The following is a 222,693-nucleotide window of genomic DNA, read 5'->3' on the forward strand; positions in this document are numbered from 1 at the left end:
TGGTGAGGATGCGAGCCGTGTGCAGCCAGCCGTGTGCGGCCTTCGGGTCGCGCTTGAAGGGGGAGGGGGATTTTCCCGCTCGGGGTAGCGGGGCTTTGAGGCCCGGGGCGTCCTGGGACGGTGAAGAGGTCGTGGGGGCTGGAGTGGGGCGTTGGGTCATTTGGGGGTTTTCCCGGTGGGGCATTGTAAAATCGATTGGCTTTGTCCCCACATACCGCGAATTTCCATAAACCGAACCCGTCGCTGCCGACAACCGCCCCGTCATGAAATTTCCCGCTTCACTTCTTTGCGCCGCTGCCGCCGCAGCCCTGTCGTTCAGCGCCCAGGCGCAATCGGCCAAGCCCGATCTGGCCAAAGGTGCCGCGGTGTATGGACAGGCTTGCGTGGCCTGCCACGCCGCGGACGGCAACTCGACCACACCGGCCAACCCGAAGCTGGCGCAGCAGCACCCGGAGTACCTGCTCAAGCAACTGCAGGAGTTCAAGTCAGGCAAACGAGACAACGCCATCATGAAGGGCTTCGCCGCAGCCTTGTCCGACGACGACATGCGCAACATCTCGTACTGGCTGGCGAGTCAGAAGGCCAAGGGCGGCGCTGCCACCGACAAGGATCTCGTGCAACTGGGTGAGCGCATCTACCGCGGCGGTATTGCCGATCGCCAGATCGCCGCCTGCGCGGGTTGCCACAGCCCCAACGGCGCGGGCATCCCGGCGCAATACCCGCGTCTGTCCGGCCAGCAGGCCGAATACACCGCCACGCAACTCAAGCACTTCCGCGATGGCACCCGCAAGAACAACGCCCAGATGACCGACGTGGCGGCCAAGATGAATGACCGCGAGATCCAGGCGGTGGCTGACTACATCGCAGGCTTGCGCTGATTCGCCGGCGGGCTTGTCCGCAAGCCCCTTGGGGTGCGCTGGAATATAAGCCGGCAATCATATTTGCCGGCACAATGCGATCACCCCGCCGGGTGTTGAACCGCCAGCCAGAAATCACATCACATCAGGGCGTGTTCCGGGCTCACCGGAGCCGCCCTTTTTTTCTGAATCGCCCCTTCCTGTCACTCCTTTCATGAGCGTCTCCACCCAAGGCCTGCAACTCCGTAACGGCTCGCGCATCCTTGGCGCGTCGGTGGAGTTGCTGTCGTCCATGCGGTTCGCGATCTCGCTGCTGACCGTGATCTGCATCGCCTCGGTGATCGGGACCGTCGTCAAACAGCACGAGCCGACCGTCAACTACGTCAACCAGTTTGGCCCGTTCTGGGCGGACGTGTTTGCCAGCGCCAGCCTTTTTTCCGTCTACAGCGCCTGGTGGTTTCTGCTGATCCTGGCTTTTCTGGTGATCAGCACCAGCCTGTGCATCGCGCGCAACACGCCCAAGATCCTCGCCGACTTCAAGGCCTACAAGGAAAATATGCGCGAGCAAAGCCTCAAGGCGTTTCCCCACCGGGCTGAAGGCGCGCTGGACGAAGCACCTGAGGTGGCGGCGCACCGCGTTGGCCAGACGCTGCTGGGGTCGGGCTGGAAGGTGAAGCTGCAGTCGCGCGACACACCTGCGGGCACTGGCTGGATGGTGGCGGCCAAGATCGGCACCGCCAACAAGATCGGTTACCTCGCGGCGCACAGCGCCATCGTGCTGGTGTGCATCGGCGGCTTGCTCGATGGTGACCTGGTGGTGCGCGCGCAAACCTGGTTCAACGGCAAGACGCCGTTCACGGGCGGAGGCCTGATCGCCGACGTGCCGGCGCAGCACCGTCTTTCCGCGAGCAACCCCACCTTTCGGGGCAACCTGCTGGTGACCGAGGGCACCACCGCGGGCACGGCGATCCTGGCACAGCCGAATGGCGTGCTCTTGCAGGACTTGCCCTTCGGCGTTGAGCTCAAAAAATTCATCATCGAGTACTACGACACCGGCATGCCCAAGCTGTTCGCCAGCGAAATCGTGATCCACGACAACGAGACCGGCGAGACGAAAGAGGCGCGCGTCGAGGTGAACCATCCGGCCAGCCACCGCGGCATCAACATCTACCAGTCCAGCTTTGACGATGGTGGTTCGCGCGTGAAGTTGCAGGCGGTCCCGCTGAACCGGGCCACGGCGCCGTTCGAGGTGGAGGGCACCATCGGGGGATCCACCGCGCTCAGCAAGGGCAACGACCAGCTCACCCTTGAGTACACCGGCTTGCGTGTGATCAACGTGGAGAATTTCGCGGCGGGCGGCGATGCGGGCGATGGCGTGGACGTTCGCAAAGTTGATCTGCGCAGCTCAATCGAGAGTCGCCTGGGCGCAGGCCACAAGGCCGCGACCGAGAAGACGTTGCGCAACGTGGGTCCAAGCATCACCTACAAGCTGCGCGACGCGGCCGGCCAGGCGGTGGAGTACCACAACTACATGCTTCCAGTCGAGATCGATGGCGCGCGCGTGTTTCTGCTGGGTTTGCGTGAAACGCCATCCGAACCCTTCCGCTACCTGCGCGTTCCGGTGGACGAACTCGACGGCATGGACGGCTTCGTGCGCCTGCGGGCCGCGCTGGATGACCCCCGGATGCGGGAGCAGGCCGTGCGCCGCTATGCCATTGCAGCGGTGGAGGACGGCCGCCCCGAACTGGCCGAGGCGTTGGCCGCGTCGGCCACCCGGGCACTGGGCTTGTTCGCGGGTGCCGAGGCCGTGAACGCGCCCGCGCTGCAGCCGGTGGCCGATGGCACGCCCGCGCGGTCCGCCTCGGTGCGTGGTGGCCTGCAGGCTGTCTCGGCATTTCTGGAGGGCAACGTGCCCGAGGCCGAGCGCGAGCGCGCCAGTGACGTTCTGGTGCGCATCCTCAATGGCACGTTGTTCGAACTGATGCAGCTCAGCCGCGAACGCGCCGGCCTGGCGCCTCTGGAGCGCAATGAGGCCACGCAACAGTTCATGGCGCAGGCCGTCATCAGCCTGAGCGACACGTTTTTCTATCCCGCTCCCATGACCTTCCTGCTCAAGGACTTCACGCATGTGCAGGCCAGCGTGTTCCAGGTGGCGCGCGCGCCCGGGCAGAACATCGTCTATCTGGGTTGCCTGTTGCTGATCCTCGGCGTTTTTGCCATGCTCTACGTGCGCGAGCGCCGCCTGTGGGTGTGGCTCTCACCCGGCGGTGAGCAGGGTTCGCAGGCCAGCATGGCCTTGTCGTCGAACCGCAAGACGATGGAAGCCGACCGCGAATTTGACCGCTTGAAGACCCAATTGCTGAAAGTGCATCCATGAATACCGCTTCCGCGACCCAGACCATTGAACTGAAGAAGGACCAAGGCGGGCAGGGGCAGGGGCCGGGGTACTTTGCCCGCCGCAACGTGTGGGACTGGCTGTTCGCCGTGCTCGTCATTGCAGGGGCCTCCTGGGCTTTCCTGCGTTACAACGCTGCCATGGACGGCTATGAGAAGGCCATTCTCGTGGGCGCCGTACCGGCGATGGTGTGGCTGGGCTGGTTCTGGCGGCCGCTGCGTGCGCTGGCTGCGGTGGTGGCCGCGGCGTCGCTGCTCGCGATCTGGCTGTACCAGACGCCAGCGGGTGTCGCCGACCTGGCGCGCGCCGATCAGGTGTTCCTCCTCAAGTACTTCATCTCCAGCCAGTCCGCCATTCTGTGGATGAGCATGCTGTTCTTCATGAGCACCGCCTTCTACTGGATGGGCATGTTCAAGCGCGCGGGCGATACCTTTGAATTGCTGGGCTCGCGCCTGGCCTGGGTGGCGGTGGCGCTGGCCCTGGTGGGCAGCATGGTGCGCTGGTACGAGAGTCACCAGATCGGTCCGGACATCGGCCATATTCCGGTGAGCAACCTGTACGAGGTGTTCGTGCTGTTCTGCTGGATGACCGCGGCTTTCTACCTGTACTACGAGGACCAGTACCGGACACGCGGCATGGGCGCCTTTGTGATGCTGGTGGTGAGCGCGGCGGTAGGCTTCCTGCTCTGGTACACGGTTGTGCGCGAGGCGCACGCCATCCAGCCGCTGGTGCCGGCGCTGCAGAGCTGGTGGATGAAGCTGCACGTACCGGCCAACTTCATTGGCTACGGCACGTTTGCCATCGCGGCCATGCTGGCGTTCGCCTACCTGATCAAGCAAAGCGCGAGCGAGAGCCGCTGGTACAAGCTCGCTCCACTGTGGCTGCTGGGCGTGGTGCTGTGCTTCGAACCCATCGTGTTCCGCCAGTCGGCGGCCGAGAGCGGCGGCAGCTACTGGTTCGTCTATTTCGGCATCTCGGCGCTGATCGTCGGAACCATCCTGTTTGGCCGCCGTCGCATCGCCGAACGACTGCCCAGCTTCGAGGTGCTGGACGACGTGATGTACAAGGCCATCGCGGTCGGATTCGCCTTCTTCACCATCGCTACCGTGCTCGGTGCGCTGTGGGCGGCCGAGGCCTGGGGCGGTTACTGGAGCTGGGACCCGAAGGAAACCTGGGCCTTGATCGTCTGGCTGAACTACGCGGCCTGGCTGCACATGCGGCTCATGAAGGGCTTGCGCGGCACCGTGGCGGCGTGGTGGGCGCTGGTCGGCCTGGCGGTCACCACCTTCGCGTTCCTTGGCGTGAACATGTTCCTCTCCGGGTTGCACAGCTACGGCGAGCTCTGACAGGCGCGCGGACAAAGCCGGTCCCGCGGACCGGAACTTTGTAAGAATCGCCTCTGTCCCACGACCGACAAGGAAACCCGTCCGGCATCTTCCGGGGCGGGGCCCGATGCCCAAGGACAGCGCCATGATCATCCGCAACCGCGACAACGGCTTCAACCACCCCCTGCCCAGCGAAATCACGCCGCAAGTGGCCTACCGGAACCGCAGGCAATGGCTGCTCGCGGCGGCCGCTCTAGGGGGCGGTGGCATCGCGACATGGGCCGGGCGCAATGCCTGGGCGCAGGCAGCGGCGGTGCCCAGGCCCGGAAAACTCGCCGCCTTGCCAGGCCGGCGTTCGACCGTGGCCGGCGCGGTGACGATGGAGGCGCTGACTTCTTACGACGATGCGAGTTCCTACAACAACTACTACGAGTTCGGCACCGACAAGTCGGATCCGGCCTCCGCCGCCGGGACGCTCAGGCCGCGCCCCTGGACCGTGAGTGTGGAAGGGCTGGTGAACAAGCCTGGAACCTTCGACCTGGACGCGCTGCTCAAGCTCAGTCCCATGGAGGAGCGCATCTACCGTCTGCGTTGTGTCGAAGGCTGGTCAATGGTGATTCCGTGGGTCGGCTATTCACTGAGCGAACTGGTCAAGGCGGTCCAGCCTCAGGGCAGCGCGAAGTACGTAGAGTTCGTGACCCTGGCCGACCCAAAGCAGATGCCCGGTCTGCGCGCGAATGTACTGGACTGGCCCTACGTGGAAGGCCTGCGCATGGACGAAGCCCTGCATCCGCTGACGCTGTTGGCGTTTGGAATGTATGGCGAGGTGCTGCCCAATCAGAATGGCGCACCCTTGCGCCTGGTGGTGCCCTGGAAGTACGGCTTCAAGAGCGGCAAGTCGCTGGTGAAGATCCGCTTCACGGACAAGGAGCCGCGAACGGCTTGGAACGTGGCCGCGCCGCAGGAGTATGGGTTCTACTCCAATGTGAATCCAGAGGTCTCGCATCCGCGCTGGAGCCAGGCGACCGAGCGCCGCATCGGCGAAGGCAGCGGACTGTTTGCCAAGCGCCGCCAGACGCAGATGTTCAACGGCTATGAACCACAGGTAGGTCAGCTCTATTCGGGCATGGATCTGCGCAAGTTCTTCTGAATTGCCGTCTGGTCCGAGTTCCGTTGTGCGTTCCACCACCGCCTCCAGGCGTGAGCCCACGTCCGGCAGTGCCCGCTTGGGAGCCGCGCGCATCAACCGCTGGCTCGGGCACCGCGGCGTCAAGCCGGGCGTGTTCGTACTGGGACTTCTGCCATTCGTCTGGCTGGTGTGGGCGGCATTCAATGATCTGCTCGGCGCCAACCCGGCCGAGGCGCTGATCCGGTCCCTGGGGGACTGGAGTCTGCGTTTTCTGGTGCTGGTTCTGGCGATCACCCCGTTGCGTGTGATGGCGGGGTGGCCTTCGCTGGCGCGCTTGCGCCGCATGGTGGGTTTGTTCGTGTTCTTCTACGCCTGCATGCACCTGCTCGCCTATGCGTGGTTCGACATGGAGTTTGATCTTCCCGGCATCGCTGCGGACGTGGTCAAACGGCCGTTCATCCTGGTGGGCTTTCTGGCATGGACGCTGTTGCTGGCGCTGGCGGCCACCTCATTCAACCGCGCCATCCGTGCGCTGGGCGCGGCGCGCTGGCAGATGCTGCACCGCGCGGTGTACCTGATCGCGGGCCTGGCGGTGCTGCACTTCTTCTGGATGCGCAGCGGCAAGAACGACTTTGCTGAAGTCGCCGTGTACGGTGCCATCCTGGCAGCGTTGCTGGGCTGGCGCCTGTGGCGCCGCATGTTGCGCAAGCCCGCTGCCGGGTGAGTGTCGGTGCTCGACGTCGACTCAGACCGCAGGCAGCGCACGCTCGGAACGCAACTGGTCGGCTGCGGTTTCCCGGGCCCGGATGAGGATGGCGTTTTCGCCATCCACCAGCACTTCGGCCGCGCGACCCCGGGTGTTGTAGTTGCTGGCCATGCTCATGCAATACGCGCCCGCCGACATGACGGCGAGCAAATCGCCTGGTTGAGCGACCAGCGCGCGATCACGCCCGATCCAGTCACCGCTTTCACACACCGGGCCCACCACGTCCCACGTGGTGGGTTCGCCTTCGCGCGGCGTCAGCGGCACGATGCGGTGGAACGCCTGGTACATGGCCGGGCGAGGCAGGTCGTTCATGGCCGCGTCAACGATGAGAAAGTTCTTGTGTTCCCCCGGCTTGAGGTACAGCACCTCGGTCAGGCATACGCCGGCATTGCCCACCAGTGATCGGCCGGGCTCGATGAATATCATGCGGTCGCCGAAGCCGCGCGCGTCCATGCGTTGCAGCAATTGAGCCCAGAGGGAATCGGCCTCGGGAGGGGCGTCGCCCTGGTAGTCGATGCCCAGGCCGCCCCCAAAATCGATGTGCTCGATGGCCACGCCTTCAGCCTCTATGGCCTGCACCAGGTCCAGCACCCGGTCCATGGCGTCCAGATACGGACCAGTCTGGGTGATTTGCGAGCCGATGTGGCAGTCAATGCCCACCACGCGCAGCCCCCGGCAAGTTGCGGCATGTCGGTAGGTGGAGGCGACCTCCTCGTGCGCAATGCCGAACTTGTTGCCTTTGAGTCCGGTGGAAATGTAGGGATGGGTCTGGGCGTCCACGTTGGGATTCACGCGCACGCTCACCGGCGCGCGCATTCCCATGTCACGCGCCACCTCGTCCAGCACGTCCAGCTCGGCACGGCTCTCGACATTGAAGCACCCGATACCAGCAGTCAGCGCCTGCCGCATCTCGGCCCGGGTCTTGCCCACGCCCGAGAAGATCACTTTCGACGGCTCGACGCCTGCCGCAAGCGCACGTTCAAGTTCACCGCCCGAAACGATGTCGAGACCACAACCCTCGCGCACCAGGGTCTGCAGGATGGCCAGCGAGGAGTTGGCCTTCATTGCGTAGCAGATCAGATGCTTGCGCCCCGCCAGGCCGCGCTGGTAGGCCCCGAGCGCGTCCAGGATGGCTGCGCGGCTGTAGACGAACAAAGGCGTGCCGTGCTCGTGAGCGAGCCGGTCCAGCGGCACGTTTTCCGCCATCAGGCGCTGGTTCTGGTAGGCAAAGTGCGGCGGCAGCGTGGAGGCGGGCAGGCCCGATGAGGTGGTCATGCGGCAAAAGGAAAAAAGAGGATATCAGCGCTGTTTGGGCGCTGCCGGTGCCGGCCGCGCCGGCGTGTCGGCGGACTTCCCGGCAGCGTCGGGCGGCGGCGGAAGGTACAGATTGCCGCGCTGACCACAGGCGCAGAGCATCAGAACCACCATCGATCCGAAGGCCATGTCGCGCAAGGGGCGCGCAGCCCGGCCTAGAATGCTTTCCGATCCAAACATCGACGCATTGTAATGACCGACACCGAGTATCTGGACCGTGCGGAAGCCTTGCTGCAGGCCATTGAGCTGGCCTGTGATCGCATCAACGAGGAGACCGACGCCGACATTGACAACCAGCGTGTCGGCGGCATGGTCACCCTGACGTTTGCGAATGGCAGCCAGATCATCGTCAACCTTCAGAAGCCCTTGCACGAGGTGTGGATGGCCGCCCGCGCGGGCGGTTTCCATTACAAGCACAGCGGCCGCGGCTGGATGGACACCAAGGGTCAGGGCGAATTTTTCGCCCACCTGTCGCACTGCGCGTCCGAACAGGCGGGTTTGCCGCTGACGTTCAGTTCCTGAACAGATCCAGGATGCTGCGACGCTCCTCGACTGGAGGTGGCGGCTTCGTCAACGGCATGCCGTTGGCGTCGAATTCACCCGGCGGCTGCAGGGCCCCTGGCCAGGGGTCCTGCAGCCCCAGGCCATGCACGCCCCGTCCGGGGCCATACTCTTCGTAGTACCACTCACCCCCGACGTTGATGACGCCCGGCGGTGGGGCATAGGGTGTCTCGGGGACGCCTTTGAGCGCTTCTGACATGAATGAAATCCAGATGGGCAGGCTCAGGCCTCCACCGGTTTCGCGGCTGCCGAGGTTGCGAGGCGAGTCGTAGCCCACCCAGGCCGCCGCAACGAGTGTGGGTTGGTATCCGACGAACCAGGCGTCCACCGCGTCGTTGGTGGTCCCTGTCTTACCGAACAGATCGGATCGCTTCAGCGCAGCGCGTGCGCGCGCAGCGGTGCCCGATTGGGTAACTTCCTGCAGCAGGCTGTTCATGACAAACGCGTTGCGCGGTTCGATGACGCGCTGCGCATCGCTCAACGAAGTTTCAGGCGCCTCGTAGAGGACCTTGCCCTTGTGGTCCGAAATGCGGGTGATCAGGACCGGCGGAACCCGATAGCCCCCGTTTGCAAAAACGGCGTACCCGGTGGCCATCTGCAGTGGCGTTACCGAACCCGCCCCCAGTGCCATGGTGAGGTAGGGAGGGTGTTTGTCGGCATCGAATCCAAAGCGGGTTACCCATTCCTGTGCGCTCTGGGTGCCAACCAACTGAAGCACGCGAATCGACACCATGTTCTTGGACTTGGCCAGCGCGCGCCGTACCGACATTGGCCCCTCGAACTGGCCGTCGTAGTTCTTGGGTTCCCACGGTTTGCCACCGGTCTCCTCCGCTGAATAGAACAGAGGCGCGTCATTGACCACGGTCATGGGGGTCAGACCCTTTTCCAGCGCGGCCGAGTAGATGAATGGCTTGAAACTCGACCCAGGCTGGCGCCAAGCCTGCGTCACGTGGTTGAACTTGCTCTTCTGAAAGTCAAAGCCACCGATCAGCGCACTGATCTTGCCCGTGCGCGGGTCGAGCGCGACGAACGCGGATTCCACCTCGGGCAACTGGGTGATGCGCCAGGCATCGGGCCCGGTCTGCACGACCCGGATCACTGCGCCTGGCCGAATCTTGATATTGGGGCCGGCCTTTTCCGAGAGGCCCGACTGGACAGGCCTGAGGCCTTCACCCGTGATTTCAAACGGCTCTCCGTCCTGGCGCACGGCAACGACGCGCCGAGCGCTTGCCTCAAGCACCACTGCGGACAGGAGGTCATCGTTGTCGGGGCGATCTGTCAAGGCGTCATCAATGGCGTCATCCCGCGCGGCCTTGTCCTTTGGCAACTCGATGAACAGCTCAGGCCCCCGATAGAACTGACGCCGTTCGAAGTCGAGCACACCCTGCCGCACGGCCTTGTAGGCAGCCATCTGGTCAGCGGACTTGATGGTGGTGGTGACCACCAGACCCCGCGTGTAGGCCTCCTCGCCATACTGAGAGACGATGGACTGACGAACCATCTCTGCGACAAACTCGGCGTGCGTTCGGCCTGCATTGCTGATCGACCGCAGCTTGATTTCTTCGGCCTTCGCCACCTCCGCTTCCGCTGCCGAGATATAGCCGTTCTCCACCATGCGGTCGATGATGTGCAACTGGCGATTGCGCGCACGTCGCGGGTTGCGCACCGGGTTGTAGGCCGATGGCGCCTGAGGCAGGCCGGCGAGCATCGCCGCTTCGGCCACGGTGACATCCTTGAGCGACTTGCCAAAATAGATCTGCGCCGCCGTGGCGAAACCATAGGCCCTTTGGCCCAGGTAGATCTGGTTCATATAGATTTCGAGGATCTGCTCTTTGGTGAGCATGTGCTCAAGCTTGAAGGTCAGCAGGACCTCGTAGATCTTGCGTGTGTAGCTCTTTTCCGCGGAGAGGTACACGTTGCGCGCCACCTGCATGGTGATGGTGGATGCGCCTTGGCTCTTGGCTTGTCGGAGATTGGCCAGTGCGGCGCGGATCATGCCACGGTAGTCGACGCCGTTGTGTTCAAAGAACCTGGCGTCCTCGATGGCAAGCACCGCGTTCTTCATCACGGCCGGGATTTCGTCGATCGTGAGCAGGTTGCGGCGCTCTTCCCCGAACTCTCCAATCAGATCGCCTTCAGCCGAAATCACCCGCAGTGGCAATTTGGGCCGGTAGTCGGCCAGGCCAGCCACCTCCGGCAGATTGGGATATGCCACTGCCAGCGCGATGGCGACGGCCATCAGCACACATGCAACACCCGCCGCCGCCAGTCCGGCCAGACCCACCACCAAGCGACCCACCCAGATCAGAGAAGGGTGCCCGGTCAATACTGGCGCGTCAGAGGGGTTGGTCGAAGAAGTGTCTTTCTTGGGCATGCAGTTGTTCAGAGCCGGAGCCCTTGATTATAAAAATCCGGGAATGGGGAACGGGCTGGTTCACCGTATTGTGAGTTGTTGTGTATTTCCCGGCCAAGTGGCCGATGAAGCGGTTCATGGCGTGTCTGGATGCGTATGCTTTTGACAACGTTTCACTTTGTCTCAAAGGCAAAAAATCTTTGCTGGACAAAGGGCTTGCTGCTAGCATTCAAGTGAATTCTTAAGTCTGGCGACATCCGTCGCGATCATTTTTGGGGGCCACCTTGATCTCATTGGGGTCGTTATTCAGCCGGGAACCGGCGCCCTTGCTGGGCATCGATGTCAGCTCTTCCAGCGTCAAGCTGGTCGAACTCGGCCGCAACCGATCGGGCGATCTGGTGCTTGAGCGCTGCGCCATGGAGCCGCTGGAACGAGGCTGGATCACCGACGGCAACATCGAAAAATTCGATGAAGTGGCAGAGGCGGTGCGCCGCGTCGTGCGCAAGAGTGGCAGCAAGACCAAGAACGTGGCACTTGCGCTCCCGGCTTCGGCCGTGATCACCAAGAAAATCATTCTCCCCGGTGGATTGTCTGACAAAGAGCTCGAAGCGCAGGTCGAGTCAGAGGCCAATCAGTACATTCCCTTTTCGCTTGACGAAGTGAGTCTGGACTTCTGTGTGATTGGCCCCAGCGCGAATTCAGTGGGTGATGTGGAGGTGCTGATCGCGGCATCGCGCAAGGAAAAGGTGTCGGACCGTCAGGGTCTGGCCGAGGCTGCCGGGCTCAAGCCTGTGGTCATGGATGTCGAGTCCTATGCCTCTCGCATGGCTGCGGGCCGTGTAATCGAAACGCTGCCCAATCAGGGCGTGGACTCGTTGGTGGCTTTGTTTGAGGTGGGGGCCCTGACCACCAGCATGCAGGTGATCCGCAACGACGATGTGTTGTATGAGCGTGATCAGGCCTTTGGCGGTGCCCAGTTGACACAGCTCATCGTGCGCCAGTATGGCTTCTCGTCGGACGAAGCCGAAGCCAAGAAGCGCTCGGGTGATTTGCCCGACGACTACCGGTCGGCGGTCCTCGATCCGTTCATCGAGAGCATGGCCCAGGAGGTTGGCCGGGCGCTTCAGTTTTTCTTCACCAGCACCCCTTACAACAAGCTGGACCACATCCTGTTGGCCGGTGGCAGCGCGGCGCTGCCAGGGCTTACCGAAGCGGTGACCCACCAGACGTCGTTTGCGTGCATGGTGATCAATCCGTTTGATGCCATGGAGATGGCTGCATCGATTCAGGCGCGCAAGATATCGCGCGAAGCGCCGTCCTACTTGACCTCCACTGGGCTGGCCTTGCGGAGGTTCTACCAATGATTTTGATCAACCTGTTGCCTCATCGCGAGGCGGCCAGAAAGAGGCAGAAGGATCAGTTCTTCACGCAACTCGGGTTGTCCGCACTCCTGGGTGGCGTGATCTGCGGTGCGGTCTTTACTTGGTATCAGGGGCAGATTTCAGCGCAGCAGGAGCGCAACCGTTTTCTGCAGGCTGAGATCGCCAAGCTGGACGAGGAGATCAAGGACATTGCCAATCTGCAACGAGAAATCGCCTCGCTGCGCGCGCGCCAGACGGCGGTGGAGAATCTGCAAGGGGATCGAAATCTGCCCGTGCACATGCTGGATGAACTCGCTGCCCAGTTGCCTGAGGGCGTTTACCTCAGCAGCATGAAACAGCAGGACCAGAGCGTGTTGCTGGTCGGAGTGGCGCAATCGCAGGAACGGGTGTCGGATCTGTTGCGCAACCTGGCGAACAACAGCCCGTGGCTTGTCAGGCCTGACCTCGTGGAGATTGTTGCCGCCAGGTCTGCGGCCACGGGACGCGACCAGCGTCGGGTTTCGAATTTCACGATTCGCGCGACGCTCAAGCGTCCGTCCGCAGCACCTGCCGCTGTGCCAGGCAAAGGCTGATCAAGGACCCGCGCATCATGGCAAAAACACCCAGCATCAACGTGGATTTCAAGGAAATCCAGGACAAGCTCAAGAACCAGTTCACAGGTCTTGATCCGAACGATCCGTCCCAATGGCCGGGATTGCCCCGGAACCTCTTGTTCATCGCCGTGTGTGTGGCGGTGATTGCGGGCCTCTGGTTCGCCTGGCTGAAGACTTCGGATGAGGAACTGATTGCTGAGAAGGCTCGTGAAGAACAATTGCGGGAAGACTACCGCAAGAAGCTCGTTCAGGCGGTCAACCTCGATGCCTTGCGCAAGCAGCTCGAGCAGGTGCAGCAGTATGTGACGCAGCTCGAAAAACAGCTTCCCAGCAAGGCCGAGATGGACGCACTGTTGTCGGACATCAACCAGGCGGGCTTGGGTCGCAGTCTGCAGTTTGAATTGTTTCGCCCGGGGCAGGTGAGCGTCAAGGAATACTACGCGGAGCTTCCGATTGCGGTGCGTGTGACGGGCACCTACCATGACATCGGTCTGTTTGCAGCCGACATTGCCAACCTGTCGCGCATCGTCACACTCAACAACCTGAGTCTCACGCCCGTGCGTGATCGCGAGGGGGTTCTGACGATGGACTGCACGGCCAAGACCTTCAGGTACCTGGATCAGGAAGAAGTGGCTGCGCAACAGAAGGCTGTCAAGGGAGCCAAGAAGTGAAGCACATTCGAGGAACGTCCTTGGGAGCCGGGTTGACGCTGGTGCTACTTTTGTCGGCCTGTACTTCGTCCGGGCAGGACGAGTTGCAGGCCTGGATGCAGAGCGAGCGCAACTCCATCAAGCCGTCGGTCAAGCCCATTCCGGAGCCCACCAAGTTCGTGCCCCAGGCCTACGAGGCCGAGCGCCTGACGCAGCCTTTCAGTGTCGAGAAGCTGGCCAGCGTCTTGCGAGGATCCCAGTCGACTCCGGTGGCGAATTCGGCATTGATCGAGCCCGAGCTCAACCGGCGCAAGCAACCGCTGGAAGCCTTTCCGCTGGACACCATGTCCATGGTGGGCAGTCTGAACCGCGACGGTCAACTGGTTGCTTTGGTGAAGGTGGATCAATTGTTGTATCAGGTGCGCCCTGGCAACTATCTGGGCCAGAACTATGGGCGCGTGACCCGCATCACCGAAACCGAAGTGGTGATGCGCGAGATCGTGCAGGATTCCGCTGGGGAATGGACCGAGCGCGCCGCAGCGCTGCAGCTACAAGAGGGTGCTTCTAAATGAACAAGCCAAACAAGGCGACGGGTTTCGCAGCCGTGGAGCGGGGGGTGCTCAAGGGGGCCCTATTTGCCTGCATGGCATTGACCACCGTTTGGGCGCAGGCCCAGAACGCGATCCAGTCGCTCACCGGGGGCATTCAGGGCGGTGTGGAAGTCATTCGCATCAACACGACAGAGCCCCTTTCTGCGATTCCAACCGGCTTCACTATCCAGGCCCCGGCACGTATTGCGCTGGATTTTCCGGGCGTGGCCAACGCGATCGGACGCAATGCGGTCGAGATCAACGAGGGCAATCTCCGGTCGGCCAACGTTGTCCAGGCGGGTGATCGCACGCGCGTGGTGATCAATTTGAAGCAAGCGGCGGCCTACGAGGCCAAGATCGATGGCAAGACGTTGCTGGTGGTGCTGGAACGTGCGCAGCCTGTCTCGGCGCCGACTGCGCCGCCTTCCGCATTTGCTGAGAACCGCAACCGCGATGTCGCCGCCTTGCGCGATATCGACTTCCGTCGGGGTGTCGGCAATGCGGGCCGGGTGGTGGTCGAACTGGCCAACAATCAGGTGGGCGTCGATATTCGCCAGCAAGGGCAGAACCTGGTGGTCGAGTTCCTCAAGACATCCCTGCCAGAAGGCCTGCGTCGCCGTCTCGACGTCAGCGATTTCGGTACGCCCGTGCAGAGCGTGACGACCACGCAGACCGGTGACCGCGTTCGCATGGTGGTCACTCCGACGGGCAACTGGGAGCATTCTGCATACCAGAGTGACAACCAGTTCGTACTGGAAGTGCGTGAACAGAAGATCGACGCATCCAAGCTCACACAGGGCCAGGGTTACAACGGCGAGAAGCTATCGCTGAACTTCCAAAACATCGAAGTGCGGTCGCTGTTGCAGGTGATTGCGGACTTCACCAACTTCAACATCGTGACCTCCGACTCGGTGACGGGTTCCGTGACGTTGCGGCTCAAGGATGTCCCTTGGGATCAGGCGCTCGACATCATCCTTCAGGCCAAGGGCTTGGGCATGCGCAAGTCAGGCAACGTGCTCTGGATCGCACCCAAGGATGAGATCGCGGCGCGGGAGAAGCAGGAATTGGAGTCCAAGGCGTCCATCGAGAGCCTGGAGACCCTGCGCACGCAAGGCTTCCAGATGAACTACGCCAAGGCGGCCGACATCGCTGCCCAGTTGACCTCGACCGGCAGCGGCGGGGTGGGCAGCGGCGCGGGCGCTGCCAATGCGCGCATCCTCTCAAGCCGTGGCAGCGTGATCTCCGAACCGCGCACCAATCAGCTGTTCGTGACCGATATTCCGTCTCGCCTGGAGCAGGTGCAGGAACTCATTGCCAAGCTCGACATTCCGATCCGCCAGGTGATGATCGAGGCGCGGATCGTGGAGGCAGATGACACCTTTGGCAAATCCCTGGGAGTGCGCCTGGGTGGTGGTGTGCGTGGCTTTGGCGTGGGTTCCGTCAACGGCAGCCAGGTTCAGGGGAACTTCGGTTCGAACTATGCTGCGGTGTCTACGGGCCCGACATTGACGTCAGCCCCCTTTGTGAGCTTGCCCGCCAATCCAGGCACGGCGGCGGCTGCGTCGTACGCGCTGTCGCTGTTCAGTCCGAATGCGTCGCGATTCCTGAGTCTTGAAATTTCGGCTCTGGAGTCCGATGGCAAGGGCCGTATTGTTTCCAGCCCCCGGGTGGTGACGGCCGATCAGGTCAAGGCGTTGATTGAACAGGGCACGGAGTTTCCCTACCAGACCGCTACCTCCAGTGGCGCCACCGCCATCGCTTTCCGCAAGGCCAACCTCAAACTTGAGGTGACGCCGCAGATCACGCCTGAGGGCAACATTATCCTGGATCTGGACATCAACAAGGACAGCCGCGGAGAGTCCACGGCGGACGGCATTGCGATCAACACCAAGCACGTTCAGACCCAGGTTCTGGTGGAGAACGGTGGCACGGTCGTGATTGGTGGCATCTTCGAGCAGACCGAGCGCGACCAGGTGAACAAGGTTCCGCTGCTGGGTGATTTGCCCGGGGTGGGCAATCTGTTCAAGTCGCGGGACCGGATTTCCAACAAATCCGAGTTGCTGATCTTCATCACGCCACGTGTGTTGGGGCGCTCGGCGATCAATTGAGCCTGTCATCGAGTTTTCTGGTAGGCCTGCCGGGCTCCGGCAAGTCGACCGTGGGGCGGCAACTTGCCCGTCGCCTTTCGCTCCCCTTCTTCGACACCGATCATGTGATCGAGCAGCGACTGGGCTGCTCGATTCGCGAGTTCTTTGAACGCGAGGGTGAGGACCGTTTTCGCGACCTTGAGGCCTCTGTTGTTGATGAACTCACGCAAGGCCCGACTGCGGTGGTGTCCACCGGTGGGGGCGCTGTGCTGCGATCCGAAAATCGGACCCGTCTGCACGAACGAGGCATGGTGTTCTATCTCAAATCGACCCCGGAAGAGGTTTTTCGCCGATTGCGGCACGATCGCAACCGCCCCTTGCTGCAGGTGGCTGACCCCCTGCAGCGTCTGCGCGATCTGTTTGATGCCCGCGATCCGTTCTACCGTGAGGTTGCGCACTTTGTTGTTGAGACCGGCCGACCGTCCGTGGCTACGCTGGTCAACATGATTGTCATGCAGCTTGAGCTAGGGGGCGTCGCCGTCGCAGAGGCCGCTCGCCAACAAGGTGGGCCAGCTTTCTGAACGGTCTGTGAACGGGTCGCTGGAGGCACACCGAATAAACTCGGTGACCATGACGTCACAACATCCGGTTTCATCAGCTCAGAGGGTCCACATCGCGCTCGGGGAACGCAGCTACGAGATCGTCATAGGCTCGGGAGTGCTGGACGCCGAGGCCAGCTATGGGGGCCTGCCCCGCGCAGCGCACGCCATGATCGTGACCAACCCGGTGGTTGCGTCACTGTATGGCGAAGTTCTGGCCCAGGCGCTGAAAGGTCATTACCCGTTAGTGCATACCGTGGTGCTGCCGGATGGCGAGGCGCACAAAACCTGGGAGTCGCTCAACCTGATCTTTGATGCCTTGCTGTCCAACGGCTGTGACCGAAACACGGTGTTGTTCGCGCTGGGCGGCGGCGTGGTGGGCGACATGACGGGTTTCGCTGCCGCCAGCTACATGCGGGGCGTACCGTTCGTGCAGGTGCCGACGACGCTTCTGGCCCAGGTGGACTCGTCGGTTGGAGGCAAGACGGCGATCAATCACCCGCTGGGCAAAAACATGATCGGGGCCTTCTACCAGCCGCATCGCGTGCTGTGCGACCTGGATGTCATCAATTCACTGCCAGGCCGTGAGCTCAGCGCGGGGCTGGCTGAAGTCATCAAATACGGTCCGATTGCGGACGCGGCCTTCCTGGACTGGATGGAGGCAAACCTGGATGCGCTCATCGCGCGCGATCCGGCGGCATTGGCGTTTGCGGTGCGGCGCAGTTGCGAGATCAAGGCCCAGGTGGTGAGTCAGGACGAGCGTGAGTCCGGTGTGCGTGCCATTCTGAACTTCGGGCATACCTTTGGCCATGCCATAGAGGCCGGCATGGGCTATGGTGCCTGGCTACATGGAGAAGCGGTGGGCTGTGGCATGGTCATGGCGGCACGCCTCTCGGTTGCGTTGGGGCTGGTCGATCAGACCTTTGTCGAACGGTTGCGGCGTCTGGTCGAACGTGCGGGTCTGCCTGTGGTGGCCCCGGTGCTGGATGCGCAGGACAACGTGGGCCGGTACATGGCGCTCATGCGCGTGGACAAGAAGGCCGAGGCCGGTGCCATCAGGTTCGTCGTGATCGATTCCGTCGGACATGCGTTGGTGCGCAGTGCGCCCGATGAGATGGTGGCCGATGTGATCAACGTCAGCTGTCAAGTGTGATGATGCCAGGCTCTGCAGCGACGCAGAGTGGCGTGTTGGCCTGTTTTGCCAGCGATCCGGCAAGCAGCCGCGGTCGCCGACACCCGGAGCCCGAAGCCCCAACCCGCTCCGCGTTTCAGCGCGATCGTGATCGGGTGATCCATTCGACCGCATTTCGGCGGCTCGTCTACAAGACACAGGTCTTTCTGAATCACGAAGGAGACCTGTTTCGCACGCGACTGACCCATTCACTCGAAGTCGCCCAACTGGGGCGCAGCATTGCGCGATCACTGCAACTCAATGAGGACCTGGTGGAAGCCATCGCGCTGGCGCACGACCTGGGACACACGCCATTTGGTCACGCGGGGCAGGATGCCCTCGATGCCAGTGTCAGGCAATGCCACTCGGGCCCAAGGTGGGGCGACGCGGACGGTTGGGGTTTCGAGCACAACCTTCAGAGTCTGCGTGTGGTCGACGAGCTGGAAGAGCGTTACCCCGCGTTCGATGGACTCAATCTGTGCTTCGAAACGCGGGAAGGCATTCTCAAGCACTGCTCCAGAGCCAATGCGCAACGACTCGAGTTGCAGGAACCTGACGGCGTGGCAGCCCGGTTTCTCCGTGGAGGGTCGCCGTCGCTCGAAGCGCAGCTGTGCAACCTTGCCGACGAAATTGCATACAACGCGCACGATATCGATGATGGCGTGCGATCAGGCCTGCTCACCATGGAGCAACTCGAAGAGGTTGAATTGTTTGATCACTACCGCCGGCAGGCCTTGACGGCGCACCCGACGCTCGCGGGGCGCCGGCTGTTGTTCGAGTCGATTCGCCTCATGCTCAGCGATCAGGTCTATGACGTGATTGCCACCACGCGTGCGCGGATTGCGGCCGCAGGTGTCGACGGTCCGGATGCCGTGCGTGCCAGCCCTTCTCTGGTGGCGTTCTCCGACGACATGCGCGAGAGCTCCCGGACGCTGAAAACGTTTCTCTTCCGCAATCTCTACCGGCATCCGCAAGTGATGGAGACCACCGATCGGGCGCGTCGCGTCGTCGCCGACCTGTTTGATCGCTACCTGAATGCCCCCGGGGAATTGCCCGAGGCGCATGGGCGCAGGCATCACCTGCCCAGGGCCGTGGCCGACTACATCGCCGGCATGACAGATCGGTTTGCGATCCGCGAACACGAGCGGCTGTTCGGGGCGGTGCTGTTTCCGTGACGACCATCGTATCCACCGACCCGCGCAGACTGGCCGCCCTTGTGGTGGCCGTGGGCGTCACCTGCGCGTTGCATGTGGGGAAGTTGCCTGTCGCCATTCCGGTGCTGAGGGAGGGGCTGGGCCTTACCCTGGTGCAGGCCGGCTTTCTGCTTTCACTGGTACAGCTTGCGGGCATGACGCTGGGGCTCGTGGTAGGCCTGATGGCCGACCGGTTCGGGGCGCGCCGCGTCATGCTGACAGGCTTGGGCTTGCTGGCGAGCGGCAGTGCGCTAGGGGCATTGGCCCCCGACGTGGAAATGCTGTTGGCCACGCGGGTTCTGGAAGGCATGGGCTTTCTGCTTGCGGTTCTTCCAGCGCCCGGCCTGTTGCGTCAGCGCGTACACCACGGGCCGACGCTCTCGCGCTCTTTGGGCTGGTGGGGTGCCTACATGCCCTTGGGCACCGCGCTGGCCTTGCTGCTCGGCGTGCCCTTGCTGTCCGCCGTAGGATGGCGCTGGGCCTGGGCCCTGCTCGCGGGGCTGTCACTGCTCGCCGCTGCAGGGGTGGCAAGACAGGTGCCGCCAGACGAGCCTGTGGGGCCCGCGCCCGGTGCACTGCCGGGCGTTTCGATGCTGGGACCGCGGCTGAAACGTACCCTGAGCGCATCGAGTCCCTGGCTGATGGCATTGGCGTTCTTTCTCTACTCAGGGCAGTGGCTTGCCGTGGTCGGTTTCCTGCCCACGATCTACCACCAGGCGGGGTACCCGGACGCCATGGTTGCTTTGCTGAGCGCCTTGGCAGCAGGCATCAACATGCTGGGCAATATCGGTGCAGGCTGGCTGCTTGCGCGTGGCGCTCGACCCGGTGCCGTGCTGTCACTGGCCTATGTCGCGATGGGTGTGGGTGCCGGCGTGGCGTTTGGCGCGGTGGGCCATCCCGTCTGGCAGTACATCGCCGTCCTGGTGTTCTCGGGCGTTGGTGGTTTGATCCCTGGCACCTTGTTCGGACTTGTGGTCAAGCTCGCGCCCAGCAGCGAGACCGTGTCCACCACCGTCGGCTGGATGCAGCAGTTCTCCGCACTGGGTCAGTTCCTGGGGCCTCCCATCGTGGCGTGGGTGGCCACCGCCACAGGGGGCTGGCAATGGACGTGGCTGGTTACAGGGGTATCGTCCCTGCTGGGCCTGATGCTCGCCGGACGGCTTCAGGCTGCCTGGCAAATGCAGGAGTCTTGCTCGACGCATCGCGGTCCATAGTTGGCATAATTAGGGTCGGATTCCAATTTCGCTGATTCTGGCGTTCGTCCCTTTTTTTCATGCCACCGTCTACCCCATGGCCCGTCTCCCTCGACTCACCGTTCCCGGCTATCCCCATCACGTCATCCAGCGCGGCAACAATCGGCAGGACATTGTCCGCAGCGATGCAGATCGCGAAATGCTGCTCGATCTCATCAGTGAGAACGCTCGCAAATACCAGGTGGCGTTGAACGCTTATGTGTTGATGGACAACCATTTTCATTTGCTGCTGACCCCGGACGCGACCGACGGTGTGCCAGCGATGATGCAGGCTGTTGGCCGTCGCTATGTCCGCTATTTCAACGATTTGCACCACCGCACGGGGACCTTGTGGGAGGGGCGGTACCGGTCCACGCTGATCCAGTCCGAGCGTTACTTGCTGGCCTGCATGGCCTACATGGACCTCAATCCGGTGCGGGCGGGCATGGTGAACGATCCGAAGCTCCACCGCTGGTCCAGCTACCACCACTACAGCGGCCAGAGCCCAGACCGCCGCATTGCGTCGCACCCGATGTACTGGAACCTCGGCAACACGCCATTTGCCCGAGAGGCCGCGTACACCGAAATGGTGCGGGCGGGCGTGCCGCTTGAACAGCTTGGCGCCATCACCGACGCAACCTTGCATGGCTGGGCAATGGGCGATGAGGCCTTTGTGGCTGAACTGCAGAAACGCACTGCGCGCCGCATTGCTCGCGCCAAGCCTGGGCGACCTGCAGGTCGCCCACAAGAGCCGCACTGAGATGTGGCTTTGGCCCCTGGGACAAGGGCATTTTCAATGATATGTCCCCAATTAATCAGTGATCTGATATCGAACGAAAAAACTGGAATCTGACCCTATTTAATTTGCTTGGCATTGTTGTTGCAATGCAATATGCTCGCAGTCCCGTTTTTGCATTCAAGCCCACGAACCGAGAAGGAAGCGCCATGAACACGGCAGCCGAGCAGCAGCACCTCCAGCAACACGGTCTGTACGACCCAGCCCATGAACACGATGCGTGCGGGGTTGGCTTTGTGGCGCACATCAAGGGCGAGAAGAGCCATGCCATCGTGCAACAGGGCCTGAAGATCCTGGAGAACCTGGATCACCGGGGGGCGGTGGGGGCCGACAAGCTGATGGGGGATGGCGCGGGACTGTTGATTCAGTTGCCCGATGCGCTGTATCGCGAAGAAATGGCCGCGCAGGGTGTGACGCTGCCGCCGGCGGGCGAATATGGCGTGGGCATGATCTTCATGCCCAAGGAGCATGCGAGCCGCCTGGCCTGTGAGCAGGAAATGGAGCGCGCCATTGCGGCCGAAGGGCAGGTGCTGCTGGGCTGGCGAGACGTGCCGGTGAACCGCGACATGCCCATGTCGCCCACGGTGCGCGAGAAGGAGCCGATCATCCGCCAGGTGTTCATCGGCCGCGGCAACGATGTGATCGTGCAGGATGCGCTGGAGCGCAAGCTGTACGTGATCCGCAAGACCGCCAGTGCCGCGATCCAGCGCCTGAAGCTGACCCACAGCAAAGAATATTACGTGGTCAGCATGAGCAGCCGCACCGTGGTCTACAAGGGTCTGCTGCTGGCCGATCAGGTTGGTACTTACTTCCGTGACCTGGAAGACGAGCGCTGCGTTTCGGCCCTGGGCCTGGTGCATCAGCGCTTTTCAACCAACACCTTCCCGGAATGGCCCCTGGCGCACCCGTACCGCTATGTCGCGCACAACGGCGAGATCAATACGGTCAAGGGCAACTACAACTGGATGAAGGCACGCGAGGGCGTGATGTCCTCGCCGGTACTGGGTGCCGATCTGCAGAAGCTGTATCCGATCAGCTTCGCCAGCCAGTCCGACACGGCCACCTTCGACAACTGCCTGGAGCTGCTGACCATGGCGGGCTACCCGCTGGCGCAGGCGGTGATGATGATGATCCCCGAACCCTGGGAGCAGCACACCACCATGGACGTGCGCCGCAGGGCGTTCTACGAGTACCACGCGGCCATGATGGAGCCGTGGGACGGCCCGGCCTCGATCGTGTTCACCGACGGCCGCCAGATTGGCGCGACGCTCGACCGCAACGGTCTGCGCCCCTCGCGCTACTGCATCACCGACGACGATTTCGTGATCATGGGTTCCGAGTCGGGCGTGTTGCCAGTGCCCGAGAACAAGATCGTGCGCAAATGGCGCCTGCAGCCCGGCAAGATGTTCCTGATCGACCTGGAGCAGGGTCGCATGATCGACGACGAGGAGCTCAAGGCCAACCTCGCCAACAGCAAGCCCTACAAGCAGTGGATCGACAACCTGCGCATCCGCCTGGACGATGTGGACACGCCCGAGGCGGGCGAATCGGCTCAGGAACAACGCATCAGCGCCACCGAGCCGCAGACCGCCGGCATGGAGCGGGTCGCCCCCGAACTGCTGGACCGACAGCAGGTCTTTGGCTACACCCAGGAAGACATCAAGTTCCTGATGAGCCCGATGGCCGCCAACGGTGAGGAGGGCATTGGCTCGATGGGCAACGACAGCCCGCTGGCCGTGCTCTCGGACAAGAACAAGCCGCTGTACAACTACTTCAAGCAGCTTTTCGCGCAGGTGACCAACCCGCCGATCGACCCGATCCGCGAGGCGATCGTGATGTCGCTGGTGTCCTTCATCGGTCCCAAGCCCAACCTGCTCGACATCAACCAGGTCAACCCGCCGATGCGGCTGGAGGTGAGCCAGCCGGTGCTGGACTTCGCCGACATGGCCAAGCTGCGCGACATCGAATCCGCCACGCAGGGCAAGTTCCGCAGCCACACGCTGGACATCACCTACCCGGCCCAGTGGGGCCGCGCGGGTGTGGAAGCCCAGCTGGCCTCGCTGTGCGCGGCGGCGGTGGACGCGATCAAGGGTGGCAAGAACATCCTGATCATCAGCGACCGAGCGGTGAGCGCCACGCGCATCGCCATTCCCGCGCTGCTGGCGCTCTCGGCGATCCACCAGCACCTGGTGCGCGAAGGGCTGCGCACCACCGCCGGCCTGGTGGTGGAGACCGGCACCGCCCGCGAAGTGCACCACTTCGCGGTGCTGGCCGGCTATGGCGCGGAGGCCGTTCACCCCTACCTTGCCATGGAAACACTGGCCGCGATTCATAAGGGTCTGCCTGGTGACCTGAGCGCCGACAAGGCGATCTACCAGTATGTGAAGGCGATTGGCAAGGGCCTGTCCAAGATCATGTCCAAGATGGGCGTATCGACCTACATGTCGTACTGCGGGGCGCAGCTGTTCGAGGCCATCGGCCTCAACAGCGAGACAGTCGACAAGTACTTCACCGGCACCGCCAGCCGTGTGGGCGGCATCGGTGTGTTCGAGATCGCCGAAGAAGCCATCCGCATGCACAAGGCCGCTTTCGGCGACGATCCGGTGCTGGCGACCATGCTCGACGCCGGTGGCGAATACGCCTGGCGCACGCGCGGCGAGGAGCACATGTGGACGCCCGACGCCATCGCCAAGCTGCAGCACAGCGCGCGCGCCAACAACTGGAACACCTACAAGGAGTACGCGCAGATCATCAACGACCAGAGCCGCCGCCACATGACGCTGCGCGGCCTGTTCGAGTTCAGGATCGACCCGAGCACCGCGATCCCGATCGACGAGGTGGAGCCTGCGTCCGAGATCGTCAAGCGTTTCGCCACCGGCGCCATGTCGCTGGGCTCGATCTCCACCGAGGCCCATGCCACCCTGGCCGTGGCCATGAACCGCATCGGCGGCAAGAGCAACACCGGCGAGGGCGGCGAGGACGCGATGCGCTACCGCAACGAGCTCAAGGGCATTCCGATCAAGCAGGGCCAGACCATGTCCGACCTGCTGGGCAAGGACACGTTCGAGGTGGACTACGAGCTCCAGGAAGGAGACTCGATGCGCTCGCGCATCAAGCAGGTCGCCTCCGGGCGTTTTGGCGTCACCGCCGAGTACCTCAACAGCGCGGACCAGATCCAGATCAAGATGGCGCAGGGCGCCAAGCCGGGCGAAGGCGGGCAACTACCAGGCGGCAAGGTCAGCGACTACATCGGCAAGCTGCGCCACAGCGTGCCTGGCGTGGGCCTCATCAGCCCGCCGCCGCACCACGACATCTACTCCATCGAAGATCTGGCGCAGCTGATCCACGATCTGAAGAACGTGGCACCACACGCCAGCATCAGCGTCAAGCTGGTGTCCGAGATTGGCGTGGGCACCATTGCCGCGGGCGTGGCCAAGTGCAAGGCCGATCATGTGGTGATCGCCGGCCACGACGGCGGCACCGGCGCGTCGCCCTGGTCGTCGATCAAGCACGCCGGCAGCCCCTGGGAAATCGGCCTGGCCGAAACGCAGCAGACGCTGGTGCTCAACCGCCTGCGCAGCCGCATCCGCGTGCAGGCCGACGGCCAGATGAAAACCGGACGTGACGTGGTCATCGGCGCGCTGCTCGGCGCCGACGAGTTCGGCTTCGCCACCGCGCCGCTGGTGGTCGAGGGCTGCATCATGATGCGCAAGTGCCACCTCAACACCTGCCCGGTGGGGGTGGCCACGCAGGACCCGGTGTTGCGCAAGAAGTTCAGCGGCAAGCCCGAGCACGTGGTGAACTACTTCTTCTTCATCGCCGAGGAAGCGCGCCAGATCATGGCGCAACTGGGCATCCGCAAGTTCGACGACCTGATCGGCCGCGCTGATCTGCTCGACATGAAACAGGGCATCGAGCACTGGAAGGCGCGCGGGCTGGATTTCAGCCGACTGCTGGCCTTGCCCCCGGTGCCCGCCGACGTGCCGCGCCTGCACACGGAGAACCAGGAGCATGGCCTGCACAAGGCGCTGGACATGGTGCTGATCGAGAAGTCGCGCCCGGCCATCGACAAAGGCGAACGCGTGCAGTTCATCGAAGTGGCGCGCAACGTCAATCGCTCGGTGGGCGCCATGCTGTCGGGTGCGGTGACCAAGGTGCACCCCGAAGGATTGCCCGACGACAGCATCCGCATCCAGCTCGAAGGCACGGGCGGTCAGTCATTCGGTGCGTTCCTGACCAAGGGCATCACGCTGTACCTGATCGGCGACGCCAATGACTACACCGGCAAGGGTTTGTCGGGTGGCCGCGTGATCGTGCGCCCCAGCATCGACTTCCGCGGCGACGCCGCGCGCAACATCATTGTTGGCAACACCGTGATGTATGGCGCGACCACCGGCGAGGCCTATTTCAGCGGTGTCGCGGGCGAGCGTTTTGCCGTGCGCCTGTCGGGCGCCACTGCGGTGGTCGAAGGCACAGGAGACCACGGCTGCGAGTACATGACCGGCGGCACCGTGGCCGTGCTGGGCAAGACCGGACGCAACTTCGCCGCCGGCATGAGCGGTGGCATTGCTTACGTGTACGACGAAGACGGCGAGTTCGCCAGGCGCTGCAACACCGCCATGGTCAGCCTCGAGAAGGTGTTGCCCGCGGCCGAACAGGAGGCCACGATGGACCGCGCCATCTGGCATCGTGGGCAGACCGACGAGGCGCAGCTCAAGAAGCTGCTGGAGGAGCACAACCGCTGGACAGGCAGCAAGCGCGCGCGCGAGTTACTTGACTCATGGGCTCAGTCGCGCGGCAAGTTCGTGAAGGTGTTCCCCAACGAATACAAGCGCGCACTCGGCGAGATTCACGCCCGCAAAGCCGCGGCCGTTGTCACGACCAAGGCGCAGGGCTCTGCCAAGAAAGCCACAGCGCCAGCCAAGTAAGGCCGCCGCACGCACGTACGCAAGAGAAGGAACCGCATCATGGGAAAAGTCACTGGCTTCATGGAATACGAGCGTCTGGAAGAAGGCTACAGGCCCGTTCCCGAGCGTGTGAAGCACTACAAGGAATTCGTTGTCGGCCTCAGTGAGTCCGAGTCCAAGGTACAGGCGGCACGCTGCATGGACTGCGGTACGCCGTTCTGCAACAGCGGCTGCCCGGTCAACAACATCATTCCTGACTTCAACGACCTCGTGTACCAGGGCGACTGGCAGAACGCCATCACCGTGCTGCACAGCACCAACAATTTCCCCGAGTTCACGGGCCGCATCTGCCCCGCCCCGTGCGAGGCGGCGTGCACGCTCAACGTGAACGACGACGCCGTGGGCATCAAGTCGATCGAGCACGCGATCATTGACCGTGCCTGGGCCGAGGGCTGGGTGCAGGCGCAGCCGCCGCGCCACAAGACCGGAAAGAAGGTGGCGGTGGTGGGCTCCGGGCCGGCCGGCATGGCCGCAGCCCAGCAGCTCGCGCGCGTGGGCCACGACGTGACCCTGTTCGAGAAGAACGACCGCGTGGGCGGCCTGCTGCGCTACGGCATCCCCGACTTCAAGATGGAGAAGAGCCACATTGATCGCCGCGTGGCGCAGATGGAGGCCGAAGGCGTGGTGTTTCGCACCGGCGTGATGGTGGGCGAATTGCCCAAGGGCAGCAAGGTCACCAACTGGGCCAAGGAAACCGTCACACCCGAGCAACTGCAGAAAGACTTTGATGCGGTGCTGCTGACCGGTGGCGCGGAGCAAAGCCGTGACTTGCCGGTGCCAGGTCGCGACCTGGACGGCATCCATTTCGCCATGGAGTTCCTGCCGCAGCAGAACAAGGTGAATGCGGGCGACAAGCTCAAGGGCCAGTTGCGCGCCGACGGCAAGCACGTGATCGTGATCGGGGGCGGCGACACCGGCAGCGACTGTGTGGGCACCAGCAACCGCCACGGCGCGCTCAGCGTGACCCAGTTCGAGGTGATGCCCCAGCCGCCGGAGCAGGAGAACAAGCCGCTCGTGTGGCCGTACTGGCCGCTCAAGCTGCGCACCAGCTCCAGCCATGAGGAGGGCTGTGTGCGCGAATTCGCCATTTCCACCAAGGCCTTCATCGGCGAGAAGGGCAAGGTCACCGGTCTGCAGACCGTGCATGTCGAGATGAAGGACGGCAAGCTGGTCGAAATCCCGGGCACCGAGAAGACGTATCAGGCCGATCTCGTGCTGCTCGCGATGGGTTTCGTCAACCCGGTGGCCACCATCCTGGACGGTTTCGGGGTCGAGAAGGACGCGCGCGGCAACGCCAGGGCCAGCACCGATTTCACCGGCGGCTACGCCACCAATGTGCCCAAGGTGTTCGCCGCTGGCGACATGCGCCGTGGCCAGAGTCTGGTGGTGTGGGCGATCCGCGAAGGCCGTCAGGCGGCCCGCTCGGTCGACGAATTTCTGATGGGTTTCTCCGACCTGCCGCGCTGATATGGCCTGAAACTCCACGGACATTTGTCGAAACACAACGGTGCACGGGGCTTGCCCCGAATCCCGTATCATCCAAAAACCGGGCTTCGAATGGCCCGGTTTTTGTTTGATGCCCACCGATTCCATCTCCCCCCTGGTCGAACTGCGCAACCTGACCTTCGGGTACGGCGAGCGCGCCATCCTCGACAACGTTTCGCTGACCGTGCCGCGTGGCAAGGTCACGGCGCTCATGGGTGCGTCCGGCGGCGGCAAGACGACGGTGCTGCGCCTGATCGGTGGGCAGATCCGGGGCCAGTCCGGCCAGACCCTGTTCGATGGCCAGGATGTGACCACGATGGACTCGAAGGCCCTGTACGGAGCGCGCCGGCGCATGGGCATGCTGTTCCAGTTCGGTGCCCTGTTCACCGACATGAGCGTGTTCGACAATGTCGCTTTTCCGCTGCGCGAGCACACGCAGTTGTCCGATGCGCTGGTGCGCGACATCGTTTTGATGAAGCTCAACGCCGTGGGCTTGCGTGGCGCTCGTGGCCTCATGCCCAGTGAGCTATCGGGTGGCATGGCGCGGCGCGTCGCGCTGGCCCGCGCAATCGCGCTCGACCCCGAACTGGTGATGTACGACGAGCCTTTTGCCGGTCTCGACCCGATCTCGCTCGGCACGTCTGCGCGCCTGATCCGCCAGCTCAACGACGCCATGGGCCTCACGAGCATCGTCGTCTCGCACGACCTGGACGAGACCTTTCACATCGCCGATCAGGTGATCGTGCTGGCCAACGGCCGCATCGCGGCCCAGGGCACACCCGACGAGGTGCGCCACAGCCAGGAACCGCTGGTGCACCAGTTCGTCAATGCGCTGCCCGATGGCCCGGTGCGCTTCCACCATCCCGGGCCGGAACTCGCCGACGACTTCGGCGCCACCCGTTCTGGAGGCCGCCGATGAACCGCCTGCACCCTGCGCGTGTGGGCCGCGCGGTGCGCGTGCGACTGGCGGGTATCGGTCAGGGAACGCGCCTGTTCTTCCGCCTTGTGTGGCTGTTCGGCGCCGCGTTGCGCCGTCCGGCCCTGGTGCGCGATCAGATTCACTTCCTGGGCAACCACTCGCTGGCCATCATCGGCGTCTCGGGTCTCTTCGTCGGCTTCGTGCTGAGCCTGCAGGGCTACTACACCTTGCAGCGCTATGGCGCTACCGAGGCGCTGGGCTTGCTGGTGGCGTTGTCGCTCATGCGCGAACTCGGCCCGGTGGTCACCGCGCTGCTGTTTGCCGGTCGTGCCGGCACCTCGCTGACCGCCGAAATCGGTCTCATGAAGGCGGGCGAGCAGCTCAGCGCCATGGAGATGATGGCGGTCGATCCAGTGCGCCGTGTGCTGGCCCCCCGCTTCTGGGCAGGCGTGATCGTGATGCCCCTGCTGGCGGCGGTGTTCAGCGCGATTGGCATCATGGGTGGATGGGTTGTGGGCGTGCTGCTCATAGGTCTTGATGGCGGCGCGTTCTGGAGCCAGATGCAAGGCGGGGTGGACGTCTGGGCAGACGTCGGCAACGGCATCGTCAAGAGCGTGGTGTTCGGTTTTGCGGTGACCTTCGTGGCCCTGCTTCAGGGTTTCGAGGCCCATCCCACGCCCGAAGGGGTTTCTCGGGCCACCACCCGCACCGTGGTGGTGGCTTCGCTGAGCGTGCTGGCGCTGGACTTCGTCCTCACCGCCATGATGTTCAGCATCTGAATGGAGTGCTGAAGGTATGGACATGCAAAATTCCAGGAACGACGTCTGGGTCGGTCTGTTCGTGATGATCGGCGCGGCGGCCATCCTGTTTCTCGCGCTGCAGTCGGCCAACCTGCTGAGCCTGAATTTCGAGAAGACCTACCACGTGGTCGGTCGCTTCGACAACGTCGGTGGCATCAAACCCAAGGCAGCGGTGCGCAGCGCGGGTGTGGTGGTCGGGCGCGTGGATTCCATCACGTTCGACGACAAGACCTTCCAGGCCAACATCCGCCTGGAATTGCAGTCGCGCTACGCGTTTCCCAAGGACAGCTCGCTCAAGATCCTCACCAGTGGATTGCTCGGTGAGCAGTACATCGGAATCGAGCCCGGCGGTGACGAGCGCAACTTTGCAGATGGCGACGTGATCACGCAGACCCAGTCGGCGGTCATTCTTGAAAACCTGATCAGCCAGTTTCTGTTCAGCAGGGCGGCCGAGGGGGGAAGCAACGCCGCTGAGGAACCCGTGAGCAAGTAGACACGGCTTGTGGGGGCATTGCAACAAGGCACCCCGAAGGCAGCGGGGAGCCGCAGACAATGCCCGAGATCGCGCAGAAAAAACACACGGGTGCACAACCCAGGGGAACCTCACACATGACTCACCTCCACAAGCCTCCCGCGGCCACGGCGAAAGCCGTTGCGCTGGCGCCGTTGCTGGCGCTGCTGTCGGCATGTGCCACCGGGCCGGACGCCAATCCGCGCGACCCGCTCGAACCGCTCAACCGAGGCGTCTACCAGTTCAACGACGCGATCGACACAGCGGTGCTCAAGCCCGCAGCCACCGCCTACCAGAAGGTCACGCCCAGCCCCGTGCGAACCGGCGTCGGCAACTTCTTCGGCAACCTGGGCGATCTCTGGTCGTCGGTCAACGCCGGGCTGCAGCTGCGTCCTCGTGAGGCGACGGAGAACCTCATGCGCTTCAGTGTGAACACGGTGCTCGGCCTGGGCGGGGTGCTGGACCTTGCGTCCGAAATGGGCATTCCGCGCACGCGACTGGATTTTGGACAGACCCTCGGGTTCTGGGGTGCGCCGTCAGGGGCATATCTGGTGCTGCCGGTGTTCGGACCGTCCTCGGTGCGCGACGGTACGGGCCTCGTGGTCGATACCTATGGCGATCCTGTGGGTGGCATGGATCATGTGCCTTCACGCAATTCACTCACCGCGTTGCGGGTGGTCGACACCCGGGCCAGCCTGCTCAGGGCCAGTTCCCTGCTGGAAGATGCCGCGCTCGACAAATACAGCTTCACGCGCGACCTTTACCTGAATCGGCGGCAGAGCCAGATCGACGACATGATTGATCGCGGCATCGGCCTGGGCGAAGGCTGGGAGGGCGATGGCACGGATACGAATCGCAACGATTGAGTGGGAACCCCTTCACAATCCCGTCCGTCCGATGAACTACGCTGCGGTGTCCGCAGCAAGGCCCCCGGCCTCGAAAGGAACCACATGATGAAACGCCGCTCATGGCTCGCCACCCTGATGATGGCCGTGGCCAGCGCCCTGTCAGTCCCTGCCATGGCGCAGGACGAAGCGCCTGATGCGCTGGTCAAGCGTGTCTCGGCCGAGGTGCTGGCCGCCATCAAGGCCGACCCTGCCATTCAGTCAGGCGACGTGACTCGCATCATTGCGCTGGTGGACAGCAAGATCATGCCCAACGTGAACTTCACGCGAATGACGGCATCGGCGGTGGGGCGCTACTGGCGCCAGGCCACACCCGAGCAGCAGAAGCAGTTGCAAGACGAGTTCAAGACCCTGCTGGTGCGCACATATTCCGGTGCACTCGGCGAAGTGAAGGACCAGACCCTGAGCTTTCGCCCGATGCGCTCCCGGCCCGAGGACACCGAGGTGGTCGTGCGTTCCGAGGTGCGCGGCCGGGGCGAGCCGATCCAGCTGGATTACCGGATGGAAAAAACGCCCTCCGGCTGGAAGATTTACGACCTGAACGTGCTGGGTGTGTGGCTGGTGGAAACCTATCGCACGCAGTTCGCGCAGGAAATCGGCAGCAAGGGAATCGACGGCCTGATCGCCTCGCTGGTCCAGCGCAACAAGAGCAGCACGGCCAAGGCCAGCTGATCGCCGGAGCATGGCCGAGTCCGCCAACACCTTCGAGCTGCCAGAGCGCCTGACCTTGGCCGAGGCGGAGCCCACCCTGGCGCGCCTCGCAGACGCACTGGCAAGACATGCCGGCCCGGTCGTGACCATCAGTACGGAAGCGCTGCAGGTCTTCGACTCCTCGGCGCTGGCGGTGTTGCTGGAGCTGCGCCGTCGGCTGGTTGCGCAGGGCAGGGCGCTCAAGGTCAATGGCTGGCCCCCGCGTCTGAAGGAGCTTGCCGCGCTCTACGGAATTCAAGAGTTGCTGGCAGCCTGACGACGGCGAGGCCTTGACCCTTGGGCAGCGTGGCCGGATGGGGCGCGCATAAAATATCGGGTTCACCGGCGGCAGCCAGATGTCCTGCCCCGCAGGCCGGTGGATCCTGGGCTCCACCCGCGCATGCCAGCCGTCTCATTCCAGAACATTACCAAGACCTATTCGACCTTGCGCGGCGACTTGCATGCGCTGCAGTCGGTGTCGTTCGATATCGAACAGGGCGAGTTCTTCGGCCTGCTCGGGCCCAACGGCGCGGGCAAGACCACCCTCATCAGCGTGCTCGCTGGCCTGGCGCGTCCTACGGCCGGACGTGTGCTCGTGCATGGCAGCGACGTGCAGGCCGACTTCGCCGCCGCGCGCCGCCAGCTCGGCGTCGTGCCGCAGGAACTGGTGTTCGATCCCTTCTTCAATGTGCGCGAAGCCCTGCGCATCCAGTCGGGCTACTTCGGTATGGCGCGCAACGAAGCCTGGATCGACGAACTGCTTGAAGGTTTGGGCCTGACCGACAAGGCCAACGCCAACATGCGTCAGCTCTCGGGCGGCATGAAGCGCCGGGTGCTGATTGCGCAGGCGCTGGTGCACAAGCCTCCGGTGATCGTGCTCGACGAACCCACGGCCGGTGTGGACGTGGAGCTGCGCCAGACCCTGTGGCAGTTCATTTCCGACCTCAACAAGCGCTTGGGCAGCACCGTGCTGCTGACCACGCATTACCTGGAGGAAGCCGAAGCCCTGTGCGGGCGCATCGCCATGCTCAAGCAGGGGCGGGTCGTGGCGCTCGAATCCACGTCCGCGCTGCTGTCGCGCGCCGCTTCCAACGTGCTGCGCTTCAAGACCGATGCCGCGCTGCCAGTCGACCTGGCGGTGCAGGCCCGCATCACCGGGCGCGTGGTGCAGTTGCCCGCGAACGATGCGCTGGCGGTCGAGCGCATCCTCGCGCGGCTGCGCGAGGTCGGGGTGTCACCCGAAGACATCGAGATCCGCAAGGCCGATCTCGAGGACGTGTTTCTCGACCTCACAGGCACAGGGCCGCGGCCGGCCACGGCGGTCGCTGCGGCGGAGGTGTCGGCATGACCGGCTGGCAGACCCTGTTCTACAAGGAAGTGCTGCGCTTCTGGAAGGTTGGCTTCCAGACCGTTGGCGCACCGGTGATCACCGCAATTCTGTACCTGATGATCTTCGGCCACGTGCTGGAAGGCCGTGTGCAGGTTTACGACTCGGTGGGGTACACCGCCTTCCTGTTGCCTGGCCTGGTGATGATGAGCGTGCTGCAGAACGCGTTTGCCAACAGCTCGTCCTCGCTGATCCAGAGCAAGATCATGGGCAATCTGGTGTTCCTTCTGCTCACCCCGCTGTCGCACCGCGCCTGGTTTGTGGCCTATGTTGGTTCGTCGGTGGTGCGAGGTCTTGCCGTCGGTCTGGGCGTGATGGTGGTCACCTGGTGGTTCGCGCAGCCTTCGCTGGTCGCTCCGCTGTGGATTCTCGTGTTCGGCTTCATGGGCGCGGCCCTGTTGGGCGCTCTCGGCCTGATCGCCGGGCTGTGGGCGGAGAAGTTCGACCAGATGGCCGCGTTCCAGAACTTCATCATCGTGCCCATGACCTTCCTGTCGGGCGTGTTCTACTCCATCCATTCCCTGCCCGATTTCTGGCAGCGCGTGAGCCACCTCAACCCCTTCTTCTACATGATCGACGGCTTTCGATACGGCTTCTTTGGCGTGAGCGATGTCTCGCCGTGGATCAGCCTGGGCCTGGTGGGTGGCGCGCTGGCCATCGTGAGCATGATCGCGCTGCATCTGCTCAAGACCGGCTACAAGATCAGACACTGACATGACCGCTGAAGAACTGCAAAACCTGATTGCCGCCGGCCTGCCGTGCGAACACATCGAAGTCACGGGCGACGGACGCCACTGGGCGGCGGTGATCGTCTCACCGGCTTTCGATGGCCTGCGCGCGATCAAGCGCCACCAGGCGGTATACGGAACGCTGGGAGCTCGCATCCAGACCGACGAGGTGCACGCCCTGTCAATGAAGACCTACACCCCCGCTGAGTGGGCGGCTCAACCCCGGAGCTGACGCGCCCATGGACAAACTGAGAATCCACGGTGGCCGCACCCTGCGAGGCGAGGTGACCATCTCCGGCGCCAAGAACGCCGCGCTGCCCGAACTGTGCGCGGCCTTGCTCACCGCCGAGGCGGTGACCCTGAACAACGTGCCGCGCCTGCGCGACGTGGCCACCATGCGCCAGTTGCTCGACAACATGGGCGTGCAGACGCAGACCCATGGCGAGCGCGGCGGCATCACGCTGCAGGCGGGTGGACCGATCCAGGCAGAGGCGCCGTACGAACTGGTGAAGACCATGCGCGCGTCGGTTCTGGTGCTTGGGCCCCTGCTCGCGCGCTTTGGCCACGCCCGTGTTTCCCTGCCAGGGGGCTGCGCCATCGGTTCGCGACCTGTCGACCAGCACATCAAGGGCCTCCAGGCCATGGGCGCCGAGATCGTGGTGGAGCACGGTTACATGGTGGCCGGTCTGCCGGCGGGCAAGACGCGTCTGCATGGCGCGCGCATTGCCACCGACATGGTGACCGTGACAGGTACGGAAAACTTCATGATGGCCGCGGCCCTCGCCGAGGGTGAAACGGTGCTGGAGAATGCGGCCCAGGAGCCGGAGATCAGCGACCTGGCCGAGATGCTGATCGCCATGGGCGCGAAGATCGAGGGCCATGGCGGCAGCCGCATCCACATCCAGGGCGTGGAGCGACTGCGCGGCTGCACCCACCAGGTGGTGGCGGACCGCATCGAGACGGGTACCTTCCTCTGTGCCGTGGCCGCCACCGGTGGCGACGTGGTATTGCGCCACGGCCGTGCCGACCACCTGGACGCGGTGATCGACAAGCTGCATGACGCGGGTGCCGAGATCGAGGCCGGCAAGGACGCTCAGGGCGACTTCATCCGCGTGCGCGCCTCCGGACGCCTCAAGGCCCAGAGCTTTCGCACCACGGAGTACCCGGGTTTTCCCACCGACATGCAGGCCCAGTTCATGGCGCTCAACTGCATTGCCGAGGGTCCCAGCAAGGTCACCGAAACCATATTTGAAAACCGCTTCATGCATGTCAACGAACTGGTTCGCCTGGGTGCGCGCATCCAGACCGATGGCAAGGTCGCGGTGATCGAAGGCATTCCGCGGCTCTCGGGTGCCACCGTCATGGCAACGGATCTGCGCGCCTCTGCCAGCCTCGTCATTGCTGGCCTGGTGGCTGACGGCGAGACCATCGTCGACCGCATCTACCACCTGGACCGGGGCTACGACCAGATGGAGGCCAAGCTGCGCGGCATTGGTGCGGACATCGAGAGGGTGAAATGATCACGCTCGCCCTCTCCAAAGGACGCATCTTCGACGAAACCCTGCCGCTGCTCAAGGCGGCGGGGATTGAGGTGCTGGAAGACCCGGAGAAGTCGCGCAAGCTGATCCTGCCGACCAGCAACCCGGACGTGCGTGTGGTGCTGGTGCGCGCCAGCGACGTGCCCACCTATGTGGAGCATGGGGGCGCCGACCTGGGCGTGACCGGCAAGGACACGCTGATCGAGCACGGCGGGCAGGGCTTGTACCAGCCGCTGGACCTGAACATCTCGCGTTGCCGCGTCAGCGTGGCGGTGCGCGCAGACTACGACTACGCCACGGCCGTGCGCCAGGGCTCGCGCCTGAAGGTGGCGACCAAGTACACCGCCATCGCGCGCGAGTTCTTCGCCGGCAAGGGCGTGCACGTCGACCTGATCAAGCTGTACGGCAGCATGGAGCTGGCACCGCTGACCGGCCTGGCCGATGCCATCGTCGACCTGGTCTCGACAGGCAACACGCTCAAGGCCAATCACCTGGTCGAGGTGGAACGCATCATGGAGATCAGCGCGCGCCTGGTGGTCAACCAGGCCTCGCTCAAACTCAAGCAGGCAGCCATCCGCCCCATCATCGACGCGTTCGCGCAAGCCATTGTCAAGAGCCCCGTGACCCCATGAGCCTGACCGCCCGACCCGCTCGCCTGTCCACCTCAACCTCAGACTTCGAGGCCCGGTTCGCGGTGCGGCTGCACTGGTCCGCGGAGACCGACGGCGCGATCGAACAGCGCGTGGCCGACATCCTCGCCGACGTGCGTGAGCGTGGTGACGCTGCAGTGCTGGAGTACACCGCGCGCTTTGATGGCTTGACCGCCGGCCGTGTGGCCGACCTGGAGCTGACCCAGGCCGACTTCAAGACCGCGTTCGACGGTCTGCCCGCCGCCCAGCGCGAGGCCTTGCAGGCCGCCGCCCGGCGCGTGCGCAGCTACCACGAGGCGCAGAAGAAAGCCGGAGGCGAGAGCTGGAGCTACCGCGACGAGGACGGCACCTTGCTGGGTCAGAAGGTCACGCCGCTGGACCGCGTGGGCATCTACGTGCCCGGCGGAAAGGCGGCTTATCCATCGAGCCTGATCATGAACGCCGTACCTGCTCACGTGGCCGGCGTGCCCGAGATCATCATGGTCGTGCCCACCCCGGTGCGCGGCAGTGTCGCGACGGGTGGCGTGGAAGGCGACAGCGGTGCCGCCACGGCGGCGCGCGGAGAGCGCAACGAACTGGTGCTGGCCGCAGCTTATGTGGCGGGCGTGACGCGTGCCTTCACGATCGGCGGCGCGCAGGCCGTGGCCGCGCTGGCCTATGGCACCACCACCGTGCCCAAGGTCGACAAGATCACCGGCCCCGGCAATGCCTACGTGGCCAGCGCGAAGAAGCGCGTATTCGGTACCGTGGGCATCGACATGATCGCCGGCCCGAGCGAGATCCTGGTCCTGGCCGATGGCAGCACGCCGGCGGACTGGGTGGCGATGGATCTGTTCAGCCAGGCCGAGCACGACGAGCTCGCGCAAAGCATCCTGCTGTGCCCCGATGCGGCTTACATCGATGCGGTGCAGGAGGCCATTGACCGACTGCTGCCCGCCATGCCGCGCGCCGCCATCATCGCCAAAAGCCTGAACGACCGTGGTGCGTTGATCCACACCCGCAGCATGGAAGAGGCTTGTGCCATCAGCAACCGCATTGCGCCCGAGCACCTGGAGGTCTCCAGCCGCGAACCGCACCGCTGGGAACCGCTGCTCAGGCACGCCGGTGCCATTTTTCTGGGCGCGTATACCAGCGAAAGCCTGGGCGACTACTGTGCCGGTCCCAACCACGTGCTGCCCACGAGCGGCACCGCGCGTTTCTCGTCGCCGCTGGGTGTGTACGACTTCCAGAAACGCAGCAGCCTGATCGAGGTCAGCCAGGCCGGTGCCCAGGGGCTGGGGGCCATTGCAGCCGAGCTGGCCTACGGCGAGGGCCTGCAGGCCCATGCGCGGGCGGCCGAATTGCGTCTGGATGAAGTGCCACCGATGCGGGGTGCAGCATGAGCCCTAACCCTCTGGGCGTGATTCGCCAGGACGTCCAATCCATGCACGCCTACGCCATCCAGGATTCGGCCGGGTTGATCAAGCTCGACGCGATGGAAAATCCCTTTGCGTTGCCGTCGGCACTGCAGGCTGAACTCGGTACTCGCTTGGGGGCTGTGGCGATCCACCGCTACCCCGGCGCCCGCATCGATGACCTGAAGCAGGCGTTGGCTCGCTACGTGGACCTGCCCGCGGGCTGCGACCTGATGCTGGGCAATGGCTCGGACGAACTCATCTCCCTGCTGGCCATGGGCTGTGACCTGCCGGGGGCCACCATCCTGGCACCCTTGCCGGGCTTTGTGATGTACGCCATGAGCGCGCAGTTGCAGGGCTTGAAGTTCGTGGGTGTGCCGCTCACGGCCGACTTCGAGCTCGACGAACCCGCCATGCTGGCCGCGATGCGCGAGCACAGGCCTGCCATCACCTACATTGCCTACCCCAACAACCCCACCGCCAACCTCTGGAGCGCGGACACCATCCGCCGGCTGATCGCCGAGGCCGCCGGTTTCGGTGGCCTGGTGGTGATGGACGAGGCTTACCAGCCGTTTTCCAGCTGCAGTTGGCTCGACGAGATTCGCGCACACCCCGCGGCCAACGCCCACGTGCTGCTCATGCGCACGCTTTCCAAATTCGGGCTCGCCGGGGTGCGCATCGGCTACATGCTGGGCGCGCGGACGCTGGTGCACGAGATCGACAAGCTGCGACCGCCGTACAACGTGAGCGTCCTCAACGCCGAGTGCGCGCTGTTCGCGCTGGAGCATGCCGACGTGTTCGCGCAGCAGGCGGCGCAGATCCGTGAGCAGCGCGCCGTGCTCATCGATGCGCTGGCCTGCCTGCCGGGCGTCACGCCCTTCCCGAGCGACGCCAACATGGTGCTGGTGCGGGTGCCCGACGCTCAGCGGTGCTTTGACGGACTCAAAGCCCAGGGCATTCTGGTGAAGAATGTTTCTAAAATGCACCCACTGCTGGCCCAATGCCTGCGCCTGACGGTGGGCACGCCGTCGGAAAATGCCCAGCTGATCCGCGCGCTCCACACTGCCCTATGACCCACACCCCTTCCGCCCCCACCGTGTCCGACCGCGTGGCCCATGTGCAGCGCAACACCACGGAGACGCAGATCGGTGTGCGCGTCAATCTTGACGGCACGGGCGTGGCCAATCTGTCCACCGGCATTGGCTTCTTCGACCACATGCTGGACCAGATCGCCCGCCACGGGCTGATTGACCTGGAGATCCAGGCCAAGGGCGACCTGCATATCGATGGACACCACACGGTGGAAGACGTGGGCATCACACTCGGGCAGGCGTTCGCGCAGGCCGTCGGCGACAAGAAGGGCATCCGCCGCTACGGCCATGCCTACGTGCCGCTGGACGAGGCGCTCTCGCGCGTGGTGATCGATTTTTCGGGGCGCCCGGGCCTGCACATGCGCGTGCCGTTCAAGAGCGGCATGGTCGGCGGTTTCGACACCCAGCTCGCGTTCGAGTTCTTTCAGGGTTTCGTCAACCACGCTGGCGTGACCCTGCACATCGACAATCTGCACGGCGAAAACGCCCATCATCAGGCCGAGACCGTGTTCAAGGCCTTCGCCCGTGCCCTGCGCATGGCCCTGGAGCGCGACCCGCGCATGGGCGACGTGATTCCCTCGACCAAAGGCTCGCTCTGAGTTCTCCTGTCCGATGAAACGCAAGACAGTCGCCGTGGTGGACTACGGCAGCGGGAACCTGCGCTCCGTGTCGCAGGCCGTGCGGCACGTGGCGCATGCCGAAAGCGTGGAGGTGCTGGTCACGTCCGACGCACAGGCCGTGCGCGATGCCGACCGCGTGGTCCTTCCTGGCCAGGGCCATATGGGCGACTGCATGCGCGAGCTCGCTGCCTCCGGGCTGCAGGAGGCCGTGCTGCACGCCGCCGCGCACAAGCCGCTGTTCGGCGTCTGCGTGGGCATGCAGATGCTGCTGGACCGAAGCGAGGAGGGCCCCACCCAAGGGCTGGGTCTGATTCCTGGCGAGGTGGTGCGCTTCCAGCTCGAGGGCCGACGACAGGCCGATGGCAGCCGCTTCAAGGTGCCCCAGATGGGCTGGAACCAGGTGTTCCATGAACTCGGGCGTGGTGCGACTCACCCCCTGTGGGCCGGTATCGGGGATGGAGCCTATTTCTATTTTGTGCACAGCTTCTATGCTCGGCCGGCGCTGGCCATGAGCAGCGTGGGCGAGGCAGACTATGGCGGTCGCTTTGCCGCAGCCATCGCCCGCGATAATATTTTTGCCACCCAGTTCCATCCGGAAAAGAGCGCCGACCAGGGGCTGGCGCTCTATCGCAACTTTCTCTCCTGGAATCCCTGAGTCCACCCGCCTTGCATTCACACCATCATGTTGCTGATTCCTGCCATTGATCTGAAAGACGGCCAGTGCGTTCGCCTCAAACAGGGCGACATGGACCAATCCACGGTGTTTGGCGAGGACCCGGCGGCCATGGCCCGCAGTTGGGTCAGCAAGGGCGCGCGACGGGTGCATCTGGTGGACTTGAACGGGGCCTTCGCCGGCAAGCCGAAGAACGAGCAGGCCATCCGCGCCATCCTGAAGGAAGTCGGGGCCGAGGTCGACGTGCAGCTGGGTGGCGGCATCCGCGATCTCGACACCATCGAACGCTATCTCGACGCGGGCCTGCGCTACGTGATCATCGGCACGGCGGCGGTGAAGAATCCGGGCTTCCTGCAGGATGCCTGCACCGCGTTCGGGGGGCACATCATCGTTGGTCTCGATGCCAGGGACGGCAAGGTCGCCACCGACGGCTGGAGCAAGCTGACCGGTCACGAAGTCGTCGACCTGGGCAAGAAGTTCGAGGACTACGGCGTCGAAGGCATCATCTACACCGACATCGGTCGCGACGGCATGCTCTCGGGCATCAACATCGAGGCAACGGTCAAGCTGGCGCAAGCGCTCTCGATTCCGGTCATCGCCTCGGGCGGCCTGTCCAACCTCGAAGACATTCGAGCGCTGTGCGCCGTGGAGGACGAGGGCGTCGAAGGCGTGATTTGCGGCCGTTCGATCTACAGCGGCGATCTGGATTTCGAAACGGCGCAGAACCTGGCGGATGAACTCAATGGATGAGCATGCTGGCTAAGCGGATCATTCCCTGCCTGGACGTCACCGGCGGCCGAGTCGTCAAGGGCGTCAACTTCGTCGAATTGCGTGACGCGGGCGACCCCGTGGAGATCGCCGCCCGCTACAACGATCAGGGTGCCGACGAGCTCACCTTCCTGGACATCACCGCCACATCCGACGGGCGTGACCTGATCCTGCACATCATCGAGGCCGTGGCCTCGCAGGTCTTCATCCCGCTGACCGTGGGCGGTGGCGTGCGCACGGTGGAAGACGTGCGCCGCCTGCTCAACGCCGGGGCCGACAAGACCAGTTTCAATTCGGCTGCCATCGCCAACCCGCAGGTGATCCGGGACGCCTCCGACAAATACGGTGCGCAGTGCATCGTGGTTGCGATCGACGCCAAGCGCCGTCAAGGTGATGATCTGGCGCAGCGCGGTGAGGGCTGGGACGTGTACAGCCATGGGGGGCGTAAGAACACGGGCCTCGATGCGGTTGCGTGGGCTCGCCAGATGGCAGACTTCGGCGCGGGCGAGATCCTGCTCACCAGCATGGACCGCGATGGCACCAAGTCCGGATTCGATCTCGCCCTCACGCGCGCGGTGGCCGACGCGGTCAGCGTGCCCGTGATCGCCTCGGGTGGTGTGGGCAATCTGGATCACCTCGCCGACGGCGTGCAGCAGGGTGGTGCCGACGCCGTGCTGGCCGCCAGCATCTTCCATTACGGCGAATTCACCGTGGCACAGGCCAAGGCGCGCATGGCCGAACGCGGAATCCCTGTTCGCCTTTGACGTGCCGGCGTTTCACAGCCGGTCGCCTCCTTGGGGCGGGAACTGCCGCTCAAGGCGATCTTCCAGCTCACCCACGGCCGCGGCCAGACCATTGCCCGTCTGCTCGACGGCCTGGGTGAGCGCAACCTGGACCTGCTCCAGCTTCTGGTGCAATTGCTCCGACAGGGTCCGTTCACGGGTGGCCGCGGCCTGCAGTTCGCCCTCAAGATAGTGCCGCAGCTCGGTGAAGCGAGAGGCCTCGGCCTTGTCGGCGAGCTGGCGCTGCTCGTTCACCTCGCGCGTGACGCGGCGCATCTCCACGAGGTGCATGGTCTGGTAGTACACCAGCGCGGCGAGAAACACCACCAGCACCAGCGCCAGCATGCCCAGAAGCACAAGTCCCATAGGCGCCAGCACTTCTGTGAAACCAAAATTGAGCGCGGTGGGTTGCAGGATCTGTTCGAAGTTCAGGGCGACGAAACCCGCGATGAACAGGATGAAGAGAACCAGGAGCAAGGTACGGACTTTCATGGGATTCCTTCATTGCGCCGTCAGGAGACGACGCGGGTCATGGTACCGCCTGGGTGCCCATGGTAGATTCCCGCCATGAATTGGCTTGATGAAGTGAAGTGGGACGCGCAAGGCTTGGTGCCGGTGATCGCGCAGGAGAACGCCACGGGCGATGTGCTGATGTTCGCCTGGATGAACCGCGAGGCCCTCCAGAAAACCGCGGAACTCGGGCGCGCCGTGTACTACAGCCGTTCGCGCGACAGGCTGTGGTTCAAGGGTGAGGAATCGGGCCATGTGCAGACCGTGCACGACATCCGGATGGACTGCGACAACGACGTGGTGCTGCTCAAGGTGACGCAACTCGGGCATGAGCCTGGGATCGCCTGCCATACCGGCCGCCACAGTTGCTTTTTCCAGCGCTTCGAGGGTGGTGGCTGGCGCGCGGTCGAGCCGGTGCTCAAGGACCCCGAATCCATTTACAAGTGACCCATCAGAGCATGTCCTCCACCGACGACCTGGCGCGACTGGCCGCCGTGATCGAAAGCCGCAAGCCGGCCAATGGCGGCGACCCCGAGAAGAGCTACGTGGCGAGGCTGTTGCACAAGGGCCCCGATAGCTTCCTGAAAAAAATTGGTGAAGAGGCCACCGAGACTGTCATGGCGGCCAAGGACGCCGACCACGGTGGCGACCGGCAGAAGTTTGTGAACGAAACCGCCGACCTGTGGTTCCACTGCATGATCGCGCTGGCCCACTACAACCTGGGGCCGGCCGATGTGGTGGCAGAGCTGGTGCGCCGCGAAGGCCTCAGCGGCCTGGAGGAAAAGGCGATGCGCAAGGTGCGCCAGCGCGAAAACGACACGGATGCGGATTGAAGGAGTGTGCTCATGAGCGACATCATTGACGTCAAAGCTGTGGACAGCGAAATGGCCCAGTCCCTCAAGACCGTGGGCTGGATCAGCTACATCCTGCACCTGGTGGTGGCGGTGGCGGCCGTGCTGCCCGGCGCCCAGGCCAGTCCAGTGGTGCTGCTCGTGGCGCTGATCATCGACCTGGTAAAGAAGGGTGACGCCGAGGGCACGTGGCAGGCGAGCCATTTTTCATGGCGCATCCGCACCGTGATCTGGGCGGCCTTGCTCTACCTGGTGACGCTGCCGCTGTGGTTGCTGTTCTTCATCCCGGGCTGGATCGCCTGGTGCCTGATTTCCATCTGGTTCCTTTACCGCATCGTCAAGGGCATGGTGCGAATGAACGCCAGCCAACCCATGCCTGATCGGGCAACGTAGACTCCCATGAGCGCACACGATCCCAACTGCATCTTCTGCAAGATCATCGCCGGCCAGATTCCGTCCAGAAAGGTGTACGAGGACGAGGACATCTACGCCTTTCACGACATTCATCCCTGGGCGCCAGTGCACTTTCTCATGGTACCCAAGGAGCACATACCGTCCATGGCGCAGCTGGGCGCCGAGCACGAGCGGCTCATGGGCCGCATCATGACGCTCGCGCCCCGTCTGGCGCTCGAGCAGGGCTGCAATCCGTACCCCGAGGGCGGATTTCGCATCGTGTGCAACAACGGTGTCGAGGGGGGGCAGGAGGTTCACCACCTGCACGTGCACGTGATGGGCGGCCCCCGCCCCTGGTTGCGCGGCTGATCGCCTTGCGAGAGGCCCTGGCATCAGGGCAACTCGAGCGGGCTGAACTCCCACCCGGGCTTAGAATCCCATTCATAGCGAATGTCGCTTCATTTCCCTATCTGGAGAAACTCATGGGTTCGTTCTCAATCTGGCACTGGCTGATCGTGCTGCTGATCGTGGTGATGGTGTTCGGGACCAAGAAGCTCAAGAACATCGGGTCCGATCTGGGTGGCGCCGTCAAGGGTTTCAAGGATGGCATCAAGGAAGGCGGGCAAAACCCGACCGACAATGCCAGCGCGCCGGCTGGGCAGGTGGCGCAGGACACCCGCGCCGACAAAAACACCATCGACGTCGAGGCCAAGCAGAAGAGCTGATCTCCTCGTTGCACGGGAGCATGCCTGCGCGCCCCCTTGCGCACACCTCCCGGTTGACCGCTTCTCCGACCTTGCCCGCAAAACGGCCGATACATGATTGATCTGGGCATTTCCAAGCTCGCCCTCATCGGGGCGGTGGCGTTGATCGTCATCGGGCCCGAAAAATTGCCTCGCGTGGCCCGCACTGTTGGCGCCTTGCTGGGCAAGGCGCAGCGCTATGTGTCCGACGTCAAGGCCGAGGTCAGCCGTTCGATGGAGCTGGAAGAACTCAAGAAAATGAAGGATACGGTGACAGAGGCGGCGCGCGATGTCGAGAACTCGGTGCAGAGTGGCACCAGTGACTTCGAGAAATCTTGGTCGGATGCCACCGCCGGCCTGGACGGAACGACCTCGTCGTACGACGCCAATGCTCCCCTGGGCTCGCTCGAAGCCCCGCCGATCTACAAACACCCCAAAAAGAACTGGCGCATCAAGCAGAAGGCCATGCCCCAGTGGTTCAAGGCCCGTACTGGCGTGCGCACACGCACGCAATCAGGTGCGGCCCGCGTGGCCCGTTTCCGGCCCCGCTCAACTTCTGCTCCCCGTTGATGTCCGACCCCAAAGATTCCACCGACGAGCTCGCCGGTACCGAGCAGCCGTTCGTCCAGCACTTGATGGAGCTGCGCGACCGGCTGCTGTACGGCATCATCGGTCTGGCGATCTGCATGGCCTTGCTGGCCGTGTGGCCAGGCCCCAGCGGGCTGATCGACCTGATCGCGGTGCCGATACGGGCGCACATGCCGCCCGACGCCAAGCTGATTGCCGTGGGAGTGTTTTCACCCTTTTTCGTGCCGATCAAGGTGCTGGCGATGGCTGCCTTGCTGCTGTCATTGCCCTGGTGGATGTACCAGGTCTGGGCCTTCGTGGCGCCTGGGCTCTACAGCCACGAGCGGCGCTTTGCGGTTCCGCTGATCGTCATGGGCAGCCTGCTGGCCTATGTGGGCATTGCTTTCGTGCAGTTCTTCGTGCTCGACAAGATGTTTGGCTTCATTCAGCAGTTCACGCCCGCCAGCGTGGCGGCCACGCCTGATATCGCCTCCTACGTCGAAGCGATCCTCTCCCTGTATCTGGCATTCGGTCTGGCCTTTCAGGTGCCCATTGTCGTGGTCCTGCTGGTCAGGATGAACATGGTATCGGTTCAGAAGCTCAAGGATTTCCGCGGCTACTTTATCGTGGTTGCGTTCGTTATCGCCGCAGTGGTCACGCCGCCCGACGTGATATCGCAGTTGGCGCTCGCGGTGCCGATGTGCCTGTTGTATGAACTGGGTATCTGGGGCGCGCGATGGTTTGTCAAGTCGTCGGCCAGGACCGACGAAGAGGCAAAAGAGGAAGAAACCGCGTCCTGATCGATGCGGGTCAGCGGGGGAGCAACTGCTGGCGTGGCAGGTTGCGCCGGCCCGGGATGACCTCGATCTTTGCCTTGCCTTCCCGTCGCACCACGTCAAGCGTGGCGGGCGTGCCGGGCGCCAGACTGGCCACGGCCGACAGGAGTTGGGCAACGTTGGTGACAGGTCGGCCAGCCACTGCAGTGATCACGTCACCCGGGCGAACCCCGGCCTGCGCTGCGGGGCCGTTTTGCAGCACGCCGCTGATGATGACGCCGGTGCCGGGTTGCATGCCGAAACTTTCGGCGAGTTCGGGGCTCAGGTCCTGTGGCTCCACCCCGATCCAGCCGCGCGTGACCTTGCCGTCCTTCACGATGGCGTCCATCACGCTGCGCGCGGTCGAGGTTGGGATGGCGAACCCGATCCCCATGGAGCCGCCGGAGCGCGAGTAGATTGCCGTGTTGATGCCCATCAGCTGGCCTCGCACGTCGACGAGGGCACCACCGGAATTGCCGGGGTTGATGGCAGCGTCGGTCTGGATGAAGTTCTCGAAGGTGTTGATGCCCAGTTGCGTGCGGCCCAGCGCACTCACGATGCCGCTGGTGACGGTCTGACCCACGCCGAATGGATTGCCGATCGCCAGCACCTGATCCCCGATCTCCAGCGCGTCCGAGTTGCCCAGTGTGATGACAGGGAGGTCGGTCAGATCGATCTTGAGGATCGCCAGGTCGGTTTCGGGGTCGGTGCCGATTACCTTGGCCACGGCTTTGCGCCCATCATTGAGGATGACCTCGATCTCGTCCGCTTCCTCGATCACGTGGTTGTTGGTCAGCACATAGCCGGCCGGGCTCACAATCACGCCCGAACCCAGCCCGCTTTGCTGCTGCGATGGCGTCTGGTCGCCGAAGAAGAAGCGGAACCAGGGGTCTGCACTTTGCGGGTTGTTGACCGGCGCCTTGCTGGTGTTGATGCTCACCACCGCCGCCGATGCCGTGCGCGCGGCAGCGCGGAAGCTCCCGGTGCCTTCGACCGGGGCCGCCACGCCCGGCGCAGGCGCCTCGAACACCGGTACCACGGCGGCCTGACGGCCCAGCCACTGGGGCTGCAGCGTGCTCACCACGAACAAGGCGGCCACCAGCACAGTGACGGTTTGTGTGAACAGAAGCCAGAGACGTTTCATGGGCGAGCGGGCAGGGTGGTCAGGCCGAACCGGAGGGGTTCGCGCACAAGCGGTATTGTCCTGCATATGGGAGGCCGGACGCAGGCTTCAACCCCGGCCGGCGCAGCCGTCCTCGTTGCGGGACCGGTGTCAGAATGCGGGCTCGTCCCCGGAATCGACACTTGGCCCATGACCACCTCGCGCACCCACCTGGTCGACACATTGGATCGGTTGCTCACCCCTGAGCGGTTCAAGGACTATGGGCCGAACGGACTGCAGGTCGAGGGCCGTGCCGAGGTCCGGCGGCTTGTCAGTGGTGTGACCGCAAGCCGGGCCCTGATCGAGGCGGCGATTGCCGAGCGTGCCGATGCCATCCTGGTGCACCACGGCCTGTTCTGGCGCGGACAGGATGGGCGAGTGACCGGCTGGATGAAGCAGCGCCTCTCGCTGCTGCTGGCGCACGACATCAACCTGCTGGCGTACCACCTGCCACTGGATGCCCACCCCGAGCTGGGCAACAACGCGCAACTCGCGCGCTTGCTGGGTGTCGCGGTTTACGACGATGCCCGAGGCCGCTTTGGCGAACAATCGATGGGTTTTCTGGGCGAACGGCGAAGCGATTCGGCGTCTGCCCTGGCCGACCATGTCGCCGCAGTGCTGGGGCGCCCGGTCACGCTGGTGGCCGGGCCCGACCACCCGGTGCGTCATGTGGCGCTGTGCACCGGGGGTGCGCAGGGCTACTTCGAGGCGGCCATCGCAGCGGGGGCCGACGCCTTCATCACCGGTGAGATCTCGGAGCCCCAGGCCCACTACGCGCGCGAATGCGGGGTGGCCTACATCGCCTGCGGCCACCACGCGTCGGAGCGCTATGGCGCCCCGGCCGTGGGGGCGCATGTGGCGGCGGCGCTGGGCCTCGAGCACGTGTTCATCGACATCCCCAACCCGGCCTGAGGCGGACCATGTCGACCCCCAAACCTCTGCCGCTTGTGCTCACCATGGGAGACCCTGCGGGCATTGGTCCGGAAATCGTGGTCAAGGCCTTGCGCGAGCGGCCCGACTTGCGGCGGCGACTGGTTGTCGCCGGTGACGTCGCCACCCTGCACCGCGCATTGCGCATCACAGCGCCACACGCGGGGTCGGCCGAGGAGTGCCTGATGCTGGCCGAAATCGACCGGCTGCACGCCGTTGGCGATGTGCCGCCCAATTGCATGGCGGCGGTACAGGCCTGCGTGCTGCCCGAGCCGGCGACGCTGGGGCACATTGACGCCCTTGCCGGGCGCGCGGCCGCCGACTGCGTTCGCTGGGCTGCGCAGGCCGCGTTGTCTGGCGAGGCCCGCGCGGTGGTGACGGCGCCCATTCACAAGGAGGCGCTGGCCGCAGCGGGCGTGGACCACCCCGGGCATACCGAGTTGCTGCAATCACTCGCCGCGGCGCACGCGGGCGTGCCGGAGTCCACCCTTCCGGTGCGCATGATGCTCAGTTGCCCCGGGCTGAGCACGGTGCTCGTGAGCATTCACCTCTCCCTGCAACAAGCCTTGCGTGCAGTCACGCAGGAGCAGGTGCTTCAAACCATTCGAATCACGCACGCCCACTTCCAGCGGGCCGGCCTGGACGCGCCGCGCATTGCCGTCGCCGGCCTCAACCCCCATGCGGGGGAGGGTGGTCTGTTCGGGCGGGAGGAAATCGAGGCCATTGGCCCGGCCATCGAGCGGGCGCGGCGCGACGGCGTGCTGGTCAGCGGGCCCCACGCGCCCGATACGGTGTTCATGCGCGCGCGGCAGGGTGCTTTCGATGTGGTGGTCGCGATGTACCACGATCAGGGGCTGATACCGGTGAAGCTGCTAGGGCTTGAGCACGGCGTGAACACCACGCTTGGGCTGCCATTTGTGCGAACCAGCCCGGACCACGGCACGGCCTTCGATCTCGCGGGCACCGGCCAAGCCAGCCCCACCAGCCTGTTGGCCGCGATCGACGCGGCCCTGGCGGCTACCTCGGGCTCTTGAGGCTGTCGCGGATCTCGCGTAACAGGACAACGTCTTCCGGCGTAGCCGGTGGCTCAGCAGGGGCAGGTGGCGCTTCGCGCTTGAGGCGGTTGATCTGCTTGACCATGACGAAGATGATGAACGCCATGATGGCGAAGTTCAGCGCCACCGTGATGAAGTTGCCGTAGGCCAGGGTGGGCACGCCTGCGGCCTTCAATGCCGCCAGTGTGGGGGCCGTGCCCTCGGGCACCTTGCCCAGCGCGATGAACAGGTTGGTGAAGTCCAGGTTGCCGAATACCGCTCCCACGATGGGCATGATCACGTCCTCCACCATGGAGGTGACGATCTTGCCGAAGGCGCCACCGATGATCACGCCCACTGCGAGATCGATCACGTTGCCCTTGACGGCAAATTCCTTGAACTCTTGCATCATGCCCATGGTTGTTCTCCAGAAGTAGAAGTCGGGTTGCGGGATGGACGGGAATGTGCGGGCATTCTCACACAGGCACGCGTGCGCAACCGCGCATCATCGAGCGCAACGCCCGAGGGCCAATAGCCCAGTCCCGCGCCCCGGCAAGCGGCAAAGCCCCGCAGACGCTCCAGTACAATGCCGGGTTGTCCCTAGTGTCCCGTCTCGACCCTCATTGAAAGATCCCCATGAGTGAAGCTACCGCCGGTGCGACTGTTGATCGCGGCCGCAGAACCTGGCTGATCACCTCTTGCGCCATGGGTGGCGCGGGTGCCGCCGCCGTCGCCGTTCCCTTCGTGAGCACCTTCCAGCCGTCCGAGCGGGCCAAGGCCGCGGGCGCGCCTGTCGAAGTGGATGTGTCCGGCATCCAGCCAGGCGAAAAGCTCGTGGTGGAATGGCGTGGCAAGCCGGTGTGGATCCTGCGCCGCACGCCGGAGCAACTGGCGGCCCTGGAATCCCTCGACAGCCAGTTGGCCGACCCGAATTCCGAGCGCACCAACTACCCCACGCCGGACTACGCGAAGAACACGCAGCGTTCGATCAAACCCGAGTACCTGGTGGTGGTGGGCATCTGCACCCACCTGGGCTGCTCGCCGGGTGACAAGCTCACGCCGGGCCCGCAGCCTTCGCTGCCTGACGACTGGAAAGGCGGCTTCCTCTGCGCCTGCCATGGCTCCACCTTCGACGTGGCCGGCCGCGTGTTCAAGAACAAACCGGCTCCCGACAACCTGGAAGTGCCTCCGCACTACTACCTGTCCGACACCACCTTGCTGGTGGGCGAAGAGAAACAAGCCTGAGCCCCAGCGCTGGCAGGCAACGCAACGGATTACAGAGGCATTCCATGGCTGAATTCAAAGAAATATCCCCCGACGCGCCGATCGGTCAGAAAGCACTGAACTGGATCGACAACCGGTTCCCCCTGTCCAAGCTCTACAACGAGCACCTGGCCGAGTACTACGCCCCAAAGAACTTCAACTTCTGGTACTTCTTCGGCTCGCTGGCCCTGCTGGTGCTCGTGATCCAGATCGTGACGGGCATCTTCCTTGTCATGCACTACAAGCCCGACGCCAATCTGGCGTTCGCGTCGGTCGAGTACATCATGCGCGACGTGCCCTGGGGCTGGCTGATCCGCTACATGCACTCCACGGGCGCCTCTGCGTTCTTCGTTGTGGTCTATCTGCACATGTTCCGTGGTCTGATCTACGGCAGCTATCGCAAGCCACGCGAGCTGGTATGGGTGTTCGGCTGCGCGATCTTCCTGTGCCTGATGGCTGAAGCCTTCATGGGCTACCTGCTGCCCTGGGGTCAGATGTCGTACTGGGGTGCCCAGGTGATCGTCAACCTGTTCTCCGCCATTCCCTTCGTGGGCCCGGACCTGGCCCTGCTGATCCGTGGTGACTTCGTGGTCGGTGACGCCACGCTCAACCGTTTCTTCAGCTTCCACGTCATCGCCGTGCCGCTGGTGCTGCTTGGCCTTGTGGTGGCGCACATCATCGCGCTGCACGAAGTGGGCTCCAACAACCCCGATGGCGTGGAAATCAAGGCCACCAAGGACGCGTCGGGCAAGCCGCTGGACGGCATTCCGTTCCACCCGTACTACACCGTCCACGACCTGCTCGGCGTGTCCGTCTTCCTGATGGTGTTCTCGGCCATCATCTTCTTTGCCCCCGAGTTCGGTGGGTATTTCCTTGAGTACAACAACTTCATCCCGGCTGACCCGCTGGTAACCCCGCTGCACATTGCACCGGTCTGGTATTTCACGCCGTTCTATTCGATGCTGCGCGCCATCACCACGGAGATGATGTACGCACTGGTCGCAATCGTCATCGTGGCGGCAGTGCTGGGTGCCATCAAGGCCAAGGTCTCCGGCGCGATCAAGGCCGGCATCGTGGTCGCTGCGCTGGTGCTGGTGGCGCTCATGCTGTCGATCGATGCCAAGTTCTGGGGCGTCGTTGCCATGGGCGGCGCGGTCATCATCCTCTTCTTCCTGCCCTGGCTCGACAACAGCCCGGTCAAGTCGATTCGCTACCGCCCGCGCTGGAACTTCTGGCTCTACACAGTCTTTGTGATCAACTTCCTGATCCTGGGCTATCTCGGTGTGCAACCACCCTCGCCGATCGGCGAGCGCGTGTCGCAAGTGGGTACGCTTTTCTACTTCGGCTTCTTCCTTCTGATGCCCTGGTGGAGCCGCCTCGGTGAATTCAAGCCGGTGCCAGACCGCGTGACCTTTCAGCCCCATTGAACCCCACAGAGCCAATCCGGAGATTCAAGCAAATGAAAAAGATCCTCGTGGGCTTCATGCTGGCCCTGGGCATGTCGGGTGCGGCGCTGGCCGCTGGCGGCGGCATTCCGCTGGACAAGGCACCCCAGCGCACCAATGACATGGCAGCGCTGCAGAACGGTGCCAAGTTGTTTGTCAACTACTGCCTGAGCTGCCATTCGGCAGCCTTCATGCGATACAACCGTCTGCGCGACATCGGCCTCAACGACAAGCAGATCGCAGAAAACCTCACTTTTGCCACCGACAAGATCGGTGACACGATGAAGGCGGCGATCGATCCGCGTCAGGCCAAAGCCTGGTTCGGCGCCAACCCACCCGACCTCACCTTGATCGCTCGTTCGCGTTCCAGCCATGCCGGCACCGGTGCAGACTATGTCTACACCTTGTTGCGCAGTTACTACCGCGACGAGACCAAGCCCTCGGGTTGGAACAATCTGGCGTTTCCGAATATCGGCATGCCTCACCCCCTGTGGGAATTGCAAGGTGAACGCCGCCCTGTTTACGAGAAGGTCGAGAGCCATGGCCATGAGGTGGAGCGCGTCAAAGGCTGGACCACCGTGAAGGCCGGTACCTTGAGCGAGGCCGCCTACGACGACAACGTCGGTGATCTGGTGGCCTATCTGCAGTGGATGGCTGAGCCGGCCCAGAATTCGCGCGTGCGCATCGGCGTCTGGGTGCTGCTGTTCCTGGCGGCTTTCACCGTGGTCGCCTGGCGTCTGAATGCGTCGTTCTGGAAAGACGTCAAATAGGTCCGAGACGGATTGGGGGGCGCTTCAATGGCCTCCTCGACCGTTCCACAGTGGTTTGCAGTGCCGTTCCGGCATGTTCGCAAGCCACTGTTTTTTGCTTTAAGGAGACTCCCTCATGATGGTCTTGTATTCGGGTACCACCTGCCCTTACTCCCACCGCTGCCGTTTCGTCTTGTTCGAGAAGGGTATGGATTTCGAAATCCGGGACGTTGATCTTTACAACAAACCCGAGGACATCGGCGTCATGAACCCCTATGGGCAGGTGCCCATCCTGGTCGAGCGCGATCTGATCCTCTATGAGTCGAACATCATCAACGAGTACATAGATGAGCGCTTTCCCCACCCTCAGCTGATGCCGGGAGACCCCGTCGACCGCGCGCGCGTGCGCCTGTTCCTGCTGAACTTCGAGAAGGAGCTGTTCACGCATGTGTCCATGCTGGAGTCGCGCAGTTCCAAGGGCAACGAGAAAGCACTGGAAAAAGCCCGCTCGCACATCCGTGACCGCCTGACCCAGCTCGCGCCGGTGTTCCTGAAGAACAAGTTCATGCTGGGTGACAATTTCTCCATGCTCGACGTGGCGATCGCGCCGTTGCTGTGGCGGCTGGACTTTTACGGCATCGAGTTGAGCAAGAATGCGGCCCCCCTGCTCAAGTATGCGGAACGCATTTTCTCCCGCCCGGCCTATATCGAGGCGCTCACACCCTCCGAAAAGGTCATGCGCAAGTAGTCTGATCCCTTCCCCGCATGGCGATTCGCACCCTCAAGTTTTCATGAGCGCTTTCGAACACGACGCTCCGTCCACCCGGCCCTACCTGATTCGGGCACTGCACGAGTGGTGTGCCGACAACGGGTTTTCCCCGTACATCGCGGTGCAGGTTGACGGGTCAGTGCGAGTGCCCATGGAGTTCGTGAAAAACGGGGAGATCGTGCTCAACGTGAGCATGGAGGCCACCAGCGCACTCAAGCTTGGCAACGACTTCATTGAATTCAAGGCACGTTTCGGAGGGGTCGCCCGTGAGATCGTGGTGCCGGTCAGCCATGTGATAGCCATTTACGCGCGCGAGAATGGGCAAGGCATGGCTTTCCCTGCTCCGACAGCTGTTGCGATTACCGCCGAGCCAGTGGCCGGGGGCAAGGCGTTGGCCGAGAGTGCGCGCGGGGAGGGCGTCACTGACCCGCCTGCGCGAGGTGCGTTGCGCGCCGTTCCGAGTGATCCCCCCCCTTCGGAGGATGGCGCCCCTCCCGAGCCACCGCCCGCTGGCCCAGGTCGTCCGGGCGGCAAGCCTCAGTTGAAACGGGTCAAGTAAAATTTCGGGTCCTGCCGCTTTAGCTCAGTTGGTAGAGCAATCGTCTTGTAAGCGATAGGTCGTCTGTTCGAGTCAGACAAGCGGCACCACACATCTGTCCGGTAGCGTCCAATACAAGCCAAAAAACCTTTTTGAATCAATCAACTAGGTGACCTCAGGCTCCGGATTGCTCTCAAGACGTCCATTGACGTCCGACCGGTAATGGCGGTATCTTTGGCGGTACCGGCGACATCTCGCCGAAGAGATACCGTCATGGCACTTACCGACGCCGCATGCCGCAATGCCAAGTTTGAGGACCGCCCCAAAAAGCTCGCGGATGAGCGAGGGCTATATCTCCTCGTGAAGGCGGCCGGGAAGTACTGGCGTTGGGATTACAGGTACGCGGGCAAAAGGCTCACGATGGCAATGGGGGTGTACCCAGAGGTTGACCTTAAAACTGCTCGGAACGTGAGAGACGAGGCTCGAAGGCTGCTTCGAGATGGAGTGGACCCGATGGCTGCTAGGACCTCGTCGCGGAGGCAAGCGGCCCAGTCCGTTGCAAACAATTTCAAAGCGGTCGCATTGGACTGGCATTCTGTGAGAGCGGCGCGATGGGCGACTGTCACCGCAAAAAAGCATATGACGCACATGGAAAGCGACATATTCCCTACGCTCGGAAATCGGCCCATTGCAGAGATTGATGCCCCCGAGCTGCTTGCTCTGTTCAGAAAGGTAGAGGCAAGGGGGGCTGCCTACACGGCGACGCGTATTCGGGACATCTGCAGTCAAGTCATCGCATACGCGATCGCAACGGGGCGGGCAACACGTAACCCTGCAGCCGACCTTGCAAAAACCATTGCCGTGCCAAATGTGAAGCATCGACCGGCACTCACCGATCGACGTGAGTTTGGGAAGTTTCTTCGCGATCTCAAAGAATATCGCTCTGCGGACAAGCTGACGCTCATGGCGACCAAACTCGCATTACTGACGTTCGTCCGCTCGCAGGAACTCAGATATGCACGTTGGAGCGAGATCGATTTTGAAGCGAAGGAATGGCGCATCCCCGCCGCTCGAATGAAGATGGGCAAAGGGCTCAATCAAGCGCACATTGTTCCGCTTAGTCCACAGGCAATATCGCTACTTCTCGAAATCAAAACGTACGTGGGCGACGTAGAGAACGTCTTTCCGAATAACACTGGTTCCGATAAATTCATGAGCGAAAATACCATTGGGCGGATGCTGATTCGTATGGGTTACCAAGATCGTCAGACCCTGCACGGATTTCGCGCATCAGCACGCAGCCTTCTTTCCGAAAGAGGGTGGACAGTGCCGGCTCTCGAAAGGCAATTGGACCATGCCGAGAGGAGCAAAGTCGTAGCTGCTTATTCGCGGAGTGATTTCCTAGATGAGCGCAGGCAAATAATGCAAGATTGGGCAAATTTGCTGGATTCGTTAACCTCAGGCGACAACGTTTTGCCTTTTTCAAAAAAAGCTGCTTGATGCTGCAAAAATCGCGCTAATTGCCAAGAGGTCTTTACTAGAGAGTTCGGCCTTGTCACAATGTCCATATTGATTCAATAGAGGACATAGACAATGATTATCGCAGCAAGAGCTCGCCACGTAGTGCGCCCACGCTCCAATTTCATGCGCGCAAAACAGGCAGCGCAGCATTTTGGTATTGCGCATTCGACCCTGTGGCTATGGGTCAAGAGTAAAGAGGGATTTCCTCAGCCAATTAAGGCGAGCGCGAGGGTCACCTTGTTCGACATTGACGCAATCGAGCAGTTCCTTCGCGAAAGCTATTCTGCCATTGCTTAGAGGCTGTTCCAAGCAGCGCTTTATCTCTAACCAATCAGTGGCCAAAATCTGAGGTGGTAAGACCTCGATTTGCAAACGATTTCAAATTTCCCGCTGCTTGCACACCCCGTGTGTCTATCAGGGGGTCAGACGTACACGGATCAGGTCGTATGTCATTCAGAACAAGATTATTCGTCGATAGACTGACGCTCACATATGACGTGCCACGCGATGCTCATGATGACGTATTAGCACGCATACAGGCCCTCGTAAACGATGAGCGCCTCACGCCAGCATACAGAGGAGACCTCAGAGCAAACTACCGAATGGCGTATTCATACGAGTTTGGGAACGGGGCTAAGCTCTACCTACAAGCCCACCCATGGGGTGATGAAAATGCCTTCTCCAGTAGGGCTACACGAAGCCGTAGATTCCTGCGTATCGACTGGAATCCACAGAAGGCAGGTCGAGCAGGTGCCCGTGGCTCAGATCAAGTTGTAGACCTCCTCATTGCGTTGGTCCCAAACTTCAACTATGAGTCGTGGTGTGAAGAGATGTGCATCACCAGGATTGATGTCGCCTTCGATGTGCGGAAGCAACCCATGAACGACTTGCAAGTGTTTTCACTGTTGCGAAGAGCGTTTACCGGTCACTACAAATATGGTCCGCTTGCGTTGCTAAATGCCATAGAAATTGGGAGAGCCAAAGGAGATAAGTATCTCCGGGTCTACGATAAAATCGTTCAGCTAAAAAATGCCCTATTAGAGGGGAATTCGGATCCTTTGGAGCGCTATTTACCGCCTGCGCGGGGGCGTCGAACAATACCGCATGTGCGATTCGAGTTGCAACTCCGAGATGTAGGTAGCTTGCCAGACCTATTGAGGATGAGTAACCCTTGGGCGGGTTTTACTGTTCGTACTATTCGTGGAATTGCCGAACGCGGAACTGGACATGTGTTCTCTTGGTTTCTGGATTCTTGCCGAATGCGCGGAGTTCACGCCGCGCTTTCATTTATCGAAGATCAGCGCCAAAGAACCAAATTTGCCAATAGAGTGCGCGAGGCTTCCCCTCCTACGTGGTGGGACGCAGATGCAATCTGGGCAGAACTCGGGGATGCATTGCAGGTTGCATTCACCTCCTAAGTCTATTAAAGCGCACATTGCCAGATGCTCTGCAAAAATGTACGGGTTTGAGCGATTGCAAACGATTTCAAAATAAGCGTCAGTGCCCGTTTGTGTTCGCAGTTGAAGAGTGCAACACAAGGAAATTGAGTAGCACTAAATTTCGATTTCGGGCTACTCAGATTTTTGGTCCGTTGGTGGCTCTTTCGCGCTATCGTCAGGCGCAGCATACGCAGGCAGAAAATCAAGCAACTCTTTCGGGGGCACGCCGAGGGTATGTGCTAGCACACAGATATTGATGAGTGACAGATTGCGCTGCCCCCTTTCGATGCCGCCGACGTAGGACCGGGCTAATCCGCTCTTGAGAGCAAGCAACTCTTGTGACCACCCGCGAGCCTTTCGAATGGTGGCGAGGCGCGCGCCGAATAGTGTGGGAGGGTTGTACTCCATTTCATAGCTTCCTGAGTTGCAGGAAATCTATGACTTTGAGTCCGATAAGGCCACGCCCTATAATGACACTCACTATCAGTGACATTTTTCCCGGCTGCAGTCTTCGCGCCTTGCGGGCGGCTGCCGGGCCTGCACTCAACCCTCCGCCATCCCCGAAATCGAAGTCATGAAAACTCTTGCGCTACCTCTGGCCTTCGCTGTGTTGTCACTTGTCGCAGGCTGCGGCACACCGGTTCGAGCCCCTTCGAATTACAAGCCCATGCCGCAACCCCCGACGGTCACGGATGTGTACAACCGCGTGCTAGCGTCCGCTCGCGCAATCGCGAACACCGGGGCTACGCAACTAAAGTCAATGGGAGAGGAGGCATTCATGGACCGCGCAAAGCAATCGGTCGCTGCCGGTCTGAAAGATCCCGCTAGCACGCAGTTCAGAGACGTGAGAGTCGTCTCACATGCCGACGGCTCATTGGTCTGCGGCGAACTGAATTCAAAGAATAGCTACGGTGGATATGCCGGGTTCGTCTACTTTATTGCCAACGCATCGCAAGGCGAAATTGACCGTGGAGGTCTAGGCATGACACCTGCGTTTATCAAAGTCTGCGGCATGCGATAAGGGGGTACTTCTTGGCGCAGTAGCGTGCAATTTCAACAGGCTCCGACCTAGATTGCAGGTGCGAGCCTACCGAAGTCAATTAGGCGTCTTCGTCCTCGGCATCTGCCGGCCCGGCAGGGGCATCCGCAGCACGCCGCTCTGCAAGCCACTGCAGACGCTTTGCTTGCGTCAGCAGGGTCTGCCTTATACCGGGACCAACACGACGCTCGCTGATGCCTGTGGCCAACGCTGCAAGCGTCTGCGCACGCCGGGCAATGCGGAGGTCCGGATGGTCCCTTAGCTCTGTGATTTTTGGGGTGGCAATACGACGTTCGAGGTGTGTCGGAATCTCAACCTCGACCTTCGGGGCAGGCGGAGGCTTTTCATTCAGAACGGCCTGGAACTTCGACGCAAGCAGCAACTGAGAAAAAACCTTGTGTTCTAGGGCGTCAATGAGGTTTTTCGCTTCTCGGTCACTCGATTTTCTGCCTTGCAGGTGCGCCATGGGATACACACGCACCGTGCAAACCTCGAACGGATCCAAGATGTTTTTGGCGACTGCGTCGCTGCGCCGGCCAGTTAGGTGGCGTCCAATGCGAGAGGACAGGCTCTCTCTCGTCTGGCCAACATAGATTGGCTCGGAGTCGTAGTCGAAGAATGCATACACGCCCCACTGCACGGTGCCCAAGGGGATGGTCCTAGTTCCTTCATCGGTATCAAATTCATAGGGCTGACGCAAAAACTCAGCCAAGGCCTGAATCTGTTCGGCGACCTCGAAAGGAAGTGAAACTGTGTTGTCCTTAGCCGGTGTTTTTTCCGGCTTGTCAGATGGTGTCGCGGTCATGCTGCGCGGCGCTGAGCTTGCCGCGCGTTCGCCATCATCAAAGGCTCTAGCAGGTGTCTAGCAAGATGAGCGACTACGGGGACCACCACCCCATCTCCGGCAACGTGATACGCGTCGTTGTATCTCGCTGGGAGCTTGTAGGAGTCATCCAAGCCCATAAGCCTTGCTGCTTCGCGAGGCGACAGCAATCGAGTCCGTATACGTGCGCCTTCCACCACAATGATCGTCTGACGACTTGACCCGCCAGATGGGGTGCGCAGGCAACCGGAAACCCCATCAAACCGCACCTCAGCGCGTTGAACGCCAAGACGCGTCCGGCGGTAGATGGTGCCTACAGTAAGCCGGCCTTCCGACTGGGCTTTCAGAACCTTCGCGCGATGCAATGGAACCATCATTTCAAGAAGGCGCTTTGTTTCCGTCCGCGTGTGCCACTTGACGCCTTGGGGTTCTCGCTCGATCACGTCATCCATGGTTTTAAGCAGCTTTTCTGGTCCCGGCGGATTGAACCATACCCAGCTCTTCTTGGCCCGCGCGGGGAGGCGGTTAAATGCCCTAATAAGCGCATCGGGGTGCCATGCAGGTGCCGGCCCTTTGTGAGCTACACCGTCAGGCAAACGGTACTCTTTGCTTACCCCGATGATGAAAAGACGCGGGCGAGATTGCGGGACGAAGTGCACAGCGTCCACTACCATTGCTCCGACAACGTAGCCCTCGCGCAAAATAGCATTGACGATGGCTTCGAAGTCAGCTCCTTCGTGGCTTGTAAGAGCGCCGTATACGTTCTCAAGCACTACCAGTGGGGGCTTACGGCCCAACTTGTTCAAACCCTGAATGAGTTTCCAGAAGCCCCAGAAACATCCTGAGCGATCGCCCTGCAGACCTGCGCCCGCGCCCGCAAGCGAAAGGTCTTGGCAAGGGAACGAGCCCCAAGCCAGATCGGCGCGACCTGGGAGCTTCGCGGCTTTCAGGTCGTAGATGTCTCCGACATGCAGGTGGTCGGTCCCATAGTTCTCCGCGTAGGCGGCGGCCTTCATGGGGCTGATATCGTTAGCCAAAAGGCATTGCCAACCGTCACCCAGACCGGCCCGGGCCATCCCGCCGCCGGCAAAAAACTCATAAAAGGTTCGGTTGTCTTGCATGGTTACCTCCGCGCGGATTGTAGAGTCTCAATGCTGGTTGCGTGTACAGTTTTGCTTGGCCCTACGTCGCAAAGGCAGCTAGGCTGCGTTGAGGCTTTCCAACGACCTTTTTCCTCTCGACGCTGGCGGGCATGCGACGCAAAGTGACGGTACTTTCGACGGTACTTGTTTGGGTTCAACTTCACAAAGCTAGACGCTGCGCGGCCTACCGTTGCGTTTGCGAGTCAGACAAGCGGCACCAGGCACCGTCCGCACCCCGTCATGCGGCGCTCATCGTCCAGGTGTTTGGACTTTGATGCGGATTGCGTTAACCTGCGCTCCCCTTTGGGTCAATGTCTGCTGTAGTGATGGCAGCAGTTGACGCAACTTGGTCGAGGCAGCGGCACTTGCCACCAGCAAGCACCACTCCCTGTCTTGTAGAGGACCCGGGAGTACGTGTGGGAGCAGGCTGGCCGGGATCAGGTGGCGAACCTGATCAAGGCACCAACGGGACTCGCGGACACGCTCCTGAAGCGCGGCCAGCGAGGGAGCTGACCCCACAGCCTGTTCCAGCGTGAGCATGGTTTGAGGTCGTTGATTGGATGACATGCGATGGGGGTGATCCGGTTCTGTCCGGATCCCAAGGCCCTGGCCAGGAAAGGTGGAACTGTGCACATCATTATCACGGATGCCTGGCTGGCCAAGAGCCGTGCCCTGCACCTCAATGGCCTCAAGCTGGTGGCCGTTGGCGCGCTGGCATCCGTGCTCTTGATGCTGGGCTCGATCGCCTCATACCACTGGATCTTCCTGGAAGGTGTGCGCAATAGCTGGCCGGGCTTTGCATCTTTGGGGCGTCTCATGTATCCAGACGACACCGACACACAGAACGCGTATTTGCGGGCGAACCTGGACGCCATGGCGCGCAAGCTGGGAGAGATGCAGGCGCGCATGGTGCAGATCGACTCGTTGGGAGAGCGCGTCGCGGGACTGGCCGGGTTGAGTCCCGCGGAGTTCAAGGTGCCCCAGGGTTCCGGTGGCGCGTTGGTCGGCGGACGTGACTTGAGCATGGAAGAACTGATGGGGGCGCTGGACCGAATTGATCAGACCAGTGGCTCGCGCGTGGACTGGCTCACCGTCGTGGAGTCGCGGCTTTTCGACCAGAAGATCCGGCGCACCATGGTGCCGACGGAAAAGCCGGTGGTGGGGGGGCACGTGGGCTCTCCATTTGGATTTCGCATCGACCCCATCACGGGCCGCTCGGCGCTGCACACGGGACTGGATTTCCCGGCGAATCCAGGCACGCCGATTCTCTCGGCTGCAGGAGGTCTGGTGGTGGTGCAGGAGTACCACGCCGCTTACGGCAACATGGTCGAAATCGACCATGGGAACGATCTGATTACCCGGTACGCGCATGCCTCCAAGGTGCTCGTGAAGAAGGGCGACATCGTGAAACGTGGTCAGAAGATCGCGGAAGTCGGCTCCACCGGGCGCTCCACCGGACCGCATCTGCACTTCGAAGTGTGGGTCTCCGGTGTGCCGCAAGACCCGGGCCGCTTTCTGGCCGCGGGGGAAAATCTCGCGTCGGCCAAGCCAGCGGCCCCCGGGCCGCGCCGACCCTGAACCTCGCACGGTGCGCCGGGTAAAATGCGCACTTTGCTCTTGAAAGCCCTGCGCTCGCCTGCACTTCACGGGTAGCGTCCCGTCTTTTGCACCCCCGGGTTCACAGGAGCCCTCCATTCCTTATCCGCCTGACCGGCATCCACGCGATCCCGGTGCAGGCCCGCACGTATGGCCACAAACTTCCTCACCAAAATCTTTGGTAGCCGCAATGACCGTCTTTTGAAGACGTATCGAAAGACGGTGGAGCGCATCAATGGCCTGGAGGCAAAGTTCGAGCAACTCAGCGATGACGATCTGAAAGCCCAGACGGGAGTGTTCAAGCAGCGCATCGCGCAAGGTGAGGCGCTTGAAGCGCTGCTGCCGGAGGCGTTTGCCGTCGTGCGTGAAGCGAGCAAGCGCGTGATGAAGATGCGCCACTTCGACGTGCAACTTGTTGGCGGGCTGGCGCTGCACCACGGCAAGGTGGCCGAGATGCGCACGGGTGAGGGCAAGACACTGACGGCCACGTTGCCGGTGTATCTGAACGCGCTCACCGGTAAAGGTGTTCACGTGGTCACCGTCAACGACTACCTGGCCAGCCGCGATGCGCAGTGGATGGGGCGCCTCTACAACTTTCTGGGTTTGACTGTGGGCATCAACCTGCCCCAGGCCCCGCGCGAGGAGAAGCAGGCTGCTTACCGCGCGGACATCACATACGGTACCAACAACGAGTACGGCTTCGACTATCTGCGCGACAACATGGTGTACGAAGCCGCGGACCGCGTGCAGCGTGGCCTGAACTACGCCATCGTCGACGAGGTGGACTCGATCCTGATCGACGAGGCGCGCACGCCGCTCATCATCAGCGGGCAGGCCGAGGACCAGACGCAGATCTACCTGGCCATCAAACAACTGGTGCCACACCTCACGCGCCAGGAAGGCGAGGCCGACGTGCGAACCGGTGAGGGCGTGATCACGCCGGGGGACTTCACCCTGGATGAAAAGGCGCATTCGATCCACCTGACAGAGCAGGGTCATGAGAAAGCCGAAGGTCTGTTGAGCCAGGCTGGGCTGTTGCCCGAAGGGGCTTCGCTGTACGACCCGGCCAACATCGCGCTGTTGCACCATTTGGTGACTTCGCTCAAGGCGCATCACCTTTATCACCGTGACCAGCACTATGTGAACCAGGGCGGTGAGATCGTGATCGTCGACGAATTCACTGGTCGCCTGATGTCGGGCCGGCGTTGGAGTGATGGCCTGCACCAGGCGGTTGAGGCCAAGGAGGGGGTGGCCATTCAGCCGGAGAACCAGACTCTGGCATCCATCACCTTCCAGAACTACTTCCGGCTCTACAGCAAGCTTGCCGGCATGACCGGAACCGCCGACACCGAGGCTTACGAGTTCCAGGAGATCTATGGTCTGGAGACCGTGGTGATCCCGCCCAACCGGCCGAGCAAGCGCACCGATCAGCTCGACCGTGTGTACAAGACCACCAAGGAAAAGTACGTTGCGGCCATTGAGGACATCCGCGAATGCCATCAGCGGGGGCAGCCGGTGCTCGTGGGGACTTCCTCCATCGAGAATTCCGAGATCATCGCCAGTTTGCTGCAGGCGGAAAAGTTGCCGCACGAGGTGCTCAATGCCAAGCAACATGCGCGCGAGGCCGACATCATCATCCAGGCCGGGCGTCCCGGCGCCATCACCATCGCCACCAACATGGCCGGTCGTGGCACCGACATCGTGCTTGGGGGCAACCTGGAGAAGATGGTCGACGCGGTGCAGAACGACGAGTCGCTCGATGAAGGCGCGAAGTCAAGTCGCGTCGAGGCCATCCGCCAGCAGTGGCAACAGGATCACGAGAAAGTGAAGTCGCTCGGCGGCTTGCGCATCATTGCGACCGAACGCCACGAATCGCGCCGCATTGACAACCAGCTGCGCGGCCGTTCCGGCCGACAGGGCGATCCCGGCTCCTCGCGCTTCTACCTGAGCCTGGACGACGCACTCATGCGCATCTTCGCCGGTGACCGCGTGCGCGCCATCATGGACCGCCTGAAGATGCCCGAGGGGGAGGCCATCGAGGCGGGCATCGTCACGCGCAGCATTGAAAGCGCTCAGCGCAAGGTTGAAGCGCGCAACTTCGACATTCGCAAACAGCTGCTGGAGTACGACGATGTCTCCAACGACCAGCGCAAGGTCATCTACCAGCAGCGCAACGACATTCTGGACGCCACCTCCCTGCGTGCCCAGATCGATGCATTGCGCGATGGCTGCTTCACCGACCTCGTGCACCAGTACGTGCCCGAAGGTAGCGTGGAGGAGCAGTGGGATCTGCCGACGCTCGAGCGCGTCCTTCGTGATGAGTGGTCTGTGGAGGCGCCGGTGACCACCTGGGTCTCCGACGCGGAAGCCATTGATGTGGAAGAGATCGTCGAACGCGTGCTGGCGGCGGCCAAGGCGGTGTTTGATAGCAAGGTGGCGCTCGTGGGCGAGGAAAATTTCACCCAGTTCGAGCGCGTGGTGTTGCTTCAGACCATTGACGGTCAGTGGCGCGAGCATCTCGCGGCGCTGGATTACCTGCGCCAGGGCATCCACTTGCGTGGTTATGCGCAGAAGCAGCCCAAACAGGAGTACAAGCGCGAGGCTTTCATGCTGTTTGGTCAGCTGCTCGACAGTGTCAAGAACGACGTCACGCGCATCCTCATCAATGTGCGTGTGCAATCGGCACAGCAGATGACCGAGGCCGCCGAGCAGCTTGAGGAGCGCGCCGAGCAGATCGCCAACGTCACCTACAGTGCGCCCACCGAGACGGGCGATGTGGAGACGAGATCGCTTGGCGGAGTGACAGCATCGTCGGTCCGGCCCTCGGGCGAGGTGCCGCGCGTGGGGCGCAATGAGCCGTGCCCCTGTGGCAGCGGCAAGAAGTACAAACACTGCCACGGCAAGCTGGATTGACGGTGGTGGGGTAGCCTACCCCCGGCCGCACTGTGGCGCGACACGGTTCATCGACGGAGTTCACATGCCTGTTCATCTCAATGTCCCCTTGGCTGCGGACCTACTGCCCATTGCCGGCGTGCGCATTGGCGTGGCCAAGGCGGGTATTCGCAAGGCGGATCGCAAGGACCTCACGGTGTTGCTGCTGGACGAAGGCTGCGCGGTGGGCGCGGTGTTCACCCGAAACCGATACGCTGCTGCCCCGGTGCAGGTCTGTCGGGACCATCTGGCGTCCGGTCAAGCCATCAGGGCACTGGTGATCAACACCGGCAACGCGAACGCCGGCACCGGAGAGCCCGGCCTGACTAGCGCGCGCCAGACCTGCCATGCGCTGGCGCGCTCGCTTGGCCTGCATCATGAACAGGTGCTGCCCTTTTCGACCGGTGTGATCATGGAGCCCCTGCCGCTGGACCGCTTGCTGGCCGGCCTGCCACAGGCGCTTGCCGATGCCGCGCAGCCGCAGTCCGGTGCGGGTGCGCAATGGCTTTCGGCGGCAGAAGGCATCATGACCACCGACACCCTGCCCAAGGCTTACAGCCAGCGCTTCGAGCTCGAGGGGCATGCCGTCAATGCCACCGGGATCGCCAAGGGCGCGGGCATGATCCGGCCCAATATGGCCACGATGCTGGGTTTTCTGGCCACCGACGCCAATGTGGCCCCGACCTTGATGGCCGAGCTGGCGCGGCGCCTGGCTGATGCTTCCTTTAACCGGGTGACCGTGGACGGTGACACCAGCACCAACGACTCTTTCGTGGTGGTCGCCACGGGCCGCGCCGGTCATGCTCCGGTGACGGATCTGGACAGTGCGGCCGGCCGCGCGCTGCTCGCCGCGCTGACATCGGTGGCGCGCCAACTGGCGCACGCCATCGTGCGCGACGGTGAAGGCGCCACGAAGTTCATGACCATTCAGGTTGAGGGCGGTCGAACCCCTGCCGAATGTCTGCAGGTGGCCTATGCGGTGGCGCATTCTCCGCTCGTCAAGACAGCGTTCTTCGCCAGCGACCCCAACCTGGGCCGTATCCTGGCGGCCGTGGGTTACGCGGGCGTTGACGACCTGGACGTCGGCGGCGTCGATCTGCACCTGGGCGATGTGCACGTGGTGAAGGCCGGTGGTCGTCATCCCGACTATCGCGAGGAGGATGGCCAGCGCGTGATGAAACAGGCCGAAATCCTGGTGCGCATTGGACTGGGCCGCGGGGCGCACACGGAAACGGTCTGGACCTGCGACTTCAGCCACGACTACGTGACCATCAACGCCGACTACAGGTCTTGAGCCCCATGCCCCGCCGCTTCGCGAGCCGTCGCCCATGAACGAGCATTTCGAACGCCTACTGCAGCGCGCCGAGCAGCTGATCACCCGCATCGAAGCCGTGCTGCCACGGCCGATGTCTGCGCCGGACTGGGCCTCGGCCGTGGCCTGGCGCTACCGCAAGCGCAGCAGCGGACATGGTGCACTGGAACCGGTGCGCCACGTGGGCGCCATGCGCCTGAGCGATCTGCAGGAGATCGATGGACAGAAGGACAAGATTCGGCGCAACACACTGCAGTTCGTACAGGGGCTGCCGGCGAACAATGTGCTGTTGACTGGTGCGCGCGGTACCGGCAAGTCATCGCTGGTGCGGGCCTGTCTCAACGAATACGCGCCGCAAGGCCTGCGGCTGATCGAGGTGGACAAGTCCGATTTGATTGATTTGCCGGACATCGTGGAGGTGGTGGCGTCGCGGCCCGAACGCTTCATCGTGTTTTGCGACGATCTCAGCTTCGAAGACGGCGAGCCGGGGTACAAGGCGCTGAAATCCATTCTGGATGGATCGGTGTCGGCGGCCAGCCCCAACGTGCTGATCTATGCCACCAGCAACCGGCGACACCTGCTGCCCGAGTACATGAAGGAGAATCTGACCTACACGCACACGGCCGAGGGGGAGGTGCACCCGGGCGAGGTGGTGGAGGAAAAGATATCGCTTTCCGAACGCTTTGGCTTGTGGGTGAGCTTCTACCCGTTCAGCCAGGACGAGTACCTCACCATCGTGGCGCAATGGCTGTCGTCTTTCGGAATTGCGGCTGCGCAGATCGAAGCTGCGCGTCCGCTCGCGCTGGTGTGGGCGCTGGAGCGAGGTTCTCGCAGCGGTCGCGTGGCATATCAGTTCGCGCGCGACTACGCGGGCACACACGCGACCCCGGCATGAACGAAACGGTCTTGGTGGTCGACGCCGACGCGGGCTTGCCTCGGCCGGTGGGGCGGCCCGTTGTGGACGTGGCTGTTGGCGTGTTGATCGCCCCCGACGGCGCGTTCCTGCTGACTTCGCGCCCTGAAGGCAAGGTGTATGCGGGCTACTGGGAATTTCCCGGCGGTAAGCTCGAAGCCGGCGAGACGGTCGAGCAGGCCTTGCGGCGCGAGCTGCTGGAGGAAATTGGCGTGACGATCGGCGCAGCGCCGGTCTGGAAAGTCTCGATGGTGGACTACCCTCATGCGTTGGTACGGCTTCACTTCTGCAAAATCAGAGACTGGAGCGGAGAGTTGCAGATGCGTGAGGGGCAGCGGTCGTCCTGGCAAACGCTGCCCGTGCGTTGCGAGCCGGTGCTGGCAGGTACCTTGCCCGTGTTGGAGTGGCTGGCCGACGAGCAGCATCGGCTGTCCTGAGCACGTGCGTCAGCTCTGCTCGAAGTCCGGGTCGCTCTGACCTTCTTTTTCGGGCAGCGTGAAGCTCTCGCTGGCCCAGGCGCCCAAGTCCATTTGCTTGCAGCGCTCGCTGCAAAACGGTCGATACCGATTGCACGGTGCGTACAAGCTGGGCCCGTTGCAACCGGGGCATCGGACGGTTCTTGCGGGCGCAGCGCCCGATGTGTTGTCGCTCAAGGCGTGAACCTCAGGCGCAAAGGGTCAACTCGAACGCGGCATCTTCCTGGGCCGGGTGGAGCCGGTCGTCTTCGCCATGGCGCATCAACCGCACCGACAGCATGAGCCGGTTGCCGCTGATCTCGGGGATCAACCCTTGCGATGGATCAATCCTCAGGCGCAGCAACTGGAAACTGCGGCCTTGGGGGAGCGTGAGCTGGAACTGACCACCAGGAGCCACCACTTTTTGAGCCGTGCCTGAATCGCGCAGCATCTTGAGCAGCTGCACAATGGACTCGGCCAGCGGCGCCAGCGGCATCGACCAGCGGTGCAGATCGGCACGCCGTTCCTCGGCGCTGCCGTGTTGCCAGTGGTAGTACGCAGGCAGATCGAATTCGCAAGTGCCGCCTGGTATACCAATACGGCTTCGAATGCTCATCAACCAATCATTCTCGGTGAGTGGTTGGCCAGTTTTTCCGGTCAATTGGTTTAACTGAGTGAAGCAGTCGTCGAGTTTCTGGATGACTTCGTCGAGTGCCTGCTCCGAGATCATGGGATTGCCGCGATAGCCGATGAGTTGCTGTTTGTGCCGGTCGAGGTCCTTGAGCACATCCGACTTCATGTCGGCGCGGGCGGCCACGTCCATGATCTCGAAGATCGTCTGGATGGCGTAGTGGTGGTCCAACGGATGGCTGCGCGGTACCAGCTCGACCATGCGGCGGAACAGCTGCTCAAGCCGCAGGTAGGTGCGAATGCGTTCGTTGAAGGGGTAGTCGTACAGAATCACGGCGGCGGGAGATCGCAAGGCAGGGCGGCGAGGGGGTGTTCATCATAGCCCGAACCGATTGGCCAGCCGCTGCGCGGATCGCTCGAGCTCGGCGATGTCGTCCCCATCGTTGAATACCACCAGATCGGCCGCAGCCAAGCGCATCGCCCTGGGGCTCTGGCTGCGCATCACGGACTCGGTGGTGGTGCGGTCCCATCCACTTCGGATCTGAACGCGGCGCGTCTGGGTCTCGGGTGTGCAGTCGACGACCAGGACGAGATCCAGCTGAGGGCGCCAGCGAGGTGACTCGACCAGAAGAGGAACATCGAACACCAGGCAGCTCGCCATGGAGGCACGGGCGCGGCGTGCGATCTCAGCGCTCACCAGCGGGTGGACAATGCGCTCCAGAGTCTGGCGCGCTTCGGGCCGCTCGAACACGTGTTCGCGCATGCGCTGTCGGTCGAGCGCACCATCTGCGGTGAGGAAGTCGGGACCAAAGGTCTGTGCAATGGAGGGCATTGCGGCACCTTGAGAAGTGGTGCAGTCGCGGGCAATCGCGTCGGCGTCGATCGTCTCGGCACCGCAGCTTTGTAGCATGCGCGCCAGAGAGCTCTTGCCACTGCCGATTCCACCTGTGAGGCCCACCTTGAGCAGGCGGCGCTGCTCGGATGCACTCACAGCCCGATGGCAGCCAAGATGGCCGAAGGTCCGAAAATCATTGAAGTCAACCCGGCGAGCGCCAGGAATGGCCCGAAAGGAACATAGCCGCCTTCGCGCAACTGACCTTTGAGCTTGATGGCAATGCCGATTACCGCGCCGATTACCGAAGCCATCAGGATCACCGGTATCAGCGCCTGCCAGCCGAACCAGGCGCCAAAAGCCGCGAAGAGCTTGAAGTCCCCGTAGCCCATCCCTTCCTTGCCGGTGAGCAACTTGAAGGTCCAGTAGATCAGCCACAACGACAGATACCCCGCCACAGCGCCCCAGAGGGCATCGGGGAGCAACGTGTCCGTCAACCGCAGTCCTGCAGCGCATAGCCCCGCCCAGAGCAGGGGCAGCGTGATGTCGTCGGGCAGCAGCGTGGTGTCCCAGTCAATCGCGGCCAGCGCCAGTACCGCGGCAGAGAAACCGCACCACGCAAGTGCTTCCCAGTCGTATCCCCAGCGCCACCCACACCAGGCAAACAAGGCGGCGGTGATCAGCTCGATGGCCGGGTAGCGCAGGCTGATGGGTGCCTTGCACTGGCTGCACCTGCCTCGCAGGGCGAGATAGCTGAATACGGGGATGTTCTCGAACCAGCGAATTTGATGGCCGCAATGGGGACACCGTGATCGAGGCGTCATCAGGTTGAAGCTCGCCTGTTCTTGCGCAATTGCTATAGCCTGGCCTTCAGTTTCCTGAAGCTCGGCGCATTCCGCAGTCCAGCGAAGCTCCATCATCTTGGGCAGCCGATGAATCACTACGTTGAGGAAACTGCCCACCAGGAGGCCCAGCAAGCCCAACAGCGCCGCCGTCGGCACCCCCAACTCAGGCATCAAACCACCTGGCCCAACTTGAAGATAGGGAGATACATGGACACGACGATGCCACCGATCACGGTGCCCAACACCACGATGATGATGGGCTCCATGAGGCTGGATATGCCGGCCACCATGTCGTCAACCTCGGCTTCGTAGAAGTCGGCGGCCTTGCCCAGCATATGGTCGATTGAGCCCGACTCTTCGCCGATCGCGCACATCTGCAGCACCATCGAGGGAAAGATGTTGGCATTGGTCATCGCCACCGTCAGGCTGGTGCCGGTGGACACCTCCTGCTGAATTTTTTCCGTTGCGATTGCATAGACCGAATTGCCCGATGCGCCTCCCACCGAGTCCAGGGCCTCCACCAGCGGCACACCGGCGGCGAACATCGTGGCCAGTGTGCGCGTCCAGCGCGCGATGACGGATTTTTCAATCAGCTCACCGAAGATCGGGAGCTTGAGCAGGAGTCGGTCCATGAACCGTTGCACCTTTTCGTTGCGCCGCCAGGCTTGCATGAAGAAATAGAAACCTCCACCGAGGCCACCGAAGATCAGCCACCAGTACTCGGTGAAGAACTCGCTCATCGCGATCACGAACAGAGTGGGCGCAGGAAGGTCTGCGCCGAAGGACGAGAAGACTTCCTTGAACGAGGGGATTACAAAGATCATGATGATGGTGACCACCACGAAGGCCACGATGATCACCGCAATAGGGTACATCAAGGCCGACTTGATCTTGGACTTGAGGGCCTCCGTCTTCTCCATGTAGGTGGCAAGGCGGTCGAGCAACTCTTCCAGAATACCGGCCGCTTCGCCCGCTTCAACCAAATTGCAGTAGAGGCTGTCGAAGTACAGCGGGTTCTTGCGGAACGCGGCGCTCAGCGAGGTGCCGGTTTCCACATCGGTCCGAATATCGTTGAGTAGCTTGGTCACGCTGGGGTTTGCGTTGCCTCGGCCCACAATGTCGAAGGCCTGCAGCAGTGGCACGCCCGCCTTCATCATGGTGGCAAGCTGGCGAGTGAAGATGGCAATGTCCTTGGGTTTGATCCGCTTGCCCGCGCTCATGCGGCGCTTCTTGACCTTGCCGGGCACGATACCCTGCCGACGCAGCGCAGCCAGAACCTGGTTTTCACCCGCGGCTCGCGTTTCTCCGCGCACGGTCTTGCCATTTCGGTCCTTGCCTTCCCATTCGAAGACGACGTCTTTGACGCTTTTGGATACTGCCGTTGCCATGATGTCCTCTGGGGCTTGTGTCGGGAGGGAGCTACTCGTTGGTAACGCTAAGCACTTCATCGAGTGATGTCAGGCCCAGCTTGACCTTGAGCAGGCCCGATTCGCGCAGCGTGCGGACGCCTTCCTTGCTGGCTTGTTGCGCAATGTCCAGCGCACTGCCTCCGCGCAGGATGATGCGTTGAATCTCTTCCGAAATCGGCATCACCTGGTAGATGCCGACGCGGCCCTTGTAGCCGTTGTTGCAGGCCGAGCAGCCCACTGGCTTGTAGGGTGTCCAGGTGCCGTCGAGATCTTCTGCCTTGAATCCAGCGTCCATCAAAGCCTTGCGGGGCGCGTCGAGCGGGGCCTTGCACGTGGCGCACAGGCGCCGAGCCAGCCGTTGGGCGGTGATGAGGATTACGCTGGATGCGATGTTGAACGTGGGAATGCCCATGTTCATCATGCGGGTCAGCGTGGTGGGCGCGTCATTGGTGTGCAACGTGGACAACACCATGTGACCGGTCTGCGCGGCCTTGATCGAGATGTCGGCGGTCTCCAAATCGCGAATCTCGCCCACCATGATCACGTCAGGATCCTGCCGCAGGAAGGCTTTGAGCGCCGCCGCAAAGGTCAGACCTGCCTTCTCATTGACGTTGACCTGGTTGACGCCGGGCAAGTTGATTTCAGACGGGTCCTCGGCCGTGGAGATGTTGATCCCTGGCTTGTTCAGGATGTTCAGGCATGTGTAGAGCGACACCGTCTTGCCGGAACCGGTAGGGCCGGTCACCAGCACCATGCCGTAGGGCCGGCTGATGGCGCTCATCAGCCGTTCCTTTTCTTCCGGCTCATATCCCAGCGCATCAATGCCGACCTTGGCGCTGCTCGGATCCAGGATACGAATCACGATCTTTTCGCCGAAAAGTGTAGGCAGTGTGCTGACCCGGAAATCGATCACTCTCTCCGGACCGATCTTGAGCTTCATGCGCCCATCTTGTGGAACCCGCTTTTCGGAGATGTCCATGCGGGAAATCACCTTGATGCGTGACGCCAGCTTGTCCTTGATCGCAACTGGCGGGGACGCGATTTCGCGCAGTTCACCGTCAACCCGGAAGCGCACACGGTAGTTGTGTTCGTAGGGCTCGAAGTGCAGATCGGAGGCGCGCATGTTGAACGCGTCAATCAGCATCTTGTGCAGGAACTTGACCACGGGAGCGTCATCGACTTCCGAAGACTTGTCCGTCGCGTCGTTCGTCGTCGTATCGGTGGTGACTTCGTCAAACTCGAAGTCGCCACCGATGATGTTGTCCATCGTGTCGTTGATGCTGGTGGTCTGAGTTTCCACCAACTTGCTGAGCTTGTCGTACTCGGCAATGACCCAGTCAACGCCCATCTGGGTGGCAAACTTGATCTTTTCTGCAGCTTGCTGATCGGACGGATCAGCCGTTGCAACCATCAGCCGATTGTTGCGCTTGCTCAGTACAACAATGCGGTAGTCGGCGCAAATCTTGGGGTCCAGCAGGCCACTGGGAAGGCGCTGAATGTCGACGGCATCCAGATCGAGCAGGGGCGCAGCAAAAGCTACCGACATTGTGTGGGCCAGATCTGACGCTGACACCGCGCCTGAGCCCGTCAGCTCCGCGATGAAGCTGGTTCGACCACCCTGCGCCTTGCGGTAGAGGTCTTCAGCGGCCTTCTGCCCGAGCTTGCCAGCGGACACCAGCGCTCGCCCCAGGCCGGGCAATGCCATGGAGGGGGTATCCTGAGGGGCAGTTTCGACGGACGCCATAAGGCTGTAATCTATCGTAAATCAAGGACTTGCCCGTCACTATTGAGGCAACTTGTCTTGAAAATGCGGGTTCCCCCGTATCGGGCGTTGTATCGAGGACGCGAAAAGCGACCGTCCAACACCTTATCGGCGTGGACGAGGTTGCGCTGAAGGGGAAGAATCTGGTCGGGGTGAGAGGATTCGAACCTCCGGCCTCTACGTCCCGAACGTAGCGCTCTACCAGGCTAAGCTACACCCCGATGGACCTGCTGGTCGATCAAAAGGCGGCTGAGAACCGCCCCAAGCCGCCTAAGATCGTCGCTCAAGCAAGCCAGCCGACAATTGTAGCAAAGCCGCGCTGTAGGCATTGACCGGCAATTGCTTTGCCGCGTTGATGGCGCGCCGGGCTTCGGCATGCGCGCTGGTTCTGGCGGCATCCAGCGCACCCGTTTGGAGGATGATGTCCCGGATGGCGTCCAGATGGGCCAGATCGCCCTCTTCAATCGCCCGTCGAATGAGCGTTTGCTGCGCCTCGTTGCCAGCACGAAGGGCGCAGATGATGGGTAGGGTGACCTTTCCCTCTCGCAGATCATCTCCCAGGTTCTTGCCCAATTCGTCGGTGCTGCCTTCATAGTCAAGCACGTCGTCGACGACCTGAAAGGCTGTGCCGAGGGCCTGTCCGTATTGTGCGCACAATGCCTCGGTGCGGGCATCGGCGCCGGCCAGGATCGGCGCCAGTCGGGCACTGGCCTCGAAGAGCTTGGCGGTCTTGGAGCGAATCACACGCAGGTAGGCAGCCTCATCGATCCGTGCATCGTGCATGTTCATCAACTGCAGCACCTCGCCCTCTGCAATCACGTTGGTGGCATCGGACAGCACCTGCATCACACGCATGTTGTTGATGTCCACCATCATTTGAAACGCCCGTGAGTACAGGAAGTCGCCAACCAGGACGCTGGCCGCGTTGCCGAAGCGTTCATTGGCGGTCTCGCGGCCCCGGCGAAGGGTAGATTCATCGACCACGTCATCGTGCAGCAGCGTGGCTGTGTGAATGAACTCGACCACCGCAGCAAGAGCGTGGCGTTGGGGATTCTGGCTCTGGATGGCGCCACTGACCAGCAGTAGCAAAGCGGGTCGCAGACGCTTGCCGCCAGCGGAGATGATGTATTGCGCTACCTCGCGTACCAGAGGGACTTCGGTCGTCAGGCGCTCGCTGATGACTTGGTCCACCTGCAGCATGTCGGACTGGATCAACTCCAGCGGGTTGAAGGCTTGGGCGGCGGAGGTGGACAAGATGGGATGCTTGCGAGGCGCTTGAAGAGGGTAGCGATTATAGAAAGCCAGGAAGTCCAGGAGCGGGCGACAGCCTGATCCAGATTCGCGTTTGTAACTGCGGGCCGCTTGTAAGGCCGCCGGGAGTCGCAGCTTGTCGCCAAGGCGATCACGTGCTAGAATTTTGGGCTCGGCGGAATTTCGTCCACCGGGTTCCATTCGTGGAATTCACTCAAGAGGTTCATATGTACGCGGTCATAAAAACCGGTGGCAAACAATATCGTGTTGCTGCTGGCGAAAAAATCAAAGTAGAACAGATTGCTGCGGATGTGGGCCAAGAGATCGTGTTTGACCAGGTTCTGGCTGTCGGCAACGGCACCGAGATCAAGGTTGGCACTCCCTTGGTTTCCGGCGCAACGGTCACGGTCACGGTGTTGGCCCACGGCAGGCACGACAAGGTCAGCATCTTCAAGATGCGCCGTCGCAAGCACTACCAGAAGCGCCAGGGTCACCGGCAGAATTTCACCGAGCTGCAGATTGCGTCGATCGCAGCCTGAGGAGTAAGTCAACATGGCACAGAAAAAAGGCGGCGGCTCAACGCGAAACGGGCGCGATTCCAAGCCCAAGATGCTCGGTGTGAAGGCATTTGGTGGCGAGTTGGTCAGCGCGGGCGCGATCATCGTGCGTCAGCGGGGCACCAAGTTCCACCCTGGCCTGAACGTGGGTTTGGGCAAGGATCACACGATATTCGCCACGGTCGACGGCCACGTGACCTTTGCGGTCAAGGGCGCACTGAATCGCCAGGTCGTCAGCATCACCCCCGTTTGACGGGACTTTTCTGCTGCTCGATGTAAGAATCCGGGCGGTGTGATGGACACAGGTGATGTGTCGAATTCAAAAGGCCCGCCTGAGCGGGCTTTTTGTTTGGGGCGGGCCTGTTGTTGGGCTCATTACGGGCGGCTTCTTTTGCTGGAACACACGTCATGAAATTTGTGGACGAAGCCATGATCGATGTCGCTGCGGGCGATGGTGGCAACGGCTGCGCGTCGTTCCGGCACGAGAAGTACAAAGAGTTCGGCGGCCCCGATGGCGGGGATGGCGGTCGCGGCGGGCACGTTTATGCCGTTGCTGATGCCAGCCTGAATACCTTGGTCGACTTTCGATTCACCCGTCGCTTCGAGGCGCACCGCGGTGAGCATGGCAAAGGCTCGGACATGTTCGGCGTCAAGGGCGATGACATTGTGCTCAAGATGCCGGTCGGCACCATCATCTCCGACGCCGAGACGGGGGAAGTGTTGTTTGAACTGCTGCAGCCAGGCGAGCAGATCACCATCGCCAAAGGGGGAGACGGTGGTTTCGGCAACATGCACTACAAGAGTTCGACCAACCGGGCGCCTCGCCAGAAGACGCCAGGCTGGCCGGGTGAGAAGCGCTCGCTCAGGCTGGAACTCAAGGTGCTGGCCGACGTTGGACTGCTGGGAATGCCGAACGCGGGCAAGTCCACCCTGATTTCGGCCATATCCAATGCGCGTCCCAAGATCGCCGACTACCCGTTCACGACCTTGCATCCCAACCTGGGGGTGGTTCGTGTTGGTCCAGAGAAAAGTTTCGTGGTCGCTGATGTTCCTGGCCTGATCGAAGGAGCCTCCGAGGGTGCGGGCCTGGGTCACCAGTTTCTGCGCCACCTGCAGCGCACGCGCCTGTTGCTGCACATGGTTGATGTGGCACCGTTCGACGAAGGTGTCGACCCCGTGGTCCAGGCCCGGGCCATCGTGGCCGAACTCAGGAAGTTCGATCAGAAACTGTACGAAAAACCCCGCTGGCTGGTATTGAACAAGCTGGACATGGTGCCTGCCGAGTCGCGCGAACAGCGCGTCAAGGACATCGTGAAGCGCCTGAAGTACAAGGGTCCGGTGTTCGAAATCTCGGCACTCACCCGCGAAGGTTGCGAGTTGTTGGTGCAGAAGGTGTATCAGCACATTGCGCAGATGCACCAGTCGCAGCAGGCGCCGGTTGAAGTGGATCCGCGTTTCGTGGATGGCACGGACTCGCGTTGAATTCAAAGGATCTGGCTTCATGGACACCACTTTTTCCGCGCAACTCGGTGATGCGCTGAACATGTCCGGTGCTGCACCGGTCGCGGTGTGCAAGGCGGCGCGCCGCATTGTGGTCAAGGTGGGTTCCAGTCTTGTAACCAATGACGGACGCGGGCTGGACGAAGAAGCCATTGAGCAATGGAGTCGGCAGCTCGCGGGCCTTGTGCAACAAGGGCGCGAGGTGATCATGGTCAGCAGTGGCGCGGTGGCCGAAGGGATGAAGCGGCTGGGTTGGAGCGTTAGACCCAGGGAAGTCAACGAGCTCCAGGCGGCGGCAGCGGTCGGTCAGATGGGCCTGGTGCAGATGTACGAGACCAAGCTGCGCGGCTGCGGCGTTGGCAGTGCCCAGGTGCTGCTGACGCACGCCGATCTGGCTGATCGTGAACGGTACCTGAACGCACGCTCGACCTTGCTGACCCTGTTGCAATTGGGCGTGGTGCCGGTGATCAATGAGAACGACACGGTCGTGAACGATGAGATCAAGTTCGGCGACAACGACACACTCGGTGCGCTCGTGGCTAACCTGGTGGAAGCAGACGTGCTGGTCATCCTTACTGATCAGAAAGGCCTGTACACCGCGGATCCGCGCCGGGATCCGGCAGCGCAGTTTGTGCATACGGCGCGCGCTGGTGATGTGCGCCTGGAGTCCATGGCTGGCGGGACTGGAACAGGTATTGGCAAGGGCGGCATGATCACCAAGATACTGGCCGCCAAACGGGCAGCTGGTTCGGGCGCGTCCACCGTGATTGCCTGGGGGCGGGAGTCCGATGTGCTGCTGCGACTTGCGGGGGGCGAGGCCATCGGTACTTGCCTGGTGGCGCAGACGCCGAAGAATCAGGCGCGAAAGCGCTGGATTGCCGACCATCTCCAGTTGCGTGGCGCTGTGTTGGTGGACGATGGCGCAGTCGGCAAGATTGTTGGTGAGGGCAAGAGTCTGCTGCCGATTGGCATGACCGCGGTGGAGGGAGAGTTCTCCCGTGGCGACGTCATCGCCGTGCGCGATGCGCGGGGACTGGAAGTGGCTCGCGGACTGGCCAACTATGCGAGCAGCGAGGCGAGGCTCATTTGCCGCAAGTCTTCCGCCGACTTCGAACGCTTGCTGGGCTACTTGGCCGAGCACGAAATGATCCACCGCGACAACCTCGTGCTGACACGGGCTTGAGCCCGTGTTCTGGCGCTGTTACGGGGTGCTGTTGGGTCGACCGTTTTTCAGGATACGCAGGATTTTCCGGGTGTCGCCCGAGACCGTGCGGCCCTCGCAGATTCCCGCGCGGGCCAGCATCATCGCGGGGCGGGTGAATCCGCTGAACGACAACGTCTGCCATTCGTCCTTGGAGTCGGTGTTCCAGCTGTCCCGGTTGTCCCAGCGTCCATAGGTCTTGACCTCGGCAGTCTCACAGCGGATGCCTTGGTACAACGCATTGAGCGCGCCGCTGGAACTGCGCGCGACCAGCACGTAGCGCACCACGCCATCGTCTCCTACGGATAGCGTCTCGGGATCGATGCCATAGGCCAGAGCGGAGTCCCGCTTGACCTCGAACATTTGCAGGCGGTCGATTCTGAACCTTGCCGGGGGAGCCACCTCAGCCTCCTGCCACAGTTTGGTGTCAGGGTCGCTGGTCTGGGCGTACGTTGTAACTGGAGACGCGCACAGAAAACAAAAGGTCAGTGCGCTGACGGCGAGGCAGGCTTTACCGCGCAGCGCCTGGTGAAAGGCATGGATCATTTGTAGGGTGTCTGGGTGGGGACTGCGCCGCTTTGCGGATCGGGGTCAAAACTGGCCCCCGGAGGCAACTCAAGACCGCGAGGGGCTTCCGAGACAGGTGCGGGCGTCTGCGCGCCTTCATCGTGCCGATGGCGCGTGCCCCCTCGCAGAAAACGGTTGCGGGTGTCGTTCCTGGGCAAGTAGCGGGCAAGTTCGGTGAGCGCCATTTCATAGACGCCGCGCTTGAACTCCACCACCACGTCCAGTGGCACCCAGTAGTCGTGCCAGCGCCAGGCGTCGAACTCGGGGTGGCTGGTGGCACGAAGGTTGAGATTCCAATCCTGTGCGATCAAGCGCAGCAGGTACCAGATCTGTTTCTGCCCTTTGTAGTGGCCACGCGCGTCGCGGCGGATGAAACGGTCCGGCACTTCGTAGCGCAACCAGTCCCGCGTTCGGGCCACGATGCTCACGTGCTCGGGCAAGAGCCCCACTTCCTCGTGCAGCTCCCGGTACATCGCCTGCTCGGGTGTCTCGCCCCTGTCGATGCCACCTTGCGGAAACTGCCAGGAGTGTGAGCGGATGCGTTTGCCCCAGAACACCTGGTTTCGCTGGTTGAGCAGAATGATGCCGACATTGGGCCTGAAGCCTTCTCTGTCAAGCATAATCAACCCCAAATTTTTAAACTGTGTTCATTATGCATCGCGCACGGCGCGCTGCGAAGTGACCACACACCTGTAGCGACGTCCGGCGCAGGTGGTCCTCCCGGTGTCGGTGACGGATTGTTTCTCCCGGTTCCACCCTTGTTTCTCCAACCGTTGCCTGCTGGCAGAACCTCGCTCGTCCATGAAAGCCTCCCAATTCCTGATCACCACCCTCAAGGAAGCGCCGGCTGACGCGGAAGTCGTCAGTCACCAACTCATGACGCGCGCCGGCTTGATCAAGAAGCTGGGTGCTGGCATCTACAGCTACATGCCCATGGGCTTGCGCGTGATCCGCAAGGTGGAAGCGATCGTGCGCGAGGAAATGAACCGGGCGGGCGCTGTGGAGCTGCTCATGCCCGTGGTGCAGCCGGCCGAGTTCTGGCAGGAAACCGGTCGCTGGGACAAGATGGGGCCCGAACTCATGCGGGTGAAGGACCGGCACGACCGGGATTTCATCATCCAGCCAACGAGCGAGGAGGTGGTGACCGACATCGCCCGACAGGAGTTGCGCAGCTACAAGCAGCTGCCGCGCAACCTGTACCACATCCAGACCAAGTTCCGCGACGAGCGCCGCCCGAGGTTCGGCGTCATGCGCAGCCGCGAGTTCATCATGAAAGACGCCTACAGTTTTGATCGCGACCTGGACGGCGCAAAGGCGAGCTACCAGGTGATGGCGGGCGCCTACCGCGCGATCTTCGACCGCTTTGGACTGCGCTACCGCGCGGTGGCGGCCGACAGCGGCGCCATTGGTGGCGATTTGAGCGAGGAGTTTCAGGTCATCGCGGCCACGGGGGAGGACGCCATCGTGTACTGCCCCACCAGCGACTATGCGGCGAACATGGAGAAGGCCGAGGCGCTGGCGCCGGTGGGGCCACGCCCGGCGGCTGCCAACCCCATGGTCAGGATGCCCACGCCAGGCAAAAGCACCTGCGCGGATGTGGCTACGCTGCTGGGCGTGCCGCTGGCGACCACGGTGAAGTCGCTGGTGCTCGCCACCGACGAGCTCAACGAGGCGGGTGAGATCGTCAAAAGCCAGGTCTGGCTGCTTTTGCTGCGCGGCGACCACGACATGAACGAGGTCAAGGTGGGCAAGGTGCCGGGTCTGGACAACGGCTTTCGCTTTGCCACGGTGCCCGAGATCGTCGACCACTTCGGCACCCGGCCGGGCTACCTCGGCCCCATCGGGTTGAAGAAGCCCGTGAAGATCGTGGCCGACCGCGAAGCCGCGGTAATGGCCGACTGGATCTGCGGTGCCAATGAGGAGGATGCCCACCTCACGGGGGTGAACTGGGGTCGCGATCTGCCCGAGCCCGATGCCGTGGCCGACCTGCGCAACATCGTCGAGGGCGACGCCTCGCCCGATGGCAAGGGTGTGCTGGCGATCGAGCGCGGCATCGAAGTGGGCCACATCTTCGTGCTCGGCACCAAGTACAGCAAGGCCATGAACGCGACCTTCCTGGACGAGGCTGGCAAGCCGCAGTTTCTCGAAATGGGCTGCTATGGCATCGGCATCACGCGCCTGCCGGCTGCGGCCATCGAGCAGAACCATGACGAACGCGGCATCATCTGGCCCGACGCGCTGGCGCCGTTCACCGTCGTGATCTGCCCGATCGGCATGGACCGCAGCGCCGAGGTCAAAACCGCCGCCGAGCAGCTTTACTCGGATCTGATGGCCGCCGGCATCGACGCGATCCTGGACGACCGAGGCGAGCGGCCGGGCGCCATGTTTGCAGATTGGGAACTCATCGGCGTGCCGCACCGCGTCACCATCGGCGACCGTGGTCTCAAGGCCGGGCAGGTCGAGTACCAGCACCGCCGCGATGCAGCGGCCACCCAGGTCGCGGTTGGCGAGGTGTTGGAGCTTCTGAAGGGCAAACTGGCGGCATGAAACCCTTGCCGTGGTCGCGACGGGACTGCCTGCTCGCCACAGGTGCGCTGGGGTTGTCCGCGCTGCCGATTCAGTCCCGGGCAGGCGGACAGCTCGAAGAACCGCTGGCCGATTCCGTGCGTGGTGCACTCAGCGCCGCCATCTCCAACAGCGCGCCGCCGGTGCCCGAATTCACCGACTTGGAGAAGCGCCTGGCGTACCTGCGCTGGCTGGGCGCTACCAGTGATCGCCTGAAGCGCCGCAAGCCTGACTTCCAGACCCGCATCGAGTTCTTGCAAACCATCTGGTACGAAACCCGGCGTGCGGGACTGGACACCACCATGGTGCTTGGGCTGGTGCAGGTGGAGAGCGCCTTCAGGAAGTTCGCCATTTCGCGTGTGGGCGCGCGAGGCTATATGCAGATCATGCCCTTCTGGTCGCGCCTGATCGGTGACGGAGACGTCGGGCGGCTGTTCAACATGCAGACCAACCTGCGCTTTGGATGTGTGATCCTGCGCCACTACCTCGACCGCGAGCGCGGAGACACCTTTCTCGCGCTGGGCCGCTACAACGGCAGCCGCGGCAGGGCCGCGTACCCGAACGCGGTGTACGCGGCCGCGAAAAACTGGGCGCACCCCGACGCCTGATCGAAGGGATTCACTGGATGAAGCCGATGCGACTCTTGCCCGCCCCCGCACGTGGGAGGTCGTCGGGCTCGACACGGTAGCGGTTGTCCAGTCGCGCGTTGCCAAAGGCCGTCACCAGCGCGCGTCGCATCTCGCGGGGCGCCAGCGCGGCGAGCTGGTCCAGCACGTCGTCTGCCGGCTCGGGGTCGAAGCGCTGGCCCCAGTCGTGTTCGCCCAGGATGCCGCGGTAGAGGTGTGCGGCGATCTTGCGCGCGGCCTCGGGCGAGGGCGGCGCGATCTCGTACACGTTCATGCGGTTCATGATGGGGTCGGGGATGCCACGCTCGTCGTTGGCGGTCGTGACCCAGATCACCTGACTGGCATCGATCGGCACCTCGGCGAATTCGTCCACGAAGGTTTGTGCGGTGTCGTGCTCGAGCAGGCTGTAGAGCGCGCCCAGTGGGTCGTACTGCGCGTCTGCGGCGGCCTTGTCGATCTCGTCCACCACGATCACCGGGTTGGCGTACTGACCGTCAACCAAGGCCTCGAACACCTTGCCGGGCTTGGCGCCCTTCCATTGCGAGGACGAACCCGAGAGCAGCCAGCCCGCGGTCATGGAGCTCATGGGAACGAGGCTCATGCTGGTGCCCAGCAGGTCGGCGAGCTGGCGCGCGAAATGGGTTTTGCCCACGCCCGGGGGGCCCAGCAAAAGGATGGGTGTGACCTCCAGGCTGTCTCGGCTGTCCTGGCTCAGCGCCACGTGGCGCTTCACGTCATCGAGGACGTCGCCGAAGTTGGGCAGCAGGTCGTAGAGCGGCGCCATGTCGGGCACGCCGGAGGGTTTGACGGCGAAGCGCTGCGGCCCGCGTTCGAGCATGCGCTGCCAGGTGTTGCGCAGGCTTTCGTAGTCGCGCTCGTTGCCGCTGGCCTGCAGATTGGCCAGCTTGCGCTCGACCTCGTCGGTGCTGAACACGCTGCGCATCTGGGCGATGGGCAGGCCAAGGGAGGGTGAAGCGACCAGGCTGTGTGAGCTCATGCGGTTCTCCTGAGGGTTCGGCGACGATTTCATTCAAGCACAAGACGTGCCGGCGCGCCAAACCGAAAAGCAACCCAAACCCGCCGCATACGGATGGATCGCCACGGCGTGTGCGAAAAGACGCAATCAGAAAGCACGAAGCCACCCGGAGGTGGCTTCGCCTGGTGTCGGCTTCGGGATCAGGTCTGGCCGCTGATGACCTGCTGCAGCTCGCCCGACTGGTACATCTCCATCATGATGTCCGACCCCCCCACGAACTCGCCCTTGACGTAGAGCTGCGGGATGGTGGGCCAGTTGCTGTATTCCTTGATGCCCTGGCGGATGCTGTCGTCCTCCAGCACATTGACGGTGGTCAGGGTGCGGGGCTCGACGCCGCAGGCTTTGAGGATCTGGATCGCCCGGCCGGAGAAGCCGCACATGGGAAAGCTCGCGTTGCCCTTCATGAACAACACGATGTCGTGGGATTTGACCAACTGGTCGATTCGGGTTTGCGCGTCGCTCATGGCTGAAAGATCCTTCTGCGAAACGGGCCTCGGCGGACCCGGAAACGACCTACATTATCGCCGCTGCGGCCATTGCCCGCCGCTGCAGCGGGCAATGCCTGCCAGGTCGGCGCGGCTTCGGACCTGGTCGAAACCGGCGGCACGCAGCAGGGCGCAAGCCGCTTCGGCCTGGTCGTGGCCGTGCTCCAGCAGCAGCCAGCCGCCAGGATGCAGGGCCGCCGGGGCATGCGCGACGATATGGCGGATGTCGTCCAGGCCGTCATTGCCTGCCGTCAGGGCCGAGAGGGGTTCGTGCCCGAGTGCGGCCAGGTGGGCGTCGCCCTCGGCAATGTAGGGAGGGTTGCTGGCAATGACGTCAAAGCGCTGCCCGGGCAGGGCGCCGAACCAGTGGCCAGCATGGAAATCCACGGTGAGCTGCAAGCGCTGGGCATTGGACCGCGCGACGGCCAGGGCGGCGTCGCTGGCATCGGTGGCGAACACACGGGCTTCGGGACGCTGGGCCTTGAGGGCAAGCGCGATGGCGCCGCTGCCGGTACCGAGGTCGAGCACGTGCGCGGGTGCGGGACAGTGGTCGATGTGCTCGATCGTCCAGCGCACCAGCGTTTCGGTGTCGGGGCGGGGCACGAGCACACGCGCGTCCACCCGCAGCGTGAGCCCGAAGAATTCCTGGTCCCCCCGCAGATAGGCCATGGGCTCGCCGTCAGCGCGGCGTCGTGCCAGCGCGTCCAGTCGCTCAGTGGCCCCAGCGCCCAGCGCGTCGTCGTCGTGCGCCACCAACCAGGCGCGATCGTGCGCGCTGCGCCCGAGCGCCAGCAGCAGCAGCATCTGCGCGTCCACCCGGTCAAAGCCCTGTTGGTGAAGGCGCGCAAGCGCCTGGCGCAGCGTCATGACCCGTTGCGCTGTTCGAGCTCGGCCAGCAGCTCGGTGCCACGCGCCACCTGCAGTGCGTGGATCACTTCGTCAAGGTCGCCCTCCATCACCTGCAGCACCTTGTAGAGCGTGAGGTTGATGCGGTGGTCCGTGACGCGGCCTTGCGGGAAGTTGTAGGTGCGGATGCGGTCGCTGCGGTCGCCGCTGCCGATCAGGCCCTTGCGCGTGGCGGCTTCTGCGGCCGCGCGCTCGCTGCGTTCTTTCTCCTGCAGCCGCGCGGTCAGCACCTGCAACGCCTTGGCCTTGTTGCTGTGCTGTGAGCGACCGTCCTGGCATTCGGCGGTGATGCCGGTGGGCAGGTGGGTCACGCGCACCGCGGAGTCGGTCTTGTTGATGTGCTGGCCACCGGCGCCGCTGGCGCGGTAGGTGTCGATGCGCAAATCGCTCGGGTTGAGTTGTACCGCCTGGGTTTCATCGGGCTCCGGCATCACGGCCACGGTGGCCGCGCTGGTGTGGATGCGGCCCTGTGTCTCTGTCGCCGGCACGCGCTGCACGCGGTGGCCCCCGGACTCGAAACGCAGCCGGCCGTAGGCGCCGGGGCCGGCCACGCGCAGCACGATCTCCTTGTAGCCCCCAAGTTCACCGGGCGACTCGCTCACGGTTTCGACCTGCCAGCGCTGGCGCTCGGCGTAGCGGGTGTACAGCCGCGCCAGGTCGCCAGCGAACAGGGCGGACTCGTCGCCTCCCGTGCCGGCGCGGATTTCCACGAAGGCGTTGCGTTCGTCGTCGGGGTCCCGGGGCAGCAGGAGCTGCTGCAACTGGGTATCGAGCTGTTCCATGTCGGCCGCGGCCGCCTCGATCTCTTCTTGCGCCATCTCGGCCATGTCCGGGTCGTTGACCATCTCCCTGGCCGACGCCGCGTCCGCTTCGCGCTGCAGATAGCGGTTGAACACGTCGACCACGACCGAGACCTCGGCGTGTTCGCGGCTCAGCGCGCGGAAACGGTCCATCTGGTCGACCACATCGGGCGCGGAGAGCAGGGCGTCGAGCTCGTGCAGGCGGGCTCGCTGGCGCAGCAGGGTGTCTCGGACAAAGGGTTTCATGGGGTTGTGGCGACCCGCTCAGGCCAGCGCGGGTGCACCCACGCGGCCTGGACGGCCCGGTCCAGCTAGTTCTGCGCGGGGCCGCGCGGGGTCTTGGGCAGCTCGTCGCGCAGGAAAAGGCGCGAGACGGTGTTCGCGGTGGCCGCGCGCGCGGCCATGTCGCCGGTGTGCAGTTCGGCCAGCGTGCCGTGCAGCATCTTCTGTGTCAGGCCACGCGAAAGCGCCTCCAGCACGGCCTCGACCGGTTCGCCCCGGGCGAGCAGGCGGCGCGCGCGCGCGAGTTCGATGGTGCGCCAGGCGTCGGCCTGGGCGTTGATCTGCTGGATCAGCGGCACCACGCCGTGGGCCGGGTCGCGCTGCTCCATCCAGTGCATGAAGCTGAGCACGCCCGCGTCGATGATGGCCTCGGCCTGTGCCACGGCGGCCTGGCGGTGGTCCTTGCCGGCCTGCACCACCGTGGCGAGGTCATCCACGGTGTACAGGTACACATCGGGCAGGCCCTTGACTTCGGCCTCGATGTCGCGCGGCACGGCCAGATCGACCATGAACATGGGGCGGTGGCGGCGTTTTTTCAGCGCGCGTTCGACGGCGCCCAGTCCGATGATAGGCAGGGTGCTGGCGGTGCAGCTGACCACGGCATCGAATTCGTGCAGGCGATCGGGCACCTCGGCCAGACGCATCACCTGGGCACCCAGGCGGCTGGCGAGTTTTTCACCGCGCTCCAGCGTGCGGTTGGCAATCGCCATGCTCTTGGGGTTGCGTGCCGCGAAGTGCGTGGCGGCCAGTTCGATCATCTCGCCCGCGCCCACGAACAGCACCTGGATGTCGCGCAGGTCCTCGAACAGCTGCGAGGCCAGGCGCACCGCGGCGGCGGTCATGCTGATCGAATGCGCGCCAATCTCGGTCGAACTGCGCACCTCCTTCGCCACGGCAAAGGAGCGCTGGAACAACTGGTGCAGCGTGGTGCCCAGGGCACCGGCGTCGCTGGCGGCGCGCACGGCGTCCTTCATCTGGCCAAGGATCTGTGCTTCGCCCAGCACCATGCTGTCCAGGCCGCTGGCCACCCGAAACGCATGGCGCGCGGCCTGGTCGTCGCGCAACACATAGGCATGGTCGCGCAGCACGTGGCTGCTCACACCGCCGGTGCGGGCCAGCCACTCCAGCGTCGGGTCGACCGCCGACTGGTCACCCGCGCCATAGAGCTCGGTGCGGTTGCAGGTGGACAGCAGAGTCGCTTCCGGTTGTCGCGCCAGGCTTTGCCGGTAGCCGTCGAGTGTGGGCTGGATCTGATCGAGCGCAAACGCAAAACGGCCCCGCAGATCGAGCGGAGCCGTGTTGTGGTTGATGCCGAGGGCCCAGACAGACATGCACGTGATTATAAAATTGAACCCTTATGCACGCCGCCGCCCACTCCGAATGACGCCCTGGGCCTTTCTGGTGCACATCGCCAGCTTCATGGCGCCGGCCTTGTTTGTGGCTGGGCTCCTCTGGACAGTGCCCCGCCTGCGCCGTGCCGGCCGCGCGCGCCGAGGCGCCCGGCTGGAGGCCTTCATGCTGGTCGTGGCCGGTGTGGCGGTCTTGCTGGGCGGGCTGGTGTTCTTCGGTCGCGACGGCAAGATCGCGACCTATGCCGCGCTGGTGTTCGTGCAGGGCACGCTGGCCTGGTGGCTGCACCGGCGCTGAGCGCGCCCTGCGTCAGCGCCCGGGCGGAAACAGGTCGACCCGGTCGGTGATGATGCCGTCCAGTCCGAAGCCCAGCAGCCGCTGGGCGGCCCATTCGTCGTTGACCGTGTAGGCCAGCGTGCGCAGCCCGGCACCCCGGGCCTGGGCCACGGTCGTCGCGTCCCACAGGGCGTGATTGCACACCACGGCCGCGCAGTCCAGCGATCGCGCGGTGTCCAGCCAGCCGTTCCACAGTGTGTCGAGCAGCAGCCCACGCGGCAGGTGTGGAGCGGTTTCGAGTGCACCGGCCAGGGCATCGGGCTGGAACGAGGTCAGCAAGGGCGCGCGTGCAGCGTCCGCTTGCCAGAGGCGGGCCGCCGCGCTGGCCACCGCGCGGCCGGTGTCCAGCTCGGCCCCGGGAGTCGGCTTGATCTCGATATTGAGCCAGTGGCCCTGCGCCTGGCAGTGGCAGGCCACCGCCTCCAGCGTGGCCAGGGGTTCACCGGCATACGCGCGCGAATGCCAGCTTCCGGCGTCGAGCTGGCTCAGGGCACTCCAGGCGAGATGCCCCGCCACGCCGGTTCCGTTCGTGGTGCGCTCCAGTGTGGTGTCGTGCAGCAGGAACACCACGCCGTCAGCGCTGAGCTTGGCGTCGCATTCGTACATGCGGTAGCCGTGGGCGGCGCCCAGGCGGAAGGCGGCGAGGGTGTTCTCCGGGGCCAGACGACCGGCGCCCCGGTGCGCAACCCAGCGCGGATAGGGCCACGGCGCCCCCGGTTGCGTCATGGTCCGATCCGCTGCCCGGTCTGCGCGTCGAACCAGTGGACGCGGTCTTCGCGCGGCTTCGCGTGGACGGTGCTGCCGATGGCGGGAGAGCCCTGGTCTTCGTGCGTGCGGATGATGAGCGTCTCGTCGCCCAGGCGCGCATGCACGAGGCGTTCACCGCCGAGCAGTTCCACGGTCTCCACCTGGAGCGCCCAGCCGCTGTCGCCCAGATCGATGTGCTCGGGACGGATGCCGAGCAGGCTGCCCGCCCGCCCGCCCGGCGCGTTCCTGAGCAGGTTCATGGGCGGCGAGCCGATGAAGCTGGCGACGAAGGTGGTGGCCGGGCGCGAGTACACCTCTTCGGGCGTGCCGAACTGCTCCATGCGGCCGGCGTTCATCACGATCATGCGTTGCGCCAGCGTCATGGCCTCGACCTGGTCGTGTGTGACGAACAGCGAAGTGATGCCCAGTTCGCGGTGCAGTTTCTGGATCTCCAGTCGGGTCTGGGCGCGCAGCTTGGCGTCCAGGTTGGACAACGGCTCATCGAACAGGAACACCTGCGGCTGGCGCACGATGGCGCGGCCCATGGCGACGCGCTGGCGCTGCCCACCGGAGAGTTCGCGCGGCTTGCGCGTGAGCAGGTGACCCAGCTCCAGGATGGCCGCAGCCTTGTCCACTCTCTGTTTGATCTCTTCCAGCGGCACCTTCTTGATCTTCAACCCGTAGGCCATGTTGTCGAACACGGTCATGTGCGGGTAGAGCGCGTAGTTCTGGAACACCATGGCGATGTCCCGCTCGGCCGGCTCGAGTTCGTTGACCACCCGGTTCCCGATGGAGATGTCGCCACCGCTGATTTCCTCCAGCCCGGCGACCATGCGCAGCAGGGTGGATTTGCCGCAGCCCGAGGGCCCCACGATGACGATGAATTCGCGGTCGGCGATCTCGGCGTTGACGCCATGGATGACCTGCAGCTCGGTCTTGCCGGTGCGGTACCGCTTGACCACGTCCTTGAGTTGGATGGATGCCATGTTGTTGTGGGTTCTCGTTACTTTTCGGTGTCCACCAGGCCCTTGACGAACCAGCGCTGCATGAGGATGACCACCAGCGCGGGCGGGATCATGGCCAGCACGGCGGTGGCCATGACGATGTTCCAGTCGGTCGCGGCGTCTCCGCCACTGATCATGCGCTTGATGCCGATCACCACCGGGTACATGGTTTCCTCCGTGGTCACCAGCAGCGGCCACAGGTACTGGTTCCAGCCATAGATGAACTGGATCACGAACAGGGCCGCGATGCTGGTGGTGGACAGGGGCACCAGCACGTCCTTGAAGAAACGCATTGGCCCGGCGCCGTCCATGCGCGCGGCCTCCACCAGTTCGTCTGGCACGGTCAGGAAGAACTGCCGGAACAGGAAGGTTGCTGTGGCCGAGGCGATCAGCGGCACCGTGAGACCCGCGTAGGTGTTGAGCATGCCCAGGTTGGCCACCACCGCGTAAGTGGGTCCGATGCGCACTTCCACCGGCAGCATCAGCGTGACGAAGATGGCCCAGAAGAAGAACATGCGGAACGGGAACCGGAAGTACACGATGGCGAAAGCCGACAGAAGTGAAATCGCGATCTTGCCGATGGCGATAACCAGGGCCGTGATCAGGCTGACCATCATCATGCGGCCGACCGGCGCATTCGAAGCCGCACCCATGCCGGTGCCCTGCAGGGCGGCGATGTAGTTCTCGATCAGGTGGCTGCCCGGCCACAGCGACATGGGCGCCTGCAGGATCTCGGATGCGGTCTGCGTGGAGGCGACGAAGGTCACGTACAGGGGAAAGGCGATGACGAACACGCCCAGGATGAGGACGGTGTGCGAGAGCACGCGCAGCCAGCGATTGCGCTCAACCATTCAGCGACTCCCCGCCCGCGCGTGGCGTTGTGGTGGCCGGATCGGCGAGACGTGGCAAATGATGGGCATCAGTACTGCACCTTCTTTTCGACGAAACGGAACTGGATGATCGTCAATGCGATGACGATCACCATCAGCACCACGGACTGCGCGGCCGAACCGCCCAGGTCCAGCGCCTTGAAACCGTCGTAGTACACCTTGTAGACCAGGATGGCGGTGTCGCGCCCCGGCCCGCCCTCGGTGGCGGCGTCCACGATGGCGAAGGTATCGAAGAAGGCATACACCACATTGATCACGAACAGGAAGAAGGTGGTGGGCGACAGCAGCGGGAACTGGATCGACCAGAAGCGCCGCCAGGGTTTGGCACCGTCGATGGCGGCGGCTTCGATCAGCGACTTCGGGATGCTCTGCAGACCGGCCAGGAAAAACAGGAAGTTGTAGGAAATCTGCTTCCAGACGGCCGCGATCACGATCAGCGCCATGGCGTGGTCGCTGTCGAGCAGGTGATTCCACTCGAAGCCCAGACCGCGCAGGGCATAGGAAACGATGCCGATGGACGGCGCGAACATGAACAGCCACAGCACGCCGGCCACAGCCGGTGCCACGGCATAGGGCCAGATCAGCAAGGTGCGATAGACCAGCGTGGCCTTGACGACGCGGTCGGCAAAGACCGCCAGCAGCAGCGAGATGCCGATCCCCAGGCCCGCCACCAGCACCGAGAAGATGGCGGTGATCTTGAACGAGGCGAGATAGGTCGGGTCGTCCAGCAGATTGGCGAAATTCTGCAGACCCACCCACTCAGTGGACAGGCCGAACGCGTCGGACTGCTGAAACGATTGCAGCAGCGCCTGCGCGGCCGGCCAGAAGAAAAAGATGGCGATCACCGCCACCTGGGGGGCCAGCAGCACCCACGGCAGCCAGGTCGAGCGGAAGACGACGCGTTTTTCAGAAGCCACGGTGTTTGAATCAGAAAACCCCCGCCCGGATCACCGGACGGGGGAGGCGAGAGGATAACGGAGGGCCGCGAGGCCCGACCGGATCGTGCTCAGTTGGCTTTCTGGAAACGTTCCAGCTGTTCGTTGCCCCGGCTCACGATGGCGTCCAGCGCTTCCTTGGCCGACTTCTTGCCTGCCCAGACCTGTTCGAGCTCTTCGTCCTCGATGGCGCGGATCTGGACAAAGTTGCCCAGGCGGATGCCGCGCGATTTGTCCGTCGTCTTGCGGATCATCTGGTTGACGGCCACGTCGGTGCCGGGGTTCTGCTTGTAGAAGCCGGACTTTTCGGTCAGTTCGAACGACGCCAGCGTGATCGGCAGGTAGCCCGTGCGCTGGTGGCTCTTGGCCTGGATCTCCGCGTTGGTGAGGTAGTTGAAGAACGCGGCCACGCCCTTGTACTCAGCGGGCTTCTTGCCACCCATGACCCAGAGCGACGCGCCACCGATCACCGTGTTCTGCGGCGCGCCAGCCACGTCCGGGTAGTAGGGCAGGGGAGCGATGCCGAAGTCGAACTTGGCGTTCTTCTTGATGTTGGCGTAGGACGATGACGACGCCGTCTGCATCGCGCACTCGCCCGAGTAGAACGGGGCATCGCCCTTGTTGCCCCGGCCGCGGTAGACGAACAGGCCCTGCTTGGCCATGTTGGCCAGGTTTTCGATGTGGCGCACGTGCAGCGGGCTGTTGACCGTCAGGCGCGAACTGGTGCCGCCAAAGCCGTTGTTCTTGCTGGCGAACTCGGTGTTGTGCCAGGTGGAGAAGCTCTCGAGCTGGGTCCAGCCCTGCCAGCTGGTGGTGAAGGGGCAGCTCACGCCCGAGGCCTTGAGTTTTGCGGCGGCCAGCACCAGTTCAGGCCAGGTCTTGGGCGGCTGGTTGGGATCCAGGCCGGCCTTCTTGAACGCATCCTTGTTGTAGTTCAGGATGGTGGTGGAGCTGTTCAGCGGAAAGCTCAGCATCTGGCCGTTGGGGGCGGTGTAATAACCCACCACGGCCGGGATGTAGGCCTTGGGGTCGAACTTGTAGCCCGCGTCCGCCAGCACCTTGCCCACCGGCACGACCGCGCCCTTGGCCGCCATCATGGTGGCGGTGCCGACTTCGTATACCTGCAGGATGTGCGGCGCATTGCCGGCGCGAAACGCGGCCACGGCGGCCGGCATGGTCTCGTCGTAGGTGCCCTTGTAGGTCGGCACGATCTTGTAGTCCTTCTGGCTGGCGTTGAAGCCGTTGGCCAGATCCAGCACCCAGTCGTTCAGGCCACCGGTCATGGAATGCCACCACTGGATTTCGGTCTGGGCATGGGCCGGACCGCTCATGGCGGCGGCGAGCGCCAGGGCGCTGGTCAGGGGAATGAAATGCTTGCGCATGGATGCTCCTTGGATGGGTAACGGTAGCCCGGTAGGGTATGGTCTTTTTGTGACGAAACGATTGCACCGACGTTTCCCGGGCGTGACAACAGGGGTTTCCATGAGGGGCGAGGGTGTATGTTGCGCTGCGGTACCATCTTGGGTTCATTACTGTCATGCTGGCGACTGCCACACACATGAACGCTCCCACGCCGCTCTCGCTGCTCGCTACTCCCACCGACGATGCGCCGCGTCTGCGCGAGATTCCCTACAACTACACCTCCTTTTCAGACCGCGAGATCGTGCTGCGCCTGCTCGGAGAGCGTGCCTGGCGCTTGCTGGACGAGCTCAGGGGCGAGCGCCGCACCGGCCGTTCGGCGCGCATGCTTTACGAGGTGCTGGGCGACATCTGGGTGGTGCAGCGAAACCCCTATCTGCAGGACGACCTGCTCGACAGCCCCAAACGCCGCCAGCAACTGGTGGACGCCCTGCACCACCGCCTGGGTGAGGTGCAGAAACGCCGCACGCCGAACGACGACGCGGCGCGCGACGAACTGGTTGCGGAGTTGCTCACCGCGGCACGGGCGGCGGTGGATCGCTTTTCGCGCGGGTTCGAGGACATGGCCGCGCTGCGCCAGCGTGCCACCAAGGTGCTGCGCAAACTCACCGCCAAGGACAACATCAAGTTCGACGGACTCTCGCGCGTTTCGCACGTGACCGACGCAACCGACTGGCGCGTCGAATACCCCTTCGTGGTTCTCACGCCCGATACCGAGGCGGAGATGGCCCGACTGGTCAAGGGCTGCTTCGAACTCGGGTTGACGATCATTCCGCGCGGCGGTGGCACCGGCTACACCGGTGGCGCCATTCCGTTGACGTGGAAGAGCGCGGTCATCAACACCGAGAAGCTCGAAGCCATGACCGAGGTGGAGTGGGTCAAGGTGCCGGGCCACGAGCAGCCGCTGCCCACGGTCTGGACCGAGGCCGGGGTGGTCACGCAGCGCGTGGCCGATGCGGCCGAGCGCGCAGGCCATGTGTTTGCGGTCGACCCCACCTCCGCCGAGGCCTCGTGCATAGGCGGCAACATCGCCATGAATGCGGGCGGCAAGAAGGCCGTGCTCTGGGGCACCGCGCTGGACAACCTGGTGTCGTGGCGCATGGTCACGCCGCAGGCGCAGTGGCTGGAGGTCACGCGGCTGGACCACAACCTGGGCAAGATCCACGACGCCGACGTGGCGACCTTCGAATTGAACTACTTCGAGGCCGACGGCACGACGCCGGTGCGCACCGAACAGCTCGCCATTCCCGGCAAGACGTTTCGCAAGGAAGGGCTGGGCAAGGACGTCACCGACAAGTTCCTCAGCGGCCTGCCGGGCATCCAGAAGGAGGGTTGTGACGGCCTGATCACGAGCGCGCGCTGGGTGGTGCACCGCATGCCGCAGCACGTGCGCACGGTGTGCCTGGAGTTCTTCGGCAACCCCAAGGACTGCGTGCCCTCCATTGTCGACATCAAGGACTTCATGTTCGGCGAGATGAAGCGCCCGGGTGGTGCCATCCTGGCCGGTCTGGAGCACCTGGACGACCGCTACCTCAAGGCGGTCGGATACGCCACCAAGAGCAAGCGCGCCACGCTGCCCAAGATGGTGCTGGTCGGGGACATCGTGGGTGACGATGCCGACGCCGTGGCGCGCGCCACCAGCGAGGTGATCCGCCTGGCCAACTCGCGCAGCGGCGAAGGCTTTGTCGCCATCAGCGCCGAAGCGCGCAAGAAGTTCTGGCTGGACCGCAAGCGCACGGCCGCCATCAGCAAGCACACCAACGCCTTCAAGATCAACGAAGACGTGGTGATTCCGCTGCCACGCATGGGCGAGTACACCGAGGGCATCGAACGCATCAACATCGAGCTCTCGTTGCGCAACAAGATCAAGCTGTGCGAGGCGCTGGAAACCTTCTTCACCCGGGGCAACCTGCCTCTGGGCAAGACCGACGATGCCAGCGATATCCCCAGCGCCGAACTGCTGGAGGACCGCGTGCAGCAGGCATTGGCCCTGGTGCGCGAGGTGCGCGCGCAGTGGGCTGGCTGGCTGCGCGACGTGGACACGCTGTTTCCGCAGCTGCAGGACCACCGCCTGCGTGCCAGCTGGAAGACCCAGCTGCGTGCGCCGCTGCAGAACATTTTTACCGGCGCGGCCTTCGCGCCACTGCTGGCTGAATGCAATGCCATCCACCAGAAGGTGCTCAAGGGACGGGTGTGGGTAGCCCTGCACATGCACGCCGGCGATGGCAACGTGCACACCAACATCCCGGTCAACAGCGACGACTACGAGATGCTGCAGGGTGCCCATGCAGCCGTGGCGCGCATCATGGTGCTGGCCCGCAGCCTCAATGGCGTAATCTCTGGCGAGCACGGCATCGGCATCACCAAGCTGGAGTTCCTGACCGACGAGGAGCTGCGGCCGTTCGCCGAGTACAAGGGCCGCGTCGACCCCGAAGGCCGCTTCAACAAGGGCAAGCTGCTGCGCGACTTCGGCGCAACCGCCCTGGCACAGGACACCAGCCTGCGCAGTGCAGATCTCTCCAACGCCTACACGCCCAGCTTCGGTCTCATGGGGCACGAGTCGCTGATCATGCAGCGCAGCGACATCGGCGCCATTGCCGACAGCGTCAAGGACTGCCTGCGCTGCGGCAAGTGCAAGCCCGTGTGCGCCACGCACGTGCCGCGCGCCAACCTGCTCTATTCCCCGCGCAACAAGATCCTGGCCACCTCGTTGCTGATTGAAGCCTTCCTGTACGAGGAACAGACGCGCCGCGGCATCAGCATCCGGCATTGGGAAGAGTTCGAAGACGTGGCCGACCATTGCACGGTCTGCCACAAATGCCTCTCGCCCTGCCCGGTGAAGATCGACTTTGGCGACGTCACGATGAACATGCGCAACCTGTTGCGCAAGATGGGCCAGAAGAGCTTCCGGCCCGGCAACGCCGCCGCCATGTTCTTTCTCAATGCCACCAACCCCGAGACGATCAAATTCGTGCGCGGCGCCATGGTGGGCGCGGGATTCAAGGCCCAGCGCCTGGCGAACGACCTGCTCAAGCGCGTCGCGCGCAAGCAGACCAGCGCGCCACCGGCCACGCTGGGGCCCGCTCCCGTCAAGGAGCAGGTGATCCACTTCATCAACAAGAAGATGCCCGGTGGCCTGCCCAAGAAGACTGCGCGCGCGCTGCTCGACATCGAGGACAAGGACTACGTGCCCATCATCCGCAACCCGGCGGCTACCACGGCCGAGACCGAGGCGGTGTTCTATTTTCCGGGCTGTGGTTCCGAGCGCCTGTTCAGCCAGGTGGGCCTGGCCACGCAGGCCATGCTGTGGCATGCCGGTGTGCAGACCGTGCTGCCGCCGGGTTACCTGTGCTGCGGCTACCCGCAGCGCGGTAGCGGCCAGTTCGACAAGGCGGAGAAGATGATCACCGACAACCGGGTGCTCTTCCACCGTGTGGCCAACACACTGAACTACCTGGACATCAAGACCGTGGTGGTCAGCTGCGGCACCTGCTATGACCAGCTCCAGGGCTACGAGTTCGAGCAGATCTTCCCCGGCTGCCGCATCATCGACATCCACGAATACCTGCTGGAAAAGGGCATCACCCTCCCGGCCGGGCAGGGCGGTTACCTGTACCACGACCCCTGCCACACGCCGATGAAACTGCAGGACCCGATGAAGACCGTCAAGGCGCTGGTGGGTGAGAACGTGCTGGAGAGCAAGCGCTGCTGTGGCGAATCGGGCACGCTGGGCGTGACCCGGCCCGACATCTCCACCCAAGTCCGCTTCCGCAAGGAAGAAGAGATCCAGAAAGGCGAGGCCGCGCTGCGCGCCGCTGGCACCGTGGGTGAGCAGGACAACGTGAAGATCCTCACCTCGTGCCCCAGCTGCCTGCAGGGCCTGAGCCGCTACGGCGACGACCTCAAGTCGGGCCTGCTGGAGGCCGATTACATTGTGGTGGAGATGGCGCGCCAGATCCTGGGTGAGCAGTGGCTGCCCGAGTACGTGGCCAGGGCCAACCAGGGCGGCATTGAACGCGTCCTGGTCTGACGCCCGCACCCCGAACGGAGACACCTCTCATGGCTGGACTCGACAGGAACACCCCGACCCCGCAGTCGATCACGCTGCACCAGCAGTCGCGACTGCTCGAAATCGGCTTCTCAGACGGCAGCGAATACCGCATTCCGTTCGAGTTGATGAGGGTGTACTCCCCCTCGGCCGAGGTGCAGGGCCATGGCCCGGGGCAGGAAGTGCTGCAGACCGGCAAGCGCGAGGTGGACATCGTTGCGCTTGAGCCTGTGGGCAACTACGCGGTGCAACCCACGTTCTCCGATGGCCACAGCTCAGGCATCTACTCGTGGGACTACCTTCATTTCCTGGGCTCGAAGCAGGCCGATCTCTGGGCTGACTATTTCTCGCGCCTGCAGGCCGCCGGAGTGGACCGGGATGTGCCCATGCCAGAAAAGGGTGGCCACGCCTGCGGCAGCCACTGACAAAGGACCACTCAGCGATGGCTTCCACCCATTTCGGATTCAAGACGGTCGACGAGGGCGAGAAGGCGCAGCGAGTGCGTGGCGTGTTCGACTCCGTCGCTCCCAAGTACGACGTGATGAACGACCTCATGTCGGCCGGCCTGCACCGCTTGTGGAAGCGCTACACGATCACCGTGGCCAACCCCCAGGCGGGTGACCAGGTGCTCGACATCGCCGGCGGCACCGGCGACCTCTCGCTCGCCTTCGCGCGCAAGGTCGGCGCCACCGGGCGGGTGGTGCACACCGACATCAACGAGGCCATGCTGCGCGAAGGCCGCGCTCGCCTGCTCGACCTGGGCGTGGTACTGCCGACCATGGTCTGCGATGCCGAGCAGCTTCCGTTTGCCAGCGATTCGTTCGACATCGTGTCAGTGGCTTTCGGCCTGCGCAACATGACGCACAAGGAACTTGCCCTGAGCGAGATGTATCGCACGCTCAAACCCGGTGGGAAGCTGCTGGTGCTGGAGTTTTCCCGGGTGGCGAAACCGCTCGAGAAGGCTTATGACTGGTACTCGTTCAACGTGCTGCCCAAACTGGGCGGGCTGGTGGCGGGCGACGAGGCCAGTTACCGGTACCTCGCCGAGTCCATCCGCATGCACCCTGGGCAGGAGGAGCTCAGGCAGATGATGAAGGGCGCTGGCTTTGGCCATGTGGATGTGCACAACCTCAGCGCCGGGGTGGTGGCCTTGCACGTGGGCATCAAGTGCTGAGTGACATTGGAAATCCGGTTTCTGCAATCTTGAAGGAGACGATGAAATGAACAAGTTGTGGTCGGTGGTGCTGGTCTGCGCGATGGCGCTGGGCTCGCAGGACCTCTGGGCCAAGCGCCTGGGTGGCGGGCTGTCCTTCGGCAAGCAGTCGGGCAACGTGACGCAGCAACGCAGCGGCGCCGCACCCGCACAGCAGGCCACGCCCCAGCAGGCGCCGGCGCAGAATGCCGCCGCCCGTCCAGCCACGGCCAGTCCGGCCGCGGCTGCGCCCAAGCGGCCGTGGGGTGCGATGCTGGGTGGCCTGGCCGCCGGCCTGGGCCTGGCGTGGCTGGCCTCCGCCCTGGGTTTTGGCGAAGCCTTTGCGCAGTTCCTGCTGTTCGCGCTGCTCGCGATGGTGATCATGGCCGTCATCGGCATGGTCATGCGCCGGCGCGCCCAGCCCGCCAACCTGGCCTACCAGGGCGCGGGGCACTCGCAGTTCGACCCCGCCACGCCGCGCACCTACCAGCCGCACAACGTCGGCAACGACGCATCCGCCCGGCCCTGGGAGCGCAGTGGCCCGGCTGGTCTGGAGGCCGCCCATCGCCCGCCATCTCCCGCGAGTGGGTCCATGATCGGCTCGGCCCTGCAGGGCAGCCAGTCCTGGGGTGTGCCCGCGGACTTCGACGTCGAGGGGTTCCTCAAGGCGTCCAAGGCCAACTTCACCAGCCTGCAGGATGCCTGGGACCGCTCCGACATTCCCGCCCTGCGCGCCATGATGACCGACGACATGCTCGAGCAGATCCGTGGCCAGCTCGCCGAGCGCGAGCAGGCCGCGTCCGGCAGCGCGAACAAGACCGAGGTCGTGATGCTGGAAGCCCAGTTGCTCGGCATCGAGGAGCAGGAGGACGAGTACATGGCCAGCGTGGAGTTCTCCGGCTTGATCCGTGAGGACGCCTCGGCCGGCCCCAACCCGTTCCGCGAGGTCTGGAACATCACCCGGCCCCGCAGTGGATCGGGCGGCTGGCTGGTGGCGGGCGTACAGGCCCTGCAGTAAGCGCTCAGCCCGGCCGTTGCGCCGGGCTTTATCCGTCAAAATCGGGTGGTCATGAAAAATGCACCACCCGATTCTTCTTCCAGGCCCGATGCCGCAGCCGCGGCCCCCCTGAACTTCCTGCAATCGCTGCTGGGGGCGATCCGCCCACCCGCGTGGGTGGTCGACGAGTTGCAGAACCGTGTGGTGCTGTTCCTCAACCATGTGCTGATGCAGGAAAAGGCCGCCCAGGACAGGCTGCGCCGCCAGAAGGGCAAGCCCGTGCGAATCCAGTGGGGTGATTTCCACCTCACGCTTGCGCCGACCGCCGCCGGCTTGCTGGAGCGCTGCGCCCCCGAGGCCCGGCCCGAACTCAGCGTCACCCTTACCCAGACCTCTCCTCTCGCGCTGGCGCAGGACGTGCTGGCCGGGCAGAAGCCTGGTGTGGACATCCAGGGCGACGTGCAGCTCGCCGCCGAGGTGGCCTGGCTGGTGGACAACGTGCGCTGGGATGTGGAGGAGGACCTTTCCCGCGTGGTGGGGGACGCCACGGCCCACACGCTGTCGCGGTTTGCCCGCGCGGCGGCCCAGGCGGTGAAGGCCTTTGTGGAGCGTTTGCCCAAGGGGCGCTCCCCCCGCGCACCCAGCGCCGACGCATTGACCGACCCGCCGGCCACGACACCGCCTTCGCCCGGATCCGCCGCATGAGCCGGCTCTTTCGCGGCGCCTACATCGTATGGGTGGTGTTGCGCTACGGCTTGGATGAGCTGGTGCTCTCCAGCTTCGAGCGCCCGGCGATTCGCCTGCTCACGCGCATCGTCTCCATCGGTCGCAACCTCGACGCGCCGCGCGGCGCGCGCCTGCGCGAGGCGCTCGAACGCCTTGGCCCGATATTCGTGAAGTTCGGCCAGGTGCTCTCCACCCGGCGCGACCTGCTGCCGCCCGACATCGCCGACGAGCTAGCCCGCCTGCAGGACCGCGTGCCCCCGTTCCCCAGCGAGGTGGCGGTGGCCAGCATTGAGCGTGCCTTCGGCAAGCCGCTGTCCGAGGTGTTCACCCACTTCGAGCAGGTGCCCGTGGCCAGCGCGTCCATCGCCCAGGTGCACTTCGCCACCCTGCGCGACGGCCGGCACGGTGGGCGTGAGGTGGCGGTGAAGGTGCTTCGGCCCCACATGCTGTCCGTCATCGAGAAGGACCTGAGCCTGATGCGCATGATGGCGGGCTGGGTGGACCGCCTGTCGGCCGATGGCAAGCGGCTCAAGCCGCGCGAGGTGGTTGCCGAGTTCGACAAGTACCTGCACGACGAGCTCGACCTGCTGCGTGAGGCCGCCAACGCCGCCCAGCTGCGGCGCAACATGCAGGGGCTGGATCTGGTGCTGATCCCCGAGATGCTCTGGGACTACTGCCACACCGACGTGATGGTCATGGAGCGCATGCACGGCATCCCCATCAACAAGGTCGACGAATTGCGCGACCTGGGCGTGGACATCCCCCGGCTGGCGCGCGACGGGGTCACGATCTTCTTCACCCAGGTGTTCCGCGACGGCTTCTTCCACGCCGACATGCACCCGGGCAATATCCAGGTGAGCACCGCGCCCGCCACCTTCGGCCGCTACATCTCGCTCGATTTCGGCATCGTGGGCACCCTCACCGAGTTCGACAAGGAGTACCTGGCGCAGAACTTCACCGCCTTCTTCCGGCGCGACTACAAGCGCGTGGCGGAGCTGCACATCGAGTCCGGCTGGGTGCCGGCGAAGACGCGCGTGGACGAACTCGAATCCGCCATCCGCGCTGTGTGCGAACCTTATTTCGACAGGCCATTGAAGGAGATCTCGCTGGGCATGGTGCTCATGCGCCTGTTCCAGACTTCACGCCGCTTCCATGTGGAGATCCAGCCGCAGTTGGTGCTGCTGCAGAAAACCCTGCTCAACATCGAGGGCCTGGGGCGGCAGCTCGACCCGGAACTCGACCTCTGGAGCACGGCCAAGCCATTCCTGGAAAAGTGGATGGTCGAGCAGGTCGGCCCGCAGAAGCTGCTGCAGCAACTCAAGGACGAGGCGCCGCAATACGCCAAGCTCCTGCCCGCGCTGCCGCGTCTGCTGCACGACTACCTGCAGCGCAAGCCGCATGAACTGCGGCGCGAGCTCGACGCCCTGCTGGCCGAGCAGCGCCGCACCAACCGGCTGCTGCAGGGCATCATTTACGGCGGCCTGGGCTTCCTGCTGGGGCTGATCGTGATGCAGGTGCTCCTGCGCGTGCGCCTCTGGTAGGCAGGACATCCGCGCAACACCCCTCAATTTATAATGACGGGTTTTGTTCCGCGCCTTGAGCGAGGACATCCGGAGCCGTCCGGTATCCGATTCGCCCCAAGGCAGTCCCGCCCTTCTTTCAGGTTCACGCCATGCCCATTTATGCCTACAAGTGCGAATCCTGCGGCCATGCCAGGGACGTGCTGCAGAAAATGTCGGACGATCCACTCAGCGTGTGCCCTGCCTGCGGCCAATCCAGCTTCCGCAAGCAGCTGACGGCCGCCGGCTTCCAGCTCAAGGGTTCTGGCTGGTACGTGACCGACTTCCGCGAGGGCAGCAAGCCCGCACCTGCTGCTGCTGCCGATGCGGCTCCGGCGGCGGCGGCCACGCCTGCCAGCGACGGGGCCACCGCGTCCACCGCCGCCCCGGCGGCGGCGCCAGCGGCGTCCGCGCCGGCCAGTCCCCCGAGCGCGTCCACCTGAGCCGTCGTCGATGCCCTCCCTGCGCAAATGGCTGTTCTCGGGCCTGCTGGTCCTGGTGCCCCTGATCATCACCCTGTGGGTGCTGGAATGGGTCGTCAGCACGCTCGACCAGACCTTGCACATCCTGCCGGTGAGCTGGCAGCCCGACCAGATTTTCGGGGTACACATTCCCGGTCTGGGCGTGGTGTTCGCACTGGTGGTGGTGCTTTCGATCGGTGCGCTGGCGTCCAACATCATCGGCAACCGGCTGGTGAACTGGTGGCATGCGCTGTTGCACCGGATCCCGGTCGTGCGCTCCATCTACTCGGGCGTCAAGCAGGTCTCCGACACCTTGTTCTCCGAAAAGGGCAATGCGTTCCGCAAGGCCTTGCTGGTCGAGTGGCCACACGAAGGCATGTGGACCATCGCCTTCCTGACCGGCTCGCCCGCCGGTGATGTGCTGCGGCATTTGCGGGGAATGCCCGGGGCGGGCGAACACGACGAGTTTCTGAGCGTGTACGTGCCCACCACACCCAACCCCACCGGTGGCTATTTCGTGATGCTGCGCAAGAGCGCCTGCGTGGAGCTCCAGATGAGCGTGGACGAAGCGCTCACCTACATCGTATCCATGGGAGTGATTGTGCCGGGTGGCCCGCGCAATCCCCAGTTCCGGGTCGTGACACCACCCGTCACCCCGCCCGCATCCTGATGTCTCCCGCGGGCCCGTCCCGCGAACCTGTTGAAAGAAGAGTTGAAATGGCGATGCGTTCCCACTATTGCGGTCTGGTGACCGAGGCCCAGCTGGGCCAAACCGTGCAGCTCTGCGGCTGGGTCAACCGCCGCCGCGACCATGGCGGCGTGATTTTCATCGACCTGCGCGACCGCGAAGGCTACGTGCAGGTGGTCTGCGACCCCGACCGTGCTGATATGTTCAAGACCGCCGAGGACGTGCGCAACGAATTCTGCGTGCAGGTCACGGGCCTGGTGCGCGCGCGCCCTGCCGGTACCACCAACGACAAGCTCAAGAGCGGCCAGATCGAGGTGTTGTGCCATGAACTCAAGGTGCTCAACGCCTCCGTGACCCCGCCGTTCCAGCTCGACGACGAGAACCTGTCCGAGACCACGCGGCTGACCCACCGCGTGCTCGACCTGCGCCGCCCGTACATGCAGAACAACCTGATGCTGCGCTACCGTGTGGCCATGGAGGTGCGCAAGTTCCTCGATGCCAACGGCTTCATCGACATCGAAACGCCCATGCTCACCAAGAGCACGCCCGAGGGCGCGCGCGACTACCTGGTGCCCAGCCGCGTGCACGACGGCCACTTCTTTGCCCTGCCGCAGTCACCACAGCTGTTCAAGCAGCTGCTGATGGTCGCCGGCTTCGACCGCTACTACCAGATCACCAAGTGCTTCCGCGACGAAGACCTGCGCGCCGACCGCCAGCCCGAGTTCACTCAGATCGATATCGAGACCTCGTTTCTGACCGAGGAAGACATCCGCGACATGTTCCAGGGCATGATCAAGACGGTGTTCCAGAACACCCTGGGCGTGGACCTGGGGGACTTCCCGGTCATGGCCTACAGCGAGGCCATGCAACGGTTCGGCTCCGACAAGCCCGATCTGCGCGTCAAGCTCGAGTTCACAGAACTCACCGATGTGATGGCCGATGTGGACTTCAAGGTGTTCAGCGCCCCGGCCCAGATGGCCAATGGCCGCGTGGTGGCCCTGTGCGTGCGCGGTGGTGGAGACATGAGCCGCAGCGAGATCGACGCCTACACCGAGTTCGTGAAGATCTACGGCGCCAAGGGCCTGGCCTGGATCAAGGTCAATGACGCTGCCCAGGGCCGTGATGGCCTGCAGAGCCCGATCGTGAAGAACCTGCACGACAAGGCGGTGGCCGAGATCCTTGCACGCACCGGCGCGCAAAACGGCGACATCATCTTCTTCGGCGCCGACAAGGCCAAGGTCGTCAACGACGCCATCGGCGCGCTGCGCCTCAAGATCGGCCACAGCGAACTGGGCAGGAAGAACGGCCTGTTCGAGGACCGCTGGGCGCCGATGTGGGTGGTGGACTTCCCCATGTTCGAGCACGACGAGGAAGCCGACCGCTGGACGGCGGTGCACCACCCCTTCACCGCGCCCAAGGACGGGCACGAGGACTGGATGGTCAGTGCGCCCGAGAAGTGCATTGCCAAGGGCTACGACATGGTGCTCAACGGCTGGGAGATTGGCGGCGGCTCGGTGCGCATCCACACGGCCGCCGTGCAGCAGAAGGTGTTCGATGCGCTCAAGATCACGCCCGAGGAGGCGCAGCTCAAGTTCGGCTTCCTGCTGGATGCACTGCAATACGGTGCACCGCCTCATGGTGGCCTGGCCTTCGGCCTCGACCGCATCGTCACGCTCATGACCGGGGCCGAATCAATCCGCGATGTGATCGCCTTCCCCAAGACCCAGCGCGCCCAGTGCCTGCTGACGCAGGCGCCCAGCCCCGTGGACGAGAAACAACTGCGGGAACTGCACATTCGCCTGCGCAATGTGGATCTGGCCAAAACGGCCTGACGAGAGCGAAAAGTCTCCAAGAGGCGCCTGCGGGCGCCTTTTTTCTTTTATCGCAGCGATTTCTTCGGTTATCTGCGAGCAATTCCCGGCAATTTCCCTGGCTTGTTACCATGGACTTTTGAAAGGAGTCCACTCATGCCCAAGACCAGCCAAGACACCCTCGCCGGCAAGGAGAAGCTCATTGCCGATCTCCAGCGCGTCATCGCCGATGCCGAGGAACTGATGCAGGCCACAGCCCACCAGACCGAAGGCAAGGTGGTGGAGCTGCGCGAACGGATCAATGACAACCTGCGCCAGGCCCGCCACAAGCTGGCGGACGCGGAGGACGCCATCAAGGAAAAGACCCGCGAGATGGCGCGTGCCACCGACGACTACGTGCATGAGCATCCGTGGCCGTCCATCGGCGCCGCCGCCGGTGTGGGCCTTGTCATCGGCCTGCTGATTGGCCGTCGCTAAACCCGGGGCCCGATTCATGGCCTCGTCGCAGCGCCTGTCCTCGTCCGTGAAGGGCCTGGCCGCCACCGTGCTCGAGCTGGTTCAGCTGCGCGTCGAGCTGTTCAGCATCGAGGCCCAGGAGGAGGTGCTGCGTGTCGGCGCCCTGCTGGTCTACGGCGCGGTGGCCGTGGCCTTTCTCAGCCTGGGCGTGGTGCTGCTGGCCTTGCTGATCACGGTGGCGCTGTGGGACAGCCACCGCCTGCTCGCGCTGGGTGTGTTCACCGGGCTGTTCCTGCTGATGGGAGCCGTGGCCGCCTGGCTCGCGCGCGAACGTGTGCGCTCCGGCACGAAACTGTTCTCGGCCAGCGTGGACGAGTTGCGGCAGGACCGCGAGGGCCTGCGCTCCACCAGGGGCGCGGAGTGAACCCGCGCGAAGCCGAACTGGCCGGCCGGCGCGAGAGGCTGGTGCGCCGCTCGGGGCAGTTGCGCCGGCAGGTTGTCAGGGAGCTGCAGGACTTGCAGCCCGTGCTGTCATGGGCGGACCGCCTGTACGACGCCTGGCTGTGGTTGCGCGCCCACCCGCTGGTGGCCGTGGCTGGGGGCGTGGGGCTGGCGGCCTCGCGCCCGCGGCGCTGGCTCGGCCTGGGGCTGCGCGCCTGGTCGCTGTGGCAACTCGTGCAGCGGCTGCGTGCCGCCGGCTCGACGGTGTCCCGCAGGTCTCACTGAAGACAGCGTTGCCGTGAAGATTCCGCAGTCGGTGCTGGTGGTGATTCATACCCCGGCGCTGCAGGTGCTGCTGATCGAGCGCGCCGATGCCCCAGGCTTCTGGCAGTCCGTCACGGGTTCCAGGGACAGCGTGGACGAGACTTTTGAGGCTACGGCGGCGCGCGAGGTGAGGGAAGAGACCGGGCTCGATGCACACGCGCCCGGCCATGTGCTGACCGACTGGGGGCTGGAGAATGTGTACGAAATCTACCCCCAGTGGCTGCACCGCTACGCCCCTGGGGTCACGCACAACACCGAGCACCTGTTCGGCCTGTGCATCCCTCGCCCGGTGCCGGTCGCGTTGAGCCTGCGCGAGCACCGTGATCAGGCATGGCTGCCCTGGGCCGAGGCCGCCGAGCGCTGCTTTTCGCCGTCGAATGCCGAGGCCATCTCCTGGCTGCCCCGGTTCGCGCGCCCCGGGGACTGAGAGAGAGAGCTCGCCGCCCACGGTGTTGGTGGCATCATTTGCGCATGGCCACTCTGCGCGTCGCAACCTACAACATTCACAAGGGCGTGCAGGGCCTGGGCCCCGGGCGCCGGCTGGAGATCCACAACCTGGCGCACGCGGTGGAGCAGTTCGATGCCGACATCGTCTGCCTGCAGGAGGTGCGCCGCCACCACCGCAAGCTGGAGAAACAGTTCACGCGCTGGCCCGACCTGGACCAGGCCGGCTACCTGTCACCCGAAGGTTACGAATCGGTCTACCGCACCAACGCCACCACGCGCCACGGCGAGCATGGCAACGCCTTGCTCTCACGCTGGCCGGTGATCGATGTGAAGCACTCCGATGTGTCGGACCACCGCTTCGAGCAGCGCGGCCTGTTGCACGTCAACCTGCTGGTGGACGGCGTGGAGGTGCATGCAATCGTGGTGCACTTCGGTCTCATCCATGCCAGCCGCGAGCGGCAGGTGCAGCGCCTTGGGGCTTACATCCTGAGCACCGTGCCCGCGGGTGCGCCCCTGATCGTGGCGGGCGATTTCAACGACTGGGGTGCACAACTCCTGCGTCCCATGGCTGCCATGGACCTGCATACGTTCGAAGGCATTCGGCTGGCCACCTATCCGTCGCGCCTGCCGCTGCTGCACCTGGACCGGGTCTTTGTGCGGGGCCTGCGGCTGGTGTCTGCCAAGGTGCCGCATGGCAGGGTGTGGTCGCGCATGTCGGATCACCTGCCCTTGATTGCCGAGCTGGAACTGTGATGGCGGCCATGCACCAGAGCCCCGCCAGCGGCCGTGTCGCACCGGGAACGATGCGTGCCGGCCACCAGCTCCTGCTGCTGCAGGGCGGTGCGGAGTTCTTTCCCGCCCTGGTCGAGGCGATGGACGCCGCGCGCATGGTGGTGCACCTGGAGACCTACATCTTCACGTTCGCTGGGTCTGCCCTGAGTGTGGCCGAGGCCCTGGAACGCGCCGGGCGGCGGGGCGTGGTGGTGCGCCTGCTGGTCGATGGCGTGGGCACGCCCCATGTACCCGAAGAATGGCGAAAGCGCTTCGCCGATGCGGGCGTGACCCTGCGCATATACGCCCCCCTGGGGCGCCTGGGCCTGTTGCTTCCGAGCCGCTGGCGCCGGCTGCACCGCAAGCTCTGTGTGGTCGACGGTCTGGTGGGGTTCTGCGGCGGCATCAACATCATCGATGATCAGGATGACGTGGCGCTGGGACGCCTGAGCGCTCCACGGCTCGACTTTTCCCTGCGCGTGGTGGGCCCGCTGGTTGATGACATGGTCGAGACCATGGAACAGCTCTGGTGGCGCATGCTCGCCGCGCAGCGCGCGCGCCAGCGCGCGTTCAAGGCCGCGTGGGACGCTTTGCGTGCGTCCAGGCCAGTGGGGGATTTTTCGCGCCTGCTGCATGCATTCGACGCCCCGGCATCCACCACCAACGGGGAGACTTCGCCGCTGCCGCTGGGTGTCGACGGCGCACGCGCCACCTTGCTGCTGCGCGACAACGTGAGCCATCGGCATGACATCGAACGCGCCTACCTCAAGGCCCTGGGCGAGGCGCGCCAGGACATCGTGATCGCCAACGCGTATTTCATTCCCGGGCGCAAGCTGCGCCGCGCCCTCACCATGGCCGCATCGCGCGGCGTGCGCGTGCGGCTGCTGTTGCAGGGCAAGTACGAGCACTTTTTGCAATCGCGCTCGGCGCGCCCGGTGTATCAGCAACTGGTGGACGCCGGCGTCCAGATCCACGAGTACGCACCCAGCGCGCTGCACGCCAAAGTGGCGGTGGTGGACCGGCGCTGGTCCACCGTGGGGTCGACCAATCTCGATCCGCTGTCGATGCTGCTGGCGCGCGAAGCCAACGTGATGACGACCGACCGGCGTTTCTCCAGCCTGTTGCACAGCTATCTGGACGACCTGGTGCTGCACGCCAGCCAGGTGCTGGACGCGCAGGCGCTGGGGCGGCGACCCTGGGCGCAGCGCCTGCTGGACCGTGTCGCGTTCGGCGTCATGCGCACCGTGCTCTTCCTCACCGGGCATCGTTACTGAGAGCAAGCCTTGATGCCCCCGGGCGCGGCCGGGCAAGAGCGGCCTGTCCACCGCCCCGCAAACACCGGTGTTAGCATGCCTCATGCTGACGAAAACCGCATCCGACATGACATCCGAAGTCCCCCCCGATGCCGACATTGGCGTGCCCGTTTCCGTCAAGATCCGGGAGCGCGTGAAGGCCGCGCGCCAGCGTTTTCACTCCAACGACAACATCGCCGAATTCATTCAACCGGGCGAGCTGGAGAAGCTGCTCGACGAAGTGGCCGAGAAGATGCAGGGCGTGCTCGACGCCATGGTGATCGACACGGAAAACGATCACAACACCGGCGACACCGCGCGACGCGTGGCCAAGATGTACATCAAGGAGGTGTTCAACGGTCGCTACGTCAAGGGGCCGAGCATCACCGAGTTTCCGAACGCCGAACATCTCAACGAGCTGATGATCGTCGGCCCGATCACCGTGCGCAGTGCCTGCAGCCACCATTTCTGCCCGGTCATCGGCAAGATCTGGATCGGCGTCATGCCCAACGAGCACACGAACGTGATCGGTCTCTCCAAGTACGCGCGCCTGGCCGAGTGGATCATGGGCCGCCCGCAGATCCAGGAAGAAGCCGTGGTGCAACTGGCCGACCTGATCCAGGAAAAGACCCAGCCCGATGGCCTGGCCCTCGTGATGGAGGCCAGCCACTACTGCATGGCCTGGCGCGGCGTGAAGGACATGAACAGCAAGATGATCAACTCGGTCATGCGCGGCGTGTTCCTCAAAGACCCCAACCTGCGGCGCGAATTCCTCTCGCTCATTCCCCGTCAATCCTGAGGCCCAACATGCTGGTACGCCTGCTTTACGTCAGCCGCGCTGTCGACAAGGACTGCTCCAAAGCGATCGACTCCATCCTCGAAGCCTCGCGCGCTCACAACCTGGGTCACGGCATCACCGGGGTGCTGTGTTATGGCGGCGGGGTGTTCCTGCAGGCCATCGAAGGTGGGCGAGGCGCGGTCAACGCACTCTACAACCACATCGTGGCCGACCCTCGCCACACCGAGGTGGTCTTGCTCCACTACGAAGAAATCACCGAACGCCGCTTCGGCGGCTGGACCATGGGCCAGGTCAATCTGTCCAAGCTCAACACCTCGATCGTGCTGAAGTACTCCGAACGCCCCGAGTTCGACCCTTACGCCGTGTCCGGCAAGGTGTCGCTGGCCCTGCTCGAGGAGCTCATGGCCACCGCCAGCATCATCGGCAGGGCCTGATTTTCCCTGGACGATGAAGCCGCAGCGAGCCCATCGGGCGCTGCGGCTTTTGTGTGCCGGATGTCACCATGTCGCTGACCGCGTTTTCCTTGATCGTGCTCGCGGGCCTGATCCACGCCGGCTGGAACATCGCGGCCAAGAAGGCAGCGGGTGACGCGCGCTTTGCCTTCTTCAGCGCCTTTCTCATGATGCTGTTCTGGGCGCCGCTGGGCTGGTGGCTCGGGCGCGACGAGGTGCCGCGCTGGGGCTCGACCGAATGGGCCTTTGTGGTTGCCAGCGGCGTGCTGCACGTCTTCTACTACGTGATCCTGTTGCGCGGCTACCGCAAGTCCGATCTCACCGTGGTCTATCCGTTGGCACGGGGCTCGGGCCCGCTGCTGTCCTCGCTGGTCGCCATCGTGTTCCTGGGTGAGCGCATCTCGGCGCTGGGGGCCCTGGGCATCGCGGGCGTGGTGGGCGGCGTGTTCCTGATTGCCGGTGGCCCGGGCCTGCTGCGCGCCGCGCACGACCCGGTGGCGCGCCGGCGCGTGCACAAGGGCATGGTCTACGGCCTGCTCACGGGCGTCTTCATTGCCTCGTACACGGTGGTCGATGGTTATGCGGTCAAGGTGCTGCTGATGTCACCCATCCTGGTCGACTACATGGGCAACTTCGTGCGCGTGGCCCTGCTCGCGCCCAGCGTCCTGCGGGACCTGCCAACGGCCGCGCAGCACTGGCGCCTGCAATGGCGCTTTGCCCTTCTGGTGGCGGTCGTGAGCCCGGTGGCCTACGTGCTGGTTCTCTACGCCATGCGCGAGGCACCCATCTCGCACGTGGCGCCGGCGCGCGAGGTGTCCATGTTGTTCGCCGCGCTGATCGGCGGCCATCTGCTCGGCGAAGGAGACCGCGTGGCACGCGTCTTCGGTGCCCTGTGCATCGCGGCCGGCGTGACGGCACTGGCCCTGGGATGAGCGAACCCGTGCCGCGCACGCTCCTGGGCTGCGACTTCACCAGCGCACCGGGCCGGCGAAAACCCATCACGCTGGCCGTGGGCCGCAGCGATCGCGGGCGCGTGCAGCTCGAGCGCATCGAGCGCTTCGAAACGCTCGATGCCTGGGCCCGGCGCATCGCCGCGCCGGGTCACTGGGTGGGCGGCTTCGACCTGCCGTTCGGTCTGCCGCGAGAGCTGGTTACCGCCCTGGACTGGCCGACGGACTGGGCGGACTGCATGGCGTTCTATGGCGGCCTGTCGCGCGCGACCATTCGCGAGACGTTCGCGGCGTTCTGCGACGCACGGCCCGCGGGCTCGAAATTCGCGCACCGCGCGACCGATCGGCCCGCCGGCTCCAGCCCGAGCATGAAGTGGGTCAACCCACCCGTGGCGTTCATGCTGCATGCGGGCGTGCCCCGTCTGATGGCGGCCGGTCTCACGCTGCCCGGCCTGCTGGCGGGCGATGGCACGCGCGTGGGCCTGGAAGCTTATCCCGGCCTGCTCGCGCGCAGCGTGCTGGGCACCGTGCCGTACAAGAGCGACGAGAAGGCCAAGCAGACGCCACAGCGCCTGATCGCACGCAAGACCCTGGTCAACGCGCTGGAGAACGGCCAGGCAAGGCTGTTGCAGGCCGACGGCCTGCGCCTGAAGCTCACGCACGCGCAACGCGATGCATTGGCGGACGACGCCAGCGGCGACAGCCTGGACGCCGTGCTGTGCCTGCTGCAGGCAGCCTGGGCCGAGCGGCGTCACCATGCCGGCGATGCCCGCTGGGGTCTGCCCGACTTCGACCCACTTGAAGGCTGGATCGTCACGGCCTGAGGGTTTTTCCGCCCAGGTGACAGCGGGAGATCCTTGGCCTGCCTAGAATGCATCGGGTCCGGCTGCGTGCCGGACACAAGCGTTCTCAGGGCGGGGTGCAATTCCCCACCGGCGGTGATGGCGGCGCCAGAGGGCGATCGCACGAGTGCCGCGAGCGCCCGCGCGCCGGTGCAACCGGCATGCGGGGTCAGCAGACCCGGTGGGATCCCGGGACCGACGGTCACAGTCCGGATGAAAGAGAGCGCGAGCCATGCACCACCGCGCGCCTTCGGCGTGGCGGCGGCGTTTGCGCTTGTGCGCCCTGATTTGTTGGCCCCTCTTCCATCCGAGGACACCATGAATCAGACCGAGCCTTCCCCACCCGTTCAGCTGCCCAGCGGCCTGCGCTTTGCGTTCGTCGAGGCCGCCTGGCATGCCGACATCGTGCACCAGGCGCGCGATGCTTTCTTCGCCGAAATGGCGCTCGGCGGCTTTGGCGCCGACGCCATCGATGTGTTCGATGTGCCCGGCGCGTTCGAGATTCCGCTGCACGCGCAGCGACTGGCCCGCTCGGGCCGCTACGCCGCCATTGTGGGCAGCGCGCTGGTGGTCGATGGCGGCATCTACCGGCACGATTTCGTCTCGCAGACGGTGGTCCAGGCCCTCATGGACGTGCAGCTCGACACCGGCGTGCCCATGATCTCGGCCGTGCTCACGCCACACCACTTCCATGAACACGCCGAGCACCGCAAATACTTCCTGCGCCACTTCGCGGTCAAGGGAACCGAGGCCGCCCAAGCCTGCCTGCAGACCGTGGCCGGACTGCGCCGGCTCGACGCGCTGCTGGCGGCCTGATACGCTGCGCATCGGACCAAACCCGGTCCGACACAACCCCAGATTGCCGACCATGCGCCGGCGTGCGCCATGACTCTCCAACGATTGCCGACCCCCGCGCTGCGGCCGTTCGTGGTGCGGCTCTGGGCGAGCGACGAACGTGTGGCCCAGGCGAGCGACGCAGCGCAGGTGCGCGAACACATGCTGCCCACCGGCGCGATGCACCTGGTGTTCCGTCTGACCGACAGCCCACTGCTTATTGCCGACCGGTCGGGTGGCGCTCATGTGCAAGCGCTCGGACCTGTAATGGTCGGCGGGGCGCGGTCGCGGTTTTATATGCGCGAGTCGCGCGCGCCCTCGTGTTCGGTGGGTGCCATGCTGCATCCAGGGACGTCCCTTGGCCTTTTCGGCGTGACCGCCGACGAGTTGGCACAGCAACACACGCCGCTGGACTTGCTCTGGGGCGCTTCGGCGCTGGAACTGCATGAGCGCCTGCTGGAGGCACGGGGGCCCGAGGCCCGGCTGCTTGTGTTCGAGTCCGCGCTGCTGGCGCGGCTGCCGCGCGTGCATGGCCTGCATCCGGCGATTGCCGGTGCCCTTGCGCCGATGGCGTGCGGTCAACCAGTTGCGGAGGCCGTGCGGCGCAGCGGTGTCAGCCACCGTCGGTTCATCGAGTTGTTCCGTCAGGACGTGGGCCTGACACCCAAAGCCTGGCAGCGCGTGCAGCGCTTCCAGCGTGCGCTGCCGGCGCTGGGCGAGCGCAGTGATGGGGCGGTGGCACTGGCATCCCTGGCGGCCGACTCCGGTTACAGCGACCAGTCCCACTTCAACCGCGATTTCCTGGCTTTCGCCGGCGTCACACCCCTGGCGTACCGCGCGCGTGCAGGTGTCGAGGCGAATCACCTGCCCGTCGACGAAAGATTTCCGGTCCGGCGCGGCTGACGTCAATTTTGTTCTATACCGCTGCGCCCGCCGTGGGGAAGATGCCATCTTCGTCCACCATCCATCCGGGGAAAACCATGAAGATCGAAGAAGTGTTTGCCTACCTGTGTGTCTCCGATACCGCGGCCGCGATCGATTTCTACCAGCGCGCCTTTGGCGTGAGCGAGAAGTTCCGCCTCACGGAACCTGGTGGCCGCATCGGCCATGCGGAACTCGCGTTTGGCTCCATGACGGTGATGCTGTGCGACGAGTTTCCCGAATTCGGCATCCGCTCGGCCAGCACCATTGGCGCGACGCCGGTGTCCATCCACCTGCACGTGGACAATGCCGATCGCATGATTGAGCGGGCTGTCCGCGAGGGAGCGACGCTCGAGCGCGAGGCGCAGGATGCGTTCTACGGCGAGCGCTCGGGCGTCGTGCGCGACCCCTTCGGACACCGCTGGCTCATCGGTCACCACATCGAGGACGTGGACGCGGACGAGATGCAGCGGCGCTACACCGGGATGCAGGGAGGCACCGAAAAACGCCCGGATTGAATGGTGCGCAGCCTGCGGGCGCGCGACCCATTGCCGGTGAAGTCATGCACGGTGGGGCAATGCCGCGCGCATGGTGCATCATGTGCGCCAGCGCGGCGCCGCCGACAGCCTGGTCGAACGGTGCGAGCGCCATCACAGGAGCGAATCATCATGAACGCAGCCAAGCTGGTCGGCATTGTCCTTATCGTCGCGGGCGTGCTCGGCCTGGTGTACGGCAGTTTCAGCTATACCAAGGACACGGAAGCCGTGAAGCTGGGGCCGCTGGAGCTGTCGGTGAAGCAGAAGGAAACCGTCAACGTGCCAGTGTGGGCGGGCGTGGGCGCCATCGTGATCGGCGCGGCCCTGCTGGTGCTGGGCGGCAGAAAGGGTTGACGGCGTTGCGGGTGACCCCGCCCGCGCGCCACTGCCGTGTGCACGTGCTGTGGTGGCTGGGCGTCTGCCTGGCGTGGCCCGTGTCCGCTGTGGACGAGGGCGCGGCGTATGCCGCCCGGGTCACGCGTGTGTTCGATGGCGACACGGTGTGGGTCAAGCCCCTGCAAGGCGGTCGCTACCGCAAGCTGCGGATTGATGGCATCGATGCGCCCGAGATCTGCCAGAGCGGAGGGGTCGCGTCGCGCGAGGCGCTGGCCCGGCGGGTGTTGAACCAGGTGGTGGAGGTGCGGGTGCACCGACACGACGACTATGGTCGCGGGCTCGCGCGCCTTGCACATCAGGGCGATGACGTCGCGGCCTGGATGGTGAGACAGGGGCAGGCCTGGTCGTACCGCTGGCGGCGCAGCCTCGGCCCCTTTGCCGACGAAGAAGCGGCCGCACGCGCCAAGCGCCGGGGCTTGTTCGGGGACGCCTCGCCGGAGCTGCCGCGCGACTTCCGCCGCCGTCACGGGCCGTGTCAGCTGCCCTGAATCGATGGGCGCTCAGTGCGCCTGTCCGCACGCGGCGCAGTGCGGATCGCGCGGCAGCCTGACGGAGTTGAAGGCCAGGTCCCGCCCGTCCAGCATGAGCAACTGGCCCGTCATGCGCGAGCCCAGGCCAGTAAGCAGTTTGAGCGCCTCGGCCGCCTGCATGGTGCCCACGATGCCGACCAGCGGAGCGAACACGCCCATGGTGGCGCAGAGGGCTTCCTCCACGCCGGCGTTCTCGGGAAAGACGCAGGCATAGCAGGGGCTGTCGGCGCTGCGGGCGTCGAACACGCTGAGCTGCCCGTCCATGCGGATCGCCGCGCCGGAGACGAGCGGTTTGCGGTGCTTCACGCAGGCGCGGTTGATGGCGTGGCGGGTGGTGAAGTTGTCGGTGCAGTCGAGCACCACGTCCGCCTCGGCCACGAGGGTGTCCAGCAGGGCATCGTCCGCGCGCCGCAGCACGGGGACGACGACGACGTCCGGGTTGATCGCGGCGATCGCCTCGCGCACCGATTCGGCCTTGGGCCGGCCCATGCGCGCCAGGTTGTGGGCGATCTGGCGCTGCAGGTTGGTCGCATCCACCGTGTCGTGGTCGACCACCGTGATGCGGCCCACGCCCGCGCTGCCCAGGTACAGCGCGACCGGCGAGCCCAGTCCCCCGGCGCCGATCACAAGCGCATGCGAGGTCAGCAGGGCCTCCTGGCCTTCGACCCCCACTTCATCGAGCAGGATGTGGCGCGAGTAGCGCAGGAGCTGGGTATCGTCCAAGGGTCTCAGCGCGGGCAGGGGAAGGCCTGCCCGCGTGGTCCGTCAGTTTTCTTTTTTCTCTTCGGCGCGCTGGGCCAGAGTCTTGCTGACCATGACCGGGCGGCCCTTGAGCTGATTGAGCGCCTGCTGGAGCTGGAAGTCCTTGTCGGTGCCGAATTCGGGCACCAGGCGCTGGTTCGGGTTCTTCTTCGCTTCTTCTTCCAGGCGTTGGCGCGCGGCTTCGCGGGCTTCGTCGCGCTGCTGGGCGGCGGCGCGCTCGGCATCGGTCATGGGTTGACCGCTGCGCGCGGCCTCGGCACTGCTTTCCAGGTGCTTCTGCAGGTCGGCCTCGCGGGTGCGAAGGGCGGCGAACACATTGCCTTCCAGGGTTTCGTCCACCAGCACGTCGGGCACGATGCCCTTGGCCTGGATGGAATTGCCCGAGGGCGTGTAGTAGCGCGCCGTCGTGAGCTTCAGGCCGGTATCGGGACCCAGCGGGCGCACGGTCTGCACCGAGCCCTTGCCGAAGGTCTGGCTGCCCAGGATGGTGGCGCGCTTGTGGTCCTGGAGCGCGCCGGCCACGATCTCGCTGGCCGAGGCGGAGCCCTCGTTGACCAGCACCACCAGCGGCACGCGCTTGAGCGCCCCCCGGGTGTTGTCCGTCAGGCGTTTGATCGGATCACTACCGCCGCGGCGCAGGTAGTGCTGTGGTATCGCCTTGTAGGTGAACTTGCTGTCTTCGAGCTGCCCGTTGGTGGACACCACGGTGACGTTCTCGGGCAGGAAAGCCGCGGACAGCGCCACGGCCGCATCGAGCAGGCCGCCCGGGTCGTTGCGCAGGTCGAGCACCAGGCCCTTGAGGTTGGGCTCGGTCTTGTAGATGTCCTCCACCTTGCGCGCAAAGTCCTCGATCGTGCGTTCCTGGAACTGGGAAACGCGAACCCACGCGTAACCCGGTTCCACCACCCGCGACTTGACGCTCTGCGTCTTGATTTCCTCTCGGGTGATCGTCACGGGGAACGTGCGGTTCTCGTCCTTGCGAAAGATGCTGAGCAGCACCTTGGTGCGTGGCTCACCACGCATGAGCTTGACGGCTTCGTTGATGGTCAGGCCCTTGACCATCGTGTCGTCGATCTTGGTGATCAGGTCGCCCGTTTTCAAGCCAGCGCGGAACGCGGGTGAATCCTCGATGGGCGAGACGACTTTGACCAGACCGTCTTCCATGGTGATCTCGATGCCCACGCCGACGAAGCGGCCGCTGGTGCCTTCGCGGAATTCCTTGAACGACTTCTTGTCGAAGTACTGGGAATGCGGATCAAGGCTGGCGACCATTCCGGAGATCGCGTCGGAAATGAGTTTCTTCTCATCCACGGGCTCGACGTAGTCGCTCTTGACCATGCCGAACACCGCCGCGAGTTGCTGCAACTCTTCCAAGGGCAGTGGCGCGAGCGAGCCGCGTGCCACCGCCTGGAGTTGCACCGTGGTCAGTGCCCCGGCGATCGCGCCAATGGCCACCCAGCCAGCGATCTTGAGCTTGTGACGCACCTGTTTAGCCATCGAAATACCCCAGTAAAAAAGCCCTTGCAGGACCTGATAGACCCTGACGGGTCAATATACACCTTGGAGCATCCGCTGATGCTTCGGTTCCCGGGCCTCGCGAAGCGGTATTGCCGCGGCGCGTGACGAAGGTCCGCGTCAGGCCTTGCCCTGGGCCGCCACGGCGGCGGCGGCCTGCGCGGCGGCGGCGGCGTCACCGAGGTAATAGTGCTTCAGCGGCTTGAGCTCCGCGTCAAGCTCGTAGACCAGCGGAATGCCGTTGGGGATGTTGAGGCTGACGATCTCCTGGTCGGAAACGCCGTCGAGATACTTCACCAGCGCGCGGATGCTGTTGCCGTGCGCGGCCACCACGACGCGCTTGCCGGCCTTGATGGCAGGCGCCATGGCTTCGTTCCAGAATGGGAGCACGCGCGCCACCGTGTCCTTGAGGCACTCGGTCAGCGGAATCTCCCCCGGTTTGAGGCGGTCGTAGCGGCGGTCGCCGCGCTCGCTGCGTGGGTCGTCCGGCTCCAGCGCGGGCGGTGGCGTGTCGTAGCTGCGGCGCCAGATCAGCACCTGTTCGTCGCCGTACTGCTTGGCCATGTCGGCCTTGTTCAGGCCCTGCAGGGCACCGTAGTGGCGTTCGTTGAGGCGCCAGCTGTGCACCACCGGCAGCCAGGTGCGGTCCATCTCGTCGAGCACGTGCCACAGGGTGCGGGTGGCGCGCTTGAGTACGCTGGTGTAGGCCAGGTCGAAGTCGTAGCCTTCGGCCCTGAGCAGGCGACCGGCGTCCCTGGCCTGTTCCAGCCCGGTGGGCGTGAGGTCCACATCGGTCCAGCCGGTGAAGCGGTTTTCCAGGTTCCAGGTGGATTCGCCGTGGCGAATCAGGACGAGTTTGTACATGGGGCGCGGGTCTCTGAGGATGAAAACGGGTGGGAGAAGCGGGCTCCCGCCGCGATGCCGGACAGGGGCGTCCGGAAATGGCACAGCCATACATTCTAAAATCCCGGGCTTACTCGAAAGGTGCCCTGTGAGTTTCTTCCTCGAAAACTGGATTCTGATTGCCGTGGCGTTTTCCGCCGGGGTCATGCTGGTCTGGCCCGCCGTGTCCGCCGGTGGGCGCGCCGGCTCGCTCAACGCGGCGCAGGCCGTGCAGCTCATGAACCGCAAGAAAGCGGTGGTGGTGGACGTGCGCGACGCGACCGAATTCGCGGCGGGCCACGTGATCGGTGCGAAGAACCTGCCTCTGGCCGAACTGGAGGCCCGGTTGCCCGGCACGGTCAAGAACAAGGCCACGCCGGTGATTCTGGTGTGCGGCAATGGCGCCACGGCCAACAGGGGCGCGGCGATCGCGAAGAAGCTCGGCTACGAGAACGCCCATTCCCTGACCGGCGGCATGGGTGCCTGGCGCGCGGCCAACCTGCCGGTGGAAAAAGCCTGATCATCGGGGCCCTCGTTCATACAGTTCCGGCGGTTTTTCACATGGCAAGAGTCAAGATGTTCACCAGCGCGTACTGCCCCTATTGCAGCAGGGCGCGTGCGCTGCTGGATCGGCGGGGCGTGGTCGACGTGGAAGAGATCTTCGTGGACGGCAAACCCGAGTTGCGCGCCCACATGACGCAACTGACGGGGCGCACCAGCGTGCCGCAAATCTTCATTGGCGACACCCACGTGGGCGGCTGCGACGACCTGCACGCGCTGGACGGCCGGGGCGGCCTGGAGCCTTTGCTGCAGGCCTGAGTCACGGTGGCCGCCTGCCGGGCTGACATAATCGGTCCAGTGCCCGCCGCAGGGAGCGCGTTCCCCGGCGGGTTTGTTTTTTTCACTTCTCAGCAGCCCTCGAGACAACACCATGGCAGAAAACCAGGACCCCGTCTTCCAGATCCAGCGCGTCTACCTCAAGGAGGCGTCGCTGGAGCAGCCCAATTCCCCGGCGATCCTGCTTGAGCAGGAACAGCCCTCGGTGGACATCCAGCTCGGCGTGGAAGCCAGCCCGGTGGCCGACGGCGTGTTCGAGGTCTGCGTCACCGCCACGGTGACGACCAAGATCAAGGACAAGACCGTGTTCCTGGTGGAGGCCAAGCAGGCCGGTATCTTCGAGATACGCAATCTGCCGGAGGACCAGATGGGCCCGATCATGGGGATCGCCTGCCCGCAGATCGTTTACCCCTACCTGCGCAGCAATGTGGCCGACATCGTCCAGCGCGGTGGATTCCCGCCCGTGCATCTGGCCGAGATCAACTTCCAGGCCATGTACGAGCAGCAGCAGGCCCAGGCCGCAGACGGCGCGCCGCGCATCGTCACGCAGTAATTCCGGTCGCTGGTGACCGGACGCCCGATGAACGTCGTCGTGCTCGGAGCGGGTGCCTGGGGCACGGCGCTGGCCATCAGTGCCGCGCAGCAGGGGGACGCCGCCCGCCAGGTCACGCTGTGGGCGCGCGACGAGCAACAGGCGGCCAATATGCGTGCGCTGCGCGAGAACCGGCGCTACCTGCCCGGAGTGGCGCTGCCGCCGTTGATGGCCGTCGAGTCCGGCCCACTCGACAGCACCACGAAGTTCTTGTCTCGGGCCGACCTTGTGGTCATCGGCACGCCGATGTCGGGCCTGCGCGGCATGCTGCAGGCACTGGTCGGGCACGCGGTGCCCGTGGCCTGGCTCTGCAAGGGATTCGAGGCGCCACGGGAAGGCGATTCGCAGACCGGGCTGCTGGGCCATGAAGTGCGCGCGCAGGTGGCGCCAGACCTCAAGGCTGGCGTGCTCAGCGGCCCGAGCTTCGCGCAGGAAGTGGCGAGAGGTCAGCCCACCGCACTGGTGGCGGCGAGCGAACACGCCAGCGTGCGCGACGCCCTCGTGACCGCCTTCCACAGCCCCACGCTGCGCGTGTACGCCAACGACGACATCGTCGGCGTGGAAGTGGGGGGCGCGGTGAAGAATGTGCTGGCGATCGCCACCGGGTTGTGCGACGGACTCAATCTGGGTCTGAATGCGCGCGCGGCACTGATCACGCGTGGCCTGGCCGAGATGACGCGCCTGGGCATGGCGCTGGGCGCGCGCGCCGAGACCTTCATGGGTCTTTCGGGCCTGGGCGACCTCGTGCTCACCGCCACGGGCGACCTCTCACGCAACCGCAAGGTGGGCCAGTTGCTGGCGCAAGGGTTCACGCTGCAACAGGCGGTGGACTCGCTCGGTCATGTTGCCGAAGGCGTCTACAGCGCGCGTACCGCGGTGCAGCGCGCGCGCGGGCTGGGTGTGGACATGCCGATCGGCGAGGCCGTGGTGGCCCTTCTGGAAGGCCGCCTGCAACCGGCACGGGCCGTGGCCGCGCTCATGGGCCGCGACCCCAAGGAAGAAGCGCTCTAGATTTCGAGGTTGTCGATCAGGCGCGTGCGACCCAGGCGGGCCGCGCCCAGCACGACCAACGACTGCGGTGTCTGCGCGTCGTCTGCGCGCGGCGGCTGCAGGTCCGCACGGCGGCGCACCGTGAGGTAGTCGGGCTGCCAGCCGCGCAGCGCCAGCGCACGCATGGCCTGCGCTTCCAGCGCTTCACGTTTCTCGGGCAACGAGCCTGCTGCCGACAGCGCATCGCGTGCCAGCCCGCGCAGCGCCAGCGACAGCTGCACCGCCTCCGCGCGCTCGGTCTCGCTCAGGTAGCCGTTGCGCGAACTCAACGCCAGGCCATCGGCGGCGCGCTGGGTTTCGCCCGCGACGATCTCGATCGGCATGCCGAACTGCCGCACCATGCGGCGGATCACCATCTGCTGCTGGTAGTCCTTCTTGCCGAACAGGGCGTGGCGCGGGCCCTTGGCCTCGGAGAAGACGCACTGGAAGAGCTTCATCACCACGGTGCAGACACCAATGAAGAAGCCGGGGCGGAAATGGCCTTCGAGGATGTCCGCCAGATCCGCAGGCGGCTGGATCTTGTAGCCCTGGGGCTCGGGGTACAGCTCCTTCTCCGGTGGTGCGAACACCACGTCGCAGCCAGCCTGTTCCAGCCGGGCGCAGTCGGCCTGCAGCGTGCGCGGGTAGGTGTCGAAGTCTTCATGGGGCGCGAACTGCAGGCGGTTGACGAAGATGCTGGAGACGGTCACGTCACCCAACGGTTTGCCGGTGCGCACCAGGTCGAGGTGCCCATCGTGCAGATTGCCCATGGTGGGCACGAAGGACGGTGAGTCGTAGGGGCGCAGTGCGGCGCGCAGTTCTTCAATGGTGTGAACGAGTTTCATCGGCATGTTCACCAGGCGTGCAGGCTGTCGTCCGGAAAGCTGCCGTTCTTCACGGCGGCCACGTAAGCGGCCATGGCATCGCGCACGCTGCTGGCGCCGTCCATGAAGTTGCGCACGAACTTCGGGTTCTTGCCGAGGTTCACGCCGAGCATGTCGTGCATCACCAGCACCTGGCCGGCTGTGCCCTTGCCGGCTCCGATGCCGATGGTGTGGCAGTGCGGGAGTTGCTGCGTGATTTCCGCTGACAGCGCGGCCGGCACCATTTCGAGCACCAGCATGGTGGCGCCAGCGTCCTGCAGTTCGAGCGCGTGGCGCTTGAGCGTGAGCGCGGCCGCGTCGTCGCGGCCCTGCACCCGGTAGCCACCCAGCGCATGCACCGTCTGCGGCGTGAGGCCCAGGTGGGCGCAGACGGGAATGCCGCGCTCGACCAGGAAACGCGTGGTCTCGGCCGTCCAGCCGCCACCTTCGAGCTTGATCATGTGCGCGCCCGCATGCACCAGCTGCGCCGCGCTGCGCATGGCCTGTTCCTTCGACTCGTGGTAGCTGCCGAAGGGCAGGTCGCCCAGCAGCCAGGCCGTGCCCTGGACGCGGCGCAGGCCGCGCGCCACGCTCTCGACGTGATAGGCCATGGTCTCCAGGGTCACGCCCGCAGTGCTCGCCAGTCCCTGGCACACCATGCCCAGCGAATCGCCCACCAGAATGCACTCCACGCCAGCGGCATCGGCGACAGCGGCGAACGTCGCGTCGTAGGAGGTGAGCATGGCGATCTTCTCGCCGCGCTCGCGCATTTCGTTGAGGCGCGGCAGACTCACGGGTTTGCGTTGCGGCAGTGGTGAGGCCACTGGCAGCGTGCCATAAGGCGTTGCCATGGGCGTGGGGTTCGTGGGGGTGCTCATGTCGGGTTCCCGCAGCGGGTGGGGGTGGGTGAGAATGGGGGCACTATAGTCCATACCGGTATGCTTTCGGCCCATGAAACACCTCTCTGAATTCACCTTCGCCGACGTGCAGGAACTGGCACGTCGCGACGTGGCGCAGGCATTGGACGAAGACGTCGGTGATGGTGACCTGACTGCCGCGCTGGTGGATGGCGAGCAGCCGGCGCGGGCGCGCATCCTGGCGCGCGAGGCGGCCGTGATCTGCGGCGCGCCCTGGGTCGAGGCGGCCGTTCTGTCGCTGGATCCGCAGGCCGCGCTGATCTGGCATGTGCACGAGGGTCAGCGTTGCGAGACCGACCAGACCGTGCTCACCATCGAGGGCCGGGCGCAGGCGCTGCTCACGGCCGAGCGCACCGCGCTCAACTTTTTGCAACTGCTCTCGGCCGTGGCCACAAGAACCGCGATGTTCGTCGGCGCCGTGGCCGGCACGCACGCGCAGATCGTGGACACGCGCAAGACCTTGCCCGGGTTGCGCCTGGCCCAGAAATACGCGGTGAAGACCGGAGGCGGTGTGAACCACCGCATCGGGCTGTACGACGCGGTGCTCATCAAGGAGAACCACATTGCCGCGGCCGGTGGTGTGGCCCAGGTGCTGCAACGCGTGCGCAAGACGGCGCCGCGAGCGCGCTTCGTCGAGATCGAGGTGGAAACCCTGGCCCAGCTCGATGAGGCGCTGGCCCACGGCGCCACCATGGTGCTGCTCGACAACATGGACATTCCCACACTGAACGCCGCCGTGCGCCGCAACGCGGGGCGCGCGGTGCTCGAAATCTCGGGCGGCGTCAACATCGACACCGTGCGCGCCCTTGCAGAAACCGGCGTCGACCGCATCTCCATCGGAGCCCTCACCAAGGACGTGAAGGCGATCGACTTCTCCATGCGCTTTCAGACGCTCTGAAACGCGCCGGGTCACCCACGACATGCCCACATGAACACATCCGATTCCAATGCCGTGATCGACGTCGAATACGAGCAGCCGGCTTGCCCGACGCAACACGCCTGGGCGCGTGTGCCGGTCGAACCCGGCCCGAAGCAGCGCGCCGCGCTCAAGGAGCGCATCCGCCAGTTGCTCAAGGAGCGCAACGCGGTGATGGTGTCGCACTATTACGTGCACCCCGACCTGCAGGACCTGGCCATCGAGACCGGCGGCATCGTCAGCGATTCGCTGGAGATGGCGCGCTTCGGCCGCGACCATGCCGCGACCACGCTGGTGGTCTCCGGCGTGCGCTTCATGGGCGAGACGGCCAAGATCCTGAGCCCGGAAAAAACCGTGCTCATGCCCGATCTGGACGCCAACTGCTCGCTCGACCTCGGCTGCCCGATTGACGAGTTCAGCGCCTTCTGCAATGCGCATCCGGATCGCACCGTCGTGGTCTACGCCAACACCAGCGCGGCGGTGAAGGCGCGCTCTGACTGGCTGGTCACGTCCAGTTGCGCGCTCGACATCGTGCGCGCGCTCAAGGAGAAAGGGCACAAGATCCTGTGGGCGCCCGACAAGCACCTGGGGGCCTACATCCAGCGGGAGACCGGTGCCGACATGGTGATGTGGTCGGGTTCGTGCATCGTGCACGACGAGTTCAAGGCGTTCGAGCTGGAAGCTCTCAAGAAGGAGCACCCGAAAGCCAAGGTGCTGGTGCATCCCGAGAGCCCGGCCGACGTGATTGCGCTGGCCGACGCGGTGGGCTCGACCTCGGCGATCCTGAAGGCCGCGCGCGAATTCGATGCGCCCGAATTCATCGTCGCCACCGACAAGGGCATGATGCACATGCTGCGGCAGCAGAACCCGGGCAAGGTGTTCATCGAGGCCCCCACGGCGGGCAACAGCGCCACCTGCAAGAGCTGCGCGCACTGTCCCTGGATGGCCATGAACGGCCTGGCCGGGGTGGCGCAGGTGCTGGAGACCGGGCTGAACCAGATTCATGTGGACCCGGCGCTGATCCCGCGCGCGCGACTGCCGATTGACCGCATGCTGGCCTTTACGGGCGCTCAGCGCAGCGGGCAGAGCCCGGGCGCGCTGGTGCCCAACATTGGCGCGGTGTGAGCTGAACGCCCCAAGGGCAGCAAGGGCCCGGCTCTGCCGGCCCGAGATGCCGTCCCCCCTCGAAGCGCCGAAGGCGCGCCACGGAGGGGGGAAGCCGCGTCAGCGGCGCAGGGGGGTGTTCCCTGTTACCGCGCGGGGGGGACCAGAATCGTCGGCTTCGCCTCCGGCAGCATGTCGGGGTAGTCAAGGCTGTAATGCAGTCCGCGGCTCTCGCGGCGCAGCAGTGCCGACATGACGATGAGGTCGGCCACCTGCACCAGGTTGCGCAGCTCCAGCAGGTCGCGCGTGACGTGAAAACGGGCGTAGAACTCCTGGATCTCGCTCTGCAGCAAGGCAATGCGATGCGCCGCGCGGGCCAGGCGCTTGTTGGTGCGCACGATGCCCACGTAGTCCCACATGAAGCGGCGCAGCTCGTCCCAGTTGTGCGAGATCACCACCATTTCGTCGGCGTCGGTGACGCGGCTGTCGTCCCAGGTGGGCTGTGCCGGGGGCTGCGGCGCCGGCGTATCGCGGATGACGTTCACCGTGGCCTGCGCGAACACCATGCATTCCACCAGCGAGTTGCTGGCCAGGCGGTTGGCGCCATGCAGGCCGGTGCAGGTGGTCTCGCCCACCGCGTACAGGCCGCTGACCTCGGTGCGGCCATCCAGGTCGGTGACCACGCCACCGCAGGTGTAGTGCGCGGCCGGCACCACGGGAATCGGCGCCTTCGTGATGTCGATGCCAAGCTCGGCGCAGCGCGCCAGGATGTTGGGAAAGTGCTCGCGCAGGAATTCAGGGCTCTGGTGCGAGATGTCCAGGTGCACGCAGTCCAGGCCGTGCTTCTTCATCTCGTAGTCGATCGCACGCGCCACCACGTCGCGCGGCGCGAGTTCTGCGCGCGGGTCGTGGTCGGGCATGAAGCGGTGGCCGCCCAGGTGCGGCGGCAGCTTGAGGATGCCGCCCTCGCCGCGCACCGCCTCGGTGATGAGGAAGCTCTTGGCGTGGGGGTGGTACAGGCAGGTGGGATGGAACTGCACGAACTCCATGTTCGCCACCTTGCAGCCAGCGCGCCAGGCGGCGGCGATGCCGTCGCCGGTGGCGGTATCGGGGTTGGTGGTGAAGAGGTAGACCTTGCCCGCGCCGCCCGTGGCCAGCACCGTGTGGCGCGCCGCGAAGGTGACGACTTCGTCGCGCACGGTGTCGAGTACATAGGCTCCGCTGCAACGCCTCGGGCGGGCCGAGCCCCGGGCGCCGCGGTCGGTGATCAGGTCCACCAGCATGTGGTGCTCGAACAACTGGATGCTTGGCGTGGCCATCACGCGCTCGACCAGCGTGGCCTGCACCGCCGCGCCGGTGGCGTCGGCCGCGTGCACGATGCGCCGGTGGCTATGACCGCCTTCGCGCGTGAGGTGCAGCTCACCGTCTTCGGTGGAAAAGGGCACGCCGAGTTCGCGCAGCCAGGCAATGGCCGCGGGCGCGTTCTTCACGGTGAACTCGGTCGCTTCACGGTCGCTGAGGCCCGCGCCGGCCACCAGCGTGTCCTCCACGTGCGAGGCCACGCTGTCGCCCTCGGCGAGCACGGCGGCGATGCCGCCCTGGGCCCAGTTGCTGGAGCCGTCCAGCAAGGCCTGCTTGGTGATCACGGCCACGCGGTGCGTGGCCGACAGGTGCAGCGCGGTCGTCAGGCCGGCCAGGCCGCTGCCGATGACCAGCACGTCGAATTCTTGGTTCATGGACTTGGGGTGTAGGCGAGGCGCACGTAGATCGGGGCGAAGGCCTCGGCCTGCGTGAGTTCGATCAGGGTTTCCTTGGCGAGTTCGAGCATGGCGATGAAGGTGACCACCAGCACTGGCGAGCCCAGCGAGGGGTCGAACAGCTCGCCGAATTCGACGAACTTGCGGCCCTGCAGGTGCCGCAGAACGATGCTCATGTGCTCGCGCACTGAAAGCTCTTCGCGGCTGATGCGGTGGTGCTGCACAAGCCGGGCGCGCTTGAGAATGTCGCGCCAGGCGCTTTGCAGGTCGATCGGGCTCACGTCGGGGAAGCGTGGTGCGAGCGCCTGTTCCACATAGACCTGCGCGCGCAGGAAGTCGCGCCCGTACTGCGGCACCTCCGACAGGCGCTGCGCAGCCAGCTTCATCTGCTCGTATTCGAGCAGGCGGCGCACGAGCTCGGCGCGTGGGTCCTCGGCTTCCTCGCCCTCGGCCGTTTTCTTGGGCGGCAGCAGCATGCGCGACTTGATCTCGATCAGCATCGCGGCCATCAGCAGGTACTCGGCCGCCAGTTCCAGGTTGCTGGCGCGGATCTCGTCGACGTAGGTCAGGTACTGGCGGGTCACCGCCGCCATCGGGATGTCGAGGATGTTGAAGTTCTGCTTGCGGATCAGGTAGAGCAGCAGGTCCAGCGGGCCTTCAAAGGCTTCCAGGAAGATCTGCAGCGCATCCGGCGGGATGTACAGGTCGCGCGGCATGGCGAACAAGGGTTCGCCATAGAGCCGCGCCAGGGCCACGTGGTCCACAACCGACGGCAATACGTCGTCCAGACCCTGCGGGGCCTCGTCGAGGGTGTGGGCCTCGTTGCTCATGCCGGGCGCCGGTTCGGGGGCTGGTTCAGGTGAAGTCCGAACCCGTCTGGTAGACGTAGGGCTTCTGGGGCACGCGGGCGGCTTCGGCTCTGGCCTGGAATTCTCGGTCGATGTTCTTGTCCCAGAGCAGCGCGCGGCCGGTGCGCTGTGCCTGCTCCAGGCCGGGCTTGGCCGCCTTGAGCTGTTCGATGAACTGCGTCGTGTCGGAGGTGTAGTCGGGACGGCGGAAGAAGGGCATGGTGGGCTCGGTGGGATCGACGGGGAAAGCGGCGATTTTACCGGGCCACCACGACCGTGGCCGGGCCGGTCTCCACAGGACTCACTCGCAGGTGTGCAGCCTTTCGGCGAAACCCGAGCGCTCGATCAGCGAGCGCGGCTGCGGGTGCAGGCCCACCATGCCCAGGTGCCCGCCGCGCTTGTGCACCGCCTTGTGCAGCTGTTCCAGGGCGTCGAGCCCCGTGGTGTCGAGGGAAATGAGCTGGCTGGCGTCGAGCAGCACGTTGAGGGGGGTGGGCGAGCGTTCCACGTCCGCCACGATGGGATCCATCTTGGCCACCGCACCAAAGAACAGCGAGCCGTAGAGCCGGTAGGTCGCCTGCTCATCGGTCCGGCCTGTGGGCTCGGCGCGGAAGATCTCGCTCTGGCGGCGCACGAACAGCACCACCGCCAGCACCAGGCCCAGTTCAACCGCCACGGTGAGGTCGAACACGATGGTCACCCCGAACGTGGAGAGCAGCATCAGCCGGTAGTGGTTGCTGAACTGCCGCAGGCGCGCGAACTCGCGCCACTCGCCCATGTTCCAGGCCACGAACAGCAGCACGCCGGCCAGCACCGCCAGCGGAATGTGGAAGGCCAGCGGCGCCGCGAGCAGCACCACCGCGGCCAGCGTGAGCGCATGCACCATGCCCGCCACCGGCGAGGCCGCGCCGGAGCGGATGTTGGTCACCGTGCGCGCGATGGTGCCGGTGGCGGGCATGCCGCCGAAGAACGGCACCACGGCGTTGGCCACACCCTGCGCCATGAGTTCCTGGTTGGGGTCGTGCTTGGGGGCGTCGCTGAGCTGATCGGCCACGCGCGCGCACAGCAGCGATTCGACGGCGCCCAGCAGCGCAATCGTCAGCGTGGGCGTGACCAGCAGTCGCACGGTTTCCCACGAGAAATCGGGCAGCTCGAAAGCCGGCAGTCCCTGCGGGATGCCGTTGAAACGAGAGCCGATGGTCTCCACCGGCAGGCTCAGTGCCCAGGCCAGCACGGTCAGGGTGACCAACGCAACCACCGGACCCGGCAGGCGCGAGGTGGCCTTGAGGGCGCTGACGGTATCGAGGGACTCCAGCTGGCGGCGGAACTGCGAATCTGCCGCCCACAGCCGGGGCCAGATGAACAGGCCCAGCACGCACAGCGCGCCCAGGCCGAGCGCGAACGGGTTGAGGCTGCCGATGTGGCTGGCAATGGCGCCTGTCTGACCGAAGAAACTCGCCGGCATATGGGCGATGTCCAGCCCCAGCAGGTCGCGCACCTGTGACAACGCGATCAGCACCGCGATGCCGTTGGTGAAGCCGATCACCACGCTCACCGGCACGTAGCGCACCAGTGTGCCCAGGCGGAACAGGCCGAGCAGGAACAGCAGCACACCCGCGCTGGCGGTGGCGATCAGCAGGTTGGCCACGCCATAGCGCTCGACGATGCCGTAGACGATCACGATGAAGGCGCCGGCCGGGCCCCCGATCTGCGTAGAAGTCCCTCCCAGGGCGGAGATCAGGAAGCCCGCGATGATGGCCGTCCACAGGCCGGCTTCGGGCTTGAGGCCGCTGGCGATCGCGAAGGCCATGGCCAGCGGCAAGGCCACGATGCCCACCGTGGCGCCAGCGCCCACGTCGCGCGCCAGCTTGTCGCGGTTGTAGCCCTGGATGTCCTGCAACAGGCGGGGCCGGAAGGGCGCAAGCGGGGGCAGGGACGGCAGCATGGGCCGATGTTACCTTTGGCAACGGTTCATGAAACTGACAAACCGGGCGCGGTGGCGCGCGGCGGTAGACTGCCTCTCCCATCGACTCCGACAAGGGAATCACATGCCGAGCGCCATGAAGGGAAACGGGTCAGGCCTCCTGCGCTTCTCAACGGCGCTGATGCTGGCGCTCCTGCTGGCGGCCTGCGATCCCCAGAACATCAGCGAACTGGAGGAGGGCGTGTCCACCGAGGCCGATGTGCGCGAGCGCTTCGGCGCGCCCGAAGCCGTGTGGGAGGGCGAGGACGGCGCCCAGATCTACGAGTACAACCGCCAGCCCGCCGGGCACACCAACTACATGATCACCATCGGACCGGACGGCAAGATGGCCGCGCTGCGCCAGGTGCTCAACGCGCGCACATTCGCGCAGGTGCAGGCCGGCATGCCGATGGAGACCGTGCGCCGCATGCTGGGCAAGCCCATGAAGGTCACCACCTACGCGCTCAAGCGCGAGACGCACTACGACTGGCGCTACCTCGAAGGAGCGTCCGCCGACACCTCGAAGATCTTCACCGTGGTGTTCGACCCGGACCTGAAGGTGATCCGCACGATGTCGACGCGCGATCCCGATCTCGACCCTGGTCGCTGACCGGCGGGGTCTGACCCGCGCGCCTCAGGCGGCGCGCAGCCGATGCCAGTCGTCCAGCGCCGGGCGCATCACCAGCAGCAGCAACATCAGCGCCAGCGGCACGGTGCTGACGAATCCCAGGTGCTTGAAGCCCAGTGCGCCAGCGATCCCGCCCACCAGGAAGCAGGCGATCAACTGGCCGTGCACGCGCAGCCGGTCCCGGTTGGCGCGCACCGGCGTGCTGCCGCGCTGCCGATTCACGTACAGCAGCTTGCCCAGTTCGATGCCGAGATCGGTGATCAGGCCGGTGACGTGGGTGGTGCGGATCACCGCACGGGATATCTTGGTGATCACCGCGTTCTGCAGGCCCATGATGAAACACAGCAGCACCACGGTGAGTGGCAGGAACACGGGGGTCATGACACCGATGGCCGCACCGAACAGACCGAAGACCAGCAGCGCGGCGGCCTCCAGCACCAGGGGCAGGCCATAGGCGCTGCGCAGCTGGCGGCGCATGCCCCAGTTCACCAGCCAGGCGGTGCTCATGGCGCCCAGCAGGAATGCCAGCACCGAGCCCGTCGCGGCCAGGGCCAGCGCGAGTTCGCCCAGAACGAGGTGGTCGGCCACCGAGGACAGGATGCCTGTCATGTGCGAGGTGTACTGGCCCACCGCCAGGAAGCCGCCCGCGTTGGCTGCGCCGGCCACGAAGGCCAGCACCGAGCCGAGCTTGAGGTCGGTCTGCGGCGTGCGCTGCAGACTGGTGAAACCGCGGATCGGCTTGAACAATGCGGCGCTCTTCAGCGCACCCGCATGCCCGGTGTGGCGCCCGGCCAGGGGTTGAGGATGTGGATGCCGGGCTGCGCCTTCTCGTCGGCGTGGCTGGCGGCCAGAACCATTCCTTCGCTCACGCCGAATTTCATCTTGCGCGGCGCCAGATTGGCCACCACCACGGTGAGCTTGCCCACCAGGTCCTCGGGCTGGTAGGCGCTGGCAATGCCGCTGAAGACGTTGCGCGTGCGCCCTTCGCCCACGTCCAGCGTGAGGCGCAGCAGCTTGGTCGAGCCTTCCACGGCTTCGCAGTTGACGATCTTCGCGATGCGCAGGTCGATCTTCGCGAAGTCGTCGATGGAAATGGTGCCGGCGATCGGTTCGCCGCCGGGCACCTCGGCGGGTGCCTGGGGCGCAGGAGGGGGTTCGAACAGCGCGTCGAGCTGCTTCACGTCCACGCGCTGCATCAGGTGCTGGTAGGCGTTGATGGCGTGAGCTTTGCCCAGCAGCTTCGCGGTGTCGGCGAACATCAGCGGGCCGCTTTGCAGGAAGGCCTCGACCTGCGTGGCGAGCGCGGGCAGTACCGGCTTGAGGTAGAGCGTGAGCAGGCGGAAGGCTTCGATGCAGGTGGTGCACACGTCGTGCAGCCGGCCGTCCATGCCGTCCTGCTTCGCGAGTTCCCAGGGCTTGTTCTGGTCCACGTAGGCGTTCACGCGGTCGGCCAGCAGCATGATCTCGCGCAGCGCCTTGCCGTATTCGCGCTCGGCGTACAGCTCGGTGATGGACGGCGCAGCGCTCTGCAGGTGGTCCAGCAGCGCATCGCCGTCGGCCGACACCTCGCCGAGTTGCCCGCCGAAGCGTTTGGCGATGAAACCCGCCGCGCGCGAGGCGATGTTGATGTACTTGCCCACCAGGTCGCTGTTGACGCGGGCCATGAAGTCCTCGGGCGTGAAGTCCACGTCCTCGTTGCGCGCGCTCAGCTTGGCCGCGAGGTAGTAGCGCAGCCACTCGGGGTTCATGCCCAGGCCCAGGTATTTCAGCGGGTCCAGGCCAGTGCCGCGGCTCTTGCTCATCTTCTCGCCGTTGTTGATGGTGAGGAAGCCGTGCACGAACACCGCGTTGGGCACCTTGCGGCCGCTGAAGTGCAGCATGGCGGGCCAGAACAGCGTGTGGAAGGTGATGATGTCCTTGCCGATGAAGTGGAACTGCTCGGTGGCGGGGTCGGCCATGAAGGCGTCGAAGTCGCGCCCGGTCTTGTCGAACAGGTTCTTCAGCGAGGCGAGGTAGCCGATGGGCGCGTCGAGCCACACGTAGAAGTACTTGCCCGGCGCGTCCGGGATCTCGATGCCGAAGTAGGGCGCGTCGCGGCTGATGTCCCAGTCGCCCAGCTTGGTCTTGCCGTTCTCATCCGGCTCGATCCATTCGCCGATTTTGTTGAGCACCTCGGGTTGCACCGCGCCGCTTTGTGTCCACTGCTCCAGAAACGCCAGGCAGCGCGGGTCGGAGAGCCTGAAGAAGAAGTGCTCGGAGTTCTTCAGCACAGGCTTGGCGCCCGAGAGCGCCGAATAGGGGTTGATCAGGTCGGTCGGGCTGTAGACCTTGCCGCAAACCTCGCAGTTGTCGCCGTACTGGTCCTTCGCGTGGCAGTTGGGGCATTCGCCTTTGATGAAGCGGTCGGGCAGGAACATGTTCTTCTCGGGGTCGAAGAACTGCTCGATGGTGCGCGTCTCGATCAGGCCGTTGGCCTTGAGCGCGCGGTACACGTCCTGCGCCAGGGCGTGGTTTTCCGGGCCGTCGGTGCTGTGCCAGTTGTCGAAGCCGATGTGGAAACCGTCCAGGTAGGGCTTGCGGCCGGCGGCGATGTCGGCCACGAACTGCTGCGGCGTCTTGCCGGCCTTGTCGGCCGCGATCATGATCGGCGCGCCATGCGCGTCGTCGGCGCAGACGAAGTGCACCTCGTGCCCCTGCATGCGCTGGAACCGCACCCAGATGTCGGCCTGGATGTACTCCATGATGTGGCCGATGTGGAAATGGCCGTTGGCGTAGGGCAGGGCGGTGGTGACGAACAGGCGTCGCGGCTGGCTCATGGGAAGGGGCTTTCTGTCGGGGAACCCGCAATTTTACGGGGCGATGCCCTCATGCCGCCTGTGTGTATGGGCCGCGTGGGGGCAGGACGTTAGACTTGCCGACGCCTTGCGATCCCGCAAGACCGATATCCCCCACCCCCACCGGAGACTGTTTCCCATGGCCGTCGATACCCAGGCGCTGTTGACCGCGCTGCAAACCGTGACCGACCCGAATACCGGCAAGGATTTCGTGTCGACGAAAGCGGTGAAGAACCTGCAGGCGGCGGATGGCGACGTGTCCTTCGAAGTGGAAATGGGCTACCCGGCCAAAAGCCAGCAGCCGGCGCTGCGCCGCGCCCTGATCGCCGCGGCCAAGTCGGTGCCGGGCGTGGACAACGTGTCGGTCAACCTGACGACGAAGATCATCGCGCACGCGGTGCAGCGCGGCGTGCAGCTCATGCCCAACGTGAAGAACATCGTCGCCGTGGCCTCGGGCAAGGGTGGCGTGGGCAAGAGCACCACCGCCGTCAACCTGGCGCTGGCGCTGGCCGCCGAGGGGGCGAAGGTCGGCATCCTCGACGCCGACATCTACGGCCCGAGCCAGCCCATGATGATGGGCGTGGAGGGCCGGCCCGAGAGCTCGGACGGCAAGACCATGGACCCGCTGGAAAACTATGGCGTGCAGGTGATCTCCATCGGTTTCCTGATCGACCGCGACGAGGCCATGATCTGGCGCGGCCCCATGGCCACCCAGGCGCTGGAGCAGCTGCTGCGCCAGACCAACTGGGCCGACCTGGACTACCTCATTGTCGACATGCCACCCGGCACCGGCGACATCCAGCTCACCCTGAGCCAGCGCGTGCCGCTGACCGGCGCGGTGATCGTGACCACGCCGCAGGACATTGCCCTGCTCGACGCGCGCAAGGGCATCAAGATGTTCGAGAAGGTGGGCGTGCCCATCCTCGGCATCGTGGAGAACATGGCCGTGCACGTTTGCGAGAAGTGCGGCCACGTGGAGCACATCTTCGGCGCCGACGGCGGCAGGAACATGGCGGCCGAGTACGGCATGGACTACCTGGGCGCACTGCCGCTGAACATGAGCATCCGTGTGCAGGCCGACAGCGGCATGCCCACCGTGGTGGCCGACCCGGAGGGCGAGATCGCCAACCTCTACAAAGGCGTGGCGCGTCAGGTGGCGATCACCATCGCGGCCAAGGCCAAGGACTTCTCCAGCAAGTTTCCCTCGATCAAGATTTCGAAGGACACCTGAGGGGCATCGTGTTTGCGGGGAGTGCCCCGTCAGTACCGCAACTGCCCCTGGCCGTCGATGATGGCCAGTTCCACATAGCCCGAGCCGTTGTGGGATGTTGCCGAGTACTTCGCGGTGAAGCGTCCGAAGGCGATCTCTCCCACGCCTTCCATGGTGCGGGTGAAGGACGCGGTGCTCAGCTCGCGGCCCGTGCGCCTGAGCCCCTCCACCAGCAGCCGGGCATGCACGAAGCCCTCGAATTGCGATGCCGAGGGCGTGGCCTCGGGCGACCTGGCGTTGAGCAACTGAAGGTATTCGGCCACCACCGGCACCGTGGTGTTGCGCAGCGACGGCATGATCTGCGCCAGGATGACCCCGCGGGCCTTGTCCTTGAGCTCGCGCTTGATCACGTCCACGCTGGCCACCGAGTAGCCATAGAAGACCGGCCGCGCTGTTGTTGCCATGACCGCCTTGACGTAGTTCGGAAAGGTCAGGCCGGCCGTGCCCACGATGACCGCCTGCGGGTTGGCCTGCGCGGTGGCGGTGGCGGCGGCCGCGAAGTCCGGCGCGGCCGGGTCTACCTTGATCTCCGCCACCATGGGCATGCCCTGGGCCGCTGAGGCCTTGCGGATCTCTCCCAGCAGGGTCTTGCCCAGTCCGTCGTCCTGGTAGAAGAACGCCACCCGGTTCACGCCGATCTGCTTGAGTTGCGACAGCAGCTTCTCGGTTTCGTTGGCGTAGCTGGCGCGCACGTGGAACAGGTAGGGGTTCACGCCTTCGCGCATCGACGAGGCGCCGGTCACGGGGCCGAACAGGATGGTTTTCGTCTCCTTGAGCAGCGGCAGCACGGCCGCCGTCTGGGCGGTGCCGGTGCTGTTGAACAGCATGAACACCTTGTGCTCGTCGATCAGCTTGCGGGTGTTTTCCACCGCGCGTTTCGGGTCGAAGCCATCGTCCAGGGTCGTGAGGCTTATCTTGCGCCCATGTATGCCGCCGCCGGCATTGACCGCGTCGAACAGCAGGCGGGCGCCCTCGCCGTACTGCACCGTCTGCGGCCCCAGCGGGCCGGAGAGAACCTGCGACGCACCCAGGCGGATTTCGGTCGGGGTGACCCCCTCGTCACCGGCGTGTGCCAGCGCGGCCAGCAGCCACATTCCACCCAAGACGCACTTGCGAACCATTTCGAACCCCATTGTCTGTCCATGAAAGCTGGGGAGTATGGTTATTGACAGTAATCAAAACAAGCGCATGGGCTCGGGGTTTACCCCGGGGTCAAGCGCTGCGCGGGACGGCCGGGGCGCTCGGTGGGCCCGGCGGTCCGCTGGCGGTCACGCGGCCTCGCGCTCGCGCAGCCGGAAGCGCTGGATCTTGCCGGTGGCCGTCTTGGGCAGCTCGGGCAGGAACTCGATGAAGCGCGGGTACTTGTAGGGCGCGAGCTTTTCCTTCACGAAGGCCTGCAGTTCGGCTTCGGTGGCCTGCGCGCCAGCCTTGAGCACGACGAAGGCCTTGGTCTTGGTCAGGCCGTCGGCATCGGTCTTGCCGATCACCGCCGCTTCCAGCACGGCCGGGTGCTGCACCAGTGTGGCCTCCACCTCGAATGGGCTGACGTAGATGCCGCTGACCTTGAGCATGTCGTCGTTCCGCCCGGCGTAGGTGCAGTAGCCGTCGGCGTCGCGCGTGTACTTGTCGCCGGCCTTGGTCCAGCCACCCTGGAAGGTGTCGCGGCTCTTGCTGCGGTTGTTCCAGTACATCAGCGCGGCGCTCGGACCCTGGATGTAGAGGTCGCCGATCTCGCCGTCGGCCACGGGCTGCCCGTCCTCGCCGCGAAGTTCGATTTCGTAGCCAGGCACGGGTTTTCCGGTGGTGCCGTAGCGCACGTCACCCGGACGGTTGGAGAGGAAGACGTGCAGCATCTCGGTGGAGCCGATGCCGTCGATGATCTCGACGCCGAAATGCTTCGTCCAGCGCTGGCCGATGTCTTGCGGCAGGGCCTCGCCGGCAGAAGAGCACAGGCGCAGGGCGACGTCGGCCTTCTTCGGCAGGTCGGGGCTGGCGAGCATGCCGCCGTAGCCGGTGGGCGCGCCGTAGAACACGGTGGGCTTGCGTTCGGTGAAGCGCTTGAAGCAAGCCTGCGGCGTGGGCCGTTCGGCCATCAGCAGCACGCTGGCGCCCACGCTGAGCGGGAAGCTCAGCGCATTGCCCAGGCCATAGGCGAAGAACAGCTTGGCGGCGGAGAACACCACGTCGTCCTCGCGCAGGCCCAGCACGCCCTTGCCGTAGAGCTCGGCGGTCCAGTACAGGTTGGCCTGGGTATGCACCGTGCCCTTGGGGGCTCCGGTGGAGCCGCTGGAATAGAGCCAGAACGCGGGCTCGTCGCCGTGCGTGTCGGCGGCGTCGGCCGCGGGGGCGTGGCTGGCCACGAGCGTGGTGAAGTGATGCACACCGGCGGGCAGCGCACCGGTGGCGCGCGAGGCCACGATGTGCTTGACCTCATGGCCGCCCTGCGCACCCAGCGTGTCCAGCGCGGTCTGCAAGGTGGGCAGCAGCGCGGTCGACACCAGCGCCGCCTGGGCGCGGCTGTTGGCCAGCATGTAGGCGTAGTCCTGCGCGGTCAGCAAAGTGTTCACCGCCACCGGCACCACACCGGCGTGCAACGCACCCAGGAAGGCCACCACCCAGTCGCTGCAGTCGTGCATGAGCAGCAGCACGCGTTCCTCGCGCCGCACGCCCAGCGCGGCCAAGGCGGCAGAGAAGCGCCGTACCTGGTCGTCGAGTTCGCCATAGCTCAGCGAGCCCTGGTCGTCGGTCAGCGCGTTCTTGCCGGCGCGGCCGGTGTTGAGTTCGAGCAGGTGGCGCGCGAAGTTGAAGCGCTCGGGGGGCGGCGCGACGGGGGTTGTCATGGACATGTCTCCTCTGGGGTTCGCGGGTTCGTGCTCAGTATTTCAAGGCTACCGCCGAGGCGGCCAGCGCGTCCAGCGCGGCGCTGCTGGCCTGCACCGCGCTGCGGCGGTGGTAGAAGCCCAGCGCGCGCAGCCCGCCCAGTTCTTCGCCACCGCCTGCGCGGCCCGGGCCACCGTGCAGCGACATCGGCATCACGTTGCCGTGACCGGTATGGCTCGCGGCCACGTCGGGCGAGATCGCGTGCACGCGGCCGTGGGCGGATCCGAGTGCAAGCGCGGCGTTGGCGGTGAAGGTCGGGTCGGCGCTGTAGACCGAGCAGACCAGTGAACCTTCGCCGCGGCGGATGAGTTCATACGCCTGGTCGATGCCGTCGTAGGCCATGAGCGTGGCCACCGGGCCGAACACCTCGACCTCGTGCAGCAGCTTCGCCTTGGCAGGTTCGCGCGAACCCAGCAGCACGGGCGCCACGCAGGCGGCCACGGCGGGGTCGGCGTCCACCAGCGCCGCGCCGCTCCCGTCGAACAGCACCTCGGCTTCGGCGCGCAGCGTCGCAATGCCTTCCAGCACACCGGCCTTTTGTTCGCCGCTGACGAGCGATCCCATGCGCACGGTCTCGTTGCGCGGGTTGCCCACGCTGGTCTTTGCGAGCTTGTCGCCAATGGCCTGCGCGGCCGCGTCGTACAGGGTGCGGGGCACGAACACGCGGCGGATCGCGGTGCATTTCTGTCCCGCCTTCACCGTCATTTCGCGCACGACTTCGCTCACCAGCAGCTTGAAGTCCTCGCTGTCGGCGGTGGCCCCAGGGTCCAGCAGAGCGCTGTTGAGGCTGTCGGCCTCGATGTTGCAGCGGACCGAGCGCTCCGCCACGGCCGGGTGGCTGCGGATGAGGCGCGCCGTCTCGGCCGATCCGGTGAAGGAAACCACGTCGAAGGGCTGGAGCTGGTCCATCAGGCCGGCGGAGGAGCCGCAGACCACGGAGAGCGCGCCCGGCGGCAGGATGTTGGCGTCGATCACGTCCTTCACCATGCGCTGCGTGAGCCATGCGGTGGCGGTGGCGGGCTTCACTATCACCGGCACGCCCGAGAGCAGGGCCGGCGCGGCCTTCTCCCACAGGCCCCAGCTCGGGAAGTTGAAGGCGTTGATGAACAAGGCCACACCGTGCGTGGGCTGCAGGACGTGCTGGGTCAGGAACACGGGGTCCTTGCCCATGCGGACGCGCTCGCCGTCGAGCAGCGCGCGCGCGCTGCCCAGGGCCTCGCCCTGCTTCGCGTAGTAGCCCAGCGTGAAGATGCCGCCGTCGATGTCGACGGCCGAGTCCTTGGCGGTGGTGCCCGAGTTGGCGGTGGCGATCTCGTAGTAAGCGTCGCGGTTCGCCTGCAGCACTTTGACGATGGCCGCCAGCAGGCCGGCGCGTTCGCCGTAGCTCAGGGCGCGCAAGGACGCGCCGCCCTGTTGGCGGGCGAAGTCGAAACCGGCGGCGAGGTCGAGCCCGGCGCTGCTGACGCGGGCCAGTTCGGTGCCCAGCACCGGGTCGAACAGCGGCGTGCCGGCGCCGGTGCCGGTCTGCCATTGGCCCGCGAGGTGGTTGGGGAGCAGGGGTGTGGTGGTCATGGTCGTGTCTCGCTGGTGGGGAGGGGCCCCCGGCACTGGCCGTGGGGCGCGATTGGCGCTATAACTGCACTATCTTGCGTTTTTCGGATTGTGCATTAAAGTGCATGTTTTGTCCGTTGGCAAGCCCGTCCAGCGTTTTCCGCGCGGCATTCCATTGAAAGGCCAGGCACTGCATGAGCGTCGATGACAGCGGCGTGGTGGCGTCCCCCGACACCCGGCCCACCGGGGTGGAGGAGGAAGCGCGCCACCCCTTCCTGGTCGCACTGGGTGAGCGCGTGCGCACGCTGCGCTCGCGCCGTGGCATGACGCGCAAGGCCGTGGCCCTCGCGGCCGACGTGTCCGAGCGGCATCTGGCCAACCTGGAATACGGCACGGGCAATGCGTCCATCCTCGTGCTGCTGCAGGTGGCCCAGGCACTGCAATGCTCGCTGGCGGAGCTGCTGGGTGATGTGAGCACAAGCTCACCCGAATGGCTGCTGATCCGCGAGCTGCTGGAGAAGCGCAGCGAGGCCGACCTGCGCCGTGTGCGCATCGCCATCGGCGGCTTGCTGGGCGGTGGCGCGGCTGCCGGCGGCGACCCTGGGCGCAAGGCGCGCATCGCACTCATCGGCCTGCGCGGCGCGGGCAAATCCACCCTGGGCCAGCGCCTGGCCGACGACCTGGGCTTTGCCTTCATTGAACTCAGCCGCGAGATCGAGAAGTTCGCCGGCTGCAGCATCAACGAGATCCATTCCCTGTACGGCACGCCGGCCTACCGCCGCTACGAACGCCGCGCGCTGGAGGAGGCGATCCAGATCTACCCCGAGGTGGTGATCGCCACGCCGGGTGGCCTCGTGTCCGACGCGGCCAACTTCAACCTGCTGCTGTCGCACTGCACCACGGTATGGCTGCAGGCCGACCCGGCCGACCACATGGGGCGCGTGGCCGCGCAGGGCGACATGCGCCCCATGGCCGCCAGCCGGGAAGCCATGGAAGACCTCAAGCGCATCCTGGCGGGCCGCTCGGCCTTCTATTCCAAGGCCGACATGGCCTTCGACACCAGCGCCTACAACCTCGAGGACGCTTTTGCCGCCCTGCGGGCCCAGGTGCGCGAGGCCCTCGGGCTGGGCGAAAAACATGCATGAAAGTGCATTGACGCTTTCGCGATTGTGAATTATTATTCACATCACCAGGTTCGGACCGGCGTTTGAGTGCAGGTCGTCGGGCCTGAACCCGCCGCCGGCCCGAGCCTGCGGATGCCCCCGACCCGAGACACCTGCCTGGAGACACCCCATGAGCGCCACCGCCATCGCGACCCCGACCACCGTCGACTACCGCACCGATCCCAGCCAGTACCGCCACTGGAAGCTGTCCTTCGACGGCGAGATCGCCACGCTGGCGGTCGACATCAATGAAGACGCCGGCATCCGCCCCGGCTACAAGCTCAAGCTCAACAGCTACGACCTGGGCGTGGACATCGAACTGCACGACGCGCTCAACCGCGTGCGCTTCGAGCACCCCGAGGTGCGCACCGTGGTCGTCACCAGCGGCAAGGACCGCGTGTTCTGCTCCGGCGCCAACATCTTCATGCTGGGCCTCTCCAGCCATGCCTGGAAGGTGAACTTCTGCAAGTTCACCAACGAGACGCGCAACGGCATCGAGGACTCCTCGAAGCACAGCGGCCTGAAGTTCGTGGCGGCGCTCAATGGCGCCTGCGCCGGTGGCGGCTACGAGCTGGCCCTGGCCTGTGACGAAATCGTGCTGGTGGACGACCGCTCCTCCGCGGTGTCGTTGCCTGAAGTGCCGTTGCTCGGCGTGCTGCCCGGCACCGGTGGCCTGACCCGCGTGACCGACAAGCGCCACGTGCGCCACGACCTGGCCGACATCTTCTGCACCACCAGCGAAGGCGTGCGCGGCCAGAAGGCGGTGGACTGGCGCCTGGTCGACTCCATCGCCAAGCCGCAGAAGTTTGCCGAGCATGTGAAGGAGCGCGCCGCCGCGCTGGCCGCGAAGAGCGACCGCCCGGCGTCGGCCAAGGGCGTGGCCCTGCCGCGCGTGGAGCGCACCGACAGCGCCGATGGCATCGCCTATCCATACGTGAACGTGGCCATCGACCGAAGCAAGCGCAACGCCACCATCACCGTGAAGGCCCCCACCGGCGCTCAGCCCACGGACATCGCCGGCATCGAGGCCGCGGGCGCGGCGTGGTGGCCGCTGCAGATGGCGCGCGAGCTCGACGATGCCATCCTCTGCCTGCGCACCAACGAACTCGACCTGGGCACCTGGCTGCTCAAGACCGAGGGCGACGCGGCGGCCGTGCTCGCCAGCGACGCGCTGATGCTCGCCCACAAGGACCACTGGCTGGTGCGCGAAACGATCGGCCTGATGCGCCGCACCTTCGCGCGCCTGGACGTGTCCTCGCGCAGCCTGTTCGCGCTGATCGAAACCGGCTCCTGCTTTGCCGGTTCCCTGGCCGAACTGGCCTTCTGCGCCGACCGCGCCTACATGCTGGCGCTGCCCGACGACGCCGATGCCGCGCCAAAAATGCAGCTGGGCGAGTTCAACTTCGGTTACCTGCCCATGGTCAACGGGCAGTCGCGCCTGCAGCGCCGTTTTTATGAGGAAGAGGCGCCGATGGAGGCCGCGCGCAGCGCCATCGGCAAGGCGCTGGACGCCGACGCCGCGTTCGCGCTCGGCCTGGTGACCGCCTCCCCCGACGACATCGACTGGGCCGACGAGGTGCGCATCGCACTGGAAGAGCGCGCCGCCATGTCGCCCGACGCGCTCACCGGCCTCGAAGCCAACCTGCGTTTCGCGCAGAAGGAAAACATGTTCACCCGCATCTTCGGTCGCCTCACCGCCTGGCAGAACTGGATCTTCATCCGCCCCAACGCGGTCGGCGACAAGGGCGCGCTGAAGGTGTACGGCAAAGGTGACAAGGCCGCTTTCGACTTCAACCGCGTCTGATTTCATCCCAGCCACCGAACCCGAGGAAACACGACATGTCCAGCATCAACTACAGCGAGAAGATCCCCAACAACGTCAACCTCTCCGAAGACCGCACCCTGCAGCGTGCGCTCGAAGGCTGGCAGCCCAACTTCATCAACTGGTGGGACGACGTCGGCCCCGAAGGTTCCACCAACCACGAGGTCTACCTGCGCACCGCCGTCAGTGTCGACCCGCAGGGCTGGGCCCAGTTCGGCCACGTGAAGATGCGCGACTACCGCTGGGGCATCTTCCTCAATCCCGGTGACGCCGAGCGCAAGGTTCACTTCGGTGACCACCTGGGCGAGAAGGCCTGGCAGGATGTGCCTGGCGAACACCGCGCCAACCTGCGCCGCATCATCGTCACACAGGGCGACACCGAGCCGGCGTCGGTCGAGCAGCAGCGCCACCTGGGCCTGACCGCGCCCAGCATGTACGACCTGCGCAACCTGTTCCAGATCAACGTGGAAGAAGGTCGCCACCTGTGGGCCATGGTCTACCTGCTGCACAAGCACTTCGGCCGCGACGGCCGCGAAGAAGCCGAGGCGCTGCTGCAGCGCCAGTCCGGCGACCAGGACAACCCGCGCATCCTGGGCGCGTTCAACGAGAAGACCCCCGACTGGCTGGCCTTCTTCATGTTCACCTACTTCACCGACCGCGACGGCAAGTTCCAGCTCTCCGCGCTGGCCGAGTCGGCCTTCGACCCGCTGGCCCGCACCACCAAGTTCATGCTGACCGAGGAAGCGCACCACATGTTCGTGGGCGAGAGCGGTGTCTCGCGCGTGCTGCAGCGCACCGCCCAGGTGATGAACGAGCTCAAGACCGACGACCCGCAGAAGGTGCGCGCGGCCGGCGCCATCGACCTGGGCACCGTGCAGCGCTACCTCAACTTCCACTACAGCGTCACCATCGACCTGTTCGGCGCGGACCAGTCGAGCAACGCCGCCATCTTCTACAGCTCGGGCCTCAAGGGCCGCTACGAAGAGGGCAAGCGCACCGACGATCACGTGCTCAAGGGCCAGACCTACAAGGTGCTGGAGGTGAAGGACGGCCAGCTGGTGGAGAAGGAAGTGCCCATGCTCAACGCCTTGAACGAGGTGCTGCGCGACGACTTCATCACCGACTCGGTGGCCGGCGTGAACCGCTGGAACAAGGTGCTCGAGAAAGCCGGCATCCCCACGCGCCTGAGCGTGCCGCACAAGGCCTTCAACCGCCAGATCGGGGCGCTCGCGGGCATCAAGATGTCGCCCGAGGGCCGCGTGGTGAACGAGGCCGAGTGGGCGGCGAAGAAGAGCGAATGGCTGCCGACGCCGGAAGACTTCGCCTTCGTCGCCTCGCTCATGGGCCGTGTCGTGGACCCCGGCAAGTTCGCCGGCTGGATCGCGCCGCCCGTGATGGGCATCAACCGCCAGCCGGTGGACTTCGAGTACGTCAGGTTTGGATGACCCCCCGCGCCGCCTGCGGCGTCGCCCCTAGGGGGCGTCGCTGGCGGCCTGGCAAAGCCAGTTCCGCCGCACCTTGGTTGAACACTCCCTGGCTCCTACACTGTCTCGACCCCAGGAGACAAGAACATGAACGCTGTCGCTGAAACCGCTGTCATCAAGCAGCACCTGATCGATCCCGAGATCTGCATCCGCTGCAACACCTGCGAGGCCACGTGCCCGGTGGGTGCGATCACGCACGACAGCCTGAACTATGTGGTCGACGCGGAGAAGTGCAACCTCTGCATGGACTGCATCTCGCCTTGTCCCACAGGCTCCATCGACAACTGGCGCACCATGCCGCGCGTGAGGGCCTACACCGTCGAGGAACAACTCAAGTGGGAAGAACTGCCGGCCGAGTTGCCGCCGGAAGAACTTGAGGGGCTGGCGGAAGCGGGGGCGGACGTGGCCGTAGCCCCTGCCCCGGCTGCACCCCCCGCCGTGGTGAAAGACGCCAGCAGTGGCGAAGAGGTGTTCAACTCGACGGCATTCGGGTCCACGCTGCCGCCCTGGTCGGCCGCGCATGCCTACACCAACCTCTACGGCCCCAAGGCCAGCCAGAAGACCGTCACGGCCACGGTGGTGGGCAATGTGCGCGTGACCGAGGTCGGCAAGACCGCTGGCAGCGACTACGACACGCACCACATCGTGCTCGACTTCGGCGCCTTGCCGTTCCCGGTGCTGGAAGGCCAGAGCATCGGCGTGGTGCCACCCGGTTTCGACGACATGGGTCGCAAGCACCACGCGCGCCAGTACTCCATCGCCAGCCCGCGCAATGGCGAGCGTCCCGGTTACAACAACCTGTCGCTGACCATCAAGCGCGTGCTGCAAGACCATGACGGTGCCCCCGTGCGCGGCGTTGCGAGCAACTACATGTGCGACCTCAAGGTGGGCGACAAGGTGGAGGTGATCGGGCCCTTCGGCGCCAGCTTCCTCATGCCGAACCACCCGCGCTCGAACATCGTGATGATCTGCACCGGCACTGGCAGCGCGCCCATGCGCGCCATGACGGAGTGGCGCCGGCGCCTGCGCGCCTCAGGCAAGTTCGAGGGCGGCAAGCTCATGCTGTTCTTCGGCGCGCGCACTCAGGAAGAGTTGCCGTACTTCGGCCCGCTGCAAAGCCTGCCCAGGGACTTCATCGACAGCAACTTCGCCTTCAGCCGCACACCCGGCCAGCCCAAGCGATACGTGCAGGACGTGATGCGCGAACGCGCCGCCGACCTCGCCGAGCTGCTGCAGGACCCGAACACCTTCTTCTATGTCTGCGGGCTCAAGAGCATGGAAGAGGGCGTGGTGCTGGCGCTGCGCGACGTGGCGCGGGGCGCCGGGCTGAACTGGGATGCGATCAGCGCCTCGCTCAAGCGCGAGGGCCGGCTGCACCTGGAGACCTATTAGCTCAGGGTTTCCCCGGGCAATGTTGTGTGCAGGGCGGGGTGAAGCGCGGCGGGTCGTTCCCCCTTCGGATGGATGGCTTACAGTCGGTCTTCGTATGGCGACCGAACATACCCCCGTCCCCATCCGCAACCGCCCCGCCATCGAGGTGGATGTGGTGATGCGGCGCGAGCCCGTCGATGGGCCCATGAGCCGCTGGCAGCCCTGGCGCTGGGTGCTGGCCGACGTGATGGTGTCCAGCGACCCCGATCACACCGGTCCGGCGCCGGTGCAAGAGAACCACGAACCCCAGGCGGTGGAGCCAGTGGATGCGTCCGCCGTCAGCGCGCAGGCCACGCACTGGCTGTTTCCGCGCTTCCGTGTCGAGCTGTTTCGCGACGATGCCGAAGGCTATTTCCTCAACCTGAACAGCCCGCAGCCTTGTTTCTGGGTGTTCTGGCGCAGCGATGAAGCGCGCCTGCTCGACGGCGAACCCATGGCGGTGCCACAGATCGTCACCCTGAGCTACCACGACGCCGGGCGCTGGCTTGACGCGCAGGAGCGGGTGGACCAGGTGCCCGCGCCGCCCGAGGTGATCGACTGGTTGCGCGGCTTTGTCGATGCCACCTACCAGCCTGAGCCCAAGAAGCGCAAGCGCCCGGTCAGCTTCAAGCCACTCACCGACCGATTCGGCCAGCCGGTGCGCATCTCCACCGAAAAACACGGCACGGGACCCGCAACATGACTTTGCGCATCGGCATCAGTGCACGACTGCTGCACAACCCCCCCATCGGGCTGGGCCTGCCGCACAAGCGGCTGCAGTTCCTTGAAAGCACCATGGCGCACTGGATCATGGCCCATGGCGCCATCGCACTGATGGTGCCCTTTGTCGACGAGGAAAGTCCCTTGTCGATCAACCGTGCGCCCATGACCGAGATCGTCGCCATGCTGGACGGACTCGTGCTGCAGGGAGGTATCGACATCTGCCCCGAAACCTATGGCGACACCCTGCGCGATCCCGCCTGGGCGGGCGACGCGATCCGTGATCGCTACGAACTGGCCCTGCTGCGCGGCTTCATCGACGCCGGCAAGCCGGTGCTCGGCGTGTGCCGCGGTGCCCAGCTGATCAACGTGTACTACGGCGGCAGCCTGGTGCAGGACATTCCTTCGCAGCGCCCGGGGTCGATCGAACACCAGGACACGAACCGCTACGACCGGCTGATGCACGAGGTGCATTTCGAGGAGGGGTCGTCGCTGCACCGTCTGTATGGCAACAGCGCGCCACACCGGGTCACCAGCATCCACCACCAGTGCGTGGACCGGCTCGGCGAGGGGCTGGTGGTGGAGGCCCGCAGTCCGGGCGACGGCATCGTCGAAGCCATCCGCCACAGTGGTTCCGGCTATGTGCTGGGTGTGCAGTGGCATCCCGAGTTTCATTTGTCCCCCAACGAGGAAACCCAGGGCTTGCTCGACAGCGGCCCGATGATGATGGACTTCCTGCGCGCGGCGCATGCGCGCGCCGACCGCCATCTCGATGGCAAGGCCGCGGTGAACGCCGGCGTTCCCCTGCCCAGAATGGCATGACGACCGAAGACGACAACTTCTTCTCACGCTGGTCACGGCGCAAGGCGCAGGAGCGCTCGGGCCAGCCCTTGCCGCCGGAACCCGTGGCGCCCCAGCCGGTGGCGGCGCCGGCCGCCTTGGCGCCAGCGGTCACTGAGCCGCCCGCGCCGGCGGAACCCGCCGAGCAGCCACCCCTGCCCACGCTGGAAGACGTGGCGCGGCTCACGCACGAATCCGACTATTCCTCTTTCGTGGCCCGTGGCGTGCCGGCCGAGGTGCGCAATGCCGCCGTGAAAAAACTTTTCACCGACCCACGCTACAACGTGATGGACGGGCTGGACATCTACATCGACGACTACTCCACGCCCAGCCCGCTGTCGCCCGTGCACATGGCAAAGATGGTGGGTGCGCAGTTCCTCAAGCTGGTGGACGACCCCGAAGAACAGAAGCCGGCTGCCACGACAACGCCACCGCCACCCGTGCCGCCCTCGACCGAGGCCACCGCTTCCCTGGATACCCCCGACAACACCGACTCCGCCCGATCGGAGCCCCACGATGACAACGCTGATCTGCAACTGCAACCAGACCATGACCCTGAACACGGACGTTCTGGGCGCGGCGCTGGATGAAGACCTGACGCCGCATACCTCGCTGTGCCGCCGCGACGCGCCGGCCTTCCAGAAGGCTTGCCGCAGCAGTGACGAACTGGTGGTGGCCTGCACGCAGGAAAGCCGCCTGTTCACCGAGCTCTCGGAGCAGACGGAAGGCGCGGTGCCGCTGGATGTGCGGCCGATCCACTTCGTGAACATCCGCGAAACCGGCGGCTGGGGCCGCGAAGGCGCCAGGGCCGCTCCCAAGATGGCCGCGCTGCTGGCCGCCGCGCGACTGCCCGACGCCGAACCGGTGCCGACCGTCACCTACAAGAGCGCGGGGCGGCTGCTCATCATCGGCGCGCTGGACGCCGCCGAGCGCATCGCCGGCATGGTGTCCGACCAGCTGGAGGTCAGCCTGATGGCCACCGGCGGCGCGGGCGCGCAGGAGCGGCGCTACTCCGTGATTGCGGGTACGTTGCAGCAGGTCAGTGGCTGGCTGGGCGCGTTTGAGGTGTCCTGGCGCACCGACAACCCGATCGACCTCGACCTGTGCACGCGCTGCAACGCCTGCGTGGCCGCCTGCCCCGAGGGCGCCATCGGCCTGGATTACCAGATCGACATGGACAAGTGCAAGAGCCATCGTGCCTGCGTGAAGGCCTGCGAGGCCGTGGGCGCCATCAACTTCCAGCGTGACGCCGTGGAACACAGCGAGCAGTTCGACATCGTGCTGGACCTGCGCGGCGAGCCCGCATTCACGCAGCACGCGCACCCGCAGGGCTACTTCCACCTGCCCGGCGGCCTGCGCCAGGCCGATGCCGCCATGGCCACCGTGATCCAGTTGCGCGACATGGTGGGCGAGTTCGAGAAGCCGAAGTTCTTCACCTACAAGCAGAAGCTCTGCGCGCACGGCCGCAACGAAACCGTGGGCTGCAACGCGTGTGTGGAGATCTGCTCGGCCCTGGCCATCCGCAGCGAGATCAAGCGCAACCAGATCGTCGTCAACCCCAACCTCTGCGTGGGCTGCGGCGCCTGCACCACGGTGTGCCCCACCGGGGCGCTGTCGTACGCCTACCCGCGCGCGAGCGAGCAGGGCGTGAAGCTGCGCACCGTGCTGGCCACCTACGCCAAGGCCGGCGGCCGCGATGCGGCGGTGCTGCTGCACAGCCAGGAAGCGGGCAGCGCGCTCATTGGTGAACTTGGCCGCGCCGCCGCGCTCGACCGCCAGAAGGTGCGCGGCGTGCCCGCGCGCGTGATTCCCCTGCCGCTGTGGCACACCGCCTCCATCGGCCTGGATGTGTGGCTTTCGGCCTTTGCCTACGGCGCTTCGCAGGTCTGGGTGCTGATGACCGGCGAGGAAGCGCCACAGTACCGCGACGCGGTGCGCGCGCAAATGGACGTGGCGCAGGCCCTCGTGAGCGGGCTGGGCTACGCCGGCACGCACTTCCGGCTGATCGAGGCGCGCGATGCGAAGGCGCTGGACGCCGCGCTCGGCGAGGCCCCCGCGCAGACCGTCAAGCGGCGCGCCACCTTCGCGGTGCAGGCCGAGAAGCGCGCCACCGTTGAGCTCGCGCTCGACCACCTGTTGCAGGACAGCGCCGCGCAACGCGTGCCGGCCGAGGCCATCGCATTGCCCGGCGCCTCGCTGCTGGGCACCATTGAGGTGAACAAGGACACCTGCACCTTGTGCCTGAGCTGCGTCAGCGCCTGCCCGGCCAGCGCGCTGCAGGACAACACCGAGCGCCCGCAGCTGCGCTTCATCGAGAAGAACTGCGTGCAGTGCGGGCTGTGCGCGAGCACCTGCCCGGAAGATGCGATCACCCTGCAGCCGCGCCTGTTGCTGGGCGAGCAGCGCAAGCAGCTGCGCGTGCTCAACGAGGCCCAGCCCTACCACTGCATCCGCTGCGCCAAGCCCTTCGGCACGCTCAAGGGCATCGAGGTCATGCTGTCCAAGCTCTCCGGGCACGCGATGTTCCAGGGCGAGGCTCTCGAGCGCCTGAAAATGTGCGGCGACTGCCGCGTGGTGGACCTCTACACCAACCCGGGTGAAACCCGCATCACCGATCTCTGAAGCACGCCAACGCCATGAACAACGCCATTCCTGTTTCGTCCGCGCTGGACGAGGAAACCGCCCGTGCCGAGGTCTACGGCCTGCTTGCCGCCCTGTACTACGCGCCGCCGTCGCCCGAACTGATGTCGCAGCTGCGCGTGGCCGTGACCGAAGCGCCCGCCGCCGGCGGCTTTCTCGAAGAGCCCTGGCGCGAGGTGGTGGCCGCGGCCCGCGCCATGGACGACGCGGCGGTGGCCGACGAGTTCGAGTCCCTGTTCGGTGGCGTGGGCAAGCCCGAGGTCTACGTGTTCGGCTCGCACTACCTCAGCGGCTTCCTGAACGAAAAGCCCCTGGCGCAGTTGCGCAGCGACCTGGCGGTGCTGGGCCTGGCGCGCGACGAGGCCATGCCCGAGACGGAAGACCACGTGGCCTACCTGTGCGAGGTGATGCGCTACCTGATCGCCGGCGACGACGTGGAGGTGGCCAACCTCACGCAGCAGCAGAAGTTCTTCACCACCCACCTACAGCCCTGGGTACCCCAGCTGTGCGACAACCTCGCCGCGCACCCCAAGGCCCGCTTCTATGCCGCGCTGGCGGGGTTCACGCGGGCGTTCATCGGGGTCGAGGCGCAGGGTTTCGACATGCTGGTCTAAAGCCCCCCGGGCCGCCCGTCCCGCGTCGGTGCCGCATCCGGAGCGTGCGGTTCCGTGAGCAGCGCCACGCAGAACGAAGCACCGGGCACATCCGTTCGGTTCTCCGCCGTGATTTGCCCGCCATAGCGCTCCACCAGGCCCTGGCTGATCCACAGGCCCAGGCCATTGCCGTCGTTCTTGGTGGTGAAGAAGGGTCGGAACAGGCGTTCGAGCACCTCGGGAGGAAGGCCGGGCCCGCTGTCCTTCACGCACAGGCGCACGCCGATGCGACCGGCCTCGTCGCTCCAGTCGCGCGAGAGCAGCCGCAGCGTGCCGCCCTGCGGCATGGCCTGGATGGCGTTGATCATCAGGTTGATCACCACCTGCTGCAGTTCCTGCCGGTTGCAGCCCACACGCTGCGTGGCCTGCAGGTCGCGTTGCACCTCGATGTTCGTCTGCGCCAGCAGGTGACCCACCAGCACCAGGCAGTCTTCCAGCGTGCGGTTGATGTCGAGCGTCTCCACATAGCCCGCATATTCGGTGGGGCGCGCGTACTGCAGCAACTGCGTCACGATGATGCGCATGCGCTCGACCTGCTCGTCGAGCAGCTTCAGCTCCGACTTCACGGGCTGGCTGGCCTCGCCCAGGGTCTCGCGCATCAGGTCCAGGTTGCCCTGCATCACGGCGATCGGGTTGTTGATCTCGTGCGCGATGCTGGCCGTGAGCTGACCGATGGCGGCGAGTTTTTCGCTCTTGACGAGCTGCTGCTGCGCCAGCTGCAGCGAGGCGTTGCTCGCTTCCAGCTCCCGCGTGCGCTCGGCCACCTTCTGGTCCAGCTCCTCGCCCCAGCGCTGCAGCGCGGCGGTCTTGTCGTCGATCACGTCGAGCAACTCGTCGAGGTGGCCCGCGAGCGCGCCCAGTTCGTCGCGCGTGCCCAACTCGCCCACACGCGCAGCCGAATCGCCTTCTTCCACCAGTTGCATGGTGCGGTTCATGCGCTGCACCGGCTGGAAGATGCTGCGCGCCCAGCGCAGCGAGAACCACGCGGAAGCGGCCATCACACCGCCGAAGATCAGGCCGATGAGCGCGAGCATGGCGTAGCGCATCAGGCGAAACGGCGCCTCGGTGAAGCCCACGTAGAGCATGCCGATGCGCTGTCCCTGGGCATCGGTCAGGGGTTCGTAGGCGGAGACGTACCAGTCGTTGACCACGAAGGCCAGGTCGAGCCAGGTGCGGCCCTCGCCCAGCACGGTGTTGCGCACCGCCTGCGAGACCCGCGTGCCAATGGCGCGGCGGTCCTGGAACAGGCGCACGTTGGTGGTGATGCGCACATCGTCCAGGAACAGCGTGGCGGTGCCCTGGCTGTCGAATGGCAGCGAGCCCGCGGGGTAGACGATGCGATTGATGTGATCAATGAAATCCAGGTTCTGGTTGAGCAGCAGCCCCCCGCTGAGCACCCCCACGCGCCGGCCCAGCGCATCCGTCACCGGCAGCGTGGCCTGCACGACCATTGCGCGGTCTTCGGTCTGCCGTTGCGTGGGCGTGGCATTGCGCGTGGGGACCAGTGCGATGTTCGCGCGCGAGGCCAGGTGCGGCACCAAGGCCCGAAGGGCGGCGTTGTCGAGCAGGAGCAGCCGCGCCTTGGTGCGCTCGCGCTGCGTTTGAAGGGTCTCGGCCAGGGCCGTGGGCTGCACCTGCAGACCGGCTCGCTGATCCTCCAGGCTCAGGCCGGCCGGCGCGCCGCGCGCGACAGGCTGCCCGAACGTGTCGTACAGCACCAGAAAATCCAGCCCCAGGCGCTCGCGTTCGGCGGCCAGGTGCGCCGAGAGCTGTGCGCGTGCTGAGGACGTGTCCGGGCGCAGCGCGTCGGCCAGCGCGCGCGAATCGGCCACGCCCAGCGTGCCCGATCCCACTTCGATCAGCACCTGGTCAAAGTAGCCTTGCGCCACCGCGAGGTCGCTGCGCACCTTGGTGATCAGCAGGCGGTCGTAGGCCTGGCTGCTCCAGATGGCCAGCGCCAGCACCAGCAGCGGAAACGCCACCAGCAGCGGCAGCAGCGCCATCGCCAGCAGCTTGTTGCGGACCGAGCCCGCGAGCCAGCGGGGCGCGCGCCAGAAGCTCATGCCTTGGCGCGCCGGCTCAAGCCGCGCCCCACTCGGCCACGCGGCGCTCGAGCGTGCGGCGCGAGACCCCCAGCAACTGGGCCGCGCGGGTCTTGTCGCCCTGCACCGAGTCGAGCACGCTGAGGATGTGCATTTTCTCCAGCGTGTGCAGGTCGGTGGGGAGGGCGGGCGCGGCGCTGTCGGGCGCGCCGCGCGCCACGCCCGGGTACAGCGCAGACACGTTGAGACTGCCCAGGATGAGCGAGCGCTCGATCAGGTTGCGCAGCTCGCGCACATTGCCCGGCCAGTCGTACTGACGCAGGAAGTCCATCTCCTGCTCGCTGATGCGCAGCGGCTCCACGCCGAGCGAGGGCGCGAGCTGGAGGTTGAAGTGGGCCACCAGCTCGGCGATGTCGTCCTTGTGCTGGCGCAGTGGTGGCAGCGTGAGGTCCACCACCTGGAGGCGAAAGTACAGGTCCTTGCGGAATCGGCCTGCGGCCACTTCGTCGCTGAGTTGGCGGTTGGTGGCGGCGACGATGCGCAAGTTCAGCGGCACCAACTGCTCGCTGCCGACCGGGCGAATGTTGAGGTCTTCGATGGCGCGCAGCAGCGTGGCCTGGATCGGCAACGGAAGTTCGGCGATCTCGTCCAGGAACAGAGTGCCGCCCTGCGCATAGTGGAACAGGCCATCGCGCGCGCGCGTGGCCCCGGTGAACGCGCCTTTCGCGTGGCCGAACAGCTCGCTCTCGATCAGCTCGGGCGAGACCGCGGCGCAGTTGACCGGCACGAAGGGTCCGCCGGCGCGGCTGCCCAGCGCGTGCAGCTCGCGCGCCACCAGTTCCTTGCCCGTGCCCGATTCGCCCTGCAGCAGCACCGTGCTGTTGACCGGAGCCACGCGGGTAATCGACTCGCGCAGTTGCTGCATGGCCGGTGAGCCGCCGACCAGCGCGGCGCGCCCGGGCGTGCTGCTGACCGTGCGGCGCAGCACGAAGTTCTCGCGCCGCAGGCGCGAGCGCTCGTAGCAGTGCTTTACCGCGTTGAGGATCTGCGGCACGCGAAAGGGCTTGAGGATGAAGTCCGACGCGCCCGCGCGCAGCGCCTCGATGGCGGTGTCCAGATCGGCGAAGGCGGTGATCAGGATCACCTCGCCGGTGAAGCCCAGTTCACGCAGTTCCTTGAGCCAGATCACGCCGCTCTTGCCGGGCAACGAGATGTCGAGGATGACCAGATCCACGTGGTGGCCGCGCAGCCATTGCGCGCCGTCCTCGGCGCTGGTGGCGCTCATGACGAAGTGGCAGCGTGGCGCCAGCGTCTTGACGAGGAAGTTGAGCATGCCCTGCTCGTCGTCCACGATCAGGATCGACCAGTCGGGCCAGCCTTCGAGCGTGCGCTCGGGCGATGGGGGAATGAATGAGGTCTCCACCCGCCGGGATTCTACGGAGGAAGCCTACGAAATCAGTTGGGTATTCGCGCTTTTCCGACGCCAGCGAGCGGTGTTGGGCGCCGCAACGGGCCAGGACCGATGCGACAACTTGTCGCAAACATGGCGGACAGTTTGGCGTTGCGTGTGCGGGGTAATGGATTGGTTTGATGGGTTATCCCTTAGTCGAGTGACACCCGACCTTCGCTGCGTTTTGCGTGCGGTCGCATCAACAGAGGAAGCTCTTCGCGCACCCGCTCGCGGACCGGTGCGCCGCGCTCTCGTTTCGCGCGGGTGGCACGCTTCTGGCTATGAAAACGGAAGCACGCAAGCATGCTGCGGTGCGGCATTGAAAGATGCGAACGAATCGCATTTCGGTCTCGCATGGGGTACGGTGTATGGGTTGCGCGGGGGGTGGTGGCCGGTTAGATTCCACTTATGCAAGAGGCCCGCATGTTGTGATGCGTGGCCTTCTCACAACCAGGAGACATGCATGAACAAGTCCCCACGATCCACGAACGAAGAAGGCCGCGCCGGCCTGAACCGCCGCACCCTGTTTGCCGGTGCGTCCACCGTCGGGGCACTCGCCGCGGCGGCCACCCTGATCCCCGGCGCGCCGGCCGAAGACACGGCCGCCGCCGAGCCCCGGCCCGCGCCGGCCAGAGGCGGTGGCTACACGCTCAGCGACCACGTCAAGCAGTACTACCAGACCACCCGCATCTGAGCGAACAGGAGTTCTTCCCATGTTGCTGACCAAAAAATCTTCGTCTGGTGCGCACGCCTCGCGCGCGTCATCGGGCTTCGTGCACAAATTGCAGCGCGGCCTCGCTTCGGCCCTGCCCACCATGGACCGCCGCGCTTTCCTGCGGCGCTCCGGCCTGGGTGTCGGCGTCGGTCTGGCCGCCGGCCAGCTGGCGCTGGTGAAGAAGGCCAGGGCCGCAGAAGGCAAGTCCATCGACGGCACCGGCAAGATCGAAGTCAAGCGCACCGTCTGCACCCATTGCTCGGTCGGTTGCGCGACCGACGCCATCGTGGAAAACGGTGTCTGGGTTCGCCAGGAGCCGGTGTTCGACTCCCCCATCAACCTCGGCGCGCACTGCGCCAAGGGTGCCGCCCTGCGCGAGCATGGTCACGGCGAGTACCGCCTGCGCTACCCGATGAAGCTGGTCAACGGCAAGTACCAGCGCATCAGCTGGGACGTGGCGCTCAATGAGATCACCGCGAAGATGAAGGAACTGCGCGAGGCCAGTGGCCCCGATTCGGTGTACTTCGTGGGCTCCTCCAAGCACAATAACGAACAGTCGTACCTGATGCGCAAGTTCGTGAGTTTCTGGGGCACCAACAACTGCGACCACCAGGCGCGCATCTGCCACTCCACCACGGTGGCTGGCGTGGCCAACACCTGGGGTTATGGCGCCATGACCAATTCGTACAACGACATGCAGAACAGCAAGTGCGCGTTGTACATCGGCTCCAACGCCGCCGAGGCGCACCCCGTGTCCATGCTGCACATGCTGCACGCCAAGGAAAACGGCTGCAAGATGATCGTGGTCGACCCGCGCTTCACCCGCACGGCAGCCAAGGCCGACGAGTACGTCCGCATCCGCTCCGGCACCGACATTCCTTTCCTCTTCGGCCTGTTGCACCACATCTTCAAGAACGGCTGGGAAGACAAGAAATACATCAACGACCGTGTTGATGGCATGGATGCCATCAAGGCCGAGGTGATGACCAAATGGACGCCGGACAAAGTGGAAGAGGCCTGCGGCGTGAGCGAAGCGCAAATGGCCAAGGTCGCGGAAATGATGGCCAAGAACCGGCCTTCCACGCTGGTGTGGTGCATGGGACAAACCCAGCACTCGATCGGCAACGCGATGGTGCGGGCGTCCTGCATCGTGCAACTGGCCCTGGGCAACGTGGGCGTCTCCGGTGGCGGCGCCAACATCTTCCGTGGCCACGACAACGTGCAGGGCGCGACCGACATCGGCCCCAACCCTGACTCGCTGCCGGGCTACTACGGTCTGGCGGCCGGCTCGTGGAAGCACTTCGCCGCCGTGTGGGGCGTGGACTACGAGTGGATCAAGAAGCAGTATGCGGAAGGCACGATGGAGAAGCCTGGCATCACGGTCTCGCGCTGGATCGACGGTGTGCTGGAGAACAACGAACTGATTGACCAGGGCTCGAACCTGCGGGGCGTGTTCTTCTGGGGCCACGCTCCCAACTCGCAGACGCGCGGCCTGGAGATGAAGCGCGCGATGGACAAGCTCGATCTGCTGGTGGTGGTGGACCCGTATCCTTCAGCCACGGCCTCCATGGCGGCCATGCCCGGCAAGCCCGAAGACCTCAACCCCAACCGTGCGGTGTACCTGCTGCCGGCGGCGACGCAGTTCGAAACCAGTGGTTCGGTGACCGCATCGAACCGTTCGCTGCAGTGGCGCGAGAAAGTGATCGAGCCGCTGTGGGAGAGTCGCAGCGACCACATGATCATGCATCAGTTCGCCGAAAAACTGGGCTTTGCCGCCGAGTTCTCGAAGAACTTCAAGATGCAGAAGGTCAAGGGTCTGGACGAGCCAGTGATCGAGGACGTGCTGCGCGAGATCAACCGCTCCTGCTGGACCATCGGCTATACCGGCCAGAGTCCGGAACGTCTCAAGGCTCACATGCGCAACATGAACGCCTTCGACGTGAAGACGCTCAAGGTCAAAGGCAAGGTGGTGGACAAGGAGACCGGCTACGACATGACCGGTGACTACTTCGGCCTGCCCTGGCCCTGCTACGGCACGGCCGAGATCAAGCACCCGGGCACGCCCAACCTGTACAACACCTCCAAGCACATGATGGAGGGCGGTGGCAACTTCCGCGCCAATTTCGGTGTGGAGCGCGAAGGCCGGAACCTGCTGGCCGAGGATGGTTCCCACTCGCTCGGTGCCGAGATCACCACCGGCTACCCCGAGTTCGACCATGTGCTGCTCAAGAAGCTGGGCTGGTGGGCCGACCTCACCGAGGCCGAGCAGAAGGCCGCCGAAGGCAAGAACTGGAAGACCGACTTGTCGGGCGGCATCCAGCGCGTCTCGATGGCACACGGTTGCCACCCGTGGGGCAACGCCAAGGCGCGTGCCATCGTCTGGAACTTCCCCGACGGCATTCCGCAGCACCGCGAACCGATCTACGGCACGCGCCCGGACCTCGTGGCCAAGTACCCCAGCCACGACGACCAGAAGACACGCTGGCGCATGCCCGTGTTGTACAAGTCGCTCCAGCAGAAGAACGTGGACGACAAGATGCACGAGAAATTCCCGCTCATCATGACCTCGGGGCGTCTGGTCGAGTACGAAGGTGGTGGCGAGGAAACCCGCTCCAATCCCTGGCTGGCCGAGCTGCAGCAGGAGATGTTCGTCGAACTCAATCCGGCGGCGGCGGCGTCGCGCGGCATTCGCAACGGCGAGCGCGTCTGGGTCAACACCCCGACCGGCGCGCGCCTGAACGTGCAGGCACTGGTGACCGAGCGCGTCGGACCCGACACCGTATTCCTGCCGTTCCACTTCTCTGGTCGCTGGCAGGGCACGGACATGAAACCCTACTACCCGGACGGTGCCTTCCCCGTGGTGCGCGGCGAGGCGGTCAACACCGCCACGACCTATGGTTACGACATCGTCACGATGATGCAGGAAACCAAGACCACGATCTGCAACGTCGAAAAAGCGTAAGACCAGGAGCACAACATGGCACGAATGAAATTCATCTGTGACGCGGAGCGCTGCATCGAGTGCAACGGCTGCGTCACCGCCTGCAAGAACGAGCACGAAGTCCCGTGGGGCGTGAACCGCCGTCGCGTGGTCACGCTCAACGACGGCGTGCCCGGCGAGAAGTCGATCTCGGTGGCCTGCATGCACTGCAGCGACGCGCCCTGCATGGCGGTCTGCCCGGTCAACTGCTTCTACCGCACAGACGAAGGCGTGGTGCTGCACGACAAGGATGTGTGCATCGGCTGCGGCTACTGCTCCTATGCCTGCCCATTCGGTGCGCCGCAGTTCCCCTCGCAGGGCACCTTCGGCGTGCGCGGCAAGATGGACAAGTGCACCTTCTGCGCTGGGGGCCCCGAGGCCCATGGCAGCCAGGACGAGTTCGAGAAATACGGGCGCAACCGCCTGGCCGAAGGCAAGCTGCCGGCCTGCGCCGAAATGTGCTCGACCAAGGCCCTGCTCGCCGGCGACGGTGACGTGGTGGCCGACATCTTCCGCAACCGCGTGCTGCAGCGGGGCAAAGGCGCCGAGGTTTGGGGCTGGGGCACCGCCTACGGCAGCGCACAGGGGACCAAGTCATGAAGACCATTCAGCGCTTGTTCATTTCCACCGCGCTCGTGGCCGGCGTACTGGGCCTGTCGGCCTGCACCGAGGACCCGCAGGTGCTCACGGGCGAGGGCGTCAAGCAGGACGGCGCGTCTTACCAGGGCGTGGGCAGCAGCCAGTACGCGCAGACCGGCTGGAAGCCGGGAGACAAGGGCAGCTGGGAGCAGCAGCTCAAGACGCGGGCGCAATACGGCCAGAACGACTACACCCGTATGAGCGGCAAGTGAAAAGGAGCGCTGTATGCACCGGCATTTGACATTCGGCGTGCGAGCGCTTGCTTCTCGTGCTTTCTGGTCTGCGGTCCTGCTGGCGCTCAGCGCCACCTGGGCCAGCGCCCAGGCCCTGAAAGCGGAGCCGACGCAGGATGATCCGGCGCCACCGGCGGTCACAGCACCAGCAGCGCAGCAGCAGGGCGGTATCCGAAGCGCCAACATCTTCGAGATCGCCCCCGACGCCAGCACCGACCCCAAATACGCCGAGCAGACCAACGCCGAGCGTGGCAAGGTGCAGCCGGGCAACAACGCGCCGATGTGGCGCGATGTGGGCAAGGGCGTGACCGGCACGACCAGCCTGCCTTACCTAGAGGCGGGCAACATGATCCAGCCTTTCGTTCAATATCCCGGCTCGCGCGTCACCACCGCGGGAGAGGCCTGGCGCCAGGTGCGCAACGACTGGATCCTGCCCTATGGCGGGTCGGTGCTGCTGATCGTCTTGGTGGCCATCGCACTGTTCTACATGGCCAAAGGCGCCGTGGATCTGCATGGCCAGCCGACGGGTCGGGTGATCGAACGCTTTACTTACCTGGAGCGCGCCGCTCACTGGGTCAATGCGATTGCGTTTGTGGTCCTCGCGGTCTCGGGCATCGTCATGGCGTTCGGCAAATTCTTCCTGTTGCCCATCATGGGGAGCACGCTGTTTGGCTGGCTCACTTATGCGCTCAAGAATCTCCACAACTTCGCCGGTCCGTTGTTCGCCGTCTCGCTGGTGATCATCATCGTGACCTTCATCAAGGACAACCTGCCGGCCAAGGGCGACCTTACGTGGTTGCTAAAGGGGGGTGGAATGTTCAGTGGCAAGGAAGTGCCCTCTCACCGCTTCAACGCAGGTGAGAAGGTGGTGTTCTGGGCGGGCGTGTTTCTCTTTGGCCTCATCGTGGTGGGCTCCGGCCTGTTCCTCGACAAGCTCGTGCCTTCGGTGGACTACACCCGGGGCAACATGCAGGTCGCGCACATGATCCACGCCAGCGCCGCCGTGTTGATGATGGCGCTGTTCATGGGCCACATCTATCTCGGCACCATCGGCATGAAGGGCGCCTACACGGCCATGAAGACCGGCTATGTGGACGAGACCTGGGCGAAGGAGCACCACCAGCTCTGGTACGAAGACATCAAGGCCGGCAAGATTCCGGCACAACGCAGCAGCGGCCCGGTGGACGTGCAAGGTGCTACCGATGCCACGCGTGCCGCGAAGGCTTGACACGTCCCGAACACAAGAGACAAGGACACCTCCATGAAACGCATCCTTTTGTGCCTGAGCCTGCTGGTGGCAGCGTCCGTCCATGCCAAGTTGCCGGTGCCCCCACCGACGGAAGAGGCAAAGGCCAAGGCGGCCGAAGCAGCGGCCAAGGCCGCCTGGACCGCCAAAGTCGGCGCTTACCAACTGTGCAAGGCGCAGGACAAGGCCGCAGCCAATTACTTCAAGTCGGCGTCCATGAAGGGCAAGGCGGTCAAGCCGGCCGAAGCGGGTGTGGCCACCTGCGCCGACCCCGGACCGTTCGCCTATGTGCCGCTCAAGCCAGCCGAAGCCGCTGGCGCGCATTCGCCTGCCGCCACGGCCGTGAGCCCGCCGAGCAATCAAGCCCCCGCCGGGCCCAAGACACCGAGCAAATAGGCCAGGGGTGCATCGGCGCGGCGCGGCGGGCCATATACCCCTTGCCAGCGCAGCTCCATGGGCCGCGCCTTCGGGTGGCGGCCTTTTTCATGCGGTAGTCTTCAGCCATGTCCCTGCCCCAACTGACGCAAGCGCGCGCGCCATTGACCCGTGAGATCGAGGTCATGAATGAACACGGCGCGCGCGAGACCATCGCCATTCCCGCCGAGCGCGACCTCACGGTGTACGTGGACAAGCGCGAGCTCGTCACGCTCATGACGCTGGGCGCGCACCCCGAGTGGCTGGTGCTGGGGTACCTGCTTAACCAGCGGCTGATTGCCTCGGTAGACGAGATCGAATCGATCACGGTGGACTGGGACGTCAACGCTGCTTCGGTGAAGACCCGCCAGGGCATCGACCGCATCGAGGAACGCACGTCCCGCCGTGTGGTCACCACCGGCTGCGGTCAGGGCAGCGTGTTCGGCAACCTCATGGACGAGATCGACAGCATCCGCCTGCCCGAGAGCGCGGTGCTGCGTCAATCCGAGCTATACGCCATCGTCAACGCGATCCGGCTCAAGGAGAGCACCTACAAGTCGGCCGGCTCGGTGCACGCCTGCGCCCTGTTCTGCGGCGAGGAACTGCAGCTGTTTGTGGAGGACGTGGGCCGCCACAACGCGGTGGACACGATTGCCGGCTGGATGGCATTGACCCCCACGTTCCACCGCTCGCGCGGGTCGCTGCCCCCCGAGGGGGCTGATCCGGCTTGGGGCGACCCGGCGCCGGATGGCTCCGACCCATCCACCCGTCACAAAGTGTTCTACACCACCGGCCGGCTCACCAGCGAGATGGTGATCAAGTCGGCCCAGATGGGCGTGGCGGTGGTGGTCTCGCGCAGCGGCATCACGCAGATGGGGCTGGACGTGGCCGAACGCGTGGGCCTGTGCGCCATTGGCCGCGCGACCAACAAGCACTTCCTGTGCTACGCCAGCCCGCAGCGGCTGGTGCTCGATGCGGTGCCGCCCGCCGCGCTGCAGCCCCTGCGCGCGCAGGCATAAACTCGGTCCCCTTTCTCTCCACTTGCTGCCACACAGCGGCTGGCCGCAGTGCTGCTGTGGCATGAACCGAAAGACCTTCCCATGAGCCGAGACGTCCACGTCATTGACCACCCGCTGGTGCAGCACAAACTCACGCTGATGCGCCGCCAGGAGACCAGTACCAAGAGTTTTCGCGAACTGGTGCACGAACTCAGCGCGCTGCTGGCCTACGAGCTCACGCGCGACATGCCGATGCAGGTCATCGAGATTGAGACACCGCTGGAGAAGATGCAGTCGCGCGTGATCGATGGCAAGAAGATCGTGCTGGCCTCCATCCTGCGCGCGGGCAACGGTTTTCTGGACGGCATGCTGCAGGTGATTCCCGGCGCGCGCGTGGGCCACATCGGCCTGTACCGCGACCCTGCCACACTGCAGGCGGTGGAGTATTACTTCAAGATGCCGCAGGGCATGGAAGAGCGCGACGTGATCGTGCTCGACCCCATGCTGGCCACCGGCAACTCGGCCGTGGCCGCGGTCGATCGGCTCAAGAAGACCGGCCCGCGTTCCATTCGCTTCGTCTGCCTCGTCACATGCCCGGAGGGCCTGAAGACCTTTCATGACGCCCACCCGGACGTGCCCGTCTATACCCCGGCGGTGGACCGCGGCCTGAACGACCATGGCTACATCGTGCCGGGCCTGGGCGACGCGGGCGACCGGATCTTCGGCACGAAGTAGGCTCCCCCCTGCGCCGCGCCGGCGGCGCGTCATCCCCTCCAGGGGACAACATCTGCGGCCCGGCAAAGCCGGTTCCGCGATGTTCTGGATGGCGGTACCGCTGTCGTAGCGCTTCCGCTGTTGCGTGGGGTTTAGCGGTTTGGGATAAGGTTGCGCTCCATGAACCCGACACACCAGCCCCCTTCTTTCTGGCAGATCGGCTGGACGTCGCTGCGGCGCGACTGGCGCGCGGGCGAATTGCGGCTGTTGATGCTGGCCGTCACGCTCGCGGTGGCCGCACTCACCGCAGTGGGCTTTTTTGCCGACCGGCTGCAGAACGGCCTGGCGCGTGATGCGCGCGCGCTGATCGGTGGCGATGCCGTGGTGCGCAGCGACAACGCACCACCCGCCGCATTCGAAGCCCGGGCGCGCGAACTCGGGCTGTCGATCACGCAGACGCTGACCTTCCCCACCATGGGCCGCGCCCGCGACGAAGAGGGCGGTGCGGCGCGCCTCGTCGCCCTGAAAGCGGTGGCACCAGGCTATCCCCTGCGCGGCACCCTGCGCGTGGCCGATGCGCCCGATGAGCCGGACGCCGCCACGCGCGAAATCCCTGCGCCCGGCACCGCATGGGTGGATGCGGCCCTGCTGGCCGCGCTCGACCTGAAGATGGGCGACCCGCTGCTGCTGGGCGACGCCTCGCTCACGATCGCGCGCGTCGTCGTGGTCGAACCCGACCGGGGCGGTGGCTTCATGAGCTTCGCGCCGCGCGTCATGGTCAACAGTGCCGACCTGCCCGCCACTGCCCTGGTGCAGCCCGCCAGCCGCCTCAACTACCGCCTGGCCGTGGCCGGCCCCGATGCCCAGGTGGCCCGGTTCAGCCGCTGGGTGGAGCAGGCCATGGCGCAGCGTGACGCGCGCGGCATGCGGCTGGAATCACTCGAAGGTGGGCGGCCCGAGATGCAGCGCACGCTGGGGCGCGCCGAACAGTTCCTCAACCTCGTGGCCCTGCTGGCTGCGCTGTTGTGCGCCGTGGCGGTGGCGATCGCCGCGCGCGGCTTTGCCCAGCGGCATCTGGACGACTGCGCCATGCTGCGCGTGCTCGGCCTGTCGCAGAGCACCATGGCGCGCGCCTACACGTACGAGTTCGCGCTCATCGGTGTGTTCGCCAGCGCGCTGGGCGTGGCCATCGGCTTTGCGGTGCATTACGTGTTCGTGTTGCTGCTCGCCGGGCTGGTCGAATCCAGCCTGCCCGCGCCCGGCATCACGCCGGTGCTGCTGGGCCTGGGCATGGGCCTCACGCTCATGATGGCCTTCGGCCTGCCGCCGGTGCTGCAACTGGCCCAGGTGCCACCGCTGCGCGTGATCCGCCGCGACGTGGGCCAGCTCAAGCCCGCCACCCTGGCCGTGCTGGGCGTGGGCTTGCTGGGCTTTGCCGCGCTGCTGCTGGCCGCCAGCCGCGACCTGCTGCTCGGCGGCATCGCCGTCGGCGGTTTTGCCGGCGCGGTGCTGCTGTTTGCGGTGGCCAGCTACGCCGCCGTGCGCGTGCTGCGCGCCAGCGTGAACGAAGCCACTGCGCCGCGCGCGCTCGTCATGGCCACGCGCCAGCTCTCGGCCCGCCCGGCGTATGCCGTGGTGCAGATCAGCGCACTCGCGGTTGGCCTGCTCGCGCTGGTGTTGCTGGTGCTGCTGCGCACCGACCTCATCGCCAGCTGGCGCAACGCCACGCCACCCGACGCACCGAACCGCTTCGTGATCAACGTGCAGCCCGAGCAGGCCGACGCCTTCCAGCAGGCGCTGCGCAGCGCGGGCGTGCAGCGCTACGACTGGTACCCCATGATCCGTGGCCGGCTCATCAGCATCAACGGCCAGCGCATCAACCCCGACGACTTCGAGAGCGACCGCGCCCAGCGTCTGGTGGACCGCGAGTTCAACCTCTCCAACATGGCCACGCTGCCCGAGCACAACCCGGTGGTGGCCGGCCGCTGGACCGAGAACGAGGCCGGTGCGCTCAGCGTGGAAGAAGGCCTGGCAGAGGAACTGGGCCTCAAGCTCGGTGACCAGCTCGCCTTCGACATCGCGGGCCAGGTGACCGAAGGCCGCATCACCAGCCTGCGCAAGGTGGACTGGGCGTCCATGCGCGTCAACTTCTTCGTCGTGTTCCCGGTGGCTCAAGTGCCCGACGTGCCGGTGAGCTACATCAGCGCCTTCCGCGCGCCCGAAACAGGCAACGGCACGCCCGGCGGGTTCGACAACGCGCTCGTGCGCGAATTCCCCAACATCACCAACGTCGACATGAGCCAGACCATCGCGCAGGTGCAGCGCGTGCTGGGGCAGGTCATCAGCGCGGTGGAGTTCCTGTTTGCCTTCACGCTGGCGGCGGGGCTGGTGGTGCTGCTCTCGGCCATCACCGCCACACGCGGCGAGCGCGAGCGCGAGTTCGCCATCCTGCGGGCGGTGGGCGCCGGCTCGGCCCTGCTGCGCCAGGTGCAGCGCATCGAGTTGCTGGGCGTGGGCCTGCTGGCGGGTTTCCTCGCGTCTGTGGTTGCGGTGGCGGTGGGCTGGGCGCTGGCGCGCTTCGTGTTCGAGTTCTCCTGGACCGCGTCACCCTGGGTGCCGCTGGGCGGTGCCGTCGCCGGCGCGCTGCTCGCCCTGGTGGCCGGTTGGTGGGGCCTGCGCAGCGTGCTGCGCACCCCCGTGGTGGAGACCCTGCGCAAGGCACCCGTATGAACATCCCCGTGTACCAACCTCAGGAGCCCACACGGCACGCCACGCCGTTCGACTGGATCGGTGGCGAAGACAAGGTGCGTGCGCTGGTCGACCGCTTCTACGACCTGATGGACATCGAGCCCGGCTACAGCGCGCTGCGCGCCGCCCACGGCAGCACGCTGGACAACGCACGCCAGCGCCTGTTCTGGTTCCTCTGCGGCTGGCTGGGCGGCCCGCAGCACTACACCGAACGCTTCGGCCACCCGCGCCTGCGCGCGCGCCACATGCCGTTCGTCATCGGCATCCTCGAGCGCGACCAGTGGCTGGCCTGCATGGACCAGGCGATGGGCGAGACGGGGGTCGATCCGGCCTTGCGCGAGCGGTTGAAGACCAGTTTCTTCCAGACGGCGGACTGGATGCGGAATTCACCGGGGTAGGGCAGCCGGGCCAGGACCACAACGGCTCGCAGCGGTTGCTCATCCCGACCGCAACAAAACCACCAACGCCCCGGCCCCGCCCTCCGCAGGCCGCGCCTGCACAAAGGCCATCACCTCGTTCTTCTGCACCAGCCAGCGCAGAACGCGCTGCTTGAGCACCGGGGTGCGCCCCGGTGAGCCCAGGCCTTTGCCGTGCACCACGCGCACGCAGCGCAGCCCGGCCTGGTGGGCGTCGCGGATGAAGCGGCCCAGGGCTTCTCGGGCTTCGTCGGTGCGCAGGCCGTGCAGGTCGATCTGGCGCTGGATGCTCCAGCGGCCTTCGCGCAGCTTGCGCACCACCTCGGGCCCCAGCCCGGGGCGCCGGAAGCTCATCTGTTCGTCGGTGTGCAACAGGGTCTCGATGTCGAACTCGTCGGACAGGGCCTCGCGCATCACGGCCGCTTCGTCGCGCTGTCGCTGCACCGGCACAGGTTCTACCGGTGCGCGGTGCGGCGTGGCGCGGCCGCCCGGGCGTGCGGGAACCGGTTGCACCGGGCCCACGGCCAGTTCGAACAGCTTGTGTTCGCGTTCGCGCCGCAGCGCCGCGAGGCGCTCGGCTTCGCGCTGGGCGGCTTCGCGCGCGGCCTGTTCGGCCAAGGCGTGCTTGAGGGCCTTGAGCCCGGCCAGCGTGTTCACTTTCATGGTGGGTCATTGTGACCCAGCACGCACCGCTCAGCGGCCGGGCGCGGCCTTCACACCAGGCCTTGCTCGGCCATGGACGCGGCGCTGTGGCGCGTAACGATGAAGTGGTCGAGCACGCGCACGTCCACCAGCGCCAGGGCGCTGCGCAAGGTGCTGGTGAGGTCGATGTCGGCGCGCGAGGGCTGGGCCACACCGCTGGGGTGGTTGTGCGCGAGCACCACGGCCGAGGCGTGGTGGTGCAGGGCGCGCAGCACGATTTCGCGCGGGTAGACGCTGGCCTGCGTGAGCGTGCCGCGAAACAGTTCTTCGAGCGCGATCAGGCGGTTCTGGCTGTCCAGGAACAGCACGGCGAACACCTCGTGCGGCTTGCCACCGAGCTGCAGTTGCAGGTAGTCGCGCACCGCCTGCGGGCTGTCGAACACCTGGCGTTGCCGCAGCTCCTGCGCGAGCGCGCGGCGGGCCAGTTCCAGCACGGCCACCACCTCCGCGCGTTTGGCGGGCCCCAGGCCCTTGATCTGTTTGAGCGCGTCGGCACCCGTGTGCAGCAGGCCGGCGACGCCGCCGAAGCGCTCCAGCAGTTCCTGCGCGAGCTGCAGCACGTGTTTGCCGGCGATGCCGGTGCGCAACAGCAAGGCGAGCAGTTCGCCGTCGCTGAGGGCGCCGGGGCCGCGCGCGAGCAGCTTCTCGCGCGGGCGTGAATCGGCGGGCAGGCCCTTGAGCCCGGGTGTGACAAGGCCATCCATGTGTTTTCCTCCCTGATGCCGCCCGCTTTTTACAATACGGGGTGTTGCGGTACCCCCGCCCGTTGTCCTTTTCACGCATTTGCGCACGCCATGCCCCACGTCCAAGAAGGTTCTTTCCTCACCCTGCACTACCGCATGTCCGGTCCGGGGGGGCAGGTGATCATCGACACCTTCGCCGGCCAGCCGGCCACGCTCAGCCTCGGTGCGGGCGAGCTGTCGCCCGCGATCGAACAGCGCCTGCTGGGGTTGGAGGAGGGCACGCGCACCGTGATCGAACTGGCCGAAGGCGAGGCCTTTGGCGAGCGCCAGCCCGAAATGGTGCAGTGGGTGGCGCGCAAGCTGCTCAACGAGTTGGGCGACCCGCACGAGCAGTACGCGGCGGGTGACGTGGTGCAGTTCCCAACGCCTGATGGGCTGGGCAGCTACGCGGGCGCGGCGGTGGAGGTGCGGGAAGACGGCGCGGTGCTGTTCGACTTCAACCACCCGCTGGCCGGACAGCCGGTGCGCTTCGAAGTTCAGTTGATTGGAGTGCTCTGATGACCGTGTCCCAGGAGATCATCCTCGCCGAGCCGCGCGGCTTCTGCGCCGGCGTGGACCGCGCGATCGAGATCGTCGAGCGCGCGCTGGTCAAGTTCGGCCGGCCGATCTACGTGCGCCACGAGATCGTGCACAACACCTATGTGGTGAACGACCTCAAGGCCAAGGGCGCGATCTTCATCGAGGAGCTGGCCGACGTGCCGGCCGGCGCGACGCTGGTGTTCTCCGCCCACGGCGTGAGCAAGGCGATCCAGGACGAGGCGAAGCAGCGCGGCTTCCACATTTTCGACGCCACCTGCCCGCTGGTGACCAAGGTGCATGTGGAGGTGGCCAAGCTGCACCGCGAGGGCTACGAATTCATCATGATCGGCCACAAGGGCCACCCCGAGGTGGAAGGCACCATGGGCCAGCTCGACAGCGGCATTCATCTGGTGGAAGACGTGGAAGACGTGGCGCGTGTGGCGCCGGCGCAGACGGAGAAGCTCGCCGTGGTGACGCAGACCACCTTGTCGGTGGACGACGCGGCCGAGATCCTGGCTGCGGTGAAAACGCGCTTTCCGAGCGTGCGCGAACCCAAGCAGCAGGACATCTGCTACGCCACGCAGAACCGTCAGGACGCCGTGAAGCTGCTGAGCCCGCAGGTGGACATCGTGATCGTGGTGGGCAGCCCGACCAGCTCCAACAGCAACCGCCTGCGCGAACTCGCGGTGAAGCTGGGCACGCCCAGTCACATGGTGGACGGCGCCGACGAACTCCAGGCCGAGTGGTTCGAGGGAAAGCACCGCGTGGGCCTGACGGCCGGTGCCTCGGCGCCCGAGATCCTGGTGCGCCAGGTGATCGAGCGCATCAAGGCGCTGGGCGCGATTTCCGTGCGCACCATGGACGGCCTGACCGAGACCATCAAGTTCCCGCTGCCCAAGGGCCTGAAGATCGAGGGCGAGGGCGCCCAGCCGCTGCAGCACCTGCGCTGATCGCCGCTGCGGTCCCGCGCGCCCGGGCCGGGCGCAAACCTACAATCGCCGCATGCTAGACATCGTTCAACTGAGAAAAGACCTCGACGGGGTCGTGGCGCGCCTGCAGACCCGCAAGCAGCCGCAGCCCTACCTGGATGTGCCCGCCTACCAGGCGCTGGAGTCCGAGCGCAAGGCGCTGCAGACCCGCACCGAGGAGCTGCAGAGCCAGCGAAACACGCTGAGCAAGCAGATCGGCATGTTCAAGGGCAAGGGCCAGCACGCCGAGGCCGACGCGGCCATGGTGCAGGTGGCGGCCTTCAAGGCCGAGCTGGAGGCCTCTGCCGCGCGGTTGGACGTGATCCAGTCCGAACTGCAGACCCTGCTGCTGGCCGTGCCCAACCTGCCGCACGAGAGTGTGCCGGTGGGCAGCGACGAGAACTCCAACGTCGAGCTGCGCCGCTGGGGCACGCCGCGCAGCTTTGACTTCGAACTGCGCGACCACGTCGACATCGGTGCGGGGCTCGGCCTGGATTTCGACACCGGCACCAAGCTGGCCGGCTCGCGCTTCACCTTCATGCGCGGCCCCATTGCCCGCCTGCACCGCGCCCTCGCGCAGTTCATGCTGGACGTGCAGACGCAGGAGCACGGCTACACCGAGTGCTACACGCCCTACATCGTGAACGCGGAGACGCTGCACGGCACCGGCCAGTTGCCCAAGTTCGAGGGCGACCTGTTCGCGGTGAAGAAGGGCGGGCAGGAGGGCGAGGAAGTGCCCGACACCCAGGCCCTGTACCTGATTCCCACCAGCGAAGTGACGCTGACCAACACCGTGCGCGGCACCGTGCTGGCCGAGAGCGATCTGCCCATCAAGCTTACCGCGCACACGCCTTGCTTCCGCTCCGAAGCCGGCAGCGCAGGGCGCGACACGCGCGGCATGATCCGCCAGCACCAGTTCGACAAGGTCGAGATGGTGCAGATCGTCCACCCCGAAAAGAGCTACGAGGCACTGGAAGACATGACCGGCCACGCCGAGGCCGTGCTGCAGAAACTCGGCCTGCCGTACCGTGTGATGGCGCTGTGCACCGGCGACATGGGTTTTGGCGCCAGCAAGACGCACGACCTGGAGGTGTGGGTGCCGGCTCAGGGAACCTACCGCGAAATCAGCTCGGTCTCCAACTGCGAGGCCTTCCAGGCGCGGCGCCTGCAGGCGCGTTTCAAGAACGCGCAGGGCAAGAACGAACTCGTGCACACCCTCAACGGTTCCGGCCTGGCGGTCGGCCGGGCGCTGGTGGCGGTGCTGGAGAACTACCAGAACGCCGACGGCAGCGTGACCGTGCCCGAGGTGTTGCGGCCCTACATGGGTGGGCTGGATCGGCTGGCGCCCGCATGAATGCGCCCGTCCGACGCACGACTGCGGATCGGCTGCGCAAGGCGGTCAGGGACCCGCGCTCCATCCTCATCAAGATTCTCCAGAAGGGCATCGACAGCCTTCGGGGGTATTCATACGACTTCCATAAGAACGGCGAGAAGGAGTTGCTGTCGAAGCTCGCTGCGCTGAATCCCTCGGTGGTGTTCGACGTCGGATGCAATGTGGGCGAGTGGTCGCAGACCGCCATCCGCCATTTTCCGAACGCACGCATCCACTGCTTCGAGCTGTCCGACAGCACCTTCAAGACACTGTCCGAGAACCTCAAGGGGCCGAACTTCGTGCTCAACAACATGGGCATGGGCGACAAGGACGCGGTGGTCGAATACAAGGACTACGGTGACAACTCCAAGGTCAACACGCTGCTGGTGGACGCCACCTACCACGACCGCAAAATCGAATTCAAGATGAAGCGCTCGACCATCCGCTCGGGCGACAGCTACTGCGCGGAAAAGGGCATCGAGGCCATCGACTTCCTGAAGATCGACGTGGAAGGCGCCGACCACCTGGTGCTGGAGGGTTTTTCCGGCCTCCTGCAGAAGAAGGCTGTGCGCGTGATCCAGTTCGAATACGGCTACACCCACGGCGACGCGAAGTTCCTGATGCGCGACTTCCACCGTCTGTTTGCGCAACACGGCTACGTCGTGGGTCGTGTACAGAAGGGCGGTATCGAGTTCGAGGATTGGAACTACAAGCAGAACGACTTCCGCTCAGGACCGAACTATGTGGCCGTGCGCGCGGACGACGCGGACTTGATCACGCGGCTGAAACAGCGCTGACGCCGTCCAGTTCGGAGCCGTTCAAGCCAGCTTCAGGAGCCTGGACCGGTGCCAACGAGACCGGCTGCAACCCGAGAGGCCTCGCGGCCGGGGAAGGCTGTGTATCGGGGTGACCCTTTGTGCACAGAGACTTCCACCGCTTTGTAGGAGGGTTGGCGATGACGTGTGGGGAAACGCTTGCACTGGCCTTCGTGGCAGCCACGCTGAAGTTCTCGGCAGTGCCGGCCGCAGCCTTCGAGCTGCTGTCGATGCAGCGCCGTACGGCGATCGAAGAGTGGTTGCTTGGGAAGCTGCCGCAGCTGGTCAAGGCGGTTATTGTCACGTCGGCCGTGCTGTACGTGAGCGTGGTCTTGCTGGTCAAGGCAGGTCCCTACATGCTCATCACCCTTCTGCTCTTCAACAGGGTGATCGCATGGATCGCCCTCTGGGTGTTCGATTTCGAAGGGTCGGCCACATTCATGGTCACCGTCTTTGCTTTCGTGATGCTGAGCCTCATTGCTGCGGTGTTTGAGAAGTGGTTTCTGCCCGAGGCCTGGATCCTCTCCCTGGGCTATCCGTTCGAGGCGGTATCGGCTTGGGCAAACTCCATCGCCTGGGCGGACTGGCTCCTGCCAGATTACTCTGGGAGGGAGTTCCTCGACAACTACCGTAAGGTCTTTCAGGGCGTCGAAGAATGGATGTGGGAATGGACAGCGTTCCTCTATGGCAGCTACTTCTTCCTGGCGCGCGGAGCCATGGTGCTGATGGTTGCCCTGATTCAGGTGCTTCTCGTTGCCGGCATTGTGTTTGGAACGGTTACAGCGCTAGCGATTCCCCCCTATCTGTTCATGAAGTTCTCTGACCTTGTTCGACAGAGGCTTCACATTGAAAAAGACCGAATTCCCGTGGGCGCGTTCTTCTTTTGGGCGGCAGGGGAGACGATCGAGTACGGCCTGAAAGCGCACGAGACGTTCTGGAACTGACTCAGGCCAGGCTCGCCGTCGAACCGCCCCGGGGTGGTTCATTTGTGCCGCCGAAGCTGATGCAAAGGGCATCCGACATGCCGATGAGGAGTGACATCCTCGCTCGGCCTGGACAATGCGGGAACCTGGGGTTCAGAATCTGGCGTTTCTGGCGACAAGGGGTACTTCATGCAGCGACGCGTCAACTACCTTGAGCGAGGCCGAGCCATTTCCGCGCTCCTGTATCAGCACGAGAAAGAGGTACAGGAGAAAGGGCTGCCGACGTCTCTGACGAGGGCTGCGGACGAGGCGATCTTCACTCTTGGTGCCTTGCTGGAAGAGAACCAGTTTTGGGAGGGGCTGGCCCAGCACACCTCCAATTCGGAGAACGATGCGGCTGTGATTGAGGCGCTCACATCTCACCTGCCAAATCTGCTACTGCGGCTCGGTGCGAGGGAGCCGCCACCCCTGAAGACCTTCGTGGAGAGCGCGAAAGCCCGGGCGCTCAAGGCCATACACGGCAATAGTGAGGGGACGGTGGGCGCTGCCCGTGAGGGCCTTGTCGAACTAAGAAGCCGGCTCATGGGTCTGCGGGAGATGCAGCCGGGTCCGCCCCAAGCCAAGAACTGGAAGGACTGGATGTTGCGCATGGAGCGGCTTGCCCATGGCGCCGCGACTGCCATCACCCTTGCTGGAGTGATAACCACATCGACGGGTCCTGCACAGCCGGCCAGTCTCCCTCCGTCACCGCCGATTGTGCAGCCAGCACCCGTGCAGCCGCCCTTGCCTGAACCCGCCCAACTCAAGCGGATGCTGACAACAGAGTTCATTTGGGTGTCCCTTCAGCCACCCCCAGACGAAGCTCCATAGTTTCGACGGTGTCAACTGGGCCCGGGTCGATTCAGTGCGCCATTTTTTGACCGAGGCCCTTGCGCGTGCGGGGTGAACAACGTGGGGGGAACACCAAAAACAAAGCCCTCGTAGATGGATGATCTAGAAGGGCTTTTAGCGGCCAGTTTCCTGGCGGAGAGGGTGGGATTCGAACCCACGGTACGTTGAAAACGTACACGGGATTTCGAGTCCCGCGCATTCGACCACTCTGCCACCTCTCCGTGTCCGAAGCCTGCGATTCTAGCAGGACGCTGGCGGCGAATTCCGGGCCACGAGCGGCGCGGGGCTGGTGAGACAATGCGCCACCGTTTGCCCGTTGGTTCCTCATGCTCGTCGACACCCAGCCCGCCACCTACCAGCATGTACCCGCCTCGCCTGAGGTGCGCGATCAATGGGTCAATTCGCAGCTCATTGGGGTCCTGATGGACAACATGGGACCGTCGCTGTTGGCCGCCATGTCGACGCTGCCGTTGCTGGTGTACTTCATGGCAGGGCAGACCCACACCATCGCGCTGGCGGTCTGGGCGGTGTTGATGTTGGCCGTTCTGGTGCTGCGCTACCGGCTCATCGGCATTTACCGTCTGCGCCACGACAGTCTGGAGGGCCCGCAGCGCATGGCGTTCATGCAGCGATACCAGTGGTCCTGGACCCTCATAGCCTTGCTCTGGGGTGGTCCGGTGATCCTGAGCTATCAGCAGTCGTCGCAGGCCACGCAGTTCGTGTGCGGGCTCGTGGTGCTGGGGCAGGGCCTGCTCACGCTCACCTCGTTCAGTGCCTACCTGCCGGTGTTTCGCCGCTACGCCAATGCCCTGATCCTGTCGGTGTTCGTCGGCCTGGCCTGGGGCATGCTTCTCAAGCTGAACCAGCCGGATGCGATTCAGATCAGTCTGGTGCTGATGGGGCTGCTGCTGGTGTTCTGGGGGCTGCTCACCATGGCCGGCCGCCGCCTGCACGAGGTGTACCGTGCCAGCTTCGAACTGCAGTTCTCCAACCAGGAGCTGATCGATTCGCTGACCTTGCAGACACGGGCTTCGCTGCGCGCGGTGGCCACGAAGAACCGTTTTCTGGCGTCGGCCGCTCATGACTTGCGTCAGCCGGTGCATGCGCTGAGCCTGTACGCGGACTGGCTGGCCACCGAGCCCGAAATGGCGCGCGACATCTCTCCGCGCATCCTGCAGTCCACGCGCGCGATCAACGAGTTGTTCGACTCGCTGTTCGACCTCACGCGCATCGACGCTGGCAACTACAAGGTGCGTTTGCAGCACGTGGACGTGCAGAAGCTGTTTGCCGATCTGTCCATGCAGTTCGAGCCGGTGGCCATCGGCAAGTCGCTGCGGCTGCGCACCCACGCCCGCCCCACCACGATCTGGTCAGATCCGGTGGTGCTGCGCCGCATTCTGGGCAACCTCGTGTCGAATGCCTTGCGGCACACGCACCAGGGGGGTGTTCTGCTGGCGATGCGGCACCGCGAGGACATGCTGGTGTTCGAGGTGTGGGATACGGGGGTTGGAATCGCACGCGAGCACCAGCAGGCGATCTTCCAGGAATTCTTCCGCGTGTCGCAACACCAGGGTACGGAAGACAGCCTGGGCCTGGGGCTGACGATTGTCTCCAAGCTCACATCGCTGATGGGTTACCAGCTGGCCCTGAACTCGGTGGCCAATCAGGGCAGTGTGTTTCGCGTCATGTTGCCGGAGTTCACCCAGCGCGAACCTTTGCAGGCGCAACCCACGTCGCTGGAGAATAACTCGGGCTTTTGAAAGGGCGGCGTGCTCCGGAAGGGGCAGCGCCCGCGCGTCAGAGGTCGAGCAGGCCGGCCGTGCGCGCCAGGTGGCTGGCCTGGGAGCGGCTCTTCACGTTGAGGCGGCGGAACAGGCGCCACAGATGCACCTTGACAGTGTGCTCGCTGATCTGCAGCTGCTCGGCAATGTCGCGGTTGCTCAGGCCACGGTCGAGCATCACCAGCAGCTGTTTCTGGCGCTTGGAGAGTTTGTCCGGAATGGTGGGCGCGTTCTCGTCCTCGGCTTCCTCTGCGAGAAATTCGCGCAGCACCTTGGCGATCTGGGCGGCACCGGCCGACTTCTCCACGTAGGCGTCGGCGCCCGCTTCGCGCGCCAGGTCTTCGTAGTCGGAGGAGGGGGATGCGGACAGCACGATGAGCGATGTGTCGGGCAGCATCTGCCGAACTTCACGCACGCCCGATACGCCGTTGGTGTCGGGCAGCTTCAGGTCCAGGCACACCAGTTCAGGTTCGCCATGCTCGGCAATCGCCTTGCTCACCGCCGCCAGACGTTCGAGTTCGACCACTTGCGTGGAGGCGCGCAGGCGCCGAAGCAGCATGACGACGGCTTCGCGCATGAGCGGGTGGTCGTCGATAACAAAAATACTCATGTCTGGCGTGCAGGTAATAATTGGTTTCAATGCGACAGCATATAGAGATTGTCCGTGTTTGGCGATAGCCGGCAGGACATGGAAGCAGTCGTTCTTTTTACTTTCCGGCCCGAACGCCCTGGGGTATTCGAACGGAGGGGTTCAGGATGAGCCCTGGTGCTGTCGACGGGTGTGTGGTCCACGCGCCGCAGCGGTCGTTCCCGATTGTCCTTCAAACGCCCGAGACCTGACGCGCGGGGTCATCAGGCCTTGGCGTTGGCAGCGAAGTGCCGCAACGCCTGTTCCAGTGCGCGGGGGTCACCTTGCTGCGTCAATTGGGCCTGCAGGCCGGCGAGCGCCTCGTGGCCCTGCTGTTGCAACAGCGCAATGGCCTGGGCGGCGGCCTTGCCCGACGCAAAGCCGGTGCTCTGCAGCAGCGTCGCGCCGCTGGCATCGACCAGCTTGAAGTAGAACAGCCCGTCCTCTTCGCGGTATTGCTTGAAGGCGGGCGCTACAGCCTTGGTGACCTTGGCGCTTGCCGATGCCACGGTGCTGTCAAGCCGGCGCAGGCCCACCGCCTCGCGCAGCCTTGCCGTGAAGGGCGTGGCGATGGCACGGGCCTTGTCCGCGCCGGCCTTGAGGGTTCTTTCGATGCGGGCCGGGTCCTGGATGAGCTGGTCGTACACCTCGCGCAGTGGCGCGATCTCGCGGTCCAGGCGCTCGAAAAGCATCTGCTTGGCGTCGCCCCAGGCGATGCCGTCGGCGTAGGCCTTGGCAAGCGCGGCGGTTTCGTCGGCCGAGGCGAAAGCCTGGTAGAGCTGGAACAGCGCCGAACCTTCGGTGGACTTGGGTTCACCGGGTGCGCGCGAGTCGGTCAGGATGCCCATGATGAGCTTGCGCAGCTGCTCGCGCGGCACGAACAGCGGGATGGTGTTGTCGTAGCTCTTGCTCATCTTGCGGCCGTCCAGGCCCGGCAGGGTGGCCACATGCTCCTCGATCGCGGCCTCGGGCAGCGTGAAGTGTTCGCCGTACAGGTGGTTGAAGCTGGCGGCCATGTCGCGCGCCATCTCGATGTGCTGGATCTGGTCGCGCCCCACGGGCACCTGGTGCGCGTTGAACATGAGGATGTCGGCGGCCATCAGCACGGGGTACATGAAGAGACCGGCGGTCACGCCCGCGTCCGGATCTTCCCCCGCGGCATTGTTCTTGTCCACCGCGGCTTTGTAGGCGTGCGCGCGGTTGAGCACGCCCTTGCCCGTGACGCAGGTGAGCAGCCAGGTGAGTTCGGGAATCTCGGGGATGTCGGACTGGCGGTAGAAGGTCACGCGCTCGGGGTCGAGCCCGCAGGCCAGCCAGGTCGCGGCGATTTCCAGCGTGGAGCGCTGCACCCGCGCGGGCTCGCCCACCTTGATGAGCGCGTGGTAGTCGGCCAGGAAGTAGAAGCTCTCCACTTCGGCCAGGCGGCTGGCGCGCACGGTGGGGCGGATGGCGCCGACGTAGTTGCCCAGGTGGGGCGTGCCCGAGGTGGTGATGCCGGTAAGGACGCGTTGGGTTTTCATGGGGACGGGATCAGAGCAGCAGCAGGCGAATGGGGGTGAGCAGCGCCTCGATGGCGCTGCCGGTGAGCATCATGAGCGGGCGCAGCCACAGGTTGCCGACCACGCCGGAAATCACCAGGGCCATGACGATGAAGAAGCCCCAGGGTTCCACGCGCGAGACCAGTTCGGCCTGCTTCCAGGGTAACAGGCCGACCAGAATGCGGCCGCCGTCCAGCGGGGGCAGCGGAAACAGGTTGAAGGCGAACATCACGAGGTTGACCAGCAGGCCTGCCTGGCACATCTTCAGAAAAAATTCCTCCTCGACGCCGCTGGCGAGCAACACATAGAACAGTACGCTCCATCCGATGGCCTGCACCAGGTTGGCGCCCGGGCCGGCCAGGGCCACCCAGATCATGTCGCGCTTGGGGTTGCGCAGCCGGCCGAAATTCACCGGCACCGGTTTGGCATAGCCAAACAGGAACGCTCCCGAGGTGGCGAAATACAGCAGCAGCGGCATCGCGATCGTGCCCAGCGGGTCGATGTGCCTGACCGGGTTGAGCGTGATGCGCCCCATCATCTCGGCGGTGTTGTCGCCGTAGTGCTTCGCCGCGTAGCCGTGCGCCGCCTCGTGCAGCGTGATGGCGAACAGCACCGGGATGGCGTAGAGGGTGACGGTTTGAACGATCTGGGCGAGGTCCATGGGGCGGGCGCTGAAAGCAAACGCGTATTGTCCCAGACGGCGCGCGGGCGCCGCCTGCCGGTCTCAGAGGCCCAGGCGGGCGAGCGCGCCCTGGCCGGTGCGCAGCACCTCGGGCTCGCCGCCCGTGCCCATGGGGGTGAGGTCGATCACGGTGGTGGGTTCCAGCGCGCAGGCGCCGGCGTCGATCACGCCCGCCAGGTCGTGTTCCAGGCGGTCGCGGATGTCGTGCGCGTCGTTCAGCGGATCGGTCTCATCGGGCAGGATCAGCGTGGTGGCCAGCAGCGGTGCGTCGTGCTGCTCCAGCAGGGCTTGCAGCGTGCGGTGTTCGGGCACGCGCAGACCGATGGTCTTGCGCGACGGGTGGCTCACGCGGCGCGGCACTTCCTTGCTGGCCTCCAGGATGAAGGTATACGGGCCGGGTGTGGCGAGCTTGAGCAGGCGGTATTGCCGGTTGTCCACTTTTGCGTAGCTCGCGAGCTCGCTCAGGTCGCGGCAGAGCAGCGTGAGGTGGTGGTTGTCGTCCACCTGGCGGATGCGCCGCAGGCGGTCGGCAGCGGCCTTGTCGTCCAGGTGGCAGACCAGGGCGTAGCTCGAATCGGTGGGCACGGCCAGCACGCCGCCGCGTTCGAGCAGTTGCACGGCCTGCTTCAACAGCCTCGGTTGCGGATTGTCGGGGTGGACTTCGAAGAACTGGGACATGGCGCCATTGTCAGGCTTCAGGCTGCTCCACCGGCAGGCGCCGGTCGCGCGCGGTGAGCCAGCTGGCGGTGGCGCCGCACAGCACGATCAGCACGATGCCGATGAGTTCGAGCTGCCCCGCGACATGGCCGAACACCAGCCAGCCACAGAACATGGCAAAACCGATCTGGCCATACAGGTACGGGGTGAGCGTGGAGGCCTGCGTGCGCGCGAACGCCAGGATCAGCAGGAAATGGCCGATCGTTCCCATGAGACCGATCAGGCACAACAGCGCAAAGGTGGTGGTGTCGGGAATCGCCTGCCAGACCAGCGGCAAAGCCAGGCTGGCCAGCAGGGCCCCGACCCAGCCGGTGTAGAAATGCATGGTCATCGGGTCTTCGGTGCGTGCCATCTTGCTGGTGAGAATCTGAAACCACGCATAGGTGAACACCATCACCAGCGGCAGCAGGCTGGCCCAGCCGATCACATCGCCCCCGGGTTGCACCACCAGCAGGGCACCGGTGAAGCCGCCGGCCACCAGCACCCAGCGCGGCCAGGTGACGCGCTCGCGCAGGAACAGGGCGGCCAGCAGCGTGACCACCAGCGGCGTGATCATCACGATGGCGGTGAACTCGCCCACCGGCATGTACTGCAAGGCCACGAACGACAGCGCGCTGACCGTCAGCAGCAGGCTGCCACGCAGCAGCTGGAAGCGCGGGTGCGCCGTGCGCACCAGACTGCGTCCGCGCAGGGGCAGCATGACGGCCGTGACCACGATGGCATGGAACACGTAGCGGAACCAGACCGCCATGAGCACCGGCACGAAAGCGCCGACGTACTTCACCGTGGTGTCGAGCACGGCAAAGCAGGCTGTGGCGAGCACCAGGAATCCAATGCCCAGTGCCGCCTGGGCGGGCTGGTAGTGCGCCGGGGTCGCCATCACAGAAGGATGCGCGGCTGCAGCAGCTCCCACACCGGCGTGACGCTGCCGGGCAGGTAGGGCAGGCTGCCCAGGTCGGTGTGGCTTTCCTCGGGGCTGTGGAAATCGCTGCCGCGGGAGGCGAGCAGGTCGAATTCCTGGCAGAAGCCCGCGTATTTCACGTAGTCGGCCTGGCCATGGGCACCGGTCATAACCTCCACGCCCTGGCCGCCATGGGCCTTGAACTCGGTGAACAGTGCGTATTCCTCGGTGGCGGTGAACTTGTAGCGGCCCGGGTGGGCCACCACCGCCACGCCGCCAGCGCCCGTGATCCAGCTCACCGCATCACCCAGCGTGGCCCAGCGGTGCGGCACGAAGCCGGGTTTGCCTTCGGTGATGTACTTGCGAAACACCTCGCTGATGTCCTTGCACACGCCGATCTCGACCAGGTAGCGCGCGAAATGCGAACGCGAGATCAGATCCGGGTTGCCGACGAACTTCAGCGCACCTTCGTACACGCCGGGAATGCCCACGCGTGCGAGGTCATCGCTCATCTCGCGCGCGCGCTGCTCGCGTCCGCCTCGCGTGGCCGCCAGCCCCGCCAGCAGGGTGGAGTTGGTGTGGTCCATGCCCAGGCCCACGATGTGCACCGTGACGCCCGCGAAAGTGACCGAGACCTCGACGCCGGTGAGGTAGGGCAGCCCCGCGTCGCGCGCGGCCGCGATGGCGCGGTCCTGGCCGCCGAGCTCGTCATGGTCGGTCAGGGCCCAGAGCTCCACGCCGTTGCTCCGGGCGCGCTGCGCAAGCGCCTCGGGCGTGAGCGTGCCATCCGAGACGACGGAGTGGCAGTGCAGGTCGACGTTGATCATGGGGGTCACCGCGTCATTGTAGGTTTGGGCGGCTTGCCTTGCCGGCGTGCGGCTATCCGGTGTTTCTCAGGCCCGCCGCGATGCCGTTGATCGAGATGTGGATGCCGCGTTTCACGCGGTCGTCTGCGCCAGCCCGCTGCTCGCCCGCGCGGTGGCGCCGCACCAGCTCCACCTGCAGGTGGTGCAAGGGGTCGATGTACGGGAAGCGATGGCGGATCGAACGCTGCAGCGCAGCGTTGTTCACCAGGCGCTGTTTCACACCGGTGATCAGCGCCAGCGCGTCGGCGGTGCGCCGCCATTCGGCCTCGATGGCCTTGAACACCTGGTTGCGCAGGCGCCTGTCGGGCACCAGTTCGGCGTAACGCGACGCGAGCGCCAGGTCGCTCTTGGCCAGCACCATGTCCATGTTGGAGAGCAGGGTGCTGAAGAACGGCCATTGCTTCACCATCTTCTGCAGCAAGGCCTTCTGCGCGGCCACGCCCCTGGGGCCGTCGCGGTGCAGGAAGGTGTGCACGGCCGAACCGAAGCCGTACCAGCCCGGCAGCGTGAGGCGGCACTGGCCCCAGCTGAAGCCCCAGGGGATGGCGCGCAGGTCCTCGATCTTCTGCGTGGCTTTGCGCGAAGCCGGACGCGAACCGATGTTGAGTTCGGCGATTTCGCGGATCGGCGTGGCGGCAAAGAAGTACTCGGCGAAGCGCGGGGTGTCGTAGACCAGCGCGCGGTAGGCGGCCATGCTCGCGCGCGAGAGCTCGTCGGCCGCGGCCAGGAAGGCCTTGGGTGCGGCGCGTGTGGCCTGCAGCAGCGTGGCCTCCAGCGTGGCCGCCACCAGCGTTTCCAGGTTGCGCCGGCCGATCTCGGGGTTGGCGTACTTGGAGCCGATCACCTCGCCCTGTTCGGTCAGCCGGATCTGGCCGCGCACCGTGCCCGGGGGCTGCGCCAGGATGGCCTGGAAGCTCGGGCCGCCGCCGCGACCGACGGTGCCGCCCCTGCCATGGAACATTCGCAGGCGTATGCCCCCACGCTCCCCCGCTGCGCGAGGTCCGCTGCCCCCCGAGGGGACTGATTCGCCTTGGGGCGGCCCGGCGGCGAATCGTCCTTCTTCGGCGTTGAGCTCGTCAAAAAGTTTGACCAGCGCGGTCTCGGCGCGGTACAGCTCCCAGTTGCTGGTGAAGATGCCGCCGTCCTTGTTGCTGTCGGAGTAGCCCAGCATGATGTCCTGCTCGCTGTAGCCATCGGCGGCGCCGCGCTGGACCATGGCCCGCACACCGGGCAGGGCGTAGTAGTCGCGCATGATGGGCGCGGCATTGCGCAGGTCCTCGATGGTTTCGAACAGGGGCACCACGATCAGGTCGCATACCGCGTCGTCGTTCAGCGTGCCGCGCATCAGGCCGGTTTCCTTCTGCAGCAGCAGCACTTCCAGCAGGTCGCTCACCGTCTCGGTGTGGCTGATGATGGCGTGGCGGATCGCCTGCGCGCCGAAACGCGCGCGTCCGCTGCGCGCCGTCTCGAAGATGGCCAGTTCCCCCTGCGTGTGCGCGGAGTAGCCCGCGCCCGGCACGCGCAAGGGGCGCGCATCGTCGAGCTGGCGCAACAGCACGGCTTGCTTGCCGGCTTCGTCGAGCCGCGAGTAATCTGACTCGATGCGCGCGACAGCGAGCAACTCGGCCACTACCTCCTCGTGTTTGTCGGAGCTTTGCCGCAGGTCGACGGTGGCGAGGTGAAAACCAAACACCTGCACCGCGCGCATCAGCGGCTGCAGCCGCGCGCGCGCCAGCGCGGCGCCGTGGTGCGCCTTGAGCGATTCCTCGATGGTGCGCAGGTCGTCGAGCAGTTCCCCCGCATGGGTGTAGGGGTCCTGCGGCGCCACCGCGTGGCGCGCCGCGTCGCCACCCGTCAGCACCTTGAGCGTGGCCGCCAGGCGCGCGTACATGCCGGTGAGGGCGCGCCGGTAGGGCTCGTCCTGGCGATGGGCGTTGGTGTCGGGCGAACGCTCCGCGAGCGCTTGCATGGCGGGGCTCACGCGGGCCAGCATGGCCGAGACCGAGAGCTCCGCGCCCAGGTGGTGCAGCTGCGTGAGGTGGTGGCGCAGCACCATCTCGGCCTGGCTGTGCAGCGCCAGCTCGAGCGTAGGCGCGGTCACGTTGGGGTTGCCATCGCGGTCGCCGCCGATCCACTGGCCCATGCGCAGAAAGGGCGCGACGGTGGCATCGCCTTCGGCGTCGCCCAGGCCTTCCTCCAGTTCGCGGTAGAGGCGCGGGATCTGCGTGAGGAAGGTGGCTTCGTAGTAGCTCAGCGCGTTCTCGATCTCGTCGGCGACGGTGAGCTTGGTGAAACGCAGCAGGCGGGTCTGCCAGAGCTGGGTGACGCGCGCGCGGATCTGGGCCTCGTTGTCGGCGCGCTCGCGTGGCAGGCGCTGCGGGTCGTCGCGTTCGGCGAGCAGTCGCGCGATCGCGCGCTCGGCATCGAGGATGCTCTTGCGCTGCACCTCGGTCGGGTGCGCGGTGAGCACCGGCGATATGTGGCTGCACGCCAGCGTGCGAACCACCTCGGCCGGCGCGATGCCCGCCGCGCGCAGGCGCTCCAGCGTGCGTGCCAGGCTGCCTTCCTGCAGGTCGCCTGCGCGCTCGTGCACCGCGCGGCGACGGATGTGGTGCCGGTCCTCGGCCAGGTTGGCCAAGTGGCTGAAGTAGGTGAAGGCGCGGATCACGCTCACCGTCTGGTCGCCGCTGAGTCCCTTGAGGAGCTTCTTGAGCGCCTTGTCGGCCGACTGGTCGGCGTGGCGGCGGAATGCCACCGAGAGGCGGCGGATCTGTTCGATCAGTTCGAAGGCGGCTCGGCCTTCCTGCTCGCGGATCACATCACCCAGGATGCGGCCAAGCAGCCGGATGTCATCGATCAGAGGCTGGTCCTTGTCGGCCCGTCCGGCGCTCTTCGATGGGGAGGATGCGGTGGCGGATCGGACAGGGTTTCGGCTCATGTCGGGGCGGTGGTGTGCTGCAGGCCGGCGGGATGCGGGCAAGCGGGGCATGCTAGCATCCCGAGCGCTTTGCCAGGTTACCAGCCGGGTACCTGGCATACCGCGCGGCGCGGCCCTTCGCGCCCCATCTCGCCGACCCCGAATGCGTCCTTCTCCCTCACCCTTGTCTATCACCATCGCGACGCGCGAAAGCCGGCTGGCCCTGTGGCAGGCCGAACATGTCAAGGCGCTGCTCGAAGGCCTGGGCCACCGCGTCACCCTGCTGGGCATGACGACCCTGGGCGACCAGATCCTGGACCGGAGCCTCTCCAAGGTGGGCGGCAAGGGCCTGTTCGTGAAAGAGCTGGAACTGGCGCTGCAAGACGGTCGTGCCGACATCGCCGTGCACTCGCTCAAAGACGTGCCGATGGATCTGCCCACGGGGTTTGCGCTCGCCTGCGTGATGGAGCGTGAGGACCCGCGCGATGCCTGGGTGTCGACGCACTGCGCCGGCCTGGCCGACCTGCCCGCGAAGGCGGTGGTCGGTACCTCCAGCCTGCGCCGCCAGGTGCTGCTGCGCGAGTCGCTGGATCGGCTCGGGCGTGACGACGTGCGCATCGAACCCCTGCGCGGCAACCTTGACACGCGTTTGCGCAAGCTCGACGAGGGCGGTTACCACGCGATCGTGCTCGCCGCCGCCGGGCTCAAGCGGCTGGGCCTGGATGCGCGCATCCGCCACGTGTTCGATGCCACCGAGTCCTTGCCGGCGGCGGGCCAGGGCGCGCTCGGCATCGAGGTGCGGGCGGACCGCACGGACCTGATCGCCGCGCTGGCGCCTCTGGTGCACCAGCCCACGTGGATGCGGGTGGCGGCCGAACGCACGGTGTCGCGTGCCATGGGGGGCAGTTGCTCCATGCCGCTCGCCGCGTACGCCGACTGGCTGCCCGAGGGCGGTCTCTCGCTTGACGCCGCCTGGGGCGACACCGAGGGCGTGCAGCCGGTGGTTCGCGCCAGCGGCAGCGCCCCTGTGGCCACCCTGGATCAGGCCGAGGCACTCGGCCAGCGCGTGGCCGCTGCGTTGCGCGCGGCGGGCGCGGTGCCGCCGCCACCCGCCGCAGGGGCCTGATCTTGGGCGGCAGCGGCGCCAGGACCGCCGGAGCCATCCGCCTGGAGCGGCTCGTGGTCACGCGGCCAGCACCCGAAGCGGCCATCTGGGTGAACGCCCTGCGTGAACAGGGCTGGCCCGCGCACGCACTGCCACTGATACAGATCACCGAACCCCACTCGCCCGATGACCTCGCCTCGCTGCAGCACTGGCGCCGGCACTGGGCGCAGGCCGACGCCATCCTGTTCGTCAGCACGGCGGCAGTGCAGCACTTCTTCGCCCAGGGCGTGGACGTGACAGCAGCGACCCGCTGCAGCACGCGCTTCTGGGCGCCCGGTCCGGGCACCGCGCGCCAGCTCGCACGGGCCCTTGAGGCGCTGGGTCTGCCCGCTTCGCACATCGATGCGCCCGACGACGACGCCGGGCAGTTCGATTCCGAGCACCTCTGGCCCAAGGTGCGCTCGCAGGTGGGGCCTGGCCGCGTGGTGCTGATCGTGCGCGGTGCTTCTTCCCTGGGGTTGCCACCCGCCGATCCATCGGGCGTGCCTGGCAACGGCCGCAACTGGCTGATCGAACAATGCGTGGCCGCGGGCGCCCAGGTGCAGGGCTGCGTGGCCTACGCGCGGCAGGTGCCGGTGCTCTCGGCGCCCGAGCAAGCCTGGGTTGATGCCGCCACCGGCGACGACAGCGCCTGGCTGTTCAGCAGTTCCGAAGCGCTGCTGCCACTGCTGGCCTTGCAGCCTCCCCGGGATTGGGCACGCGCGGGCGCGCTGGTCACGCACCCGCGCATTGCCGACGCCGCGCGACGGGCCGGCTTTGCACACGTGGTGCAGACCCGACCCACGCTGTCTGACGTGGTGCGGGCTCTAGAATCGGGCTGGACCCGACCATGAGCGCAGATACCCCCGATCCCTCGCCTCTCACGACCCCAGCACCTGCACCTGCCCTGCCCCCGGCGCCCGTGAACGCGCGCCGCGCTGGCATGGGCCTGGTGGCCTGGCTGGCCCTGCTCGTTGCCGTGCTCGCGCTCGTGGTGACCGGCCTGCTCTGGCAGAAGCTGGGATTCACCCAGCAGGAACTGGCGCGCCGCAGCCAGGACACCAATGCCCAGGCGGTGGAGGCGCGCACACTGGCCGCGCAGGCCGAGGCCCTGACGCAGGAACTGCAGGCGCGGCTGGCGGTGGCGGAACTGCGCCTGTCCGAGGTCAGCCTGCAGCGCAGCCAGCTGGAAGAACTGATGCTCTCGCTGTCGCGCTCGCGCGACGACAACCTGGTGCAGGACCTCGAGTCCGCACTGCGCCTGGCACAGCAGCAGGCGCAGCTCACGGGCAGCGCGCAGCCCCTGGTGTCGGCGCTGCAGGCGGCCGACCAGCGCATCGCGCGCGCCGCGCAACCCCGCCTGAATCCGGTGCAGCGCGCGATTGCGCGCGACATCCGGCGCATTCAGGGGGCGTCGCTTGCCGACATACCCGCACTCGTCCTGCAGCTGGATGAACTGGCCCGGCAGGTGGACGAATGGCCGCTGCTGAACCAGGTCGGTCAGCGTGCTGCCGCCACGCCTGCGGGCAAGGCCAGGGCCGCCCGCGCCGCACCCGCACCTGAAGGCGCTGCAGCGCAGCCGGTGGAACCCGCGCTGGACGTGGGCGACAAGGCTCCGCAGACCGACGAAGGCGTCAGCCTGAACTGGGAGAGCTTCTCGAACAACTGGAACGCGTTCTGGTCGCGCCTGTGGGCCGATGTGTCGAGCAGCGGCCGCGAGCTCGTGCGCGTGAGCCGCATCGACCGGCCCGAGGCCGTGCTCCTCGCGCCCGACCAGGCACTGTTCATGCGCGAGAACCTCAAGCTGCGGCTGCTCAATGCCCGCCTGGGCCTGCTCGCCCGCCACCTGCAGGCCAGCCAGGCTGACCTGGCAGCCGTGGAGGCCGCGCTGGCACGCTACTTCGACAGCACCGCGCCGCGCGTGAGCGGTGCGCAGGGGACGCTGGCGCGGCTGCGCAAGGACCTCGTGGACAACGATCTCCCACGCCCCGACGAAACCCTCACGGCGCTGGCTGCCGCCGCGGGAGGGCGCTGATGGCAGGCAGATCCGGTGGTGCCATGCGCAGTGTGTTCTGGTTGCTGGGCCTGGCCGCTCTGGCGGTGGCGCTGGCCCTGCTCGTGGGACACAACGAGGCCACGCTCACCCTGTTCTGGCCACCGTACCGTTTCGACGCGTCCTTCAATTTCGTTGCCTTCTGCCTGATCGCGGGCTTTGTGCTGGTGCACGCGGCGCTGCGCGCCATCTCGGTGCTGCGCGAGCTGCCGGCACAGGCCAAGCGCTGGCGCAGCCAACAGGTCGAACGCTCGGTGGTTGCCTCGGTCATGGATGCGCTGTCCCACCAGCTTGCGGGCCGTTTCGTGCGCGCCCAATCGGCCGCTCAGCAGGCGCTGGACCAGTTGCGCAACGTGCCCAAAGGCCACTGGCCCCGGCGCGACCAGCTCCAGCTGCTGGCCCACCTGCTGCTGGCGGAGGCTGCGCAGTCCCTGCAGAACCGCGAGCGGCGTGACGAGAACCTGCAGGCCGCTCTGAGCCCCGAGCTCTCGAGCAGCGTGCCCGAAGCGCACGAAGGCGCGCTGCTGCGCGCCGTGCACTGGGCCGTGGAGGACCGCGATCCCGACGCCGCGCGCGCGCGGCTGGCCGAGTTGCCCCAGGGCGCCAGCCGCCGCATCCAGGCGCTGCGCCTGCGGTTGCGCATCGCGCGCCTGGGCGGAGCAACCGCGGAGGCCCTGGAGACCGCACGCCTGCTGGCCAAACACCGCGCCTTTTCGCCGGACGCCTCGCGCAGCATCGTGCGCGGCCTGGCGCTCGATGCCCTGCGTGAAGCGCACGACCTCGCGCAACTCGACGCATTCTGGGGCAGTCTGGATGCCAGCGAACGCGCCATGCCCGAGCTGGCGCTGGCTGCCGCGCGGCGTGCCAATCAGCTCGTGGCCGGCGAGCCCGATCGCGAAGACGGCCACGCTCGTGCGCGGACCTGGCTGGAGCCGCTGTGGGCGGAGTACGAGACGCTGGTGCCGGCGCAGCAGCGCCTGATGGTGCTGGCGCTGGAGCCGGGCCTGGCCGGCATGGACGCCGCAGGCCTGGCGCGGCTGGAACAGCTGCAGCGTCAGTCGCCGCAGAACGGCTACCTGCAGTACCTGACGGGGCAGGCCTGCATGCAGCGCCAGCTCTGGGGCAAGGCGGCACAGTTGCTGGGCATGGCCAGCCACAGCCTGTCCGATCCCGCGCTGTTGCGCCGCACCTGGCGCGCCCTGGCCTTGCTGGCCGAGGAGCGCGAGGACGACGCGGCGGCGCGCGCGGCGTGGAAGCAGGCCGCGCTGCTGGACTGAGCTCCCAAAGAAAAAGCCGGTCGAATCCGACCGGCTTCTCTTGCTCTCCTGCGGTGAGAGCCGCGTTCAGGTGTTCTCGAACGGCAGTTTCATGTCGCTCAGGTCCTTGCGCGTCTCCACCAGCACCAGCGGCCCGTCGTCCAGCACCACGGGCGGCTTGGGCTCGCGCGGTACATGGATGGGCCTGGGCTCGGCAGCGATGGCGGCCTGTGCCTGGGCGACCTTCTCGGCGTTCGAATTGACCCATTCAAGACCGCTGGCCTGCGCGACCTGGTTCATTTCATCGACCGGCAGCGAGAACGGCTGCACCCTGGGCAGACCGCGGGGCGGTTCGGTGGCTACCGGGGCGGCCGCACGCTCTGGCGCGCGCGGGGCAGGCGCCACGGCAGGTGCGGGGACGAATTCCGGCGCGGTGGCCGGGACTTCGGTCAGCGCCGTGGCGGGAGCAGGTGCCTGTGGCGCGGCTTCGCCCAGATCCACCGCGGGTTCCGATGGCACGGTGAAATAGCTGCGCACCGGCGCCTCGTAGACCTGTGTCTCGGCTGGCTCGGACAGGGCCGCGGTGCTGTCGGCGTTTGAAGCGTCGGCGGAGGCCGGCGCATCGCTTCCTGCCTCGTCTTCGCGCATGCCACGCTCACGGCGGTCTCGACCGTAGCGGTCGCGGCTGCGGCGCTCACGGTTGCCATGGCGTGGTGCGCCGCCTGCGGCTTCGCCCTCGCGAGGCGCATCCGGCGCCTGCTCACCGTCGCTGGTGGAGGTCTGCACGGCATCGGCCGCGTCGGTGCGTGGTGCGTCCGCTGCGTCGGCGCCGGTCTGGCGGCGGCGGTTGTCGCCACGGGGGCGGCGATCACGCTCGCGCTCCCGGCGTTGCTGGCCTTCGGCGGCCTCGGGTGCGTCGCCCGGGACCCCATCCAGTGGCAAGCCCTGCAGGGCTACGCTGTCGGTGGCGGTGGCCGCATCGCGGCGGCCACCGTCGCGGCGGTTGCCCTGGCGGCCCTCACCGCGCTGTTCGTTGCGGTTGTGCTCGCCCCGTCCTTCTCCACGGCGACCTTCACCCCGCTGTTCGTTGCGGCCCTCGCCGCGGCCCTCCACCCGGCCGCCTTCGGCCCGGGCCTCGGAGGAGCGGCCTTCGCCACCCCGGCCGCCGTTGCGGCCTCCACCTTCGCGGCCCTCGCGCGAACCGCGGCCATCGGCGCCGCGGCCACCACGACCCCGGCCACCGTCTCGGCGGCCGCTCTCGGGTCGGTCTTCGCGTGCGCCGGTTTTCGCGGCAGGTGTGGCTGCGGCTTCGCTGGCCGGCTTGGCCGGCGCGGGCTCGGCGGAGAACAGGCTCTTGAGCCAGCCGAAGAAGCCCTTCTCGGCCGGCGCGGGCGCCGGAGCCACTGGCGCGTGCCTGGCCGCTGCGGGTGCGCCAGCGGCGGGCGCGAGCGCGGGAGCGGGCGTTTCGGGGCGTGGCGCAGCCACGGGGGCCGGGCCATCGGGCAGCACGCCCTTGATGAGCGGCTCCTGCTTGTTGGTGCGCTCCTGGCTGCGGCGCGTGAAGCTGGCCACGTCGTCCACTTCGTCGGCCAGCTTGTAGCTCGCGTCCAGGTTGTCCAGGCGCGGGTCGTCGTGCTTGAGGCGTTCGAGTTTGTAGTTGGGCGTGTCGAGCGACTTGTTCGGCACCAGCAGCACGTTGATGCGCTGCTTGAGTTCGATCTTGGTGATCTCGGTGCGTTTCTCGTTGAGCAGGAAGCTGGCCACTTCGACAGGCACCTGCACCAGCACGGCGGCCGTGCTGTCCTTGAGCGACTCTTCCTGGATCACGCGCAGGATCTGGAGCGCCGAGCTCTCGGTGTCACGGATGTGGCCGGAGCCGCCGCAGCGCGGGCAGGGGATGGAGGCGCCCTCGCTCAGCATCGGCTTGAGGCGCTGGCGGCTCATTTCGAGAAGGCCGAATTTGCTGATGGCGCCGAACTGCACCCGCGCGCGGTCCTGGCGCAGCGCGTCTCGCAGGCGGTTCTCGACCTCGCGGCGGTTCTTCGACTCTTCCATGTCGATGAAGTCGATCACGACCAGTCCGCCCAGGTCGCGCAAGCGCGCCTGGCGCGCCACTTCGTCGGCGGCTTCCAGGTTGGTGCGGGTCGCGGTTTCCTCGATGTCGCCGCCCTTGATGGCGCGCGCGGAGTTCACGTCCACGGCCACCAGCGCCTCGGTCTGGTCGATCACGATGGCGCCACCCGAGGGCAGGTTCACGATGCGGCTGTAGGCGGTCTCGATCTGGTGCTCGATCTGGAAGCGCGAGAAAAGTGGCGCGTCGTCGCGGTAGCGCTTCACGCGGTGCCCGTGCTCGGGCATCACGTGGCTCATGAATTGGTGCGCCTGCTCGAAGATGTCGTCGGTGTCGATCAGGATCTCGCCGATGTCGCTGTTGAAGTAGTCGCGGATGGCGCGGATCACCAGGCTCGACTCCTGGTAGATCAGGTAGGCTCCCTTGCCGCCCTGCGCGGCGCCGTCGATGGCATTCCACAGCTTGAGCAGGTAGTTCAGGTCCCACTGCAGTTCGGCGGCGTCGCGGCCGATGCCGGCGGTGCGCGCGATGATGCTCATGCCATTGGGGTACTCGAGCTGGTCCAGCGCCTGCTTGAGTTCCTGGCGGTCCTCACCCTCGATGCGGCGGCTCACGCCACCGCCGCGCGGGTTGTTGGGCATCAGCACCACGTAGCGGCCGGCCAGGCTGATGAAGGTGGTGAGGGCCGCGCCCTTGTTGCCGCGTTCTTCCTTCTCGACCTGGACGATCAGTTCCTGGCCTTCCTTGATCACGTCGTTGATGCGGGCCTGGTTGACCGGCACGCCAGCAGCGAAGTACTGGCGGGAGATTTCCTTGAAGGGCAGGAAGCCGTGGCGCTCCTCGCCGTAGTCGACGAAGCAGGCCTCCAGCGAGGGTTCCACGCGTGTCACCACCGCCTTGTAGATGTTGCCCTTGCGCTGTTCGCGCCCTTCGATTTCGATTTCGTAGTCGAGCAGTTTCTGCCCGTCGACGATGGCCAGGCGGCGTTCTTCGGCCTGCGTGGCATTGATCAGCATGCGCTTCATGATGCGTTTCCTTCGTTCAAACACAAGGACGCCCAAGGCCAGTGGCCCAGGCGCCAACCTGCCGTGAATCAGCGGAAAGCACGAACGGGGGAAGGAATTGCCGGAGAGCCGTTGACCCGCGGTTCGGGGAGGCGTGAGGCACAGGCGGACACCGGAGTGCCGCGTCGAGCCGCCAGGTCAGGGCGTAGGCGCGTGGAGGTGGGTGAACAGGAAGGGCCAGATGGCTGTCGTCGACATGGATCCGGGGTGTCTCACTCTGGTTTCACTTCGTCCTCGTCCAGCCACGTGTTGCAGGCTGGACGATTGGGGTATTCCGTATTCGGGTTCGTTATGCTTCTGCGGATTCGCCCGAAGCGTCAACCGGCCTGTCGCCTTGCCTGGATTCGCGTGGAAATGCATCAGGCCATCGGCGCCAGACCCGGGTGCTGCGGGTGGCAACCAACCCCCGTGCGGCGCCTCGCCTTGCAAGTTGCGCCGACTGCCTTCGGTGATGGCCCTAAACTCAAGGCAAATCAATCACTTACGGCACACGATGGGTGTCGCGCATTATAGTCAGCTCCCCGCCCTTCGTGGTGGCCTAATTCGCAGCCATGCCCAGCAACCCGTCTTCGGGGGAAGTCCGACACATCACGGTTGACGAAGAGTCAGCGGGGCAGCGGTTGGACAACTTCCTCATCCGCGCGCTCAAGGGCGTGCCCAAATCCCACATCTATCGCATCATCCGTTCGGGTGAGGTGCGCCGCAACAAGGGCCGTGTGAGCGCCGATGACCGCGTCGACGCGGGCGACGTGTTGCGGATTCCACCGATCCGGCTTTCGGAACGGATTGAAGAGAAGATCGCCCATCCGGCTCCGGCGCGCGAGTTTCCCGTCCTGTTCGAGGACGAAGCGTTTCTCGCCATTGACAAACCTGCAGGTGTCGCGGTGCATGGTGGCAGTGGTGTGAGTTTTGGCGTCATCGAGCAAATGCGGCAGGCCCGCCCGCAAGCCCGCTTTCTCGAATTGGTGCACCGCCTTGATCGAGAAACCAGCGGCTTGTTGCTGATCGCCAAGAAGAAAAGCGCCCTGAAAGCCCTGCAGGACCAATTCCGCGAACGCGAAACCGGAAAAACCTATCTGGCGTTGGTCAAAGGCGCCTGGCCGGCGCGCCTGAAGGTGCTGGACCAGCCCCTGCACAAGTACCTGTTGCCGGATGGCGAACGCCGGGTGAAGGTGACCGGCAAGGACGACCCCGACGGCATGCGCTCCGTGACACTGGTGAAGGTGGCTCAGCGCCTGGCCGCGCCGCCGTCGCTGCTGACGGGTTCGCCCGAGGGTTTCTCCCTGCTGGAGGTCACCATCAAGACCGGCCGAACCCACCAGATTCGCGTGCATCTGGCCAGCGCGGGCCATCCTATTGCGGGCGATGACAAATACGGCGATTTCGAACTCAATCGCCAATTGAGTCGTGCGGGATTGAAACGGATGTTCCTGCATGCATGGCGCCTTCAATTGACACATCCTGTCACCAAATCCGCGCTGCAACTGCAAACCGAATTGCCTGATGAACTGCGCCGCTGGAGCCTTCCGGGATTAGAATAAGTCCCGCATCGTTGGCAGCTCTCCGATCTTTCGGAGAGTTCATATATTCATAAGGAACTCATTCATGGCAAGTTATTCCGAACTCATGGCCCAAGCGCAGAATCTGATGGCCCAGGCGGAGCAGGCGCGCAAGGACGAACTCGCTTCCGTGATTGCCGACATCAAGGCCAAGATGAAGCAATTCGGCATTACCCCGGCCGATCTGGGTGGCGCATCTGGTGGCAAGAAGGCGGGCAAATCCAAGTCCAGCGCGCCGGCCAAATACCGCGGTCCCAACGGCGAATTGTGGGCCGGCGGCCCGGGTCGCAAGCCCGAGTGGGTGCGCGCGGTGCTGGCATCGGGCAAGAGCCTGGACAGCTACCTGATCTGAGCGCGCTTTGCGCGTCTGCATCAAGGCCCGCCTCTGGCGGGCCTTTTCTTTGCGCCGCTGGGCAGCGCCGCTTTCAGACCTGGTGGTACTCGCGGTACCAGCGCGCGAAGCGCTCGATGCCGTCCCGCAGCGGCGTGGACGGGGCAAAACCCACCCAGCGCTGCAGCGCTTCGGTGCTGGCGTAGGTGGCGGGCACGTCACCGTCCTGCATGGGCAGCAACTCCTTGATCGCTTCGCGGCCCAGCGCCTGCTCGATGCAGCCGATGAAGTCCATCAATGGCACCGGGTCGTGGTTGCCGATGTTGAAAATCCGGTACGGCGCCGCACCCGCTGATTCGGGCGTGGCGGGCTTGTCGAGCACGCGCAGCACGCCTTCGACGATGTCGTCGATGTAGGTGAAATCGCGCTTCATCTGCCCGTGGTTGAACACCTGGATCGGTCGGCCCTGGAGCACGGCGCGGGTGAAGCTGAAGTAGGCCATGTCGGGCCGGCCCCAGGGCCCGTACACGGTGAAGAAACGCAGGCCGGTGGTCGGCAGGCCGTAGAGGTGGCTGTAGGTGTGGGCCATCAGCTCGTTGGCTTTCTTGGTCGCCGCGTACAGACTCACCGGATGGTCCACCGCGTCAGCCTCTTCGAACGGCATCTTGGTGTTGCCCCCGTACACGCTGGAGCTGGAGGCGTAGACCAGGTGGGCGGGCTTGCATGCGCGGCAGCCTTCAAGAATATGGCCGAAGCCGGCGAGGTTGCTGTCGAGGTAGGCGTTGGGGTGCGAGATGGAATAGCGCACACCGGCTTGCGCGGCGAGGTGCACCACGGCGTCAAAGCGGTGACCGCTGAACAGCTTCGCCATGGCCCCTCGATCCGCCACGTCCAGCTGCTCGAACGCGAAGCTCTTGTGCTGCCGCAGCGGCGCCAGCCGCGCCTGCTTGAGCGCGACGTCGTAGTAGTCGTTCAGGTTGTCGATGCCCAGCACCGTGTCGCCGCGCGCCAGCAGGCGTTGGGCCGTGTGCATGCCGATGAAGCCGGCCGCGCCGGTGAGGAGGATGTGCATGGCGGTATGGTAGCCGCCGGCTTCCTCAGCTCCCCTGCCAGATCACCTTTTTTCCGGACGATTCCCATGCCTCGTAGTGGCGCGCGTACAGGTCTTCGATGCGGTTGCGCTTGACCTTGAAAGTCGGTGTGATGATGTCGTTGTCCACCGTCCAGGCGGTGGTGACCACCACGATGCACTGCAGCTGCTCGTGCGGATCGAGCGTGGCGTTGATGCCCTTGAGGTGCACGGCCAGGGAGGCCTCAAGTTCGTTGCGTGCGGCGGCATCGGCCTCGATCCGCGCGACCGTGTCGGCATTGAGCATCACGATGCCCAGCGGCTGGCCGAGGTTGGCGCCGGTCACCACGCAAGCCTCCACCGCCTCGTGCATCACCAGCTTGTCCTCGATCGGGGCGGGCGCGACGTACTTGCCCTTGCCGGTCTTGAACAGGTCTTTCACGCGGCCGGTGATGCGCAGCAGCCCCTCCTTGTCGATCGAACCCTTGTCGCCGGTCTTGAGCCAGCCGTCCTCGGTGAAGCACTCGCGGCTTTTCTCCGGCTCCTTGTAGTAGCCCTGCATCAGCGCCTGGCTGCGCATCTGCACCTCGCCGGTTTCCGGATCGATGCGGTGCTGCACGCCGGCGTAGACCGGCCCCACCGTGCCCTGCTGGTTCTTGCCGGGTTCGGTGATGTGCGAGAGCGCCAGGTTCTCGGTCATGCCGTAGCCTTCGTTGATGTGCAGGCCGAGCCGGCTGTACCACTGCAGCAGGGCCACCGGCATGGGCGCGGCGCCGCCGGCGGCGAACTTGCACTGGTCCAGGCCGAGCGCCTTCATCACCTTCTTGCGCACGATGCCGCCCAGGATGGGAATGCCCAGCAGGCGATCGAGCTTGGCCGGCGGCATCTTGTGGTGCACGCCCTGCTGGAACTTGACCCACAGGCGCGGCACCGAGAAGAAAATGGTGGGCCGCGCGCGCTGCAGGTCGGCGGCGAAAGTGTCGAGCGACTCGGCGAAGAACACATGCATGCCGGTGCGCAGCCAGCCGTGCTCGACCAGCATGCGCTCGACCACGTGGGCCAGGGGCAGGTAGGACAGCATGCGGTCCTCGCCCGACATCGGGATGCGCTTGAGGCCCGAGTCCAGCGCCCAGGCGAAGTTGCCGAAGCTGTGCATCACGCCCTTGGGCATACCGGTGGTGCCGGAGGTGTAGATCAGCGTGGCAAGTTCGTCCGCCGCGCGCAGCGGTTCGCCTTGCAGCGGCTGGTGGCGGCCGCAAATGGCGTCCCAGCCTTCGTAGGCCTGGATCGCGTCCAGCGGTGACAGCGGGTAGCTGATGCAGGGCATGCCGGCCGGCACACCGGGTTTCATGCCTTCCCAGCCGTCCAGCTTGCCCACGAAGCAGGCCTTCGCCTCGCTGTGCGTGAGGATCTGGCGCACGGTCTCCGCGGCGAGCGTGGGGTACAGCGGCACCGAGACATGACCGGCCATCCAGATGGCCAGGTCGCTCATCATCCACCAGGCGCAATTCTTCGACAGGATCGCGACCTTGGACCCCGGCTCCCAGCCCTGCGACTGCAAGTGCGCGGCCATGCGCCGCACCTGGTCGCCGATCTGGCCCCAGGTAAAGTCCTGCACGGCGCCACCGCCCATGGGCTGCGTCAGGGCCACGCGGTTCGGGGCCGTCTTTTCCCAGTGGTAGAGGCGTTGCAGGGCCAGCAGTTCGGGCGCGACTTGGGTCATCGGGTTGTCTCCGTTGTATGTTCGACGGACGAATCTACCAAGGCCTGTGCGGCCTGTTTAGAGGGTTTCACCTGTTCGCGCAGGCACCGCCCTGCGCCGTTCAACCGGTGAAGCTGACGGCGATGCCTGGCAGCGGCGAGGTGAAGCGAACTGCCCAGCGTTCGCCCGGCGCCACGGGCCAGGCATCGGTCCAGGTGCCGGTGGTGACCACGTCTCCAGCCAGCAGATCGGGGGCGCCGGGACAGGCGCGCAGCGTGTCGACGAAGTGCTTCAGCGCACGCAGCGGGCTGTCGAGCACGTTGCTGCCCGGGCCCTGGTCCACCAGTTCTTCACTCTTCATCAGCGTGGCCTGGGCGTTGGCGAGCAGCGTGTCGAGCGCGTCCGCGTTGCCGGCCAGTTCGCGCAGGGGCACGCGCCGACCCACCAGCAGCCTGGCGTGCAGCCCACCGTCGGCCACGGTGTCGGCGGGCTGGAACTTCCAGTCCGGCAGGTGCGACTGCACGATCTCGAAGCCCGCCGCAACCCAGTCGATGGCTTCGAACAGTTGTTGCAACGTGGCATCGGGCGCGGGCGTGGCCTTCATGCCGAACACGATCTCGGGCTCCAGCCGGGGCTGGCAGGTGCAGGCCAGCGACAGCGTGCCCTCTTCGTCGCACTGGGTGAGCGTCGTGTCCCACACCGTGCCCCATATCGGCGCGAACACGTTGTAGCGCGGCCAGATGGTGCGGTTGGTGAAGCCGACCTTGTAGCCGCGCGGAACTTCCCCACGCGCGATGCGCAGCTGCCGCACCGCGAGCGCGTGCTGGTAGGCGGTGGCCATGTCGAACGCCGGGTCGCTGGTGAGCGGGGCCTTCCAGAGCCGGCCCTGGTCCAGGTGGTCGAGCAGGTCCTGTGGCGCGAGGGCGGGGTGTGCGGAGCTCATGCGCGCCATCATAGGTTCATGGCGTGGCCCGCACGCGGCCGAACAGGCGGTGCACCTGGCCCCGGATCCACTGGTGCGCCGGGTCCTGCGCCGTGCTCGCGTGCCAGACCAGGCGCACGTCGTAGTTGGGTGAGACCGTGCGCGGCAGTTCCCACACCCGCATGTCCAGCCGTTCGCACACATTGGCCGCGTACATCTGCGGCACGATGGTCAGCAGGTCGGTGTTGAGCGCGAGTTCGGGCAGGGCGCCGAAGTGCCGCGCGCGCAGCACGATGCGGTCGGAGAGCTTCATGCGCACCAGCATCTGTTCCACGCTGCCATGGAAGGTGGCGGTGGGCGAGGCCACCACCAGGGCAGCTTCGGCGAGCTGGCGCGCGCTCAGCGAGCGCCCCGCCTTGCCGTTCGCAGGGCGCCAGCGGGACGATGTCATGGCCACATAGTGTTCGCGAAACAGCAGGTCAGCGCGCACGCCGCGGTGGCGCGGCTGCAGGATGCCGATGGCGAAATCGATCTCGCGCGACTCCAGCGCGGCGGGCACGTCGTCGGCCGCGACCGAGACGTTGGTCAGGTGCGCACGCGGTGCCTGCTTGCGCAACGCCAGCGCCAGCGGCGGCAGGAACATCATTTCGCCCAGGTCGGACAGCGAGGTGCGCCAGCGCATGTCGCTGTGCCCGGGGTCGAAGTCGTCGCGCTCGGTCAGCGTGGCTTCAAGCAACTGCAGCTGTGCCTGCACCTCCGGGGCGATGCGCTCGCACAGGCGGGTCGGCTTGAGCCCGCTGGGCGAGCGCACGAACAGGTCGTCCCGGAAGTGGTCGCGCAGGCGCGACAGCGCATTGCTGGTCGCGGGCTGCGAGAGCGCCAGCGCCTTGCCGGCGGCGGTCACCGAGCCAGTGCGGTGGATGGCGGCGAGCACGCGCAGCAGGTTGAGGTCGAGCTGTCGGAAGTTCATAAGGGTTCACCCGGATTATCCATCCTGTGAATGTCCCACATCTGATCAATCCATTGGTCATATGGCTTGGCGCGGCCTACATTGCTGGCACAACGACAGGAGACCCACGATTGGAACGTTCATTCCACAGCGAGATTGAAGCGCTGAAGCTCGGCGCGGGCGAGACCTTCCATGGCGAGGGCATCCTGGCCGTGACCAAGGCCTTGCTGCAGTCCGGCGTTACCTATGTGGGGGGCTACCAGGGTTCGCCGATCTCGCACCTGCTCGACGTGATGGTGCAGGCCAAGCCCTACATGGACGAACTCGGCGTGCACGTGGAAGCCTGCACCAACGAGAGCTCGGCCGCCGCGATGCTGGCCGCATCCATCATGTATCCGGTGCGCGGAGCGGTCACCTGGAAGTCGGTGGTCGGTACCAACGTGGCGTCCGACGCGCTGTCCAACCTGGCCTCGCCCGGCGTGATGGGCGGTGCCCTGATCGTCGTGGGCGAAGACTACGGCGAGGGTGCCAGCGTGATCCAGGAGCGCACGCACGCCTTCGCCATGAAGTCGGCCCTGTGGCTGATGGACCCCCGGCCCGACCTGCCGACCATCGTGCGCATGACGCAGAAGGCCTTCGAGCTGTCCGAAGCCTCGAACACGCCGGTGATGATGGAGCTGCGCATCCGCGCCTGCCATGTGCAGGGCAGCTTCGTTGCCAGCGACAACATTGCGCCCGCCATTTCCAGCCGCGCGCTGCAGCAGGAGGCCGCGTCCTTCAGCTACGACCGTCTCGCGCACCCGCCGTCCACCTTCCGGCACGAGAAGCACAAGTACGAGGTGCGCATGCCGGCGGCGCGGCGCTTCATCGAAGACGCCGGTTTGAACGAGCGCTTTGACGGTCGCCATGCCGAAGTCGGCCTGATCGTGCAGGGCGGCCTGTACAACACCACCATCCGTGCCCTGCAACAGGCTGGCCTGGCCGATGACACGGGCCGCAGCGACATCCCGATGCTGGTGCTCAACGTGGTCTACCCGCTGGTGCCGGAGCAGATCACCGGTTTCTGCGCCGGCCGGCGCGCCGTGCTGGTGATCGAGGAAGGTCAGCCCGAGTTCATCGAGCAGGACATCGCCACGCAGCTGCGCCGCGCCGACTTGCAGACCCGCCTGCACGGCAAGGACCTGCTGCCCATGGGGGGCGAGTACACCGCCGAGATCCTGCTCAAGGGCCTTGCCGCCTTTGTCGGCGAGCACCTGCCGGCGCTCGACACCTCGGCCGCGCAGGCGTTCGACCGCGAACTCGCCGAGGTGCGCCAGCGCGCACTGACCGAACTCGGCGGCGGTGTGCCCGCGCGCCCGCCCAATTTCTGCACCGGCTGCCCCGAGCGCCCGGTGTTCGCCGCGCTCAAGCTGGTCGAGCGCGAGGTGGGCAAGCTGCACATCTCCACCGACATCGGCTGCCACTCGTTCGCCACCTTCGAACCGTTTTCGTTTGGCAACTCCATCCTCGGCTACGGCATGAGCATGGCGTCCAGTGCGGCGGTGAAGAACTTCTCGGAAAAGCGCCCGATCGCCATCATGGGCGACGGCGGTTTCTGGCACAACGGCCTGCTCTCGGGCGTGAGCTCCACGCTGCTCAACCAGGGCGACGGCGTGCTCGTGATCATGAAGAACGGCTACACCTCGGCCACGGGCACGCAGGAGACCATGTCCACGCCGGCGTCCGAGGCCAAGCGCGTCGCTGAAGGGTCGAGTGCCACGGCCGATGAGATGACGATCGAGAACACGCTCAAGGGCATGGGCGTGAAGTGGATCCGGACGGTGCACAACTACCGCGTGTCGAAGGTGCGCGAGGTGCTCAAGGACGCGGTGAACACGCCCTTCGCCGGCCTCAAGGTGGTGATCGCCGAGGGCGAGTGCCAGCTGGAGCGCCAGCGCCGCCTCAAGCCGATCCGCGCGCGCCGCCTCAAGGAAGGGCTGCGCAGCGTGCGCACCCGCTATGGCGTGGACGAGGACACCTGCACCGGCGACCACTCCTGCATCCGCCTCTCGGGCTGTCCCACGCTCACTGTCAAGCCCGCAGCCGATCCACTGCGCCGCGAGCCGGTGGCGCACGTCACCAATGGCTGCGTGGGCTGCGGCCTGTGCGGCGAGGTGGCTGATGCGGCGGTGCTCTGCCCGTCGTTCCACAAGATCGAGATCGTCACCCACCCGAACTGGTGGGACCGGCTGACCGACCGCTTCAACCGCTTCTTCATCGGCATCCTGCAACCCGCCTGATCTCCCCATGACGACGAGCAATCCTTCCTGCGGCATCCTGATTGCGGCCCTCGGCGGCGAGGGCGGTGGCGTGCTGGCCGACTGGCTGGTGCAGTGCGCACGCCGCCACGGTCTGCCGGTGCAGGCCACCTCGGTGCCCGGCGTGGCGCAGCGCACCGGTGCCACCAGTTACTACATCGAGCTGCTGCGCGAGGCGCTGCCCGCGGGCTCCGCCGCGCCGGTGTTCGGCCTCACGCCGGTGGCCGGTCGGGTGGATGTGGTGGTGGCCAGCGAGTTGCTGGAGGCCGCGCGCATGGTCGAGCGCGGCTTCGTCACCGGCCGCACGACGCTGCTGGCGTCCACGCACCGCGTCTACACCACGCTGGAGAAGATGCACATGGCCGACGGCCGGCAGGACCCGAAGCGCCTGATGGATGCTGCGCGTGCGCTGGCGCGCCAGACCGTGCTGTTCGACATGGAGGCCGTCACCCAGCAGACGGGAACCGTGATCTCCGCCGTGATGTTCGGCGCGCTCGCCGGCGCGGGCGTGCTGCCCTGGCCACGCGCCGTGTGCGAGGACGTGATCCGTGCATCCGGCAAGGGCGTTCAGGCCAGCCTGGCGGGGTTTTCGGCCGCGTTCGACGAGGCGCAGCAGCCGTCGCAGCCCGGACCCGCCGTCTCGCGCGACGCGCTGCAGGTGCTGGCCGAAGCCGATGTGCCGCACGCGCAGAAAAGCGCCTGGACCACGCGCCTGCACGCCTGGCCGGCGTCCGTGCAATTGCTGGCCGCGCACGGCGCGCTGCGCTGCCGTGACTACCAGAACGGCGCTTACTCCGACCACTTCCTGGACCATGTGCAGGGTCTCGTGGACGCGGCGCCACCCGCCGCCGCCGAGGCGCTGGATGAGGCGGTGCGTCACCTCGCGCTGTGGATGTGCTTCGAGGACGTGATCCGCGTGGCCGATCTCAAGACGCGGCGCAGCCGCTATGCGCGCGTGGCCAGCGAGGCGCAGGCGCGCCCGGGCGACATCGTGCGCGTGACCGAACACTTCAAGCCCGGCATCGACGAGGTAGCGGCGGTGCTGCCGCGCGCGCTGGGTCAGTGGCTGGTGGCGCTGGCCACGCGGCGCGGCTGGATGGGCAAGGCCCACGTGGGCCTGCACATCCGCTCCACCAGCCTGTGGGGCTTTCTGATGCTGCGCGGTCTGGCCTGGCTGCGTCCGCTGCGGCCGCGCTCGCTGCGCTACGCCCAGGAGCACGAGACGCTGGCGGTGTGGCTGGATGCGATGCGCCAGGTGCTGCCGCGTTCGCCCGCGCTCGCGCTGGCGCTGGCCGGTCTGCCGCAGGTGCTCAAGGGCTATGGCGACACCCAGGCGCGCGGCCGGTTGAACTACGCGCGGCTGTGGAGCGTGCACGTCGCACCCGTGCTGGAGGGCGGGCTGGACGCCCAGCAGGCCGCCACTGGCCTAAGCGATGCGCTGCGTGCCACACTGGCCGACCCCGAGGGCAAGCTCAACCAGGCGCACCGGCCTGCCGCGAGCACCGCGCAGCCGGTGTTCTGGGCATCCAGGCCCGCGCGCGACAAACCGATCACCCCCGCCGCATGACCCGCCCGTCGTGCGACTTCGCTTGAGCAACGTCAATAACCAGGAGACAAAGACATGAAGCACCGAATCACCCCCACCCTTCGCGCCGTGGCGATCGCCACCCTGCTGCTGGGCGCGCTGGGCGCCCAGGCCCAGGACAAACCGGTCGAACTCAAGTTCGCGCACTGGCTGCCCGCCACCCATCCGCTGGCCAAGCTCGGCTTCGAGCCCTGGGCCAAGTCGGTCGAGGAGGCGTCCAAGGGCTCCATCAAGGTGATGCTCTTCCCGGCGCAGCAACTGGGCAAGGCGGCCGACCACTACGACATGGCGCGCGACGGCATCGCGCAGATGACCTGGGTGAACCCGGGCTACCAGGCCGGCCGCTTCCCGCTGATTGCCGCGGGCGAACTGCCCTTCCTGCTGGGCAAGCCCGGCCCCAGCTCGGCCGCGCTGGACCAGTGGTACCGGCAATACGCCGGCACCGAAATGAAGGACGTGAAGTTCTGCTTCACCCATGTGCACGTCGGCACCTTCCACTCCAAGACACCGATCACCGAGCCCGGCCAGCTCAAGGGCATGAAGATCCGTTCGTCCAACGGCACCGTGGCCCAGACCATGAGCCTGCTGGGCGCCACCAACGTGCAGGTCTCGGCGCCCGAGTCGCGCGACGCGCTGCAGAAGGGCCTGGCCGACGCCATCACCTTCCCCTGGAAGTCCATCATCACCTTCGGCATCGACAAGGCGGTGAAGTACCACACCGACATGCGCTTCTACGCGTCCGATTTCGTCTGGGTGATGAACAAGCCCTGGTACGACGGTCTGGCCGCCGGTCAGAAGAAGGTGATCGACGACCACTGCAACAACGCCTGGGCGGCGCGCGTCGGCGCCGACTGGGGCGACAACGAGGACAGCGGTCGCGAGCAACTCGAGAAGACCGCCGGCCATACGCTGGTGAAGGTCTCGCCTGCGCAGATGGACGCCTGGAAGAAGGCCGTTGAGCCGGTTTACACCGAATGGGTCAAGGCCGCCAGCGCCACCGGCGTGAACGGACAGGCCGCACTCGACGGCCTGCGCAAGGAACTGGCCGCGCGACAGGCCAACTGATGCAGCGGCTGCTGTCGACCGTCGAGACGCTGGCCGCGCTGACGTTGCTCCTGATTGCGCTGCTGACGGCCAGCAACGTGGCGATTCGCTACGCCCTGGGCTGGCAGATTCCCGACTGGTTCGACGGCACGCAGATGCTGCTGGGCATCGCGATGTTCTGGGGCATCGCGCTGGCCACCTGGTACGGCACGCACATCGCGGTGGACCTGTTGTGGGAGTCGGCCGGTGCGCGCGGCAAGCGCGTGATCGACGTCTTCGCCACGCTGGTCACCGTGCTGTTCCTGGTGCCAATGGCCTGGATGGTCTGGGTCAAGGTGGGGGGCACCGGCAGCCAGGGCACGATGGACCTGCGCCTGCCGCTGAAGTGGTTCTACAGCGCGGCCGCGCTGGGAGCGACGGTGGCGGCGGTGCTGGCCGTGGCGCGGCTGGTGCTGCTGCCGATGGGGCGCGCGGCCAGTGCGCATGGCGAGGCCGATGGCGAAGGGGCCGTGCATGGACCGTGATCTGGTGGCCCTGCTGGGTTTTGTCGGCATGTTCGGCCTCATGGCCTTGCGCGTGCCCATCGGCGCGGCCATGGGCATCGCGGGCGTGGCGGGCTTTGCGGCGCTGGCCGGTCTCACACCGGGCCTGAACCTGCTGGCCAACGTGCCGCTTTCGGTGCTGACCGACTACAACCTTATCGTCATCCCGATGTTCATCCTGATGGGAGCCTTCGCCTCGCATTCGGGCATGAGCGCCGAGCTGTTCGCGGCCGGCCGGGCCTGGTTGCACCACCGCCGCGGCGGTCTGGCGCTGGCTTCGGTGGTGGCCTGCGGCGGTTTCTCGGCCATCAACGGCTCGTCGGTGGCCACGGCCGCGACCATGACGCAGGTGGCGCTGCCCGAGATGCGGCGCTCGGGCTACGAACCCGGCATCTCGGCCGGGCTGATCGCCGCCGGTGGCACGCTGGGCATCATGATTCCGCCCTCGGTGATCCTGGTGCTCTACGGGATCATGACCGAGGTCGACATCACCAAGCTCTTTGCCGCCGGCGTGGTGCCGGGGCTGCTCGCGGTGGTGCTGTATTCGGCCGTCGTGGCATTGATCGCGCGCCTTCGGCCCGACTGGATGCCGCGCGGCGAACGCCACGACTGGCGCGAGCGCTTCGCCGCATTGCGGCCGTTGTGGGCGGTGGTGGTGCTGTTCCTGTTCGTGCTGGGCGGCATCTATGGCGGCCTGTTCACGGTCCAGGAAGCGGCGGGCGTGGGGGCGACTGGCACGCTGTTCATCGGCATCGCGCGCGGGCGCCTGCGCTGGCGCGAGATCAAGGCCGCACTGATCAGCGCGCTGCGCGTGTCCTCGGCCATCATGATGATCGTGGTCGGGGCCTACCTGTTTGGCTATTTCCTCACCATCACCCAGTTCACGCAGAACGCGGTGGACACGCTCGTGGGCCTGCCGATCGGGCCCTACGGCGTGCTCGCGCTGGTGATGCTGGGCTACCTCGTGCTGGGCGCGGTGATGGACGAACTGGCCATGCTGCTGCTGACCGTGCCCATCGTGTTTCCGGCCATGGTGCAACTGGGTTTCGATCCCGTGTGGTTCGGCGTGATTGTGGTGATGGCGGTGACCTTCGGCATGATCTGCCCGCCGGTGGGCATGAACGTCTTCGTCATCAACTCGATCGCGCGCGACCTGCCGCTGGGCCACATCTACCGGGGTACGGCACCCTTCATCGCCGCCGACGTGCTGCGCCTGCTCATTCTGTGCGCGTTTCCCGCGCTCTCGCTCTGGCTGCCGGGTTTCATCGAATAGCCTTTGAAGGCGGTGGTGTGGCGCCATGGGCGCTATGCTGCCGCCCATGATGAACACACCCACGCTCGAGATCCAGGAACTCGTGACCGGCGCCGACCCCGCCGCCACGCCCGCCGCGTCCCTCATCGTGCTGCACGGCCTTGGCGCCGACGGCAGCGACTTCGTGCCCATCGCGCAGGAACTCGACCTCGGCGCCATCGGCCCGGTGCGCTTCGTCTTTCCCAGCGCGCCGGTGCGCCCGGTCACGATCAACGGCGGCTACCGCATGCGCGCCTGGTACGACATCCACCCTCCAAGCACGAACCCGGCCGTTCCCCGGCCCGAAGACGAGGCCGGCCTGCGTGCGTCGCAGGACCTGGTGCAAGGCCTGATCGAGCGCGAGATCGCGCGCGGTGTTCCTGCCAGGCGCATCGTGCTCATGGGCTTCTCGCAGGGTTGCGCCATGACGCTGATGACCGGCCTGCGCGCGCCGCATCGCCTGGCCGGCCTGGTGGGTTTGTCGGGCTACCTGCCGCTGGCTGGCACCACAGCCGCCGAGCGCGGCGACGCCAACCGCGACACGCCGATCTTCCTGGCGCACGGTGAGCACGACCCGATGGTGACGATCGACCGCGCCACCGCTTCGCGCGACCTGCTGCAGGCGCTGGGCCACGGCGTCGAGTGGCACAGCTACCCGATGGAGCACTCCGTGTGCGCACAGGAGGTGGCCGACCTTGAGGCGTGGTTGCTGACGGTGCTCCGGACCGCGCCCTGAGTGTTCAATTGCCCGCCTGCAGGAAGCTCAGGAAACGGTCGTCGTTCGCGTACGCCACGTTGACGCGCATCGAGGCTTGTGTGGACTGGCGGTCCGGATAGAACACCGCGCCCGGTGAAATGAAGATGCCCCGCGCGGCCGCGCGGCGCGCCAGTTCGATTTCACCCTGGCCATCGGGTAGCGCGATCCACGCGTAGTAGCCGCCGCTGTACGGGCAGATCAGCCGCAGACCGGCCTGTTCGAGCGCGCGGATCGACTGCCGCTGTGCCGCTTCCAGCCGCGTCTTCAGCCGTGTGAGGTGCCTGCGGTACTGGCCGCCCACGATCAGTTCGCAGACCACGCGCTCGACGAAGTCGGAGGTCGAGACGATGGTCACCATCTTGAGGTCGCACAGGGCGTTGATGATCGGTTGTGGACCGGCAATGAAGCCCACGCGCAGGCCGGCCGATAGCGTTTTGGAGAAGCTGCTCACGTAGATCACGTGTTCGAGCTGGTCCAGCGCCGAGAGGCGCGGCGCGCTGGCCGGCATGAGGTCGGCAAACGGGTCGTCCTCGACGATCTGCACGCCATGCTGCGTGGCCAGCTGCAACAGCCGGTGTGCCTTGGCCAGCGAGATCGAACCCCCGGTGGGGTTGTGCGCCAGCGATTGCGTGAAGAACACCTTGGGGCGGTGCGCCGCGGCCAGCTGCTGCAGCGCGTCCAGGTCGGGGCCGTCGTGCAGGCGTGGCACGCCGACCATCTCCACCTTGGCGAGTTTGAGCTTGCCGAACAGCGGGTAGTAGCCCGGCGAGTCCACCAGCACCACGTCGCCCGGCTCCAGCAGGTGCCGCACGATCAGGTCGAGCGCGTGGTTGGCGCCCTGCGTGAGCAGGACCTGGCCCACCTCGGCCTGGATCGCGCGCTCGTGCAGCAGGCGGGCCACGGTCTGGCGCAGAGGCAGGTAGCCCCAGGGGGTGCCGTAGCCGTGTTCGAGCTGGCCCCAGGTCGTGGCGCGCACGCCGCGCAGGTGGCGGCCGAGTTCGGAACCTTCCATCCACGACGGTGGCGGGCGGCCGTCGCCCACGCGCACCTCGTAGTGCTGTTCCAGCTGCTCGCGCAGCAGCGAGACCACGTCCACCGCCTCGCTCTGGTGCGCGGCGGGAGCCAGCGTCCGCTGGCCCGGTGCCTTGCGCGTGAAGTAGCCGGAGCCCGGGCGCGCCTCGGCATAACCCCGCGCGATCAGGCGGTTGTAGGCCTCGACCACGGTGTTGCGCGACAGCGCTTCCTTCTCCGCGCAGTCGCGGATCGAACGCAGGCGGCTGCCCGCGGGCAGCAGGCCGTTGTCGATGGCGGCGGCCAGGCGCTTGACCAGGGCTTCGACCTTGGTGTCGGGCGAGGGCTGGTCGGGTGGATCGGGTGGGGCAGGCAAGGCTGTCTCCTTGTTTTTATGGGTACAGTTTGTTCATCTGTCACCAAACTGTATCCCTTGTGTGTGGGTTGTGTCGATAGACTTTGTGCAGCCTTGCGGGGCGCGGGAGCCCAACACCCACGCCGCGCGAGACACGCGACCCGCCCGGGCGGGATGAACAAACCAGAATCCAGATGGAGACAAGCCATGACCGATAAGACCGTGCCACGCCGCGCGATGCTCAAGTCCGCCCTCGCCGGGGCCGCCGCCGCGGGCCTTGCCGCGCCGCAGCTGGCCCACGCCCAGTCCACCGTGACCTGGCGCATGCAGGCGCTGTGGGACGGGGGCACCACGCCGCAGAAGTTCGAGGAGCAGTTCGTGGCCCGCGTTGCCGAACTCACTGGCGGGCGCTTCAAGATCAACCTGTTTGCCGCCGGCCAGATCGTGCCCGCCGCACAGGCCTTCGACGCCGTGCGCGGTGGCGCCTTCGAGATGATGAAGACCTTTGACGGCTACGAGGCCGGCAAGATCCCGGCCTTCGCCTTCACCAGCACCATCCCCTTCGGCTTTGCAGAAAGCGACGAGTACGAAGCCTGGTTCTACGAAAAGGGCGGCCTGGAGCTGGCACGCCAGGCCTATGCGCCGGCCGGCCTGCACTACATCGCGCCCACGGTGTATGGCCAGGAGCCGCTGCACTCCAAGGTGCCGGTGCGCAAGATCGCCGACCTCGCCGGCAAGAAGGGCCGCTTCGTGGGCCTCGCTTCGTCGGTGATGGGCGCCTTCGGCGTGGCCGTGACGCCGCTGCCCACGGGCGAGGTTTACTCCGCGCTGGACAAGGGCGTGATCGACATGGCCGACCGGGGCGACCTCACCGCCAACTTCGAGGCCGGGCTGGCCGAGGTGGCCAAGTACGTCGTCGTGCCCGGGTTCCACCAGCCCACCACCGCCACCGCCTACGTGGCCAACCGCACCGCGTTCGACAAGCTGCCAGCCGAGTTCAAAGCGGCGCTGGCCGTCGCGGCGCGCGAGGTCTCGGGCGCGCTGCGCCAGCGCATCCTGGTCAACGACGCGTCGGTGCTCGCGAAGTACAAGGCCAAGGGCTGCGAGATCATCCGCTTCAGCGCGGCCGACATCGCCGCCGCGCGCCCCAAGGCCATCGAGGCCTGGCGCGCCGCCACCAAGGGCGACGCGCTGGCCACGAAGATCCTGGACAGCCAGGTCGCCTTCATGAAGGAACTCGGCCTGCTGGCCTGACCGAGCCGCGCCCCGCGCAGCGGGGCGCCTTCTTCCGCGCACCGAGGAATCCGCCATGCCAGTCTGGCTGTCCGTGGCCACGTCGGCCATCACGCGCCTGAACCGCGCCATCTTTCACCTCACCGTCTGGCTCATGGCCATCGTGGTGCCCGTGATGCTGTACGAGGTGGTGCGGCGCTACGCGTTCAACGCACCCACGGTCTGGGGCATGGAGCTCGCGGTGCTGCTGTTTGGTCCGTACTTCCTGCTGGGCGGGCCGTACCTGCTGCACCTGCGCGGCCACGTCTCCCTGGATCTCGTGCGCCAGCGGCTCGACGCCGCCTGGCAGCGCCGCATGGATCTCGTCAACTTCCCCGTGATCATGCTGTTCTGCGCCATCCTGCTGTATTTCAGTGCGCCCGCCGCGTGGAGCGCGTGGGAATACCGCGAGACCAGCTTCTCGGCCTGGAACCCGCCCATCTGGCCGGCCAAGGCCATGGTGCCGCTGGCGCTGGCGCTCATGCTGCTGCAGGCGCTGGTGGAGTTCTGCCGCGTGCTCTACCGCGCGGATGGTGAGTTGTCTTCGACCGAAGTGGAATCGGCGCACCCATGAGCCCGAACACCATCCTGCTGCTGATGTTCGGCAGCCTCACGCTGTTCATGCTCACCGGCCTGCCCATCGCCTTCGTGCTGGGAGGCCTGTCGCTGCTGTTCATCGTCACGTTGTGGGAACCCAGCGCCGTGATCGTGCTGGTGCTGCAGATCTTCGACACCATGAAGTCGGAGTCGCTGCTGGCGATTCCGCTGTTCATCCTGATGGCCTGCATCCTTCAGCGCTCGGGCGTGATCGAGGCGCTCTACAAAGCCATGGAGATGTGGTTCGGCCGGCTGCGCGGCGGTCTGGCCATCGGCACCGTGATCATCTGCGTGGTGATGGCGGCCATGACCGGCGTGGTCGGCGCGGCCGTGACGGCCATGGGCATTCTCGCCCTGCCGGAGATGCTGCGCCGCGGCTACAAGCCGCAGCTGGCGCTGGGCACCATCTGCGCCTCGGGCACGCTGGGCATCCTCATTCCGCCTTCTGTGCTCACCATCGTTTACGCGGTGACGGCGCAGATATCCATCGGCCAGATGCTGATCGCCGGCATCATTCCGGGCCTGCTGCTGGCCAGCCTCTACATCGCCTACCTGCTGGTGGTGGGCTGGCTCAAGCCCGAGTGGGTGCCGCTGGACCGCAGCCTGGCCCAGGTGCCGCTGGGCACCAAGCTGCGCGCGCTGCGCTCGCTGGTGATCCCGGCCATGCTGATTGTGATGATCCTGGGCTCGATCTTCTTCGGCATCGCCACCCCCACCGAATCTGCGGCCGTGGGCGTGGCCGGCGCCATGATCCCGTCGCTGCTGGGCCGTAGGCTGCGCCTGGGCATGCTGCGCGAGGCCGGCATCGACGCGCTCAAGGCCACTTCGATGATCCTGTGGATCACGCTGGGGGCCAAGGCCTATGTGGCGATCTTCACCGGCCTGGGCGGCGCGGACACGCTGCTCGAATTCATCAAGGGCATGGAGGTCAACCGCTGGTGGGTGCTGGGCGCCATGATGCTGCTGCTGGTGTTCCTGGGCACCGTGCTCGACGAACTCGGCATCATCCTGCTGACCGTGCCGGTGTTCCTGCCCATCGTGCGCCTGCTCGGTTTCGACGAGCTCTGGTTCGGCGTGCTGTTCGCCATCACGATCCAGATGGGCTACATCAGCCCGCCTTTTGGCTACACGCTGTTCTACATCAAGGGCACGCTGCCCAGGCACATCGGCATGGGCGCGGTGTACCAGGGCGTCATCCCCTTCTTCATCCTGCAGCTGGTGGGCCTGCTGATCTGCGCCGCCTTCCCCGACCTCGTCACCTTCCTGCCGAAGCTCATGGCTTCGCGCTGACCGCCTTTCCTGTCTTCCTTCGCTTCTTCCAAGGTTCGCACCATGAACACCGCATCGCCTTCCAGCCGCATCGGCGGCTTTCACAAGCTCGGCGTGGCCGAGCGCATCGAACGCGTGGCCCGGTTCGCCGGACTCGCGGTCGACGACCAGGTCCACCTGAGCGACACCGGCAACCTGCCGGTCGAGACCGCCGACCACATGATCGAGAACTTCGTCGGCACCATGAACATTCCCATGGGCGTGGCCACCAACCTGCGCATCGATGGCCGTGACCGCCTCGTACCCATGGCCACCGAAGAATCGTCGGTGGTGGCGGCCGTGTGCAACGCCGCGCGCCAGAGCTACGACGCGGGCGGCTTCATCACCTCCATGTCGGGCACGCGCATGATCGCGCAGGTCCAGCTCACCGGCGTGTCGGACCCGCAGCACGCGCGCATCCGCATCCTGGAGCGCCTGGAGGACATCCGCGCCATGTGCGACGCCTGCGACCCGGTGCTGGTGAAGCTCGGAGGTGGCTTCCGCGATCTGGAGGTGCGCGTGATCGACACGCGCGGCGGCGCCATGGTAATCACGCACATCATCGTGGACACGCGCGATGCCATGGGCGCCAATGCGGTCAACACCATGGCCGAGAAACTCGCGCCGCATATCGCGCAATGGACTTCGGGCCGCACCAACCTGCGCATCCTCTCCAACCTGGCCGACCAGCGCCTGGCGCGCGCGCGCTGCGTGTGGCCGCTCGATGCCATCGGCGGCGCCGAGGTGCGCGACGCCATGCTCTCGGCCTACCACTTTGCCGACGCCGACCCTTACCGCGCGGCCACGCACAACAAAGGCATCATGAACGGCGTGAGTGCGGTGGTGCTCGCCACCGGCAACGACACCCGCGCGGTGGAGGCCGGTGCGCACGCGTATGCCGCGCGCGGCGGGCGCTACGCCAGCCTCACCACCTGGGAAGCCACCGCCAGCGGTGATCTCGCGGGCGCGATCGAGTTGCCCATGGCGGTGGGCCTGGTGGGCGGCGCCACCAAGGTGCATCCCACGGCACGGCTGGCGCTGAAGATTCTCGGTGTGGCCTCAGCCGAGGAACTCGCCCGCATCATCGCGGCGGTCGGCCTGGCGCAGAACTTTTCGGCCCTGAAGGCCCTGGCCACCACAGGCATCCAGAAAGGCCACATGGCCCTGCACGCGCAGAACGTCGCCATGATGGCCGGGGCGCTGGGCGAGGAAATCGACCACGTGGCCCAGGCGCTGGTGGCCCAGGGCGCCGTGCGCATCGACGTGGCCGAGGTCGAGCTCGGCCGCCTGCGCGGGCGCTGAGCCGCGGCTACCGCATCGCCGCGGGGCGGCGCCCGGGCCAGCGCCGCCACAGCGACTGGCCCAGCCGAACGGCCGCGCTGCCATACAGCAGCAGCGCCAGCGCCAGCCCGATCAGGGGCAGCGCCACGAAGACCCAGCCGGTCAGGTGCTCGCCGCCCAGCAGCACTCCCACGCACAGCGCCACCACCGGGTTGACGAACGAGTAGCTGCCCGCGAGCGCGGCCGAGGTGTTCTTCAGCAACCAGAGGTAGGCGTTGAGCGTGACCATGGTGCCCATCACCACCAGATAGAACCAGGCCAGCAGCGAGGCGAGCGAGACCTGCTGCCAGGCCACCGTGCGCGCGCCCGGTTCCCAGAGCCAGGCCACCGCGATGCCGAGCAGACCGCCCAGCAGCCACTGCGCGCTCGAGGCCATGGCCGGCGGCGGCAGTGGGAGCCGGCGCGACGCGTAGGAACCCAGGCTCCAGGCCAGCGGCGCGCCGAAGGCGCACAGGGTGCCTGGCAGCGTGGTCGAAAAATCGCCTTCCAGCGCGAGCAGCAGCGCGCCCGCCGCGCCCAGCACCAGACCGATCCAGCTGGTGAGCGGCACACGCTCGCCGCCCCAGCGTGTCCACAGCGCGAGCCACATCGGCATGGTGGTCACCACGGTGGCCATCAGCCCGGAGCCGATGCCCAGCTTCTGCGCCAGCACCACCAGCGCCATCGCGGCAAAGGCCATCAGGCTGCCGATGAGCGCGCTGGCACGCCACTGTGCAGCGGTCGGCCAGGCCTGGCCCTGCCAGCGCGCGATGCCCAGCATGAGCGCGCCCGCGAGCAGGAAACGCGCGCCGTTCATGAGCACGGGCGGCAGGGTCTGCATCGCCACGCCGAGCGCAAAGTAGGTCGTGCCCCAGACCAGGTAGACGATCAGCAGGGCGCAGGCCAGGCGCAGCGTTTGGCGATCCAGGGCCTTGGGGTTGAAAATGGAAGGCATTTTCAGTTGTGCTTGGGATAATTTCCGGCAGCAAGCCGATTTTCCGTGTTTTTATCAGATCATTGAAGAAATGCAAGCAAATATTCAGCTCGATGAGATGGACGCCAGAATTCTTACGGCCTTGAGCGTGGACAGCCGCCGTTCCTACGCCGACGTCGCCTCCGAGGTGGGCCTGTCCACCGCCGCCGTTCATGAGCGCGTGAAGAAGATGGTCGAACGCGGTGTGATCGAACGCTTCTCGCTGCGCGTCGACCCCGACCGCGTGGGCCTGCGCTTCACCGCCTTCGTGGCGATCCGCAACGACGGCGGCGTGCACTGCCGCGAAGTCGCGCCGCGCCTGCGTGAGCTGCCCGAGGTGCTGGAGCTGCACAGCGTGGCTGGCGAACACGACTTTCTGGCCAAGATCCGCACCACCCACGCGCGCGCGCTGGAAGAGGTGCTCTACAAGATCAAGGCCATCCCGGGCGTGGCGCGCACCACCAGCACCGTGGTGCTCAACACCGAGTTCGAGGACCGGCCGCTGCGCCTGCCGGGCAGCGGCGGGGTCTGAAGCTTCAGGCCTTGCGCGCCGCCTCGGCCAACTGCCCAGCCAGCCGGTTGTGCCGCTCCACCAGCGGCGCCAGGTCGACGGTGGTCAACCGGCCTTCGCGCACCACCACCCGGCCGTTGACCACGGTGTACGCGGCTTGTGGGCTCGCGCACAGCAGCAGGCTGCCCACCGGGTCGTGCACCGCGCCGCCGGCGAAGCCGAGCGTGCGCAGGTCGAACAGCGCGAGGTCGGCGCACATGCCGACGGCCAGGTGGCCGATGTCCTTGCGCCCGAGCACCTCGGCGCCGCCGCGCGTGGCCATGTGCAGCGCGTCGCGCGCGGTCATCTCGGCCGGGCCGAGGTCGCAGCCGAAGAAGGTCTTGCCATTGCGCGTCTCGGGCGCTTGCTGCGCGCGGCCCACGCGCGCGAGCAGCAGGGCCTGGCGGGCTTCGTTGACCATGTGCGCGCCGTCGTTGCTGGCGCTGCCATCCACGCCCAGGCCCACGGGCACGCCGGCGTCCAGCATGCGGCGCACCGGCGCGATGCCCGATGCCAGGCGCATGTTGCTGCAGGGGCAGTGCGCCACGCCGGTGCGGCTGGCGGCGAAGAGCGAAATGCCTTCGTCGTCGAGCTTCACGCAGTGCGCGTGCCACACGTCGTCGCCGAGCCAGCCCAGGTCGTGCGCGTACTGCGCAGGGGTCTTGTTGAATTTTTCCAGGCTGTAGGCGATGTCGTGGTCGTTCTCGGCCAGATGCGTGTGCAGCCGCACGCCCCGGCCGCGAAACGAACGGGCCAGCGCGGCGCTCTCGCGCATCAGGTCGGGGCTGACGGAAAACGGCGAACACGGTGCCAGCGCCACCTGCAGCATGGCGCCGTGGCGCGGATCGTGCCAGGTCTCGATCAGGCGCTGGCTGTCCTTCAGGATCGCGTCCTCGCGTTCCACCACCTCGTCGGGCGGCAGGCCGCCCGCGCTCGCGCCCACACTCATGCTGCCGCGCGTGGCCATGAAGCGCATGCCGATCTGCTGCGCGGCCTCGATGCTGTCTTCCAGCCGCACGCCATTGGGGTAGATGTAGAGGTGGTCGCTGCTGGTGGTGCAGCCGCTCAAAAGCAACTCGGCCATGGCCACCTGCGTGGACACCTGCACCATCTCGGGTGTGAGGCCGGCCCAGATCGGGTACAGGCCGCGCAGCCAGCCGAACAACTCGGCGTTCTGCACGCTCGGTACCGCCCGCGTGAGTGATTGGACCATATGGTGGTGCGTGTTCACCAGGCCGGGCGTGACGAGATGGCCGCGCGCGTCGATCACCTCGTCGGCTTCGTCGCGCAGCGCCGGAGGCAGCTCCGCCGCCAGACCGATCCATTCGATGACGTTGCCGCGCACGAACAGGCTCGCACCAGCCAGTTCGGTACCGCTGGCCAGGTCGTCGTCGTTCAGCGTGGCGATGCAGGTGGCGTTTTGAATCAACAGCGTGCTCATGGCGTGTCCTTCAGCCAGTAGCCCGGCCGTGCGTAGATTTTCCTGAGGTGGTCGATGAAGAAGCGCACCTTGGCCGGCAGATGCCGCTGCTGCGGGTAGACGGCCAGGATGTCGTAGGCGGGCAGGGCGAATGCGTCGAGCACGGTGACGAGTTCGCCGCGCTGCAGCTGGGCCTGGATCTCCCAGGTGCTGCGCCAGCCCAGGCCCAGGCCCTCGCTCACCCATCGGTGCAGCAGTTCGCCGTCGTTGCAGTCCAGGTTGCCGTCCACGCGCACAGTCACTGTCTTGCCGTCCTGCTGGAAGTACCAGCCGCGTTGCTGGCCGCCCTGCAGGTTGAACGCGAGGCAGTTGTGGTCCTTCAGGTCGTCCAGCGTCGCGGGCTTGCCGTGCTTGCGGAAGTAGGCCGGCGTGCCACACACCACGCGCTGGTTGGTGGCCAGGCGGACCGCGACGAAGTTGGGGTCGATCGCACCGCCGATGCGCAGGCCCAGGTCATAGCCCTCGCGCACCAGATCGACCACGCGGTCGGTGAGGTTGAAGGAGATCTTCACCTCCGGATGGGCCTTGAGGAAGGCGCTCGCGTGGGGCGCCACGTGCAGCCGCCCGAACGCCGCCGGCGCCGACACCACCAGGTGGCCGCTGGCGCGGTGCTTCTGCGCCGAAACCGTGGCCTCGGCCGCCGCCCATTGGGCCAGCAGCGCGCGGCACTCATCGAGGTAGCGCGCGCCCTGTTCGGTGAGCGCCAGGCGCCGCGTGGAGCGGTGGATGAGCTGTGTGCCCAAGCGGCGCTCCAGCGCGTCGATGCGCCGACCCATCATCACCGGCGTGATGCCCGCGTGCAGCGCGGCCGCGGCCAGGCTGCCGTGCTCCATCGCGAGCACGAAGGCCTCGATTTCCTTGAAACGGTCCATGGCGGCATGGTAACGCCGTCGCTGCCCGATTGCATACCTGGAGTATCGAATCAAAGTACCGCCATTGCCATTCCCTGCAGAGCGGGTTCTCCCTAGCATCGAACCCAGTCCATCAACCCAGGTAAGGAATCGCATCATGGCCCGAATGACCGCGGCGCAGGCCGCCATCTGTGTGCTGGAGAAGGAAGGCATCACGCAAGCCTTCGGCGTGCCCGGCGCCGCCATCAACCCGTTCTACGCCGCCATGCGACAGCGCGGCAGCATCGCCCATATCCTGGCGCGACACGTGGAAGCCGCCTCGCACATGGCAGAGGGCTACACCCGCGCGCGCGCCGGGAACATTGGTCTGTGCATCGGCACCAGCGGCCCGGCCGGCACCGACATGATCACCGGCCTGTATTCGGCGCAGGCGGACTCCATCCCCATCCTCTGCGTCACCGGGCAGGCGCCGCGCGCGCGGCTCTACAAGGAAGACTTCCAGGCGGTGGACATCGAGAGCATCGCCAAGCCGGTCACCAAGTGGGCGGTGACGGTGCGCGAGCCCGCGCTGGTGCCGCGCGTGTTCCAGCAGGCCTTCCACCTCATGCGATCCGGCCGCCCCGGCCCGGTGCTGATCGACCTGCCGTTCGACGTGCAGATGGCCGAGATCGAATTCGACCCCGACACCTACGTGCCCCTGCCGGTCTACAAGCCCGCCGCCAGTCGCAAGCAGGTGGAGAAGGCACTGGACATGCTGGCCGCGTCCACCAAGCCGCTGATCGTGGCCGGTGGCGGCATCATCAACGCCGACGCGGCCGACCTGCTCGTGCAGTTCGCCGAACTCACCGGCGTGCCGGTGATTCCCACGCTCATGGGCTGGGGCACCATCCCCGACGACCACCCGCTCATGGCCGGCATGGTCGGGCTGCAGACCAGCCACCGCTACGGCAACGCGACGATGCTCGCGAGCGACTTCGTGCTTGGCATCGGCAACCGCTGGGCCAACCGTCACACCGGCTCGGTCGAGACCTACACCAAAGGCCGCACGTTCGTGCACGTGGACATCGAGCCGACGCAGATCGGGCGCGTGTTCGAGCCGGACTTCGGCATCGTCTCCGACGCCAAGGCCGCGCTGGAGCTGTTCGTTCAGGTGGCGCGCGAGCGCAAGGCGGCGGGGCACTGGCCGAGCTACGCCAGCTGGGCCGGCCGCTGCGCCGAGCGCAAGCGCAGCATGCTGCGCCAGACGCATTTCGACCAGATCCCGATGAAGCCGCACCGCGTCTACGAGGAGATGAACCAGGTGTTCGGCCGCGACACGGTTTACGTCAGCACCATCGGCCTGTCGCAGATCGCGGGCGCGCAGTTCCTGCACGTCTACGGCCCGCGCCAGTGGATCAACTGCGGCCAGGCCGGCCCGCTGGGCTGGACGCTGCCGGCCGCGCTGGGCGTGGTCGTGTCCGACCCGACGAAGAACGTGGTGGCGCTCTCGGGCGACTACGACTTCCAGTTCCTGATCGAAGAGCTCGCGGTGGGCGCGCAGTTCAACCTGCCCTACGTGCACGTGCTGGTGAACAACGCTTACCTCGGCCTCATTCGCCAGAGCCAGCGCGGCTTCGACATGGACTACTGCGTGCAGCTCGCCTTCGACAACCAGAACATGGCCGCCGACACGGAGGGCCTGCGCGGCTATGGCGTGGACCATGTCGCCGTGGTGGAGGGGCTGGGCTGCAAGGCGCTGCGCGTGACCGACCCCGCGAAGCTGCAGGGCGCCTTGCGCGAGGCGCAACAGCTGGCCGCCCGGCACCGCGTTCCGGTGGTGGTGGAATGCATACTGGAACGCGTGACCAACATCGCCATGGGCACCGAGATCGACAGGATCAACGAATTCGAGCCCATCGACTGCCGCGCCCCACAAGGCCTGGAAACGGTCGGTCTGCTCGACTGATTCCGAACCACCCACCGAGGACAACCCCCATGCCGAAGTTCGCCGCCAACCTCTCCATGCTCTGGAACGAGCTGCCCTTCCTCGACCGCTTTGGCGCCGCCGCGCGCGCGGGCTTCCAGTCGGTCGAGTTCCTGTTTCCCTACGACTTCCCTGCCGAAGTGATCGCGCAGCGACTGAAGGACCACAGCCTGCAACTGGTGCTGCACAACATGCCGCCCGGCGACTGGGCCGGCGGCGAGCGGGGCACGGCTTCGCTGCCGGGACGAGAGGACGAATTCCGCTCCGGCGTCACGCAGGCGCTGCACTACGCGTCGACCCTGGGCACGCCCCACCTGCACTGCATGGCCGGTATTCCGCCTGCGGGCGTGAGCGAGGCGCAGGCGCGTGCCACGCTGGTGGGCAACCTGCGTTTCGCCGCGGACGCCGCGCAAAAACAAGGCGTGCGCCTGCTGCTCGAACCCATCAACCATTTCGACATGCCGGGCTTCTTCGTCAACCGCCCGCGCCAGGCCATTGCGCTCATGGACGAGGTCGGATCGGACAACCTGTTCCTGCAGTACGACATCTACCACGCGCAGCGCATGGAAGGCGAGCTGATCAACACCATCAAGGACTTGCTGCCGCGCATTGCGCACATGCAACTGGCCGACACACCCGGGCGTCACGAGCCGGGCACCGGTGAAATTCACTATCGCCATGTGTTCGATGCCATTGACGCCATGGGCTACCGCGGCCACATCGGCTGCGAATACAAGCCACGCGACGCGGGCCCCGGCGGCACCGACAGGGGCCTGGCCTGGGTGGCCGCGCACGGCCAGAAGCTGCAGACACGCGAAGGAGTGCCCGCATGACGGACAAGAACGGACTCCAGGTCGGCTTCATCGGCCTGGGCATCATGGGCGCGCCCATGGCGCTGAACCTGCTCAAGGCCGGCCACCGGCTCTTCGTGGCCAGCCGCGGCAAGATCCCGGCGGCCTTTGCCGAACAGGGCGCGACGGTCTGCACCAACGCCACCGAAGTCGCGCGGCGCGCCGACATCGTCATCTGCATGGTGCCCGACACCCCGCACGTGGAGGACGTGCTGTTCGGCGAGACCGGCGTGGCCAAGGGTTTGAACAAAGGCAAGCTGGTGATCGACATGAGCTCGATCAGTCCCACGGCCACCAAGGCCTTCGCGCAGAAGATCAACGCGCTCGGCTGCGACTACCTGGACGCGCCGGTCAGCGGTGGCGAGGTGGGCGCGAAGGCCGCCAGCCTCACCATCATGGTCGGCGGTCCGCAGACTGCCTTCGACCGTGCCCGGCCGCTGTTCGACGCCATGGGCAAGAACATCACGCTCGTGGGTGGCAATGGCGACGGCCAGACCACCAAGGTGGCCAATCAGATCATCGTGGCGCTCAACATCGAAGCCGTGGCCGAGGCCCTGTTGTTCGCCAGCAAGGCCGGCGCCGACCCGGCCAGGGTGCGCCAGGCGCTGATGGGCGGCTTCGCGGCCAGCCGCATTCTGGAGGTGCATGGCGAGCGCATGGTCCAGCGCAGCTTCAACCCGGGTTTCCGCATCGAACTGCACCAGAAGGACCTGAACCTCGCGCTGCAGGGCGCGAAGGAACTCGGCGTGAGCCTGCCGCACACGGCAAGCGCGGCCCAGCTCATGCAGAGTTGTGCGGCGCATGGCATGGCCGGGCTGGACCATTCGGCGCTCTGCCGCAGCCTGGAGCTGATGGCCAGGCATGAGATCGCCCCCGCGCCGGGCTGACGCCCGTCACCCCCTTCCGGGGGCAACACCAGCGGCCCGGCAAAGCCGGTTCCGCGGTGTTCCTGGGGGGTAACGCGCGCTGGAGGATCGCTAGACTACGCCACGATGTCTCAATTCCAACAGTCCCCCTCTCTGGCCGACCCCCGCGCCCTGCTGCGCCACCTCTACGACGTGGCGGTGCAGCGCGCATTGCCCCTGCACAACACCGCTGCCGCCCTGCCGCCGCCGCCCAGGGGCCGCACCCTGGTGCTGGGCGCAGGCAAGGCCGGTGGCGCGATGGCGCAGGCGGTGGAGGCCTTGTGGCCGGCCGACGCGCCGCTCTCGGGCCTGGTCGTCACGCGCTACCACCACACGCCACCGCGCCCCGAAGGTCTGGCGCAGCGCATCGAGGTGGTGGAGGCCTCACACCCCGTGCCCGATGCGGCCGGGCTCGAAGCGGCGCAGCGCATCCTTCAGCTCACGCAAGGGCTCACGGCCGACGACCTGGTGCTCTGCCTCGTCTCCGGCGGCGGCTCGGCCCTGCTCACGCTGCCTTGCGAAGGGCTCACGCTGGAAGACAAGCAGCGCATCAACCGCCAGCTGCTGGAGAGCGGCGCGCACATCGGCGAAATGAACACCGTGCGCAAGCACCTCTCTGCCATCAAGGGCGGGCGCCTGGCGGCGGCCTGCGCACCCGCGCGCGTGGTCACGCTGACCATCAGCGATGTGCCGGGCGACGACGTGAGCGTGATCGCCAGCGGCCCCACCGTGGCCGATGCCTCCACCTGCCGCGAGGCGCTGGACATCCTGCGCCGCTATGGCATCGAAGTGCCCGCCGCCGTGCGCGAGCAACTCGACAGCGGCGCGCTCGAAACCCCCAAGCCCGGCGACCCGCGCTTGCAGGGACACACGGTGGAACTCATCGCCACGCCCCAGCAGAGCCTGGAGGCGGCGGCCGACGCCGCGCGCGCGCTGGGCCTGAACGTGGTGGTGCTGAGCGACGAGATCGAGGGCGAGTCGCGCGAGGTGGGCAAGGTGCACGGCGCGCTGGCGCGTTCCACCGCGCTGGGCCGCAGCAGCTTCCAGAAACCCTGCGTGATCCTCAGCGGCGGCGAGACCACGGTCACCGTGCGCCCCCGCGCCGAGGGCCAGGCCCGGGGTCGGGGCGGGCGAGCGGGCGAGTTCTGCCTGGGCCTGGCGCAGGCCCTGGGCGGGCAGGCCGGTGTGTGGGCCCTGGCGGCCGACACCGACGGCATCGACGGGGTGGAGGACAATGCGGGTGCGCTGGTGACGCCCGACACCCTGTCCCGAGCCGGCGCACAAGGTCTGAAGGTCACCGACCACCTGGCCCGCAACGATGCCTACGGCTTCTTCGAGCCGATGGGCGACCTGGTCATCACCGGGCCCACGCACACGAACGTGAACGACTTCCGGGCGGTGCTGGTGCTCTGACACCCGTCTGTCCGGGCAGGTGCTGACCGGGCGGACCCACCACAGGATGTCGAACAGCGCCCGCGAGGGTGCCAAGGAACGTTTTCTTGCGCAGCAACTTCAACCGATCCGCACTGGTGCGCCAGCTCGCGGGCTGGCTGCCGGCCCCGTCGGAAGCCCCCAGGCAGGACATCGCCGAGCGCCTGGGCCCGTGGCTCAACGTGGCCGACGCCATTGCGCTGCATGCGGCGCTGCAGGCGCTGCCGGGCGTGAAGGCGGCGCGGCGCACGTCCCGCGTCCCTGCGGGCGAAGCGCGGGCCGGGCTGGAACGGGTGCGCGACACGCTGAGCCGCGCCATTGCCGCGCCACCCGCGCTCGCCATCACCGCGGACGACGCGGAGTTCGCTCCCCACCACCAGCGCTGCCTGGACCAGCAGCGCCGCATGGAAATGGCCATCGACGCGCTGCGCGATCACCTGCGCCGCAGCCTGGCCCAGGCCTCGCCCCGGCTGGCGCAGCTCGCCACGCTCGACGCCACGCTGGACCAGATGCTCGGCGGGCGCGAGCAGAAGCTGCTGGCCGGCGTGCCAGCCTGGCTCAAAGCGCGCTTCGAACAACTGCGCCAGTCGCGCCCCGATGACTGGCCGCCCCTTTTTGAACACGAACTCCAGCAGACCTTGCTGGCCGAGCTGGACCTGCGGCTGCAGCCCCTGCTGGGCCTGGTCGAGGCGCTGGAAGCCGCACCTGCCACGAACTGAATGCCTGCCATGAACGACAGCCCCACCGCCCACCGCCTGTTCCTGATCCTCGCCTTCGTCCTGGGCCTGCTCGCCATCGTCTGGGTGGGCGTGGGCTTCGTCGGCACCGGTGGCACCGCCCTGGCCATGACGGTGCTCATCGGCGGCGTCTATCTGGTGGGCGCGCAGGAGATCCGGCGCTTTCGCCAGGTCACCGCGTCGCTGGCGGGTGCCCTGGCCAGCGTGCCGCAGCCGCTGGACAAGCTCGGCGACTGGCTCGCGCGCAGCGTGCCGCCCGCGCTGCGCCACGGCGTGCGCCAGCGCATCGAGGAGGGGCGGGGCGCGCTGCCGGGTCTGGCGCTCACCCCCTACCTCATCGGCCTGCTGGTGATGCTGGGCATGCTGGGCACCTTCCTGGGCATGGTCGTCACCTTCAAGGGCGTGCTGTTCACGCTCGAAGGCTCGGCCGACCTGCAGGCGATCCGAGCGGCGTTGGCCACGCCGATCAAGGGGCTGGGTCTGGCCTTCGGCACGTCGGTGGTGGGCGTGGCCACTTCGGCCATGCTCGGCCTCATGGCTGCCCTGAGCCGGCGCGAGCGCCTGGCCGTGGTGCGCCAGCTCGACGCGCTGGCCGCGACCGTGTTCCACCCGTTCTCGCTCGCGCACCAGCGCCAGGCCACCTTCACCGCGCTGCAGCAGCAGGCCGGCGCGCTGCCGGCCGTGGCCGGTCAGCTGCAGGCGCTGGTGGAACAGATCGAGCGCCGCAGCCAGCAGCTTGACGAGCAGATGCTGGCGCGCCAGACGCAGTTCCACCACGAGGCCCGCGAGGCCTACAGCGGTCTGGCCAGCGCGGTGGAGCGCTCGCTCAAGGACAGCCTGGCCGCCAGCGCCCGCGCGGCGGGCGAGAGTCTGCAGCCGGTGGTGGCGCAGGCCATGTCCGCCGTGGCCGAAGAATCCTCCCGCCTGCATGAGCGCACACAGGCGCTCGCGCAATCGCAGATCACACACACGGCCGAACGGCTGGAGGCGTTCACCGCCGCCTTCGAGCAGCGCTGCAGCGCACTGCTGGACCGCGTGCAGGACACCGTGACCCGCTCGCACGAGACGCACCGCAACGCCAGCCAGCAGCAGCAGGCCGCCTGGGCGCAATCGCTGCAGGCCCTGGCCACCACGCTGCAAGCCGAGTGGCGGCAGGTCGGCGCGCAGAGCATGGCGCAGCAGCAGGCGGCGCTGCAGGCGCTGGAGCAGGCCGCCTCCCTGTGGCGCGACGAACTTGCCAGCCTGCGCGGCGAAGAGGCGGCGCGTGGTGAGGCCGCCCTGCGGCGCATGGGAGACCTGCAGACCGCGCTGAACGAGCAGGTCTCCACCCACCTGGCGCAACTGGGCACGGCGCTCGAAGCGCCCATGGCGCGGCTGCTGGACAGCGCCGCCGAAGCGCCGAAGGCGGCGGCCGAGGTGATCGCTCAGCTGCGTGGCGACATGAGCCAGCTCACCGAACGCGACAACGCCGCACTGCGGGAACGCGCCGCGCTCATGCAGAACATCGACGCCCTGCTGCAGACCGTGCAGCAGGCTACCGGCGAGCAGCGCGCCGCCATCGAGTCGCTCGTCGGCTCGGCCAGCGCCGTGCTCGACCAGGTGGGTCGCCAGTTCGCCGAAACCGTGGGCGCGCAGGCGGTGCGCGCCGAAGAGATGGCCGCGCAGGTGAAGGGCAGCGCGGTCGAGCTCGCCAGCCTGGGCGAGGCCTTCGGCCATGGCGTGCAGCTGTTCAGCAGCACGAACGAAAAGCTCATCCAGAGCCTGCAGCGCATCGAGGGCGCCGTCAGCCAGTCCATCGCGCGCAGCGACGAGCAACTGGCCTACTACGTGGCGCAGGCGCGCGAGGTGATCGACCTCAGCATCAGCGCGCAACAGGGCATCGTGGAAGACCTGCGCCGGCTGCGCGGCCCCGTGGCCACCGAAAGAAGGGCGGCGTGATGACCGGCCTGGACGACCGCCACCTCGACCTGACCGGACTCGGCGACGACGACGGCACCGACCGTACCTCCCCGGTGTGGGCTGTGTTCGGCGACCTCATGTCGGGCCTGGTGGGCGCCTTCGTGCTCATACTCGTTGGCGTGCTCGTGTTGCAGATGGACCTCGTCGCCAGCCTGCAGGCCGAGGTGCTCAAGCGCCAGCAGGAGGAGCAGCGCCGCATGGCGCTGGAGAAGGCGCTGGCCATTCCACTGCAGAACGGTCGCGTCACGCTGGACAACGGCCGCATCGGCATCAGCGGCAGCGTGTTGTTCGCGCTCAACTCCGATGAACTGCGCCCCGAGGGCCGGCAGATTCTCAAGAGCCTGGTGCCGCCGCTGCAGGTGTACCTGGGCGAACGCGACGAACTGCTGATGGTCAGCGGCTTTACCGACGACCGCCCGGTGCAGGCGAGCAACCAGCGCTTCGCCGACAACCTCGAACTCTCGGCCCAGCGCGCGCTCACCGTGACCCGCGCGCTCATCCAGGAAGGCATGCCGCGCGATCGCGTCTTCAGCGCCGCCTTCGGGGCCGAACAGCCCGTGGCCAGCAACGCGGAGGAAAAGGGCAGGGCGCTCAACCGGCGGGTGGAGATGGCGCCCGTGCCCCGGGCTTCACCTGCACAGGGAGCCCCGCGTGAGTGACGCCCGCCCCGAGCGCGCCGGAGCGCCGACCCAGGCCTCGGCCAACGCCGCGGCGCCGTCTCCGCTCGTCCTCCTCAACCGGCACATCAGCGAGATCACCGGCATTCCTCCTGGCACCACCCCGGAGCTCAGGAGCGCCCGCGCCTTTCGTGAGACCTGGTCGCGCATCGCGGCCGAGGACGAGGTGACGGAGGCCGTGCAACGGGGCCCCGACAACGCCGGCCCGCTCAATTCCCACATGCTCGTGCTGCGCACCCTGGGTCTGCTGCGCGAGCTCTCGCCCGACTACCTGCGCCGCTTCCTGGCCCACGCGGACACGCTGTTGTGGCTGGACCAGACGGGTGAACTGCTCCGGCAGCCGTCCAGGAAAGGGAAACCCGGGCGACAGAAAAAGTGAGCTCGAAAGACCAGAAGCGAGCGAAAGGGCCCATACTCCACACCGCGCGCATCAAGAGATGCGCGCTCAAGTCAGGTGAATGGTCAGTTTCGCGCGCTACGGCGTCACTTTCGGGTTGGTTGTGCTTTCGGGACCCCATCGCTTTGTTTCTGTATTTTTGAGGAGTCCCCCATGGGCAACAAACTTTACGTCGGCAACCTGCCGTACACCGTCCGCGACGAAGATCTGCAACAGTCGTTCTCCGAATTCGGCTCCGTCACCAGCGCCAAGGTGATGATGGAGCGCGACACCGGTCGTTCCAAAGGCTTCGGCTTTGTCGAGATGGGCAGCGATGCCGAGGCGCAAGCCGCCATCTCCGGCATGAACGGCCAGTCGCTGGGTGGCCGCAGCGTCACCGTGAACGAAGCCCGTCCGATGGAGGCCCGTCCTCCCCGCACCGGCGGCTACGGTGGTGGCGACCGCTCCGGTGGTGGCGGCTACGGCGGCGGCCGCGGCAACTACTGAGCCACGCCCGGCTCGACGGACCCGGTTTCGTGCCGGGTCCGGAAAAGGTGAAAAGGCTTCAGCGCTTCGGTGCTGAGGCCTTTTTCTTTGCTCCCGCCTGCGGTGCGGCACGCGCGCGCCGCTTCTGCAGGTGGTAGGTGAGCGCGGCGGCGATGCACAGCGCCAATGTGTCCTGCGGCGCCTCGCCCTGGACCGGCAGCAGCAGGGCCCGGTTGCCATCGAAGCGCAGTTCCCGGGGGAACAGGGTCCTGAACGTGTCCACCAGCGTGGTCTGGCAGTTGAAGTACATCGCGCAGTGGTCGGGGTCGTTGGGCTTCCAGTCCAGGCGAATGGTGCTGCCGGCCCTGTTCGGGGTGACATAGGCGGGTTCGCCCCATTTGAGGGTTTCCTCGATCCCGCCCACGCCCTCGGTGGTGGCGGCGATGCGCAAGATCAGTTCCCTCAGCGCCATCAGTTTGCGGCGTGCCCGCGGCGGGTAGGTGGCGAACCGGGCCGCGACGCCTGCATGGGCAAATGGCGTCATGGGCGTCCTGTCGCGTCGTGATCCGGTGTTTCCATCGGCACCCGCTGGTCCAGCTCGCGCGCCAGTTTCTGCCAGCCCTGCAGGTCGACCGCGTCTGCGCCAGCGCGTTCGGCCCGCGCCAGGGTGCCGCGCACCAGTGCCCGCGCCTGGTCGATCACCGCCGGCGGCGCGTTGAGCATGAGCACCTCCAGATGGCGCAGCAACTGGTGGATGACCTCGTCGTGGTCCAGGCCACCGCGCGCAATCGGTTCGTAGGCCAGCACCACCAGCGATTCGACCGGTGCCGCCACGGCGCTGACGCGGTCGAACCTTTCCGCGTCCGGGTCCGGCCGCGTGGCCAGCGTGCGCACGAGCAGCCGGGTCTGGCTGCCCAGCACCGCGATGGCGGTGCCGGGGTCGTTGACGGCGGGCGAGAGCGCGCGCTGCGCGATTTCGGCCAGCACGATCAGGCCGTAGCCGGCGTCCTGCTCGATGGTGCGTTCCGGCCCGACGACGAAGGCGTCGCGCACGGCATGGGCCAGTGCCTCGTCCTCGTTGGGCGCTGCGCTCAGCCAGGCCAGTGTCGCGGCCGGGTGGACCAGGTCGCCTGGGCGGGCGGACACGTGCACGCGGGCATCGTGTGCCTCGGCCAGGGTCTGCAGGGCCTGGACGTCGACGAACTGCACGTGGCCGGTGTGGGTGGCCTGCACCGGCCACGCACCCGGTGGCGGGTCGTCGGCCACCCGCGCGCCCGACAGCGGTTGACGCGCATGATGCTCCAGCGCCTGCCAGGCGGCGCGCTCCACCGTGGCGATGGTGTGCGCCACCTGCCCGATGCGCGAGAGCACGTCGATGTAGCTCATGAACGAGACGATCACCCAGGCCAGCACGCCCAGCGCGCTGGCGAACAGCACCAGCCGCCCGGCCGGGCCGTACTGGCCCACGCCCATGGCGATCACGCCCACCATTGAAAAGATGAAGGCCGCCAGGAACACCGCCACCGCCTTTTGCGAGCGCGGTTCGGCCACCACGAGGCGGGTGGCACGCGGCGTGCCGGCATTCGAGGCCGAGGCGTAGGCGCTGGCCAGCACCGACAGCGCGAAGGTGCTCACCACCAGCATGCTCGACGCCATGATGCGCAGCAGATCGTCCACCACGTCGGCATTCACCCGGGGCAGCCAGTCCATGGGCGCCCACTGGTCGGCGATGGCCGATGCGACGGCCACCGCCACGGCCCCCACGCTCCACAGCGCGGGCCGCCACCACAGCGTCTGGCTCAGGCGCCCCCAGAACAGGCGAAGTCGGTCAAGGTCGGGCATGCGGCAAGCGTACCCGAAGGGTGGCGCGCGGGGGCTGCCCGCACGCCACGGTCAGGCCTGGGCGGCCCGTGCCGTCATTCGGCCTCGATGCCTGCGGCCTTGACGACGCGGCCCCACATCTCGGTCTCGCTGGCCTGGAACTTCGCGAGGTCCGCAGGGGTAGTGGGGAACACCTCGCCACCGCTGGTGGCGAAGAACTGCTGCACCGCCTGGCTGTTGATGGCCTTGTGCAGCAGGCCATTGAGCCGGGCCACCACGGGTGCCGGCGTGCCCGCCGGCGTGTAGGCCGCGAACCAGTAGCCCATCTCGTAGCCCTTCACACCGGCTTCGCTGATGGTGGGCACGTCGGGCAGCGCGGCCATGCGCCGCGCTGACGTCACGCCCAGCGCGCGCACCTTGCCGGTGGTGATCTGCGGCATGCCGGTGGAGGCATCGGTGAACATCATCGTGATCTGGCCACCCAGCAGGTCGGTGATGGCCATCGGGTTGCTGCGGTAGGGCACGTGCAGGATCTTGACGTCGGCCATCTGCTGGAACAGCTCGCCTGCGACGCGGCTGGACGAACTGCCGCTGCCGAACGACAGCTTGCCGGGTGTCTGCCTGGCCGCAGCCAGCACGTCGGCCACGCTCTTGTACGGCGCATCGGCGCGCACAACCATGATCTGGCCACCCTTGCCAATGCCGGTGATGGGCGTGAAGTCCTTCACCGCGTCGTACGGCAGCTTCTTGTAGAGGTGCTGATTGGCCGCGTGGGTGGTGTTGGTGGTGATCATCACCGTGTGGCCGTCGTTGGCGGCCTTGGCCACGGCCTGCGCGGCGATCATGCCGCTGGCGCCGGCCTTGTTGTCCACCACCACGGCCTGCCCGGTCTGCTCGCTGACCGACTGGCCCAGCGCGCGCGCCAGGATGTCGGTGGCGCTGCCGGCGGCAAAGGGCACCACGAAGGTGATCGGCCGGGTGGCCAGCGAGTCCTGTGCCATGGCGGCAGGCAGCGCGAGGGCCGAGGCGATGGCCACTGCGGCGTGGCGGCGGGTGAATGTGTGTGTCATGTCTGTCTCCTTGCTGGATTGGGGGTGGGAAAGGGAAGCTGCCTCAGCCCGAGGGACCGCGCAGATGGGAAACCAGGTGGGCGGGAATTTCGAGCGCGAGTTCCAGCAGATGGAAGGACAGCGCCTTGCCGTGGCTGTCGAGGTTGAGCGCGTCGTTCACGCCGCCGTCGAGCACCTCGTCCAGCACGAAATTCATCGCATGCAGGCGGGGCAAGAGGTGGCGCACCACCCGGGAGGGCGCGCGGTGGCGGAAGTGCGCGGCCACGCGCTCGGGCGTGATCTGTGCCTCGATGAGGGGGTACAGCGCTTCGCTCCAGGCAATCACGCTGATGTTGGAACGGTTGCCCTTGTCGCCGGTGCGGCCATGCGCGGCGCGCCAGAGGGGCACGGTGAAGACGGCGCTCATGGCGTTTCCCCCAGCAGGTAGAACCCCGCCGGCGCGCGCGCTCGGTCCAGCGGGCAGGAAATGGTGCCCAGTGTGGGGCGCAGGGCGGTGCGCACGCCACCACCACCGGCAGGCCCGCAGGTGTAGAGCGCGTTCACTTCGCGCATCAGGCGTGTGGCCACGGCCTTGTCCGCATGGCGCGTGGCGGCGCGCAGGCGCACGTCGGTGGCCGACCCGGTGGGGATGTCACGCAGCCAGCGGCCCTGGTCGTCGGCCAGCACGCTGGCCACGCCGATGAAGTCGAAGCGCAAAGGCCCAACGCCCTTCAGGCGTTGGGCCAGGATGTCGGCGGCCAGGCGCGCGCGCTGTTCCGCGCGCACGCCCGCATAGGAGATCTCGCCTTCGGCCAACCAGCCGGTTTCAAAGCACACATTCACCTTCAAGGTGTCGGGTCGACGGTGGCCGCGCACGCCGCACAGGCGCACCCGGTCGCGCCCGGTTTCCTCGACGCTGGCCTCGGTGATGTCGACCACCACGTCCGGCGTCAGGTAGGCGCCGGGGTCGTGCACCTCGTAGAGCAGTTGCTCCTTGACGGTGTGTTCGTCCACTGCGCCGCCGGTGCCTTCGGGTTTGAAGACCGTGCAGCTGCCGTCGGCGGCGATGGCGGCGATGGGGTAGCCCACCCGCGCGAGGTCCGGCACATCCTTGACGCCGGGGTCCGCGTAGTAACCGCCAGTGACCTGCGCGCCGCACTCCAGCAAGTGCCCTGCCATGGTGGCCCCGGCGATGCGGTCACAGTCGTCCAGTGACCAGCCATGGTGTGCCAGCGCAGGCCCTAGCACCAGCGAGGGGTCGGCCACCCGGCCCGTCACCACCACGTCGGCGCCGGCGCGCAGCGCATCGGCGATGGCCTCGGCGCCGATGTAGGCATTGGCGCTGATGATGGCGCGGCCGGCGAGCTGTGCATGAAGCTCGGGCGAGAAACCGGGGTCGGCGACATGGCTGAGCACGTCGTCGCCATGCACGATGGCCACCCGCGGCGCGCGCAGGCCCATCGCACGGGCGATCGCCAGGATGCGCAGTCCCGCGCCCCGTGGGTTGGCGGCGCCGAAGTTGCTCACGATCGGGATGCGGTGCGCCAGACAACGCGCCAGGATCGGCCGGATCAGATCGTCCAGCAGGGGCTCGTAACCCCCTTGCGGGTCTTGCAGGCGGGCCAGCTGGGCCAGCGCCAAGGTGCGTTCGGCCAGGGTCTCGAAGATGAGGCAGGCCGGTCCGCCGATGCCGATCAGGGCATCGACAACGGCGCTCGCGGCATCGGTCCGGTCGCCGGAGAAGCCGGCGGCCGAACCGACATGGATCTCCGTCGTGTGTGCCATGGCGTGCAATGTAGGCGCTGCAAAATCATCTGTGAAACTCAAACTTCGTATATATTGATCTGGAATGCAGATCAATCTGTCCACCCGAGAACTGCGGGCCTTCGTCGCGCTGGCCGAGCACCGGAATTTCACGCGCGCCGCCTCCCTGTGCCATCTGTCGCAGCCCGCGTTCTCCGCGCTGATCCGCGCGCTGGAGGACAACCTGGGCGGGCGCCTGTTCGAGCGCACCACCCGGCATGTGGCGCTCACTGCGGAGGGTGAATCGTTTCTCGATGCGGCCCAGCGCCTGCTCAAGGACACGGACGTGGCCATCGAGGGTGTGCGCGATCATGTGGCGCGCCGGCGTGGCCGCGTGGCCCTGGCGGTGCTGCCCTCTTTGGCCGCGGGCTGGCTGCCTCCCTTGCTCGCGCGCTTTCATCGCGACTACCCGGGTATCGAACTCGACGTGGCCGATGTGCTGTCCGACGAATGCCTGGAGCGTGTGCGCTCGGGCCGGGCCGACTTCGCGCTGGCCTCGTCCCGCACCGAGGCACCCGAGCTGCGCGCCGAGCGCTTCTGCTCGGATGACTTTCATGTGGTGTTCCCCGAGGGACATGCACTGGCCGCGGCCAGT

The 222,693-nt window shown here is 65.7% G+C and carries 216 protein-coding genes, 3 tRNA genes and 1 riboswitch (1 of these 220 only partly in view); of the genes, 150 read left to right on the forward strand and 69 right to left on the reverse strand.

What is annotated here, in order from left to right:
* Nucleotides 1-263 precede the first annotated feature (263 nt).
* The 5 genes from AB7P10_RS00005 (at nt 264) to AB7P10_RS00025 (ending at nt 6,430) form a co-directional block, all read left to right on the forward strand.
* Entirely contained in the window at nt 264-878 is a 615-nt protein-coding gene (locus AB7P10_RS00005; RefSeq protein ID WP_428291789.1) for a c-type cytochrome, read from the forward strand.
* A 193-nt stretch (nt 879-1,071) separates the two neighbouring features.
* Nucleotides 1,072-3,234: a cytochrome c biogenesis protein ResB gene (locus AB7P10_RS00010; protein WP_428291790.1), complete on the forward strand. Its 2,163-nt coding sequence runs from the start codon at nt 1,072-1,074 to the stop codon at nt 3,232-3,234.
* Entirely contained in the window at nt 3,231-4,598 is a 1,368-nt protein-coding gene (ccsB, locus tag AB7P10_RS00015) for a c-type cytochrome biogenesis protein CcsB (protein ID WP_428291791.1), read from the forward strand. Before AB7P10_RS00010 ends, ccsB begins: the two co-directional genes overlap by 4 nt.
* Nucleotides 4,599-4,722: 124 nt before the next feature.
* Nucleotides 4,723-5,727 carry a protein-methionine-sulfoxide reductase catalytic subunit MsrP gene (gene msrP, locus AB7P10_RS00020; RefSeq protein WP_428291792.1) on the forward strand — a complete coding sequence of 335 codons (1,005 nt, stop codon included), beginning with the start codon at nt 4,723-4,725 and terminating at the stop codon, nt 5,725-5,727.
* A gap of 76 nt (nt 5,728-5,803) precedes the next feature.
* Nucleotides 5,804-6,430, forward strand: coding sequence for a sulfite oxidase heme-binding subunit YedZ (locus AB7P10_RS00025; RefSeq protein WP_428292167.1), 627 nt, complete (start codon nt 5,804-5,806; stop codon nt 6,428-6,430).
* A 21-nt stretch (nt 6,431-6,451) separates the two neighbouring features.
* Here AB7P10_RS00025 and lysA read toward each other — a convergent pair whose 3' ends face one another.
* Together lysA and lptM are read right to left on the reverse strand one after the other, a co-directional pair.
* Complete coding sequence (lysA, locus tag AB7P10_RS00030; protein WP_428291793.1) at nt 6,452-7,747, reverse strand: diaminopimelate decarboxylase; 1,296 nt, start codon at nt 7,745-7,747, stop codon at nt 6,452-6,454.
* 24 nt (nt 7,748-7,771) lie between these two features.
* Nucleotides 7,772-7,966 (reverse strand): LPS translocon maturation chaperone LptM, encoded by a 195-nt coding sequence (gene lptM, locus AB7P10_RS00035; protein WP_428291794.1) that lies wholly within the window; start codon nt 7,964-7,966, stop codon nt 7,772-7,774.
* A gap of 12 nt (nt 7,967-7,978) precedes the next feature.
* Here lptM and cyaY point away from each other — a divergent pair, with 12 nt between their 5' ends.
* Nucleotides 7,979-8,308 (forward strand): iron donor protein CyaY, encoded by a 330-nt coding sequence (gene cyaY / locus AB7P10_RS00040; RefSeq protein ID WP_428291795.1) that lies wholly within the window; start codon nt 7,979-7,981, stop codon nt 8,306-8,308.
* Here the strand turns inward: cyaY and AB7P10_RS00045 are convergent.
* On the reverse strand, nt 8,298-10,721 hold the full coding sequence (locus AB7P10_RS00045; protein WP_428291796.1) for a penicillin-binding protein 1A: 2,424 nt from the start codon (nt 10,719-10,721) through the stop codon (nt 8,298-8,300). The two genes, cyaY and AB7P10_RS00045, sit on opposite strands and share 11 nt — an antisense overlap.
* A 263-nt stretch (nt 10,722-10,984) precedes the next feature.
* On the opposite strand from AB7P10_RS00045, the gene AB7P10_RS00050 reads away from it, so the two are divergent.
* The 29 genes from AB7P10_RS00050 to hisF all read left to right on the forward strand — a co-directional run bounded on the left by AB7P10_RS00050 (nt 10,985) and on the right by hisF (nt 40,883).
* The gene (locus AB7P10_RS00050) at nt 10,985-12,064 is read left to right on the forward strand and encodes a pilus assembly protein PilM (RefSeq protein ID WP_428291797.1); all 1,080 of its coding nucleotides are present in this window, start codon (nt 10,985-10,987) and stop codon (nt 12,062-12,064) included.
* Nucleotides 12,061-12,654, forward strand: a complete 594-nt coding sequence (locus AB7P10_RS00055; RefSeq protein ID WP_428291798.1) for a PilN domain-containing protein — start codon at nt 12,061-12,063, stop codon at nt 12,652-12,654. The genes AB7P10_RS00050 and AB7P10_RS00055 overlap by 4 nt, the downstream gene beginning before the upstream one ends.
* 17 nt (nt 12,655-12,671) lie before the next feature.
* On the forward strand, nt 12,672-13,346 hold the full coding sequence (locus AB7P10_RS00060; RefSeq protein WP_428291799.1) for a type 4a pilus biogenesis protein PilO: 675 nt from the start codon (nt 12,672-12,674) through the stop codon (nt 13,344-13,346).
* Between the two features lie 95 nt (nt 13,347-13,441).
* The gene (locus tag AB7P10_RS00065; protein ID WP_428292168.1) at nt 13,442-13,897 is read left to right on the forward strand and encodes a pilus assembly protein PilP; all 456 of its coding nucleotides are present in this window, start codon (nt 13,442-13,444) and stop codon (nt 13,895-13,897) included.
* Nucleotides 13,894-16,023 (forward strand): type IV pilus secretin PilQ, encoded by a 2,130-nt coding sequence (pilQ, locus tag AB7P10_RS00070; protein WP_428291800.1) that lies wholly within the window; start codon nt 13,894-13,896, stop codon nt 16,021-16,023. The genes AB7P10_RS00065 and pilQ overlap by 4 nt, the downstream gene beginning before the upstream one ends.
* Complete coding sequence (locus tag AB7P10_RS00075) at nt 16,020-16,583, forward strand: shikimate kinase (RefSeq protein WP_428291801.1); 564 nt, start codon at nt 16,020-16,022, stop codon at nt 16,581-16,583. Before pilQ ends, AB7P10_RS00075 begins: the two co-directional genes overlap by 4 nt.
* A 49-nt stretch (nt 16,584-16,632) precedes the next feature.
* Nucleotides 16,633-17,754: a 3-dehydroquinate synthase gene (gene aroB, locus AB7P10_RS00080; protein WP_428291802.1), complete on the forward strand. Its 1,122-nt coding sequence runs from the start codon at nt 16,633-16,635 to the stop codon at nt 17,752-17,754.
* A 2-nt stretch (nt 17,755-17,756) separates the two neighbouring features.
* Nucleotides 17,757-18,947, forward strand: coding sequence for a deoxyguanosinetriphosphate triphosphohydrolase (locus AB7P10_RS00085; protein WP_428292169.1), 1,191 nt, complete (start codon nt 17,757-17,759; stop codon nt 18,945-18,947).
* Entirely contained in the window at nt 18,944-20,179 is a 1,236-nt protein-coding gene (locus AB7P10_RS00090; protein ID WP_428291803.1) for a CynX/NimT family MFS transporter, read from the forward strand. The genes AB7P10_RS00085 and AB7P10_RS00090 overlap by 4 nt, the downstream gene beginning before the upstream one ends.
* Nucleotides 20,180-20,255: 76 nt before the next feature.
* Nucleotides 20,256-20,957: a transposase gene (locus AB7P10_RS00095; RefSeq protein ID WP_428291804.1), complete on the forward strand. Its 702-nt coding sequence runs from the start codon at nt 20,256-20,258 to the stop codon at nt 20,955-20,957.
* Between the two features lie 185 nt (nt 20,958-21,142).
* Nucleotides 21,143-25,921, forward strand: coding sequence for a glutamate synthase-related protein (locus tag AB7P10_RS00100; RefSeq protein ID WP_428291805.1), 4,779 nt, complete (start codon nt 21,143-21,145; stop codon nt 25,919-25,921).
* A gap of 39 nt (nt 25,922-25,960) precedes the next feature.
* Nucleotides 25,961-27,427, forward strand: coding sequence for a glutamate synthase subunit beta (locus AB7P10_RS00105; protein WP_428291806.1), 1,467 nt, complete (start codon nt 25,961-25,963; stop codon nt 27,425-27,427).
* Nucleotides 27,428-27,536: 109 nt separating this feature from the next.
* Nucleotides 27,537-28,364 carry an ABC transporter ATP-binding protein gene (locus AB7P10_RS00110; RefSeq protein ID WP_428291807.1) on the forward strand — a complete coding sequence of 276 codons (828 nt, stop codon included), beginning with the start codon at nt 27,537-27,539 and terminating at the stop codon, nt 28,362-28,364.
* On the forward strand, nt 28,361-29,143 hold the full coding sequence (gene mlaE, locus AB7P10_RS00115) for a lipid asymmetry maintenance ABC transporter permease subunit MlaE (RefSeq protein ID WP_428291808.1): 783 nt from the start codon (nt 28,361-28,363) through the stop codon (nt 29,141-29,143). The genes AB7P10_RS00110 and mlaE overlap by 4 nt, the downstream gene beginning before the upstream one ends.
* Nucleotides 29,144-29,165: 22 nt before the next feature.
* Entirely contained in the window at nt 29,166-29,657 is a 492-nt protein-coding gene (mlaD, locus tag AB7P10_RS00120) for an outer membrane lipid asymmetry maintenance protein MlaD (RefSeq protein ID WP_428291809.1), read from the forward strand.
* A 116-nt stretch (nt 29,658-29,773) separates the two neighbouring features.
* Nucleotides 29,774-30,541 carry an MlaA family lipoprotein gene (locus tag AB7P10_RS00125; protein ID WP_428291810.1) on the forward strand — a complete coding sequence of 256 codons (768 nt, stop codon included), beginning with the start codon at nt 29,774-29,776 and terminating at the stop codon, nt 30,539-30,541.
* Nucleotides 30,542-30,628: 87 nt separating this feature from the next.
* Nucleotides 30,629-31,252, forward strand: coding sequence for an MlaC/ttg2D family ABC transporter substrate-binding protein (locus AB7P10_RS00130; RefSeq protein ID WP_428291811.1), 624 nt, complete (start codon nt 30,629-30,631; stop codon nt 31,250-31,252).
* Nucleotides 31,253-31,262: 10 nt separating this feature from the next.
* On the forward strand, nt 31,263-31,547 hold the full coding sequence (locus AB7P10_RS00135) for an STAS domain-containing protein (RefSeq protein WP_428291812.1): 285 nt from the start codon (nt 31,263-31,265) through the stop codon (nt 31,545-31,547).
* A gap of 123 nt (nt 31,548-31,670) precedes the next feature.
* Nucleotides 31,671-32,618 (forward strand): ABC transporter ATP-binding protein, encoded by a 948-nt coding sequence (locus AB7P10_RS00140; protein ID WP_428291813.1) that lies wholly within the window; start codon nt 31,671-31,673, stop codon nt 32,616-32,618.
* On the forward strand, nt 32,615-33,370 hold the full coding sequence (locus AB7P10_RS00145) for an ABC transporter permease (protein WP_428291814.1): 756 nt from the start codon (nt 32,615-32,617) through the stop codon (nt 33,368-33,370). Before AB7P10_RS00140 ends, AB7P10_RS00145 begins: the two co-directional genes overlap by 4 nt.
* A 1-nt stretch (nt 33,371) precedes the next feature.
* A complete protein-coding gene (locus AB7P10_RS00150) occupies nt 33,372-33,617 on the forward strand; it encodes a BolA family protein (RefSeq protein ID WP_428291815.1) in 246 nt (81 codons plus the stop codon).
* A 7-nt stretch (nt 33,618-33,624) separates the two neighbouring features.
* On the forward strand, nt 33,625-34,905 hold the full coding sequence (murA, locus tag AB7P10_RS00155; RefSeq protein ID WP_428291816.1) for a UDP-N-acetylglucosamine 1-carboxyvinyltransferase: 1,281 nt from the start codon (nt 33,625-33,627) through the stop codon (nt 34,903-34,905).
* On the forward strand, nt 34,902-35,555 hold the full coding sequence (gene hisG, locus AB7P10_RS00160) for an ATP phosphoribosyltransferase (RefSeq protein WP_428291817.1): 654 nt from the start codon (nt 34,902-34,904) through the stop codon (nt 35,553-35,555). The genes murA and hisG overlap by 4 nt, the downstream gene beginning before the upstream one ends.
* Nucleotides 35,552-36,955: a histidinol dehydrogenase gene (gene hisD / locus AB7P10_RS00165; RefSeq protein ID WP_428291818.1), complete on the forward strand. Its 1,404-nt coding sequence runs from the start codon at nt 35,552-35,554 to the stop codon at nt 36,953-36,955. Before hisG ends, hisD begins: the two co-directional genes overlap by 4 nt.
* Nucleotides 36,952-38,040 carry a histidinol-phosphate transaminase gene (gene hisC / locus AB7P10_RS00170; protein WP_428291819.1) on the forward strand — a complete coding sequence of 363 codons (1,089 nt, stop codon included), beginning with the start codon at nt 36,952-36,954 and terminating at the stop codon, nt 38,038-38,040. Before hisD ends, hisC begins: the two co-directional genes overlap by 4 nt.
* Nucleotides 38,037-38,657 carry an imidazoleglycerol-phosphate dehydratase HisB gene (gene hisB, locus AB7P10_RS00175; RefSeq protein WP_428291820.1) on the forward strand — a complete coding sequence of 207 codons (621 nt, stop codon included), beginning with the start codon at nt 38,037-38,039 and terminating at the stop codon, nt 38,655-38,657. Before hisC ends, hisB begins: the two co-directional genes overlap by 4 nt.
* Nucleotides 38,658-38,670: 13 nt before the next feature.
* On the forward strand, nt 38,671-39,333 hold the full coding sequence (gene hisH, locus AB7P10_RS00180; RefSeq protein WP_428291821.1) for an imidazole glycerol phosphate synthase subunit HisH: 663 nt from the start codon (nt 38,671-38,673) through the stop codon (nt 39,331-39,333).
* A gap of 27 nt (nt 39,334-39,360) precedes the next feature.
* On the forward strand, nt 39,361-40,101 hold the full coding sequence (gene hisA / locus AB7P10_RS00185; protein ID WP_428291822.1) for a 1-(5-phosphoribosyl)-5-[(5-phosphoribosylamino)methylideneamino]imidazole-4-carboxamide isomerase: 741 nt from the start codon (nt 39,361-39,363) through the stop codon (nt 40,099-40,101).
* 2 nt (nt 40,102-40,103) lie between these two features.
* Nucleotides 40,104-40,883 (forward strand): imidazole glycerol phosphate synthase subunit HisF, encoded by a 780-nt coding sequence (hisF, locus tag AB7P10_RS00190; protein ID WP_428292170.1) that lies wholly within the window; start codon nt 40,104-40,106, stop codon nt 40,881-40,883.
* A 12-nt stretch (nt 40,884-40,895) separates the two neighbouring features.
* Here the strand turns inward: hisF and AB7P10_RS00195 are convergent, their stop codons facing one another.
* Complete coding sequence (locus AB7P10_RS00195) at nt 40,896-41,393, reverse strand: hypothetical protein (RefSeq protein ID WP_428291823.1); 498 nt, start codon at nt 41,391-41,393, stop codon at nt 40,896-40,898.
* A 66-nt stretch (nt 41,394-41,459) separates the two neighbouring features.
* Between AB7P10_RS00195 and hisI the strand changes: the two genes are divergently transcribed.
* The 7 genes from hisI to tatC all read left to right on the forward strand — a co-directional run bounded on the left by hisI (nt 41,460) and on the right by tatC (nt 44,765).
* Nucleotides 41,460-41,858 (forward strand): phosphoribosyl-AMP cyclohydrolase, encoded by a 399-nt coding sequence (gene hisI, locus AB7P10_RS00200; RefSeq protein ID WP_428292171.1) that lies wholly within the window; start codon nt 41,460-41,462, stop codon nt 41,856-41,858.
* An 11-nt stretch (nt 41,859-41,869) separates the two neighbouring features.
* The gene (locus tag AB7P10_RS00205; RefSeq protein WP_428291824.1) at nt 41,870-42,244 is read left to right on the forward strand and encodes a phosphoribosyl-ATP diphosphatase; all 375 of its coding nucleotides are present in this window, start codon (nt 41,870-41,872) and stop codon (nt 42,242-42,244) included.
* Between the two features lie 12 nt (nt 42,245-42,256).
* Nucleotides 42,257-42,655 carry a DUF4870 family protein gene (locus AB7P10_RS00210; RefSeq protein WP_428291825.1) on the forward strand — a complete coding sequence of 133 codons (399 nt, stop codon included), beginning with the start codon at nt 42,257-42,259 and terminating at the stop codon, nt 42,653-42,655.
* 6 nt (nt 42,656-42,661) lie between these two features.
* Complete coding sequence (locus tag AB7P10_RS00215; RefSeq protein ID WP_428291826.1) at nt 42,662-43,024, forward strand: histidine triad nucleotide-binding protein; 363 nt, start codon at nt 42,662-42,664, stop codon at nt 43,022-43,024.
* 113 nt (nt 43,025-43,137) lie between these two features.
* Complete coding sequence (gene tatA, locus AB7P10_RS00220; protein ID WP_428291827.1) at nt 43,138-43,380, forward strand: Sec-independent protein translocase subunit TatA; 243 nt, start codon at nt 43,138-43,140, stop codon at nt 43,378-43,380.
* A 93-nt stretch (nt 43,381-43,473) separates the two neighbouring features.
* Nucleotides 43,474-43,968, forward strand: coding sequence for a Sec-independent protein translocase protein TatB (gene tatB / locus AB7P10_RS00225; RefSeq protein WP_428291828.1), 495 nt, complete (start codon nt 43,474-43,476; stop codon nt 43,966-43,968).
* A complete protein-coding gene (tatC, locus tag AB7P10_RS00230) occupies nt 43,968-44,765 on the forward strand; it encodes a twin-arginine translocase subunit TatC (protein ID WP_428291829.1) in 798 nt (265 codons plus the stop codon). The genes tatB and tatC overlap by 1 nt, the downstream gene beginning before the upstream one ends.
* 10 nt (nt 44,766-44,775) lie before the next feature.
* On the opposite strand, the gene AB7P10_RS00235 is transcribed toward tatC, so the two are convergent.
* Nucleotides 44,776-45,924: a S1C family serine protease gene (locus AB7P10_RS00235; protein WP_428291830.1), complete on the reverse strand. Its 1,149-nt coding sequence runs from the start codon at nt 45,922-45,924 to the stop codon at nt 44,776-44,778.
* Nucleotides 45,925-46,092: 168 nt separating this feature from the next.
* Here AB7P10_RS00235 and AB7P10_RS00240 point away from each other — a divergent pair, with 168 nt between their 5' ends.
* The gene (locus tag AB7P10_RS00240) at nt 46,093-46,854 is read left to right on the forward strand and encodes a Nif3-like dinuclear metal center hexameric protein (protein ID WP_428291831.1); all 762 of its coding nucleotides are present in this window, start codon (nt 46,093-46,095) and stop codon (nt 46,852-46,854) included.
* A gap of 8 nt (nt 46,855-46,862) precedes the next feature.
* Nucleotides 46,863-47,906, forward strand: coding sequence for a 4-hydroxythreonine-4-phosphate dehydrogenase PdxA (pdxA, locus tag AB7P10_RS00245; RefSeq protein ID WP_428291832.1), 1,044 nt, complete (start codon nt 46,863-46,865; stop codon nt 47,904-47,906).
* On the opposite strand, the gene mscL is transcribed toward pdxA, so the two are convergent.
* Nucleotides 47,890-48,324: a large conductance mechanosensitive channel protein MscL gene (gene mscL / locus AB7P10_RS00250; protein WP_428291833.1), complete on the reverse strand. Its 435-nt coding sequence runs from the start codon at nt 48,322-48,324 to the stop codon at nt 47,890-47,892. The genes pdxA and mscL overlap by 17 nt on opposite strands.
* A gap of 218 nt (nt 48,325-48,542) precedes the next feature.
* Between mscL and petA the strand changes: the two genes are divergently transcribed.
* The 8 genes from petA (at nt 48,543) to AB7P10_RS00290 (ending at nt 55,609) form a co-directional block, all read left to right on the forward strand.
* Complete coding sequence (petA, locus tag AB7P10_RS00255; RefSeq protein WP_428291834.1) at nt 48,543-49,151, forward strand: ubiquinol-cytochrome c reductase iron-sulfur subunit; 609 nt, start codon at nt 48,543-48,545, stop codon at nt 49,149-49,151.
* A 44-nt stretch (nt 49,152-49,195) separates the two neighbouring features.
* On the forward strand, nt 49,196-50,596 hold the full coding sequence (locus AB7P10_RS00260; protein ID WP_428291835.1) for a cytochrome b: 1,401 nt from the start codon (nt 49,196-49,198) through the stop codon (nt 50,594-50,596).
* A gap of 32 nt (nt 50,597-50,628) precedes the next feature.
* On the forward strand, nt 50,629-51,384 hold the full coding sequence (locus AB7P10_RS00265) for a cytochrome c1 (protein ID WP_428291836.1): 756 nt from the start codon (nt 50,629-50,631) through the stop codon (nt 51,382-51,384).
* A gap of 115 nt (nt 51,385-51,499) precedes the next feature.
* On the forward strand, nt 51,500-52,111 hold the full coding sequence (locus AB7P10_RS00270; RefSeq protein WP_297654072.1) for a glutathione S-transferase N-terminal domain-containing protein: 612 nt from the start codon (nt 51,500-51,502) through the stop codon (nt 52,109-52,111).
* Between the two features lie 43 nt (nt 52,112-52,154).
* Entirely contained in the window at nt 52,155-52,691 is a 537-nt protein-coding gene (locus AB7P10_RS00275; protein WP_428291837.1) for a ClpXP protease specificity-enhancing factor, read from the forward strand.
* 13 nt (nt 52,692-52,704) lie between these two features.
* Nucleotides 52,705-52,780, forward strand: a tRNA-Thr gene (locus AB7P10_RS00280).
* A 163-nt stretch (nt 52,781-52,943) separates the two neighbouring features.
* A complete protein-coding gene (locus tag AB7P10_RS00285; protein ID WP_428291838.1) occupies nt 52,944-54,170 on the forward strand; it encodes a tyrosine-type recombinase/integrase in 1,227 nt (408 codons plus the stop codon).
* 899 nt (nt 54,171-55,069) lie between these two features.
* Nucleotides 55,070-55,609, forward strand: a complete 540-nt coding sequence (locus AB7P10_RS00290; protein ID WP_428291839.1) for a hypothetical protein — start codon at nt 55,070-55,072, stop codon at nt 55,607-55,609.
* A gap of 153 nt (nt 55,610-55,762) precedes the next feature.
* Here the strand turns inward: AB7P10_RS00290 and AB7P10_RS00295 are convergent, their stop codons facing one another.
* Complete coding sequence (locus tag AB7P10_RS00295) at nt 55,763-56,038, reverse strand: helix-turn-helix domain-containing protein (RefSeq protein ID WP_428291840.1); 276 nt, start codon at nt 56,036-56,038, stop codon at nt 55,763-55,765.
* A 370-nt stretch (nt 56,039-56,408) separates the two neighbouring features.
* On the opposite strand from AB7P10_RS00295, the gene AB7P10_RS00300 reads away from it, so the two are divergent.
* The gene (locus tag AB7P10_RS00300; RefSeq protein WP_428291841.1) at nt 56,409-56,651 is read left to right on the forward strand and encodes a hypothetical protein; all 243 of its coding nucleotides are present in this window, start codon (nt 56,409-56,411) and stop codon (nt 56,649-56,651) included.
* Nucleotides 56,652-56,730: 79 nt separating this feature from the next.
* Here the strand turns inward: AB7P10_RS00300 and AB7P10_RS00305 are convergent, their stop codons facing one another.
* Nucleotides 56,731-57,474: a GIY-YIG nuclease family protein gene (locus AB7P10_RS00305; protein ID WP_428291842.1), complete on the reverse strand. Its 744-nt coding sequence runs from the start codon at nt 57,472-57,474 to the stop codon at nt 56,731-56,733.
* Nucleotides 57,471-58,613, reverse strand: a complete 1,143-nt coding sequence (locus AB7P10_RS00310) for a DNA cytosine methyltransferase (protein WP_428291843.1) — start codon at nt 58,611-58,613, stop codon at nt 57,471-57,473. Before AB7P10_RS00310 ends, AB7P10_RS00305 begins: the two co-directional genes overlap by 4 nt.
* Nucleotides 58,614-59,204: 591 nt before the next feature.
* On the opposite strand from AB7P10_RS00310, the gene AB7P10_RS00315 reads away from it, so the two are divergent.
* The 5 genes from AB7P10_RS00315 to AB7P10_RS00335 all read left to right on the forward strand — a co-directional run bounded on the left by AB7P10_RS00315 (nt 59,205) and on the right by AB7P10_RS00335 (nt 65,823).
* Nucleotides 59,205-60,212, forward strand: coding sequence for a M23 family metallopeptidase (locus AB7P10_RS00315; protein WP_428291844.1), 1,008 nt, complete (start codon nt 59,205-59,207; stop codon nt 60,210-60,212).
* A gap of 168 nt (nt 60,213-60,380) precedes the next feature.
* Nucleotides 60,381-63,143, forward strand: a complete 2,763-nt coding sequence (gene secA / locus AB7P10_RS00320; protein WP_428291845.1) for a preprotein translocase subunit SecA — start codon at nt 60,381-60,383, stop codon at nt 63,141-63,143.
* A gap of 64 nt (nt 63,144-63,207) precedes the next feature.
* The gene (gene argJ / locus AB7P10_RS00325) at nt 63,208-64,455 is read left to right on the forward strand and encodes a bifunctional glutamate N-acetyltransferase/amino-acid acetyltransferase ArgJ (protein ID WP_428292172.1); all 1,248 of its coding nucleotides are present in this window, start codon (nt 63,208-63,210) and stop codon (nt 64,453-64,455) included.
* 34 nt (nt 64,456-64,489) lie between these two features.
* Nucleotides 64,490-65,368, forward strand: coding sequence for an ATP-binding protein (locus AB7P10_RS00330; RefSeq protein ID WP_428291846.1), 879 nt, complete (start codon nt 64,490-64,492; stop codon nt 65,366-65,368).
* Complete coding sequence (locus AB7P10_RS00335) at nt 65,365-65,823, forward strand: NUDIX domain-containing protein (protein ID WP_428291847.1); 459 nt, start codon at nt 65,365-65,367, stop codon at nt 65,821-65,823. Before AB7P10_RS00330 ends, AB7P10_RS00335 begins: the two co-directional genes overlap by 4 nt.
* A gap of 9 nt (nt 65,824-65,832) precedes the next feature.
* Here AB7P10_RS00335 and AB7P10_RS00340 read toward each other — a convergent pair whose 3' ends face one another.
* The 8 genes from AB7P10_RS00340 to AB7P10_RS00375 all read right to left on the reverse strand — a co-directional run bounded on the left by AB7P10_RS00340 (nt 65,833) and on the right by AB7P10_RS00375 (nt 72,519).
* The gene (locus AB7P10_RS00340; protein WP_428291848.1) at nt 65,833-66,039 is read right to left on the reverse strand and encodes a DNA gyrase inhibitor YacG; all 207 of its coding nucleotides are present in this window, start codon (nt 66,037-66,039) and stop codon (nt 65,833-65,835) included.
* A gap of 10 nt (nt 66,040-66,049) precedes the next feature.
* Nucleotides 66,050-66,805, reverse strand: a complete 756-nt coding sequence (gene zapD / locus AB7P10_RS00345; RefSeq protein WP_428291849.1) for a cell division protein ZapD — start codon at nt 66,803-66,805, stop codon at nt 66,050-66,052.
* Nucleotides 66,806-66,847: 42 nt separating this feature from the next.
* Nucleotides 66,848-67,462, reverse strand: coding sequence for a dephospho-CoA kinase (gene coaE, locus AB7P10_RS00350; RefSeq protein ID WP_428291850.1), 615 nt, complete (start codon nt 67,460-67,462; stop codon nt 66,848-66,850).
* Complete coding sequence (locus tag AB7P10_RS00355; RefSeq protein WP_428291851.1) at nt 67,459-68,319, reverse strand: prepilin peptidase; 861 nt, start codon at nt 68,317-68,319, stop codon at nt 67,459-67,461. Before AB7P10_RS00355 ends, coaE begins: the two co-directional genes overlap by 4 nt.
* Nucleotides 68,319-69,536, reverse strand: a complete 1,218-nt coding sequence (locus AB7P10_RS00360) for a type II secretion system F family protein (protein WP_428291852.1) — start codon at nt 69,534-69,536, stop codon at nt 68,319-68,321. The genes AB7P10_RS00355 and AB7P10_RS00360 overlap by 1 nt, the downstream gene beginning before the upstream one ends.
* A 31-nt stretch (nt 69,537-69,567) precedes the next feature.
* Entirely contained in the window at nt 69,568-71,301 is a 1,734-nt protein-coding gene (gene pilB, locus AB7P10_RS00365) for a type IV-A pilus assembly ATPase PilB (RefSeq protein ID WP_428291853.1), read from the reverse strand.
* 162 nt (nt 71,302-71,463) lie between these two features.
* Nucleotides 71,464-71,540: transfer RNA gene (locus tag AB7P10_RS00370), tRNA-Pro, on the reverse strand.
* Between the two features lie 49 nt (nt 71,541-71,589).
* Nucleotides 71,590-72,519: a polyprenyl synthetase family protein gene (locus tag AB7P10_RS00375; protein WP_428292173.1), complete on the reverse strand. Its 930-nt coding sequence runs from the start codon at nt 72,517-72,519 to the stop codon at nt 71,590-71,592.
* A 278-nt stretch (nt 72,520-72,797) separates the two neighbouring features.
* Here AB7P10_RS00375 and rplU point away from each other — a divergent pair, with 278 nt between their 5' ends.
* The 4 genes from rplU (at nt 72,798) to proB (ending at nt 75,810) form a co-directional block, all read left to right on the forward strand.
* Nucleotides 72,798-73,109, forward strand: a complete 312-nt coding sequence (gene rplU / locus AB7P10_RS00380; protein ID WP_137917938.1) for a 50S ribosomal protein L21 — start codon at nt 72,798-72,800, stop codon at nt 73,107-73,109.
* Between the two features lie 13 nt (nt 73,110-73,122).
* A complete protein-coding gene (gene rpmA / locus AB7P10_RS00385; protein ID WP_428291854.1) occupies nt 73,123-73,380 on the forward strand; it encodes a 50S ribosomal protein L27 in 258 nt (85 codons plus the stop codon).
* A 155-nt stretch (nt 73,381-73,535) separates the two neighbouring features.
* On the forward strand, nt 73,536-74,609 hold the full coding sequence (gene cgtA, locus AB7P10_RS00390) for an Obg family GTPase CgtA (RefSeq protein ID WP_428292174.1): 1,074 nt from the start codon (nt 73,536-73,538) through the stop codon (nt 74,607-74,609).
* 61 nt (nt 74,610-74,670) lie between these two features.
* Nucleotides 74,671-75,810, forward strand: coding sequence for a glutamate 5-kinase (gene proB / locus AB7P10_RS00395; RefSeq protein WP_428292175.1), 1,140 nt, complete (start codon nt 74,671-74,673; stop codon nt 75,808-75,810).
* Between the two features lie 18 nt (nt 75,811-75,828).
* Here proB and AB7P10_RS00400 read toward each other — a convergent pair whose 3' ends face one another.
* Both AB7P10_RS00400 and AB7P10_RS00405 read right to left on the reverse strand, forming a co-directional pair.
* Nucleotides 75,829-76,374 (reverse strand): CNP1-like family protein, encoded by a 546-nt coding sequence (locus AB7P10_RS00400; RefSeq protein ID WP_428291855.1) that lies wholly within the window; start codon nt 76,372-76,374, stop codon nt 75,829-75,831.
* The gene (locus AB7P10_RS00405; protein WP_428291856.1) at nt 76,371-77,015 is read right to left on the reverse strand and encodes an RNA pyrophosphohydrolase; all 645 of its coding nucleotides are present in this window, start codon (nt 77,013-77,015) and stop codon (nt 76,371-76,373) included. The genes AB7P10_RS00400 and AB7P10_RS00405 overlap by 4 nt, the downstream gene beginning before the upstream one ends.
* 181 nt (nt 77,016-77,196) lie before the next feature.
* Here AB7P10_RS00405 and AB7P10_RS00410 point away from each other — a divergent pair, with 181 nt between their 5' ends.
* Together AB7P10_RS00410 and AB7P10_RS00415 are read left to right on the forward strand one after the other, a co-directional pair.
* On the forward strand, nt 77,197-78,942 hold the full coding sequence (locus AB7P10_RS00410; RefSeq protein ID WP_428291857.1) for a proline--tRNA ligase: 1,746 nt from the start codon (nt 77,197-77,199) through the stop codon (nt 78,940-78,942).
* Nucleotides 78,939-79,568 (forward strand): lytic transglycosylase domain-containing protein, encoded by a 630-nt coding sequence (locus AB7P10_RS00415; RefSeq protein WP_428291858.1) that lies wholly within the window; start codon nt 78,939-78,941, stop codon nt 79,566-79,568. The genes AB7P10_RS00410 and AB7P10_RS00415 overlap by 4 nt, the downstream gene beginning before the upstream one ends.
* A gap of 10 nt (nt 79,569-79,578) precedes the next feature.
* On the opposite strand, the gene AB7P10_RS00420 is transcribed toward AB7P10_RS00415, so the two are convergent.
* From AB7P10_RS00420 to hemA, 5 genes are all read right to left on the reverse strand, one after another.
* Nucleotides 79,579-80,583 carry an AAA family ATPase gene (locus tag AB7P10_RS00420; protein WP_428291859.1) on the reverse strand — a complete coding sequence of 335 codons (1,005 nt, stop codon included), beginning with the start codon at nt 80,581-80,583 and terminating at the stop codon, nt 79,579-79,581.
* 179 nt (nt 80,584-80,762) lie between these two features.
* On the reverse strand, nt 80,763-81,086 hold the full coding sequence (gene grxD, locus AB7P10_RS00425; RefSeq protein ID WP_428291860.1) for a Grx4 family monothiol glutaredoxin: 324 nt from the start codon (nt 81,084-81,086) through the stop codon (nt 80,763-80,765).
* Between the two features lie 54 nt (nt 81,087-81,140).
* Nucleotides 81,141-81,974, reverse strand: a complete 834-nt coding sequence (prmC, locus tag AB7P10_RS00430) for a peptide chain release factor N(5)-glutamine methyltransferase (protein WP_428291861.1) — start codon at nt 81,972-81,974, stop codon at nt 81,141-81,143.
* Nucleotides 81,971-83,059, reverse strand: coding sequence for a peptide chain release factor 1 (gene prfA / locus AB7P10_RS00435; RefSeq protein WP_428291862.1), 1,089 nt, complete (start codon nt 83,057-83,059; stop codon nt 81,971-81,973). Before prfA ends, prmC begins: the two co-directional genes overlap by 4 nt.
* A gap of 65 nt (nt 83,060-83,124) precedes the next feature.
* Nucleotides 83,125-84,426, reverse strand: a complete 1,302-nt coding sequence (gene hemA, locus AB7P10_RS00440; protein WP_428291863.1) for a glutamyl-tRNA reductase — start codon at nt 84,424-84,426, stop codon at nt 83,125-83,127.
* A 49-nt stretch (nt 84,427-84,475) separates the two neighbouring features.
* Here hemA and AB7P10_RS00445 point away from each other — a divergent pair, with 49 nt between their 5' ends.
* Nucleotides 84,476-84,742 (forward strand): hypothetical protein, encoded by a 267-nt coding sequence (locus AB7P10_RS00445; protein ID WP_428291864.1) that lies wholly within the window; start codon nt 84,476-84,478, stop codon nt 84,740-84,742.
* Nucleotides 84,743-84,754: 12 nt separating this feature from the next.
* Here AB7P10_RS00445 and ugpQ read toward each other — a convergent pair whose 3' ends face one another.
* The 5 genes from ugpQ to ugpB form a co-directional block, all read right to left on the reverse strand.
* Entirely contained in the window at nt 84,755-85,507 is a 753-nt protein-coding gene (ugpQ, locus tag AB7P10_RS00450) for a glycerophosphodiester phosphodiesterase (RefSeq protein ID WP_428291865.1), read from the reverse strand.
* The gene (locus tag AB7P10_RS00455) at nt 85,504-86,514 is read right to left on the reverse strand and encodes a sn-glycerol-3-phosphate import ATP-binding protein UgpC (RefSeq protein WP_428291866.1); all 1,011 of its coding nucleotides are present in this window, start codon (nt 86,512-86,514) and stop codon (nt 85,504-85,506) included. Before AB7P10_RS00455 ends, ugpQ begins: the two co-directional genes overlap by 4 nt.
* A 17-nt stretch (nt 86,515-86,531) precedes the next feature.
* Nucleotides 86,532-87,383, reverse strand: a complete 852-nt coding sequence (gene ugpE / locus AB7P10_RS00460) for a sn-glycerol-3-phosphate ABC transporter permease UgpE (protein ID WP_428291867.1) — start codon at nt 87,381-87,383, stop codon at nt 86,532-86,534.
* 68 nt (nt 87,384-87,451) lie between these two features.
* Entirely contained in the window at nt 87,452-88,339 is an 888-nt protein-coding gene (gene ugpA / locus AB7P10_RS00465) for a sn-glycerol-3-phosphate ABC transporter permease UgpA (protein ID WP_428291868.1), read from the reverse strand.
* An 89-nt stretch (nt 88,340-88,428) separates the two neighbouring features.
* Nucleotides 88,429-89,739, reverse strand: coding sequence for a sn-glycerol-3-phosphate ABC transporter substrate-binding protein UgpB (gene ugpB / locus AB7P10_RS00470; protein WP_428291869.1), 1,311 nt, complete (start codon nt 89,737-89,739; stop codon nt 88,429-88,431).
* A gap of 176 nt (nt 89,740-89,915) precedes the next feature.
* Here ugpB and AB7P10_RS00475 point away from each other — a divergent pair, with 176 nt between their 5' ends.
* From AB7P10_RS00475 to AB7P10_RS00590, 24 genes are all read left to right on the forward strand, one after another.
* Entirely contained in the window at nt 89,916-93,806 is a 3,891-nt protein-coding gene (locus AB7P10_RS00475) for a DUF3683 domain-containing protein (protein ID WP_428291870.1), read from the forward strand.
* A 29-nt stretch (nt 93,807-93,835) separates the two neighbouring features.
* Nucleotides 93,836-94,249, forward strand: a complete 414-nt coding sequence (locus tag AB7P10_RS00480; protein ID WP_428291871.1) for a gamma-butyrobetaine hydroxylase-like domain-containing protein — start codon at nt 93,836-93,838, stop codon at nt 94,247-94,249.
* A 17-nt stretch (nt 94,250-94,266) separates the two neighbouring features.
* Nucleotides 94,267-94,998, forward strand: a complete 732-nt coding sequence (ubiE, locus tag AB7P10_RS00485) for a bifunctional demethylmenaquinone methyltransferase/2-methoxy-6-polyprenyl-1,4-benzoquinol methylase UbiE (protein WP_428291872.1) — start codon at nt 94,267-94,269, stop codon at nt 94,996-94,998.
* Between the two features lie 46 nt (nt 94,999-95,044).
* Nucleotides 95,045-96,034, forward strand: coding sequence for a Tim44 domain-containing protein (locus tag AB7P10_RS00490; RefSeq protein WP_428291873.1), 990 nt, complete (start codon nt 95,045-95,047; stop codon nt 96,032-96,034).
* Between the two features lie 51 nt (nt 96,035-96,085).
* Entirely contained in the window at nt 96,086-96,718 is a 633-nt protein-coding gene (locus AB7P10_RS00495) for a hypothetical protein (RefSeq protein WP_428291874.1), read from the forward strand.
* Nucleotides 96,715-98,280, forward strand: a complete 1,566-nt coding sequence (gene ubiB / locus AB7P10_RS00500; protein ID WP_428291875.1) for a ubiquinone biosynthesis regulatory protein kinase UbiB — start codon at nt 96,715-96,717, stop codon at nt 98,278-98,280. The genes AB7P10_RS00495 and ubiB overlap by 4 nt, the downstream gene beginning before the upstream one ends.
* Before the next feature lie 131 nt (nt 98,281-98,411).
* The gene (locus AB7P10_RS00505) at nt 98,412-98,741 is read left to right on the forward strand and encodes an FmdB family zinc ribbon protein (RefSeq protein ID WP_428291876.1); all 330 of its coding nucleotides are present in this window, start codon (nt 98,412-98,414) and stop codon (nt 98,739-98,741) included.
* Nucleotides 98,742-98,751: 10 nt separating this feature from the next.
* A complete protein-coding gene (locus AB7P10_RS00510; protein WP_428291877.1) occupies nt 98,752-99,429 on the forward strand; it encodes a DUF502 domain-containing protein in 678 nt (225 codons plus the stop codon).
* Between the two features lie 47 nt (nt 99,430-99,476).
* Nucleotides 99,477-101,279 carry an aspartate--tRNA ligase gene (aspS, locus tag AB7P10_RS00515; protein WP_428291878.1) on the forward strand — a complete coding sequence of 601 codons (1,803 nt, stop codon included), beginning with the start codon at nt 99,477-99,479 and terminating at the stop codon, nt 101,277-101,279.
* Nucleotides 101,280-101,414: 135 nt separating this feature from the next.
* Nucleotides 101,415-101,735 carry a DUF883 family protein gene (locus tag AB7P10_RS00520; RefSeq protein ID WP_297655749.1) on the forward strand — a complete coding sequence of 107 codons (321 nt, stop codon included), beginning with the start codon at nt 101,415-101,417 and terminating at the stop codon, nt 101,733-101,735.
* 16 nt (nt 101,736-101,751) lie between these two features.
* Nucleotides 101,752-102,138, forward strand: coding sequence for a phage holin family protein (locus AB7P10_RS00525; RefSeq protein WP_428291879.1), 387 nt, complete (start codon nt 101,752-101,754; stop codon nt 102,136-102,138).
* Nucleotides 102,135-102,440 carry a YqjK family protein gene (locus tag AB7P10_RS00530; protein WP_428291880.1) on the forward strand — a complete coding sequence of 102 codons (306 nt, stop codon included), beginning with the start codon at nt 102,135-102,137 and terminating at the stop codon, nt 102,438-102,440. The genes AB7P10_RS00525 and AB7P10_RS00530 overlap by 4 nt, the downstream gene beginning before the upstream one ends.
* Nucleotides 102,441-102,453: 13 nt before the next feature.
* Nucleotides 102,454-102,906, forward strand: a complete 453-nt coding sequence (gene nudB / locus AB7P10_RS00535) for a dihydroneopterin triphosphate diphosphatase (RefSeq protein WP_428291881.1) — start codon at nt 102,454-102,456, stop codon at nt 102,904-102,906.
* 44 nt (nt 102,907-102,950) lie between these two features.
* Nucleotides 102,951-103,679 carry an endonuclease/exonuclease/phosphatase family protein gene (locus tag AB7P10_RS00540; RefSeq protein ID WP_428291882.1) on the forward strand — a complete coding sequence of 243 codons (729 nt, stop codon included), beginning with the start codon at nt 102,951-102,953 and terminating at the stop codon, nt 103,677-103,679.
* A gap of 8 nt (nt 103,680-103,687) precedes the next feature.
* Nucleotides 103,688-104,971, forward strand: a complete 1,284-nt coding sequence (gene clsB, locus AB7P10_RS00545) for a cardiolipin synthase ClsB (protein ID WP_428291883.1) — start codon at nt 103,688-103,690, stop codon at nt 104,969-104,971.
* 82 nt (nt 104,972-105,053) lie between these two features.
* Nucleotides 105,054-105,788 (forward strand): GTP cyclohydrolase I, encoded by a 735-nt coding sequence (gene folE / locus AB7P10_RS00550; RefSeq protein WP_428291884.1) that lies wholly within the window; start codon nt 105,054-105,056, stop codon nt 105,786-105,788.
* Nucleotides 105,789-105,796: 8 nt separating this feature from the next.
* Nucleotides 105,797-106,222, forward strand: a complete 426-nt coding sequence (locus tag AB7P10_RS00555) for a BLUF domain-containing protein (RefSeq protein WP_428291885.1) — start codon at nt 105,797-105,799, stop codon at nt 106,220-106,222.
* Nucleotides 106,223-106,290: 68 nt separating this feature from the next.
* Nucleotides 106,291-107,172, forward strand: coding sequence for an EamA family transporter (locus AB7P10_RS00560; protein ID WP_428291886.1), 882 nt, complete (start codon nt 106,291-106,293; stop codon nt 107,170-107,172).
* Entirely contained in the window at nt 107,169-108,014 is an 846-nt protein-coding gene (locus tag AB7P10_RS00565; RefSeq protein WP_428291887.1) for a DUF429 domain-containing protein, read from the forward strand. Before AB7P10_RS00560 ends, AB7P10_RS00565 begins: the two co-directional genes overlap by 4 nt.
* A gap of 77 nt (nt 108,015-108,091) precedes the next feature.
* Nucleotides 108,092-108,261, forward strand: a riboswitch (FMN riboswitch).
* A gap of 89 nt (nt 108,262-108,350) precedes the next feature.
* Nucleotides 108,351-108,848, forward strand: a complete 498-nt coding sequence (locus AB7P10_RS00570) for a 6,7-dimethyl-8-ribityllumazine synthase (RefSeq protein WP_428291888.1) — start codon at nt 108,351-108,353, stop codon at nt 108,846-108,848.
* Nucleotides 108,849-108,917: 69 nt separating this feature from the next.
* The gene (locus AB7P10_RS00575; RefSeq protein WP_428291889.1) at nt 108,918-109,769 is read left to right on the forward strand and encodes a helix-turn-helix domain-containing protein; all 852 of its coding nucleotides are present in this window, start codon (nt 108,918-108,920) and stop codon (nt 109,767-109,769) included.
* Between the two features lie 77 nt (nt 109,770-109,846).
* Nucleotides 109,847-110,305 (forward strand): VOC family protein, encoded by a 459-nt coding sequence (locus AB7P10_RS00580; protein WP_428291890.1) that lies wholly within the window; start codon nt 109,847-109,849, stop codon nt 110,303-110,305.
* Nucleotides 110,306-110,455: 150 nt separating this feature from the next.
* The gene (locus tag AB7P10_RS00585; RefSeq protein ID WP_297655781.1) at nt 110,456-110,677 is read left to right on the forward strand and encodes a hypothetical protein; all 222 of its coding nucleotides are present in this window, start codon (nt 110,456-110,458) and stop codon (nt 110,675-110,677) included.
* Between the two features lie 11 nt (nt 110,678-110,688).
* Nucleotides 110,689-111,207 (forward strand): thermonuclease family protein, encoded by a 519-nt coding sequence (locus AB7P10_RS00590; protein ID WP_428292176.1) that lies wholly within the window; start codon nt 110,689-110,691, stop codon nt 111,205-111,207.
* A 12-nt stretch (nt 111,208-111,219) separates the two neighbouring features.
* Here AB7P10_RS00590 and AB7P10_RS00595 read toward each other — a convergent pair whose 3' ends face one another.
* The 3 genes from AB7P10_RS00595 to gpmA all read right to left on the reverse strand — a co-directional run bounded on the left by AB7P10_RS00595 (nt 111,220) and on the right by gpmA (nt 114,390).
* Entirely contained in the window at nt 111,220-111,972 is a 753-nt protein-coding gene (locus tag AB7P10_RS00595; protein ID WP_428291891.1) for a HesA/MoeB/ThiF family protein, read from the reverse strand.
* Between the two features lie 42 nt (nt 111,973-112,014).
* Nucleotides 112,015-113,496 (reverse strand): S41 family peptidase, encoded by a 1,482-nt coding sequence (locus AB7P10_RS00600; protein WP_428292177.1) that lies wholly within the window; start codon nt 113,494-113,496, stop codon nt 112,015-112,017.
* 150 nt (nt 113,497-113,646) lie between these two features.
* A complete protein-coding gene (gpmA, locus tag AB7P10_RS00605; protein ID WP_428291892.1) occupies nt 113,647-114,390 on the reverse strand; it encodes a 2,3-diphosphoglycerate-dependent phosphoglycerate mutase in 744 nt (247 codons plus the stop codon).
* Nucleotides 114,391-114,517: 127 nt separating this feature from the next.
* Between gpmA and AB7P10_RS00610 the strand changes: the two genes are divergently transcribed.
* From AB7P10_RS00610 to AB7P10_RS00625, 4 genes are all read left to right on the forward strand, one after another.
* A complete protein-coding gene (locus AB7P10_RS00610) occupies nt 114,518-114,928 on the forward strand; it encodes a rhodanese-like domain-containing protein (protein ID WP_428291893.1) in 411 nt (136 codons plus the stop codon).
* Between the two features lie 41 nt (nt 114,929-114,969).
* On the forward strand, nt 114,970-115,227 hold the full coding sequence (gene grxC, locus AB7P10_RS00615; RefSeq protein WP_428291894.1) for a glutaredoxin 3: 258 nt from the start codon (nt 114,970-114,972) through the stop codon (nt 115,225-115,227).
* A gap of 112 nt (nt 115,228-115,339) precedes the next feature.
* Nucleotides 115,340-115,798, forward strand: coding sequence for a protein-export chaperone SecB (gene secB / locus AB7P10_RS00620; RefSeq protein ID WP_428291895.1), 459 nt, complete (start codon nt 115,340-115,342; stop codon nt 115,796-115,798).
* A 27-nt stretch (nt 115,799-115,825) separates the two neighbouring features.
* The gene (locus AB7P10_RS00625) at nt 115,826-116,848 is read left to right on the forward strand and encodes an NAD(P)H-dependent glycerol-3-phosphate dehydrogenase (RefSeq protein ID WP_428291896.1); all 1,023 of its coding nucleotides are present in this window, start codon (nt 115,826-115,828) and stop codon (nt 116,846-116,848) included.
* Here the strand turns inward: AB7P10_RS00625 and panC are convergent.
* Together panC and panB are read right to left on the reverse strand one after the other, a co-directional pair.
* Entirely contained in the window at nt 116,845-117,711 is an 867-nt protein-coding gene (gene panC / locus AB7P10_RS00630; protein ID WP_428291897.1) for a pantoate--beta-alanine ligase, read from the reverse strand. The two genes, AB7P10_RS00625 and panC, sit on opposite strands and share 4 nt — an antisense overlap.
* 8 nt (nt 117,712-117,719) lie before the next feature.
* Complete coding sequence (panB, locus tag AB7P10_RS00635) at nt 117,720-118,607, reverse strand: 3-methyl-2-oxobutanoate hydroxymethyltransferase (protein ID WP_428291898.1); 888 nt, start codon at nt 118,605-118,607, stop codon at nt 117,720-117,722.
* Between the two features lie 73 nt (nt 118,608-118,680).
* Between panB and nadC the strand changes: the two genes are divergently transcribed.
* Both nadC and nadA read left to right on the forward strand, forming a co-directional pair.
* Complete coding sequence (nadC, locus tag AB7P10_RS00640; RefSeq protein ID WP_428291899.1) at nt 118,681-119,544, forward strand: carboxylating nicotinate-nucleotide diphosphorylase; 864 nt, start codon at nt 118,681-118,683, stop codon at nt 119,542-119,544.
* Nucleotides 119,545-119,574: 30 nt separating this feature from the next.
* Nucleotides 119,575-120,687, forward strand: coding sequence for a quinolinate synthase NadA (gene nadA / locus AB7P10_RS00645; protein WP_428291900.1), 1,113 nt, complete (start codon nt 119,575-119,577; stop codon nt 120,685-120,687).
* Nucleotides 120,688-120,812: 125 nt separating this feature from the next.
* Here nadA and nadB read toward each other — a convergent pair whose 3' ends face one another.
* From nadB to AB7P10_RS00665, 4 genes are all read right to left on the reverse strand, one after another.
* Nucleotides 120,813-122,402: an L-aspartate oxidase gene (gene nadB, locus AB7P10_RS00650; RefSeq protein ID WP_428291901.1), complete on the reverse strand. Its 1,590-nt coding sequence runs from the start codon at nt 122,400-122,402 to the stop codon at nt 120,813-120,815.
* Complete coding sequence (locus AB7P10_RS00655) at nt 122,399-123,253, reverse strand: segregation and condensation protein A (RefSeq protein WP_428291902.1); 855 nt, start codon at nt 123,251-123,253, stop codon at nt 122,399-122,401. Before AB7P10_RS00655 ends, nadB begins: the two co-directional genes overlap by 4 nt.
* 25 nt (nt 123,254-123,278) lie before the next feature.
* Nucleotides 123,279-123,491: a DUF3460 family protein gene (locus tag AB7P10_RS00660; RefSeq protein ID WP_428291903.1), complete on the reverse strand. Its 213-nt coding sequence runs from the start codon at nt 123,489-123,491 to the stop codon at nt 123,279-123,281.
* A gap of 81 nt (nt 123,492-123,572) precedes the next feature.
* The gene (locus AB7P10_RS00665) at nt 123,573-125,216 is read right to left on the reverse strand and encodes a SulP family inorganic anion transporter (protein WP_428291904.1); all 1,644 of its coding nucleotides are present in this window, start codon (nt 125,214-125,216) and stop codon (nt 123,573-123,575) included.
* A gap of 160 nt (nt 125,217-125,376) precedes the next feature.
* Here AB7P10_RS00665 and bamE point away from each other — a divergent pair, with 160 nt between their 5' ends.
* Entirely contained in the window at nt 125,377-125,844 is a 468-nt protein-coding gene (bamE, locus tag AB7P10_RS00670) for an outer membrane protein assembly factor BamE domain-containing protein (protein WP_428291905.1), read from the forward strand.
* 24 nt (nt 125,845-125,868) lie between these two features.
* On the opposite strand, the gene AB7P10_RS00675 is transcribed toward bamE, so the two are convergent.
* Together AB7P10_RS00675 and metG are read right to left on the reverse strand one after the other, a co-directional pair.
* Entirely contained in the window at nt 125,869-126,609 is a 741-nt protein-coding gene (locus AB7P10_RS00675; protein ID WP_428291906.1) for a YoaK family protein, read from the reverse strand.
* 11 nt (nt 126,610-126,620) lie between these two features.
* Nucleotides 126,621-128,678: a methionine--tRNA ligase gene (gene metG / locus AB7P10_RS00680; RefSeq protein ID WP_428291907.1), complete on the reverse strand. Its 2,058-nt coding sequence runs from the start codon at nt 128,676-128,678 to the stop codon at nt 126,621-126,623.
* Between the two features lie 157 nt (nt 128,679-128,835).
* Between metG and apbC the strand changes: the two genes are divergently transcribed.
* Nucleotides 128,836-129,927, forward strand: coding sequence for an iron-sulfur cluster carrier protein ApbC (gene apbC, locus AB7P10_RS00685; protein WP_428291908.1), 1,092 nt, complete (start codon nt 128,836-128,838; stop codon nt 129,925-129,927).
* A gap of 29 nt (nt 129,928-129,956) precedes the next feature.
* On the opposite strand, the gene AB7P10_RS00690 is transcribed toward apbC, so the two are convergent.
* The 3 genes from AB7P10_RS00690 to AB7P10_RS00700 all read right to left on the reverse strand — a co-directional run bounded on the left by AB7P10_RS00690 (nt 129,957) and on the right by AB7P10_RS00700 (nt 134,418).
* Entirely contained in the window at nt 129,957-131,060 is a 1,104-nt protein-coding gene (locus tag AB7P10_RS00690; RefSeq protein ID WP_428291909.1) for an ABC transporter substrate-binding protein, read from the reverse strand.
* 174 nt (nt 131,061-131,234) lie between these two features.
* Complete coding sequence (locus AB7P10_RS00695; protein ID WP_428291910.1) at nt 131,235-132,812, reverse strand: benzoate-CoA ligase family protein; 1,578 nt, start codon at nt 132,810-132,812, stop codon at nt 131,235-131,237.
* Nucleotides 132,813-132,840: 28 nt separating this feature from the next.
* Nucleotides 132,841-134,418, reverse strand: a complete 1,578-nt coding sequence (locus AB7P10_RS00700; protein ID WP_428291911.1) for a 3,4-dehydroadipyl-CoA semialdehyde dehydrogenase — start codon at nt 134,416-134,418, stop codon at nt 132,841-132,843.
* A 173-nt stretch (nt 134,419-134,591) separates the two neighbouring features.
* Here AB7P10_RS00700 and AB7P10_RS00705 point away from each other — a divergent pair, with 173 nt between their 5' ends.
* The 9 genes from AB7P10_RS00705 (at nt 134,592) to AB7P10_RS00745 (ending at nt 145,090) form a co-directional block, all read left to right on the forward strand.
* On the forward strand, nt 134,592-135,542 hold the full coding sequence (locus tag AB7P10_RS00705) for a helix-turn-helix transcriptional regulator (RefSeq protein WP_428291912.1): 951 nt from the start codon (nt 134,592-134,594) through the stop codon (nt 135,540-135,542).
* A gap of 148 nt (nt 135,543-135,690) precedes the next feature.
* Nucleotides 135,691-137,364: a 2,3-epoxybenzoyl-CoA dihydrolase gene (gene boxC / locus AB7P10_RS00710; protein WP_428291913.1), complete on the forward strand. Its 1,674-nt coding sequence runs from the start codon at nt 135,691-135,693 to the stop codon at nt 137,362-137,364.
* A gap of 35 nt (nt 137,365-137,399) precedes the next feature.
* A complete protein-coding gene (gene boxB, locus AB7P10_RS00715) occupies nt 137,400-138,827 on the forward strand; it encodes a benzoyl-CoA 2,3-epoxidase subunit BoxB (protein ID WP_428291914.1) in 1,428 nt (475 codons plus the stop codon).
* 126 nt (nt 138,828-138,953) lie between these two features.
* Nucleotides 138,954-140,258 carry a benzoyl-CoA 2,3-epoxidase subunit BoxA gene (boxA, locus tag AB7P10_RS00720; protein WP_428291915.1) on the forward strand — a complete coding sequence of 435 codons (1,305 nt, stop codon included), beginning with the start codon at nt 138,954-138,956 and terminating at the stop codon, nt 140,256-140,258.
* A gap of 94 nt (nt 140,259-140,352) precedes the next feature.
* On the forward strand, nt 140,353-140,979 hold the full coding sequence (locus tag AB7P10_RS00725) for a DUF3305 domain-containing protein (protein ID WP_428291916.1): 627 nt from the start codon (nt 140,353-140,355) through the stop codon (nt 140,977-140,979).
* Nucleotides 140,976-141,818 (forward strand): gamma-glutamyl-gamma-aminobutyrate hydrolase family protein, encoded by an 843-nt coding sequence (locus tag AB7P10_RS00730; protein WP_428291917.1) that lies wholly within the window; start codon nt 140,976-140,978, stop codon nt 141,816-141,818. The genes AB7P10_RS00725 and AB7P10_RS00730 overlap by 4 nt, the downstream gene beginning before the upstream one ends.
* Nucleotides 141,815-142,426: a DUF3306 domain-containing protein gene (locus AB7P10_RS00735; protein WP_428291918.1), complete on the forward strand. Its 612-nt coding sequence runs from the start codon at nt 141,815-141,817 to the stop codon at nt 142,424-142,426. The genes AB7P10_RS00730 and AB7P10_RS00735 overlap by 4 nt, the downstream gene beginning before the upstream one ends.
* Nucleotides 142,386-144,458, forward strand: a complete 2,073-nt coding sequence (locus tag AB7P10_RS00740; protein WP_428292178.1) for a 4Fe-4S binding protein — start codon at nt 142,386-142,388, stop codon at nt 144,456-144,458. Before AB7P10_RS00735 ends, AB7P10_RS00740 begins: the two co-directional genes overlap by 41 nt.
* Nucleotides 144,459-144,472: 14 nt before the next feature.
* On the forward strand, nt 144,473-145,090 hold the full coding sequence (locus AB7P10_RS00745) for a TorD/DmsD family molecular chaperone (RefSeq protein WP_428291919.1): 618 nt from the start codon (nt 144,473-144,475) through the stop codon (nt 145,088-145,090).
* Here AB7P10_RS00745 and AB7P10_RS00750 read toward each other — a convergent pair.
* The gene (locus tag AB7P10_RS00750) at nt 145,087-147,192 is read right to left on the reverse strand and encodes a sensor histidine kinase (RefSeq protein ID WP_428291920.1); all 2,106 of its coding nucleotides are present in this window, start codon (nt 147,190-147,192) and stop codon (nt 145,087-145,089) included. The genes AB7P10_RS00745 and AB7P10_RS00750 overlap by 4 nt on opposite strands.
* Nucleotides 147,193-147,208: 16 nt before the next feature.
* Nucleotides 147,209-148,594 carry a sigma-54-dependent transcriptional regulator gene (locus AB7P10_RS00755; RefSeq protein WP_428291921.1) on the reverse strand — a complete coding sequence of 462 codons (1,386 nt, stop codon included), beginning with the start codon at nt 148,592-148,594 and terminating at the stop codon, nt 147,209-147,211.
* Nucleotides 148,595-149,084: 490 nt separating this feature from the next.
* Here AB7P10_RS00755 and AB7P10_RS00760 point away from each other — a divergent pair, with 490 nt between their 5' ends.
* The 10 genes from AB7P10_RS00760 to AB7P10_RS00805 all read left to right on the forward strand — a co-directional run bounded on the left by AB7P10_RS00760 (nt 149,085) and on the right by AB7P10_RS00805 (nt 159,706).
* Complete coding sequence (locus AB7P10_RS00760) at nt 149,085-149,315, forward strand: formate dehydrogenase (protein ID WP_428291922.1); 231 nt, start codon at nt 149,085-149,087, stop codon at nt 149,313-149,315.
* A 19-nt stretch (nt 149,316-149,334) separates the two neighbouring features.
* Complete coding sequence (locus AB7P10_RS00765) at nt 149,335-152,298, forward strand: formate dehydrogenase subunit alpha (protein ID WP_428291923.1); 2,964 nt, start codon at nt 149,335-149,337, stop codon at nt 152,296-152,298.
* A 15-nt stretch (nt 152,299-152,313) separates the two neighbouring features.
* A complete protein-coding gene (gene fdh3B / locus AB7P10_RS00770) occupies nt 152,314-152,916 on the forward strand; it encodes a formate dehydrogenase FDH3 subunit beta (RefSeq protein WP_428291924.1) in 603 nt (200 codons plus the stop codon).
* Nucleotides 152,913-153,167 (forward strand): hypothetical protein, encoded by a 255-nt coding sequence (locus AB7P10_RS00775; RefSeq protein WP_428291925.1) that lies wholly within the window; start codon nt 152,913-152,915, stop codon nt 153,165-153,167. Before fdh3B ends, AB7P10_RS00775 begins: the two co-directional genes overlap by 4 nt.
* 13 nt (nt 153,168-153,180) lie before the next feature.
* Complete coding sequence (locus AB7P10_RS00780) at nt 153,181-154,416, forward strand: formate dehydrogenase subunit gamma (protein ID WP_428291926.1); 1,236 nt, start codon at nt 153,181-153,183, stop codon at nt 154,414-154,416.
* A gap of 33 nt (nt 154,417-154,449) precedes the next feature.
* Complete coding sequence (locus tag AB7P10_RS00785) at nt 154,450-154,830, forward strand: hypothetical protein (RefSeq protein ID WP_428291927.1); 381 nt, start codon at nt 154,450-154,452, stop codon at nt 154,828-154,830.
* 107 nt (nt 154,831-154,937) lie between these two features.
* On the forward strand, nt 154,938-155,867 hold the full coding sequence (locus tag AB7P10_RS00790) for a formate dehydrogenase accessory sulfurtransferase FdhD (protein ID WP_428291928.1): 930 nt from the start codon (nt 154,938-154,940) through the stop codon (nt 155,865-155,867).
* Between the two features lie 81 nt (nt 155,868-155,948).
* Nucleotides 155,949-156,581 carry a uracil phosphoribosyltransferase gene (upp, locus tag AB7P10_RS00795; RefSeq protein WP_428291929.1) on the forward strand — a complete coding sequence of 211 codons (633 nt, stop codon included), beginning with the start codon at nt 155,949-155,951 and terminating at the stop codon, nt 156,579-156,581.
* 159 nt (nt 156,582-156,740) lie between these two features.
* Nucleotides 156,741-159,290, forward strand: coding sequence for an ABC transporter permease (locus AB7P10_RS00800; RefSeq protein ID WP_428291930.1), 2,550 nt, complete (start codon nt 156,741-156,743; stop codon nt 159,288-159,290).
* A complete protein-coding gene (locus tag AB7P10_RS00805) occupies nt 159,287-159,706 on the forward strand; it encodes a group II truncated hemoglobin (protein WP_428291931.1) in 420 nt (139 codons plus the stop codon). The genes AB7P10_RS00800 and AB7P10_RS00805 overlap by 4 nt, the downstream gene beginning before the upstream one ends.
* A 39-nt stretch (nt 159,707-159,745) precedes the next feature.
* On the opposite strand, the gene AB7P10_RS00810 is transcribed toward AB7P10_RS00805, so the two are convergent.
* Both AB7P10_RS00810 and radC read right to left on the reverse strand, forming a co-directional pair.
* The gene (locus AB7P10_RS00810) at nt 159,746-160,387 is read right to left on the reverse strand and encodes a Smr/MutS family protein (RefSeq protein ID WP_428291932.1); all 642 of its coding nucleotides are present in this window, start codon (nt 160,385-160,387) and stop codon (nt 159,746-159,748) included.
* A gap of 50 nt (nt 160,388-160,437) precedes the next feature.
* A complete protein-coding gene (gene radC, locus AB7P10_RS00815; RefSeq protein ID WP_428291933.1) occupies nt 160,438-161,130 on the reverse strand; it encodes a RadC family protein in 693 nt (230 codons plus the stop codon).
* Nucleotides 161,131-161,220: 90 nt separating this feature from the next.
* On the opposite strand from radC, the gene AB7P10_RS00820 reads away from it, so the two are divergent.
* The 6 genes from AB7P10_RS00820 to AB7P10_RS00845 all read left to right on the forward strand — a co-directional run bounded on the left by AB7P10_RS00820 (nt 161,221) and on the right by AB7P10_RS00845 (nt 166,636).
* Nucleotides 161,221-161,667 (forward strand): FKBP-type peptidyl-prolyl cis-trans isomerase, encoded by a 447-nt coding sequence (locus tag AB7P10_RS00820; protein WP_428291934.1) that lies wholly within the window; start codon nt 161,221-161,223, stop codon nt 161,665-161,667.
* Nucleotides 161,667-162,638 carry a 4-hydroxy-3-methylbut-2-enyl diphosphate reductase gene (ispH, locus tag AB7P10_RS00825; protein ID WP_428291935.1) on the forward strand — a complete coding sequence of 324 codons (972 nt, stop codon included), beginning with the start codon at nt 161,667-161,669 and terminating at the stop codon, nt 162,636-162,638. The genes AB7P10_RS00820 and ispH overlap by 1 nt, the downstream gene beginning before the upstream one ends.
* A gap of 52 nt (nt 162,639-162,690) precedes the next feature.
* Nucleotides 162,691-164,010, forward strand: coding sequence for a serine--tRNA ligase (gene serS, locus AB7P10_RS00830; RefSeq protein WP_428291936.1), 1,320 nt, complete (start codon nt 162,691-162,693; stop codon nt 164,008-164,010).
* Nucleotides 164,007-164,825: an FkbM family methyltransferase gene (locus AB7P10_RS00835; protein WP_428291937.1), complete on the forward strand. Its 819-nt coding sequence runs from the start codon at nt 164,007-164,009 to the stop codon at nt 164,823-164,825. The genes serS and AB7P10_RS00835 overlap by 4 nt, the downstream gene beginning before the upstream one ends.
* A gap of 191 nt (nt 164,826-165,016) precedes the next feature.
* Nucleotides 165,017-165,787, forward strand: coding sequence for a hypothetical protein (locus AB7P10_RS00840; RefSeq protein ID WP_428291938.1), 771 nt, complete (start codon nt 165,017-165,019; stop codon nt 165,785-165,787).
* 168 nt (nt 165,788-165,955) lie between these two features.
* Nucleotides 165,956-166,636 carry a hypothetical protein gene (locus AB7P10_RS00845; protein ID WP_428291939.1) on the forward strand — a complete coding sequence of 227 codons (681 nt, stop codon included), beginning with the start codon at nt 165,956-165,958 and terminating at the stop codon, nt 166,634-166,636.
* A 151-nt stretch (nt 166,637-166,787) separates the two neighbouring features.
* Here AB7P10_RS00845 and AB7P10_RS00850 read toward each other — a convergent pair.
* Nucleotides 166,788-166,878, reverse strand: a tRNA-Ser gene (locus AB7P10_RS00850).
* 105 nt (nt 166,879-166,983) lie between these two features.
* Here AB7P10_RS00850 and AB7P10_RS00855 point away from each other — a divergent pair.
* Complete coding sequence (locus AB7P10_RS00855; RefSeq protein WP_428291940.1) at nt 166,984-168,417, forward strand: sensor histidine kinase; 1,434 nt, start codon at nt 166,984-166,986, stop codon at nt 168,415-168,417.
* 37 nt (nt 168,418-168,454) lie between these two features.
* Here the strand turns inward: AB7P10_RS00855 and AB7P10_RS00860 are convergent, their stop codons facing one another.
* The 7 genes from AB7P10_RS00860 to ppc all read right to left on the reverse strand — a co-directional run bounded on the left by AB7P10_RS00860 (nt 168,455) and on the right by ppc (nt 176,708).
* Complete coding sequence (locus AB7P10_RS00860; RefSeq protein WP_297655908.1) at nt 168,455-169,048, reverse strand: LuxR C-terminal-related transcriptional regulator; 594 nt, start codon at nt 169,046-169,048, stop codon at nt 168,455-168,457.
* A gap of 242 nt (nt 169,049-169,290) precedes the next feature.
* Nucleotides 169,291-170,586 carry a tryptophan--tRNA ligase gene (locus AB7P10_RS00865; protein ID WP_428291941.1) on the reverse strand — a complete coding sequence of 432 codons (1,296 nt, stop codon included), beginning with the start codon at nt 170,584-170,586 and terminating at the stop codon, nt 169,291-169,293.
* Nucleotides 170,587-170,596: 10 nt separating this feature from the next.
* A complete protein-coding gene (locus AB7P10_RS00870; protein WP_428291942.1) occupies nt 170,597-171,265 on the reverse strand; it encodes a site-2 protease family protein in 669 nt (222 codons plus the stop codon).
* A gap of 63 nt (nt 171,266-171,328) precedes the next feature.
* The gene (locus AB7P10_RS00875; protein WP_428291943.1) at nt 171,329-171,964 is read right to left on the reverse strand and encodes an L-threonylcarbamoyladenylate synthase; all 636 of its coding nucleotides are present in this window, start codon (nt 171,962-171,964) and stop codon (nt 171,329-171,331) included.
* A gap of 10 nt (nt 171,965-171,974) precedes the next feature.
* Entirely contained in the window at nt 171,975-172,883 is a 909-nt protein-coding gene (locus AB7P10_RS00880) for a DMT family transporter (RefSeq protein WP_428291944.1), read from the reverse strand.
* Nucleotides 172,883-173,731 (reverse strand): 3',5'-nucleoside bisphosphate phosphatase, encoded by an 849-nt coding sequence (locus AB7P10_RS00885; RefSeq protein WP_428291945.1) that lies wholly within the window; start codon nt 173,729-173,731, stop codon nt 172,883-172,885. Before AB7P10_RS00885 ends, AB7P10_RS00880 begins: the two co-directional genes overlap by 1 nt.
* Before the next feature lie 52 nt (nt 173,732-173,783).
* Nucleotides 173,784-176,708, reverse strand: coding sequence for a phosphoenolpyruvate carboxylase (ppc, locus tag AB7P10_RS00890; protein WP_428291946.1), 2,925 nt, complete (start codon nt 176,706-176,708; stop codon nt 173,784-173,786).
* A 142-nt stretch (nt 176,709-176,850) separates the two neighbouring features.
* On the opposite strand from ppc, the gene hemC reads away from it, so the two are divergent.
* Genes hemC through AB7P10_RS00910 form a run of 4 tightly spaced genes read left to right on the forward strand, consistent with a single transcriptional unit; the run spans nt 176,851 to nt 181,161 of the window.
* Entirely contained in the window at nt 176,851-177,813 is a 963-nt protein-coding gene (gene hemC, locus AB7P10_RS00895) for a hydroxymethylbilane synthase (protein ID WP_428291947.1), read from the forward strand.
* 2 nt (nt 177,814-177,815) lie between these two features.
* Nucleotides 177,816-178,685 carry a uroporphyrinogen-III synthase gene (locus AB7P10_RS00900; RefSeq protein WP_428291948.1) on the forward strand — a complete coding sequence of 290 codons (870 nt, stop codon included), beginning with the start codon at nt 177,816-177,818 and terminating at the stop codon, nt 178,683-178,685.
* On the forward strand, nt 178,682-179,866 hold the full coding sequence (locus tag AB7P10_RS00905; RefSeq protein WP_428291949.1) for a uroporphyrinogen-III C-methyltransferase: 1,185 nt from the start codon (nt 178,682-178,684) through the stop codon (nt 179,864-179,866). The genes AB7P10_RS00900 and AB7P10_RS00905 overlap by 4 nt, the downstream gene beginning before the upstream one ends.
* Nucleotides 179,866-181,161 (forward strand): heme biosynthesis HemY N-terminal domain-containing protein, encoded by a 1,296-nt coding sequence (locus AB7P10_RS00910; RefSeq protein WP_428291950.1) that lies wholly within the window; start codon nt 179,866-179,868, stop codon nt 181,159-181,161. The genes AB7P10_RS00905 and AB7P10_RS00910 overlap by 1 nt, the downstream gene beginning before the upstream one ends.
* 66 nt (nt 181,162-181,227) lie before the next feature.
* Here the strand turns inward: AB7P10_RS00910 and AB7P10_RS00915 are convergent, their stop codons facing one another.
* Nucleotides 181,228-184,236, reverse strand: coding sequence for an Rne/Rng family ribonuclease (locus AB7P10_RS00915; protein WP_428291951.1), 3,009 nt, complete (start codon nt 184,234-184,236; stop codon nt 181,228-181,230).
* A gap of 590 nt (nt 184,237-184,826) precedes the next feature.
* Here AB7P10_RS00915 and AB7P10_RS00920 point away from each other — a divergent pair.
* Nucleotides 184,827-185,816 carry an RluA family pseudouridine synthase gene (locus AB7P10_RS00920; protein WP_428291952.1) on the forward strand — a complete coding sequence of 330 codons (990 nt, stop codon included), beginning with the start codon at nt 184,827-184,829 and terminating at the stop codon, nt 185,814-185,816.
* Nucleotides 185,817-185,880: 64 nt separating this feature from the next.
* Nucleotides 185,881-186,186 carry an H-NS family nucleoid-associated regulatory protein gene (locus tag AB7P10_RS00925; protein WP_428291953.1) on the forward strand — a complete coding sequence of 102 codons (306 nt, stop codon included), beginning with the start codon at nt 185,881-185,883 and terminating at the stop codon, nt 186,184-186,186.
* A 73-nt stretch (nt 186,187-186,259) separates the two neighbouring features.
* Here the strand turns inward: AB7P10_RS00925 and AB7P10_RS00930 are convergent, their stop codons facing one another.
* From AB7P10_RS00930 to AB7P10_RS00945, 4 genes are all read right to left on the reverse strand, one after another.
* Nucleotides 186,260-187,237, reverse strand: coding sequence for an NAD-dependent epimerase (locus AB7P10_RS00930; protein WP_428291954.1), 978 nt, complete (start codon nt 187,235-187,237; stop codon nt 186,260-186,262).
* Nucleotides 187,238-187,262: 25 nt separating this feature from the next.
* Nucleotides 187,263-188,957 carry an AMP-binding protein gene (locus AB7P10_RS00935; RefSeq protein WP_428291955.1) on the reverse strand — a complete coding sequence of 565 codons (1,695 nt, stop codon included), beginning with the start codon at nt 188,955-188,957 and terminating at the stop codon, nt 187,263-187,265.
* A 100-nt stretch (nt 188,958-189,057) separates the two neighbouring features.
* The gene (locus AB7P10_RS00940) at nt 189,058-189,879 is read right to left on the reverse strand and encodes a 2-keto-4-pentenoate hydratase (RefSeq protein ID WP_428291956.1); all 822 of its coding nucleotides are present in this window, start codon (nt 189,877-189,879) and stop codon (nt 189,058-189,060) included.
* Nucleotides 189,880-189,895: 16 nt separating this feature from the next.
* The gene (locus tag AB7P10_RS00945) at nt 189,896-190,828 is read right to left on the reverse strand and encodes a LysR family transcriptional regulator (protein ID WP_428291957.1); all 933 of its coding nucleotides are present in this window, start codon (nt 190,826-190,828) and stop codon (nt 189,896-189,898) included.
* A 110-nt stretch (nt 190,829-190,938) separates the two neighbouring features.
* Between AB7P10_RS00945 and AB7P10_RS00950 the strand changes: the two genes are divergently transcribed.
* The 6 genes from AB7P10_RS00950 to AB7P10_RS00975 are packed head-to-tail and all read left to right on the forward strand — an operon-like array spanning nt 190,939 to nt 198,302.
* Nucleotides 190,939-193,086: a thiamine pyrophosphate-dependent enzyme gene (locus tag AB7P10_RS00950; RefSeq protein WP_428291958.1), complete on the forward strand. Its 2,148-nt coding sequence runs from the start codon at nt 190,939-190,941 to the stop codon at nt 193,084-193,086.
* A 7-nt stretch (nt 193,087-193,093) separates the two neighbouring features.
* A complete protein-coding gene (locus tag AB7P10_RS00955; RefSeq protein WP_428291959.1) occupies nt 193,094-194,671 on the forward strand; it encodes an indolepyruvate oxidoreductase subunit beta family protein in 1,578 nt (525 codons plus the stop codon).
* A 54-nt stretch (nt 194,672-194,725) separates the two neighbouring features.
* Complete coding sequence (locus tag AB7P10_RS00960) at nt 194,726-195,754, forward strand: TRAP transporter substrate-binding protein (RefSeq protein ID WP_428291960.1); 1,029 nt, start codon at nt 194,726-194,728, stop codon at nt 195,752-195,754.
* Complete coding sequence (locus AB7P10_RS00965; protein ID WP_428291961.1) at nt 195,754-196,257, forward strand: TRAP transporter small permease; 504 nt, start codon at nt 195,754-195,756, stop codon at nt 196,255-196,257. The genes AB7P10_RS00960 and AB7P10_RS00965 overlap by 1 nt, the downstream gene beginning before the upstream one ends.
* Entirely contained in the window at nt 196,247-197,548 is a 1,302-nt protein-coding gene (locus AB7P10_RS00970) for a TRAP transporter large permease (RefSeq protein WP_428291962.1), read from the forward strand. Before AB7P10_RS00965 ends, AB7P10_RS00970 begins: the two co-directional genes overlap by 11 nt.
* Before the next feature lie 49 nt (nt 197,549-197,597).
* Entirely contained in the window at nt 197,598-198,302 is a 705-nt protein-coding gene (locus tag AB7P10_RS00975; protein ID WP_428292179.1) for an alpha/beta hydrolase, read from the forward strand.
* Nucleotides 198,303-198,306: 4 nt separating this feature from the next.
* Here the strand turns inward: AB7P10_RS00975 and AB7P10_RS00980 are convergent, their stop codons facing one another.
* Nucleotides 198,307-199,710: a PLP-dependent aminotransferase family protein gene (locus AB7P10_RS00980; RefSeq protein WP_428291963.1), complete on the reverse strand. Its 1,404-nt coding sequence runs from the start codon at nt 199,708-199,710 to the stop codon at nt 198,307-198,309.
* A gap of 186 nt (nt 199,711-199,896) precedes the next feature.
* Between AB7P10_RS00980 and dctP the strand changes: the two genes are divergently transcribed.
* Genes dctP through AB7P10_RS01000 form a run of 4 tightly spaced genes read left to right on the forward strand, consistent with a single transcriptional unit; the run spans nt 199,897 to nt 204,168 of the window.
* Nucleotides 199,897-200,943, forward strand: coding sequence for a TRAP transporter substrate-binding protein DctP (gene dctP / locus AB7P10_RS00985; RefSeq protein ID WP_428291964.1), 1,047 nt, complete (start codon nt 199,897-199,899; stop codon nt 200,941-200,943).
* 55 nt (nt 200,944-200,998) lie between these two features.
* Complete coding sequence (locus AB7P10_RS00990; protein ID WP_428291965.1) at nt 200,999-201,535, forward strand: TRAP transporter small permease subunit; 537 nt, start codon at nt 200,999-201,001, stop codon at nt 201,533-201,535.
* Entirely contained in the window at nt 201,532-202,848 is a 1,317-nt protein-coding gene (locus AB7P10_RS00995; protein WP_428291966.1) for a TRAP transporter large permease, read from the forward strand. Before AB7P10_RS00990 ends, AB7P10_RS00995 begins: the two co-directional genes overlap by 4 nt.
* Before the next feature lie 42 nt (nt 202,849-202,890).
* A complete protein-coding gene (locus AB7P10_RS01000) occupies nt 202,891-204,168 on the forward strand; it encodes a hydroxymethylglutaryl-CoA reductase, degradative (RefSeq protein ID WP_428291967.1) in 1,278 nt (425 codons plus the stop codon).
* A gap of 7 nt (nt 204,169-204,175) precedes the next feature.
* Here the strand turns inward: AB7P10_RS01000 and AB7P10_RS01005 are convergent, their stop codons facing one another.
* Nucleotides 204,176-205,141, reverse strand: a complete 966-nt coding sequence (locus AB7P10_RS01005) for an EamA family transporter (RefSeq protein ID WP_428291968.1) — start codon at nt 205,139-205,141, stop codon at nt 204,176-204,178.
* 70 nt (nt 205,142-205,211) lie between these two features.
* On the opposite strand from AB7P10_RS01005, the gene AB7P10_RS01010 reads away from it, so the two are divergent.
* Complete coding sequence (locus tag AB7P10_RS01010) at nt 205,212-205,691, forward strand: Lrp/AsnC family transcriptional regulator (RefSeq protein ID WP_428291969.1); 480 nt, start codon at nt 205,212-205,214, stop codon at nt 205,689-205,691.
* 4 nt (nt 205,692-205,695) lie between these two features.
* Here the strand turns inward: AB7P10_RS01010 and AB7P10_RS01015 are convergent, their stop codons facing one another.
* Nucleotides 205,696-207,150, reverse strand: a complete 1,455-nt coding sequence (locus AB7P10_RS01015; protein WP_428291970.1) for an 8-oxoguanine deaminase — start codon at nt 207,148-207,150, stop codon at nt 205,696-205,698.
* A complete protein-coding gene (locus AB7P10_RS01020) occupies nt 207,147-208,061 on the reverse strand; it encodes a LysR family transcriptional regulator (RefSeq protein WP_428291971.1) in 915 nt (304 codons plus the stop codon). Before AB7P10_RS01020 ends, AB7P10_RS01015 begins: the two co-directional genes overlap by 4 nt.
* 136 nt (nt 208,062-208,197) lie before the next feature.
* Between AB7P10_RS01020 and gcl the strand changes: the two genes are divergently transcribed.
* From gcl to AB7P10_RS01065, 9 genes are all read left to right on the forward strand, one after another.
* Complete coding sequence (gene gcl, locus AB7P10_RS01025) at nt 208,198-209,985, forward strand: glyoxylate carboligase (protein WP_428291972.1); 1,788 nt, start codon at nt 208,198-208,200, stop codon at nt 209,983-209,985.
* Between the two features lie 29 nt (nt 209,986-210,014).
* A complete protein-coding gene (otnI, locus tag AB7P10_RS01030; RefSeq protein WP_428291973.1) occupies nt 210,015-210,836 on the forward strand; it encodes a 2-oxo-tetronate isomerase in 822 nt (273 codons plus the stop codon).
* Nucleotides 210,833-211,741, forward strand: a complete 909-nt coding sequence (locus tag AB7P10_RS01035; RefSeq protein ID WP_428291974.1) for a 2-hydroxy-3-oxopropionate reductase — start codon at nt 210,833-210,835, stop codon at nt 211,739-211,741. Before otnI ends, AB7P10_RS01035 begins: the two co-directional genes overlap by 4 nt.
* Nucleotides 211,742-211,846: 105 nt before the next feature.
* The gene (locus tag AB7P10_RS01040; RefSeq protein ID WP_428291975.1) at nt 211,847-213,172 is read left to right on the forward strand and encodes a glycerate kinase type-2 family protein; all 1,326 of its coding nucleotides are present in this window, start codon (nt 211,847-211,849) and stop codon (nt 213,170-213,172) included.
* Between the two features lie 86 nt (nt 213,173-213,258).
* A complete protein-coding gene (locus tag AB7P10_RS01045) occupies nt 213,259-213,909 on the forward strand; it encodes a DUF3348 family protein (protein ID WP_428291976.1) in 651 nt (216 codons plus the stop codon).
* 9 nt (nt 213,910-213,918) lie between these two features.
* The gene (locus AB7P10_RS01050) at nt 213,919-215,865 is read left to right on the forward strand and encodes a hypothetical protein (protein WP_428291977.1); all 1,947 of its coding nucleotides are present in this window, start codon (nt 213,919-213,921) and stop codon (nt 215,863-215,865) included.
* A complete protein-coding gene (locus AB7P10_RS01055; RefSeq protein ID WP_428292180.1) occupies nt 215,865-216,545 on the forward strand; it encodes an OmpA family protein in 681 nt (226 codons plus the stop codon). Before AB7P10_RS01050 ends, AB7P10_RS01055 begins: the two co-directional genes overlap by 1 nt.
* Nucleotides 216,538-216,942, forward strand: coding sequence for a DUF2894 domain-containing protein (locus tag AB7P10_RS01060; protein ID WP_428291978.1), 405 nt, complete (start codon nt 216,538-216,540; stop codon nt 216,940-216,942). The genes AB7P10_RS01055 and AB7P10_RS01060 overlap by 8 nt, the downstream gene beginning before the upstream one ends.
* 171 nt (nt 216,943-217,113) lie before the next feature.
* Nucleotides 217,114-217,446, forward strand: coding sequence for an RNA recognition motif domain-containing protein (locus AB7P10_RS01065; RefSeq protein WP_297655165.1), 333 nt, complete (start codon nt 217,114-217,116; stop codon nt 217,444-217,446).
* Between the two features lie 58 nt (nt 217,447-217,504).
* Here the strand turns inward: AB7P10_RS01065 and AB7P10_RS01070 are convergent, their stop codons facing one another.
* The 5 genes from AB7P10_RS01070 to AB7P10_RS01090 form a co-directional block, all read right to left on the reverse strand.
* On the reverse strand, nt 217,505-217,969 hold the full coding sequence (locus AB7P10_RS01070; RefSeq protein WP_428291979.1) for a DUF1801 domain-containing protein: 465 nt from the start codon (nt 217,967-217,969) through the stop codon (nt 217,505-217,507).
* Complete coding sequence (locus AB7P10_RS01075; RefSeq protein WP_428291980.1) at nt 217,966-219,267, reverse strand: DUF2254 domain-containing protein; 1,302 nt, start codon at nt 219,265-219,267, stop codon at nt 217,966-217,968. Before AB7P10_RS01075 ends, AB7P10_RS01070 begins: the two co-directional genes overlap by 4 nt.
* 74 nt (nt 219,268-219,341) lie before the next feature.
* A complete protein-coding gene (locus AB7P10_RS01080) occupies nt 219,342-220,316 on the reverse strand; it encodes a Bug family tripartite tricarboxylate transporter substrate binding protein (protein ID WP_428291981.1) in 975 nt (324 codons plus the stop codon).
* A 43-nt stretch (nt 220,317-220,359) separates the two neighbouring features.
* On the reverse strand, nt 220,360-220,722 hold the full coding sequence (locus AB7P10_RS01085) for an AtuA-related protein (protein ID WP_428291982.1): 363 nt from the start codon (nt 220,720-220,722) through the stop codon (nt 220,360-220,362).
* Nucleotides 220,719-222,080: an acyclic terpene utilization AtuA family protein gene (locus tag AB7P10_RS01090; protein ID WP_428291983.1), complete on the reverse strand. Its 1,362-nt coding sequence runs from the start codon at nt 222,078-222,080 to the stop codon at nt 220,719-220,721. The genes AB7P10_RS01085 and AB7P10_RS01090 overlap by 4 nt, the downstream gene beginning before the upstream one ends.
* Before the next feature lie 64 nt (nt 222,081-222,144).
* Here AB7P10_RS01090 and AB7P10_RS01095 point away from each other — a divergent pair, with 64 nt between their 5' ends.
* Nucleotides 222,145-222,693, forward strand: the 5' portion of a protein-coding gene (locus tag AB7P10_RS01095; RefSeq protein ID WP_428291984.1) for a LysR substrate-binding domain-containing protein. It continues 342 nt past the right edge of the window; the window shows 549 of its 891 coding nt (coding positions 1-549); its start codon is at nt 222,145-222,147; the stop codon falls past the right edge of the window.

Origin of the sequence: Hydrogenophaga sp., assembly GCF_050182545.1 — a bacterium.
Taxonomy (GTDB): Bacteria; Pseudomonadota; Gammaproteobacteria; order Burkholderiales; family Burkholderiaceae_C; genus Hydrogenophaga.

What these genes read in the sequence shown, in the direction of transcription:
- AB7P10_RS00005 (WP_428291789.1), top strand. Translation starts at nt 264, where the DNA reads ATGAAATTTCCCGCTTCACTTCTTTGCGCCGCTGCCGCCGCAGCCCTG.
- AB7P10_RS00010 (WP_428291790.1), top strand. Translation starts at nt 1,072, where the DNA reads ATGAGCGTCTCCACCCAAGGCCTGCAACTCCGTAACGGCTCGCGCATC.
- ccsB (WP_428291791.1), top strand. Translation starts at nt 3,231, where the DNA reads ATGAATACCGCTTCCGCGACCCAGACCATTGAACTGAAGAAGGACCAA.
- msrP (WP_428291792.1), top strand. Translation starts at nt 4,723, where the DNA reads ATGATCATCCGCAACCGCGACAACGGCTTCAACCACCCCCTGCCCAGC.
- lysA (WP_428291793.1), bottom strand. Translation starts at nt 7,747, where the DNA reads ATGACCACCTCATCGGGCCTGCCCGCCTCCACGCTGCCGCCGCACTTT.
- lptM (WP_428291794.1), bottom strand. Translation starts at nt 7,966, where the DNA reads ATGTTTGGATCGGAAAGCATTCTAGGCCGGGCTGCGCGCCCCTTGCGC.
- cyaY (WP_428291795.1), top strand. Translation starts at nt 7,979, where the DNA reads ATGACCGACACCGAGTATCTGGACCGTGCGGAAGCCTTGCTGCAGGCC.
- AB7P10_RS00045 (WP_428291796.1), bottom strand. Translation starts at nt 10,721, where the DNA reads ATGCCCAAGAAAGACACTTCTTCGACCAACCCCTCTGACGCGCCAGTA.
- AB7P10_RS00055 (WP_428291798.1), top strand. Translation starts at nt 12,061, where the DNA reads ATGATTTTGATCAACCTGTTGCCTCATCGCGAGGCGGCCAGAAAGAGG.
- AB7P10_RS00060 (WP_428291799.1), top strand. Translation starts at nt 12,672, where the DNA reads ATGGCAAAAACACCCAGCATCAACGTGGATTTCAAGGAAATCCAGGAC.
- AB7P10_RS00065 (WP_428292168.1), top strand. Translation starts at nt 13,442, where the DNA reads ATGCAGAGCGAGCGCAACTCCATCAAGCCGTCGGTCAAGCCCATTCCG.
- pilQ (WP_428291800.1), top strand. Translation starts at nt 13,894, where the DNA reads ATGAACAAGCCAAACAAGGCGACGGGTTTCGCAGCCGTGGAGCGGGGG.
- aroB (WP_428291802.1), top strand. Translation starts at nt 16,633, where the DNA reads ATGACGTCACAACATCCGGTTTCATCAGCTCAGAGGGTCCACATCGCG.
- AB7P10_RS00085 (WP_428292169.1), top strand. Translation starts at nt 17,757, where the DNA reads ATGCCAGGCTCTGCAGCGACGCAGAGTGGCGTGTTGGCCTGTTTTGCC.
- AB7P10_RS00095 (WP_428291804.1), top strand. Translation starts at nt 20,256, where the DNA reads ATGGCCCGTCTCCCTCGACTCACCGTTCCCGGCTATCCCCATCACGTC.
- AB7P10_RS00100 (WP_428291805.1), top strand. Translation starts at nt 21,143, where the DNA reads ATGAACACGGCAGCCGAGCAGCAGCACCTCCAGCAACACGGTCTGTAC.
- AB7P10_RS00105 (WP_428291806.1), top strand. Translation starts at nt 25,961, where the DNA reads ATGGGAAAAGTCACTGGCTTCATGGAATACGAGCGTCTGGAAGAAGGC.
- AB7P10_RS00110 (WP_428291807.1), top strand. Translation starts at nt 27,537, where the DNA reads ATGCCCACCGATTCCATCTCCCCCCTGGTCGAACTGCGCAACCTGACC.
- mlaE (WP_428291808.1), top strand. Translation starts at nt 28,361, where the DNA reads ATGAACCGCCTGCACCCTGCGCGTGTGGGCCGCGCGGTGCGCGTGCGA.
- mlaD (WP_428291809.1), top strand. Translation starts at nt 29,166, where the DNA reads ATGCAAAATTCCAGGAACGACGTCTGGGTCGGTCTGTTCGTGATGATC.
- AB7P10_RS00125 (WP_428291810.1), top strand. Translation starts at nt 29,774, where the DNA reads ATGACTCACCTCCACAAGCCTCCCGCGGCCACGGCGAAAGCCGTTGCG.
- AB7P10_RS00130 (WP_428291811.1), top strand. Translation starts at nt 30,629, where the DNA reads ATGAAACGCCGCTCATGGCTCGCCACCCTGATGATGGCCGTGGCCAGC.
- AB7P10_RS00135 (WP_428291812.1), top strand. Translation starts at nt 31,263, where the DNA reads ATGGCCGAGTCCGCCAACACCTTCGAGCTGCCAGAGCGCCTGACCTTG.
- AB7P10_RS00140 (WP_428291813.1), top strand. Translation starts at nt 31,671, where the DNA reads ATGCCAGCCGTCTCATTCCAGAACATTACCAAGACCTATTCGACCTTG.
- AB7P10_RS00145 (WP_428291814.1), top strand. Translation starts at nt 32,615, where the DNA reads ATGACCGGCTGGCAGACCCTGTTCTACAAGGAAGTGCTGCGCTTCTGG.
- AB7P10_RS00150 (WP_428291815.1), top strand. Translation starts at nt 33,372, where the DNA reads ATGACCGCTGAAGAACTGCAAAACCTGATTGCCGCCGGCCTGCCGTGC.
- murA (WP_428291816.1), top strand. Translation starts at nt 33,625, where the DNA reads ATGGACAAACTGAGAATCCACGGTGGCCGCACCCTGCGAGGCGAGGTG.
- hisG (WP_428291817.1), top strand. Translation starts at nt 34,902, where the DNA reads ATGATCACGCTCGCCCTCTCCAAAGGACGCATCTTCGACGAAACCCTG.
- hisD (WP_428291818.1), top strand. Translation starts at nt 35,552, where the DNA reads ATGAGCCTGACCGCCCGACCCGCTCGCCTGTCCACCTCAACCTCAGAC.
- hisC (WP_428291819.1), top strand. Translation starts at nt 36,952, where the DNA reads ATGAGCCCTAACCCTCTGGGCGTGATTCGCCAGGACGTCCAATCCATG.
- hisB (WP_428291820.1), top strand. Translation starts at nt 38,037, where the DNA reads ATGACCCACACCCCTTCCGCCCCCACCGTGTCCGACCGCGTGGCCCAT.
- hisH (WP_428291821.1), top strand. Translation starts at nt 38,671, where the DNA reads ATGAAACGCAAGACAGTCGCCGTGGTGGACTACGGCAGCGGGAACCTG.
- hisA (WP_428291822.1), top strand. Translation starts at nt 39,361, where the DNA reads ATGTTGCTGATTCCTGCCATTGATCTGAAAGACGGCCAGTGCGTTCGC.
- hisF (WP_428292170.1), top strand. Translation starts at nt 40,104, where the DNA reads ATGCTGGCTAAGCGGATCATTCCCTGCCTGGACGTCACCGGCGGCCGA.
- AB7P10_RS00195 (WP_428291823.1), bottom strand. Translation starts at nt 41,393, where the DNA reads ATGAAAGTCCGTACCTTGCTCCTGGTTCTCTTCATCCTGTTCATCGCG.
- AB7P10_RS00205 (WP_428291824.1), top strand. Translation starts at nt 41,870, where the DNA reads ATGTCCTCCACCGACGACCTGGCGCGACTGGCCGCCGTGATCGAAAGC.
- AB7P10_RS00210 (WP_428291825.1), top strand. Translation starts at nt 42,257, where the DNA reads ATGAGCGACATCATTGACGTCAAAGCTGTGGACAGCGAAATGGCCCAG.
- AB7P10_RS00215 (WP_428291826.1), top strand. Translation starts at nt 42,662, where the DNA reads ATGAGCGCACACGATCCCAACTGCATCTTCTGCAAGATCATCGCCGGC.
- tatA (WP_428291827.1), top strand. Translation starts at nt 43,138, where the DNA reads ATGGGTTCGTTCTCAATCTGGCACTGGCTGATCGTGCTGCTGATCGTG.
- tatB (WP_428291828.1), top strand. Translation starts at nt 43,474, where the DNA reads ATGATTGATCTGGGCATTTCCAAGCTCGCCCTCATCGGGGCGGTGGCG.
- tatC (WP_428291829.1), top strand. Translation starts at nt 43,968, where the DNA reads ATGTCCGACCCCAAAGATTCCACCGACGAGCTCGCCGGTACCGAGCAG.
- AB7P10_RS00235 (WP_428291830.1), bottom strand. Translation starts at nt 45,924, where the DNA reads ATGAAACGTCTCTGGCTTCTGTTCACACAAACCGTCACTGTGCTGGTG.
- AB7P10_RS00240 (WP_428291831.1), top strand. Translation starts at nt 46,093, where the DNA reads ATGACCACCTCGCGCACCCACCTGGTCGACACATTGGATCGGTTGCTC.
- pdxA (WP_428291832.1), top strand. Translation starts at nt 46,863, where the DNA reads ATGTCGACCCCCAAACCTCTGCCGCTTGTGCTCACCATGGGAGACCCT.
- mscL (WP_428291833.1), bottom strand. Translation starts at nt 48,324, where the DNA reads ATGGGCATGATGCAAGAGTTCAAGGAATTTGCCGTCAAGGGCAACGTG.
- petA (WP_428291834.1), top strand. Translation starts at nt 48,543, where the DNA reads ATGAGTGAAGCTACCGCCGGTGCGACTGTTGATCGCGGCCGCAGAACC.
- AB7P10_RS00260 (WP_428291835.1), top strand. Translation starts at nt 49,196, where the DNA reads ATGGCTGAATTCAAAGAAATATCCCCCGACGCGCCGATCGGTCAGAAA.
- AB7P10_RS00265 (WP_428291836.1), top strand. Translation starts at nt 50,629, where the DNA reads ATGAAAAAGATCCTCGTGGGCTTCATGCTGGCCCTGGGCATGTCGGGT.
- AB7P10_RS00270 (WP_297654072.1), top strand. Translation starts at nt 51,500, where the DNA reads ATGATGGTCTTGTATTCGGGTACCACCTGCCCTTACTCCCACCGCTGC.
- AB7P10_RS00275 (WP_428291837.1), top strand. Translation starts at nt 52,155, where the DNA reads ATGAGCGCTTTCGAACACGACGCTCCGTCCACCCGGCCCTACCTGATT.
- AB7P10_RS00285 (WP_428291838.1), top strand. Translation starts at nt 52,944, where the DNA reads ATGGCACTTACCGACGCCGCATGCCGCAATGCCAAGTTTGAGGACCGC.
- AB7P10_RS00290 (WP_428291839.1), top strand. Translation starts at nt 55,070, where the DNA reads ATGAACGACTTGCAAGTGTTTTCACTGTTGCGAAGAGCGTTTACCGGT.
- AB7P10_RS00295 (WP_428291840.1), bottom strand. Translation starts at nt 56,038, where the DNA reads ATGGAGTACAACCCTCCCACACTATTCGGCGCGCGCCTCGCCACCATT.
- AB7P10_RS00300 (WP_428291841.1), top strand. Translation starts at nt 56,409, where the DNA reads ATGGACCGCGCAAAGCAATCGGTCGCTGCCGGTCTGAAAGATCCCGCT.
- AB7P10_RS00305 (WP_428291842.1), bottom strand. Translation starts at nt 57,474, where the DNA reads ATGACCGCGACACCATCTGACAAGCCGGAAAAAACACCGGCTAAGGAC.
- AB7P10_RS00310 (WP_428291843.1), bottom strand. Translation starts at nt 58,613, where the DNA reads ATGCAAGACAACCGAACCTTTTATGAGTTTTTTGCCGGCGGCGGGATG.
- AB7P10_RS00315 (WP_428291844.1), top strand. Translation starts at nt 59,205, where the DNA reads ATGGGGGTGATCCGGTTCTGTCCGGATCCCAAGGCCCTGGCCAGGAAA.
- secA (WP_428291845.1), top strand. Translation starts at nt 60,381, where the DNA reads ATGGCCACAAACTTCCTCACCAAAATCTTTGGTAGCCGCAATGACCGT.
- argJ (WP_428292172.1), top strand. Translation starts at nt 63,208, where the DNA reads ATGCCTGTTCATCTCAATGTCCCCTTGGCTGCGGACCTACTGCCCATT.
- AB7P10_RS00330 (WP_428291846.1), top strand. Translation starts at nt 64,490, where the DNA reads ATGAACGAGCATTTCGAACGCCTACTGCAGCGCGCCGAGCAGCTGATC.
- AB7P10_RS00335 (WP_428291847.1), top strand. Translation starts at nt 65,365, where the DNA reads ATGAACGAAACGGTCTTGGTGGTCGACGCCGACGCGGGCTTGCCTCGG.
- AB7P10_RS00355 (WP_428291851.1), bottom strand. Translation starts at nt 68,319, where the DNA reads ATGCCTGAGTTGGGGGTGCCGACGGCGGCGCTGTTGGGCTTGCTGGGC.
- AB7P10_RS00360 (WP_428291852.1), bottom strand. Translation starts at nt 69,536, where the DNA reads ATGGCAACGGCAGTATCCAAAAGCGTCAAAGACGTCGTCTTCGAATGG.
- pilB (WP_428291853.1), bottom strand. Translation starts at nt 71,301, where the DNA reads ATGGCGTCCGTCGAAACTGCCCCTCAGGATACCCCCTCCATGGCATTG.
- AB7P10_RS00375 (WP_428292173.1), bottom strand. Translation starts at nt 72,519, where the DNA reads ATGCTGCAGGTGGACCAAGTCATCAGCGAGCGCCTGACGACCGAAGTC.
- rplU (WP_137917938.1), top strand. Translation starts at nt 72,798, where the DNA reads ATGTACGCGGTCATAAAAACCGGTGGCAAACAATATCGTGTTGCTGCT.
- rpmA (WP_428291854.1), top strand. Translation starts at nt 73,123, where the DNA reads ATGGCACAGAAAAAAGGCGGCGGCTCAACGCGAAACGGGCGCGATTCC.
- cgtA (WP_428292174.1), top strand. Translation starts at nt 73,536, where the DNA reads ATGAAATTTGTGGACGAAGCCATGATCGATGTCGCTGCGGGCGATGGT.
- proB (WP_428292175.1), top strand. Translation starts at nt 74,671, where the DNA reads ATGTCCGGTGCTGCACCGGTCGCGGTGTGCAAGGCGGCGCGCCGCATT.
- AB7P10_RS00400 (WP_428291855.1), bottom strand. Translation starts at nt 76,374, where the DNA reads ATGATCCATGCCTTTCACCAGGCGCTGCGCGGTAAAGCCTGCCTCGCC.
- AB7P10_RS00405 (WP_428291856.1), bottom strand. Translation starts at nt 77,015, where the DNA reads ATGCTTGACAGAGAAGGCTTCAGGCCCAATGTCGGCATCATTCTGCTC.
- AB7P10_RS00410 (WP_428291857.1), top strand. Translation starts at nt 77,197, where the DNA reads ATGAAAGCCTCCCAATTCCTGATCACCACCCTCAAGGAAGCGCCGGCT.
- AB7P10_RS00415 (WP_428291858.1), top strand. Translation starts at nt 78,939, where the DNA reads ATGAAACCCTTGCCGTGGTCGCGACGGGACTGCCTGCTCGCCACAGGT.
- AB7P10_RS00420 (WP_428291859.1), bottom strand. Translation starts at nt 80,583, where the DNA reads ATGAGCTCACACAGCCTGGTCGCTTCACCCTCCCTTGGCCTGCCCATC.
- grxD (WP_428291860.1), bottom strand. Translation starts at nt 81,086, where the DNA reads ATGAGCGACGCGCAAACCCGAATCGACCAGTTGGTCAAATCCCACGAC.
- prmC (WP_428291861.1), bottom strand. Translation starts at nt 81,974, where the DNA reads ATGACGCTGCGCCAGGCGCTTGCGCGCCTTCACCAACAGGGCTTTGAC.
- prfA (WP_428291862.1), bottom strand. Translation starts at nt 83,059, where the DNA reads ATGAAACCCTTTGTCCGAGACACCCTGCTGCGCCAGCGAGCCCGCCTG.
- hemA (WP_428291863.1), bottom strand. Translation starts at nt 84,426, where the DNA reads ATGTCTGTCTGGGCCCTCGGCATCAACCACAACACGGCTCCGCTCGAT.
- AB7P10_RS00445 (WP_428291864.1), top strand. Translation starts at nt 84,476, where the DNA reads ATGACGCCCTGGGCCTTTCTGGTGCACATCGCCAGCTTCATGGCGCCG.
- ugpQ (WP_428291865.1), bottom strand. Translation starts at nt 85,507, where the DNA reads ATGACGCAACCGGGGGCGCCGTGGCCCTATCCGCGCTGGGTTGCGCAC.
- AB7P10_RS00455 (WP_428291866.1), bottom strand. Translation starts at nt 86,514, where the DNA reads ATGGCATCCATCCAACTCAAGGACGTGGTCAAGCGGTACCGCACCGGC.
- ugpE (WP_428291867.1), bottom strand. Translation starts at nt 87,383, where the DNA reads ATGGTTGAGCGCAATCGCTGGCTGCGCGTGCTCTCGCACACCGTCCTC.
- ugpB (WP_428291869.1), bottom strand. Translation starts at nt 89,739, where the DNA reads ATGCGCAAGCATTTCATTCCCCTGACCAGCGCCCTGGCGCTCGCCGCC.
- AB7P10_RS00475 (WP_428291870.1), top strand. Translation starts at nt 89,916, where the DNA reads ATGAACGCTCCCACGCCGCTCTCGCTGCTCGCTACTCCCACCGACGAT.
- AB7P10_RS00480 (WP_428291871.1), top strand. Translation starts at nt 93,836, where the DNA reads ATGGCTGGACTCGACAGGAACACCCCGACCCCGCAGTCGATCACGCTG.
- ubiE (WP_428291872.1), top strand. Translation starts at nt 94,267, where the DNA reads ATGGCTTCCACCCATTTCGGATTCAAGACGGTCGACGAGGGCGAGAAG.
- AB7P10_RS00490 (WP_428291873.1), top strand. Translation starts at nt 95,045, where the DNA reads ATGAACAAGTTGTGGTCGGTGGTGCTGGTCTGCGCGATGGCGCTGGGC.
- AB7P10_RS00495 (WP_428291874.1), top strand. Translation starts at nt 96,086, where the DNA reads ATGAAAAATGCACCACCCGATTCTTCTTCCAGGCCCGATGCCGCAGCC.
- ubiB (WP_428291875.1), top strand. Translation starts at nt 96,715, where the DNA reads ATGAGCCGGCTCTTTCGCGGCGCCTACATCGTATGGGTGGTGTTGCGC.
- AB7P10_RS00505 (WP_428291876.1), top strand. Translation starts at nt 98,412, where the DNA reads ATGCCCATTTATGCCTACAAGTGCGAATCCTGCGGCCATGCCAGGGAC.
- AB7P10_RS00510 (WP_428291877.1), top strand. Translation starts at nt 98,752, where the DNA reads ATGCCCTCCCTGCGCAAATGGCTGTTCTCGGGCCTGCTGGTCCTGGTG.
- aspS (WP_428291878.1), top strand. Translation starts at nt 99,477, where the DNA reads ATGGCGATGCGTTCCCACTATTGCGGTCTGGTGACCGAGGCCCAGCTG.
- AB7P10_RS00520 (WP_297655749.1), top strand. Translation starts at nt 101,415, where the DNA reads ATGCCCAAGACCAGCCAAGACACCCTCGCCGGCAAGGAGAAGCTCATT.
- AB7P10_RS00525 (WP_428291879.1), top strand. Translation starts at nt 101,752, where the DNA reads ATGGCCTCGTCGCAGCGCCTGTCCTCGTCCGTGAAGGGCCTGGCCGCC.
- AB7P10_RS00540 (WP_428291882.1), top strand. Translation starts at nt 102,951, where the DNA reads ATGGCCACTCTGCGCGTCGCAACCTACAACATTCACAAGGGCGTGCAG.
- clsB (WP_428291883.1), top strand. Translation starts at nt 103,688, where the DNA reads ATGCACCAGAGCCCCGCCAGCGGCCGTGTCGCACCGGGAACGATGCGT.
- folE (WP_428291884.1), top strand. Translation starts at nt 105,054, where the DNA reads ATGCTGACGAAAACCGCATCCGACATGACATCCGAAGTCCCCCCCGAT.
- AB7P10_RS00555 (WP_428291885.1), top strand. Translation starts at nt 105,797, where the DNA reads ATGCTGGTACGCCTGCTTTACGTCAGCCGCGCTGTCGACAAGGACTGC.
- AB7P10_RS00560 (WP_428291886.1), top strand. Translation starts at nt 106,291, where the DNA reads ATGTCGCTGACCGCGTTTTCCTTGATCGTGCTCGCGGGCCTGATCCAC.
- AB7P10_RS00565 (WP_428291887.1), top strand. Translation starts at nt 107,169, where the DNA reads ATGAGCGAACCCGTGCCGCGCACGCTCCTGGGCTGCGACTTCACCAGC.
- AB7P10_RS00570 (WP_428291888.1), top strand. Translation starts at nt 108,351, where the DNA reads ATGAATCAGACCGAGCCTTCCCCACCCGTTCAGCTGCCCAGCGGCCTG.
- AB7P10_RS00575 (WP_428291889.1), top strand. Translation starts at nt 108,918, where the DNA reads ATGACTCTCCAACGATTGCCGACCCCCGCGCTGCGGCCGTTCGTGGTG.
- AB7P10_RS00580 (WP_428291890.1), top strand. Translation starts at nt 109,847, where the DNA reads ATGAAGATCGAAGAAGTGTTTGCCTACCTGTGTGTCTCCGATACCGCG.
- AB7P10_RS00585 (WP_297655781.1), top strand. Translation starts at nt 110,456, where the DNA reads ATGAACGCAGCCAAGCTGGTCGGCATTGTCCTTATCGTCGCGGGCGTG.
- gpmA (WP_428291892.1), bottom strand. Translation starts at nt 114,390, where the DNA reads ATGTACAAACTCGTCCTGATTCGCCACGGCGAATCCACCTGGAACCTG.
- grxC (WP_428291894.1), top strand. Translation starts at nt 114,970, where the DNA reads ATGGCAAGAGTCAAGATGTTCACCAGCGCGTACTGCCCCTATTGCAGC.
- secB (WP_428291895.1), top strand. Translation starts at nt 115,340, where the DNA reads ATGGCAGAAAACCAGGACCCCGTCTTCCAGATCCAGCGCGTCTACCTC.
- AB7P10_RS00625 (WP_428291896.1), top strand. Translation starts at nt 115,826, where the DNA reads ATGAACGTCGTCGTGCTCGGAGCGGGTGCCTGGGGCACGGCGCTGGCC.
- panC (WP_428291897.1), bottom strand. Translation starts at nt 117,711, where the DNA reads ATGAAACTCGTTCACACCATTGAAGAACTGCGCGCCGCACTGCGCCCC.
- panB (WP_428291898.1), bottom strand. Translation starts at nt 118,607, where the DNA reads ATGAGCACCCCCACGAACCCCACGCCCATGGCAACGCCTTATGGCACG.
- nadC (WP_428291899.1), top strand. Translation starts at nt 118,681, where the DNA reads ATGAAACACCTCTCTGAATTCACCTTCGCCGACGTGCAGGAACTGGCA.
- nadA (WP_428291900.1), top strand. Translation starts at nt 119,575, where the DNA reads ATGAACACATCCGATTCCAATGCCGTGATCGACGTCGAATACGAGCAG.
- nadB (WP_428291901.1), bottom strand. Translation starts at nt 122,402, where the DNA reads ATGAACCAAGAATTCGACGTGCTGGTCATCGGCAGCGGCCTGGCCGGC.
- AB7P10_RS00655 (WP_428291902.1), bottom strand. Translation starts at nt 123,253, where the DNA reads ATGAGCAACGAGGCCCACACCCTCGACGAGGCCCCGCAGGGTCTGGAC.
- AB7P10_RS00660 (WP_428291903.1), bottom strand. Translation starts at nt 123,491, where the DNA reads ATGCCCTTCTTCCGCCGTCCCGACTACACCTCCGACACGACGCAGTTC.
- AB7P10_RS00665 (WP_428291904.1), bottom strand. Translation starts at nt 125,216, where the DNA reads ATGCTGCCGTCCCTGCCCCCGCTTGCGCCCTTCCGGCCCCGCCTGTTG.
- bamE (WP_428291905.1), top strand. Translation starts at nt 125,377, where the DNA reads ATGCTGGCGCTCCTGCTGGCGGCCTGCGATCCCCAGAACATCAGCGAA.
- metG (WP_428291907.1), bottom strand. Translation starts at nt 128,678, where the DNA reads ATGAGCCAGCCGCGACGCCTGTTCGTCACCACCGCCCTGCCCTACGCC.
- apbC (WP_428291908.1), top strand. Translation starts at nt 128,836, where the DNA reads ATGGCCGTCGATACCCAGGCGCTGTTGACCGCGCTGCAAACCGTGACC.
- AB7P10_RS00690 (WP_428291909.1), bottom strand. Translation starts at nt 131,060, where the DNA reads ATGTGGCTGCTGGCCGCGCTGGCACACGCCGGTGACGAGGGGGTCACC.
- AB7P10_RS00695 (WP_428291910.1), bottom strand. Translation starts at nt 132,812, where the DNA reads ATGTCCATGACAACCCCCGTCGCGCCGCCCCCCGAGCGCTTCAACTTC.
- AB7P10_RS00700 (WP_428291911.1), bottom strand. Translation starts at nt 134,418, where the DNA reads ATGACCACCACACCCCTGCTCCCCAACCACCTCGCGGGCCAATGGCAG.
- AB7P10_RS00705 (WP_428291912.1), top strand. Translation starts at nt 134,592, where the DNA reads ATGAGCGTCGATGACAGCGGCGTGGTGGCGTCCCCCGACACCCGGCCC.
- boxC (WP_428291913.1), top strand. Translation starts at nt 135,691, where the DNA reads ATGAGCGCCACCGCCATCGCGACCCCGACCACCGTCGACTACCGCACC.
- boxB (WP_428291914.1), top strand. Translation starts at nt 137,400, where the DNA reads ATGTCCAGCATCAACTACAGCGAGAAGATCCCCAACAACGTCAACCTC.
- boxA (WP_428291915.1), top strand. Translation starts at nt 138,954, where the DNA reads ATGAACGCTGTCGCTGAAACCGCTGTCATCAAGCAGCACCTGATCGAT.
- AB7P10_RS00725 (WP_428291916.1), top strand. Translation starts at nt 140,353, where the DNA reads ATGGCGACCGAACATACCCCCGTCCCCATCCGCAACCGCCCCGCCATC.
- AB7P10_RS00730 (WP_428291917.1), top strand. Translation starts at nt 140,976, where the DNA reads ATGACTTTGCGCATCGGCATCAGTGCACGACTGCTGCACAACCCCCCC.
- AB7P10_RS00735 (WP_428291918.1), top strand. Translation starts at nt 141,815, where the DNA reads ATGACGACCGAAGACGACAACTTCTTCTCACGCTGGTCACGGCGCAAG.
- AB7P10_RS00740 (WP_428292178.1), top strand. Translation starts at nt 142,386, where the DNA reads ATGACCCTGAACACGGACGTTCTGGGCGCGGCGCTGGATGAAGACCTG.
- AB7P10_RS00745 (WP_428291919.1), top strand. Translation starts at nt 144,473, where the DNA reads ATGAACAACGCCATTCCTGTTTCGTCCGCGCTGGACGAGGAAACCGCC.
- AB7P10_RS00750 (WP_428291920.1), bottom strand. Translation starts at nt 147,192, where the DNA reads ATGAGCTTCTGGCGCGCGCCCCGCTGGCTCGCGGGCTCGGTCCGCAAC.
- AB7P10_RS00760 (WP_428291922.1), top strand. Translation starts at nt 149,085, where the DNA reads ATGAACAAGTCCCCACGATCCACGAACGAAGAAGGCCGCGCCGGCCTG.
- AB7P10_RS00765 (WP_428291923.1), top strand. Translation starts at nt 149,335, where the DNA reads ATGTTGCTGACCAAAAAATCTTCGTCTGGTGCGCACGCCTCGCGCGCG.
- fdh3B (WP_428291924.1), top strand. Translation starts at nt 152,314, where the DNA reads ATGGCACGAATGAAATTCATCTGTGACGCGGAGCGCTGCATCGAGTGC.
- AB7P10_RS00775 (WP_428291925.1), top strand. Translation starts at nt 152,913, where the DNA reads ATGAAGACCATTCAGCGCTTGTTCATTTCCACCGCGCTCGTGGCCGGC.
- AB7P10_RS00780 (WP_428291926.1), top strand. Translation starts at nt 153,181, where the DNA reads ATGCACCGGCATTTGACATTCGGCGTGCGAGCGCTTGCTTCTCGTGCT.
- AB7P10_RS00785 (WP_428291927.1), top strand. Translation starts at nt 154,450, where the DNA reads ATGAAACGCATCCTTTTGTGCCTGAGCCTGCTGGTGGCAGCGTCCGTC.
- AB7P10_RS00790 (WP_428291928.1), top strand. Translation starts at nt 154,938, where the DNA reads ATGTCCCTGCCCCAACTGACGCAAGCGCGCGCGCCATTGACCCGTGAG.
- upp (WP_428291929.1), top strand. Translation starts at nt 155,949, where the DNA reads ATGAGCCGAGACGTCCACGTCATTGACCACCCGCTGGTGCAGCACAAA.
- AB7P10_RS00800 (WP_428291930.1), top strand. Translation starts at nt 156,741, where the DNA reads ATGAACCCGACACACCAGCCCCCTTCTTTCTGGCAGATCGGCTGGACG.
- AB7P10_RS00805 (WP_428291931.1), top strand. Translation starts at nt 159,287, where the DNA reads ATGAACATCCCCGTGTACCAACCTCAGGAGCCCACACGGCACGCCACG.
- AB7P10_RS00810 (WP_428291932.1), bottom strand. Translation starts at nt 160,387, where the DNA reads ATGAAAGTGAACACGCTGGCCGGGCTCAAGGCCCTCAAGCACGCCTTG.
- radC (WP_428291933.1), bottom strand. Translation starts at nt 161,130, where the DNA reads ATGGATGGCCTTGTCACACCCGGGCTCAAGGGCCTGCCCGCCGATTCA.
- AB7P10_RS00820 (WP_428291934.1), top strand. Translation starts at nt 161,221, where the DNA reads ATGCCCCACGTCCAAGAAGGTTCTTTCCTCACCCTGCACTACCGCATG.
- ispH (WP_428291935.1), top strand. Translation starts at nt 161,667, where the DNA reads ATGACCGTGTCCCAGGAGATCATCCTCGCCGAGCCGCGCGGCTTCTGC.
- serS (WP_428291936.1), top strand. Translation starts at nt 162,691, where the DNA reads ATGCTAGACATCGTTCAACTGAGAAAAGACCTCGACGGGGTCGTGGCG.
- AB7P10_RS00835 (WP_428291937.1), top strand. Translation starts at nt 164,007, where the DNA reads ATGAATGCGCCCGTCCGACGCACGACTGCGGATCGGCTGCGCAAGGCG.
- AB7P10_RS00845 (WP_428291939.1), top strand. Translation starts at nt 165,956, where the DNA reads ATGCAGCGACGCGTCAACTACCTTGAGCGAGGCCGAGCCATTTCCGCG.
- AB7P10_RS00855 (WP_428291940.1), top strand. Translation starts at nt 166,984, where the DNA reads ATGCTCGTCGACACCCAGCCCGCCACCTACCAGCATGTACCCGCCTCG.
- AB7P10_RS00860 (WP_297655908.1), bottom strand. Translation starts at nt 169,048, where the DNA reads ATGAGTATTTTTGTTATCGACGACCACCCGCTCATGCGCGAAGCCGTC.
- AB7P10_RS00865 (WP_428291941.1), bottom strand. Translation starts at nt 170,586, where the DNA reads ATGAAAACCCAACGCGTCCTTACCGGCATCACCACCTCGGGCACGCCC.
- AB7P10_RS00870 (WP_428291942.1), bottom strand. Translation starts at nt 171,265, where the DNA reads ATGGACCTCGCCCAGATCGTTCAAACCGTCACCCTCTACGCCATCCCG.
- AB7P10_RS00875 (WP_428291943.1), bottom strand. Translation starts at nt 171,964, where the DNA reads ATGTCCCAGTTCTTCGAAGTCCACCCCGACAATCCGCAACCGAGGCTG.
- AB7P10_RS00880 (WP_428291944.1), bottom strand. Translation starts at nt 172,883, where the DNA reads ATGGCGACCCCGGCGCACTACCAGCCCGCCCAGGCGGCACTGGGCATT.
- AB7P10_RS00885 (WP_428291945.1), bottom strand. Translation starts at nt 173,731, where the DNA reads ATGATCAACGTCGACCTGCACTGCCACTCCGTCGTCTCGGATGGCACG.
- ppc (WP_428291946.1), bottom strand. Translation starts at nt 176,708, where the DNA reads ATGAGCCGAAACCCTGTCCGATCCGCCACCGCATCCTCCCCATCGAAG.
- hemC (WP_428291947.1), top strand. Translation starts at nt 176,851, where the DNA reads ATGCGTCCTTCTCCCTCACCCTTGTCTATCACCATCGCGACGCGCGAA.
- AB7P10_RS00905 (WP_428291949.1), top strand. Translation starts at nt 178,682, where the DNA reads ATGAGCGCAGATACCCCCGATCCCTCGCCTCTCACGACCCCAGCACCT.
- AB7P10_RS00910 (WP_428291950.1), top strand. Translation starts at nt 179,866, where the DNA reads ATGGCAGGCAGATCCGGTGGTGCCATGCGCAGTGTGTTCTGGTTGCTG.
- AB7P10_RS00915 (WP_428291951.1), bottom strand. Translation starts at nt 184,236, where the DNA reads ATGAAGCGCATGCTGATCAATGCCACGCAGGCCGAAGAACGCCGCCTG.
- AB7P10_RS00920 (WP_428291952.1), top strand. Translation starts at nt 184,827, where the DNA reads ATGCCCAGCAACCCGTCTTCGGGGGAAGTCCGACACATCACGGTTGAC.
- AB7P10_RS00925 (WP_428291953.1), top strand. Translation starts at nt 185,881, where the DNA reads ATGGCAAGTTATTCCGAACTCATGGCCCAAGCGCAGAATCTGATGGCC.
- AB7P10_RS00930 (WP_428291954.1), bottom strand. Translation starts at nt 187,237, where the DNA reads ATGCACATCCTCCTCACCGGCGCGGCCGGCTTCATCGGCATGCACACG.
- AB7P10_RS00935 (WP_428291955.1), bottom strand. Translation starts at nt 188,957, where the DNA reads ATGACCCAAGTCGCGCCCGAACTGCTGGCCCTGCAACGCCTCTACCAC.
- AB7P10_RS00940 (WP_428291956.1), bottom strand. Translation starts at nt 189,879, where the DNA reads ATGAGCTCCGCACACCCCGCCCTCGCGCCACAGGACCTGCTCGACCAC.
- AB7P10_RS00945 (WP_428291957.1), bottom strand. Translation starts at nt 190,828, where the DNA reads ATGAACTTCCGACAGCTCGACCTCAACCTGCTGCGCGTGCTCGCCGCC.
- AB7P10_RS00955 (WP_428291959.1), top strand. Translation starts at nt 193,094, where the DNA reads ATGACGACGAGCAATCCTTCCTGCGGCATCCTGATTGCGGCCCTCGGC.
- AB7P10_RS00960 (WP_428291960.1), top strand. Translation starts at nt 194,726, where the DNA reads ATGAAGCACCGAATCACCCCCACCCTTCGCGCCGTGGCGATCGCCACC.
- AB7P10_RS00965 (WP_428291961.1), top strand. Translation starts at nt 195,754, where the DNA reads ATGCAGCGGCTGCTGTCGACCGTCGAGACGCTGGCCGCGCTGACGTTG.
- AB7P10_RS00970 (WP_428291962.1), top strand. Translation starts at nt 196,247, where the DNA reads ATGGACCGTGATCTGGTGGCCCTGCTGGGTTTTGTCGGCATGTTCGGC.
- AB7P10_RS00975 (WP_428292179.1), top strand. Translation starts at nt 197,598, where the DNA reads ATGAACACACCCACGCTCGAGATCCAGGAACTCGTGACCGGCGCCGAC.
- dctP (WP_428291964.1), top strand. Translation starts at nt 199,897, where the DNA reads ATGACCGATAAGACCGTGCCACGCCGCGCGATGCTCAAGTCCGCCCTC.
- AB7P10_RS00990 (WP_428291965.1), top strand. Translation starts at nt 200,999, where the DNA reads ATGCCAGTCTGGCTGTCCGTGGCCACGTCGGCCATCACGCGCCTGAAC.
- AB7P10_RS00995 (WP_428291966.1), top strand. Translation starts at nt 201,532, where the DNA reads ATGAGCCCGAACACCATCCTGCTGCTGATGTTCGGCAGCCTCACGCTG.
- AB7P10_RS01000 (WP_428291967.1), top strand. Translation starts at nt 202,891, where the DNA reads ATGAACACCGCATCGCCTTCCAGCCGCATCGGCGGCTTTCACAAGCTC.
- AB7P10_RS01005 (WP_428291968.1), bottom strand. Translation starts at nt 205,141, where the DNA reads ATGCCTTCCATTTTCAACCCCAAGGCCCTGGATCGCCAAACGCTGCGC.
- AB7P10_RS01010 (WP_428291969.1), top strand. Translation starts at nt 205,212, where the DNA reads ATGCAAGCAAATATTCAGCTCGATGAGATGGACGCCAGAATTCTTACG.
- AB7P10_RS01015 (WP_428291970.1), bottom strand. Translation starts at nt 207,150, where the DNA reads ATGAGCACGCTGTTGATTCAAAACGCCACCTGCATCGCCACGCTGAAC.
- AB7P10_RS01020 (WP_428291971.1), bottom strand. Translation starts at nt 208,061, where the DNA reads ATGGACCGTTTCAAGGAAATCGAGGCCTTCGTGCTCGCGATGGAGCAC.
- gcl (WP_428291972.1), top strand. Translation starts at nt 208,198, where the DNA reads ATGGCCCGAATGACCGCGGCGCAGGCCGCCATCTGTGTGCTGGAGAAG.
- otnI (WP_428291973.1), top strand. Translation starts at nt 210,015, where the DNA reads ATGCCGAAGTTCGCCGCCAACCTCTCCATGCTCTGGAACGAGCTGCCC.
- AB7P10_RS01035 (WP_428291974.1), top strand. Translation starts at nt 210,833, where the DNA reads ATGACGGACAAGAACGGACTCCAGGTCGGCTTCATCGGCCTGGGCATC.
- AB7P10_RS01040 (WP_428291975.1), top strand. Translation starts at nt 211,847, where the DNA reads ATGTCTCAATTCCAACAGTCCCCCTCTCTGGCCGACCCCCGCGCCCTG.
- AB7P10_RS01050 (WP_428291977.1), top strand. Translation starts at nt 213,919, where the DNA reads ATGAACGACAGCCCCACCGCCCACCGCCTGTTCCTGATCCTCGCCTTC.
- AB7P10_RS01055 (WP_428292180.1), top strand. Translation starts at nt 215,865, where the DNA reads ATGACCGGCCTGGACGACCGCCACCTCGACCTGACCGGACTCGGCGAC.
- AB7P10_RS01065 (WP_297655165.1), top strand. Translation starts at nt 217,114, where the DNA reads ATGGGCAACAAACTTTACGTCGGCAACCTGCCGTACACCGTCCGCGAC.
- AB7P10_RS01070 (WP_428291979.1), bottom strand. Translation starts at nt 217,969, where the DNA reads ATGACGCCATTTGCCCATGCAGGCGTCGCGGCCCGGTTCGCCACCTAC.
- AB7P10_RS01075 (WP_428291980.1), bottom strand. Translation starts at nt 219,267, where the DNA reads ATGCCCGACCTTGACCGACTTCGCCTGTTCTGGGGGCGCCTGAGCCAG.
- AB7P10_RS01080 (WP_428291981.1), bottom strand. Translation starts at nt 220,316, where the DNA reads ATGACACACACATTCACCCGCCGCCACGCCGCAGTGGCCATCGCCTCG.
- AB7P10_RS01085 (WP_428291982.1), bottom strand. Translation starts at nt 220,722, where the DNA reads ATGAGCGCCGTCTTCACCGTGCCCCTCTGGCGCGCCGCGCATGGCCGC.
- AB7P10_RS01090 (WP_428291983.1), bottom strand. Translation starts at nt 222,080, where the DNA reads ATGGCACACACGACGGAGATCCATGTCGGTTCGGCCGCCGGCTTCTCC.